The following is a 187,133-nucleotide window of genomic DNA, read 5'->3' as shown; positions in this document are numbered from 1 at the left end:
GGGCATTCAATCACGTGGGTCAAAATTCGATGAAAATTTTCAGCTCTAGTGGGTCAGTTCTGTGCGGACATCAACACATGGGGAACGTTTGCCAGCGGTGGGGTCGCTCCGAGCACCGAAGTCAGGTATGCTCTTTCAAAGCTCGAGTCGTCAGATACACCTGTTGTTGCACTCGATGAACTCGGCGCAGATACGGGGCGAGGACTCGCCGCTTATCTTCGACAGCCGGGATATGGGCTATTTTTTGATCCGTCTCAGAACCACAATGCGTGGACAGTTTCTGAATCTCTGCCAGAGGGGCTCACGGCATCGATTAATGCACTTCTCGAAACGCTTAATGCACGGTACCCCGCCGCGGCACAAGGAGACGCCGTAGCCGAATCTGCAGAGACAGATCCTGGTGAAATTGAGGTATTTAAAAAGCAAATAAAAAATCAAGATTACTGCGTTGCTGATTTAGTTGTTACGACCAAGACACGAGGGAGCGCGCAAAAAGTATTTGCCAGTGCAGTCAAGGATAATTACGGGCATCGTTGTGCAATTACAGGAATTGAGAGCAAGGATTTTCTTGTTGCTTCACATATAGTTCCGTGGAGTGAGGATCAAAATATTCGACTTGATCCATCGAACGGAATTTGCCTTTCTCTAATTATGGATCGTGCGTTTGAGAGAGGGCACTTACTAATTGAGGACGACCTCACAGTCCGAGTCGATTGGGTTAGAGTTGGTGGTGATGTTGTGCTTCGGTGCCAGCTTGAACCGTATGATGGGCAGAAGTTAGCGTCGCCAACGACAGCGACTCCGCGTCCGGAATACCTTCAAAGGCGTCGGACACTTGTCTCGAAAGTTGATTAAATTCTGCTGGGTGGTTGTGGAATATATTAGTATTGCGTCATAGATGATTCGTGCAGAATCGAGCCGGTCTCGGCCGGCTTCGGTGAATTATTCATGGTTGGTGGCGCGGCGAATTTTCAGAAAAAATTTCCAAAAAGCTAAAAGCCCACCGTAAAGGTGGGCCAGCATTTAAGTTTCCTCGGTGGGTTGCGGCGAAAACAGGGAATTAAACGTCAATATTCCCCGCCCGCAACGCATTCGACTCAATAAACGCCCGCCGCGGCTCCACATCATCCCCCATGAGGGTAGTAAAGATCCCATCCGCAGCAATGGCGTCTTCGATCTGCACGCGCAGCAGTCGCCGCACGGTCGGATCCATCGTCGTTTCCCACAGCTGCCCGGGGTTCATCTCGCCGAGCCCCTTATACCGCTGCTTCGAAACGTTCCGCTCCGCATCCGCCAGCAGCCACTTCATCGCGCTCTTGAAGTCCGCCACGGCCATGCTGCGCTCACCGCGCTTGATGACTGCACCTTCCCCGATGAGCCCCTTGAACGTATTCGCGGTGGTCACGAGTTGCTGATAATCTGCCGTGTGCTGGAATTCCTGGTCGATGACCGAAACCCGCACGTTGCCGTGATGCGTACGCTCGACATGCAGCGACCGCTGTTCGCGAACCGGGTCATACGAGGGCACGACACGCACTTCGTTCTTCAGCGCTTCATCATGCAACGCAGCATGCAGCGCCTTCGCCGAAGCCTCGGTCGAAGCCTCGTTGGACAGATCGATCACCACGCCATCCATGATCGCTTCAAGCGCGGCCGGGTCATACAACCGGCTCAACCGCTCGATCACGCTCTTCGACAGCAGATACGACCGCGCCAGCTCTCCAAGCGCATCACCCGAAATCACGGCCGCGTTCTCACCCGGCACCAGCTCCGACCCTTGCAGCGCCAACCGCAGCATGTGCGCGTTGAGCTCCACGTCATCCTTCAGATACCGCTCGTCCTTGCCCGCCTTGATCTTGTAAAGCGGCGGCTGCGCGATATACACATAGCCGCGCTCGATCATGTCCGGCATCTGGCGATAGAGGAACGTGAGCAGCAGCGTACGGATGTGCGCGCCGTCGACGTCCGCGTCGGTCATGATGATGATGCGGTGATAGCGCAGCTTGTCGAGGTTGTAATCCTCTTTGCCGATGCCGCAGCCAAGCGCCGTCACGAGCGTGACGATCTGTTCCGACGACAGCAGCTTGTCGTAGCGTGCCTTCTCGACGTTCAGCACCTTGCCGCGCAGCGGCAGGATTGCCTGGAACTTCCGGTCACGCCCTTGCTTCGCCGACCCACCTGCCGAGTCACCCTCGACGATGTAGATTTCGCACTTCGCCGGGTCTTTCTCCTGGCAGTCCGCGAGCTTGCCGGGCAGTCCGACGCCGTCGAGCACGCCCTTGCGGCGCGTCATCTCGCGGGCCTTCCGAGCAGCATCACGCGCCCGAGCAGCCTCGACGATCTTCCCGCAGATGATCTTCGCGTCGATCGGCGTTTCCAAAAGGAATTCTTCCAGCGCCTTCGCCACAACTTCTTCAACCGGCGCCCGCACTTCCGACGAAACCAGCTTGTCCTTCGTCTGCGAGCTGAACTTCGGCTCCGGCACCTTCACGGAAAGCACGCACGACAGCCCTTCGCGCATGTCGTCGCCGGTCGTCTCGACCTTCGCCTTCTTCGCGATTTCGTTGTCCGTGATGTACTTGTTGATGACGCGCGTCATCGCGGCCCGCAGGCCGGTCAGGTGCGTGCCGCCGTCGCGCTGCGGAATGTTGTTCGTGAAGCACAGCACGTTCTCGTTGTAGCTGTCGTTCCACTGCATCGCGACTTCGACGCCCACGCCATCCTTCTCGCCGGTGGCGAAGAAAATGGTCGGGTGCAGGTTGGTCTTCGTCTTGTTGATGTACTCGACGAAGCCCTTCACACCGCCGGCGAACGCGAAATCGTCTTCCTTGCCCGAACGCAGGTCGGTGAGACGAATCCGCACACCGTTGTTCAGGAACGAAAGCTCGCGCATCCGCTTCGCGAGGATGTCGTAGTGATACTCGACCGTGCCGAAAATCGTCGGATCGGCCATGAAGTGCACTTCGGTGCCGCGGTTCTCGGTGTCACCCGTCACCAGCATCGGCGACACTTCCACGCCGTCCACCGTCTCAAGCACGCGATCCTGCGCGACGCCACGATGGAACTCCATGAACCGCTTCTTGCCGTCGCGGCGCACCGTGAGGCGCAGCCAGCTCGACAGCGCGTTCACGCACGACACACCCACGCCGTGCAGGCCACCGGAAACCTTGTAGCTGTTCTGGTCGAACTTGCCGCCGGCATGCAGCTCGGTCATCACGATTTCCGCAGCGCTACGCTTCGGCTCGTGCTTGTCGTTCATCTTCACGTCGGTCGGAATTCCGCGGCCGTTGTCGGTCACGGAAATCGAGTTGTCGGCGTGAATCGTCACGTGGATGTCGTTGCAGTACCCGGCCAACGCTTCGTCGATCGAGTTGTCGAGCACCTCGAACACGAGGTGATGCAGACCGGTGCCGTCCGACGTGTCGCCGATGTACATCCCGGGGCGCTTGCGCACCGCTTCCAGACCTTCGAGGATCTGGATCGACGAAGCGCCGTAGCTGCTGTTATCGGGTTGCGGATTGTGCTGTTCACTCATGGATATCTTCCGGTTCTGCGAGGCCACTCAAGCGGCGGCATGGTGCGTTTCCTTGCGAAAACGCCGGGCCGCTCCAGTTTTCCTGGCCCGTCCAAGGCACCGGTGAGGCACCAAAGGGACGGGTTGTCGGTTCGCCATAAAAACGCCAAAGGGGCTTGCCGCCCCCTGGTGTGTGTCTTGATGTCGCGCGCGTCAGATGCGCATCGGCATCACGACATACTTGAACTCTTCGTTCTCGGGCACCGTGATCAGCGCGCTCGAGCTGGCGTCGCCGAGGCTCACCTGCACGGTGTCGACCTTCAGGTTCGCGAGTACGTCGAGCAGATACGTGACGTTGAAGCCGATGTCGACGGTATCGCCCTGGTAGGCGATTTCCAGTTCTTCCTGCGCCTCTTCCTGATCGGCGTTGGTCGACATGATCTTCAGCTGGCCCGGCGCGATGATGCAGCGCACGCCCTTGAACTTGTCCGAGGTCAGGATTGCCGCGCGCTGCAGCGAACGCTGCAGTTCTTCACGGCCGATCTCGAACGAATTCTTGTGCGCTTTCGGAATCACGCGCTGGAAGTCGGGGAACTTGCCCTCGACGAGTTTCGACACGAGCTCGACCTGGCCGAACGTGAACTTGGCCTGGGTTTGCGCGATGTCGATGGTGACGGTGTCGTCGATGTCTTCGAGCAGGCGTTGCAGCTCGAGAATCGTCTTGCGCGGCACGATGACTTCCTGGCGGCCGAACGTGCCGCCTTCGAGCTTCATCGACGAGAACGCGAGGCGGTGGCCGTCGGTGGCCACGGCCATCAGCTGGTCGCCGTCGACGACGAGCAGCATGCCGTTCAGGTAGTAGCGGATGTCCTGCTGCGCCATCGCGAAGTGCACCATGCCGAGCAGCTGGCGGAACGACTTCTGCGGGACGGTGAGGGTCGCGCCGAAATCCTTCGCCTGCGCGACGGTCGGGAACTCGTCGGCCGCCAGCGTCTGGAGTGCGAAACGGCTCTTGCCGGATTGAACGGTGAGGCGCTTGTCGGCGAGCGACAGCGTGACCTGGCCGTCAGGCATCGCGCGCAGGATGTCGAGCAGCTTGCGCGCCGCGACGGTGGTCGCGACCTGGTCGCCGCCGACGCCGAAATCGGCGCGCGTGGTGATCTGCAGTTCCAGGTCGGTCGACAGGAACGAAACGTCCGAGCCGTTCTTGGTGATCAGCAGGTTGGCGAGGATCGGCAACGTATGGCGGCGTTCGACGATGCCGCTGACCGTTTGCAGCGGCCTGAGGAGGGTGTCTCGTTCGGTCTTGACCAGTTGCATAGAGTTCCTTCGTTGAGTAACGGCCTGCAGCGCAGCAGCCTCGCAGCGCCCCGCCAGCCGGGCTCTTGGCCCGCCACCACCGGGGCGGTCAAACCAGTATTGTGCCTCAAAACCGAACCGCCCCCCTTAAATTGGGGCGGAGGCCGAATTATCAAGCGCGCCGCGCGCTCAGCCCTTCAGCGTCTGTTCCAGCACGTGCAGCTCGTGATTGAGCTGCGCGTCCTTGCTGCGTTCGTCGGCGATCTTGCGCACCGCGTGCAGCACGGTGGTGTGATCGCGCCCACCAAACAGCTCGCCGATTTCCGGCAGGCTCTTCTGCGTGAGTTCCTTCGCGAGATACATCGCGATCTGCCGCGGCCGCGCGATGTTCGCGGGACGCTTCTTCGAATACATGTCGGCGACCTTGATGTTGTAGAAGTCGGCGACGGTCTTCTGGATGTTCTCGACCGAAATCTGCCGGTTCTGCACGGTCAGCAGGTCCTTCAGCGCTTCCTTGGTCAGCTCGATCGAGATCTCGCGGCCGTGGAACTTCGAATACGCGAGGATCTTGCGCAGCGCGCCTTCGAGTTCACGCACGTTCGAGCGCAGATGCTTCGCGACGAAGAACGCGACGTCTTCCGACAGGTTCACGCCCTCCGACTGCGCCTTGCGCATCAAAATCGCGACGCGCATTTCCAGCTCGGGCGGCTCGATCGCGACGGTGAGGCCCGAGTCGAAGCGCGAGATCAGGCGATCGTCGATGCCCGAGATTTCCTTCGGATACGTGTCGCTGGTGATGATCACCTGCGCCTTGTTCGCGACCAGCGCCTCGAACGCGTAGAAGAATTCCTCTTGCGTGCGCGACTTGCCGGAGAAGAACTGAATATCGTCGATCAGCAGCAGGTCGAGCGAGTGGTAGTAGCGCTTGAAGTCGTCGAACGCCTTGCGCTGGTACGCCTTCACCACGTCCGACACGTATTGCTCGGCGTGGATGTAGCGGATCCGCGCGCCGGCCTTGTCGAGCAGCAGCTGGTTGCCGATCGCGTGGATCAGGTGGGTCTTGCCGAGGCCGACGCCGCCGTACAGGAACAGCGGGTTGTACGAGATGCCCGGGTTGTCCGCGACCTGGATCGCGGCGGCGCGCGCGAGCTGGTTCGCCTTACCGGTCACGAAGTTGTCGAACGTGAGCACGGGGTTCAGCTTCGAGCGTTCGTACATCGAATCGGCTTCGCCACCGCCGGCGGGCGCGGCACCCGGGCCCGGGCGCCACGTGCGACGGCCGGCGGCCGCTTCGTGCGCGGGCAGGCTCGGCAGGTCGATGTCGGCGTCGTCGGCGTTCAGGTGGTGCGAGGCGGCCGCCGACGGCGTCATCGGCACGGCGGCCGGCGCGGCGGGCGCAGCCGAAGCATTCGCGGCCAGGTTGGCGGCGATCGCGGCCACCGTCGCGGCGGGGCCGCTCGGGGCCAGCGGCGCGCGCGGCGCGGCCGGTGCTGCGCCGGTAGCGGCGCTGCGCATGCCTGCCTTGGGATCGAGGACGAACTGGACTTCGATCGGCGTGTTCCAGAATTCCCGGGCCAGATCGGTGATCCGTCCCGAAAACTGGCTCTTGACCCAGTCCAGCTTGAAGCGGTTCGGCGCGGCGATGGACAGCGTGTTCGCCGACGCATCGAAGGCCACCGGGGCCAAGGGTTTGATCCACGTCACGTACTGCTGGGGCGTCAGCTCGCGCTCCAGCAGTGCGGAACAGTGTTGCCAGAAATCGTTCATCAAGTAACTGTCGTTTTTTGCGTGCACAGCGCGGCTCGCCGGCGCCCTTGTCGCGGTAGCGCAACAAGGCCCGAAGCGGTCGTGCGAGCATGCCTCGGACGCCTGCGTCACAGTCGTGGAGGGGCAGGCGCGAGCCGAAGCGGCGTGCGGGATTCTTGGAGATAAGGCGAGATTCTACCGCCAAACGCGGCCACAGAGCGAGTTATCCACAGGCCGGTTGTGTGTGGCGCGGGGCCGGATCGCTCGGGGTGGGCACAGGCGAGCGACTCCTAAAGTATTGACCGTCAACAGAAAAACGGTTTAAATAGCGGGTTCCGCGAAAACCAATCCTGTATTCCCGGCGATTGCGTTCGCCCGAATGCCTCCGGTTAGGGCACGCGGTCCCCTGAATTTCGACATTCTCGAACAAGTGAGAACATCATGAAACGTACTTACCAACCGTCCGTGACGCGCCGCAAGCGCACCCATGGCTTCCGTGTCCGCATGAAGACGGCAGGTGGCCGCAAGGTCATCAACGCTCGCCGCGCGAAGGGCCGCAAGCGCCTCGCCATCTAAGGCAGGTTGCGCGCTGTGTCCGCCGTCCGCAGTCCTGCGGAAGGTGCCGTCGAGCCGGGTGCGAATCCGTCGCAGACGAAAGCCGCCTTCCCGAAAGCTGCGCGACTTCTGAAAACGGATGAATTTTCATCCGTTTTTCGTTTGCGTCCTTGGCGGCGCTCCGCGCACTTCGTGATTTACGGCAAGCCGACCGGTCAGCCCGCGCGTTTGGGGCTCGTCGTCGGCAAGAAGTATGCGCCGCGTGCGGTGACTCGTAACCTCGTGAAGCGGCTGGCGCGCGATGCGTTTCGCTTGCGCCGGGCCGAATTCGCCGGTTACGACCTGCTGCTGCGGCAGCACACGCGCTTCGACAAGAAAGCGCTGCCGAGCGCGGCTTCCGCCCCGCTCGCGGCGATGTGCGCGGCCGAGATCCGCGAACTGCTCGACAGGGCAGTCCGGGAGATCGCTCGCCGTGCGTCGAAGCCCGCGTCCGAGTGACGCATCCGTCCGCGGTGCGGCGTTCGCGCCTGCCCGGCCGGTTTTGACGCGGCGCCGAATGGCGTCGCCCAAGGTATGGAAACGGTATTGATCGCCTTGCTGCGCTTCTACAAGGTTGCCGTGAGCCCTATGCTCGGCAACCGTTGCCGTTTTTATCCTTCCTGTTCGGATTACGCGCGCGAGGCAATCCAGTATCATGGCGCCGCGCGCGGCACGTATCTCGCCGTCAGGCGCGTGTGCCGATGCCATCCGTTTTCCGCGGGCGGCATCGACCTCGTCCCGCCGCCCAACTCCGACACTCGCGCTCGCGGCGAAGCCGACGCGCGGTCCCATCGACTCTGAGACAACGCATGGATATCAAACGCACCGTCCTATGGGTGATCTTCTTCATGTCAGCTGTCATGCTGTACGACAACTGGCAGCGGTCCCATGGACGCCCGTCGATGTTCTTCCCGAGTGCCACGCAGACGGCCCCCGCGGCCGCTGCCGGCGGTGCATCGGGCACGGGCGCGACGACGACGACCGCAGGTGAAGTGCCTGCTGCCGCAGCCGGCGCCGCACCGTCGACGACGGCACCGGCCGCCCAGGCGCAGCTCGTGAAGTTCTCGACCGACGTGTATGACGGCGAAATCGACATGCGCGGCGGCACGCTCGCGAAGCTGACGCTGAAGAAGCAAGGCGACGGCAAGCAGCCCGACCTGTACATCACGCTGTTCGACCACACGGCCGGCCACACGTATCTCGCACGCTCGGGCCTGCTCGGCGGCGATTTCCCGAACCACAACGACATCTACTCGCAGCTGAACGCGGGCTCGACGTCGATGACGGGTGACCAGAACACGCTGAAGCTGTCGTTCGAATCGCCGGTGAAGGGCGGCGTGAAGGTCGTGAAGACCTACACGTTCACGCGCGGCAGCTACGTGATCGGCGTCGACACCAAGATCGACAACGTCGGCACGGCACCTGTCACGCCGACGGTCTACATGGAACTCGTCCGCGACAACACGGCAGTCGAAACGCCGATGTTCTCGCACACGTTCCTCGGGCCGGCGGTCTACACGGACGCGAAGCACTTCCAGAAGATCAACTTCAGCGACCTCGACAAGAACAAGGCCGACTACGTGACCTCCGCCGACAACGGCTGGGTCGCGATGGTGCAGCACTACTTCGCGTCGGCCTGGATTCCGCAGCAGGGCGTGAAGCGCGACATCTACGCTGAAAAGATCGATCCGACGCTGTACCGCGTCGGCGTGAAGCAGCCGGTTGCCGCGATCGCACCGGGCCAGTCGGCCGACGTGCAGGCACGCCTGTTCGCCGGTCCGGAAGAAGAGCGCATGCTCGAAGGCATCGCGCCGGGCCTGGAACTCGTGAAGGACTACGGCTGGGTGACGATCATCGCGAAGCCGCTGTTCTGGCTGCTCGAGAAGATCCACAGCTACATCGGCAACTGGGGCTGGTCGATCGTGCTGCTCACGCTGCTGATCAAGGCCGTGTTCTTCCCGCTGTCGGCTGCGAGCTACAAGTCGATGGCGCGCATGAAGGAAATCACGCCGCGCATGCAGGCACTGCGTGAACGCTTCAAGAGCGATCCGCAGAAGATGAACTCGGCGCTGATGGAGCTGTACAAGACCGAGAAGGTCAACCCGTTCGGCGGCTGCCTGCCGGTCGTGATCCAGATCCCGGTGTTCATCTCGCTGTACTGGGTGCTGCTGGCGTCGGTCGAAATGCGCGGCGCGCCGTGGGTTCTGTGGATTCACGACCTGTCGCAGCGCGATCCGTTCTTCATCCTGCCGGTGCTGATGGCCGTGTCGATGTACGTGCAGACGAGCCTGAACCCGACGCCGCCGGACCCCGTCCAGGCGAAGATGATGAAGTTCATGCCGATCGCGTTCTCGGTGATGTTCTTCTTCTTCCCGGCCGGCCTCGTGCTGTACTACGTCGTGAACAACGTACTGTCGATCGCACAGCAGTACTACATCACGCGCAAGCTCGGCGGGGCCAAGAAGAAAGCGGCCTGACGCCCGTTGCACACGCGGGGCGGCGCGTTCGCCCCGCGATGCATGAAAAAAGCCGCATGGTTTGCCCATGCGGCTTTTTGCTTTTTGCGGGTCAAGTGGTGCGGGTTCAGCCCTTCTTCGCGTCGCCCGAGTCGCCGTAGAACTGCTCGACCAGTTCCTGCACGAGGTAGCGATGATGCGGCGACAGCGCTTCGATCTTCGACGCGAGTTCGATCGTTTCGGGCGTCGGCGGATAGCGTTCGTCGCGCGGCAGCGGTTGCGGCGTCGGGTGTTCGATCACGCTCGGCGACGGGCCGTAATGCAGCCAGTGGACTTCGACGCGCAGCCATTCGGCGAGCGTGGCGAGTTTGTCCGACGTCGGGATCGTGCGGCCCGTCAGCCATTTGTGCGCGGTTTGCGGCGACACGGGTTGCGCTCCGCGGTGGCGCAGATTGAATCGATTCGCCAGCTCAGTCGCACCGGTGACCTTCTCCGGGCTGCGCCGCAGGGCGAATTTCAGGCGTTCCGAGAACGCGGCTTTTTCTTCGGATGTCGGCATGGGGGAGATTGTGCAATTCCACCGCCGCGTTTCAGACAACCATTCGGGATAAACGTATCTCGTTCAGACGAATCCCAGTCTTGGTCAAGGTGGGTTATTGAATTGAGGGCCACAGTGTTGAGCCGCTCCAGCAGGCATACTCGTCCGAAACGGTGGTTGCGACATGGTATTGGGCTGATACTTGGCTTATCCCCAGCGGGATAAATTCGAGCGTGTCCGAATCCTGCGTGGCGGCCGGTGACGTGTGTGCCGACACGCTACAATGCCGGCGTTCCGATGCCCAAACTGTTGCGCGGGCGCACCATATTCACCGATCACCCGATTCATCCAATTCACCCGATTCCCATGCTCGCTACCGATTCCGATCCGATCGTCGCCATTGCCACTGCTGCCGGCCGGGGTGGCATCGGGGTCGTCCGCGTGTCGTTCGGGCGCGGCGGCGAGGCGGCCGCGTTGCCGCTGATCGACGCGTTGTGCGGACAGAAGCTCGCGCCGCGCCACGCGAGCTACGTGCCGTTCCTCGACGAGCACGGCGCGCCGCTCGACCGCGGGATCGCGTTGTACTTCCCGGCGCCGCATTCGTACACCGGCGAGCACGTGCTCGAGCTGCAGGGGCACGGCGGGCCGATCGTGATGCAACTGCTGCTGCAGCGCTGTCTCGATGCGGGGCGCGGTTTCGGGCTGCGGCTCGCGGAGCCGGGCGAATTCACGCGGCGCGCGTTCCTGAACGACAAGCTCGATCTCGCGCAGGCCGAGGCCGTTGCCGACCTGATCGAGGCGAGTACCGAAGCCGCCGCGCGTTCGGCTGGGCGTTCGCTCGATGGTGCGTTCTCGCGGCAGATCCATGCGCTCGTCGACGACGTAATCACGCTGCGGATGCTGGTCGAGGCGACGCTCGATTTTCCGGAAGAAGAGATCGATTTCCTTGAGGCGGCCGACGCGCGCGGCAAGCTCGCGAAGATTCGTGCGCAGCTTGCGCACGTGCTGGGTGATGCGCGGCAAGGGGCGCTGTTGCGCGAAGGGCTGTCGGTCGTGCTCGCGGGGCAGCCGAACGTCGGCAAGTCGTCGTTGCTGAATGCGCTGGCCGGCGCGGAGTTGGCGATCGTCACGCCGATCGCGGGCACGACGCGCGACAAGGTGGCGCAGACGATCCAGGTCGAAGGGATTCCGCTGCACATCATCGATACGGCCGGGCTGCGCGAGACGGAGGACGAGGTCGAGCGGATTGGCATCGCGCGCACGTGGAGCGAGATCGAGCGTGCGGATGTCGTGCTGCATTTGCTGGATTCGCGTAACGGGATGACGGCGGATGACGAGACGATCGCTGCGCGGTTTCCGGACGGCGTGCCGGTGGTGCGCGTGCTGAACAAGACGGATCTGAGCGGTGTGGCGGCGTGCGTCGAGCATCCGGCGGCGGAAGGTGATTTGACCGAGGTGCATCTGTCGGCAAAGCGCGGCGACGGGATCGACATGCTGCGTGCAGAGCTGCTGCGGATCGCGGGGTGGCAGGCGGGGGCGGAAGGCGTGTATCTCGCGCGAGAGCGGCATTTGATCGCGCTGCGGGCCGCGCAGGAGCATTTGGCCCAGGCGGCGGATCATGCGGAGCAGCGCGCGCAGTCACTCGATCTGTTTGCCGAGGAACTGCGGCTCGCGCAGGAACAACTGAATTCGATTACCGGGGAGTTCACTTCGGATGATCTGCTGGGGGTGATTTTCAGCAGGTTTTGTATCGGAAAATAACCAGTCGCCCAAGGTTGTCCAAGGTCGTCTATCCTCCCCGCTGAAACCCTTGTGAATACTAGGATTGGTCGCATAGCGTTGCCCAAGGTTGTCTATTGACATCCAGCCTTTGATGGTACACATTTAGGTACACATGGACGTTGTGTCCCAATCGATGTGTACCAACCATGCCGAAAACCGTCGTCCCGCTGAATGACACCCGCATCAAGGCGCTGAAGCCGAGGGCGGCGCGCTACCGCATCTCGGACGGTGGCGGCCTCGTGCTGGAGGTCATGACGTCGGGTTCGAAGGTCTGGCGCTACCGGTACACACTGCACGGCGAACGACAGCCGATGGTGACGATCGGGGACTACCCCGCGGTCACGTTGCAGGAGGCGCGCGAGAAGGCCCGCCGATACGCCGAGATCGTCGCCAAAGGCGTTTCTCCTATCGCTGACGCCAAGAAGGATCGCGGCGCCGTGAAGCGCTTCGATACGGTTCGGGAGTTCGGCGACGATTGGTACACAACCCAGATCGCTGGAATGTCGCCTGAGTACGCTCGGACGATCAAGCGCGCGCTCGAGAAGGACATCTATCCGGCGATCGGCAACAAGCCGCTGCCGGACGTGACGCCTGGCGACGTGCTGGCAATCTGTGACCGGATCAAGGCCCGCGGCGCGCCCAAGATGGCGCTCTCGACCCGGAACGTCATCAAACGCCTGTTCGAATACGCGATCGCGCGCCAGCTTGCTCAGACGAATCCGGCCCATGCCGTCGTCGCGCGCTTCGTCGCCACCCAGGACAGCCGCACGCGAGTCCTCTCCCCTGACGAGATTGGCACCGTGTTGCGCGCCGTCTATGCCTCAGACATTCGACGCGCGCTCAAGCTGGCGATTCACCTCCTGATCCTGACGATGGTTCGGAAGTCCGAGCTGATCGAGGCGCGGTGGTCGGAGTTCGATCTCGACGCCGGCATCTGGCGTATTCCTGCCGACCGGATGAAGAAGGACAAGGAGCATTGGGTCTACCTGTCCTCGCAGGCCGTTGCGATGCTCCGCGAGCTGTACGAGCAGACGGGCAATCACGAGCACGTATTTCCGTCGACGCGCGGCCGCGGTGACCAACCGATCGCCAAGAGCACGCTCAATCAGGCGGTGCGCTCGCTCAGTCTCGATGTTCAACACTTCGTCCTGCACGACTTCCGCCGTACTGCATCGACGCACCTGCATGAGATGGGCATGTCGTCGGACGCGATCGAGAAGGCGCTCGCGCATTCGATCAAGGGCATCAAGGGCGTGTACAACCGCGCTGAATACGCCGACGAGCGTCGGAAGATCCTCCAGCTATGGGCCGAATTTGTCGATGCCCAGGTCAGTGGAGATAGGAAGGTCGTGATCGGCAGCTTCGGTGGCACGGCCGCATAGATTGCATGACCGTTGCCTGACGGTTTCGGGCGAGCGGCAGTCAAGGTGTTGGCGCACCAAGACTGCCTGACCACAATGCGACCTATCAGGAGGTACGCACCATGGCTACTGCCAATTCTATCGCGACAGACGATGTCGTCCTGCAGCGTCTGGAAAAGCTCATAAGCGACAAATCAAGTCTTGCTTGGAAACTGCACAACGTGCTCGCTTTCATGGTTGAGGCGTTGGACGAGGACAAGCCGGGCGCACTACCGGTGCGTAACACACTGATTGACCTGCGGTGCGACATGGACGACCTAGCTACTAGTCTCCAGGATCTCGTGTGGACTGCGCGTAATGCGGGGGAGTTGAGCCATGAATGACGCACTGGTCCTGAAGCATCCGGCCTTTGATCGACCGCCTGTATTGAACGCGCGGCGGCGCGGGCCGACCCCGCGTGGCATTCCGATGCTTCATCGCGAGCGATCGGAGCGGCGCAACGAATTCTCGATCCTGAGGCGATGGGCTGACGAGCACGGGGTTAAGTCAGTCTATGGCATTTACGACTACGACAAGCTCCGTGAACTCAAGGCGCAGCAGGAGGCGCGTGAAGTAGCGGAGGCCGGAATGTACGGAGGCGAGCTTCGGGACATCGAAGAAATGAAAGATGTCGTAGCGCAGCTTTGCCTCGCCGTCAGCACGCTTTACACCGCGGTCACCCAGCGGGAGAAGCGCATTCTCGAGCAGGCCGCTCAGAAGGCATTAACGCAGATCCCTTGCGACGACAATCTACCTTCCCGTTGCGACTGAGAGGCAATGACACCGCAACATTGCCCGAAGGTTTTGCGGATGGCTGCGTTGCTCCGCGCCTTTTTCTTGGGAGCCTCCCATGAGACTCGAACAATATGAAACTCGCGACCGAGCGTATGGCGCTTGGCATCGTGCACCGTCGATCGGACGCTTTTTGCCCGCAAGCCACGCTGAATCGCTAACGATGGTCGATCTGGATTCGGTGCTGTTTACGGAATATGACAACAACGGAAAGATCCCGCTTGCCCTTGTCGAGGTGGCCCGCGACATCGGTCAGGACAAGCCGGCAGGCGTCATGCAACACCTTGCCCGTCTCGCGGGTGTTCCGGCCTACGTAGCGCTCTACACGCCAGCATCGACGGCAAATCCGTCCAATCCAAACTGGGCCGACATTACCGCCTTTCGAGTAAAGCGTCTCTGGCCGTGTCCTGAACCCGGTTGGCGTCTCCTTTCCCCTGCGCAATGGGCGCGAGCGCTTGTGCAAATCCGCGGGTGGCAAATGCGGCGATTCGAGGTGCAAGCTGCGGCGAACGACGATCGTTTCTAGGGGGGGCAGCGTATGCTGAACGAAATACTGGCCGCGTTAGTTTGGGGTGTGTTTGTGATGGCGGCGCGAGTGCGATGTCGATGCATGAGTGGCCAGAATCGACCGATCTGTTCAAGCACTCGTCGCGCTTCCTATTCACGATTTCGCCTGCATCGCGGAATGCTGCTGACGTACCCATATCCGGCACCGCGCGGCTATGGCACTCGCGGGCTCTTCGTGGGTATCTACACGATAAACACGCGCCTCGAATGGATCGAGGAAGACATCTTGGCGATGTTTGAGGGGCACTGATCTAGCGGTGGCTATCGTCGAACCTGTGGTAACGACAACACGAACTGACCGGCAACCTCCACGGCAATGGCAAAGGCGAGATCGTGTCGTCGGTACCCTTCCTCTGGCTCGCACGTTTTCCGCTGCGCTTCGAGTGAGTTTTCCGGCAACCCCGTCGGAACAGCCGTGATCCGAAAGCCGAAGATCTCTGGCCGGCCGTTTATGCCGGCGAACCCGTGGTTCTTTACTTCGACATAGAGGTACACGTCGTAGCCATCGATGTTTCGGTAGAACATGATTGTTCTCCAAGTAGGGCGCGCCTAAAGGGTACACGCTTCCCTGAAGCGCAATGCTCACTGGTTGTCCGCGAGAGAGAGGGGAATTCCTGGAGGGAGCAGGAGAATTAGTGTTGGCTGGGGCCGGCTGTATGAACCGGCCCCGTCGTGCTATGCCGTCGGCGGTTGGTAGGACGGATCGGCCTCGCGCAGGTTGAAGCGCGCGCAGTCGAGATCGTTCTTGTCGAACAGCGGCGCGAAGCGCGGTTCGAGCATGATGCTTTCGAACGACAAGTGCAGCGCACCGTGCTTCGCGAGGCTTTTCAGGCCGCTCTTGATGTCGGAGCCTGGCTTCACGAGCCGCTTGGCTAGCGTGACGGGCGGATAGGTCGCCATCAGGCCTTCGATCGTCGACTTCACGTATTTCTTCTGAAGCGAAATGTCCATGGCCTCACGGATGCGCGCGCCGAATTCATGGGTCAGAGCTTCGGGCGAGGCAGTTGCCGTGTCAGGCGCCTCGGCGGCTCCGGGTGTGTGGGCGGCGGTGGAGGTCGCATGCCGCGCGGCCTCGCCTAGTGCCAGCAGGAGCGCAGGCAGGCGCGGTAGCGTACGATCGACTGACCAGGTTTCGTGATCGTCGAGGAATTCGGGGAATTCGCCCGAGTTCAGCACGGCATACAGCGCATGCACGGCCGCGTCGGTCAGCTCGAACGGCGGAGGGAGTTCGGCACGGCCGGTGCGCTCGACCGCCACCTTTGTATAGGGCGCCTCATGCGCGCCAGCTTCAACTACCTCGTCGATATGCAGCCAATAGGGTCGGCGGCGTTCGTCAGGGTGCCCGTCGGCGCGCGGCATCCAACACAGAATCCAGCGGTCGGGTAATACGGTGTCGGATTCAAGGAACGACACCGTGTCGTTGACCGTGCTGTGCGAGACAACTTGCTCGGTATAGGTAATTTCGCCGGACACCCAGCACACGTAAATTTCATCGGCAGAGACTGGTCGGTATGCGTCCAGTGTCGTGGCCTGCGCATCGTTGCGAATCACGCCCTGCTTGATCGCGCGGTCCCACTGCGTGCGCAGTTCTGCCAAACGGGAAAGCTTGGCCGCGGTGGTCGGATAGGCCGTAGTTGCCTGTTGCCGGTAGTCGCCCAGCCGCGTGCGCAACTCGGCCAGCGTCTGGTCGTCGTCGACGAGGAAGCCGGCTTCTTGTAGGCCTTCGGCGCTCAGGCCGTTGGCCGTCAGGTTGAAGCTGCCGACTGCTGCGCCGCGCTCACCGAGGTAAATCTTGGCATGCAGGTTGTCGAGGAAATGGACGTGTTCCCAGCCGATCGCATCGGCGATCTCGACGATTGCGACAGGGTTCGTGCCTACCGTCGGCGACAGCACGATGTCCCGAAGGTTTTCGGGAACGATATAGGTCTTCCAATCGATGCCGACATAGGCGACTGCGATCTGACTTGGTGAAATCTCGCGCAGCCCGCGCTGAATGTCTCTGCCGTGAACGAACTTCATGGTGAGTAACCCCGTATGGCTCGATTTGTTGTAGTGGCCTCGATGGGCCTATCGTCGATCGTCACGACGACGACCGACGCGACACATTACTACCGCTTGTGTCGAAACTACAACGTGCTGTCTTGTCGTCGACCGCGGCGTCACTTTGCGAATCGACTGGCAAACCGATGCGCATCCGGAAATGTAGCGTGCGTCACTCTGTAGACGCGACTGCCATCCTTCAGCGCCAGCCAGCGATCGCTGAAAAATTGTTGCCAAGCCGTACGAGCCTCGCTAATCTTGCTGCACACCTAGCCCGGGTTAAGGGCATCGACTGAAGTGCGCCGAGACTGATCGGCAATTGTTTTGAAAGCTCGCTCTGCGAGCACGGTGACTTGATCACCGAATGAACTGAGTAGGGCCTACGCCCAAAATCCGTCCATCGTTTCCTGATGGGCCGTGACTGCTTCGCCGCTAGGTGAAGCCCTCCATCGCCTTTTGCTTCCTGCGAAAGGCGCGATGTGCAATCCCCGTATGCCGCTCCCGCGGCAATCAATCCGTGACGTGCGCTCCCCAGCGCTAACGCCGTGCCTTGCTACGTCCGTCTCAATCGTTCTCGTGACGATTGGCGGCGTGCTTGGCCTCGGCGCCTGGAACCTCGTGTCGACTCGCTCGGTACGCATCAATTCGCGCGGTCGGGGCATTGGCGCCCCCGATCGGTCGCAAAGCCAAAACACGGATCAAACGGGGGAAGCGTCCTCCCGCCGCGTGCCGACCCTCATCGGGTTGATGCGTGCCGGGCTGCGCCAGCTTGCTGGCGTAGAACGCTCCCAATCTCACCAGGCCGAGGCTCGTGCCCCCGTTTGTTGTCTCCCGGCTGCTTTCTCGCAGCCCCGTCCAGCGGACAGGGAGACAACTGGGGGTCGAGCCTCACGTCATGGATGCGGGGTACGCATGTCGCACAAATCTCTCACGGCCGACCTGTGCCGTGCTGCGCGCGGGGCGCGTGGCAAACAGGCAAACTCGACCTCCAAAGGTCGGGAGAAGTCGCTCGCGCGTTTCGCTCGGTTTCTGTGGGATATGGGCTTTCAGGTTCACACGACTGGCCAGCTCAAAGAGAAGCATCTGATAGCCTGGTCGGACGACATGAAGGCGCGAGGGCGCTCGAAGCGGACGGCAATCAACAACATGACGCACATCCGAACGGCGCTCGAAGGAATTGGTCGCCGGCCGTTTGCCGACAAGATGAGCAATGCGGCCCTCGGGCTATCGGGCGCAAGCCGCGCCGGCACGAAGCGGCCGATGACGCGCGACGAGCTGGAACCGTATCGTGCCGCTGTTGCTGCGATCGATCCTGGCATTGCGATTGTGCTCGAGCTGCAACTCGAACTTGGGTTGCGTGCGAGGGAGGCGGTGCAAAGCATCAAGTCGCTGGTCGAATGGCGGCGCGCGCTGTCGAGCTCGATCGGGGATGGCTTCGTGACCATCATCCACGGGACGAAGGGAGGCAAGACGCGACGGAGCCCGCCATTGGATCGGCAGCGCGCCGCCGGGCTGGTGGAGCGTGCGATTGGACTGTCGAACGAGTACGGTGGGAAGCTGGTACGCAAGCCGGATCTGAAACGGGCGATGGAGCGTTACCACTATGTCGTGCGCAAGGTCGGTATGACCGACGAGCGTGCGCCGCATAGCCTCCGATATGCGTATGCGACCGAACACCTGGAACGGCAGAAGGCAGCCGGCGTATCGCGCCGGGAGGCCGCCGCTGGTGTATCGACGTGGCTCGGCCATGGAGATGGGCGCGGGACGTGGGTGGAGCGCGTCTATGGGCGTGAGGCGCTGGCCGAACCGGAGGCGCGCCATGCATAAGCACGTCGACACGCTGCCAGAGGTTGGCCACTCGCGCTGGAGGCAAATCGCGCCGTTCGTGGGCGTGTGCCGGGAGACTTGGCGAAAGCTCTGCTTGGCCGGACGCGCACCGCAGCCGATTCAACTATCGTCGCGGTGTACGGTGTGGAAGAACAGCGAGATTCATCGCTATCTTTCCGATCCGTTGCAGTACCGAGACAGGTAAATCGCGGATTGTGCGAGGCCGTGGAGAACGTTCGACTCAAGTTAGATCGCTCGTGACCGATATGACGTATCAAGGAGGTGCTACGTTGTGGACATGGCAGATCTTGTCAATGCATACGGCATCGGTTCGGTCATAGGAGCCGTTGTTGTGGTGGTTTGTGCGAAGGGAGCAAAACCGTATAGTTTCACGACCCTCTTGGCAGGAGCAGGGTTGATCATCGTTGCGGCAACAACGGCATCAACGTTTTCAAGTCTCGAAATGATTGCGAAGTCGCTTCATTTGCAGCACCGGTTGAGTGATGGAGCGTTAGAGGAAAGTCTTCGCATCAACGGTTTGTGGGTGCTTATATGCCCCGCGCTTGTGGGAGCGATGGGTATAAATCTTTTGACTACATGGTTTCAGGCTAGCAAACCAACGGTCGATAGGGACTTGATTGAGGCGACTGTTCCGATGCGCACGGCGGAGCAACGCACCGCGAATGTCGCCAGTAATGTTCAACGCGAACAAGGATCATCTCGACCCATGCGGCGAGTGCGGAGAAATGAGAGGGCGACGCTTGTACGGAGACGCTGAGAGCCTTGGTATTCACGTATCACGTTACTGAGATCGCTTTCCTCCGACTCTGCTTAGACCAAGTTGGCCAAGATGTTGTTGTCGAAGTAGATGTCCACTGTGCTGATCCGCGAGGGCGATGGAGCACACGGTAGGCCACATTTTTCCGGAGACGCTCCATCGGAGGAAGCAGCTTTCCCGAATCATTGATACTGTCAGCCGGAGAACTTCGACGGACGGGAGGCGGCGTGTTTAAGGGCGGAGCGATATTCGGGGGCGCGTTTTTGGCTGGTGTTCTGGCGGTGGCATTGTGGCATTGGCCGCCCAACTCGAGCGGTGACGTGGCGGCGTGGGTTCAGGCCGGTGGGACGATTGCGGCTGTCATTGCTGGCGCCGGTCTGTTGCACTACCAGGCGGGGCTCCAGCGGAGAAGTCGGCTTAGGGCGATACACGCAGTCGTTGAGCTTGCGGTGCAGTCGGTGACGCAACGCTTGGAGGTTCCGGAAGGTTTCGAGCAATTCGATTTGTTCGCATCACTCGACCTCCAGAAAGTCCGGTTCGCATTCGATGCGCTCTGCAAGATTCCGCTACACGAGGTTGATTCGGCCGACGCCGTGCGACAGGTAAGTGCCGCGATTGAAGCCATGCGAAAGATCGCAGGAATGCTCGCCTCTGATGAGATTGTTGGGGCATTTCACCGGGCAGAGCGGGTTGTAATTGCGAGCGCGTTCGCCGAAGAGACTGCTGCTTTGCAGGCAGCCTGTCAGGCTTTGGAGGCGGCAAGGTGATCCTCTGCCTTTGGCGATGCGTCGGTACGCTCGCGCGATGGCCGGAGCGAGCGATGCTGGTTGTGCGGCAGGAGAGCGGTCGGCGAATTTAGGTAGAATTGGATCGCTTAGGGACCGGGTATCTCCCGGCGAGTCAACTTTTTTGGGGGGAGGGGTTATGCAGCTTACTGGCATCGGCCTGTACACCTTCCATGAGGCGGCTCTGCTGACGAAAATACCGGTCAGGGACCTACGCCGCTGGCTGGATGGATATTCCTACCGGGACAAGAAGCACGAATCGATTTCCGTTGACCCGCTCTGGGAAACGGCACTTGCCGGCGATGACCTCGACGGCATCAGTTTTCACGACCTCCTGGAAGTTCGGTTCGTACATGCGTTCCGCGAGCACGGTGTCAGCCTGCAGACGATTCGCGTCGCGAGCCAGCGTGCACGCGAGCTTTTCAACACGGATTACCCGTTCACCTCACAGCAGTTCCGCACGGATGGCAGAACGATTTTTGCATCGGCCATCGAGGAAACCGGGGAAACCGAGCTGCTAGATCTGGTGAAACAGCAGTACGCGTTCCGGAAGATCATTGAGCCATCGCTACGCACCGGTATCGAGTTCGGCGCAGACCGGTTGGCTTCCCGGTGGTACCCGTCTCCGCGCAGCAAGGCGATTGTGCTAGACCCTGCGATCGCGTTCGGCAAGCCCATTGTCACGCACGGTTCTGTCAGGACATCGATCCTGTCCGAGGCGTTCAACGTGGAGGGTGACAAGAACCTTGTAGCAAGACTCTATGAAGTGCCCGTCGCCGCAGTAGATGCGGCCATCGCCTTCGAAGAAAGTCTTGCTGCGTGAAGTTCTTCGTCGACAACAACCTTCCTCCTGCCCTGGCAAGGGCCCTCCACGCATTGAGCGAACCTCGCGGACACCTCGTGATGCATTTGCGTGAGAAATTCGAGCAGGACTGCAAGGACGAGGACTGGATCAAGTCGTTATCGACAGAAGGCTGCTGGTCGGTGATCACTCATGACAGGCTGAACAAGGGATTGGAGCGCGAAGTACTGAGTCGGGCCGGGCTGATCGTTTTCTTTTTGGACAAGAGTTGGTCGAAGCGCACTTTCTGGGACATATCCCACAACATCGTGCGCTGGTGGCCGAGGATCATTGAACAGTCAGAGGGGATGCAAGGCGGCGCCGCGTTCAAGGTCCCCTACAGCTTCTCCGGAAAAGGGCGGTTCGAGCAGGTCAAGCTGTAGCGCAAGCACTCAATCGCGCGATATCGAGTGCCCTGTGGATAACTTGGATGCTTGGTGTTTTAGGTACACAAGACGGTACACAAATCACGGTACTATTTCTAAGTGCCTTGCCAGTAAAGGCTGTGTGCGAATTTGCTAGGTTCTGTATCGGAAAAGGATTGCAGGCCGGGAATGGCACAGCCATCTCCCGGCAATAGAACGTGCCTGCATCCGCGTGACGACTGCCAATCAGATTGACACTGTGGTTTTACAGATGCGGACGGGCCGCTAGCATCCGATCGATAAACGATGGCGGCAGCGATATATATACGGAATCATCTCCGCCGTCACCTTTTGAAAAGGACACGTAGGCCTCAATATAACTATTCCAGGAAATTTCGGGAATCGGTGTGCTGAATGTGTGCTGGGCTATTAATCTTCCGGTTTGTGCGATGTATACGCGACCAACATACCGCGAATCTCCACCCGGAACCCAAGCTAAAAGGCACAGGTCGGCAAGATACATCCCATCCGGAGATGTCGACGTTCTACACTCTTCCCCTCGAGGCGTTCGGTCAAAGGCGAAGGTGCCAATCAGTGCCATGATGAGCAGTGTGTAAGTAATTTTCAAAGAAATCGTCATGGTTTATTGTTGAATTTGATCATAGCGAAATTTCTATAGGAGGGGAGATTGGGATGAATTTTTTGTCAGAGTAGATGATAAAGTCACCACCTCTGTCATGTATCTCAGCCCATTTTCTAAAATCGATGTTTTCTACTGGATAGTAGACGTTCCCTTTGATGAGTGAATCGCCTCTGGCGACAGCGTATTTGACATATGGGATATGCTCGGAGTTCGAGAATGCAGAGATTGCACTATATGGAACAATGATAACGCCGTCACTACTCCAATGCCCTAAGTATTGGGATCGCTCATTAGATTTGTCAGTGAATGTATAGTTGTCTTTCACATATACCCACACTCCGGTCACTTCAGCTATTGTTCTGTGTGAATCCACGTCCCACGAGAAGCGTGCACTTCCGAGTGCCGCATAGATATTGAAGGATCCGAGTGCTCCGGATAGGTCGTCAGGCACACCATTGTTGCGAAGCTGTGCATCTAGTTGAGTTTCAATTTTCTGACCAAACGTGCTGTCTACTTTTGAGAGTTGAAATTGGAATCTTCGGTGCAAATCGCGAAGATCATTGGCACAGATGTCGTCGGTGTAGAGTCGCGCTGCGCAGTCTTTATGCGGGATCAGTAGTTTGTAAAGCTGGATTCTGGATTTCGGTGAGCGAATCATTTCATTAATGAGGTGGTCGAATTGCAGCTTCGCTCGAGGGAAGCGCAGAATCCAATCCAATTTAACGGTGGACATGTCATACATGTCGGATGGGTATGGTTTTCCATCTTGATTGATTTCTAATGACTCATCCGAAGAAGTCCGTGAATAATTTAATTTTCCAGAGAACCATCGCTCCATAAGTTTGGCAGATGTCGGGAGGTATATTTTGCGCATTGCTGCGGGAATCTCTTGAATATCGAACGCTGGTACGGAATCGTCCTTTTTTAGTTTCACGATGGCGGGCTTGGGAGGGGGAGAGGCATTTAGCCAAGCTTGAAAGCGCGCCAGAGCCTTGCCGGCCCTTTCCAAGTCATCAACCATTTTGTCAAGCGAGTCGCGCTTGGGCATGGCGGAGGAATGTTTGGGTTCAATTGCGTTCGATTTTTGTTGCATCGGAAGCGGTGGCGCCGGTTTATCCATGGATAACGAGAAGTTTGGAACAATCTTGCATCCATCGGCACCGTCATGGAGCTTCCACTTCCAAAAAATTTTATTTATCGTGAAATAGGGAATTTTTTCCTTGTTTGATGGCATTTATATTTTAGATCCGGTGATGTTGGGCGGTACGCGCGATGCCTGTTACGCTAGCGTGATCACGCCCGTAAAATCAATCGGACTAGTTCGAAATGTTATTGATGTGACTAGGTTTGGGGGAAGATATTCTTGGGACTTTCTTGGCCGTCTAAGCGCACCGGGATCGTGAGGCCGTCGATAGGCGTGCTGATACTCAAAGGAGTTGCGACTTTATATTTTTCTTGGCAAGGTGGCGGGGCGAGCGTTAGCTGTCATTGTGCTGGCCTCAACGGTGGCCGGCGCAGCGGGTATTCCAAGGGCAGAATATCCCGTTGCGGTCGATGATACGCGAGTCTCGGGGAATGTCTATTACCCGGTCCGGAATGGCTCATTTCGCGAGTGGCAGCAGCGTCATCATCGAGGCGGCGATTTTGTTGTTTTTTCGGATTACCGCTATGTAACGTTGCGGGAACCCATCAAGCTTCGGTTCGCATGAATATTTATATTAACGATTCTGGCATGTTGTTAATGATAGTCCTCCTGGCGATAGTATTGCCCGTTGTCGTGCTCGCGTCGGCAGTGAGGTTGCTGAACGCTTTCTTATCTGGCTCAAGAAGTTGGGCTGATGCTATTGCGGGGGAGGTTTGGATTTTAATTCGGCGCACATTCGTTTCGGCTGCCGTCGTCACTGTCCTCGGGTTTAGCTGGAGCTACTGGAAGGATGTGCAACTGCGCGCAATTTGCGATTCAAGCGAACAAAAGATTGAGCGTTCCCCGCACGGAGGCTATTGGGCACGATACTGTTATTTTGGAGATACGGTCGTTCTCAGACTTTATGACAGGGAGGGGGAGCGCCTCGTCGCCGAGCGAACGTATCGGGACGGGTCTGGCATACCCGTTGAGCTTCATTGGGCGAAGGAGGCATTGATGTATCCTCAAGGGCTCGAATTTGGCGAAACATTCGGCGAAATCAGTTTGCCACCGACTTTTCTTGACCGGATGATGGCGCGGCTCCCCTAGCAGGTCACGTTGGGCGCGTATGCTTCGCAAGCACGTCACGCCAAGGGAGGGGCGCCGGTTGGGCGACGGTCTATGCAAATTCGATCGACAGCGTATCAGATGAATGTAGCGAACATGCCGAGCCGACCGCGCGGGCCTGATTGCGTCGCGGTCCGGAGCGTCGATCCTGCATGGGCAAGCATGCCGATCGACCCGTCCGGACCCTCACCCGCCTCAATCCCAATGACGGTGATGGTAATACCCGCCACCACCGTAATACCCGCCACCATCGGGCACCACGATACAGCCGCTCAACAGCACGGCGACTCCGGCAATCAGCAAAAGGGTCTTCTTCATCGTGTTCACCTGCGTGGGTTCAATATGGAACCCAGCATAGCGAGCGCGCGCAACACCGGCTGTAAGCGATCGTTTCCCTGTTCCGCAATCCGTAACGGCGGATTATTCCGGTCACAATGACCGTAACAAATACGCAAACCGCAGACGTTTTCAGGCGGTGACGACCCTGTTTCGCCCCGTATCCTTCGCACGATACAGCGCGGCATCGGCGGCTTCGATCAACGCATCGGGCGTCGACAGATCGTCGGCCGACACGGTCGCGCAGCCGACGCTTACGCTCACGCGCCCGGCCGGCGCAGCCGGCATCGCGAGATCGAGCCGCAGCACCGCTTCGCGTGCTTCCTCGGCCACCACCCGCGCACCGCGCGCGCCCGTGTTCGGCAGCACAATCGCGAACTCCTCGCCGCCGTAACGCGCGACGATGTCCGCCGGCCGCCGTACTGCGCCGGCTAGCGCATTCGCGACCGCGATCAGGCACGCGTCGCCCTTCACGTGACCGAACGCGTCGTTGTAGGCCTTGAAGCGGTCGACGTCGACCATCAGCAGCGACAGCGGTTCGCCTTGCCGTCGCGCCTGCAGGAACAGCGTGTGGAAATGATCGTTGAAGTGCATGCGGTTGAACGCGCCCGTCAGGCCGTCGCGCGCGGACGAGCGGATCAATGTCGCATGCGCCTCGAACAGCCGCTGGTACAGCATCGTCACTTCCCACGCGAGCACGCACACGAGCACGCCCGGCGTGAACATGCTGAAGATCCGCGCGAGATACCAGCCGACCGTGAAGCGATTGGTGCTCATCAGGTTCAGCGTCGTGTCGGTGAGGCACGCGAGTACCGCGATCGCGAGCCACAGGTCGAGCGTCGTGCGCAGCCGGCCGGTGGCCAGCACGGCCACGAGCGCCAACGCATTGAGCAGCCACACGACCAGCGCGACGGCGTTGACGGGCAGCACGGCCGCGTCGCCCGGCGGATGAAACGCGGGCGGCAGCGACACATTCAGCGCGAACAGGCACAGCAGCCCGGCGACGACAGCCGGCCCGCCGATCAGCACGACCGTCCACGAGCGTGTCTGCTGCGCGCCGATCGGTGCGCGCGCCAGCCGCTCGCGCGCGAGCAGCGCGACCATCACGAAACCCGGGAAGCCGGCATGCCAGAAGATCCACATCCACGCGGCGCTTTGCGGTTGCGCGCCGAACAGCCCGTGCGGCGCGAACACGCCGGGAAAGGTGAGCAGCTGCAATGCGACGGCGAGCGCGGTGAACGCGTAGGCGCCGCCGAGCGCGCCGAGCACCGGCTGGCGCGTCACGGTGAACTGCGCGCCGAGAAAGAACGCCGCGATGCTCGCGGTGGTGAACACGGTGAGCGCACACATCGGCATGAACGGCTCGACGGCCGGCAGCACAACGTTCGCGTGTGGCGCGGCAATCCCGAGCGCGAGCACGATGACGAGTGCCGTCAGTGCGCCGAACCAGAGCTGGCGGCGTGTCGTGTGCTGGATCAGGATGCCTTCCATGGAGTTCCCCGGGCACGTAGGCGGAAACGCCCGGTCTTGCGCCGGGCGACAGGCAGCCGGCCGCTGCGCGACCGGTGCGGCCTGATCCTATCGCGTTATGGGCGTGCGCTCAAACCCCGAGGCCGGGACCGAAGTTGCCGGCGACCCAGTGCGTGACGGCATTGACGTCCGCGTAGTCCTGTTCGGGCAGGCCGTCGAGCATCGACAGCACTTCGTTGCTGGCGCCGGCGTCGCGCGCGGCATCGACGATCGCATCCTTGTTGGCCGGGTAGTGGACGGCCGCCAGCACGTCGGCGATCTGCAGGTCGATCGTTTCGTTGGGAATGTCGTGCGGAGGCTGGGCGGGCTGGTCGTTCACGGCGGTGTCTCGCGGAGTGAGCGGGTTGAGCGGTATTCGGATCGAGGCGGAATTCTGGTGCTTTACCGGGCGCATCAGGCGTTCACATGCCAGGGCGGCCGGGCCGGCGCGCCCTGCGGATGAACGGCGATCGACTCAATGCTCGCGTCGCACGCGGCGCCACGGATGCTTCCAGTCGATGTGCGGTGCGTTTTCGTCGCGAGGATGCTGACGCCGATGTTCCTGCCAAAGTTCGTCGGAAAACAGCGCCGCTACGATCACGAGCGGCAGCACGAGGAAAATTCCGAGTATGACTTGCTCGAACACGATAGCCTCCTCGCAGCGGCAGGAACCCTTGCTCCCATTCTAGGCTCTGAACTTCGCCCGCGTTCAATTTCTTACAGTGCGAAACAGGCCCGGACGCGGCCTTGCCGCATGTGCGCGGGCATCAAAAGAGGACATGAACATGCAACTCCAGAACGATACCAACACGCTCGCGCTGCGGCCGCTGGAGCGCCAGGACCTGCGCTTCGTCCACGAGCTGAACAACGACGCAAAGATCATGCGCTACTGGTTCGAGGAGCCGTACGAAACCTTCTCGGAACTGTCACAACTGTACGACCGCCACGTGCACGACCAGCGCGAGCGCCGTTTCGTCTCGGTCGACGCGCAAGGCGAACTGGTGGGCCTCGTCGAGCTGATCGAGCTCGACTACATCCATCGCCGCGGCGAGTTCCAGATCATCATCGCGCCGCAATGCCAGGGGCGCGGCTATGCAGGGCAGGCGACGCGCCTCGCGATCGAATACGCGTTCAAGGTGCTGAACATGCGCAAGCTGTACCTGATCGTCGATACGTCGAATGCGGCGGCGATTCACGTGTACGAGAAATGCGGATTCCAGCACGAGGCCGAATTGAAGGAAGAATTTTTCGGAAACGGCGCGTATCACAACGCTTATCGCATGTGCATCTTTCAGCGCGATTATTTCGAGCGTCAGCAATCCAGCCCAAATAAAGCAGGGTAAACACGCTGACGAAAGGCGCTTGCGGTGGGGCTTCCGCGGCGCTGAATGCATGCGGAGAAGTACGGATAAATACGGATTCGCTTATACCTGGCATTTTTCTTGTATCAGGTAAATGCGATTCCGCGTTGCGGTAAAGTCGAATCGTTTCGGATGACTTTATGTGCGGCGCATCAAAATGATCCGGATAGCGAAATGGATTATCCAAACCGTTCAATCGCCGCATTGTAACTTTGCTGAAAGTCTTGCTGCGCAACGCTCTCCGCCCGGCGGTGCGGGCCTGTCTGACGGGAGGCGCGCGTTGTCCCGCCTGCGCATGGTGCGAAAAACGGGCTGCGCACGGGGTGCGACAATCCGCCGCTATTGCGGTCGCACAACAAATGTGCTTGCTATCGCTTGCCGGTCTTCTAAAGTGAAAAATGTGGGTTGACGATCACCTTTAAGCACATAGCTAACCCAAGCCTGGTGCCCGCAAGCCTGGAGACAGAACATGATGAAGCGTACCGGTATCCTTTTTGCCCTCGTCGGCGCATTTTGCGCGGTGTCGATTGCCCAGGCCGGCGGCGATTCGGCCGTCAAGCCGACGCAGGAAATCCAGTTGACGAAGAACGCATGGGGCTGCCTGTCGAAAGACAATCTGGACTCCGTACTGAGTCACGAGCGTGACGGCAAGTCGCAGGCGAAGCAGCAATACTTCGACGACTTCCGTTGCCTGTCGGTGCCGGAAGGCCAGCGCTTCCGCGTGGTGTCGGTCGACCAGGGTGACGTGCAGTTCGTCAGCGCCGACAACAGCGACCAGCAGGGTCTCTGGACCGATTCGCGCTTCGTCAAGCAATAACCGTCCATTCACCGCGCAGTCGCACGACGCGCGAGCGCGCCGGCCCGATGAGCCGGCGGCGCGAACCGAACACGGCCCGGCTCATGCCGGGCCGTTGCGCTGTGAAACGCGTGTGACACGCGCCGGACGGCGCGCATTCGGTATCATCACGGCCCGACCGAACCGAATGCCCGCCCGGGCCGCATCCGCATGGCGCTGAAATCCACGATCTACAAAGCCGAACTGCAAATCGCCGACATGGATCGGCATTACTACGCCGATCACGCGCTGACGGTGGCGCGCCATCCGTCGGAAACCGACGACCGGATGATGGTGCGCATCGTCGCATTCGCGCTGTTTGCGCACGAGCGGCTCGAATTCTGCAAGGGGCTGTCGGACGTCGACGAGCCCGATCTGTGGCAGAAGGACCTGACGGGCGCGATCGACGTCTGGATCGAAGCCGGCCAGCCCGACGAGCGGCGCATCTCGAAGGCGTCCGGCCGCGCCGGGCAGGTCACGGTGATCGCATACGGCGGCAAGACGTCGGATATCTGGTGGCAGGGCGTGCGCAGCAAGGTCGAGCGGCTGCGCAACGTGCAGGTGCTGTCGCTGAACGACGGCGTCGCTGCCGCGCTCGGGAAACTCGCGGAGCGCACGATGCGCCTGCAGTGCACGGTGCAGGACGGCACCGCGTGGATCTCGAGCGCCGACCACGATCCGGTAGCGGTCGAATGGTCGGTGCTGAAGGCGCGCGCGGACGCGTGACGGCCCGCGCGACGGCCGCCGCGTTCAGCCGATCGCGGCCGGCGGCCCCTTGAATTCGAGCATGTTGCCTTCCGGGTCGAACAGGTAGATCGACGGCCCATAGCCGCCGGCGCCGTAGCGTTCCGCGGGCGCGCCCGGCCGTGCGCCATGCGCGGCGAAATGGGCAGTCAAGGCGTCGGGATCGAACGGCTCGACGCGCAGGCACAGGTGATCGAGATTGCGTCCCGTGCCGGGCGGGCCGCTGTCGGGGCGGTCGATCGGGCCGCCGACCGACAACAGGTCGATCAGCGCGTCGCCGGCGCGCAACTGCACGAGGCCCAGATCGGGCTGTTCCTTCTCCACATGGCAGCCGACGGCGTCGCAGTAAAAGCGCGTCATCGCGGCCATGTCGGTCACGCGCAGCACGATGTGATCGATCGCGCGGATGGTCGGTTTCATGGGCAGGCTCTCCTTCGCAATCCACGAGCATCGAGTGTAGACGCATCGTGCCTGCGCCGCCGGCCGGAACGCGGCACAATCGACGGACGAAAAAAAGCCCGTTCACGCAGAGCGGAACGGGCTTAATCCATATCAGGAGGAGACATGGAGGAGACAGTTCCAACTATACACACGGCGATGGTGCGACGCAATATTCCGAATGCAAAAAAACGTCAGGACGGCGATTTGTCGCATCCGCAGTGCAGCAAAATGGTGACGGGACGATGACGAAAACCGCGCTGGAGCAGCCGGCGCGCGCGTTTTGTCGGATTTATTCCTAATCGATGCGCCCCCGATTTTCTAGGGCGAATCACAGAGCAAGATTCAGGGCGCGACGGCATGTGCCGATGTCTAGAGTAGGCACCATCTACACTAGAGAGTGCGAGGTTCAGATGAAAACCGCCTATCCGACCGATGATGCCCGCTGGGGCGCCGTCACCGAGCGCGATCCGCATGCGGACGGCGCGTTCTTCTATGCCGTGAGCACGACCGGCGTGTTCTGCCGCCCGACCTGCGCGTCGCGGCTGCCGCGCCGCGAGAATGTGTCCTTCTTTGCCGATACGGCCACCGCGCGTGCAGCCGGCTTCCGGCCCTGCAAGCGTTGCCAGCCGGAAGGGCTGCCGCGCGAACTCGAGATCGTCAACCGCGCATGCGCGGTGCTCGACGCGCACGCCGAGCGGCTCACGCTGCAGCAACTGAGCGATGCCGTGCACGTGAGCCCGTTTCACCTTCAGCGGCTCTTCAAGCGCGTGGTCGGCGTGTCGCCGCGGCAGTACCAAGCCGCGCAGCGCGGCGCTGCGCTGCGGCAGGCGCTGCAAAGCGGGCAGCCGGTCACGCAGGCGGCCGTCGACGCGGGCTTCAACTCGCCGTCGCGCCTCTATGCGTCGGTGCCGCGCGAGCTTGGGATGGCGCCGTCGGCGTTCCGCCGCCAGGGTGCGGGTCTCCGGATCGATTTTGCGACCGCATCGACGTCGCTCGGCACGGTGCTCGTCGCCGCGACCGAACAGGGCATCTGCCGGATCGCGTTCGGCGACGAACCGGCCGCGCTCGTCGGCGAGCTGAAGGACGCGTTCGCGCGCGCCGAGCTGGTCGAAGCGTCGGCACGGCTCGCGCCGTTCGTCGCGCAGATCCGCGCGTACCTGGACGGCACGCGGCACGCATTCGACCTGCCGCTCGACATCGCGCCGACCGCATTCCAGCAGCGCGTATGGGAAGCGCTGACGCATATTCCGTACGGCGAAACGCGCAGCTACTCGGAGATCGCCGAGGCGCTGGGCTCCCCGCGTGCGGTGCGCGCCGTCGCATCCGCGTGCGCGTCGAACCCGGTCGCGCTCGCCATCCCGTGCCATCGCGTCGTACAGAAGGGCGGCGCGCTTTCCGGGTATCGTTGGGGCGTGCGCCGCAAGGCGACGCTGCTCGCGTCCGAGGCGCGGCATGTGCATGACGATGAAACCGAATCCGTTGCGGAGGGCAGCGCAGTTTGAGCATCGCAAAAACAACGATTACGTCCATCGTGAACGGCGGCCAGGTGCCGCCGTCCGCGCAAATGGAGCTGCGCTTCAATGCGCCTTACGACTGGGCGCGCGTGCTGCGCTTCTTCAGCGGGCGCGCGATTCCGGGCGTCGAGCAGGTGGCGGACGGCGTGTACCGCCGCATCGTCGACCTGCACGGCGACGCCGGCCGGCTCACGGTCGCGAAACATCCGCGCAAGCATTGCCTGGTTGCGACGGTCGAAGGCGCGGTTGCGCGTCATGTCGATGATGCGTTCGCCGCGCGCGTCGCGACGATGTTCGACGTCGGCGCCGATCCGGCCGCCATCGGCAGCGGGCTGGCGCGCGATCCGTGGTTCGCGCCGCTCATCGAGGCCGCGCCGGGGCTGCGCGTGCCGGGCGCATGGTCGGGGTTCGAGCTGGCCGTGCGCGCGATCGTCGGCCAGCAGGTGAGCGTGAAGGCCGCGACGACGATCGTCGGCCGGCTCGTCGAACGCGCCGGCGAGCGTGTGGTTCATGAAGACGACGGCATGCCCGCGTGGCGTTTCCCGACGCCCGACGCGCTGGCCGCCTGCGATCTCGACAAGATCGGGATGCCCGGCAAGCGGGTGGCGGCACTGACCGGCGTGGCACGCGCGGTGGCGGCCGGCGACGTGCCGGTCGATCGCGAGCACGCCGATCTCGCGACGCTGCGCAGCGCGTGGCTCGATCTGCCCGGCATCGGCCCGTGGACCGTCGAATACATCGCGATGCGCGCATGGCGCGATCCGGACGCATGGCCGGCCTCCGACCTCGTGCTGATGCAGTCGATCGCCGCGCGCGATCCGGCGCTCGACCGGCTCGCGACCCAGAAGCACCGCACTGAAGGCTGGCGGCCGTGGCGCGCGTACGCGGCGCTGCATTTGTGGAACGAAGTGGCCGACCGGGCGGGCGGCGCGCGCGGCGGGTGATCGCCGAGGCTCGCGGCCGGGTGCGACCTGACGCGGCCGCGATGCAACCCGTTGCGCGGGTCGTGGCGACACGCTCAGGCTATCCGCCTGACACTGGCCGTCACGGCAATTCCGCGCATCCGTCGCCCGCAGGATGCCGGGCGGACAATGCCCGCTTACCCCTCTTTCCGCGCTCTGTTCGGCGGCATGGTTGCACCTGCCGCCACCCGTTCGCGCGTCACGTTCCGTCGGACGAATTCGCGTAACCGGCGTGCTCGTCGCCGCCGCCTGGAACCGGTGGCAGATGCGGCGACCGCCGCGACCGGCCCGTCCGGCGGCCCGCTCCGGCCCGCGCACCATGCCCGGAGCCACCTCAAGCGCGTGTTTCGGCGAGATGTTAAAGTGCCCGCTACCAACGAAGCGACCAACAATCCAGCCGGCCGCGCGCGGCGTTCTGCGCGCGGCCGTCACGCACTTGCGTCTCCATGTCGAACACCATGACTCACCGCCAGTCCGAACTGCTGCTGAATCGCCTCGAAGCACTGAGCTCGGGCCCGACGCGGCAGCATCTGCCCGACGGCCTGCGCGGCATCGAAAAGGAAAGCCTGCGCGTGACGCGCGACGGGATGATCGCGTTCACGCCGCATCCGCGCGCGCTCGGTTCGGCGCTCACGCATCCGTCGCTGACGACCGACTATTCCGAAGCGCTGATCGAGTTGATCACGCCCGCGGAAGGCGACGCCGCGATCACGCTCGAACGTCTCGACGATCTGCATCGCTACGTGTATGCGTCGCTCGGCGACGAGATGCTGTGGAACGACTCGATGCCCGGCCTGCTGCCGGCCGATGACCAGATTCCGATCGCCGACTACGGCACGTCGAACATCGGCCGCCTGAAGACGGTGTACCGGCGCGGCCTCGCGTATCGCTACGGCCGCACGATGCAGTGCATCGCCGGCATCCACTACAACTACTCGCTGCACGAGGAAGTGTGGCGGCGCCTGCATGCGGAAGAGGGCTCGACGGCCACGCTCGTCGATTACCAGTCGGAACGCTATCTCGCGCAGATCCGCAACTTCCGCCGCCGCAGCTGGCTGCTGATGTACCTGTTCGGCGCGTCGCCGGCGCTCGACACGAAGTTCCTGCGCGGCAAGCCGCACAAGCTCGACACGTTCGATGCCGATACGCTGTACTTGCCGTATGCGACGAGCCTGCGGATGAGCGATCTCGGCTACTCGAACACGACCGCCCAGGCCGCGCTGCACGTCGACTACAACACGCTGCCCGGCTATCTCGACGCGCTGTCGAAGGCCGTGAGCGAGCCGTATCCGGCCTACGAGGCGATCGGCACGCATCGCGACGGCGAGTGGATCCAGATCAACACGAACGTGCTGCAGATCGAGAACGAGTTCTACTCGACGATCCGGCCGAAGCGCGTCACGTATTCGGGCGAGCGGCCGCTGCATGCGCTCGCATCGCGCGGCGTGCAGTACATCGAGGTGCGCTGTCTCGACATCGATCCGTTCGAGCCGACCGGTATCGCACTGGAAACCGCGCGCTTCATCGACGCGTTCCTGCTCGCGTGCGCGCTCGACGAGAGCCCGGCGCTCGACTGCCCCGCGTACAAGGAAGCGAACGCGAACTTCGGCAGCGTGACGATGGAAGGGCGCAAGCCGGGGCTCACGCTGCAGCGCGACGGTGAGCCGGTCACGCTGCAGGCATGGGCGGACGAACTGATGGCCGATATCGAAACCATCGGCCGTCGTCTCGACGAAATCCGCGGCGGCGACGAGCACGTGCGCGCGATCGCCGCGCAACGCGAGAAGCTCGCCGATCCGGAGCGCACGCCGTCGGCGCACGTGCTGCGCACAATGCGCGAGCGCGGCCAGTCGTTCCTCGGGTTCGCGCTGGCGCAGAGCGAAGCGCATGCCGCGCATTTCCGCGCACATCCGCCGTCGGCGGATACGCTGCGCACCGAGCAGGCGCTCGCCGCGAAATCGCTGGCCGAGCAGGCCGAGCTTGAAGCGAAGGAGGCCGGATCGTTCGACGCGTTCGTCGCGGCCTATCGCGCCTATACGCTGAACCGCTTCAGCGTGTGATGTTTGCGCACGTGCACCGCGTCGGTCGGCGCGGTGCACGATGCGTATCTCCGTCGCCGGTCGGGTCGCACCGTTGTGCGCTCGATCCGGTTCGATCCGGCTCGATCCGGTTCGATCAGCCGTCAGTGATGCGCGTAGGTGCCGCGGTCGATCGCGTGCGGCAGCGCCGGCTTGCCCGATTCCACGTTTGCCCCGCCTTCGCTGCCGTAGCCGGCGTCCTCGCCGCGTGCCTGCGCGGCACGGTGCATGATCGCCTGCATGGTTTCCGGAAAGTCGGGACTGCTGGCGAGGCTCGTCCGGTAGCCGGCGGCCTGAAGCTCCACGAGTTCCTGGCGGACCTCGGCGCGCGTCAGCGTCGATGCGGCCTGCGCGTGAGCGGCGAAGGCCGCGCCGATCAGCACGCATGCGCATGCCGCCTGTTTCATCGTCTTCATCGTGTTCACTCCCAGAGGTTCCGGTGCCGTGCCTGCCGTGGCAGGCGCGGGCGGAATCGATGCGACCAGTCTAGGCTTCGGACGCCAATCGAAACATCCCGCTCACCGTCAGGCACCTTTGCCGCATGTGCAACATTGCACGCGTGAGTCGCTCGTGACGGGTTTCCTGTCGAATGCGACAGCGGCCTGCCCGCTGCCGGCCAGCGTGTGGCGGCTGGTCCGTATCGGGTCGGCACGCATCGGGCTTGTCCCCCTTGTACAAGCGCCGCGCGCCTCCTAACCTCTTTTAAGCGACCGATCGGTTGGCCGGGCGACGTCGTTGCGTGCGCAAGCGCCTGATCGTTGTCGTGACCGGAGAACGACCGCTTTGTACCGAATCCGGGAGGGCGCGGCAGCGCCGACCCGGGGCGACTTTGGAGACACGATGAACCCCACCGACGCCCTACCGCCCGGCATCGTCTTCGCACAGCCGTTGACGCCGGTCGCCAACTCGCTGCTGCTGTCCTTCATCGTCGCCGCGATCCCGATCGCGGTCGCGCTGATCGCGCTCGGCGTGTTGCGCCGCCCCGCGTGGCAGGCCTCGCTCGCCGGGCTCGTCGCGGGCCTCGCGGTCGCGATCGGCGCATGGGGCATGCCGGCCGGGCTCGCGTTCAACGCGGTCGGCGCGGGCATGGCGCTCGCGGTCGTGCCGGTGATGTGGATCGTCTTCAACGCGCTGCTGCTGTACAACATCGCGGTGAAGTCGGGCCGCTTCGACCAGTTCCGGCAGTGGATGCTCGACAACCTGCCCGACGATCGCCGCCTCGTGCTGCTCGTCGTCGCGTTCTCGTTCGGCTGCCTGCTCGAAGGGATCTCGGGATTCGGCACACCGGTCGCGATCACGAGCGCACTGTTGATCGCGCTCGGCTTCCCCGCGCTCGAAGCGCTCACCTATACGCTGCTGTTCAACACGGCGCCGGTCGCGTTCGGCGCGCTCGGTGTGCCGATCACCGTGCTCGGCGCGGTGACGTCGCTGCCGCCCGCGACACTCGCGCAGATGGTCGGCCGCCAGTTGCCGTTCTTCGCGCTGCTGCTGCCGTTCTACGTGGTCGGCGCATACGGCGGGCTGCGCTCGATCTCGAAGCTGTGGCCCGCGCTGCTCGTGTCGGGCGGCAGCTTCGCGATCGCGCAGTTCGTCACGTCGAACTTCCTCGGCTACCAGCTCACCGACGTACTGTCGTCGCTCACGTCGCTGATCGTCACGATCGGCTTCCTGCAGCTGTGGAAGCCGCAGCCCGATCCGGAATACGCGCTCGCGCGCAGCGTGCCGGCAACGGCCGGCGCCGCGCGCGCGGGCTTCGGCGGCTGGCTGCCGTGGCTCGTCGTGTCGGTGGTCGTGATCGTATGGGTGCACGCGAACATCGCGGCGATCGGCGACGTGAAGATCAAGTGGCCGGGCCTGCACAACGCGGTGTTCGTGTCGCTGTACCACAAGCCGTATGCGGCGATCTGGGACTTCCAGCCGCTCGGCACGGGCACCGCAATCCTGTTGTCCGCGATCATCACGGCCGCGTTGACGCGCACCGGCGTCGGCGATTTCTTCGAATGCGTGGCGAAGACCTGGCGGCAGACGTGGATCGCGATCGTCACGGTGATGATGATCGTCGGGCTCGCGTACCTGCTGAACTACTCGGGGATCAGCTACACGCTCGGCACCGGCGTCGCGTCGACGGGCGCGCTGTTCCCGCTGGTGTCCGCGTCGCTCGGCTGGATCGCCGTGTTCCTGTCCGGCAGCGACACGTCGGGCAACGCGCTGTTCGGCAACCTGCAGGTCGTCGCCGCGCGGCAGCTCGGCCTCGATCCGGTGCTGATGGCCGCGACCAACTCGTCGGGCGGCGTGATGGGCAAGATGATCTCGCCGCAGAACATCGCGACGGGCGTGTCGACGACGGACCTGAAAGGGCAGGAGGGTGTCGTGTTCGCGCGCACGTTCTGGCACAGCGTGATCCTCACGCTGCTGCTCGGCGTGCTCGTGTTCCTGCAGCAGCACGTGCTGACGTGGATGATTCCGGCACTGCCGAAGTGATGTGAGCGCAACGACAGAAGGAAGGCACGAGGAAAAACGAGGGAAGGCGCGAGAAAAGCGCCAGTCAAGTGCGGAACCGGCGAACGCGCGGCAGTTCAGCGCGCGTTCGCCCGCCGCGCCGTTCGTCCTGCTTCATCCGCCCCGGCCGCGTCGCTGCCGGCGGGCAGGATGCACGCGAGGAACGCGTCGATCGCCGGGCTCTGGCGGCGCGCTTTCAGGTAGTACACGTATTCGTCGATCGTCGTGTCGACGCCGCGCAGCGCGATCACGCGCAAATCCGGATGACGTTCGGCCTCGCCGAGCGGAAACAGGCTGCCGCCCACGCCGTGCAGGATCGCCTCGCGGATCGCTTCGCGGCTGCCGATCTCGGCCACCGAGACGGCCGCGACGCCGGCCGTCGCGAGAATCGTCTCCGTGCAGCGGCGCGTGACCGAGCCTTCCTCGCGAATCAGCAGCCGCACGTCGGCGAGCTGCGCCGGCTCGATCGTGTCGAAACGCGCGAGCGGATGCGTTCGATGCACGACGAGCACGAGCGGGTCGGTCGAGATCACCTTGCGTTCGAGGCCTTCGGCATCGTTGCGCTGCGACGAGACGGCGAGGTCGATGCGGAATTCCTGCAGCGACTGCAGGATCTCCTCGGAATTGCCGATCCGGCACGTGAGCGCGATCGACGGATGCGCGTTCGAGAAGCGGCCGACCGCGTCCATGATGTAGTACGGCCCCGTCGCACCGATCCGCAGGTGGCCTTCGAACAGGCCGCCGACGTTGCGCAGCATGATGTCGGCCTGCGCCTCGAGCGCGATCATCTTCTCGACGAGCGGCAGCAGCTCGATGCCCGTCTCGGTGACCTCGAGCTTGCGGCCGCTGCGGTAGAACAGCTCGACGCCGTACACCTGCTCGACCTGCCGGATCTGTGCGGCAATCGTCGGCTGGCTCACGCCCAGGTGGCGCGCGGCGCGCGTGATGCTGCCCTGCCGGACGGTCGCGTGGAACGCCTTCAGCTGATCGAACACGACTCGGCTTCTCCCCTCTGTATCGCGCGTCAGCGTAGCGCATGCGTATGTCGGCCGGATGAAAGGCGCGTCGTGCGTCGCTTCGAAAAAATTCTTGTGGGTAACCAAAAGAAACCTGCGGTAACCGGTCACGGCCGGGACACGCCGATGCGGGGTAATAGCGGCAACGCACCACCGCCGGCCCCGCTCGACCGGCGCCCCCACTCCTATCGACAACAGGGTTCTCTTCATGTCCTCGAACAATCGACGCGATTTCCTGCGCCTCGCCGCGCAGTCGGCCGGCGCGATGGCCGCCTACGCGGGCTTTCCGCCCGCGATCCGCAATGCGCTGGCGATGCCGGCCGCCTATCGCACGGGCACGATTCGCGACGTCGAACACGTCGTGATCTTCATGCAGGAAAACCGTTCGTTCGACCATTACTTCGGCGGGCTGCGCGGCGTGCGCGGCTTCAACGATCCGCGCCCGCACCTGCTGCCGAGCGGCGCGCCGGTGTGGCAGCAGCCGCCGGCGTCGGTGTTCACGAAGAACTACCATTCGCGCGGCCTCGATCCGTCGGCGCCGTACGTGCTGCCGTTCTACCTCGATCCGAAGCAGACGACCGAATTCCAGCCGGGCACCAACCACGGCTGGAGCAGCGGCCACCTGTCCTGGAACAACGGCCAGTGGGATCAGTGGGTGAACCAGAAGCAGGACGTGCTGACGATGGGCTACCTGAAGCGCCAGGATCTCACGTACCACTACGCATTGGCCGACGCGTTCACGATCTGCGATTCGTACTTCTGCTCCGCGCATGCCGACACCGCGCCGAACCGCATCTACCTGTGGACCGGCACGGTCGACCCGCGCAACATCTACGGCAGCCCGCCGAACGGCCCGGGCATCGGCGAGCGCGACGACGTGAACGGCTACACGTGGACGACCTACGCGGAACGCCTCGAGAACGCGAAGATCAGCTGGAAGGTGTACCAGGGCGGCACGGGCATCCCGGGCGACCCGACCGACAACTACACCGACAACTCGCTGATGTTCTTCAAGCGCTTCCAGGTGAAGGAAGGCGCGAGCGGCCCGCTGGTCGACAAGGGCGCGTCGGACCACACGCTCGCCGAGCTGAAGGCCGACGTGCAGGCGAACCGGCTGCCGCAGGTGTCGTGGATCGTGTCGCCGTACAAGTACAGCGAGCACCCGCAGGCATCGCCGACCGACGGTGCGTTCTACATCAACATGGTGCTCGAGGCGCTGACGTCGAACCCCGAGGTGTGGGCGAAGACGGTGTTCATCCTCAACTACGACGAGAACGACGGGCTGTTCGACCACGTCGTGCCGCCGGTGCCGCCGGTCTCGAGCGGTGTGGGCGGCCAGGGCATCGTGTCGTCGAACCTGCTGTCGAATCTCGGCGATGAGCTGCTCGACCTGAACAAGTACCCGGGCGAGATGAGCCCGCTCGTGCCGGGCGCGGACCCGGGCGGCATCCAGCCGATCGGCCTCGGGCCGCGCGTGCCGCTGATCATCATCTCGCCGTGGACGAAGGGCGGCTGGGTGTGCTCGGAGACGTTCGACCATACGTCGGTGCTGCGTTTCCTCGAGGCGCGTTTCGGCGTGAAGGAGCCGAACATCAGCGCGTGGCGCCGGTCGATCTGCGGCGACCTCACGTCGGCATTCGACTTCTCCGCACGCCCCGACACGCGCACGGTGAGCTTCACGGTGCCGCAGCACATCGCGACGGCCGGCCAGGCGTACCAGGTGCCCGCGCAGCAGTCGATGCCGGCGCAGGAGCCCGGCACGCGTCCGGCGCGTGCGCTGCCGTACGAGCTGTTCGTGCACAGCCGCGTGAGCGGGCACGACGACAGCGTGTCGCTCGACTTCGCGAACACCGGTGACGCAGGCGCGGCTTTCTACGTGTACGACCGCCGCAACCCGACGACGCCGCCGCGCCGCTATGCGGTGTCCGCGCACGACCGCTTCGTCGACACGTGGAACACGTCGGCCGCGCGCGGCGACTACCATCTCGCGGCCTACGGCCCGAACGGCTATCTGTGCGAGTTCCAGGGCAACACGCGGCTCGCGGCGGACAGCCGCCACGCGAACCCCGAAGCACGGATCGGCTACGACGTGCGCAATCGCCACGTGTACCTGCAACTGCGAAACAGCGGGCGCGCGACGTGCCGCGTGACGGTCGACAACGCATACAGCCACAAGCATGCGCGGACCTACACGCTGGAGCCGGGCGAGCGCATCGAGGATCACTTCGAGCTGTCGTCGAGCCACGGCTGGTACGATCTGACGATCACGGCGACGACGCTGCGCGGCGGCGACGACAAGGTCGTGCGCCGCTTCGCGGGCCACGTCGAGACGGGCCGGCCGAGCCACAGCGATCCGGGGCCGGTGAAACACACGACGGCCTGACGGCTGCCGCGCGTCGCGCGAGGCGGGTGAGGTCAGCCCGCCGCGCGACCGTCGCCTGCCGGCTGCCGGCTGCGTTTCGGTTGCGTTCCGGCAGGTGGAATTGGCTTTTGGAGACTGAAGACTGTTGACAATGTGTCGGGCCGAGGGTATATAAGGATCATTCGCCGATATGGCGCCCTCGTTTTCTACCGCAGCGTCGCTGCCCGCCCGACCATGACTGCCCCGAACGCGCTTAGCGCCATCGAACTCCTGCAAAGCCAGTCGCTCGCGATGATCGTCCAGGACATGCTCGAGCGCGCGATCGTCTCAGGCGAATACGCGCCCGGCGAGAAGCTCAACGAAGTCGACATCGCGACCAAGCTGAACGTGTCGCGCGGCCCCGTGCGCGAAGCGTTCCGCGCGCTCGAACAGGCCGGCCTGCTGCGCAACGAGAAGAACCGCGGCGTAACGGTGCGCGTCGTGCCGCTGCGCGAGGCGGAGGAGATCTACGAAGTGCGTGCGATGCTCGACGAGTCGGTCGCGCGCGCGCTTGCAAAGCGCATCTCGCCCGACACGCTGAAGGTGCTGAAGGGCATCATCCAGTCGATGAAGGACGCCGCGAAGACGCACGACGTCACGCGCTATACCGAGCTGAACGTGCAGTTCCACGACGCGATGGTCGTCGGCGTCGGCAATACGCACCTCACCGATACCTACCGCCGGCTCGTGCGCCAGCTCGGGCTGCTGCGCCAGGCCGCGATCGAGGCCGAGGAGGATGCGATCGCCGTGTCCGCGGCCGAGCACGACAAGATCGTGCAGGCGCTTGCGGGCGGCGATGAGGAGCAGGCCGTGGCGCTCGTGCGCGAGCACGTCTCGCACGGTCTTGCGCGCATGCGCCGCACGCACGAGCAGGGGCTGCCGGCGGCGGGGAAGGCGGCGCGGGAAAGGGCCGGCGCGTGAGCGGACACGATACGTGTCGCGGTTCGGGTCGAAACCGACGGTGCCCGGGCTGAATACGGTGATTGCCGGCAGGCGATTACTTGCCGCCGTGTTTATCGAAGAAATCGTCCAGGACCCAGCCCGTACCGGATTCGCAATGCACTTGTGTATAGGCGTAAATCTTGGCAACACGATCCGCTAGCGGAACACAGGCCTCGCCTTTTTTGACCTTGAAGATCGGCAGGGTTCTATCGTCGTTCGGTTCGGCGAAGGCAGGCATATCCTGAAGCACCGTCCATTTCTCATCTCGATGTTTCGAGCACGCACCGATCACCACGGTGAGTATCGCCAATAGCAGAAAGCGCGTCATTTCTTCGGGTATCGTCAGATTCCAATCAATTCTGAGCGCGTGAAATCCTAACATCTTGTGTGGAGTCGTAAAATCAAGATGCTGAAATGACAAAAAAAAGGCATGCCGCACAGCGCATGCCTCGTCAATCCGGTTCGCATCAAGACATGTCTTATTGGCGTGCAGTTATCTAAACAATTACCTGTCTGATTAAAAGAACACTGCATCAGTGATTTGACGTGTTCTACGGAGGGGCTTCCCTTTTTCGTTATCCGCGTGATGCGTGAGCTAAAAAACGACGACGCGGCAGTCCTGGCGTGCCGATCGTATTTTTCCCCCTATCGCATTGCCCCGACGGTCACGCCTTATCGGCCTTCCCGGCCGCGCTCGCAAACTTCGCGAGCCACGTGTCGACAACGGCCGGCTGCCGGCTCTCGTCCTCCGCGCGCTCCTTGCGGCGGATCGCATTGCGTACGACGTGCGCGCCGACATAGCGGATCGGCTCCGGCGGGAAATGACCGAGGGGGCCGCGCACGATCGGGCTGCGCGTCCACGCGTTGTCGAGGCCGAGCACCAGCGACGACAGGATCTGCCCGCCCATGTAGGTCGGCCCCACGCCATTGCCCGAGTAGCCGAAGCCGTAGAACACGTTCGGCGCGTCGTCGAGGCGGCCGAAGAACGGAAAGCCGGTGACCGAGCGATCCGACGGCCCGTTCCAGCTCGCCGTGACCGGCACGCCCGCAAGCGACGGAAAGAATTCGCGCAGGCTTTGCGTGAGCTGCGCCTCGTACGGCGAGCGCCGGTCGAACACGGGCGCGATGCGGCTGCGCCACGAGAACGTGTTGCCGCCCTTGCCGAGCATCAGCCGCCCGTCGGCGGTGGTGCGGTAGTAGTAGACGAAGATCCGCGAATCGAGCACCGACACGCCGTCCACGAGCCCCGTTTTCGCGAGCAGTTCCGGGCATTTCTCGGTGATGACCATGTCGCTCGACACGACCGCGATCGTGCGTTCGAACTGCGGGAAGCGGCTCGCCATCCACGCGTTGATCGCGAACACTAGTTTGCCCGCGCTCACACTGCCGGACGGTGTGCGCACGACGGCCGGCTGGCCGGGCGTGAAGTCGAGCAGCGGCGTGCGTTCGTAGATCCGGATGCCCATCGCGAGCGCGACGCGGCGCAGCCCGCGCACGAGCTTGCCGGGATGCACGGTCGCGGCGATCGGCGAGTAGACACCGTCGAGATTGCGTGCGGAACCCGAGCGGCGCGCGACTTCGGCGGGTGGCAGCGGCTCGTAGCTGTGGATGCCGCACGCGGAGAGCGCGTCGAGTACCGGCGCGAGCGTGCCGACCTGCGCGCGCGACGTCGCGGTGTACAGCGTGCCGTCGAGCCGCAGCTCGGCATCGATGTCGTGCGCGCGGCAGAAATCGGCGATGTGCTGCACGGCCGCTTCGGATGCCTTCACGAGCCGGATCGCCTCGGCTTCGCCGAACAGCCGCCGCAGCGTCAGGAATTTCGCGGACCACGTGAGCAGGCAGCCGCCGTTGCGACCACTCGCACCGGCGCCGCACAGATCGGCCTCGACGATCACGATGTCGAGCGCGGGGTTTTGCTGCTTCGCCTGGATCGCCGTCCAGAGCCCGGTGAAGCCGCCGCCGACGATGCACACGTCGGCCCGCGTCTCGCCTTGCAGCGCGGGGGCGAGATCGCCGTCGTTGAACAGCGCTTGTTCGATCCAGAAGGGTCGCATGGCAGGGTTCGTCGAAAAGGGGCCGTGCCGCGCACGGCCCGAAAAACCTGGCCGCCGCATGCGAACGCGCACGCGGCGGGGTACGTCACATCGCGTCGTATTGCGTCACGTCAGGCGGCCGCTTCGGCCGACACGCGGCGCACGCCCATCGCGCGCAGCGTGTCGGCGATCGCGGCGACGGCGCCCGGGATGCCGGCTTCGCCGAAGTGGCCGATGCAGCCAACCCGGAACGTCTCGACCTCGGTCAGCTTGCCCGGATACAGGATGTAGCCGCGCTGCTTGACCTCCTGGTAGAACCGCTTGAAGTCGTAGTTCGGATCGTCCGGCGCATGGAACGTGACGATGATCGGCGCCTGGATCGCCGGGCCGAGGAACGGCCGGAAGCCGAGCGCGAGCATCCCGTCGATCAGCGCGCGATAGTTGCGCTGGTAGCGGCCGCCGCGTGCAGCGAGCCCGCCTTCGTCGACGTATTGCGTGACGGCCGCGTCGAGCGCCGCGACCACGTGCGTCGGCGGCGTGAAGCGCCATTGCGTCGTGCGTTGCATGTAGACCCACTGGTCGTACAGGTCCATCGCCAGCGAGTGGCTGTTGCCTTCGCAGCGTTCGAGCGCGCTGCGCTTCGCGATCACGAAGCCGAGCCCCGGCACGCCTTCGAGGCATTTGCCGGATGCGGCGATCACCGCGTCGAACGGCGTCGTGCGCGCGTCGATGTCGATCGCGCCGAACGAGCTCATCGCGTCGACGATCAGCGCGCGGCCGTGCTTCGCGACGACCTGCGCGATGTCGTGCAGCGGGTTCAGCACGCCGGCACCCGTTTCGCAATGCACGAGTGCGACGTGCGTGATGGTCGGATCGGCCGCGAGCGCACGCTCGACGTCGGCCGGATCGACGCGGCGATCCTCGCTGTAGTCGATCGTCGTGAGCTTGCGGCGGAGCACGCGGCAGATCTTCGCGATGCGCTGGCAGTACGCGCCGTTGTTCGGCACGAGCACGTGGCCGTCGCGCGGCACGAGCGTGCCGAGTGCCGCTTCGACCGAGAACGTGCCGCTGCCTTGCAGCGGGACGCATTCGTGCGTGCCTTCGCCGTGCACGATCTGCAGCAGGCGTTCGCGCAGCCGCGCGGTGATCGCGTTGAAGTCGCTGTCCCACGATCCCCAGTCGCGCAGCATCGCGTCGCGCGTGGTGTCGGAGGTCGTCAGGGGGCCAGGGGTGAGCAGGATGGGCTGGGCGGCGAGCGTCATGGTGTCTCCTTGATGAAGTCGGGACGTCACGTGAATACGGTCAAAGAATCAACGGCGATGCGGGTTGCGCCAGGCCTGCGTGCGGCGCAACAGTCGATGCGAGATGCACGCGAACAGCACGCAGGCGAACGACGACGTCGCGAGCACGAGCGTGGCCATCGCGGCGGCCGGGCCCATCTGGCCCGCGTCGTCGAGGTTCAGGATCGCGACCGACGCGGGCTGCGTGTCGGGCGAGTAGAGGAACGCGACGGCCGAGACCGTCGTCATGCCGTTGACGAACAGGTAGCGCGCGATCAGCAGGATCGCGGGCAGGCACACGGGCACGGTCACGCGCAGGAAGGTCTTGTAGAACGGCACCTTCAGCGACGCGGACACAGCCTCGAATTCGCTGTCGATCTGCCTGAGCGCGGTGACGGCGGTCAGGTGGCTCGATGCGTAGTAGTGCACCACCGTGACGATCGCGAGCAGCCACAACGAGCCGTACAACCCGTTCAGCGGATTGCCGGGCGCGTTGAACAGGAAGATGTAGCTGATGCCGAGCACGAGCCCCGGCACGCCCATCGGCAGGATCGCGCACAGGGCGATGAAGCCGCGCAACCATCGCGCGCCGCGCGTCTTCTCGATCAGGTACGCCCCGCCGAACACGACGATCGTGCCGCCGAGCGCCACCGTCGCGGCCATCCGCAGGCTGTTCTTGTACGCGTCGAAGATGCCGGCGCCGATCAGCCCCATCTTGTAGTGCTGCAGCCCGAGGCTCATCTGGTACGGCCAGAACTTCACGAACGACGCGAACACCGAGATGCCGACCACCGCGATGAAGAACGCGCACACGATTCCGCAGTACGCGAGCATCGCGGCGTCGAAGCCGCGCGACGGCTTTGGCTGGTACGGCGTCGAGCGCGCGCCGAGCTGCGACTGCTGGCGGCGGCGGATGAAGAAGTCGACGCCGAATGCAACGAGGGCGGGGCACAGCAGCATCAGGCTCACGACCGCGCTGCGGTTGAAATCCTGCAGGCCGATGATCAGCTTGTAGATGTCGGTCGATAGCACGTTGTACGAGCCGCCGATCACCACCGGCACACCGAAGTCGTTGATGCACATCGTGAACGCCACCATCGTCGCGCTGATCAGCCCGTACTTCGCGCCGGGCAGCGTGATCGTGAAGAACTTGCGGATGCGGCGCGTGCCCATCGCGTCGGCGGCCTCGTAGAGCCGGCCGTCGGCAAGCGACAGTGCGGTGACGAGGATCATCAGCACGTGCGGGAACGACGCGTACACCATGCTCAGCACGATGCCCGGCAGCCCGTAGATCGAATGGCCGTGCAGCAGCGGCTTCAGCAGCCCCGCGTTGCCGAACCAGTAGATGAACGACACCGCGGACAACAGCGTCGGCGCGAGCAGCGGCAGCAGCGCGATCGTGCGCGCCGCGTTCTTCAGCGGCATGCACGAGCGCGTCAGCGCATACGCGAACGTGAACGCCATCGGCACGACGATCGACGTGACGAGTGCGCCGACCGTCAGCGAATGCAGCATCGAGCGCAGCACGCCGCTGTCCTCGAGATACTCGACGAAGTTGTGCGCGCCGACGAATCGCCCGTCCGCATCGACGAAGCATTTCTGCACGACGAGCGCGAGCGGCAGCAGCAGGAACAGCGACATCAGCGCGGCCATCGCCAGCAGCGCGAGCTGCGCGATGCGGTCGTGCCAGTGGGTGATCTGCCGCACGTCGGCGGGGGCGGAGGCGCCGCGGCGGCGCTCGGTCAGGACGGTGCTCATTGCAGTCGCTCCTTCGCGCTCGGGAACACGCGGACATGCTCGCGATCGAGCGCGAGGTCGATGCGCGCGCCGGCCTGCACGCCGGTGCGGTCGACGTCGTGATACGACAGGTCGGCGACGATTTCCTGGCCGTCGAGCCCGTCGATCCGGAAGCTCACGCGGCAGAACGCACCGAGGAATTCGAGCTTCTCGACGCGGCCGGCCAGCACGTTGTCGGCCGTCTCGCCCGGCACGCGGATGCGCAGGTCTTCCGGCCGCACATAGACCGACACGGCTGCACCCTGCGCGGGGCGTGCGATGCCATGGCGGCAGTCGAGACCGACCGCGCCCGCGCGCAGCGTGCCGTCGGGTGCGACTTCGGCGAGGATCGTGTTGACGCGGCCGATGAAGTCCGCGACGAACGGCGACGCGGGCTGCCGGTAGATTTCGAGCGGCGTGCCGATCTGCTCGATCACGCCGTGATTCATCACGACGATGCGGTCGGCCATCGACAGCGCTTCTTCCTGGTCGTGCGTGACCATGATCGTCGTCACGCCGAGCCGTTGCTGCAGTGCGCGGATCTCCTGGCGCAGCCGCACGCGCACACGTGCGTCGAGTGCCGACAGCGGCTCGTCGAGCAGCAGCAGGCCGGGGGACGTGGCGAGCGCGCGCGCCAGCGCGATGCGCTGCTGCTGGCCGCCGGACAGCTGGCCGGGATGCTTGCGATGGCTGTCGGGCAGGCCGACCAGCGCGAGCAGCGTGTGCACGCGCTCGTGGATCGCGTCACGCTTCATCTTGCGGTTCACGAGCCCGTACGCGACGTTGTCGTACACGGTGAGGTTCGGGAACAGCGCGTACGACTGGAACACGATCCCGTAGTCGCGCAGTTGCGGCGGCAGCCGCGAGATGTCGCGGCCGTCCTGCATGATGTGGCCGGCGTTCTGTGTCTCGAGCCCCGCGATGATCCGCAGCAGCGTGGTCTTCCCGCAGCCGGACGGCCCCAGGAAGCAGATCATTTCGCCCTTCATCACGCTCAGGTTGATGTCGGTCAGGACCTGCGTGTCGTTGTACCGCTTCTCGATGCGTTCTACGCTCAGATAAGGTGCCATGCGCGCCTCCATGCTGGGGCGGCCCGGGGGGCCGGATTCGACGATGGAAAGGGTGACGCGGGGCGGCGCGCGGCGCGGCCCCGCTGCCGGTCGCCGCGTTACTGCTGCGCTTTCGCGCCGTAGCGCTTCTGCCACGTATCGAGGATCGTCTGGCGGTTCTTCGCCGACCATACGAAGTCGTTCTTCACGAGCAGGTCCGAGTAGTTGTCGGGGATGCCCGCCAGCTTCCGTGCGACGCCCGGATACGCGACGATCGCCCACCAGCGCGCGGTGATCTGGTTCGCGTCCTTGCTCGCCATGAAGTCGGCCAGCTTCTTCGCGGCATCGGGCTGCTTCGTCGTTTTCATGATCGCCGTGCCTTCCATGTCCCAGCCAAGCCCTTCCTTCGGGAACACGAGATCGATCGGCGCGCCCTGCGACTGCAGTTCGTGGCCGCGGAACTCGAACGAGATGCCGATCGGGAATTCGCCGGTGCCGGCGAGCGTGCAGGGTTTCGAGCCCGAGTGCACGTATTGCGCGACGTTCTTGTCGAGCGCGTCCATGAATTTCCAGCCGCGGTCGTCGCCGAAGGTCTGCAGCCACGCGGTCACGTCGAGGTAGCCGGTGCCGGACGAAACCGGGCTCGGCATCACGATCGCGCCTTTATAGACGGGCTTCGTCAGGTCTTCCCACGACGTCGGCTTCGGAATGCCCTTCGCCTGCGCGGCGACGCGGTTGTAGCAGATCGTCGCGCCCCACACGTCCATGCCGACCCAGTGCGGCGGCGTGTTCGCGTCGCTGTATTTGCGCGTGAGCTGGTCGAAGTCCTTCGGCGTGTACGGCATCAGCATGCCCTGCAGGTCGAGCAGCGTGAGGCTCGACGCGGCGAGGCCGAGCACGACGTCCGCGCGCGGGTTGTTCTTCTCCGCGAGCAGCTTCGCGGTGACCGAGCCGGTCGAGTCGCGCACCCAGCGGATCTCGATATCGGGGTTCGCTTTCTCGAACGCGTCCTTGTAGGGCTTCATCGCCTCGTCTTCCAGCGCGGTATAGACGAGCAGCGACGTCTTCGCGTGCGCCGCCTGCACCGCGCCGAGCGCGACCGCCGCGGCCAGTGCGAAGCGGGCCGCGCCCGCCGCCCATGCGTTCAAACGCTTGTTTACCGGCACTTCGTTCATCTTCAGACCCCTTGACTGTGGCGCCGCGGCACGCGGCGGATGAGTGGAGACCAGCCCTCTTGCTGCTACGTTGTTTTGCTTTCTGTTCTCTGCATGTTGTTGACAATCTACAAATCATCAATTTTAATGTCAAGCATGGAAAACACCTCCCTTCGGCGCGACGCGGGCGCCGACGGCTCTACCCTTCGACCTGAAAGGAATGAACGTCATGAATGAAACGCCTGTATCCGTGGAAGTGAACGGCCGCCGCTACAACTGGATGAGCCGGCCCGTGGTGGTCGTCTGCGTCGATGGCTGCGCATACGAATATCTGGAAGAAGCGGCCGAGGCCGGCGTCGCGCCGTTCCTGCGCACGCTGCTGAAGCCGGGCACGGCGCTCAAGGGCGAGTGCGTGGTGCCGAGCTTCACGAACCCCAACAACCTGTCGATCGTGACAGGCGTGCCGCCGGCGGTGCATGGGATAAGCGGCAACTACTTCTACGATCGCGACACCGGCGCCGAGGTGCTGATGAACGATCCGAAGTACCTGGTCGCGCCCACGGTGCTCGCAACCTTCGCGGAGCAAGGCGCGAAGGTCGCGGTCGTCACCGCGAAGGACAAGCTGCGCCGCCTGCTCGGCAAGGGGCTGAAGGGCATCTGCTTCTCGTCGGAAAAGGCCGGCGAGGCGAGCGTCGAGGAAAACGGCATCGACAACGTGCTCGAGCTGGTCGGCAAGCCGGTGCCGAGCGTGTACAGCGCGGACCTGTCGGAATTCGTGTTCGCGGCCGGCGTGCGCCTGCTCGAGACGCGCCCGATCGACCTGATGTACCTGTCGACCACCGACTACGTGCAGCACAAGTGCGCGCCCGGCACGGAAGGCGCGAACGCGTTCTACGCGATGATGGACAAGTACCTGCAGCGCCTCGACGAACTCGGCGCGATCGTCGCGATCACGGCCGACCACGGGATGAACGCGAAGCACGACGATGAAACCGGCGAGCCGAACGTGATCTACCTGCAGGAGCTGTTCGACGAGTGGCTCGGCGCGGATGCGGCGCGCGTGATCCTGCCGATCACCGATCCGTACGTGGTGCACCACGGTGCGCTCGGCTCGTTCGCGACCGTCTACGTGCCGGCGACGGCCGATGCCGAGGCGCTGCGCGCACGGCTCGCCGCGGTCGAAGGCATCGAGGTCGTCCTGACGGGCGCCGAAGGCTGCGCGCGCTTCGAGCTGCCGCCGGCGCGGATGGGCGATCTGATCGTGATCTCGAAGCAGGACGTCGTGCTCGGCACGCGCCGCATCAAGCACGACCTGTCGGGCCTCGACGTGCCGCTGCGCTCGCATGGCGGGATCTCCGAGCAGATCGTGCCGCTGATCTTCAGCAAGCCGGTCGCCAGCGACGTCACGGGCCGCGCGCGGCTGCGCAACTTCGACATCATCGACATCGCGCTCAACCATCTGCAGTGATGCGCACGCATCCGCAAGGGGACACACTCATGAACGCCATTGCAGCATCGACGGACGTCCGCGAGATTCGTCGCGAAGCACTGCGAATCGACGGCGAACGGATTCACCGGGACGCGGTAATCGAAGTGCGCAACCCGTACGACGGCTCGCTGGTCGGCACCGTGCCGAAGGCGACGCTGGACGACGTGCGGCGCGCGTTCGCGGCCGCGCGTGCCTACCGGCCGACGCTCACGCGTCACGATCGCGCGGCGATCCTGCGCCGCGCGGCCGACATCGTGCGCTCGCGCACGGCCGAGATCGCAGCGCTGATCACGGCCGAGGCCGGGTTGTGCATCAAGGATTCGACGTACGAAGCGGGGCGCGTCGCCGACGTGCTGACGTTCGGCGCCGGTGAAGTGCTGAAGGACGACGGGCAGATCTTCTCGTGCGACCTGACCCCGCACGGCAAGAAGCGCCGCGTGTACACGCAGCGCGATCCGCTGCTCGGCGTGATTTCGGCGATCACGCCGTTCAACCACCCGATGAACCAGGTCGCGCACAAGATCGTGCCGTCGGTCGCGACCAACAACCGGATCGTCGTGAAGCCGTCGGAGAAGGTGCCGCTGTCGTGCTACCTGTTCGCGGACATCCTGTACGAAGCCGGCCTGCCGCCGCAGATGCTGCAAGTGCTCACCGGAGATCCAAGGGAGATCGCCGACGAGCTGATCACGAACCCGGCGATCGACCTGATCACGTTCACGGGTGGTGTGTCGATCGGCAAGTCGATCGCGTCGCGGATGGGCTATCGGCGCGCGGTGCTCGAACTCGGCGGCAACGATCCGATCATCGTGATGGAAGACGCCGATCTCGACGAAGCGAGCACGCTCGCGGTGTCGGGTTCATACAAGAACTCGGGGCAGCGCTGCACCGCGATCAAGCGGATGCTCGTGCACGAGTCGGTGGCCGATCGCTTCACGGAACTGGTGGTCGAGAAGACGCGTGCATGGTCGTACGGCAATCCGTCCGATCCGTCGGTGGACATGGGCACGGTGATCGACGAGGCGGCCGCGAAGTTTTGCGAGCAGCAGGTGAACGACGCGATCGCGCGCGGTGCGCGGTTGCTGGTCGGTAACGTCCGCAACGGCGCGCTGTATTCGCCGACGGTGATCGATCGCGTGACGCCCGACATGCCGCTCGTGAAGTACGAAACCTTCGGCCCCGTGTCGCCGATCATGCGCTTCCGCGACATCGATGAAGCGATCCGGATGTCGAACAGCACCGACTATGCGTTGTCGTCGTCGGTCTGCACGAACCGCTTCGACACCATCACGCGCTTCATCACCGAGCTGGAAGTCGGTAGCGTGAACGTGCGCGAAGTGCCGGGCTACCGGCTCGAACTGACACCGTTCGGCGGCGTGAAGGATTCGGGGCTCGGGTACAAGGAAGGCGTGCAGGAAGCGATGAAGAGCTTCACGAATACGAAGACGTATTCGCTGCCGTGGTAAGTGATGTGTAATGCGTGCGCGCCGGCTCGAAGGCCGGCGCGCGGAATGTCCCCCGGCGGGATGCGGCTGCGACGGGCGTCAGGCGACGGTCAATCGTCGTCGTCGCGGTGATGTCGCCAGCCGCGATGCCAGCCGTTGTCGTGCCGGTAGCGGCGATAGCGATATTCGCCGTAGAACGGGCCGTAATAGACGGGCGCCGGCTCGTACACGACGGGCGGCGGCGTGTAGTAGACAGGCGGCGGTGCCTCGATCACCGGCCCCGGTACGCCGAAGTACACGCCGATGTCGGCATGCGCGAACGCGCTTGCCGACAGGCAGGCGGCCGCGATGCCGACGGCACTGGACAACAGGATGCGTTTCATTTGCCGTTCACTCCGTTCGTGGGGGCAAGGCCCGCGAGCAATAGGTTCACCTGTCTTCATGGTACGAAGCGCATGCCGAATGGGTGATACCGCGATGTCGCTTCTGTAACCGCCGGTAACGAATCGTCGGACGATCGCCGTGCTGCATCGCGACGGATTTCATCTGCGGGATGCGCGTGGCTGGCCGGCGCGTTATTCGACGCGCTCATATCGATAGCCGATTTGCGTTTTTGCGGGACCTCGACGCGTCGGTAGAATTCGCGGACCTCTCGAACGGCACACGCGTGCCGCGGGATCATTCCCTCCAATCATTCGGGGTCCGCACCATGAAATTCCTTCGCTCCATCCTGGTCGTTGCCATGCTGCAGGCCGTTTCGGTCACGAGCGCACTGGCTGCCGACGACCTGTCGCAGATCAAGTCGTCCGGCGTGTTCCGGGTCGGTACCGAAGGCACGTACGCGCCCTTCACGTACCACGACGAAACCGGCAAGCTGACGGGCTTCGACGTCGACATCGCGACCGCGATCGCGCAACGCCTCGGCGTGAAGCCGCAGTTCGTCGAAGGCAAGTGGGACGGGCTGATCGCGGGCCTCGACGTGAACCGCTACGACGCGGTCGTCAACGAAGTGTCGATCACCGACGCGCGCAAGGCGAAATACGATTTCTCGACGCCGTACATCACGTCGCGCGCGGTGCTGATCGTGCGCGCGGACAACACGACGATCCGCTCGTTCGACGACCTCAAGGGCAAGAAATCCGCGAACACGCTGACCAGCAATTTCGGCAAGCTCGCGGCCGCGCACGGCGCGGACGTCGTGCCGGTGCAGGGCTTCAACGAATCGATCGACCTGCTGAGCTCGGGGCGCGTCGACGCGACGATCAACGATTCGCTGTCGTACCTCGATTTCCGCAAGCACAAGCCGGACGCGAAACTGAAGATCGCGGCGACCGACACGGGGGGCGCGAGCGACGCATCGGGCGTGCTGCTGCGCAAGGGCAGCCCGGCGCTGGTGGCCGCGATCGACAAGGCGCTCGCGGACATCAAGGCCGACGGCACCTACGCGAAGATCTCGCACAAGTATTTCGGCCGCGACGTGTCGCAGCCGTGACGCGAGGCTGAACGATGCCGGCCTGGCTTCATCTGATGGCGGAATCGCTGCGGCCCCTGCTGGTTGCGGGGCTCGTGTTCACGGTTCCGCTCACGCTCGCGTCGTTCGCGATCGGCCTGCTGCTCGCATTCGGCGCGGCGCTCACGAGGCTGTTCGGGCCGCGCTGGGCGCAGGCCGTCGTGCGTTTCTACATCTGGTTGTTTCGCGGTTCGCCGCTGCTCGTGCAGCTGTTCGTGATCTTCTACGGCCTGCCGAGCGTCGGCATCGTGCTCGATCCGTTGACGGCCGCGGTGATCGGCTTCTCGCTGAACGTCGGCGCGTACAACGCCGAGGTGATCCGCGGCGTGATCGAATCGATTCCGAAGGGGCAGTGGGAGGCCGCGTACTCGATGGCGATGACGCGCCCGCAGGCGCTGCGCCGCGCGATCCTGCCGCAGGCCGCGCGCGTTGCACTGCCGGCGCTGTCGAATTCGTTCATTTCGCTCGTGAAGGACACGTCGCTCGCCGCCGTGCTGACCGTGCCGGAGATCTTCCAGGCCGCGCAGCGGATCGCGGCCGTGACCTACGAGCCGATGATTCTCTATACCGAAGCCGCGCTGATCTATCTGCTGCTCAGCTCGGTGCTGTCCACGCTGCAGCGTCGCCTCGAAATCCGCTTCGGCCGTCACGCGCTGTTCCAGGCGGAGTTGCGATGATCCGGCTCGAACGCATCGACAAGTCGTTCGGCACGCATCGTGTGCTGCACGGGATCGACCTCGCGTTGCAGCCCGGCAGCGTGACGGCGCTGATCGGACCGTCCGGCAGCGGCAAGAGCACGCTGCTGCGTTGCGTGAACCTGCTCGAAGTGCCGGAGACGGGCGCGCTGACGGTCGGCGACGCACGCATCGACTTCTCGCCGGCGCACCGGCCGGCGCGCGACGCCGTGTTCGCGGTGCGCCGCCAGACCGGCATGGTGTTCCAGAACTTCCAGCTGTTTCCGCACCTGAGCGTCGTGCAGAACGTGATGGAAGGGCTCGTCACCGTGCAGCGCTGGCCGCGCGAACGGGCCCGCGAACGCGCGCTCGCGTTGCTCGAGAAGGTCGGCATCGCGGACAAGGCCGACGCGTGGCCCGGTACGTTGTCGGGCGGCCAGCAGCAACGTGTCGCGATTGCCCGTGCGCTTGCGCCGTCGCCGCAGGTGCTGTTGTGCGACGAGCCGACGTCGGCGCTCGATCCGGAGCTGTCCGTCGAAGTGGTCGAGGTGCTGCGCCAGCTCGCACGTGAAGGCACGACGATGCTGATGGCGACGCACGACCTGCGCCTGGCCGCGTCGATCGCGCACGACGCGGTGTTTCTCGCGGAGGGCCGCGTCGTCGAGGCCGGGGCGTCGCGCGACCTGTTCGGCGACCCGCGCGATCCGCGCACCGCGAAGTTCATCTCGACGCTCGCGCAGGGCGCGCCGGTGTTTTGACACGGCACGCGACGAGCGCCTTGCGGCACCGCGGGCGTCAATCTTGCCGTAGCCCGTCGAGCACCGCCGCGACGATCGCTTCCGGCGCATCTTCCTGCACCAGGTGGCCTGCGCGCGGCACCCTGATCAGCTGGCCGTTCGCGATGCGATCGGCCAGCGCCTGCCCCTGTTCGAGCGGAATCCACACGTCGTCTTCGCCCCACACGATGCGCACCGGAAAATCCGGCGGCGTGTAACGGGCCTCGGCTTCCTCGATGTAGCGCTGGCGCATCTGCGCGATCTGGCGATAGAACGCGGCCTGACCGGCGGGCGTGAGCCACGGCGCGCGGTAGATCGACAGCGCGTCGTCGCTCAGCGGCCGGGCGACCGCATTGCCGAGATAGGCCGACACGAGTGCGTGATGCGCATACGCGGGCAGTCCGGTGAATGCGGCTTCGTGCTGCGCGACGTGGCGCACGAACGGCGAACCCTGCGGCGCGATCGCGACCGGATTCACGAGCGTGAGATCCGCATAGGCGACGCCGTCGAGGAAGTGCGCGCGCAGCACGGTTGCGCCGCCGTAGTCGTGCGCGAGCACGCGCGGGCGCGAAATGTTCCACTCATCGAGCATCGCGCCGAACAGCACGTTCTGGCGACCGAGCGACACGTCCGCGTCGGGCATGTCGGATTGACCGTAGCCGAGCAGGTCGTAGAAGAACACGCGATGACGCCGTGCGAGCCACGGTGCGATCCGGCGCCACACCTGCGACGAAAACGGCGTGCCGTGCACGAGCACGAGCGGCGGGCCTTCGCCGAGTGTTCCCCAGGCAATCCGGTGACCTTCGAAAATGAAGCGGTTGGCGAGTTCGAGCATCGGCATCTCCGTGCTAACCTGTTTTGGTTGTTAACAGGTTACGCCGGATTGTCCAGGTGTGAAACCTATAGGTGAAAATAAGTGGTTACTCGATACGAGCCCGCGCGACCCGCACACGCATGGGGTGCAGCCGATTTCGTCGGCGGCCATCCGGCGCTCGACTTCCTCAACACGGTGGCCGACACGGGCAAGACGCGCGACGCGGACAAGCTCGTCGACTGGCCGGCCGTGCATGCGTGGGCGGAACGAGCGGGGCTGCTGGCACCGGCCGATCTGGCGCGGCTTCTGCGTCAGGCGCGGCAGGACGATGCGGATGCGCTGGCGGCGCTGCGTCGCTTTCGCGAGGACGCTTACACCGCGATCGCGCACCTGACGATCGAAAGCGGCGGCACGGCCGGCGCGCGCGCGGCGGACCGGCTCGCCGTCGCGATCCGCGAGGCGATCGGGCGCAGCGCGTTCGAGGCGGTCGACGGCCGGTTCGCGTGGCGGCCCGACGCGCGCGCCGCGATGCGCTGGGTCGATGCGGCCGCACTCGGCTTCGAGCAACTGCTGCGCAGCGACGATTTCGCGCGGGTGCGGCAGTGCGGCCGGTGCACGTGGTTCTTCGTCGATCGCGGCCGCGGCGTCGGGCGCCGTTGGTGCGACATGCGCACGTGCGGGAACCGGGCGAAGGTGGAGGCGTTCAGGGAGCGGTGATGCGCGCGCCGTGACGGTCGTCGTGCCACGCCGTGCGCGGCCGGCGCGCGAACGTCATGGAGCGGCTTCGTGCGGCGGGTGTTCCGGCCACAGCGTCGCGGCGATGAACAGCCCGGCCACGAGGAACGGCGCGCCGATCGCGAACAGGATGGCCGCGAGGCCCCAGCGATCCCAGAAGCGGTCGACGATCGCGCGCTCGGGTGTGACGGGGTCATACAGCACATTGACCGCTTCGCCTTCGTGCAGGCCCGGATGCGATGACGCCGAGCCCTGGGCGAACGTGATCTGGCGTCCGCTGTCGGTCGTGAACGCGACGATCGCCGAATACAGCGACGTGCGCGCGCGGGCCGAGCGTGCGTTTGTCGCGATTTCGACGACATGGCCGGTCGAACGCGCATAGTGGTGGACGATCTGCCACTGACGCAGGCCGGCTGCGCCGGCGCCGGCGATGAAGCCCGTGCCGATCGCGATCGGAATCAGCACGATCGCGATATTCCAGCGGCTCCGTGCTTGCTTGCGGGCGGCGCGGGTTGGCAGTGGCTCGGAGGCCCGGCGGCGGCGCTCGCCGACGATCAGGAGGCCCCCGATCGCGAACGATGCGACGGCGAGCAGCGCCGACACGGCCACCGGAAACCAGCGTTGTGTGAAATCGTCGATCAGTGCGGGGCGTTCGGGGTGGCTGGGGTCGAACCATACGTCGACGTTCTCGCCGATGTCGTAGGCGGGGACGGTCGATGCGGTATTGCCGGCGACTTCGCGGCGCTGGCCGTCGTTCGCGAGGTACGCGACGATCGGCCGGTACGCGCGCATCGCGTCGCTGTCCTGCACGATGCGCACGACCGTGCCCGGCGCACGGACCAGCTGGCCGGTCGCCTGACCGGCCGTGACGGCAAGCATGCCGGCCAGCACGAGCAGCACGACGCCGAGCGCCATGACGACGAGCGCGTCCTTACCGGGCATGACCGGATCCGGTTCGTGCGTCGCACTGCGGATGCCGGTGTGATCGGGGGAGTGGCGTGTCCCGACGGACTCGCCGATATCGGCGCAACCAGGCTCTCTGAATGGTCGCGTCTCGGTTACATGCTTCCATGTCTGACGTCCCATGTTCTCTCAGTGCCGGCGGGCAAACGGCAGTGCTTGCGCCGGTCGTGTGATATTTGTCGGACGATTCTAGCGGAAACGATGCGGAACGGGCGTGTGGTGGCGTACTGCGACAGGGCGCGCGCCGTGAGTTCGGCGGCGGAAAAGGAAAAAGCCCGGTTAGCTTGCGCTAACCGGGCTTCGGAATTCCTGGTGGGGCGTGAGTGACTCGAACACTCGACCTACGGATTAAGAGTCCGCTGCTCTACCAACTGAGCTAACGCCCCCAACAGAAGAAAGATTATGCCCGGGTATTTCAGACCTTGCAAGCCCTTTCTGCAAATATCCTGAAAATATTTCGTCACCACTACGGTAGCTGTCGGCCCGATAACGAGCGATCGCAGTTTGCGTGCTCCCGGTATGATGACGCCACACGTGTTGCGCGGCGGTCGCGCAACGCTTTCTGGGCTTTCGAAGATGGACGAAAACGCAGTCCGCGAATTGCTGGATCGCCTGCTGGCCCCCTGGGTCCGCTCGCTCGGTCTGGTCCCCGTGTCGATCGGCGACGACAGCGTCACGCTGCGCCTGCCGTTTTCCGGCGAATTCCGCCATTCGGGCGGTGTGATCTGCGGCCAGGTGTTCACGGCCGCCGCCGACACCGCGATGGTGGTCGCGATCTCGGCCGCGCTCGGCGAATTCCGGCCGATGACGACCGTGTCGTTGAACACGAACTTCATGCGGCCCGTGCGCAAGGGCGACGTGCTCGTCACCGCGCGCGTGCTGCGGATGGGCCGCAATCTCGTCTTCGGCGAAGTCGAGCTGTTCGACGAGGACGGCAAGATGGCCGTTCACGCGACGTCGACCTACGCGCTCGTGAGCTGAGCGGCGCGATGTTCGACCAGATCGTCTTTGCGGGCGGCGGCAATCGCTGCTGGTGGCAGGCCGGCTTCTGGGACGTCGCCCAGCCGGCGCTCGGCCTGCGCCCGCGCGTGATCACCGGCATCTCGGCCGGCGCGGCGACCGCGTGCATGCTGTATACGCGCGACGCCGCGTGGGTGATGCGCTATTACGAAGAGGCGCTGCGCCACAACCGGAAGAATGCGTACTGGGGCAACCTGTTCGGGCGCGAGCCCGTGTTTCCGCATTACCGGATTTACCGTCAGGCGCTGCTCGACATCTACGGCGAGCCGTTCGCGAAGCTTGCCGCGGCGCCGGAGATCCGCATCGGCGTGTCGCACGTGCCGCGCTGGCTCGGCGCGCGCAGCGCAGTCGCCGCCGGCCTCGTCGCGTACAACATCGAAAAGTACGTGCGCAAGACGCTGCACCCGACGCTCGGGCGCACGCTCGGCTTTCGGCCGGAATTCGTGCGCGCGCAGGCCTGCACGCGCGTCGACGAACTCGCCGACCTGATCCTGCAGTCGTCCTGTACGCCGCCGTTCACGCCGGTGCTGCGTCGCGGCGGCCGGCCCGTGCTCGACGGCGGGATGGTCGACAACGTGCCGGTCGACGCGCTCGATCCGACGCCGGGCGACGTGCTCGTGCTCGTCACGCGGCTCTATCCGCGTCCGCAGATGTTCACGGTCGCGCATGGCGAGCAGCGGCGGCTGTACGTCCAGCCGTCGAGCAAGGTGCCGATTTCGAGTTGGGATTACACGAGCCCGTCGCAGATGCGGCATGCGTACGACCTCGGGCGGCGCGACGGCGAGCATTTCCTCACGCGTGTCGGCGCGATGACGGGCGGCCGCGCGGCCGCCTGAAGACGGGAAGCAGGAAGCGGGGCCGCGCGGCGGGCGCGGCCCGCCGCGCTCAGCGCACGCGGCGCGGCGTCAGTGCTTCCGGGTTGACGACGCTCGACATGTCGCCCTGGTCGAACGCGAGGATGTTCTTGAATGCCGCGCTGAAGTAGAGCTCGTAGCTTTCGCGCTCGACATAGCCGATGTGCGGCGTGCAGATCACGTTTTCCATCCGCAGCAGGCTGTAGCCCTGCAGGATCGGCTCGCTCTCGAACACGTCGATCGCGACCATCCCGGGACGGTTGTGCGACAGCGCGTTGACCAGTGCATTTTCCTCGAGCAGTTCGGCGCGGCTCGTGTTGACGAGCAGCGACGTCGGCTTCATTCGCATCAGGTCTTCCTGCTTCACGATCCCGCGCGTGTCGTCATGCATGCGCAGGTGCAGCGACAGCACGTCGCTCTGCTCGAACAGCGCTTCGCGGCTTTCGGCGGCCGTATAGCCGTCGGCGCGCGCGGCCTCGAGCGAATGCTCGCGGCCCCAGATCAGCACGTTCATCCCGAACGCCTTGCCGTAGCCGGCGACGAGCCGGCCGATCTTGCCGTAGCCCCAGATGCCGAGCGTCTGGCCGCGCAGCACCTGGCCGAGGCCGAAGTTCGGCGGCATCGCCGACGTCTTCAGGCCCGACTGTTGCCAGGCGCCCTGTTTCAGGTTCGCGACGTACTGCGGAATGCGGCGCTGGGCGGCCATCACGAGCGCCCAGGTCAGCTCGGCCGGAGCCACCGGCGAGCCCGTACCTTCGAGCACCGCGATGCCGCGGTCGGTACAGGCTTCGAGATCGATGTGGCTCGAAATACGGCCGGTCTGGCTGATCATGCGCAGGTTCGGCAGCTTGGCGAGCAGTTGCGACGAAATCGGGGTTCGTTCGCGAATCAGCACGAGCGCCTCGACTTCCGCCAGACGGCTGGCGAGCTGTCCCAATCCGCGCACCGTATTGTTGAAGACCTTCACGTCGTGGTCGGCAAGCATCTCGAAGCAGTTCAGCTTGCGGACGGCGTCCTGGTAGTCGTCGAGGATGGCAATTTTCATGGTGAGCGGGTGTCGCGCGTTGAAAGCGGCGGTGGCGGCGGCGCACGTCGCGCACCCGTCCCGCCCGGCCGGGGCCGACATGATGCTACGTCGACCGCCTGCATGGTGTCTTTTTAACAGGTTGTTACGCTCCGCCGCAATTGGCGGCAGCCTGACCCGGCGCCGCTTTCACGACGGGCGGAAGGGTGCGCTGTTGTGTCGCATCAAATACGTCCTTCCTGATTCGGCCGCTTACTCGACGAGGTTCACCCAATTGTTGCTTCAATCAGAATAATTGGATCAACTATCCGCAGAGGGCGAGGATTTTTGACTATTTTTATCGTCAACAGGGGCCTTGTTGAGCAACTCTGCATCTTTTCCGCTGTCGTAGGAGAATTACGCATTTGCTTCATCTTTTTGAAGTTGTAACAGCGGCAGGAGTCGTTTATGGATCATTTGCAGTCGATGCGTGTGTTCGTCAAGGTTGCAGATCTCGGCAGTTTTGCGCGGGCCGCGAGTGCAATGGATATCTCCAACGCGGTCGCGACGCGTCACGTCGCCGATCTGGAAGGCCGGCTCGGCACGCGTTTGCTGAACCGCACCACGCGCAGCCTTTCCCTGACGGAGTCAGGCCAGGTTTATCTGGAGCGTGCTCGCCAGATCCTCGATGAGCTCGAGGACGTCGAGCAGATGGTCGTCGCGCGCAATCACGAGCCGGTCGGCACGCTGCGCATCGTCGCGCCGGTCGTGTTCGGCCTGCATAACCTCGCGCCCGTGTTGCAGTCGTACACGGAGAATTTCCCGAAAGTGGTGCCGGATCTCACGCTGGTCGACCGGCAAGTCGATCTCGTCGAGGAAGGCTTCGACGTCGGCATCGTCGTCACGCGCCAGATGCGCAGCGCGAGCATCGTCACGCGGCGCCTGACCACCGGCTGCATGACCGTGTGCGCGACGCCGAGCTATCTGGAGAAGCACGGCGTGCCGACCCATCCGGAGCATCTCGCCGAGCACCCGAGCCTGAGCCTGCCGACCGAATACTGGGGTGACGAGCGTGTGTTCACGGGGCCGGACGGCGAAGTGCGCGTGCGCCCGACCAACGTGATCGTCGCGAACAATACCGCGATGCTGCGCCAGTTCGCGCTGCTCGGGATGGGGGTCGCGATCCTGCCGAGCTACCTGATCGGCGGCGACATCGCGCGTGGCGCGCTCGTGCGGCTGCTGCCGGATTTCCGGCTGCCGCAGGTCGAGATCAACATCGCTTACCCGAGCCGGCGCCATTTGCCTGCGAAGGTGCGCACGTTCATCGACCACCTCGTCGAGCATTTCAGCCACTCGACCGACGCGACGATGGGCGAGCAGTGGGCCGCGCAGGGTTCGGCGCTCGCGCCGATCGGTGTCGAGACGCGTGCCGAGCAGCCGGATGCGGCCGATCCGAACCTGTCGCCGCGCCTGCCGCGTTCGCCGCGCACGCGCGTCGCGGCGCCGTCGCCGCTGTAACGGCGCGACGGCCGGGCGGCAGTTGCCGCCGGCACAAAGAAAAACGCGGATCGAGCAATCGATCCGCGTTTTTTTTATAGCTGGCTGCCGGAGCCGGATGCGCCGGGGGAGGCCCCGGCGGCCGGTCGTTATGAGCCGGTCTTGCGCGCCGTCGTTTTGCGAGCGGCTGTCTTGGTCGCGGTCTTGGCGGCGGTCTTGCGAGCCGGTGCCGGTTTCTCTTCGGTGCCTTCCGTCACGGTTTCGGCATCCTTCGTCGCCGATTTTGCCGTCTTCTTCGCGGCAGCGGCCTTCGGCTCCTTCTTCTCGAACTCGAAGCCGATCTTGCCGTCCGGCTGCTTCACGAGGAACGCCTTGAAGTTGCGGCCCGTGCGTGACGACTTGAAGTTCGGCAGCAGATCCGTGCGGCCGTCGGCCAGCAGCTTGCCCATCTGCTCGCGCGAGATTTCCTGCTGCAGGATCACCTTGCCCGAGCGGAAGTCGCAAGTCTTCGGGTTGGCCACCGAGTGCTCGCACACGTAGCTCATCCCGTGCTCGAACACGCGGCCCTTGCACTTCGGGCATGCGCCGACCGGCTCCTGCGCGGAGAAGTCGGGCGCCTCGCCTTCCTCACCGCCCGTGTCCTGGCCGAAATCGAACTCGAGCTTGTAGTTCTTCGTCTCGTCGTCGAAGGACAGCTTGAGGATCGCCGAGAACGGGCGGCCCATCTTGCTACGGAAGCCGGACAGCGGGCCGATCGTCTTCTCGCGCAGCAGTTCCTCGACTTCCGGGATCTCGAACTGCCGGCTGCCCGGGATCTTCGAGATCGAGAACTCGCACTTCGTGCACGCGAAGCGGCGATAGTTTTCCTTCACCTGGCCGCCGCAGTTCGGGCACGGCGTCTCGAGCGTCGCGTAATCGCCGGGGATCGTGTCGGAATCGTATTCCTTCGCGCGCTTGACGATCTGCTGCGTCATGCGGGCGATTTCCTGCATGAACGCTTCGCGCCCGAGGTTGCCGCGCTCCATCTGCGACAGCTTGTATTCCCATTCGCCGGTGAGCTCGGGTGCGGTGAGTTCCTTCACGCCGAGCCCGCGCAGCAGCGTCATCAGCTGGAATGCCTTCGCGGTCGGGATCAGCTCGCGGCCTTCGCGCACGAGGTATTTCTCGCCGAGCAGGCCTTCGATGATCGCCGCGCGCGTGGCCGGCGTGCCGAGGCCCTTCGCGGCCATTGCTTCGCGCAGTTCGTCGTCCTCGACGAGCTTGCCCGCGCCTTCCATCGCGGACAGCAGCGTTGCTTCCGAGTAGCGTGCGGGCGGTTTCGTGACGAGCGCGACGGCGGCGATTTCGTCCGTCTTCACCTTCTCGTCCTTCTGCACCGGCACCAGGTTCGCATCCGCGCCTTCGGCGTCGCGGCCGTACACCTGCAGCCAGCCCGGCTCGACGAGCACCTTGCCTTCGGTCTTGAAGTGATGGCCGGCGACTTCGGTGATCCGCGTCGTGACGCGGAACTCGGCCGCCGGGAAGAACACGGCGAGGAAGCGTTTCACGACCATGTCGTACAGCTTCTGCTCCGGCTCGGACAGCGACTTCGGCGCCTGCAGCGTCGGGATGATTGCAAAGTGGTCGCTGATCTTCGAGTTGTCGAAGATCCGCTTGTTCGGCTTCACCCAGCCCTTGTCGAGCACCTGCTTCGCGTGCGGCAGGTAGTTGTTGCTCTCCTTGAGCATCTCGAGCGTGGACTCGACCGTCGACAGATAGTCTTCCGGCAGCGCGCGCGCATCGGTACGCGGGTAGGTCAGCACCTTGTGCTTTTCATACAGCGCCTGCGCGAGGCCGAGCGTGTTCTTCGCGGAGAAGCCGAAGCGGCTGTTCGCTTCGCGCTGCAGGCTGGTCAGGTCGAACAGCAGCGGTGACAGTTGCGTCGACGGCTTCGATTCTTCCGAGACCGTGCCTACATGGTCGCGGCACGCGGCGACGATCGTTTCGGCGGCCGGCAGGCTCCACAGGCGGGAGTCGCGCCTTTCCGGATCGAATTCGTCGCGCTTGAATTTGGGGTCGTACCACTTGCCTTCGTAGAAGCCGCCCGCGCACGCGAATTCGGCCTTCACTTCCCAGTAGTCGCGCGGGATGAAGCGGCGGATTTTCTCTTCGCGTTCGACGACGATCGACAACGTTGGCGTCTGAACGCGGCCGACTGTCGTCAGGAAGAAGCCGCCGCCCTTGCTGTTGAACGCGGTCATCGCGCGGGTGCCGTTGATCCCGACGAGCCAGTCGGCTTCCGAGCGGCAGCGTGCGGCGTCGGCGAGCGGCAGCATGTCCGCGTCGCTGCGCAGGTTCGCGAAGCCGTCGCGGATCGCCTGCGGGGTCATCGACTGCAGCCACAGGCGCTGGACCGGCTGCTTCGCCTTCGCGTGCTGCGCGATCAGGCGGAAAATCAGCTCGCCCTCGCGCCCCGCGTCACATGCGTTGATCAGGCGGTCGACGTCCTTGCGCTTCAACAGCTTGGTGAGCACCTTGAGGCGCGACTCGCTTTTTGCGATCGGGTTCAGGTCGAAATGCGGGGGGATGACGGGTAGATGCGCGAAGCTCCATTTCCCGCGCTTGACCTCGTACTCTTCCGGGGCGGCGATTTCCAGCAGGTGGCCGACAGCGGACGAAAGGACGAAATCGTCGCTTTCGTAATACTCGTCATGCTTGGTAAAGCCGCCCAAAGCGCGTGCGATGTCGTTCGCGACAGAAGGCTTTTCCGCAATGATCAGTGCTTTGGACATGACAGGTGTGTGTTGGTAGACCGGGTTCGCCGGTTGTGGGTCCCTTTTACGACCGCTTTATAGCACACGCCGCAGCGATGGCGGCTCAGCGTGCAAAAAGCGGCTCATCATAGAGGGGGGCCGCAACGGCGGCAAGCGCCTGGCGCGGCGCGGCGCACAAACGCGCGCAAAACCACCGGGCCGGCTCGCGAATTCAGGCCTCGACGGCCAGGACGTTGCGCAATTTCGGTGCGTGCGGCGCACCGGGTACCGCGCTCAGGTCGGACAGCATCCGCTCGACGATCGCCGCATGCGGCAGCACCGTGCCGAAGAAGCGGGCCGTGTGGGTATCTTCGATCAGGATCGTCGGGAAATTCTCGACGTCGAGATCGTCGAGCTGGTCGGCATGCGTTTCGATGTCGATCCAGGCGAAGCAGGCTTCCGGATGCGCGTCGGCGAGCTGGTCGAAGGCCGTCCGGTAGTCGCGGCACGTGCCGCACCACTCGGCGCACAGGCAGGCGACGAGCAACGTGCCGGGATCGGCGAGGCGCTCGGCGATCCGATCCGCATCGGTGTCGAGATTCAGCGCGGGCATGGGTTTCCTTGGGTATCGTTGGCGGCCTGGCCGCCCCTATGCGGGGGAATGTAGCACGCCGTGCACGGGCGGGGTGCGCGCTGCGTCAAGCCGCGCGAAGCGTCCGCCGGGGAGGCTGGCGACGCGGCCGGACAGTTCCAGCGCAAGCAGCGCGCGGTGCAGTACGTCGTCGGACAGGCCGCTGTGCTCGGCGAGCCATTCGTAGGTGACGGGGCCGTATCCCAATGCGGCAAGCACGGCCTGTTCGGATGGGGTACCGGGCAGCGGTGGTGCTGGCGACGGCGCTTCGTCCCGGGCTGGTGCGGTGGCTGGAGCGGCGGTGGTGGCGCGTGCGGCAGCGCTTTGAATGGCGGCTTCGGTTTCGCGAATATCGCCGGTGTTCGCGCCCGGATGCCCGGAGCACGCCGCAGCGCCCGCCACGCCGGTTTTCGATTCGCCCAGCCCGTATTCCTCGAGCACGTCGAGCGGCGCCGCCGTCAGCTTCGCGCCGTCGCGGATCAGTGCGTGGCAGCCCTGCGCGAGCGGCGCATGGATCGAACCCGGCATCGCGAACACATCGCGCCCCAGTTCGTTCGCGAGCCGCGCGGTGATCAGCGAGCCGGAGCGCGGGGCGGCTTCGACGACGAGCGCGCCGATCGCGAGTGCGGCGATCAGGCGGTTGCGTTGCGGGAAGTGCGCGGCGCGGGCCGGCGTGCCGAGCGGCCATTCCGACACGATCGCGCCGTGCGCGGCGATCTCGTGGGCGAGCGCGCGGTGCCGCGCCGGATAGACGAGATCGGCGCCGGTCGCGATCACCGCGACCGTGCCCGACCGGCCGTCGAGCCCGCCGCGGTGCGCGGCGCCGTCGATCCCGAGCGCAAGGCCCGACACGATCGGCAGCCCGGCGTCGGACAGCTCGCGTGCGAAGTGCGTCGCGTCGGCGAGCCCCTGCGGCGTTGCGTGACGGCTGCCGACCACGGCGAGACAGCGCGCGTGCAGCAGGTCGAGCCGGCCCTTTACATATAGCAGCGGCGGCGGATCGTGCAGGTCGCGCAGCCGCGGCGGGTAGGCCGGATCGTTGAGCGTGACGAGCGCGTTGCCCGGCGCGTCGAGCCAGGCGAGCGCGGTGTCGGTGCGCGCGCCGAGATCGCCGCGTTCGCTCGCGCGCACGGCCTGGGCGGCGGCGGGGCTGGTTACTGCGGCAATGGCCTGGTCGGACGCGCGCAGCAGCGCGGCCGGCGAGCCGAACGCATCGAGCAGTGCCTGCAGCACGGCCGGGGCGAGGCCGGGCGCATGCGCGAGCTGCAGCCACGCGCGCACGGCGGAAGTGGTCAGTGCTTGCGGCGACATGAGGCGCCCCTCGAATGCGGTGGCCAGCGAACCACGTGGCGCCATGATAAAATTTTCATCATCCGAAATACTCGACAAGGCCGCGCGCGCAGGCGCCCGGCCAATTGCAGGAGGCATGATCCGCGGCATTGATTCGCCGCGCGTCCGCCTCATCTTCATTGCATCCCGGCGGCAGCGCCAGCTGGCCGGATGGCCGATGCGGCACGCCGCTCCACCGAATACCGAACGCCATGGCTTTACTCAATATTCTTCATTACCCCGACAAGCGGCTGCACAAGGTCGCGAAGCCCGTCGACAAGGTCGACGACCGGATCCGCAAGCTCGTCGCCGACATGGCCGAGACCATGTACGCGGCGCCGGGCATCGGCCTTGCGGCCACGCAGGTCGACGTGCACGAGCGCGTGATCGTGATCGACGTCTCCGAGGAGAAGAACGAGCTGCGCGCGTTCATCAACCCGGAGATCGTGTGGTCGAGCGACGAGAAGCAGATCTATGAAGAGGGCTGCCTGTCGGTGCCCGGCATCTACGACGAAGTCGAGCGTCCCGATCATGTGCGCGTGCGCGCGCTCAACGAGCAGGGCGAGACCTTCGAACTCGACTGCGAGGGCCTGCTGGCCGTGTGCGTCCAGCACGAGATGGATCACCTGATGGGGCGCGTGTTCGTCGAATACCTGTCGCCGCTCAAGCAGACGCGCATCAAGACGAAGATGAAGAAACTCGAACGCGCGATGTGACGCGCGTTCACCCAGCCCGACCCCGAACGCTGTCATGACCCATACGTTGCGCGTAGTTTTTGCCGGCACGCCGGAATTCGCCGCGGCTGCCCTTGCCGCGATCCACGAGGCCGGTTTTCCGGTGCCGCTCGTGCTCACCCAGCCCGATCGCCCTGCCGGGCGCGGGATGAAACTGCAGGCGAGCGCGGTGAAGCGCTACGCCGTCGAGCACGGGATGCCCGTCGCGCAGCCGCCGTCGCTGCGCCGCGCGGGCAAGTACCCGGCCGAGGCGGCCGACGCGATCGAGCTGCTGCGCTCGACTCCGCACGACGTGATGGTGGTCGCCGCGTACGGCCTGCTGTTGCCGCAGGAAGTGCTCGACATTCCGCGTGACGGCTGCATCAACATTCACGCGTCGCTGCTGCCGCGCTGGCGCGGCGCCGCGCCGATCCACCGCGCGATCGAGGCCGGCGACGCCGAGACGGGCGTCACGCTGATGCAGATGGACATCGGCCTCGACACCGGCGCGATGATCGAGGAAGCGCGCGTCGCGATTGCACCCGACGAGACGACCGCGACCCTGCACGACCGGCTCGCCGCCGAAGGCGCGCGACTGATCGTCGACGCGCTCGTGCAGCTCGAGCGCGACGGCGCGCTGCCGGCGACGCCGCAGCCGGCCGACGGCGTGACCTATGCGGAAAAGATCGGCAAGCACGAAGCGGCGCTCGACTGGCGCAAGCCGGCCGACGTGCTCGCGCGCCAGGTGCGTGCGTTCGATCCGTTCCCGGGCGGTGTCGCGACGCTCGACGGCGCGGCGATCAAGCTGTGGGCGGCCGAGCCGGTGGCGGCGCGCGGTGAAGCGGCGCCCGGCACGATCGTCGAAGCCGCGCCGGAAGGCGTGGTCGTCGCGTGCGGCAGCGGTGCGCTGCGCGTCACGCAGTTGCAGAAGCCGGGCGGCAAGCGGCTGCCCGCCCGCGAATTCCTGGCTGGCTCACCGCTCGCCGCAGGCCAGCGTTTCGCGCTGACTGACGTTGCCTGACGGGGCCTGACCGCCATTCGACACGGCCTGCCGGGCGTGCGCAATCGGCCGGATGGCCGAGTCGCGCGGCGCGGCAGGCGCGCGTAGAATTTCCCTGCGTTCTCCGGTTTCGAGGTTTTCATGTTCGGCATCACCCATTTCGGCTTCTTCGTGCTGGCAGTCTTCCTGCTGAACGTCACGCCCGGTCCCGATACGGCCTATATCATCGGCCGCAGCGTCGCGCAGGGCCGCGGCGCGGGGCTGATGTCGGCATTCGGCATTTCGGCCGGCTGCTGCGTTCACGCGCTCGCCTGCGCATTCGGCCTGACCGCGCTGCTCGCGGCGTCGGCTGCTGCATTCACGGTGATCAAGCTGGTCGGCGCCGCCTACCTGATCTACCTCGGCGTGCGGATGATCCTTGCGAAGCAGGCGGCCGAGCCGTCGGGCACGGCGGCCACGCAAGCCGCGAAGCCGCTGCGCCAGCTGTTCATGCAGGGCTTCTGGACCAACGTGCTGAACCCGAAGGTCGTGCTGTTTTTCGTGTCGTTCTTCCCGCAGTTCGTGTCGGCCGACAGCCCGCACAAGGCATGGGCGTTCCTGACCCTCGGCGGCGTGTTCGTCGCGATGAGCACGGTGTGGACCAGCCTGGTCGCCTGGGTCGCGGGCAGTGTCACGGCGCGCTTTTCCGGCAAGCCGGGCGTCAAGAAGTGGCTCGACCGCACGGTCGGCAGCGCTTTCGTCGGCCTCGGCCTTCGTCTTGCAACATCGCAACGCTGAGATTGAATTTTTCCGGCAAGACCTTATCTAACAAATAGCTTACAATTTTCCGCCGCGCCCTTTGATGCGCGGCGGGTCCCCTGACGGATAAGGAGTGGGTATGTTCAATTGGGTCAAAACGGCGATGCTGATGGCCGCGATCACGGCCCTGTTCATCGTGATCGGCGGGATGATCGGCGGCTCGCGCGGCATGACGATCGCGCTGCTGTTCGCGCTCGGCATGAATTTCTTCTCGTACTGGTTCTCCGACAAGATGGTGCTGCGCATGTACAACGCGCAGGAAGTCGACGAGAACACGGCGCCGCAGTTCTACCGGATGGTGCGCGAGCTCGCCACGCGCGCGAACCTGCCGATGCCGCGCGTCTACCTGATCAACGAGGATGCGCCGAACGCGTTCGCAACGGGCCGCAATCCCGAGCACGCGGCGGTCGCCGCGACGACGGGTATCCTGCGCGTGCTGTCGGAGCGCGAGATGCGCGGCGTGATGGCGCACGAGCTCGCACACGTGAAGCACCGCGACATCCTGATCTCGACGATCACCGCGACGATGGCGGGCGCGATTTCGGCAATCGCGAACTTCGCGATGTTCTTCGGCGGGCGCGACGAGAACGGCCGCCCGGCCAACCCGATCGCGGGTATCGCGGTCGCGCTGCTCGCACCGATCGCAGGCGCCTTGATCCAGATGGCGATTTCGCGGGCACGCGAGTTCGAGGCCGATCGCGGCGGCGCGCAGATTTCCGGCGATCCGCAGTCGCTCGCGACCGCGCTCGACAAGATCCATCGCTATGCGGCGGGCATCCCGTTCCAGGCGGCCGAGCAGCATCCGGCCACCGCGCAGATGATGATCATGAACCCGCTGCACGGCGGCGGCCTGCAGAACCTGTTCTCGACGCACCCGGCCACCGAGGAGCGCATCGCGCGCCTGATGGAGATGGCGCGTACCGGTCGCTTCGACTAAGCCAAAGCCACGGCACACCGTGCGGCAGTTGCCGCGCGGGGGCCGTCACGCCACCCCGCACGCTTCGCGCTGCGGGGTGTTTCATTTGTACGCGCCGTAAAGGGGCCAATGGGGCTGCGGCGTCGCACGCTACAATGCCCGGTTTGGGATCGCGGGGCCACGTGAGCGCCGTGATCCCGCCGTTTGCCGCATTAGTTTGCCGTGCCTGTTTGCCGCGCTTGTTTGCCGAATCTGCTCCGATGACACGAACCCGTTCTACCGCTCCGTCTTCTTCCGGCCGCCCGGCGCGCCTGTCCGCGCTGCATCTCGCGCCCGATTCGCTCGGCTTCGCCCTCGACTCGGCCGCGCAGGCGGTCGATGCGGTGCGACGCGGCACCGCGCTGCCGGCGGCACTTTCGGCGGTATTCGCACAGATGCCGTCCGGTGCGCAGGCACTCGCGCGCGGCGCGACGCAGGACGTCGCGTACCGGACGATGCGCCGCCTCGGCAGTGCGGACTGGCTGATCGGCCGGCTCGTCAGCAAGGCGCCGCCCGCGCACGTGCACGCAGTACTTGCCGGCGCGTTCGCGCTGCTGCTCGACCCGGCGGACGAGGCCGCGTATCCGGCGTTTACGGTGGTCGACCAGGCCGTGACCGTGATCGGCTCGCGCCGCGAATGCGCGTTCGCGAAGGGGATGGTCAACGCGGTGCTGCGCCGTTTCCTGCGCGAGCGCGATGCGTTCGTCGCCGCGCTGCAGGACGATGTCGTCGCGCGCTGGAACTACCGCGCATGGTGGGTCGATTCGGTGAAGCGCGCATGGCCCGACGCATGGCAGGCGATCCTCGCAGCCGGCGAGCGCCAGGGGCCGCTGACGCTGCGCGTGAATGCGCGCCGCGCGAGCGTCGACGCGTATCTCGATACGCTGCGCGCGAACGGGATCGAAGCGACCGCGATCGGCCGGCATGCGGTGCGGCTCGCGTCGGCACTGCCGGTCGATCGCATTCCGGGGTTCGCCGACGGCGTCGTGTCGGTGCAGGACGCCGGCGCGCAGCTCGCAGCCGAATGGCTTGGCGCGCGTGACGGCATGCGCGTGCTCGATGCGTGCGCGGCGCCCGGCGGCAAGACCGGCCATATTCTCGAACTCGCCGATGCGGAAGTCGTTGCACTGGAAAGCGACGCCGCGCGCGCGGCGCGGATCGGCGAGAACCTCGTGCGGCTGTCGCTCGAAGCGGACGTGCGCGTCGGCGACGCGGGTGCACCTGACGCGTGGTACGACGGGCGCCCGTTCGACCGCATCCTCGCCGACGTGCCGTGCTCGGCATCCGGCATCGTGCGTCGGCACCCCGACATTCGCTGGCTGCGCCGCGAGGCCGACATCCCGGCGCTCGTCACGGAACAGCGCCGCATCCTGTCGGCATTGTGGCCGCTCGTGAAGCCGGGCGGCGAACTGCTTTACGTGACCTGTTCGGTCTTCCCCGAAGAAGGCGAATTGCAGGCCCGCTGGTTTGAAGCGGCCTGTGAAGATGCGGTACGATTGGACGCCCCGGGCCAGCTGCTGCCGGGCGGAGTGCAGGGAGGGGCGGCCGCCGGCGCACTCGACCAGAACATCGATCACGACGGATTTTTCTACGCGCGGTTTCAGAAACGGTGACGATCAAACACCTTTTTCCACTTCGGCTCGCGGCCGTCCTGATGGTCGCGTTGATGCTGTGCCTGGCTGTCGTCCGGCCGGCGCATGCCGAGTCGGTCGCCGTGCAGCGCGCGTCGCTCCAGGCCGACGGAAGCGGCTGGGCCCTCGACGCCCGCTTCGATTTCGAACTGAACCCGAGCCTCGAGGATGCCGTCAACAGAGGCATTCCGCTTTATTTCACGACCGACTTCGAGTTGAGCCGTGCGCGCTGGTACTGGTTCGATGAGCAGCCGGTGACGGTGACGCAGACGATCCGCCTGTCGTTCCAGCCGCTCACGCGCGAGTATCGCGTGTCGACGGGCGGCCTGCAGCTCGGTTTCCCGTCGTTGAAGGACGCGCTCGCGGTCATCAGGCACATCACGTCGTGGCACGTGATCGACCGCAACCAGGTGCGCTCGGGTGAAACCTACACGGCATCGGTGCGGATGCAGCTCGATACGGCGCTGATGCCGAAGCCGTTCCAGGTCGATGCCGTGAACAACCGCGACTGGACGCTCGGGTCGGACTGGAAGCGCTTCAACTTCACGGTGACCGAACGTGCTAAATAAAGTGCGCCGCGCGGCCAGCGGGAAAAGCCTCCTCGTTCGCGTGATCGTCTCGACCGTCGCGCTCACCGCGCTGCTGCTGCTCGTGCTGCTCGCGGCCGCGAGCGCGAACACCGAATTCTTCGATCGCTACTACTCGTGGCTGTATGCGACGAACATCGTCGTCGCACTCGTGTTCCTGCTCGTGGTGCTCGGGCTGATCGGGATGATCGTCGTGCGCCTGAGGAAGGGCAAGTTCGGCACGCGGCTGCTCGCGAAGCTCGCGGTGTTCTTCGCGCTCGTCGGCGTGGTGCCGGGCGGGATCATCTACATCGTGTCGTACCAGTTCGTGTCGCGCAGCATCGAGTCGTGGTTCGACGTGAACGTCGAGACGGCGCTGACGGCCGGCCTGAACCTCGGCCGCGGGATGCTCGATGCTTCGCTGTCCGATCTGCAGACGAAGGCGCGGCTGATGTCCGACCAGCTCGCGAGCGTCGATGCGAACACGAACGGCACGACGCTCACGCTGCTGCGGCTGCGCGACCAGTTCGGCGTGCAGGACGCGACGATCGTCGAGCCGAGCCGCGGCGGCTCGGGTGCGGCGCCCGACCTGCACATCGTCGCGCAGGCATCGGGCAATTTCGCGGCGCTGATTCCGGACGATTTGCCGACGCCGCTGATGCTGAACCAGGCGCGTGAACACGGCGCGTACGCGGCGATCGAGGGCGAAGTCGACGGCGACCCGCGCGCACACGGCGCGAAGGGCGCGCTGCGGTTGCGCGTCGTGCGGCCGATTCCCGATGCATCAACGGCGCTGCTGCAGCCGGCGGAACGCTTCCTGCAGCTCACGCAGCCGGTGCCGCCCACCCTGGCCCACAACGCGGACGCCGTGCAGCGCGCGTATCGCGAGTACCAGGAAAAGTCGCTCGGCCGCACGGGGCTTCGCAAGATGTACATCGGCACGCTGACGCTCGCGCTGTTCCTCGCGACCTTCATCGCGATGATGCTCGCGCTCGCGCTCGGCCAGCAGCTCGCGCGGCCGCTGTTCCTGCTCGCGCAGGGCACGAAGGAGGTCGCGGAAGGCGACTACACGCCGAAGCGCGAGATCAAGACGCGCGACGAGCTGGGCTTCCTCACGCAGTCGTTCAACGCGATGACGCGCCAGTTGTCCGAGGCGCGGCTCGCGGTGGAGAAGAATCGCGTCGCGCTCGAGCATTCGAAGACGTATCTCGAGAGCATCCTCGCGAACCTGACGGCCGGCGTGTTCGTGCTCGACCGCCAGTTCCGGCTGACGACGGCCAATCGCGGCGCCGAGCGGATCTTCCGGCAGCCGTTCAACGCGCTGATCGGCACGACGCTCGACCGGATCGGCGTGGCCGCCGGGTTCGGCGCGATGGTGCGCAAGGCATTCGCCGATCGCGAGGCGGCGTCCGACGGCGCCAGCGGCGATCGCGGCCACTGGCAGCAGCAGTTCGCGATCGAGGTGCCGGGAGAATCCGATCCGTTGACCTTGCTCGTGCGCGGCACGCGCCTCGTGTCGACGGTCGAAGGGCAGGCCGACGATCCGCAGACTTCCGGTTACGTCGTCGTGTTCGACGACATCTCCGATGTGATTTCCGCGCAGCGTTCGGTCGCGTGGGGCGAGGTCGCGCGCCGGCTCGCGCACGAGATCAAGAATCCGCTGACACCGATTCAGCTGTCGGCGGAGCGGCTGCAGATGAAGCTGTCCGACAAGCTCGCACCGTCCGACGCCGATGTGCTCAAGCGCGGCGCGACGATGATCGTCAACCAGGTGGCCGCGATGAAGCGGATGGTCGACGATTTCCGCGAATACGCGCGCACGCCGCCGGCGGTGCTCGCGAACCTGCAGTTGAACGAACTGGCGAGCGAGGTGCTCGGGCTGTACGGTGTGGGCGAAGGCAAGAGCGCGATCGTCGCCGAGCTCGCGCCGTCGCTGCCGGTGATACGCGGTGACGCGACGCAATTGCGCCAGGTGATTCACAACCTGCTGCAGAATGCGCAGGATTCGGTCGCGGAGTCGGCGCATCCGCGTGTGTTGATCGAAACCAAGACAGTAGAATATGGCGATCCCGACGCCGAGGGCAAAACGCGCGTCGCGGTACGTCTTACCGTGTCCGACAACGGGCCCGGTTTTCCGGCGCGCATCCTGACCCGCGCGTTCGAGCCTTATGTGACGACGAAGGCGAAGGGCACGGGTCTGGGGTTGGCCACGGTCAAGAAAATCGTCGATGAGCACGGTGCGCGGATCGATCTGCGCAATCGCATGCACGGCGAGACCGTCGAGGGTGCGCAGGTGTCGATCCTGTTCCTGCAGATGGCGAGCGATGCGCCAGGCGCCGAATCGGGCGTGCAGGACGGGGCGGCCCCCGCCAAGACAAAAGCAAGTGAGCAGACAAAGGCAGCGTAAATGGCAACCATCCTGGTGGTAGATGATGAAATGGGCATCCGGGAATTGCTCTCGGAGATCCTCAGCGATGAAGGACATGTCGTCGAGGCAGCGGAGAACGCGCAGGCCGCGCGGGAATACCGGTTGAATCAGGCGCCCGATCTCGTGCTGCTCGATATCTGGATGCCCGATACCGACGGCGTGACGTTGCTCAAGGAGTGGGCGGCGCAAGGGCTGCTGACGATGCCCGTGATCATGATGTCCGGGCACGCGACGATCGATACGGCCGTCGAGGCGACGAAGATCGGCGCACTCGATTTCCTCGAGAAGCCCATCGCACTGCAGAAGCTGCTGAAGTCCGTCGAGCACGGTCTCGCACGCGGCGCGGCACCGGTGTCCGCGAACGCGGCGGCGAAGGCCGGCGCAGGGCAGGCGACGGGGCCCGCGGCGGTTGCGTCCGCGGCCGCGCTGCCGACGCTCGGCGACGACATGGCTTCGGCACTCGGCCTTGCAGGCCAGACGGCTGCGATCCCGTTCGACATCCCGTTGCGCGAAGCGCGCGATGCGTTCGAGCGTGCGTACTTCGAATATCACCTCGCGCGCGAAAACGGCAGCATGACGCGCGTCGCGGAGAAGACGGGCCTCGAGCGCACGCACCTGTATCGCAAGCTCAAGCAGCTCGGTGTCGAGCTCGGCAAGAAGCCGTCGGAAGGCGCCGTATAAAATATTTCGTGAAAGTACTTGATCAAGTAACGAAGGGTGGATATACTTTCTCTTCTTCGTTGGCCCGGTAGCTCAGTTGGTAGAGCAGCGGATTGAAAATCCGCGTGTCGTTGGTTCGATTCCGACCCAGGCCACCAGAATTAAAACCCCAAGAATCGGAAGGTTCTTGGGGTTTTTCGTTTGTGGTGAGGTTTGCGTCATGAGTGGCGTGGGGTGGCATGCCCGGCAGTATTCGTGAGGGCATGATAAAATCCGTGTCCGCTCAATAACTTAGCGCATCGCTTCATGCGCACGGCAGGTTGCCAGCGTGGCGCCGCCGTGGCGCGCGGCAACGATGCCGCGCGATGGGCGGTATAAGCGCTCCGCCGCGTTCGCGGCCGATTGCGCTGCCTATACTGGTCGAGCCGGCCCAGGCCGGCACGCGTCGGGCCGCCCGGCGGCAGCCGGCCCCGGGGCGCAGCGCGACGCGAGCCTACACATTCACGGAGTATCACGGTGATTCGGACAGACGCTAAAGACGGCGCGCTCGTGTTGTTTTCCGGCGGGCAGGACTCGGCCACGTGCGTGGCATGGGCCCTCGAACGCTACCAGACGGTCGAGACGCTCGGCTTCGATTACGGCCAGCGTCACCGCGTCGAGCTCGAATGTCGCGAAGGCGTGCGCGAAGCGCTGAAGCGTGAGTTTCCCGCATGGTCGGAGCGGCTCGGCGACGATCATATGATCGACCTGTCGGTGCTCGGCGCGATCAGCGATACCGCGATGACGCGCACGATCGAGATCGAGACGGCGGCGAACGGCCTGCCGAACACGTTCGTGCCGGGCCGCAACCTGATGTTCATGACGATCGCCGCGGCGATCGCCTATCGCCGCGGGCTGCGCGTGCTGGTCGGCGGGATGTGCGAGACGGATTTCTCCGGCTATCCCGACTGCCGCGACGACACGATGAAGGCGCTGCAGGTCGCGTTGAATCTCGGGATGGATACTCGCGTCGTGCTCGAGACGCCGCTGATGTGGCTCGACAAGGCGCAGACCTGGCAGCTCGCCGAACAGCTCGGCGGCGAAGCGCTCGTCGAACTGATCCGCGTCCAGACGCACACGTGCTACGTGGGCGAGCGCGCGGAGCTGCACGACTGGGGCTTCGGCTGCGGCGAATGCCCGGCCTGCAAGCTGCGCAAGCGCGGCTACGAGGCCTACCTGAAGGGCGAGCGGGTGACCGAAGCGCCGCTGTGATGCAGCCGCAACGGCAGCGCCTGGTGATTAACGGATTCTGATCGACAACGAGCGGCGCGAGCCGGACGAAGGACGATGACTTACGCGGTCAAGGAAATTTTCTACACGTTGCAGGGCGAGGGCGCGAACGCGGGCCGGCCGGCCGTGTTCTGCCGGTTCGCCGGCTGCAACCTGTGGTCGGGCCGCGAAGAGGATCGTGCGGAGGCCGTGTGCCGCTTCTGCGATACCGACTTCGTCGGCACCGACGGCGAGAACGGCGGCAAATTCAAGGACGCCGACGCGCTCGTCGCGACGATCGCCGGCCTGTGGCCGGAGGGCGAGGCGCACCGCTTCGTCGTCTGCACGGGCGGCGAGCCGATGCTGCAGCTCGACCAGCCGCTCGTCGACGCGCTGCACGCGGCCGGCTTCGAGATCGCGATCGAGACCAACGGCTCGCTGCCGGTGCTCGAATCGATCGACTGGATCTGCGTGAGCCCGAAGGCCGACGCACCGCTCGTCGTCACGAAGGGCAACGAGCTGAAGGTCGTGATCCCGCAGGACAACCAGCGGCTGGCCGACTACGCGAAGCTCGACTTCGAGTATTTCCTCGTCCAGCCGATGGACGGCCCGTCGCGCGACCTCAATACGAAGCTCGCGATCGACTGGTGCAAGCGTCATCCGCAGTGGCGGCTGTCGATGCAGACCCACAAATATCTGAACATTCCCTGAGCCCCGGCTTTTGACATCGTGCTGATTACCCGAAAACTCGAATTCGACGCGGGCCACCGCATTCCCGATCACCGCAGCCAGTGCCGGAACCTGCATGGCCATCGCTACGTGCTCGAAGTCACGCTGCGCGGCGATCTCGTCGATACCGAGGGGGCGCCCGACCGCGGCATGGTGATGGATTTCGCCGACGTGAAGGCGCTCGCGATGGAGCACCTCGTCGGCAAGTGGGACCACGCGTTCCTGGTCTATGCGCGCGACGACGTCGTGCGCTCGTTCCTCGAGCAGATGGCCGACCACAAGACCGTCGTGATCGACCGGATCCCGACCGTCGAGAACCTCGCGGCGATCGCGTTCGACATCCTCGCGAACGTGTACGACGCGCACTACGGCGTGAACCTGCGCCTCGAGCGCGTGCGCCTGTACGAAACGCAGAACTGCTGGGCCGACGTCGAGCGCCAGCCCGGCCGCTGATCCCGCCTTCCCGGTAGCCCCGCCAGCCGGCGCGGGCTGCCTGCCGCAGCACCCCGCGGCCTCGTCCCGCCGCGCTCCCCGTCCGTTCCCACATTCCGCGTAACGCCGCGCTATGATCGTTGCGTGGCGCCGAAAAACGCAGCCGTGCGCCATCGTGCGGCCGGCGCTGTCAGATCGGCCGTCCACGGCCGACCAACGTTCCAGGGCCAGGTCCTGGCGCCGCCGTGCTGCACCGCCCGGCGTGTCGCGCTCCGCTTTGCCCGTTGCTTGTCCCGTTCGATTGCCGTTCCGTCCAGGAGGCCGTATCGATGAGCACGCTCACCAATTCCCTCAAACAACGCCTGCGCGACGGCGACGAGCCGCTGTATGGCCTGTGGCTGTCGCTTGGCAGCGACTCGGCCGCGGAAGCGCTCGCGCATGCCGGCTACGACTGGCTCTGCATCGACATGGAGCACGCGCCGAACGACAGCCGCGATGTTGCATCGCAGTTGCGCGCGATCGCCGCCGCCCATCTGCCGAGCGAGCCCGTCGTGCGTGTGCCGGCGCGCGAGCCGTGGCTCGTGAAGCGCGCGCTCGATGCGGGCGCACGCACGCTGATGTTTCCGAGTATCGAGACGCCGGACGATGCCGCGCACGCGGTGCGGCTCACGCGTTATCCGTCGCCCGATTCGCCGGACGGGCTGCGCGGTGTCGCGGGCATGGTGCGCGCGGCGGCGTTCGGGATGCGTCGCGACTACGTGCAGACGGCGAACGCGCAGGTCGCCGTGATCGTGCAGATCGAATCGGCGCGCGGCGTCGACGAAGTCGAGCGGATTGCGGCGCTGCCCGGCATCGACTGCCTGTTCGTCGGCCCGGCCGATCTCGCGGCAAGCCTCGGGCATCTCGGCGACATCCGCCACCCGGACGTCGAAACCGCGATGGCGCGCGTGCTCGCGGCCGGCAGGCAGGCCGGCGTCGCGGTCGGCATCTTCGCGGGCGATACGGCGGCCGCGCGTCAGTATCGCGAGGCCGGCTACCGGATGATCACGCTATCGGCCGACGTAAGCTGGCTGTTGCGCGCAACGCGGCAGGCGCTGCAGGAGGTTCGGTCATGAACGGTGGCGATGGCGCGTGCCGTGGGCGCGCGCAGGGTGTGACCGGGGGGCGCGGGCGGTTGGGCGTGATGCTCGGCCTGTGGTGCGTGTGTATCGCTGTCGCCGCGCAGGGCGCGCCGCAAGCGAAGCCCGATCCGTCGCACGTGACGCAATCGGCGGTTGCCGACTACAACGCCGGCGACTATCGCGCGGCGCTGGTGCAGTTCCGCGACGCGGCCGAACGTGGCGATCGTCTCGCGCAATTCAACTACGCGATGATGCTGCTGACGGGCGAAGGCGTGACCGCGAACGTCGACGAAGGGCTGCGCTGGCTGAAGCGCGCGGCCGACGCGAACATGTCGCATGCGCAGTACGTGTACGGCCGGATGTTCGACGACGGCGAGTTCGTCGCGCGCGATCCGGCCGAAGCGCATCGCTGGTTCCTGCGGGCGGCGAAGCAGGGGCACGTGCAGGCCGAGCTGTCGCTCGCGAACCAGTTCCTCGACGGGCGCGGCACGCCGCGCGACAACCGGCAGGCGTTCGCGTGGTACAAGCAGGCCGCCGACGCGGGCGAGCCGACCGCGCAGTACGTGACCGCGTCGTTCTACGAGCGCGGCGGCGACGGCGTCGCGCAGAACCTGAACATCGCACGGGCGTATTACGCGGCGGCGGCCGCGCAGGGCGACGAGACGGCCGGGCTGAAATTCAAGGAGTTGAGCGCGCGGCTGAAGGCACAGGGGCCGGCATCGGGTGCCGGCGCGGAGCCGGGCGGGGCGCATGCGCCGCCGCCGTGAGCGGGGATCGCGCTGCGAAGTGCGGTCGCGTTAGCTATCCGAGGTCGAAAAAAAACGGCGCCGAGGCGCCGTTTTTCTTTGTGCGGTGCGTGTCGCGGTCAGCTCTTCATCAATCGCCGCTGCCGCCCGACGCTCATGATCATCCCGATCGCGATGCCGAGCGTCGTGAGCGCGGTGCCGCCATAGCTCATGAATGGTAGCGGCACGCCGACGACCGGCAGCACGCCGCTCACCATCCCGATGTTCACGAACGCATAGACGAAGAACGCGAGCGTGAGCGAGCCCGCGAGCAGGCGGCCGAACAGTGTCGCGCCCTGCGCGGCGATATAGAGCCCGCGCGCGATCAGCGCCATGTACAGCGTCAGCAGCACAAGCCCGCCGACGAGCCCCCACTCCTCGGAGAACACCGCGAAGATGAAGTCGGTGTGCTTTTCCGGAATGAATTCGAGGTGCGCCTGCGTGCCTTTCAGGTAGCCCTTGCCGAGCACGCCGCCCGAGCCGATCGCGATCACGGCCTGGATCGTGTGGAAGCCCTTGCCGAGCGGGTCGGAAGTCGGGTCGAGCAGCGTACACACGCGGTGCTTCTGGTAATCGTGCATCAGCGGCCACTGCACTTCGGGCTGGCAGATGCGTTCTTCGAACACGGCGATCGAACCGACCGCGATCACGCCCGCGACGAGCACCGGCACGATCAGCTTGAACGACAGGCCGGCGAGGTAGATCACGAAGAAGCCGGCCGCGAACACGAGCAGGCCCGTGCCGAGGTCGGGCTGCTTCGCGATCAGCCCGACCGGTACCAGCAGGATCCCGAACGCGGCGATGAAGTCGTACCAGCGCAGCCCGCCTTCGCGGCGCTGGTAGTACCACGCGAGCATCAACGGTGTCGCGATCTTGAGGATTTCCGACGGCTGGATCACGACGCCGACGTTCAGCCAGCGCTTCGCGCCCTTCTTGGTCATCCCGAACAGCGCGACCGCGACCAATAGCGCGACCCCGAACGTGTAGAGCGGGACCGCGAAGCGCATCAGCGTCGTTGGCGGGATGTTGGCAATCACCCACATCAGCACGAACGTCAGCAGGATGTTGCGCAACTGGTCCTCGACGCGGCCCGGCATGTCGATCGCCGCGCTGTACAGCGTGACGATGCCGACGCACAGCAGCAGGAACACGATGAGGGCGAGCGGACGGTCGAAGCCCGCGAACATCTGCTTGATCTTGTCGAGCCAGGCGCGCTTGTCGAATTGCATGCCTTTCTCCGTTAATGAGCGGTGCCGGCGTCCGCCGCCTTCGCGGGGGCCGTTGCACGGTGATTGTCGTCGCGCGGCGTGGCGACGAGCGGCTGCGCGTCGCTGGCGGGCCGGCGTGGCCGGTGCGGGCGCCGGATCGGCGGCAGGCTCGCGGCCCTCGGCGCAGCGGCGCTGGCGCTGGCCGGCGTGGCAGCGCTCGCGGCGGCAGCCGACGCTTCGGAGGCTGCCGCGGCCGATGCCGCTTCCGCCGCGCTGGCTGCGGTCGGCACGACCGGCTGCGGCAGCGCGGTGAAGCCGGCCGCGACGGCGGCAGGCTTGTTCGCGTCGCCGATCACCGGCGCGTTGACGGGTTCGGTCGCCGACGCCGCGGCAGCCACGGCCGCCGCCTCGTTCTTCGGGTTCTGGCGGTCGACGAGGAAGAAGTCGAGCACGCGGCGCGCGATCGGGCCGGCGGCCTGCGCACCCCAGCCGCCGTTCTCGACGACCAGCGCGACGGCGATCTGCGGATGGTCGACCGGCGCGTAGGCGATGAACAGCGCGTGGTCGCGCAGGTGCTCGGCGAGCAGGTGGCCCTTGTAGTTGGAGCCTTGCAGCGAGAACACCTGCGCGGTACCGGTCTTGCCGGCGGCGAGGTACGGCGCGCCGCGGAACACCTTGTACGCGGTGCCGGACGGGTTCTCGATCACGTTCTCCATCCCGCGCTTCACGACGTCGATGTCGCCCTGCTTGAGCGGGATCACTTCGCTTTCCTTCGGCACGGTCAGGCGGCGCCCGCGCGTGATCGGATCCTCGACTTCCTTCACGAGGTGAGGCTTCATCACGACGCCGTTGTTCGCGAGCGTCGCGGTCGCGTGCGCGAGCTGCAGGATCGTGAACGAGTTGTAGCCCTGGCCGATCCCGAGGCTGATCGTCTCGCCGTCGAACCACTTCTGCTGCGCGGCCTTCTTGAACGCCTTCTTCTTCCAGTCGGTCGACGGCAGGATCCCGCGCGCCTCGCCCTGGACGTCGATCCCGGTGATCTGGCCGAAGCCGAACGGTTTCATGAAGTTCGCGATCGCGTTCACGCCGAGGTCGCGCGCGAGCATGTAGAAGTAGGTGTCGTTCGACACCATGATCGCCTTGTTCATGTCGACCCAGCCCTGGCCCGAGCGCACGTCGTTGCGGAACGTGTGGCCGCCGAACGTGAAGTAGCCGGGATCCTGGAAGCCCCAGCCCGGCGTGCGCTTGCCGAGCGTGAGGCCGGCGAGCGCCATGAACGGCTTGTACGTCGAGCCGGGCGGGTAGGTGCCGTGCAGCGGGCGGTTCAGCAGCGGCTTGTCGGTCGAATTGTTCAGCTCGTCCCAGGTCTGCTGGTCGATGCCGTCGACGAACGAGTTCGGGTCGAAGCTCGGCGACGACACGAATGCGAGCACGTCGCCCGTCTTCGGCTCGATCGCGACCAGCGCGCCGCGCTTGCCGGCGAACGCCTGCTCGGCGACCTGCTGCAGCCCGATGTCGAGCGACAGCACGAGGTTGTTGCCGGGCGTCGCCTGCGTGCGCTTCAGTGTGCGCACCGGCCGGCCGCCGGCCGTCACCTCGACTTCCTCGAAGCCCGTCAGCCCGTGCAGCTCGGTCTCGTAGCTCTGCTCGACGCCGATCTTGCCGATGTAGTCGGTGCCCTTGTAGTTGTTCGCGTCGCGGCGCGGATCGTAGTTTTCCTGGTCGCTGTCGTTGTCGTCGCTCATCGCGTCGATGCGATCCTGGTCGCGCTTCGAGATCCGTCCGATGTAGCCGATCACGTGCGCGGCCGTCGTGCCGAGCGGATATTGGCGGAACAGCCGCGCGCGCACGTCGACGCCGGGGAAGCGGAAGCGCTGCGCGGTGAAGCGCGCGACTTCCGCGTCGGTGAGCCGCGTGCGGATCGGCAGGCTCTCGAAGTTCTTCGAGTCTTCCTGCAGCTTCTTGAAGCGGCGGCGGTCGCGCGCGTCGATCGGGATGATCTCGGACAGCTTGTCGATCGTGTTGTCGAGCGTGCCGTCGAGCTTCGACGGCGTGATCTCGAGCGTGTACGCCGAATAGTTCTTCGCGAGGATCACGCCGTTGCGGTCGGTGATGATCCCGCGGTTCGGCACGATCGGCGCGACGGAGATGCGGTTTTCCTCGGCCTGCAGCGCGTATTTGCCGTGCTGCATCAGCTGCAGGTAGAAGAAGCGGCTCGCGAGCAGCCCGAAGCAGACGAACACGAACACGCCCGCCGCCGCGACGCGCAGGCGGAACTTCGAGAGCTGCTGTTGAGTGTCGTTGAATTCGGTCATGCGATTAGGAGCGATCTGACCCACGCACGCCGTGCGGGCGCGGGCGAGGTGCCGCCCCGGAGCGCGGCGCGCGGCGGGCGTGGAGGCGGCGGGTATTCAAGGCAGGCCCCTGGCTCAGATGGGGCGCGTATCGTCCGGATCGACCGGGCGGCGTTGCGGCATCAGCAGCAGGTGGCTCGCGATCGGCCACAGCGCGGCCTCGACGAAGCCGTCGACCAGGTAGCGCCAGCCCGGGAACGCGGCGCCCATCACGAGGCGAATCACGAACGGTACGAGCTGCGCGACGACCAGCAGCGGCGTGACGTACAGCACCTGCACGCCGATCGGCATCCACAGCACGCGGCGGTGGATCGTGATCGCGCCGTACGACAGCAGCGTATAGGCGAGCGCATGCTCGCCGAGCAGCCCCGCGTCATGCACGTCCATCAGGATGCCGAGCGCGAATGCGACGCCCATCCCGACCTTGCGCGGCTGGTGGATGTTCCAGAACAGCAGCACGAGCGCGACGAAGTCGGGCACGCCGGGCAGGCGGCCCCACGGCATCAGGTTCAGCAGGAACGCGGCGGCGAGGCTGAAGACGATGAAGTACGGATTGACCGGCTGCAGGATGTATTGCGGGCGATTCATCGCTGGGCTCCTGATTGCCCGGCCGCGGGCTTCGCGGGCGTGGCGGCGGGCTTGGCCGGAGCGGCCGGTGTCGCAGGCGCGGGCTTCGCGCCGGGCTGGGGCGCGGCGGCCGGCTTCGCGTTCGCGTCGGCCTTGTCGGCTTTGTCACCCTTCGCGGCGGCTTTCGCGCCCTTCTTGCCCTTCGCGTTCTTGTCGGCGGCCGGGTCGGGCTCGGCCGGGCGCGGCGGGATGTCGTTCTGGTAATGCAGCACGAGCATCTGGCGCGCGCCGCGCACGGCGGCGATCGGCGCGCAGGTCACGCGCGCGAACGCCGTATCGGCGAGCTTGTCGACGCGCGCGACCTTCGCGACCGGCAGGCCGGGCGGATAGACGCCGTCGAGGCCGCTCGTGACGAGCTCGTCGCCGACGACGAGATCCGCGCTGGTCGGCACGAAGCGCAGGTCGAGCGAATCGCCCTTCGGCGTGCCGTAGATCACGCTGCGCAGGCCGGTGCGCAGCACCTGCACGGGAATCGCGAGATCGCGGTCGGTGACCAGCGTGACTTCGGATTGCAGCGGGAACACGCGCGTGACCTGGCCGATCACACCGTCTTCGCTGACGACGGGCGAACCGCCCTGGATGCCCCGCTGCGAACCTTGCCCGATCACGATCTTCTGCGTGAACGGATCGCTCGTGTCGTACTGGATCTCGGCCGGCGTCGATTGCGTCGCGATGTGCTGGCGCAGCTCGAGCACCGCGCGCAGGTGCGCGTTCTCCTGCGTGAGCACGGCGGCCTGGTTCGCTTGCGTGGACAGCTGCAGGTTGCGCTTGCGGAGGTCGTCGTTCTCGTGGCGCAGCGACGCGCCGGTGACGGCGAGGTCGGCCGCGCCCATGAACAGGTCGCGCGGCACGAGCGCGGCGCGCTGCAGCGGATAGAGCACGGTGCCGAGTACGCCGCGGACGATTTCGAGCGTGCTGAAGCGCGCGTCCGATACGAGGAGCGCGATGGCGAGGGCAACGAAGAAGATGAGCCGCGCGAGCGCGGGCGGACCTTGCTTGAAGAGGGGCGGCGGACTGTATTCCATGGTCGGCGCCGGGCGCGAATGATCGGTTAAATGATGCTCAGACGCGCAAACGGCGCGGCGGTTCGTTCTAAACGAGCGATCCGGCCACGCCGCGGTTGCGTCATGTCAGGGAACTGCCTGGACGATCACTCGTACGAGAAGATGCTGCCCAGCTTGTCCATGCGCTCGAGCGCCATGCCCGAACCACGCACGACGCAGGTGAGCGGATCTTCCGCGACGAGCACCGGCAGGCCGGTTTCTTCCGCCAGCAGGCGATCGAGGTCGCGCAACAGCGCGCCGCCGCCCGTCAGCATCATCCCGCGTTCGGCGATGTCGGCGCCGAGTTCCGGCGGCGTCTGTTCGAGCGCGATCTTCACCGACGACACGATCTGGTTCAGCGGATCGGTCAGCGCTTCGAGGATTTCGTTGCTCGAGATCGTGAAGCTGCGCGGAATGCCTTCCGACAGGTTGCGGCCCTTCACTTCCATTTCCTTGACTTCGGAGCCCGGGAATGCGGAGCCGATTTCCTTCTTGATCGCTTCGGCGGTCTGTTCGCCGATCAGCATCCCGTAGTTGCGGCGGATGTAGTTGACGATCGCCTCGTCGAACTTGTCGCCGCCGACGCGGACCGAACCCTTGTACACGATGCCGCCGAGCGAGATCACGCCGACTTCGGTCGTGCCGCCGCCGATGTCGACGACCATCGAGCCGGTGGCTTCCGACACCGGCAGGCCCGCGCCGATCGCGGCCGCCATCGGCTCCTCGATCAGGTAGACCTGCGATGCGCCGGCGCCGTGCGCGGCTTCCTTGATCGCGCGGCGCTCGACCTGGGTCGAACCGCACGGCACGCAGATGATGATGCGCGGCGACGGCGAGAACATGCGCGACTCGTGGGCCGTCTTGATGAACTGCTTGATCATCTGCTCGGTGACGGTGAAGTCGGCGATCACGCCGTCCTTCATCGGGCGGATGGCCTCGATGTTGCCCGGCACCTTGCCGAGCATCTGCTTGGCTTCCTTACCGACTGCCTGGATGGTTTTCTTGCCGTTGGGGCCGCCTTCCTGGCGGATCGACACGACGGACGGTTCATCGAGCACGATGCCCTTGCCGCGCATGTAGATCAGGGTGTTTGCGGTGCCGAGGTCGATCGCAAGATCGTTGGAGAAGTAGCTGCGCAAAAAACCGAACATTCAGAATCCTGTTTCGCTCTGGGCCGGCCCTGCATAGCGAGCGCTGAGGGCGGCAGCGGAAAAAATAACAGCCTCGGGAAGCGTGGCGGAAGCGGCCGCCGCGGCGCACGAAGCTGCGAGTGATGTCTACCGGGGATCGCACGATGCACGCACGGCTTGCCGAAGCGGGGCGAAACGGTGCGGGAAAAGGCTGCCGGGTTTGGGTCGAACGCGTAATGATACCTTATAATTTCACGGTATTTGAATCGAAACGGACGGTATTTTTGCCGCTTCGGCCCCGATTTTTGAGGGTGGGATCGCACCCTCCAACCCCCCGCCGCAGTGCTGCTTTTGATGCGCTGCGCAGCCTTGTTTTTCCGGTGATCGCATGGCCCTGACCCTGACCGATGTGAAACGCATCGCGCACCTGGCGCGACTCGAAATGGCCGACGCCGACGCCGAGCACATGCTCGGCCAGCTCAATGAACTCTTCGGCCTCGTCGAGCAGATGCAGGCGGTCGACACCGCCGGCATCGCGCCGCTCGCCCACCCGATCGAACAGATCCAGGAAGTCGCGCAGCGCCTGCGCGACGACGCCGTGACGGAAGTCGTCAATCGCGACGACAACCAGCGTCCGGCGCCGGCCGTCCAGGACGGCCTCTATCTCGTGCCGAAGGTGATCGAGTAAGCATTCGATGACAAGCGCGCCGCCGCCTTCGCGCCGCGCGCCACCCAGAATTCCCAGGAAAACCACTCAATGCACGCAAAAAGCCTGACCGAACTGCGCGCCGCGCTCGCCGCCAAGGAATGCTCGGCCGTCGAGCTCGCGCAGCTCTACCTGAAACGGATCGAAGCCGCGCGCGACCTGAACGCGTTCGTCCATGTCGATGCCGATCTGACCCTCGCGCAGGCGAAAGCTGCCGACGCGGAGCTCGCGCGCGGCGCGGGCGGTGCGCTCACCGGCCTGCCGATCGCGCACAAGGATGTCTTCGTCACGCGTGGCTGGCACTCGACCGCCGGCTCGAAGATGCTCGCGAACTACGAGAGCCCGTTCGACGCGACCGTCGTCGCCCGCCTGCAGGCGGCCGGCATGGTCACGCTCGGCAAGACCAACATGGACGAGTTCGCGATGGGCTCGTCGAACGAGAATTCGGCGTTCGGCGCGGTGAAGAACCCGTGGGACACGAACGCGGTGCCGGGCGGTAGCTCTGGCGGCAGCTCGGCCGCCGTCGCCGCGCGCCTCGCGCCGGCCGCGACCGGCACCGACACCGGCGGCTCGATCCGCCAGCCTGCGTCGTTCGCGGGCGTGACGGGCATCAAGCCGACCTACGGCCGCGTGTCGCGCTACGGGATGATCGCGTTCGCGTCGTCACTCGACCAGGGCGGCCCGATGGCGCAGAGCGCGTCCGACTGCGCGCTGCTGCTGAACGCGATGGCCGGCTTCGACGAGCGCGACTCGACGAGCCTCGAGCGCGACGATGAAGATTTCACGCGCCACCTCGGCCAGCCGTGGGCGGCCGGCAACGATGCGGGCAAGCCGCTCGCGGGCCTGCGCATCGGCCTGCCGAACGAGTATTTCGGCGACGGCCTCGCCGACGACGTGCGCGCGACGATCGACGCGGCGCTGAAGCAGTATGAAGCGCTCGGCGCGACGCTCGTGCCCGTGTCGCTGCCGAAGACGGAGCTGTCGATCCCCGTGTACTACGTGATCGCGCCGGCTGAAGCCTCGTCGAACCTGTCGCGTTTCGACGGCGTGCGCTTCGGCCACCGCGCCGCGCAGTACGGCGACCTGCTCGACATGTACAAGAAGTCGCGTGCGGAAGGCTTCGGCCCCGAGGTGAAGCGCCGGATTCTGGTCGGCGCGTACGTGCTGTCGCACGGCTACTACGACGCGTACTACCTGCAGGCGCAGAAGATCCGCCGCATCATCGCGAACGATTTCCAGGAAGCGTTCAAGTCCTGCGACGTGATCATGGGCCCGGCCTCGCCGACGGTCGCATGGGATCTCGGCTCGAAGGGCGACGATCCGGTGCAGATGTATCTCGCGGATATCTACACGCTGTCGGTGAGCCTCGCCGGCCTGCCCGGCATGAGCGTGCCGTGCGGTTTCGGCGCGGGCGCGAACGCGAAGCGTCCGGTCGGCCTGCAGATCATCGGCAACTATTTCAACGAAGCCCGGATGCTGCAGGTTGCGGACGCGTTCCAGCGCGCGACCGACTGGCACAAGCAAGTTCCGGCGGGGGTGTAAGCATATGGCTACTCAATGGGAAGTCGTCATCGGTCTCGAGACGCACGCGCAACTGTCGACCGTCTCGAAGATTTTCTCGGGCGCGCCGACGCAGTTCGGCGCGGAGCCGAACACGCAGGCCTGCCCGGTCGACCTGGCGCTGCCGGGCGTGCTGCCGGTGCTGAACCGCGGCGCGGTCGAACGCGCGATCCGCTTCGGCCTCGCGATCGGCTCGACCATCGCGCCGCGCAGCATCTTCGCGCGCAAGAATTATTTCTACCCCGATCTGCCGAAGGGCTATCAGATCAGCCAGTACGAGATTCCGGTCGTGCAGGGCGGCCAGATCACGATCCAGGTGCCCGCCAACGAAAAGGCCGGCAAGGAAGCGTACGAGAAGACGGTCAACCTGACCCGCGCGCACCTCGAGGAAGATGCAGGCAAGTCGCTGCATGAAGACTTCGCCGGGATGACGGGTATCGACCTGAACCGCGCGGGCACGCCGCTGCTCGAAATCGTCACCGAGCCGGAAATGCGCAGCGCGGCCGAGGCAGTGGCCTACGCGAAGGCGCTGCACGGGCTCGTCGTGTGGCTCGGCATCTGCGACGGCAACATGCAGGAAGGCTCGTTCCGCTGCGACGCGAACGTGTCGGTGCGTCCGGTCGGCCAGGAGAAGTTCGGCACGCGCGCGGAAATCAAGAACCTGAACTCGTTCCGGTTCCTCGAGGAAGCGATCAACTTCGAGGTGCGTCGCCAGATCGAGCTGATCGAGGACGGCGGCGAAGTCGTGCAGGAAACGCGCCTCTACGATCCGGACAAGCGCGAGACGCGTTCGATGCGCAGCAAGGAAGACGCGCACGACTACCGCTACTTCCCCGACCCCGACCTGATGCCGCTCGTGATCGGCCAGGACTGGATCGAGCGCGTGCAGTCCGGGATGCCCGAGCTGCCGGTCGCGATGCAGCAGCGCTTCGTCGACGAATACGGCATTTCCGCGTACGACGCGGGCGTGCTGACGTCGAGCAAGGCGATGGCCGCGTACTTCGAGGCCGTGGTCGCGAAGGCGGGCACCGCGAACGCGAAGATCGCCGCGAACTGGCTGATGGGCGACGTATCGTCGCAGCTGAACCGCGACGGCATCGAGATCGACGCGATTCCGGTCTCGGCCGCGCAACTCGCGCTCGTGCTGCAGCGCATCGCCGACGGCACGATCTCGAACAAGATCGCGAAGGAAATCTTCGCGACGATCTGGGACGAGAAGGCGGACGACGAAGGCGCGGCCGACCGCATCATCGACGCGAAGGGGCTGAAGCAGATCTCCGACACCGGCGCGCTGGAAGCGATCATCGACGAGGTGCTCGCGGCGAACGCGAAGTCGGTCGAGGAATTCCGCGCGGGCAAGGAAAAGGCGTTCAACGCGCTGATCGGCCAGGCGATGAAGGCGACGAAGGGCAAGGCCAATCCGCAGCAGGTCAACGAACTGCTGAAGAAGAAGCTCGGCTGAGCATGACCGCGCGCCTGAACCGCGCTTGACGACGGGCCGCCCCGAACCAGTTCGGGGCGGCCCGTTGCGTTTGGTGGATGCGTTATCGTATGCACCACAGCGTCCAACGGAGGAACGAATGGCGAAACAACCGTCGCTCGACGATTTCCGCGTGCCGTACAGCACGCGCGAGAAGGAAGCCGCAGCATTCAAGCTCGATGCGTTCGACCCGGCCGCGAAGCCGTTCTCGTCCGGTTCGAAGGACGACGACCGCGAACGGCTGTCGGCCGTGTCGACCGAGCTCGACGTGCAGCAGGAGCGCCTGCACACGCAGCAGAAGAAGCGCGTGCTGCTCGTGCTGCAGGGGATGGATACCAGCGGCAAGGACGGCACCGTGCGCGCGGTGTTCCGCGAGGTCGATCCGCTCGGCCTGCGCGTCGTGCCGTTCAAGGCGCCCACGCCGATCGAGGCCGCGCACGACTTCCTGTGGCGCGTGCATGCGCAGGTGCCGGCCGCGGGCGAGCTCGCGATCTTCAACCGCAGCCACTATGAAGACGTGCTCGTGCCGCGCGTGCTCGACCTGATCGACGCGAAGGAATGCGAGCGCCGCTACCGGCAGATCCGCGATTTCGAGACGATGCTGGTCGAGAACGGCACGACGATCATCAAGTGCTTCCTGCACATCTCGAAGGACGAGCAGCGCGAGCGGCTGCAGGCGCGCATCGACGATCCGACCAAGCACTGGAAGTTCGACATCTCCGATCTCGACGCGCGCAAGCACTGGGACGCGTACCAGTCCGCCTACCGCGACGCGCTCGCCGCGACGTCGGCCGAGCACGCGCCGTGGTTCGTGATCCCGGCGAACTCGAAGACGCACCGCAACGTGATGATCGCCGAGCTGCTGCTGCGGGCAATGACCGACATGAAGCTGGAATTCCCGCCGCCGAAGCCCGAGCTCGAAGGCGTGAAGATCCGCTAAGCTGCACCCCTGAAAAAACATCGAACTGAACGGAATCCGACATGATGCGAGTGATTACCGCCAACCTGAACGGCATCCGCTCCGCCGCGAAGAAGGGCTTCTTCGAGTGGCTCGGCGAACAGAACGCCGATTGCGTGTGCGTACAGGAAATCAAGGTCTCGGCCGACGACCTGCCCACCGAATTCGTCGAGCCGCACGGCTTCAAGAGCTATTTCCACCACGCCGAGAAGAAGGGCTACAGCGGCGCGGGCGTGTACAGCCGCCGCGAGCCCGATGACGTGATCATCGGCTTCGGCAGCAGCGAATTCGATGCCGAAGGGCGCTATGTCGAGGCGCGCTACGGCAAGCTGTCGGTCGTGTCGGTGTACGTGCCGTCCGGCTCGAGCGGCGAAGAACGCCAGCAGGCGAAGTACCGCTTCATGGACGAGTTCATGCCGCACCTTGCCGCGCTGAAGAAGAAGCGCGAGGTGATCCTGTGCGGCGACGTGAACATCGTCCACAAGGAAATCGACATCAAGAACTGGAAGAGCAACCAGAAGAATTCGGGCTGCCTGCCGGAAGAGCGCGAATGGCTCACGAAGCTGTTCGACGATGTCGGCTATGTCGACGTGTTCCGCACGCTCGACCCGCGCGCCGAGCAGTACACGTGGTGGAGCAACCGCGGCCAGGCGTATGCGAAGAACGTCGGGTGGCGGATCGATTACCAGATCGCGACGCCGGGCATTGCCGGCACCGCGAAAAGCACGTCGATCTTCAAGGACATCAAGTTCAGCGACCATGCGCCGCTGACGATCGACTACGACTACAAGAAGTGATGTTCGACGCTACGCCGTGCGCGTAGCTGTCGAGCCACCCGGTCGCCGGATGCAGAACGGGCCGCATGTCGAACATGCGGCCCGTTTCGCTTGGGGCGGGTGCCGCCCGGCGGCGCTTACTGCTTGATCGATGCCATGTCGACCACGAAGCGGTACTTCACGTCGCTCTTCAGCATCCGTTCGTAAGCGGCATTGATCTGCTGCATCGGAATCGTCTCGATATCCGACGTGATCCCGTGCTCCGCGCAGAAGTCGAGCATTTCCTGCGTTTCCGCGATCCCGCCGATCAGCGAGCCGGCGAGGCGGCGGCGCTTGAAGATCAGGTTGAACACCTGCGGCGACGGATGGTCGTGCTCCGGTGCGCCGACGAGCGTCATCGTGCCGTCGCGCTTCAGCAGGTGCAGGAACGGGTTCAGGTCGTGCGGTGCGGCGACCGTGTTCAGGATGAAGTCGAAGCTGTTCAGGTGCGCGTTCATCTGCGCGTCGTCCTTCGAGATCACGACTTCGTGCGCGCCGAGCCGCTTGCCGTCCTCGACCTTCGACGGCGACGTGGTGAACAGCACGACGTGCGCACCCATCGCGCGCGCCAGCTTCACGCCCATGTGGCCGAGGCCGCCGAGCCCGACGATGCCGACCTTCTTGCCGGGGCCGACGTTCCACTGCCGCAGCGGCGAGTACGTCGTGATCCCCGCGCACAGGAGCGGCGCGGCACCGGCCGGGTCGAGCGTGTCGGGCACGCGCAGCACGAACGCCTCGTCGACGACGAGCTGCGTCGAATAGCCGCCGAACGTGATGTCGCCCGTCACGCGATCCTGGCCGTTGTAGGTGCCGACGAAGCCGTTCTCGCAATATTGCTCGAGGCCGTCGGCGCAGCTCGGGCAGGTGCGGCACGAATCGACGAGGCAGCCGACGCCGACCAGCTCGCCGACCTTGAAGCGCGTCACATCCGGGCCGGTCGCGGTCACGCGGCCGACGATTTCATGGCCCGGCACGACCGGGTAGATCGTGTTGCGCCATTCGTTGCGCGCCTGGTGCAGGTCCGAGTGGCAGACGCCGCAGTAGAGGACGTCGATCTGGACGTCGAGGTCGCGCAGCGCGCGACGCTGGAATTCGAACGGGGCAAGCGGCGACTGCGAATCGGTCGCTGCGTAGGCATAGGTAGTGCTCATGCGATGGGCTCCTTGTCCGGAAAGCATCCGGCGAAACAGACTGCCGTCGCATCATGTGGCGATGCGGCGAGGCAGGACGTCATCGTAAGGAGCGCGGCGCCGCGGCGAAATACACGAAGGTCTGGAAGATTTGCCTATTCCTCTCTAACTGCATCCAAACAGCCGTCAAAACACGTTCAAGGTGCTACATTGCGAGCCAGATTCTCTTGCCGGACAGGACTACGCCGATGAGCTTCGAGCCCCTTTTCGCCGACTCGGGCGACCGTGTGCAGCGCCGCATGATCGAGCTGCACACGCACCTCGCGCCGAACGAGGGCGACACGCTTGCAACGCTCGACGGCGTGCGCTTCTTCCGTGTGAGCCGTCCCGCGCCGCGTATGCCCGTACTGTACGAACCGAGCATCATCGTCGTGTGCCAGGGGCGCAAGCTCGGCTATCTCGGCGACCGTTCGTTCGTCTACGACGCGCAGCAGTACCTCGTGCTGTCGGTGCCGCTGCCGTTCGAATGCGAGACCTTCGCGAGCATGGACGAGCCGTTTCTCGCGATCTCGATCCGCGTCGATCTCGCCGTGATCGCCGAGCTCGCGATCCTGCTCGACGAGACGCTCGGCGCGGCCGTCAGCGAACCGGTCGGCGTGTATTCGACGCCGCTCGACGCGCCGCTGGCCGACGCGGTCGTGCGGCTGCTCGAAGCGCTCGCGTCGCCGCACGACACGCGCGTGCTGGGCCCGGCGATCATGCGCGAGATCGCGTATCGCGTGCTGACGGGTGAGCAGGGCGACGCGATGCGCGCGGCGCTCGTGCAGCAGCATCACTTCGGCCGCATCGCGAAGGCGTTGCGGCGCATCCATGCCGACCTGAGAACCGATCTCGACGTCGAGACGCTCGCGCGCGAGGCCGGCATGAGCCTCGCGGTGTTCCATGCGCAGTTCAAGCATGTGACGGCGACGTCGCCGATGCAGTACGTGAAGGCCGCGCGGCTGCACCAGGCGCGGCTGATGATGGTGCAGGACGGAGTCGGCGCCGGCACGGCGGCCGCGCGTGTCGGCTATGCGAGCGCGTCGCAGTTCAGCCGCGAGTTCAAGCGGCTGTTCGGCCGCAGCCCGGGTGACGAGGTGCGCTGGATGCGCGAAAGCGTAAGCCGGCCCATCGGCGATCGGGGGGCGATCGACCTGACGACCTGAGCGAACGGCGGCGCGCAGCGGCGGTGCCGCGCGTGTGAAAGTGGTGTGCAGCGTTGCTGCGTATTCAGCGCCGCACGACCTTGCGACGCTGCGCGCTGATGCCCGCGTAGTCGGGCAGCGCATCGACGCGCTTGCCCTCCGCCTTTGCGTACAGCGGCATGAGATCCGGCAGGCGGTTCAGCAGATCCTGGCGGCGGGCGGTGCTGTACGGGTGCGTGTAGATGAAGCCGGTCGCCTTGTTCCCACGTGTCGCGACCGCGAGCTTGTCCCACAGCGTGATTGCCGCGCGGGGATCGAAGCCCGCGCGGGCGGCGATGTCGCCGCCGATCACGTCGGCTTCGGTCTCGTCGGTCGGGTCGTAGTGGAGCGACTGCAGGCGTTCGCCGAGGTTCAGTGCCTGCGGCAGCGGCTCGCCGACGCCGAACAGCGGCGGCAGCGTGGCCGCGCGCAGCGACGTCTGCGACGTCGCGCTGAAGTTGCTGCGCGCGTGTTCGCGCAGCGCATGCGCGATGCCGTGCGCGAGCAGCACGCCGAGTTCATCGTCGTTCAGGCGGACGCGATCGAGCAGGCCGCCGTACACGAGCACCTTGCCGCCCGGCAGGCAGGTCAGGCGAATGTCGCGCGAGCGGATCGCGTTGACGTCCCACGCCCAGCTCTTCACGCGGTCGTTCCATTTCACCGAATACGGCGCGAGCTTCGCGACGATCGCGCGCAGGCGCTTCACGCGCGGCTGGTTCGCGGGCAGCAGGCGGTTGCTGTCGGCGGCCGCCTGCACGATCTGCGCGTATTCGTTCGCGGTGAGCTGCTCGAGCAGCGGCGACGGGATCAGCGTGCGAAAGGCAATGGCGTCGCCGTAGCGGACTTGCTGTGGGCTCTGCGCATACGCCTTCGCCGACACGGCGGCGCCGGTCGGCTGCGCGGGTTCGGCGGTGGCCGGCTGGGCAGGGGCGGCGGGAGCCGAAGTCGCCGGCGGTGAAGCGGGTGCCGTGGCCGGTGCGGAGCCCGCGGCGGTGGCAGCGGGCGTGCCGGCGTCGGTCGCATGGGCGAACCCCGCGGCGAGCGCCGCGGCGCCGACGCTCAACGAAGCCGCAACGCGCGCGAGGCGGTGCAGGCCGTTACTGCGCACGGCTGGCCTCGCCGTTGCGTGCGGCCCCGTTCCACGGCGCGATCTTGAACAGCAGCAGCATGCCGGGAATCGCGAGCGCGGTGCACACGATGAAGTAGTCGAACCAGCCGATCTTCGCGACGATGAAGCCGCTCGCGGCCGACGCGAGCGTGCGCGGCACCGATGCGAGGCTCGTGAACAGCGCGAACTGCGTAGCCGTATAGCGCGGGTCGGTCGTGCTCGCGATGTACGCGACGAACGCGGCCATCGTCAGGCCGGTGGTGAAGGTTTCGACGCCGTAGACGAGCGCAAGCGCGACCGTCATCGGGCTGAATTGCGGCGTGACCGCAATGCCGAACACCGACAGCACCGACGCGATCGCATGGCTCGTCGACACGGTGAAGTCGTAGAGCATCGCGAGCACGGGCGAGCCGGGGCCGAGCTGCGCGAGCCACGCGAAGCCGAGCGTCGACACCATCTGCAGCACGCCGAAGATCCACAGCCCGCGGCCGATGCCGATTTTCACGAGCCAGATGCCGCCGATGATGCCGCCGGCCACGCTCGCGATGAGCGCAGTGGTTTTCGCGACGATGCCGATCTCGGTGCGCGAGAAGCCGATGTCGAGGAAGAACGACGTCGACAGCGTGGTGGCCATCGTGTCGCCGATCTTGAAAAGGAAGATGAACGCGATGACGAGCAGCGCGCCGGCCCAGCCGTCGCGCTGGATGAATTCGCGGAACGGCAGCACGATCGCGTCGCGCAGGTTGCGCGGCGGCGCGCCGATCACTTCGGGCTCGCGCACAACGAGCGTCATCAGGATGCCCGGCAGCATGAATGCGCCGGTGATCGCGAACACGACGTCCCACGGCAGGTGGTCGGACAGGATCAGTGCCAGCGAGCCGGGGATCAGCGCGGCGAGCTTGTACGCGTTCACGTGTATCGCGTTGCCGAGGCCCTGCTCGGTGTCGCGCAGCAGCTCGCGGCGGTAGGCATCGATCACGATGTCGGCGCTTGCGCCGAAGAACGCGACGAGCGTGGTGAGCGCGGCGACCGTCCAGATCGAGTCGCGCGGCGACACGAAGCCGAGCGCGGCGATTGCGCCCGCGACCAGCAACTGCGTGAGCAGCAGCCAGCCACGCCGGCGCCCCGGCCGCCAGCCCGGCAGGCGCGGGATGTAGCGATCCATCAGCGGCGCCCACAGGAACTTCCACGTGTACGGGAACTGGATCAGCGCGAACAGGCCGATTTCCTTCAGGTTCACGCCCTCGGAGCGCAGCCATGCCTGCACGAGGTAGACGAGCGTGAAGAGGGGCAGACCCGACGTGAAACCGAGGAACACGCAGATCAGCATGTGCGTGTTCAGATAGGCTCGCCAGCCGGGGTGATCCTCGTGAGCGGTGAGTGCGGGCGCCTCGTGTGGCGTTTTCGACATGGACTGGAACTGGGTAGCGTTGACTGATTGCGGCGACAGCGCAGGCAGCGGCGCGGGTAGCGCAGCGGCGCGGCCGCACGTGCGTGCGTGCGGGCCGTCGGCGTCCGTCAACGGCTCCCCGGCTCAGCTGCGCTTGACGCGGTAGACAGCAAGACTACCACGCCAGTTCGCTCCCCATCGAATCGGTTGGCCTCCGTGCAGCACCACGCGGTCGAGGATCGTCACGCCGACTTCGGGCGCGAGCGCCTCGAAATCCTCGATCGTCAGCACCCGGACGTTCGGCGTGTTGTGCCACTGGTAGGGCAGCGACTTCGACACCGGCATCCGGCCGTTCAGCACCGACAGCCGGTGCGGCCAGTAGCCGAAGTTCGGGAACGACACGATGCATTCGCGCCCGACCCGCGCGGTTTCGCGCAGGATCGCGGCCGTCTGGTGAATCGTCTGCAAAGTCTGCGACAGGATCGCGATGTCGAAGCTGTGATCCTCGAACAGGCGCAGGCCGTCTTCCAGGTTCTGCTGGATCACGTTGATGCCGCTCTTCGCGCTCGCGAGCACGCCCGCGTCGTTCAGCTCGATCCCGTAGCCGGTCACGTCCAGCTCTTCCATCAGCAGCGCGAGCAGCGAGCCGTCGCCGCAACCGAGGTCGAGCACCGTCGAGCGCGGTTCGACCCAGCGCGCGATCGTGCGGAAATCCGCGCGCGCGGACAGGGAATTCAGTGCTTGCTGGTTCATGCACCCACCTCGATGGCGATTCGTTCGTAATACGCGCGGAGCAGGTTGTGATAGCGCGCGTCGTCGAGCAGGAACGCGTCGTGGCCGTGCGGCGCATCGATTTCCGCGTAGCTGACCGTGCGTTTGTTGTCGAGCAGCGCCTTCACGATCTCGCGCGAGCGGGCCGGCGCGAAACGCCAGTCGGTCGAGAAGCTCGCGATCAGGTATTTCGCCTGCGTGTGCGCGAGTGCGGCCGTCAGGTTGCCGTCGAACGCCTTCGCCGGGTCGAAGTAGTCGAGCGCGCGCGTGATCAGCAGGTAGGTGTTCGCGTCGAAGTAGTCGGCGAACTTGTCGCCCTGGTAGCGCAGGTACGACTCGACCTCGAATTCGACGTCGAAGCTGAAGTTGTACGCGTCGAGCGCGCCGTCGGCGCGGCGCAGCGCACGGCCGAATTTCTCGGCCATGTCGTCGTCGGACAGGTACGTGATGTGGCCGATCATCCGCGCGACGCGCAGGCCGCGCTTCGGCTTCACGCCGTGCGCGTAGTAGTCGCCGCCGTGGAAATCGGGATCGGACAGGATCGCCGAGCGCGCGACCTCGTTGAACGCGATGTTCTGCGCGGACAGCTTCGGTGTGGACGCGATGTCGATGCAGTGCGCGACGCGCTCCGGATACATCAGGCTCCACGCGAGCGCCTGCATGCCGCCGAGGCTGCCGCCCATCACCGCGGCGAAGCGGTCGATGCCGAAGGCATCCGCGACGCGCGCCTGCGCGTGCACCCAGTCCTCGACGGTGACGACCGGGAAGCTCGCGCCGTACGGCTTGCCGGTCGACGGGTCGATGCTCATCGGGCCGGTCGAGCCGAAGCACGAGCCGAGGTTGTTCACGCCGATCACGAAGAAGCGGTTGGTGTCGAGCGGCTTGCCGGGGCCGACCATGTTGTCCCACCAGCCGGTGCTGCGCGGATCGTCCGCGTAGACGCCGGCGACGTGGTGCGACGCGTTGAGTGCGTGGCAGACGAGCACCGCGTTCGAGCGCGCGGCGTTGAGTTCGCCGTACGTCTCGACGACAAGCTGATAGTTGCCGATCACGCTGCCGCTTTGCAAGCGCAGCGGTTCGGCGAAGTGCATGGTCTGTGGAGCGACGATGCCGATCGATTCCATTCGTTCCGCCTTATGACTGGGCAGCTAAATGGTGTCGGCGATGCGCGGAGTCGGAGATGCGCGGCTGACGACCTCTTTAGCCGCATTTGTAGTGAACCGCCGGGACACAAGACACATCAAGACCCCGGCCGGTTCGCGCGCCCGCAATCGAGTCAGCAAATCGGCGCGCTTCCGACATACCGCCCAAGGGGCGGCAGTCGGCAAAGTATAGCGGAAATTGTGGAGCGCGGATTCGGGCGCGCCGGGGTGTCCGGCTGGCGGCTACCCCGGGTGTTGCCGCGTCGGATGCGGCGGCCTGCACGGGCGGCGGCGTTCGGCGCCGTATGGAAGGGGCGGCGTGGTCCGTCAGGCCGCCGCCGTGCCGTGGCGTCGCGTTACCAGCGGTACTTCGCGGCGAATCCGCCCTTGACCACCGCGTAGTCGGACAAGTTCGCCTCCACGCCGAGGCTGGCCGATACCGCGAAGCGCTTCGATATCTGCCCCGTCGCACCGATGCGGAACGCGGCGCGGTCGCGCGGCACGCTGAACGAGAACGCGTTGCCGTCGAGTGTCAGCGACCGCGAGCCGGGGCCGTGCCACCAGTTTGCCTCGATGAACGGGCGCAGCTCGCGGCCGGCCGCGATCGCGGTGACGCCGTGCACGCGTACGCCGACGCGGGTCTGCACGTCCGTCGAGCCCTGGCCGTCGAGATAGCCGCCTGCCGTATGGTGTGCGGCCGCACGATAGTCCGACACGACGAGTTGCGCCTGCGGCTCGACGAAGAAGCGCGTGTCGCCGCGCTCGTAGAAGCGGAACGAGTGGCCGGCTTCGACCGAGCCCGTGACGGTGCGCGACCGGTACGAATCGCCGGCGAGACTGCCGCCGACCCGGTTCGCATACGCGCCGTACATGAACCACGCATCGACATACGGGCCGGACAGGATGTCGCGGTTGCCGTACCACGTGCCGTACAGGCCGACGTTGTAACCTTCGACGCTGCCGCGCGCGGTCGCATCCGCGATACGTTGCTCGGCGGCATTCCACAGCGGGCGCGTCGACCAGCTCGTCTGGCTGCCGTACATGCCCATCGCGCCGACCCGGATGCGGCCGCCGCGGCCGTCATCGAAGCGGAGCAGGTCGGCCCCCGCGTGTACCAGGCGGCCGTTACCCGACACGCTGCGCGCACCGCCCGACATCGACGTGAACTGGCCTTCGGCACGCAACCACGCGGCGCCGTCGAGCGGTTGCGATCCTGCGCGATCGGTGCGCAGCGACTGGTCTTCCCGCTGATGCAGCGTGTGGATCGCCATCGTCGCGGCTGCGTCGGCGTTCGCGAGATAGGCGTCGGGCTCGGGTGCGGCGGCGCGCGGCGACGGTGGCGTGATCTCCGGGCCGATGGGCGGATCGGGATCGACGGGGCCGGGCGGCGGCGGCTCGGGTTTCGCGGCGGAAACGAGATACCAGTCGTCTGCGTTGCCGCCCTGGCCGCCACGCGCGAGCATGTAGTCGTAGCCGCCGGCCGACAGCGTGCCGAAGCCCTGCCGGTAGCCGTCCGACGCGGCATCGAGCGCGAACGCGGCGGCGTCCGTCGTGCCGCCGTTGCGGGTCTCGACGATCGGGATGCCGACCGTGGTCTGCGCGCCTTCGCCACCCGAACGCTTCACGATGATGCCCGTGTTGCCCGATGCATGTCCGCCGTCGATCACGAGCCGGTCGGTGGGCGACGTGTCGTCGTGCAGCGTCGTGTGGACCAGCAGCCGGCCGTTCCGGGCCGCATAGTCGCCGTTGACGACGAGCGTGCGCGGTGTGCCGGCGTCGGGCGTTGCGAACGCGATGGTCGAATCGTTCAGCGCGATGGAGCCGACCGTCGAATCGCGAGTGACCGTCCACTGGCTGCCGCCGTCGAGCGACAGGGTGCGGACGACGCCGGTCGCACCCGTCCACATGGAGGCGCCGGAGAGTGCGACGTCGGTGACGGGCGGTGTCGGGTTGCCGTCGTCGTCCGGGACATTCATGATGCCGCCTTCGGCCTGCGCGCCGGTATCGAGCGACAACCGAACGGGCTCGCCGGACTCCGCGTACACGGACATCAGCGTTCCATTGCCGCCGAAAGCGCGCGCGCCGTTTCGCAGTGAAATGGCTGCGCCGGATGCGGCGATCGCGTTGCTGCGTTCGCTGACGAGCGAGCCGCCATCGACATTCAGCATGCCGCCGCTGCCGACAGCGGCTGCGGCAGCGCCGTTGCCGGTCGTCCGCGCATCGGTGCCCGCCAGGTCGATCGTGCCGCCGGCACCGGCATAGACCGCGGTGGCGTTCTCGCCATGCGTGTAGACGGTCATGTCCGCCAGCGTGGTGCGGGAGCCGTTGCCGCTCGACAGCACGCCGTAGGCGCGCTCGCCGCTGGTTTCGATGCCGCCGCCGTTCATCGCGACTTGACCGCCGAGCCGCGCGATCGCGCCGATCGCACGCTTGCCGGTGGTCGTGACGAACGTGTCGCTGGCCTGCACGACGGGGGTATCGGTGTATTCCTTCGACGCGTACAGCCCGTGTGCGCTTTCGCCATGCGTGACGACACGCGTGCGTGAGAGGTCGACGCTGGCTTCACGCGTATCCACGCCGATCGCGGCATAGCCGTCGGTTTCCAGGTGCGAATCGGTGAGCGTGGCCGTGGTAGCGCTGGGCAGATGGATCGCCGATGAATAGTCGCCGGTCGTCCGGATGTCGGCGCGAGTCAGTGCTGCGCGGACGTCGTCGTAGCTGATGGAGAGGCCATAGGCGAACATGCCGCTGGTGCGGATCAGCGTGTCGGCGACGTCGATCGCGCCGCCGGGCGCGTAATTGACGGCAATGCCGTATGCCTCCTTGCCGCGCGTCACGATCACGCTGTCGGTGAGGTCGAACCGGCTGCCGTTGCCGTCGAGCGACGCGCCGTGCGAATAGTCGCCGTCGGTATCGATGGAGATGCGTTCCGCCGCCGCGCTGCCGCCGTAGCGGATGTCGATGCCGGCACTGGAGCCGCCGCGGGTCCGGATTTCGGTGTCGCGCAGCTCGACGCGCGAGCCGCGCCCCCACGCGGCAGCGCCCGCCGCGACGTTGCCGGACGAGAACAGGCGAGTCTTGCCGGTGGTGGTCAGCACGCCGCCGTTGACGGCGGAGAACACGGCTTCGCCGGAGACGATCGTCGAGTAGAAGCCCGGTGCGACCTCGAGCGTGACGCCGTCCGCCTGCTGCGCGCCACCGGTGTTGACCTCGGCCACCGACGGCCACGGCATCACCGCACCGGCGAGCAGCGCGGAGCGTGCGAGACGCCGGCCGGTGCGGACGGGAATGAATGGGAACCTGCGATTCACCTGCTCACCTCGATATCAATGGAATGGGTAAAAGTTAGCCTGAGCGGGTGATATGTGAAATTGGACGAGTTCGAATTTCGACAGAAGCGGGTCGATTGCATGGCGCGCCATTGAAATCCGAGGCGCGCGATCCGGGCAGTGGGGGTATGCCGCGGGCGATCATGGTGGAACGGGCGATGGATGCAACGGCATGCCGTGCAGGTCGATCAAGTTGTGTCGCGCGTGCGTCGAATCACCGAATGGCGGCGTCGCATGCCGTGGCGGTGGCACGAGCCCGCCGGGATGACGGCGTGCCGCGTGGGCGCATTCGCGTCGCCGGCCAGACGGCTACGCGATGCCCGCGCACGTCTGTCGCGTGTGTATCGACAACCCGCGCCGGGCGAGCGGGGCATATGCGCCGCGATGCACCCGCGCCACGGCAACGAGCCGGTGCGCGGGCATCCATTCACTGGTAGCTCATGGTGAACGTTGCAACGCCCTTCACCGTTCCGGCGGTAACGGGCCCGGTGGCGACGTATTGCACGCTGAGCGGAATATTCGTCAATCCCGACGACGGTGCGACATACCACTGGTTCTGGTTGCCGACCGCGGCCGAGTCGGGGCCGTAAAAAACGGGTTGTCCGTTCCGCGTCACGCGGAGCTTCACGCCCGTCGCCGATGAGCCCTGCGCCAGCGTCAGCAGGTCGCTTCGGTTCGTGACGTCGGTCAGATCGGTCAGCGTCACGAATACATTCGAGCCTGCCTTGCAGGACAGTCCGATGTTGAAACCCGTATCGCCCGCCGTGGCGCCGACACCATTCAGCTTGCCGCTGCTGACCGGCGGCATCGGTACGCGGACATCCGTCGTCGTCACGTCGCAGCTTTTTTTCATCGGCTCGATCGTTGAGCCAGAGCTGGTCCAAGTAAGGGCGTGGTGCCCTGTCGCACCGCTTCCGGGCCACCGCCTCCGGAACTCAAAGCTCAGCATGCGGAAAGCCCCCAACGGTAGTTTGGCGTTGTAGATTTTGTCGCTCAGCTTGATCATTTCATACTTGACCCTGATCGTGCCCGTGATGTCGGTGGGTGCGGGAAGCGGTGCCCCCCATTGCTGCTGGCTGCTGGTCACGGGCATGACTTGACCTGTCTCCAGGTTTGTCTTGCGAAAGCCGATCCATTCAAATATCGGATACTCTGACCAAAAGCCGGAGTATCTCCCGACGCCCGGGAACTGGGAGGGGTAGCCCGACCGGTCCAGGGCCCAAACTTCGTACCCGCCGTCCCCGCCGTTGCCTGCCTTGTTCGGGGGGCAAGAATAGGGAATGTTCACAATGACCGTTGCAATGACGGCGCCGTCCGGTGTTTGGGGCGGGACGACGACTTTCGGGAAATCGAACTGCGTAAAGCCACCATTAACCTCGTTCCAGCTATTGCCTGAAGTGACGCAGACGAGCTGGGTCGGCGGGGGCAGCGGGGCCGCATGGGCGAAATTGATCGTGCCCAGCCAGGCAATGCCGAGGCTCAACGAGTACTTCAATATTCGAGCGATAAATCTGTTTTCAATCGAAATCATTTGCACCTCTTATGGCCGGCCCGACCGATTCCACGGTGAATATTCCGCTGTAAAGCGAGTGGCAAGGCCGCAGAAAAAGCTTTTCATGCGGAAGTCGCGGTTCAGTGAAGAGCAGGCGATCGGGGTGTTTGCGTTGCTTCGCGCGACTTTGATCGCCGCCGCGTAGGGCGGCATGCGCAGCGGCAAGCGCTTTCCGTCGCCGATGACGCCGGCGCGCATGAATGGTTGCCCGCGCATCGATCGATGGATGATCGACGCGCGGGCGCGCGCATGACGCGCGCGGGGTGGTTACTGATACATGATCGAGTACATCACCGACGTATTCACCGTACCCTGGCCGGCAGGGCCGCCCGTTGCGACGTACTGCGCGTAGTACGGCAGCGTCGCGGCGCCGTTCACCAGCGCGACGGCCGTCGAGTTTTCGTCTGCCTTGCCGAGCCCGATGTTGCTTTGGTCAGCGCCGTTGAGCAGGCCGACTTCGACGTTCTTCGCCGTGCCCGATGCGTTGAGCAACTGGCCGGTCGTCGAGTTGACCGTCGTGCCCGGCTCGAAGTGCGTGTAGACGTTGCCGGTGGCCGGCGAGCAGTTCTTCAGGCCGATATTGAACGGCGTGCGGCCCGCGGTGGACCCGCCGGACGCGAGCGACGACGTCGATACCTTCGGCAGGCCAACCGAGAAATCCTTGCCGCCGGTGCCGTTGCCGTCGATCGTGCAGGTCTGCGTACCGATCTTGCCGGTGATCGTGATGGTGCCGTCGGCGGCGTGCGAAACGGCCGGCAGGGCCGCTGCGGCAGCCACGGTCAGGGCGGCGATGCTGGAGAGTGCGAATTTCATGTCAATTCCTCTGGTACTAGGTAGATAAACGGACTCCGCCGTCGCGCCGTCCGCATGCCGTGACCGGCGATACGGATGACGCGCGGTTTCGTCCAACAGTGGCCTCCCGATGCAACCCGTTCGGATTGCTGAGCAGAAGCCTGTTGAGGCCACCGGCTGAGCCGGTGGCCGCCGGGGCGGCGTGCAGGTCGTTTGCGACAGGCCGGACAACCTGACGCTTCCCCGAAAGACGGTGACGCCGGGCGCATTGGCCGGAACGAGCACGTTGCCGAATGAAAACGAATACCGATCGATATTCGCCTCGTCCGGACCGATGCACGCGACCCGATGTGCGCACGAAAATGTCGACTCGCGTGCCGCAATCGCTGTGGTGAATCCGCGCGCCAGGCGTGCGGATGGATTCGCTGTATTGATGCGGCGAGTCGAGTTCATCTGAAAAATCTCCCGTTCCTGGACACTTAGCGCTGTGTCGTCGTGTCGTGATGTGCATCGGCGTGCGACTCGGCATTGCCCGGTGTCGACGAGCCGCGCTGGCTGTTGGTTTTGGGTACGCCGTAATCGCAGATCGCATCGGCACGCGCATACACATCGCTATCGCGTTGCTTGGTCGGCAGGTGATAGGTGAACTGGCAGGACTCCGTCGCGCGATTACCCCATTTAGCGGTGAGCGTGCCGGACTCGTTCAGCCCGCGAACGAACAGGTGGCCGCCTTGCCCGAGCGCGCCGACCATCTGGCCGTGTTCGTCCAGCACGCTGGCGCCGAACGGCAACGCGCCGCCGTTCGGCTGACGCACCGTGAGCAACGCCGCCCGCCCGCTGACGGTCGCGAACTTGATCTTCACGATCGAGTTCGCGTGCGGCGCGATCTGCTGGCTCGTCGACAGCATCTCGACGTCCAGCGGAATGCCCTTCGGATCGAGTTCGACGGTGTTCATCTGGTACGGCGTCAGATACGGCAGCACCGCATAACCGCGCCGGTCGATCCGGACGTCCGTGCCGCTCGTGATGCGCGCGCCGACGGCGTCCTTCGCTTCGATGATCGCGGCTGTTTCGCCGAGGTCGTTGGCCAGCGTGACGCCGCCTGCATGACCGACAAGCGCGCCCGATACGCCGGCGGACACGCTCGAGTAGCCGCTGCCGCCGCTCGCGCTGCCCGACAGGGTCGCGAACGGGCTGCGATACTGCGCGTTGCCGCCGCCGGAGGTCGTACCGCCGCCGGTGGTGGCGTTCACGCCGTACGAGAACGCGTTGGTCGCGCCCGCGGAGCCGCTCAGCGACATCTGGCCCAGCGTGCCGCCCTGGTTGTCGTGCGTGACGCTCGTGCTCAGCGTCGGCGCGTACGACCCCCGGCCGAGCGGGAGCGTGACGTTCGCGTACACCTGGTTGTTCAACCTGCCGGTGTAGCCGTCGCGCTGCCGCGAGACCGACAGGTTGTAGCTCAGGTTGAGACGGCCCACGCGGAGGTTGTTGTTGTAGCCGAGCTGGAACTGCGTGGTGGTGCCCTGACGATTCCAGTAGCTGGCCGTCGAACCCACCGCGAACAGGCTGCCGCGCCCTTCGCCGAGCGTCTGGTTCAGCGTGAGCTGGATCTGGTTGCGTTGCCGGTATGCATCGTTCGGATCCGCGCCCGCGGCCGCCCGCTCGCGGGCGTACATCGCATCGCGCATCGTCCAGTAGCCGCGCGACGAGTAGCGATACGCGGCGACCGCGATGTTCGTGCCGGTCGGCTCGAGGAACTTGCTGTAGCTCACGCGCACGCTCTGACCGCTCGTCGCCGATACGCCGGGTATGCGCGCGCTGGCGTGCGTGACGTCGACGGCGAGCGCGCCCACCGGCGTGTTGAACGCCGCGCCGACCAGCCCGGCCAGGTAGCTTTCCGCGACGATCGCGCCGACATAGCCGGTCAGCAGGTTGTTGATGCCGCGCTGATATGTGGCCTGTGCGAAATTCGGGTGACGGTTGAGCTGGGGCTCGCGCATCTGGCCTACCGCGATCCTGTAACGCTTGATGCCCGGGCGCAACGATTGCACGACCGACGCGTACGGCACGGTGAAGCTGTGTTTCCTGCCGTCGGCTTCGGTCACGGTGACGAGCAGGTTGCCGCCGTAGCCGGTCGGGTACAGATCGTCGATCTGGAACGGGCCCGGCGCGACGTTCGTCTCGTAGAGCACGTTGCCGTTCTGCGACACCTTGACGTGCGCGTTGCTCGACGCGACGCCGCGAACCACCGGCGCATAGCCGCGCATCGAGTCGGGCAGCATCCGGTCGTCCGTCTCGAGCGTGGCGCCGCGCATGCCGACGCTGTCGAACAGCGTGCCGTCGGTATAGGTCTCGCCGAGCTTCAACTGGCTGCGCCAGGCCGGCAGGTCGCGCTGCACGTACGTGTTGAGGCTCTGGTAGCGGTTGTCGCCCTGCGATTGGGCCGTATAGGTGCCGTTGTGCCGGAAATGCCAGTTCCCGACGTTGACGCCCGTGTTCAGGCCCAGGTACGCCTGGGTGCTCTCATAGCCCGATGCGGTGTTGCGAAACACGTTCGCGTTGTACTTGACGGTCGCGCTCGGCACGCCGATGTCCCACAGTTCCGGACTGACGTAGCCGCGCGGGTTGCGCAGCAGCGCCGCCTGCGGAATGCTCACGTTCAGGCGCAGGTCGGCCATGTCGAATTCGTACGTCGCGTCGGCGACGAGCTTCTCGATGTCCGTGCATTCGCCCGCCTGCACGCGTACCAGTTCGGCGCGCGCGGCGTCGGTGAGCGCCTGGTCGTCGAAGCCGAGCCGGGAGACCAGCGTGCGATCGAAGCACGGCTTTGCATTGACCGACCCGCTTTCCGCGGCGAAATTCACGGTCGAGCGGCCGTTCCACTGCCCGTTGACGTAGAGATCGACCACATAGTCGCCGGGCGTGACCGGATTACCCTTCGCGAAGCGGTCGAGATCGAGTCGCTGCCCGCGCGGCTTCATCATCAACGTGTCGTTGAAGTGAACCTGCGCGACCTCGAAACGGGCTGCTGGCTCGACGGTGGCGTCGGCCGCGGCCGCATCGACAGCCCAGCCGCCGAGTGCCGCCATGACGAACAGGCAGCTCGGCCTGAGCTTGAAATGTGTGGTGGCCTCCGATGGCCAAATTTGATGATTCGCTCGCATGAGTTCAACGTTTTGATGCCGCATCGTCATAGTGCGAGCGACGGTGTGCCCTCGTCGGTGCGATCACTGCACCAACGATCCGACACGGGATGGAGTCAGGTACGGACGAAGACTTCAGCGCGCCGCTTTTGGCGCGTAGGTGCCCTTGACGCCCGCGCCGTAGTCGTCGAGGAACGTGTAGTCGACTTCGATCGGCCCGGCAGGCTGCGACGGCACGTTGCCGACGTCGAAGCGCTCGGTGGCTCCGGGCTTGACCATGCCGCCCACCGCGTTGGTCCAGGTCGTGGCGCCGGACTTGACGGTCAGCTGGGTGAACGTCACGTGGTAAGGCGTCGGATTCCTGGCTTCCAGCGCGTAGCCGCCGCCGGCCTTCGGCGCGAAGTTCCAGGTCACCTTTTCGGCGGATTCGTCGGCCACGCCCTGCAGCGCGGCGGGACGGAAGAACAGCTTGATGCGCGAACGGAACGCGAGCTGCAGCAGGTTTGGTGAATCAGGGTCGTCGGCCGCCTGCGGCGGGACGTCGAGCACGTTCAGCCAGTACAGCGTTTCCTTGTCCTGGGCGAGCGGTTCCTTCGTGTAGATCAGCCTCAGGCTTTGCCCCTTGTTCGGATCGAGGCGGAACAGCGGAGGTGTCAGCATGAACGGCACCTTCGAGTCGTCCGGCAGCGCGCTGGGGTTGCCGTCGTCGATCCACGCCTGCACGAGCGACGGCCTGTCGCCCTCGTTGGTCAGCTTGACCGTGACCTCGCGCTCCTTTTCCGGATAGACAACGCGTGTGCCGCCGATCACCACGCTTGCTTCCGCCGCACCCGCGCCGGCCAGCGACGCGATCAGCATCGCGGCACCCATGCGCGCGCGCCAGTTCATTGGCATCCCCATCGTCGATTTCTCCTTCTCGATTGACAAACATGTGCCCCGTCGGCCGGGGGAGGCGGCCCGTGCCACCCTTGCTTCGAGTGCCCGGGCCGCGGGTCGGGAGGCCGGTTTACTGGTACGAGACCGAATACATGACCGACGTGTTGACCGTGCCGGCGGTCGCCGCGCCACCCGTTGCGACGTATTGCGCGTAGTAGTCGAGGGTTGCCGCGCCGCCCGCGATCGGGACGGTTTGCGAGTTCTGCTGCGCCTGGGCCGCGCCGAGCTTGATGTTGCTGGAGTCCTTGTTCAGCAGGCCGACCTCGACGTTCGTCGCCGTGCCCGAGTTGTTCTTCAACTGGCCGGTCGTTGCGTTGACCGTCAGGCCCGGCTCGAAGTACACCGATGCGTTGCCCGAGTTCGGCGAGCAGTTCGACAGCGCGATTCGGAACGGCTTGCGGCCGGCGGTCGCGCCGGACGTGGCGAGTGACGACGTCGATACGGTCGGCAGCGATACGGTGAAGTCCTTGCCGCCGCCGTCGCCCGAGATCGTGCAGGTCTGCGCGGTGATCTCGCCGGTGATCGTGATCGTGCCGTCGGCTGCCTGGGCCGATGAAGCGACGGCGAGGAGACCCGCTGTTGCCATCAGAATGGAAAGTGCTTTTTTGGACATGTAAGTACCTGTTGGTAAGGGGCTTGCGTCGAAAGACGACGCACCGACGTTTCCTTCGCGCTGACCAGGCCGGCGTTGCGATCGGGCGGTCGACAACAGCGCCAGGAAACAGGAAGCATTATTTCCAAGTAAGGCGGACGAAAGAATTGGACGATTTCTAAGTCGCCACTTGAAGGCGTCGGACAAGTACTGAATTTGTTTGAAGAATGGTTAAGCGCAGCGGGCGCCTGGCCGAGGCGTCGCGTAGCGGTAGCGGTGCAGGAGCGAGTCGGAGAGAAGTGTGGTCAGCCGGAGCGGCAGCGCTGGCGCGCTCGTCCGCATGTCAGGCGACGTGCCGGTCAGAAGGACGGCGAGCAGGTTGATATGGAATGCGAAATAATGAGCGGGGATCGCGTGTGCCAGTCCGACACCGGATCCGGCATCGGCCGGACCGGTTCGAGCGTATGCCTGCGAGTCAGCTCATGCGGCGCGCGGCGTTGCCTTCGTGCGTATCGACGATGCCGGCGGACGAGCCCGGCGACCGGGCGCGTTCGCCGTCGCGAACGTCATTGCAGGATCAGCTGCAGGTGCGCGTCGGCCTGCTCGGAGGGCGGTTTCTGAAACCCGCCCTTGGCGAAGCGGTGCCAGCGCCCGATCACGTAGCTGACGAGCAGGCTGGCGCGCGCGGCAGGATCGTAGTCGGCCGGCAACGCGAACGGCGCGGCACCATCCTGCGGTGCATTCGCCTCGGTGCGGGCGACCCTTAGGCATTGCTTGACGGTCGCCTCGATGCGGTCGAGCAGCTGGTTCACGCGTTCGGTGAGCCGCTCGTCCTCGCCGACCAGCGCCTCGCCTGTCAGCACGCGCGTCATGCCGGGGTTCTTCGCGGCGAAATTGAGCATCGTCAGCGCGATCGTGCGTGCCTGCTGCACGCCGTTCGGCTCCTTCGCGACGATCTGGTTGACGAGTCCGAACAGGGCCTGCTCGATGAACTCGATCAGCCCTTCGTACATCTTCGCCTTGCTGGTGAAATGCCGGTACAGCGCGGCTTCCGACACGTCGAGCCGCGCCGCGAGCGCGGCGGTCGTGATTTTCTCGGGCTTGGGTGCCTCGAGCATCGCGGCGAGCGTCTGCAGGATCATCACGCGGCGCTCGCCCGGCTTCGGGCGCGCGCGGGTGGGTGTGGCCTGGTCTTCCTTTACGGCTTGGTCCTGCGGGTAAGTCGGCTGCATTTTTGTCGCCCCGATCGTGTGCCCAGTCGGAGCGATTTTAACGAACGAATGCGTTGATCGACATAGTGCGGGCGACCGGTGGTCGGCAAATGGCCGGGCAGGTGGCCCGTGATCCACACCGTACCGATGCCGAGACGCTTGTAGCGCTTCAGGTGGCCGCGCGTATCCTCGACGAGGATCGCGTCGGCCATGCGCGCGTTCGCGGCGCGCAGCGTCCGGCGCAGCATCGTGTGATCGGGCTTCGCGCGCCACGTGCGGCGGTCGCGCATGTGCTCGATCGCGATCACGCGCTCGAACAGCCGCTCGATGCGCAGCTCGCGCAGCACCGCGCGCGCGTAGTTCTCCGGCGCGTTGGTCAGCACGAACTTGCGCCCGGGGAGCGAGGCGACGATGCGTGCCAGCCCGCGTTCGGCGCGCAGCATCGCGGGCAGGTCGGAAAACGTATGGACCGCGCGCAGGAAGTCGTGCGGGTCGATCGGGTGATGGCGCGTGAGGCCGAGGAGCGCGGCGCCGTAGCGCTCTGTGTAGCCGTTGCGCAGGCGGTCGGCTTCGGCGCGCTCAACCTGCAGCGCGTCGATGATGTACTGCGTCATCGCGCGGTTGATCTCGGGAAAGATCGCGTGCGATGCGTGGTGAAGGGTGTTGTCGAGATCGAACAGCCACACCGGCGCGCCGGCGCGGGGCCGGCTGCGCGACACGCGCCGGCGCCGCAGCCGGGCCGGCAAGTCGGGTGTGGCGGTCTTGCTGCGTGTAGTCAATGCGAACGGATCATCGTGCCGAACGGCTGCTCGGTCAGGATTTCCAGCAGCACCGAGTGCTCGATCCGGCCGTCGACGATGTGCACCGACTTCACGCCGCTCTTCGCGGCGTCGAGCGCCGACGAGATCTTCGGCAGCATGCCGCCGGAGATCGTGCCGTCTTCGAACAGCGCGTCGATCTCGCGCGCGGAGAGATCGGTCAGCAGGTTGCCGTCCTTGTCCATCACGCCCGGGATGTTGGTCATCATCAGCAGCTTCTCGGCGTTCAGCACGGTGGCGAGCTTGCCCGCGACGAGGTCGGCGTTGATGTTGTACGACAGGCCGTCTTCACCGAAACCGATCGGCGAGATCACCGGGATGAACGCGTCGTCCTGCAGCGCCTTCACGACCGCCGGGTTGATCGCCTCGACTTCGCCGACCTGGCCGATGTCGATGTACTGGCCCGGGTTGTCGCGATCCGGCATCAGCAGCTTGCGCGCGTGGATCAGGCCGCCGTCCTTGCCCGTCAGGCCCACCGCGTGGCCGCCGAAGTGGTTGATCAGCATCACGATGTCTTGCTGCACTTCGCCGCCCAGCACCCATTCGACGACTTCCATCGTCTCTTCGTCGGTGACGCGCATGCCCTGGATGAAGGTGCCGGCCTTGCCGATCTTCTTCAGTGCGTGATCGATCTGCGGACCGCCGCCGTGGACGATCACCGGGTTGATGCCGACCAGTTTCAGCAGGATCACGTCGCGCGCGAAGCCTTGCTTGAGCCGCTCTTCCGTCATCGCGTTGCCGCCGTATTTGATGACCACGGTCTTGCCGTGGTAACGGCGAATGTACGGCAGTGCCTCGGCGAGGATTTCTGCTTTCAGCGTCGGGGCGATCTGCGAGAGGTCGATGGGCTCGGACATGGCGGCGGCTCTGGCTGGGAACGGTTGAAACACGGCGAATTGTACAGGAGTGGCGCAGCGCAGCATCGGGTTTTTGGACGGGCCGGAACACCGGCGGCGCGAGGGGGCACAGCGCGCGGCGGCCCGCCGGCTATGGCGCGGCGCGATGCCGGGCGCGATACGGGCAGCGGTGCGCGGGCGTCGGCGGAGGGGCGGTTCGCGAGCGTTCGCGATGGCCATCGGCCGAATGGCTAGCGTGCAAAATCCGTTCGCCGCGCTATGCTTGTCGCGTAGGGCGGCTTCCCGCCCGCTTCCGCGCTTTCGCCATGACCGATTCCGCCGCCGACGCCCGTTCCGCCCCGCGCCGCGCGCGCTGCCCGCACTGCGGCCGCAGCTTCGACTGCGGCGCCCGCACGCAGCCGTTCGAATGCTGGTGCGCGTCGATGCCGGTCTTGCCCGGCGGCGCGCCGCCCGCGGCCGGCGCGCGCTGCCGGTGCCCCGAGTGCCTGGCCGACGAGATCGCGCAGCGGATGGCCGGCGCGGCGGGCTGACGGTACCGGCAGGGCACGCGAGGCGTCCCGTTCGCCGCGCTCCGATCCGGCCCCGCTAGAGGCGCCGCCCGCTAAACGGGTAAACTGCTCGGATGCAACGAATCACCACCACCGGGCGCGTCAACCTCAGTCACCTGTTCTGGCTCCGCAATCTCGCGATCATCGGCCAGCTCGTGACGATCGGCGTCGTGCAGACCTATTTCGGCGTGCATCTGCCGTTGCCGGCGATGCTGATGGTCATCGCGCTCGAAATCGTTTTCAACGCGCTGACCTGGGTACGCGTGCTGCGCGCGCGGCCCGAGACCAATTTCGAGCTGCTCGGCCAGCTGTGGGTCGACCTCGGTGCGCTGTCCGCGCTGCTGTTCCTGTCGGGCGGCACGACCAATCCGTTCGTGTCGCTGTACCTGCCTTCGCTCGCGATCGCGGCGGCGGTGCTGCCGTGGCACCTGATGATCTGGCTCGCGGCGTTCGCGGTCGCGTGCTACGCGGCGCTCGGCTTCGACTCGGTGCCGCTCAACATGGACAATCCCGCGAACCTGTTCGACTACTACCGTACCGGGATGTGGGCGAACTTCATGGTCAGCGTCGGGCTGATCGCGTGGTTCGTCGCGCGCATGTCGAATGCGCTGCGCCAGCGCGATGCGGCGCTCGGCGAAGCGCAGCAGCACCTGCTGCGCGACGAGCGGGCGGTCGCGCTCGGCGTGCAGGCAGCCACCGTCGCGCACGAGATGGGCACGCCGCTGTCGACGATCGCGATGCTCGCCGAGGAGCTGCGCGACGCGGCGCGCGCCGATCCGGGGCTGGCCCGCTACGAAGCCGACCTGAAGGTGCTCGAGGAGCAGATGTCGCTCTGCACGTCGGCGCTCGCGCGCCTGCGCAGCCGTGCGAGCGCGCCCGCGAGCCGCCAGCCGGTGGACGACTGGCTCGACACGTTCGTCGAGCACTGGCGCCTGCGGCATCCGCACGTGCAGTTCGAGCTGCTCGGCGCGCGGCCGGGGGGCGTCGCGCTCGACGATACGGTCGCTGCCGGCCAGATCCTGACGATCCTGCTCGACAACGCCGCGCGCGCGAGCCCGCGGCGCGTGACGCTGGCCGCGAAGGTCGCGCATGGCGGCACGGCCGACGAGATCGAATTCGAGGTATGCGACGACGGGCCCGGCATTCCGGCCTCGTTGCGTGAATCGCTCGGCGCGATGCCGGTCGACAGCACGCAGGGCGGGCACGGGGTCGGCCTGTATCTCGCGTTCAGTGCGGCCGCGCGGCTCGGCGGCGAGATCGAACTGTCCGATGTCGTGCCGCGCACGGCGGGCGGCAACGGTCGGTCGGGCAGTGCGGCGAATGGTCACGCCGCGGCAGGATCGGGACAACGCGCGGGCCAGCGCCAAGCCGAACGGACAACCGGCACGCCGGACAGCCGCCCGGCCGGCACGAGCGCCGCGCGCGGCACGCGGGCCGTGCTGCGGCTGCCGGCCGTGCGCGTCGCGGCATCGGCCGCCTCAACCAACACGTAGACGGAGAAACCACATGAGCGAGAACAATTTCCTGGTGATCGACGACAACGAGGTGTTCGCGGGCACGCTCGCGCGCGGCCTCGAGCGCCGCGGTTACGCGGTCCAGCAGGCGCACGACAAGGAGTCGGCGCTGCGGCTCGCCGCGGGCGGCAAGTTCCAGTTCATCACCGTCGACCTGCATCTCGGCGAGGATTCGGGCCTGAGCCTGATCGCGCCGCTGTGCGACCTGCAGCCCGACGCGCGAATTCTCGTGCTGACCGGCTACGCGAGCATCGCGACCGCCGTGCAGGCGGTGAAGGAAGGTGCCGACAACTATCTCGCGAAGCCCGCGAACGTCGAGTCGATCCTGGCTGCGCTGCAGACCAACGCGACCGAAGTGCAGGCTGACGAAGCGCTCGAGAATCCGGTCGTGCTGTCGGTCGACCGGCTCGAATGGGAGCACATCCAGCGCGTGCTGGCCGAGAACAACAACAATATTTCGGCGACGGCGCGCGCGCTGAACATGCATCGCCGGACGCTGCAGCGCAAGCTCGCGAAGAAGCCGGTGCGGCAGTAAGCGGGGGGCGCGTCAGCCGGGCGAGCTTGACGCCCGCGACAGGCAGGCGACGATCTCGCGCTTCAGCAGGAGCGTGATCAGCGCCGAGTAGGTGATATTCGCGAGAAACGGCGCGAACCCGCCGATCACGATCGGAACGGCCATCGGCCACGGCGTTGCCGATACGCCACTCGCGATGGACTGGATGCCGACGCTGATCGCGACGCTGGCGAGTGCGATACCCGCCAGCGTGCCCAGCCACGCGAGTGCAAACGCGACGTTGTAGCGCCGCAGCGATTCCCGCCTGATCCGGCGCATGAGCGACAGGATGTCGGCGCGCGTGAGCGTGAGCAGGGCCGGCACGAATCGGCCGGCGATGGACGGGTAGATGGTCATTCGAATGCGGTGACGAATGCGTCTGTCTGTAGTCTGAGGAATTCGGATTATAGGGACGCACCAGCGCGCCTGCCATCAGCCGTGTTCCACGGGCAGGCACGTGCGCCATATCGCATCGCCATGAAAAAAACGGGCGACCCCGGAAGGGGCCGCCCGTTTTTCGTCGGACGCCGCGCGCGTTACAGCACGTAGCGCGACAGGTCTTCGTCCTGAGACACTTCGCCGAGCGCGCGATCGACATACTTCGCATCGATCGTCACGCGCTCGCCGGCATGGTTGCCGGCCGAGAACGACACGTCCTCGAGCAGTTTCTCGATCACCGTGTACAGCCGGCGCGCACCGATGTTCTCGGTCTTCTCGTTGACCGAGAACGCGATCTCCGCGAGACGGCGGATGCCGTCCTCGGCGAATTCGAGCTGCACGTCTTCGGTCGCGAGCAGCGCCTGGTACTGCTTGACGAGGCTTGCGTCGGTGGCGACGAGGATCGCTTCGAAATCGTTCACCGACAGCGAGTCGAGCTCGACGCGGATCGGGAAGCGGCCCTGCAGTTCGGGAATCAGGTCGCTCGGCTTTGCGAGGTGGAACGCGCCGCTCGCGATGAACAGGATGTGATCGGTCTTCACCATCCCGTACTTCGTGTTGACCGTCGTGCCTTCGACGAGCGGCAGCAGGTCGCGCTGCACACCCTGGCGCGACACTTCACCGCCGCTGCCTTCGTTGTTGCGCGACGTGATCTTGTCGATCTCGTCGAGGAACACGATGCCGTTCTGCTCGACGTTCTGCACGGCCTTCGTCTTCACTTCCTCGTCGTTCAGCATCTTTGCCGCTTCCTCGTCGGTCAGCAGCTTCAGCGCTTCCTTGATCTTCACCTTGCGGCGCTGCTTCTTGCCGCTGCCGAGGTTCGAGAACATCGAGCGGATCTGCTCGGTCATCTCTTCCATCCCCGGCGGCGCCATGATGTCCATGCCGGCCGACGGCTGCTCGAGGTCGAGCTCGACTTCCTTGTCGTCGAGCTGGCCTTCGCGCAGGCGCTTGCGGAACGTCTGGCGCGTCGCGTTGTTGTCGTCGTTCGCGTGTTCGGCGTTGCCGCCGAAGCCCACCGCGCGCGGCTGCGGCAGCAGGATGTCGAGGATGCGGTCTTCCGCCTGGTCGGTCGCCTTGCTGCGCACCTTGCGCATCTCGGTTTCGCGCGTCTGCTTGACTGAGATCTCGATCAGGTCGCGCACGATGCTGTCGACGTCACGGCCGACGTAGCCGACTTCGGTGAACTTGGTCGCTTCGATCTTGATGAACGGCGCGTCGGCGAGCTTCGCGAGGCGGCGCGCGATTTCGGTCTTGCCGACGCCCGTCGGCCCGATCATCAGGATGTTCTTCGGCGTGATTTCCTGGCGCAGCGGGTCAGCGACCTGCTGGCGGCGCCAGCGGTTGCGCAGCGCGACCGCGACGGCCTTCTTCGCCTTCGCCTGGCCGATGATGTGCTTGTCGAGTTCCGAGACGATCTCGGCAGGGGTCATGGTGCTCATGGTGCGGTCCTTACTCGATCGTTTCGATGATGCGGTTGTGGTTCGTATAGATGCACATGTCACCGGCGATCTTGAGCGACTTCTCGACGATCTCGCGCGGCGACAGCTCGGTGTTCTCCGCGAGCGCCCGGGCTGCTGCCTGCGCATACGCACCGCCCGAGCCGATCGCGCAGATGCCTTCTTCGGGGTCGAGCACGTCGCCGTTGCCGGTGATGACGAGCGTGGTGGTGGCGTCGGCCGTGATCAGCATCGCCTCGAGGCGGCGCAGCATCCGGTCGGTGCGCCAGTCCTTCGCGAGCTCGACGGCCGCGCGGGTCAGGTTGCCCTGGTGCTTCTCGAGCTTCGCCTCGAAGCGATCGAGCAGCGAGAACGCATCGGCGGTGCCGCCCGCGAATCCGACCAGCACCTGGTTGTTGTAGATCCGCCGCACTTTCCGCGCGCCACCCTTCATGACGATATTGCCGAGGGTTACCTGGCCGTCGCCGCCGAGCGCGACCTTGTCGCCGCGCCGGACCGAAACGATGGTCGTGCCGTGAAATTGCTCCATCTGCGTTCCTTGAGAAAAACGGGGAAGAGTCGGGGGGGCGCGAGGCGCCGCCGCGTAACTCGCAGTGCGCCGGGAAGCGGCCCGGCGCGCGTCCGTTTCATTTTAGGGCGGGCGCCGGGATATCAAGAGGCGGGGTGGGCAAATCGACGGACCGGGAACCGGTGCCGCAAAAACAAAAAGCGCGCGGCAGGCCGCGCGCTTTCGGGAAGCAGCGTGTCTGAGCGGAACGCCGCTCGATCAGTCGCCGAACAGCTTCTGGCGCAGCTCGCGGCGCTCCTGCGCCTCGAGCGACAGCGTGGCGGTCGGACGCGCGAGCAGGCGCGGAATGCCGATCGGCTCGCCCGTTTCCTCGCACCAGCCGTAATCGCCGGAATCGATGCGGGCGAGCGACTGCTGAACCTTCTTGAGGAGCTTGCGTTCGCGATCGCGCGTGCGCAGCTCGAGCGCGTGCTCTTCCTCGATCGTCGCGCGATCGGCGGGATCGGGCACGATCACCGTCTCGCGCAGGTTCTCGGTCGTCTGGCCTGCATTCTTGAGGATGTCCGCCTGCAACTGTTCGAGCCGATTTTTGAAGAAGGCGAGCTGATCCTCATTCATGTAATCCTTGTCGCTCATCTTCAGGATTTCGGCTTCGGTCAAGAGTTTCTTCGTCATCTGCTTGCTTCTTCAATGTGCGGCAAATCGAGAGATATTGCCTGCACTTTGGGATTACCCGCAACCGCGCTTGCAATCATTTGCGATTTGCCGCCGCGGGGCCGAAAGCCTCTGGAAAACCGGTTCTCAAATACCAGGATAGGCCTGGCGCGAAGTTGCGCGCGCTGCGAACCGGTGTGCTGCGCGGCACATCGCATCGGCCGCGGCCGGGAGGCGGATTGGCGATCCGGCGCGGTTGCGATGCCCGGAAAACTGGTTCAGCAAGAACCGGGCCTGTTTGTTGCCGTACTCCAGCGGGCACGTATTGTAACTGAATCGCAAGCGGGCGCCGTATCGGGTCGATCCCCGTCGGCTGCGCCAATATCTAGAAAATATAACGCGCAAATCGCGAAAAAGCGATGACGGCGAAACCCTGCCCGAAAAGGGCGCTCCGCGGCCGCCGCAGCCGCCTGCGAGGCGGCCGCGCGGCGGCGTGTGCGGCGCTTGCCTGCGTGCGTCAGGCGAGGCAGGCGTCGAGGCCGTCGGTGATCAGGTCCTGCGGCAGATCGACGCCGATGAACACCATCTTGTTCGTCTTCTTCTCGACCGGCAGCCACTTCGACGCGAGGTCGCTGCCCATCATCTGGTGCACGCCCTGGAACACGACCTTGCGGTCGACGCCCTTCATGTACAGCACGCCCTTGTAGCGCAGCATCCGCTCGCCGTAGATCTGCAGGATGCCGCCGAGGAAGTCTTCCAGCTTGTTCGGGTCGAACGGGCGGTCGTTGCGGTACACGAACGACTTGATCTTGTCGTCGTGGTGCGCGTGGTGGTGATGGTGATGGCCGTGGTCGTGATCGTGCGCGCATTGACCGTGATCGTGGTCGCAATTGGCGTGATCGTGATCATGGTCGTGATCGTGGTGGTGATGCGCGTGGTCGTCCTCGGCGAGGAAGTCGGGGTCGATCTCGAGCTTCGCGTTCAGGTTGAAGCCGCGCAGGTCGAAGATTTCCTTGATCTCCGCTTCACCGAAGTTCACGACCTTGATCGCCGCCTTCGGGTTCATGTGCATCAGGCGATGCTTGAGGCCGGCCACCGTCTGGTCGTCGACCAGGTCCGACTTCGTGATGAACAGGCGATCGGCGAAGCCGACTTGGCGCTGCACGACTTCGTGCTCGTCGAGCTGCGCGTTCGCGTGCTTCGCGTCGACCAGCGTGATGACCGCGTCGAGCAGGAAGTCGTCGGCGATTTCGCTGTCGATGAAGAAGGTTTGCGCGACCGGGCCCGGGTTCGCGAGGCCGGTCGTTTCGATCACGATGCGGTCGAAGTCGAGCTTGCCGTCGCGCTTCTTCGCGGCGAGATCGCCGAGCGTGCGCGCGAGGTCGCCGCGGATCGTGCAGCAGATGCAGCCGTTGCTCATCTGGATGATCTGCTCGTTCGAATCCTGGATGAGGATTTCGTTGTCGATGTTCTCTTCGCCGAACTCGTTCTCGATCACGGCGATCTTCATGCCGTGCTGTTCGTTCAGGATGCGCTTGAGCAGCGTCGTCTTGCCGCTGCCGAGGAAGCCGGTGAGGATGGTGACGGGAGTGGCCATGTCAATCGCCTGTGGTTCGTGAATCGGGGTCAAAACCAGGATGTGCGTTGCGCCCGGGGCTTTGCCAGCCGGGGCGCACAACCATCCATTGAAACATACCTGTCAAGCCCTCGCCCGTCGTCCGAACGACAGGCGGGAGCGCGGATCCGCCGGGCGCAAGGCGCGGCCGGCGGACGGTTACGCGCGTAGATCGGGGCGATCAGACGATTTGCAACAGCAGGCCCTTCAGATATTCGCCTTCCGGGAATGCGGCGAGCAGCGGGTGGTCGACGCCCGCGCCGAGGCGCTTCAGGATGCGCGCATCGACCTTCGCGTCGGCGGCCGCGCCCGCGACGATCTTCTGGAACAAGTCCATGTCGATCGCGCCCGAGCACGAGTACGTGAACAGCAGGCCGCCCGGACGCAGCAGCTTGAAGCCGCTCAGGTTGATGTCCTTGTACGCGCGCGCCGCGCGATCGACGCTGTCGCGGGTCGGCGCGAACTTCGGCGGATCGAGCACGATCAGGTCGAAACGCTCGCCTTCGTCGACGAGGCGGCGCAGCGTCTTGAAGGCGTCGGCGTCGAGCCAGGTCGCGCGTTCGGCGTCGAAGCCGTTGGCGACGACGTTCTGCTGCGCGAGCGCGAGCGCATCGCCCGACGAGTCGATCGACACGACACGCTTCGCGCCGCCCTTGAGCGCCGCGAGCGAGAAGCCGCCCGTGTAGCAGAAACAGTTCAGCACGTCGCGATCGGCCGCGTACTGCGCAACCAGCGCGCGGTTGTCGCGCTGGTCGACGTAGAAGCCCGTCTTGTGGCCGTTCGGCACGTCGACGTGATAGCGCACGCCGTTTTCGTTCGAGATCAGCGTCGCGGGCGGTGCGTCGCCGGCCAGCACGCCGGTCGTCTGTTCGAGCCCTTCCTTGTCGCGGATCGATACGTCCGAGCGCTCGTACACGTTCGGGCAATCCGTGGCGCCGACGAGCGCCTTCACGATCGCGTCCTTCCAGGCCTCGACGCCCGCCGCCATGAACTGGCAGACGAGCTGGCCGCGCGGCACGGCGCCGGCTTCGGCGGTGTCCGCGACGTAGTAGTCGACGATCAGCCCCGGCAGCCCGTCGGCTTCGCCGAACACGAGCCGCACCGCGCCCGTGCCCGACACCATCGTCGTGCGGTGCGCGACCGCGCGCTGCACGCGGCGCTTGAAGAACGCGTGGTCGATCGGCTCGTTCTCGTCGAAGCTCCACACGCGCACGCGGATCTGCGACTGCGGGCTGTACGCGCCGCGCGCGAGGAAGCGGCCGTCGTGCGCACGCACGATCACGGTCGCGCCGGGCGCGGGCTTGCCGTCGACGTGGTCGATCGCATTGGCGTAGATCCACGGATGGCGGCGCAGCAGCGATTTTTCCTTGGACGGCTTGAGGGTGACGGTTTGCATGATGAGATCGAAATAGGCCGTGCGCGACGCCGGCCATGGCCGGTCGCCGCGCGCGGCGGGTAACACGGGAAGCGCGTCAGTCGCGCTTCTTCGCGCGCGGATGCGCGCTGTCGTAAATCTTCGCGAGATGCTGGAAGTCGAGCGACGTATAGACCTGCGTCGCGGAGACGCTCGCGTGGCCGAGCAGTTCCTGCACCGCGCGCAAGTCGCCGCTCGACTGCAGCACGTGCGTCGCGAACGAGTGGCGCAGCACGTGCGGATGGACGTTGGCGGGGATGCCCGCGGTGAGCGCCGCGCGCTTCACGCGCTCGCGCACGACGCCCGGCGACATCCGGTTGCCGCGCACGGACACGAACAGCGGATGCGGATCGTGCTTCACGAATTCGCCGCGTACCGCGAGCCACGCGTTCAGCGCATCGATCGCCTTGCGGCCGACCGGCACCTTGCGCTCCTTGTTGCCCTTGCCGCGCACGGTGACTTCGGCTTCGGCGAGGTCGAGCCAGCCGGCCGAGCGGTAGCCGTCCGCCTGTGTGTACATGACGTCGAGCCCGATCAGCTCGGCGAGGCGCAGCCCCGACGAATAGAACAGCTCGAGGATCGCGTGATCGCGGATGCCTTCGGTCGTGTTGGCGAGCGGCGCGTCCATCAATGCCGATGCGTCGTCGACCGACAGCGCCTTCGGCAAGGTCTTCGCGCGTTTCGGCGCGCGCACCGCGGCGACCGGGTTCGCGGGCATCTCGATGCGCTGCGCGAGCCAGCGGTAGAACGCGCGCCACGCGGACAGCCGGTGCGAGATCGACCGGGCGGACAGCCCGCCCGAATGTGCGCGGGCGACCGCGCCGCGCATGTCGGCGGCCGTCAGCGCTTCGAGCGGACGGCCGTTCGCGAGCTTCTTCAGCTCGTCGAGTTCGTGCGTGTATCCGCGCAGCGTGTGTTCCGACAGCTGCCTGACGTGCTTCAGGTTCGACAGGTAGGCGGCGATCGGATCGTCTGTCATCGCGTGCGGAAGGGTCAGTGCGGCAGGAGGCGCGTGAGCGCGGCGCTCGCGAGCGTCGCGATCTGCGCGAGGAAGTCGGTGGCCATCCCGTCGTGGAAGCGGCGCGGGTCGGGCGAGCCGAGCACGAGCAGGCCGAACGCGGGCGCATCGTTACCGGCGAGCGGTGCACGCAGCGCGAGCAGCGCGACCGATGCGGCCGAGCCGTCGCCGGCCGGCGCGGCTTCCGCGCCTTCCGCCGCATTCGCGGCCGACGCGGCGACCGCGGGCGCAAGCCACTGCGCGGCTTCGAAGCCCGTGTTCGCACCGCAGTACGGCGTCGACAGCCCGTTCGTGAACAGGCGCACTTCCTCGCCGACCTGGCGCGCGAAGTCGGCTTGCGAGTAGGTGTCGGCGACGTCCCACACGCGCAGTGCCGTCTGCGGCACGTCGAAGACTTCGGCGATGCCGTCGGCGATCGTGCGCGGCAGCGCGTACGGATCGCGTTCCGCGATCACGCGTGCCGTCCAGCGGCTGAACTTCGCGGACAGGCTGTCGTTCTCGTGGCCATAGCGCACGAGTTCGGCGAGCCGGCGCTCGAGATGCTTGTTCTTGTCGCGCAGCATTTCCATCTGCCGCTCCTGCAGCGAGATCGCGGCCTTGCCGTGCGGGTTCGCGAGGCGGATCGTCGCGAGCAGTTCGGCGTGCTGCGCGAAGAATTCGGGATTGGCGAGCAGGTAGTCGGCGACTTCGCGATCGTTCATGTGGCTGGAGCGTTCAGTTATCAAGGACGTTGCAGGGTCAGGCAGGCAGGTCGATCTCGCCTTCGAACACGGTCGTGGCGGGCCCGGCCATCATCAGCGCGGCGGCTTCGTCGCGCGCGCCGTCCCAGCTGATCGTCAGCGTGCCGCCGTGCGTGTGCACGGTCACCGGCGAATCGAGCAGGCCGCGCCGGATGCCGGCCGCGACCGCCGCGCACGCGCCGGTGCCGCACGCGAGCGTTTCGCCCGCCGCGCGTTCGTACACGCGCAGCTTCACTTCGCTGCGCGATACGACCTGCATGAAGCCGGCGTTCACGCGCTCCGGGAAGCGCGTGTGATGCTCGATCAGCGGGCCTTCTTCGTGCACCGGATAGGCTTCGGTGTCGTCGACGACCTGCACCGCGTGCGGGTTGCCCATCGTCACCGTCGAGATCCAGCGCGTCGAACCACCGACGTCGAGCGGCCACAGCGTGTCGCGGCCCTCGGTGCGGCCGTCGAGGCCCGCTGCATCGAACGGCACCTGCGCCGGCACGAACACGGGCGCACCCATGTCGACGACGACTTCGCCGTTGTCCTGCATCGTCAGCGTGATCAGGCCCTTCATCACCTGCACGCGCACGCTGCGCTTGTCGGTCAGGCCGCGGTCACTGACGAATTTCACGAAGCAGCGCGCGCCGTTGCCGCAGTGTTCGACTTCGCCGCCGTCGCAATTGAAGATCCGGTACTTGAAATCCACGCCGTCGACGGTCGGTTTTTCGACGAGCAGCAGCTGGTCGGCGCCGATGCCGAAGTGGCGGTTGGCGAGCGCACGCACCTGCGCTTCGGTGAGCGGCGGCAATGCGCGCGAATAGCCGTCGAGCACGACGAAGTCGTTGCCCGCGCCGTGCATCTTGGTGAACGAGAGTTTCACTGGGTCCGGATTTCCATGACGAACAAGGCGGTCAGCGCGGCTCGCGCGACGCCGCGCCATGCCGGGCGGCCTCGTTCGTCGTGCTGATCTCAACCGCAAATGATACATGCAGCCGACAGGGGCGTCCTGCGCGGGCGGGGGCATGAGCGGGATGGCGAGGATGGCGAAGGCATGGGGGGAATCGAGCGAGCGCTTTCGTACGAGTCAAATTGACTAGGCAACCGAAGGATTTGCATAGTTTTGCCACACGAAAACGGCTTCACGACCTGATCAGGAAAGCGATGACTCGCATCTTCAATCCGCCCCATCCGGGCGAAACCCTGCGCGATGACGTGCTGCCGGCGTTCGGCCTCACCGTCACCGAGGCCGCCGCTCAGCTTGGCGTGACGCGTGCGGCGCTGTCGCGCATTTTGCATGGTCACGCCGGGATTTCGCCGGAAATGGCGTTGCGCATCGAGGCGTGGCTTGGAGAGGAAAACGGCGGTCGCGCGGATCTGTGGCTGGCACAGCAATCCGCTTGCGACTTGTGGCGGGCGCGCGCGAAAGGCGTGCCCAAGGTAGCGAGGGCGCAGGCACGTGCGTGACCGTGCGCCCGCGGGTATGGCTTAGTACAGGCTCGGTTCGCCGGCCGGGCGCGTCTTGAAGCGCTTGTGGACCCAGTAGTACTGCTCGGGCATCAGCGGGATCTGTTCCTCGAGGAATTCGTTCATCCGCCGCGCGTCGAGATCGTCGTCCCCGGTCGGGTAGTTGGCCCACGGCTTGAAGACCTTCAGCCGGTAGCCCTTGTAGTTCGGCAGCACCTCGCCGATAAAGGGCAGGACCTGCGCGTGGCCGGTCTGAGCGAACCGGCCCACAGCGGTCAGCGTGCAAGCGGGTACGCCGAAGAAGGGCACGAACGTCGAGTTGCGCAGCCCGTAGTCCATGTCGGCGCCCAGCATCACCGGCTTGCGGTCGCGCAGCCAGCGCAGCACGGTACGCGCGCTGTCGGCCCGGCTCGCCAGCTCCGCGCCGAAGCGGCTGCGGCCGGCTTTGGCCGCGGCTTCGATTTCCGGGCTCTTCATCGGCGTGTAGAGCGAGCCGCAGGTCCGGCCGAGGGCGAGATTGATCGCCATCGAGCCGGCTTCGATGCCGACGAAATGGAAACCGAGCAAGAGGGTCGGCGGCATGTCCGGATCGCTGAGGTCGACTTCGCTCTCGACCGTAAACAGCTTGCGGTAGGCCTGTTCCGACGCGAACCACTGGTAGCTGCGCTCGACGTAGCTGCGGATCGCGTGACGGAAATGCAGGCCGGCCACTTCCTCGCGGCGTTCGTCGCTCCAATCAGGGAAGCAGAGTTTCAGATTGGTGTGTACGATGCGCTTTCGCCGGCTGGGGATCTTGTAGAGCAGCCAGCCGAGACCATCGCCGAACCGTGCGGTCAGGCCGTACGGCAACCGGGCGAGCAGTTTCAGCAAGCCAATGGCGAGGTACGTGCCTAGACGACCTAGCATGTGAAACCTCCGTGGGACCGGCTGGCCGGCGCTTTGCAAACAGGGTGGTGAAACAGCGGAAGATGCAGCACGGGCGGCGCTCTGTGACAATTCAGGAAAGCCGCTATAATACGGGCTTCGCCGAGTTAACTGACAACTTGCGGGGCGAAGCCGGTTAGCGTTACACGCGCTGCCCGGTCCTGGTAATCCGCTAAAGCGTCGCCGCTTCAGGCCCAACGAAGCTGGCTACGTGAAACCAACCGTAACCACACAGGAGCCTGAAAAAGTGGCAAACGATTATCTCTTCACGTCCGAATCCGTCTCCGAAGGCCATCCGGACAAGGTCGCGGACCAAATCTCGGACGCGATCCTCGACGCCATCCTCGAGCAGGACAAATATTCCCGCGTCGCGGCGGAAACGCTGTGCAACACTGGTCTCGTCGTTCTGGCCGGTGAAATCACCACGACGGCCAACATCGACTACATCCAGATCGCGCGCGACACGATCAAGCGCATCGGCTACGACAACACCGACTACGGCATCGACTACAAGGGTTGCGCGGTGCTCGTCGCGTACGACAAGCAGTCGCCGGACATCGCCCAGGGCGTCGATCGCGCACACGACGACAACCTCGACCAGGGCGCGGGCGACCAGGGTCTGATGTTCGGTTACGCGTGCGATGAAACGCCGGAACTGATGCCGCTGCCGATCCACCTGTCGCACCGTCTCGTCGAGCGTCAGGCCAGCCTGCGCCGCGACGGCCGCCTGCAATGGCTGCGCCCGGACGCGAAGTCGCAGGTCACGATCCGCTACGTCGACGGCAAGCCGCATTCGATCGACACCGTCGTGCTGTCGACGCAGCACGCACCGGACATCGAGCTGCCCGCGCTGCGCGAAGCCGTGATCGAGGAAATCATCAAGCCGACGCTGCCGGCTGACCTGATCAAGGGCGACATCAAGTTCCTGGTGAACCCGACCGGCCGGTTCGTGATCGGCGGCCCGCAGGGCGACTGCGGCCTGACCGGCCGCAAGATCATCGTCGATACGTACGGCGGTGCCGCACCGCACGGCGGCGGCGCGTTCTCGGGCAAGGATCCGTCGAAGGTCGACCGTTCGGCTGCGTACGCAGGCCGCTACGTCGCGAAGAACATCGTCGCAGCCGGCCTCGCGTCGCGCGCGCTGATCCAGGTGTCGTACGCGATCGGCGTCGCCGAGCCGACCTCGGTGATGGTCAACACGTTCGGCACGGGCCGCGTGTCGGATGCGGTGATCACGAAGCTCGTGCGCGAGCATTTCGACCTGCGTCCGAAGGGCATCATCAAGATGCTCGACCTGCTGCGCCCGATCTACGAGAAGACCGCTGCTTACGGCCACTTCGGCCGCGAAGAGCCGGAATTCTCGTGGGAAGCGACCGACAAGGCGCTCGCCCTGGCCGAAGCGGCCGGCGTCGAGCCGACGGCACGCGTCGCGTAAGCGTCGTTCGCGTCAAATGAAAAACCCCGGCAAAGCCGGGGTTTTTTTATGGGTTCCGATCGCCGGGGCAACCGGACAATCGGGCAGCGGCGCGACGGCGATCGTCGCGCACGGTGCCCGCCGGCGCGCGCTCAGCGCGCGCCGAACCCGAACCAGCCGTTGCTGGCTGCGAGGCGGCGCGGGCGGTTGACGCGGCGCTGCGGGCCGAGCGCACGGCGCAGCGCGAGCGCGCGCAGCGACGACGGCTTCTGCAGCAGCGAGCGCAGGCCGGCTCGGCGCGAGAACGCCTGCGCGCTCATCATCGAGAAAAATGCGTGGAACCACGCACGGATACCGTCCAGCCGGCTATGTGCGGGCGTACGCTCGGCCAGCGCCTGCGTGCGTGCGCGATGATGGCGCAGCGAGCGGGCAGGAGCGGGCGGCACAACGCGCTTCGCAGCGCGGCTGAGACGGGAAGTCAGACGGAATGGCATGTGAACGATGCTTCGCTTGTATGGATGGCGCCCTTGGGAGCGCACTGGTATGAACGGCCTCGGATGGCGCAACGGATCTTATCGAAACTCGCTGCGCGCCGCGCCCGCCAGAATTGACAGGCCGCGACAGGCTACAGGGGATTCATGACGGGCAAAAGTCGCGATAAACCCTTGTGCCACAAGGCGTGTGCCGCATACCGCCTGTCGGTGAGGCCCGCGCCGCGCCGCACAGTTCCCTTGAGCCTGATCAAATCCTCGATTGGCATGCCCCTGCGCACGACAATGGTGCTGTTCGCGGCATCCGGCGCCGATTTACAATCGTCACATTCACACAAAAAACGTCTGGCATCCCATGTCGTCTCCATTGCAGTCGGAATCGATCCGCGCGCAAGTCGCGGAATTGCGCGAGCGCGGCTTCGTCGTCGCGCGTGGCCTCGTCAGCGACGAGCAGTGCGCGGCGCTCAGGCAGGTCGCGGAGCGCCAGTTGCGGGAGGCGGCCGAGCCGATCGAATTCGAGGCGGACCTGCGCTACCCGGGCGCGCCCGAGTCCAAGCATGCGCCGGGCGGGCATACGGTGCGGCGGCTGCTCGATGCGTACTCGCGCGATCCGGCGTTCGCCGAGCGCGCGATCGCACCCGAAATCGGTGCGTGGATGCGCGAGTATTTTGGTGAAGAACCCGTGCTGTCGCGCGCGCATCACAACTGCATGATGACGAAGCACCCGGCGTACGGCAGCCTGACCGGCTGGCATCGCGATTTCCGCTACTGGTCGTTCGAGCGTCCGGACATGGTGTCGGTGTGGCTCGCGCTCGGGCCGGAAACGAACGAGAACGGCGCACTGTGGCTCGTACCGGGGTCGCATACGGCCGAATTCGGTCCCGAAGCGTTCGACGATGCGAAGTTCTTCCGCGGCGACCTGCCGGCGAACAAGAAGATGATCGACGCGGCCACGTGCCCGTCGCTGCAGACGGGCGACGTCGTGTTCTTCCACAGCAATACGCTGCATTCGGCCGGGCAGAACCGTTCCGACCAGGTGAAGTTCTCGCTCGTGTACACGTACCACGCCGCGAGCAACCGGCCGGTGCCGGGCACGCGCTCGGCGTCGAAGTCGGAAGTGCAGTTCTAGGTTCGGATCGGACGGGCGGCGATACCGCCGCGCTCACGCGATGCGGCGCATCGCGGGCGAATGAAGCAACGGGCGGCCTGGCCGCCCGTTTCGTTTGGCGCGGCCCGATCGTATGACGCGGGCCGTGCGGGCATCGCGCGGCTGAGCGATCAGCGCTTGCTACCCGGCATCGCGAGGCCGATCAGGCCGACGAACGATGCGACGGCGCCGCCCACGATCAGCAGGATCGTCTTCGTCGCGGGCGAACCGGTGAAGAAGCGCGACACGTTGTCGTTGATCGAATGGAACGACTGGCCGCCGAAATACAGCAGCAAGACGCCGCCGACGAGCAGTGCAACCGAGATGACCCGGGACATACCAACCTCGCTGAAACGGTGATTCGAGACGCCGCAGTGTAGGCGACGGCCGCGACCGCGTCCATCGCCGTGCCGCCGAGCGCGTTTCGGCCGCTTTCGCTACCATAGTCGTCGTATGACTCCTTCGCCGCCGCCGCGCCGTGTGCGCGGCCGGCGCGCGTCCCCTTTCCCGATGTCCTGACGGAACCGACTCATGGCTTACGAAGCAGCTTCCGAACGTTATGCCGGCATGCAATACCGCACTTGCGGCAAATCCGGGCTCAAACTGCCCGCGCTGTCGCTCGGCCTGTGGCACAACTTCGGCGACTCGACGCCGATCTCGACGCAACGCGACATCCTGCGCACCGCGTTCGACCTCGGCATCAACCACTTCGATCTCGCGAACAACTACGGGCCGCCCTACGGCAGCGCGGAAACCAACTTCGGCCGGCTGCTGAAGGAGGATTTCCGGCCGTATCGCGACGAGTTGCTGATCTCGACGAAGGCCGGCTGGGACATGTGGCCGGGGCCGTACGGCAGCGGCGGCGGGTCGCGCAAGTACGTGCTCGCGAGCCTCGACCAGAGCCTGCAGCGGATGGGGCTCGACTACGTCGACATCTTCTATTCGCACCGCTTCGATGCGCACACGCCGCTCGAGGAAACGGCGGGCGCGCTCGCGTCGGCCGTGCAGCAGGGCAAGGCGCTCTACATCGGCATCTCGTCGTATTCGGCAGCGAAGACGCGAGAGATGGCGGAACTGCTCGCGCAGTACAAGGTGCCGCTACTGATCCACCAGCCGTCGTACAACCTGCTGAACCGCTGGGTCGAAACCGAATTGCTCGGCACGCTCGACGAGATCGGCACGGGCAGCATTGCGTTCACGCCGCTCGCGCAGGGGCTGCTCACGTCGAAGTACCTGAACGGCGTGCCGGCCGATGCGCGCGTGAACAAGCCGGGCGGCGGCTCGCTGAAGCAGGATCACCTGAGCGCGGACAACCTCGACCATGTGCGCAAGCTGAACGCGATCGCAGAACGGCGCGGGCAAAGCCTTGCGCAGATGGCGCTTGCGTGGGTGCTGCGCAACGGCCGCGTGACGTCCGCGCTGATCGGCGCGAGCCGGGCGGAGCAGGTGCGCGAAAACGTCGGCGCGTTGAAGAACCTCGAATTCTCGGCGGACGAACTCGCGGAGATCGATCGTTACGCGACGGAAGGCGGCATCAATCTGTGGGAAAAGCCGTCCACCGATCAGTCGATCTGATCGGCAGTCGATACGGCATGCGAAACATCGCGTGCCGTATCAATGGCTTGTGCGCAGCACATCGCATCGCTGCAATGCAGCGATGCGCGTCACGCACGGGTGGTGCGCCGCTAGATCAGCGCAGGCAGGCCTTCGACGAGCAATACCGCAACGCCGACGCCGAGGATGACGCCCAGCACGCGCAGCAGGTTGTGGCGGAATTCGGTTGCACACGGCACCGCGCCGAGAAATAGCGCTCCGGCCAGCGCCATCGGAATCAACAGGATGAAGTCGCCGATCGTGAAGTAGGTCGTCATGCGTGTCTCCAGGGTCGACCGGAGTGGGCGCTTGGGCGCGAACTCCGGCCCCATGCCGGGTGTTTCTAGTGTTGGTCCGACCCGATTGCGAGCGGGGCGGTTAATTCGAGTATAGGCAACCGGCACCGCTTTTCGCTATCCGAACCATTAAAAAATCAGCGGAAAGCCCCACGAATCACGCATTTTTCCCGCCAGTTCGACGAACGCCTTGCACGCATCTTTCCCGTGCCTTTCGATTGTTGCGGATTCGTCGTATGTGTCCGATGCGTGCCGCCGCACCCGCGGGCGCGACGGCACGCCCGCTCATGCGCGGTCGGGTTGCACGCGGGCGGCAGGCGCGCGGAACACGAGCGCGAGCCCCGCGATGATCGCGCCCATGCCGGCGAGCGCGAGCGGCTCGGGCCGGTTGCCGAGCCACACGGCATCCATCAGCGTGGTGACGACGGGCACGAGATAGAACAGGCTCGTCACGTTGACGAGATCGCTGCGCTGCATCAACCGGTAGAACAGCAGTTGCGCGATCACCGAAATCACGATGCCGAGCCACAGCAGCGGGATCACGAACGCCCAGCTCATGTCGAACGACACCGGCCGGAACGGCACGATCGCCACGCACAGCGCGAGGCCGATCGCATTCTGCAGCGGCAGCACGTCGGCAGGCGCCGCACGTACGCGCTTTTGCAGCAGCGAGCCGGCGGTCAGCGCGACGAGCGCGGTGAGCGCGCACGCAACGCCTGCGAGCGACAGGCCGCCGTCCTCCGTGCCGCGGAACACGACGAGTGCGAGTCCGGCCAGCGACAACGCGAGCCCCGCGACGCGCACGGGTTGCCAGCGCCGCTCGACGATCGCGAGCGTGAGGATCGGCTGCACGCCGAGGATCGTCGCGAGCACGCCCGGCGCGATCCCGCGTTCGAGTGCGAGCAGGTAGAAGATCGAATAGCCGCCCATCATCAGCAAGCCGGTCAGCGCGGCCATGCGCCGCTCGCCGCGCGGCGGCAGCCAGCGTTTGCGCATGAAGGCCAGCCCGAGCAGCACGAGCGATGCCAGTGCGAATCGCGCGGTGAGAAAGACGAACGCGGATGCGTGACGCAGACCGAGTTCAGCGAAGATCGCGCCACTGCTCCACAGCAGCACGAAGAGCGACGTCGCTCCATGCGCGGCGAGCGCGCGTTTGAACGAAACCATGTGAATCCACCTGTCGAACGGATCGAAATGTTCCATCCGCGCGCGCAGCAACACGCCGTGCGTCACGACGCACGAATGCAAGCCTGCGGGCGAATGGAAGACGAAACGAAAAGCCGGCTGGTCAGCCGGCGCGTGCCGCCGGAGGGGGCGGCGCGGCGCCGACGAGCGGCGGTGCGACAGGAGGAGGAAGGACCGACGGATGCGCGCACGCCTGCGGCCGCGAGTCGAACTGCGGCCGGGATTTTGCAAGGGCGGACGTGAGCGGATGCATCGTATCGGAATGCGCTTGAACGCGAATGAGCATCAAAGGTACCGCAAGGCCGGCATCGGACGCAACACCTGTCGGTGGCTTCGTATGACGAAGGGCGATGCGTGCGCAACGGTCGCTGCGCTGGCTGCGTTCCAGGCAGGAGGAAGGTGATGAAGGCGTCGCGCGGTTCGGCAAGCGTTGTGGCGCGGAAGTGCCTGGTGACCCGGCACCGGATTCACGGTGCGTGCGGGGCGTCCATTGCGTGCGCGCCGCGGTGATGTTGGGGATTCGGCGGGCAGTCACATTCGACAGGGTATGATGGGGGTAGCCGGGCGGGCAAGCAGCCGTCCGGCGCAGTGGTTGATTGGAGACATTCGACGAATTCGCGGCACTTCGCCTGCTTCTTCTTCTTTTCGCGCTTCGATAAACCGTGAACAATGGGATTACGCGCAGCGCTCCGTCGAGAGCGGCGCGGATCGTGCATTTGCCGGCCCGCCAGCGGGCCGGGTTTCAAGATTCAAGAGTGGGGAACCATCATGCATATCGGGTCGATTGTCTGCACTACCCATATCGCGGTGCCGAAGGGCGCACGCGGCATCGTCCAGCGCATCCTGGGCGACATGGCCATGGTGACCTGGTACGCGGGCGTGCCGGGTGAGTCGAAAGAACTCAACACCGAGCCGTTCTTTCTCGAGGACCTGATCGACACCGGCGAATCCGTGCTGCCGGCCGGCGCGGCGCTGCACTAAGCGCACACGCCGCATCGGGCGCTCGTCTTTCAGCCCGGCTGGCGGCACAATGCGGGGCATGAAAGACGTCACTTCCGCTCCCGCTTCTCCCGCCGGCCCGCCGTTCGCCGGACTCACGCCCGAGTGCGTGCTCGACGCGCTCGACAGCGTGCTGATACCGGCCGGCCTGCGCACCGACGGGCGCATGCTCGCGCTCAACAGCTACGAAAACCGCGTCTATCAGGTCGGCATCGAAGACGGCCCGCCGGTCGTCGCGAAGTTCTATCGTCCGGCACGCTGGTCGGACGAAGCGATCCTCGAAGAGCACGCGTTCGTCGCCGAACTCACCGCGCGCGAGATTCCGGCGGTGCCCGCGCGCGCATTCGACGGCCGCACGCTGCACGCATTCGACGGCTTCCGCTTCTCGATCTTCGAGCGGCGCGGCGGCCGCGCGCCCGATCTCGATCGCAGCGACACGCTCGAATGGCTCGGCCGCTTCATCGGCCGGATCCATGCGGTCGGCGCGACGCAGCCGTATGTCGCGCGCCCCGTGCTCGACATCAATACGTTCGGCTACGAGCCGCGCGATTACCTGCTCGCGCACGATTTCATTCCGGACGATGTGCGGCCCGCCTATGCGACGGCCGTGACGCTCGCGCTCGAAGGCGTCGAGGCCGCGTTCGAGCGGGCGGGCGAGATCCGCCTGCTGCGCACGCACGGCGACTGTCATCCGAGCAACGTGCTGTGGACCGATGCCGGCCCGCACTTCGTCGACTTCGACGATAGCCGGATGGCGCCCGCGATCCAGGATCTGTGGCTGCTGCTACCGGGCGATCGCGAAGGCGCGTCGCGTGCGCTGGCTGATTTGCTGGCCGGCTACGAGGATTTCTGCGAATTCGAGCCGCGCGAGCTGCATCTCGTCGAAGCGCTGCGCACGCTGCGGCTGATCCACTATGCGGCATGGCTCGCGCGGCGCTGGGACGATCCCGCGTTTCCGGCCGCGTTCCCGTGGTTCAACACGCATCGTTACTGGGAAGCGCGCGTGCTCGAGTTGCGCGAGCAGATCGGCGCGATGCAGGAGGGGCCGCTCTGGCCCGTGTGACGGTGCGCGCGGCACTCGCGCCGCGCGACATGCATGTGCGGGCCGCGGCGCGATGTGCGCGGCCCGTTTCGCTCAGAACTTCAGCATCAGCTTGATCAGCGCGGCGAAGCGCTTGCCGTACGGCGGCGCGAGCAGGTTGCGCGCGTTCAGGCGTGCCTGCGTGAGCACCGGCTTCATCTTCGAGAACGTCACGAAGCCGTCGTAGCCGTGATACGCGCCCATGCCGCTCGCCCCGACACCGCCGAACGGCAAACTGCCGCACGCGATGTGCATCAGCGTTTCGTTGATCGACACGCCGCCCGAGATCGTTTCGCGCATCACGCGATCGATCGTGCCGCCGTCCTCGTCGAACAGATAGAGCGCAAGCGGACGCGGGCGTGCATTCACGTACGCGATCGCCTCGTCGAGCCGTTCGTACGGCACGAGCGGCAGCAGCGGCCCGAAGATTTCCTCCTGCATCAGTTGCGACGCGGCCGGCACCTGCGTGACCGCGCACGGCACGAAGCGGCGCGATGCGGGATCGGATTGCGCGTCGGACAGCGGATGCAGCTGCGCGCCGGCCGCCTGCGCGTCGCTCGCGAGCTGCTGCAGCCGCGCGTAGTGGCGCGGCGACACGATCGTCGTGTAGTCGCCGTTGGCCGACAGATCGGGATACATCTTCGCGAAGCGTGCGCGCGCGCGCTCGATGAACGCGGCTTCCATCCCGCGCGGCAACAGCACGTAGTCGGGCGCGATGCAGGTCTGGCCCGCGTTCAGCGTCTTGCCCGCGACGATCGCGTCGACGGCCGCATCGAAGCGCGCGTTCGGGCCGACGATCGCCGGCGACTTGCCGCCGAGTTCGAGCGTGACGGGCGTGAGGTTGTCGGCGGCCGCGCGCATCACGTGGCGGCCGACGTGGGTCGAACCGGTGAACAGCAGATGATCGAACGGCAGCCCGCTGAACGCGGCGCCCACTTCCGCATCGCCGTTCACGACCGCGACGTGGTCGCGCGTGAAGGTCTTGGCGATGAGCTGCTCGAACAGCGCCGACGTGCGCGGCGTCAGTTCGGACATCTTGATGATCGCTCGGTTGCCGGCCGCGAGCGCGCAGATCAGCGGGCCGGCAGCGAGCAGCACCGGGTAGTTCCACGGCACGACGATGCCGACCACGCCGAGCGGCTGCGGAATCACCTTCGCGCGCGCCGGGCGCAGCCACTTGTTCATCGGCTTGCGGATCGGTTTCATCCAGCGCTTGCCGTGCTTGAGCGCGTCGTCGATCTCTTCCTTCGCCATCCAGATTTCCGACAGCAGCACTTCCTGCTTCGCGCGATGACCGAAATCGGCGCTGATCGCTTCGGCGAGTGCATCTGCATGGTCGATCAGCATCGTGCGCAGCGCGCGCAGGTGTTGCACGCGCGTTTCCCATGCCGGGTACGGTGCGCGCAGGTAGGCCGCGCGCTGGTCGCGCAGCAGCGCCGTCAGCGCATCGGCGGACGGCAGTGCTTGCGGGGCCAGTTCGGGCAGGTCGTTCTTCATGTCGTCTCCTCCAGTTGGGCCTGGCTGGTCGGCCGGCCGTCACGCCGCACGCGCACGCTCGGCGAGCGCGGCGACGCGGATCGGGGTGGTGCGTGTCGCGCGGCGCGGGGCCGGATGCGACGGGTGCTCGAAAACCGGTTGAAGCGTGCGGCGGGCGTCGCATCCGCGCGACGGTGTGTGCATCCGGAAACCGCTCCGTGGCGCATGCGCGTGCGCCGCGATGTGACTGCCTACGGGCACGCGTCGCTGCGTCGCGAACGCCTGCCGGTGCACCGAAGCAGGGCGGCGCGACGTGTACGCCAAATCGTGTCGCAGCCCATCGTGCCGCTGCGGCGACAAGCCGTCCAAACGGTCGGCGACGACACGTGCCGTTCGATTTCGATCGACTGCGCGCATGACACTGAGCCTCTCCGCGCGGGCAGCCGTTTGAAATGAAATGCGGGCTGCGCGCATCGCATCCGGACAACCCGGTCGGCACGCGGCCTGCAGAACCTGGCGCTGCATCGTCGTCACTCCCGTTTCGCGACGGATCGGCTTCTGGTGGCCGGCGCGTCGCGCAAAGCGAATCGATACATCTTAAATTTAGTTCACGCGGGCGTTTAGAGGAATCGCTCTTGAATCCGCGCGCCGCGCGCGCGACGGCCATTTCTACAATGCCGGAACATTACAAGAGGGGACGCGGTCGCGCGGCGGTGCCGGGCGCCATCCATGACACGACGGAGACGTGACATGCAATACGACTACATCATCGTCGGCGGCGGTTCGGGCGGGTCGAGCCTGGCAGGCCGTCTCGCCGATGCCTGCCCCGATGCGACGATCGCACTGATCGAGGCCGGCTCGCATACGGAGCGCAACCTGCTCGTCAACATGCCGGTCGGCATCGCCGCGCTGGTGCCGTTCAAGCTCGGTACGAACTACGGCTACGAGACAGTGCCGCAGCCGGGCCTCGGCGGGCGGCGCGGCTACCAGCCGCGCGGGCGCGGGATGGGCGGCTCGAGTGCGATCAACGCGATGATCTACACGCGCGGCCACCCGGGCGACTACGACGAATGGGCGCAGCTCGGCGCGACGGGCTGGGGCTGGCAGGACGTGCTGCCGTATTTCCGCCGCGCGGAGGGCAACGAGCGCGGCGCCGATGCGTGGCACGGTGCGGACGGCCCGCTCACGGTGTCGGATCTGCGCTTTCGCAATCCGTTCTCCGAACGATTCATCCAGGCCGCGCATGCGGCCGGCTATCCGCTGAACGACGATTTCAACGGCGCGACGCAGGAAGGCGTCGGTTTCTATCAGGTGACGCACCGCGACGGCTCGCGCTGCAGCGTCGCACGCGCATATATCTACGGCCGCAACCGGCCGAACCTGCACGTGATCACCGATGCGACGGTGTTGCGCGTGACGTTTGACGGCAAGCGTGCGGCCGGCGTCGCGGTCGCGCGCAACGGGCGCGTCGAGACGCTCGATGCGCGCGCGGAAGTGATCCTGTCGGCCGGCGCGTTCAATTCGCCGCAACTGCTGATGTGTTCGGGGATCGGCCCGGCGGAGCAACTGCGCCGGCACGGGATCGCGGTCGTGCAGGATGCGCCGGACGTCGGCACGAACCTGATCGACCATATCGATTTCATCATCAATACGCGCGTGAATTCATCGGAACTGGTCGGCGTGTGCCTGCGCGGGATCGCGAAGATGACGCCCGCGCTCGCGCGCTATTTCTCGAGCCGTACCGGGATGATGACGAGCAACGTCGCGGAGGCCGGCGGCTTCATCAAGAGCGATCCGTCGCTCGAGCGTCCCGACCTGCAGCTGCATTTCTGCACGGCGCTCGTGGACGACCACAACCGCAAGATGCACTGGGGCTTCGGCTATTCGCTGCACGTGTGCGCGCTGCGGCCGTTCAGCCGCGGCACGGTGGCGCTCGCGAGCGGCGATGCGCGCGACGCACCGCTGATCGATCCACGCTTCTTCAGCGATTCGCGCGATCTCGACCTGCTCGTGCGCGGCACGCAGGCGATGCGCAAGATCCTGTCGCAGGCGCCGCTCGCGTCGCAGGGCGGTCGCGAGCTGTACACGCGGGCGGACCAGAGCGAAACGGAGCTGCGCAAGACGATCGTCGAGCACGCGGACACGATCTACCACCCGGTCGGCACCTGCCGGATGGGTTCGGATGCGCGTGCGGTCGTCGATCCGCAACTGCGCGTGCGTGGCGTCGAAGGGTTGCGCGTGGTGGATGCTTCGGTGATGCCGACGCTCGTCGGCGGGAACACGAATGCGCCGTCGGTGATGATCGGCGAACGCGCGGCGGAATTCATCGTCGCCACGCGCAAGGGCGTGGCGCCGCGCGGCGAGGCAGCCGCGGCGGTGCACGGCCGCTGAGCGGCGCGCGCACGGCGGCGGCCATGCTCAGGCAAACGTATCGACGAGGCCGGCGCGGCTCACGCTCGCGGCGGCCGGTGCGGATTGCGCAACGTCGAGCGGTGCATCGGCGGCTGACGATCCGCCGCTTCCGCGCCGCGACGACTGGCCGCCGGCGAAGGTCTGTTGCGGGTTCTGCTGCTGCGAGGCGAAGCCGCCGTCGCTGACGGTTGCGCTGCCGAGCCCGAGCCCGCCCGCTTCCATTGCCTCGCGCAGCTTCGGCAGCGCGGCTTCGACCGCTTCGCGCACCTGCGGGTGCTGCGACACGAACAGCGCGTGCGCGTTGTTGTCCGCGACGCGCAGCACGACCTGCAGCGGCCCGAGATCGGCCGGATTGAGCGTCAGCTCGGCGCTCTGCTGGTGCGCATTCGACAGGAACACGACCTTCTGGCTCAGCGCATCCGTCCAGTCCGGGGTGCCGACGTGCGGCGCGAGCACGTGCGCGTTCGCGGCGGCGATTGCTCCCGCGGCAGGCGACAGCTGCAGGTTCGCCTGTGCGGCGGCAGCAGCCGTCGCGCCTGCGGCGAGCGTCGCGCTGGCCGCCGGGTCTGTCGCGTCGCTGGCTGCCGCGAGCGCGTGCTGTGCGCCGGACTGTGCGTTCGCGTCAGCCTGCAGCGCCTGCGCGGTGGCTTGCGCCGGCGCTTGCTGGGTGGCGAGCGCGCCCTTCGCGTCGGCGAGCGTGCGGTCGAAGGTCGGCACCTTCGGTGTCAGCGGCGCGGCGGCGCCGGTCGATGCGGTCGGTGCCGGTGCGGACGCCGTCGTGCCGGTCGCGGGCATCGCGATCGCACCCGAGCCGCCCGTCAGTTTGGCGAGCGCCTCCTGCAGCGCGTCGCGGCTCGTCGCCGGTGCGGCCTGGGTGGCCGCGGCTGCATCCTTTGCCGCGTGATCCGTCAGCGTGGCCGTGGCATCGGGCTGGCCGGACACGGCCGTCTTTTGCGCAGCGGCAGCGGCGGCAGCCGCATCGGCCGGCATCGCGTTGTCCGTGCGCGCCAGCAGTTGCGCCTGCACGGCCGCGGCGGCCGCGAGCGCGGCGGCGTCGGGGTTGGTGGCGGCGTTCGTGGTCGTATCGTCGGTCGTGTCGTCGTCATCCGTGGCGGATGGCTTCGTGCCAGAGGCCGGCTTCGACGAAACCTGTGTCGTCGAAGTGGCCGGCACGCCGGAATTCGATGCATCGCGACGCGTGATGACGCTTTGCTTCAGCGTCTGCGCGAACGGCACGGCGCTCGTCGCGGTCGCGGCATCGTTGCCGGCGGCGCTGGACGAACCCGAGCCGCGGGCGGCCTTGAGTGCGGTGCCGGCGGTGTCGAGCAGCGCGCCGAGCAGGGGCAGGGGAGGCATGACGGTTCTCTCGTTCGAAATGCGGTGGTCGGTTACGACGAACGGGCCGCGTCGGCCCGCATGCGCAGGATCTTCGCGGCGTGTTCGTCGGCGTCGCGCTGTTCGCGCCGGGCGTCGCGTTTCGCTTCCTGCGCGACGCCGCGCGCCTGCAGGATTTCAAACGAGCCGACGGTGCGTTTCTTTTGTTGCCAGTTCGGGCGTGCTTCGTCGATGCGGATTTCGGCCGCGGCCAGCACGCTGCGCTGCTGCGCGATCGCGGCGTCGAGCGTGTCGATGAACGCCTGGAAATTGCGCCAGTTGCCGGCCGGCATCCCGTGCTGCGCGGATTGCGAGAAACGCGCGTGGTATTCGTCGCGGTAGCGCAGCAGCGCGTCGAGCTGCTCGGCGGCCGCGGTGCGGTCGCGCTGCGCGGTGCCGAGCTGCTTCGTGGCGGAGTCGAGATCTTCCTGCGCGCGGTCGAGCAGCAACTGAAGGGGAAAGCCGTGTGCCATCGGGATCAGCCTCCGTAAGCGTCGAACAGTGCATCGAGCCCGGCGAGGCTCGACGCGAACGGCGCGCATTCGCGAAAGCCCTGCTGCAGGAACGCCTCGATGCGCGGATAGAGCGCGATCGCGCGGTCGAGCTGCGCGTCGCGGCCGGGCGCGTAAGCGCCGACCGCGATCAGGTCGCGATTGCGCTGGTAGCGCGACAGCATCTGCTTGAACTGCCGGACGTGGTCGAGGTGCGTTTCGTCGATCAGCGCGGTCATCGCGCGGCTGATCGACGCCTCGATGTCGATTGCCGGATAGTGGCCGGCTTCGGCGAGCGCGCGTGACAGCACGACGTGGCCGTCGAGGATCGCGCGCGCCGAATCGGCGATCGGATCCTGCTGGTCGTCGCCTTCGGTCAGCACCGTGTAGAACGCGGTGATCGAGCCGCCGCCTTCCGGCCCGTTGCCGGTGCGCTCGACGAGCGCGGGCAGCTTCGCGAACACCGACGGCGGGTAGCCTTTCGTCGCGGGCGGCTCGCCGATCGCCAGCGCGATCTCGCGCTGCGCCATCGCGTAGCGGGTCAGCGAATCCATCAGCAGCAGCACGTGCTTGCCCTGGTCGCGGAAATACTCGGCGAGCGACGTCGCGTAGGCCGCGCCCTGCATCCGCAGCAGCGGCGACACGTCGGCCGGCGCCGCGACGACGACCGAGCGCGCGAGCCCGTCCTCGCCGAGGATCTGTTCGATGAATTCCTTCACTTCGCGGCCGCGTTCGCCGATCAGACCGATCACGATCACTTCCGCGCTCGTGTAGCGCGCCATCGTGCCGAGCAGCACCGACTTGCCGACGCCGGAGCCCGCGAACAGGCCCATCCGCTGCCCGCGGCCGACGGTGAGCAGCGCGTTGATCGCGCGCACGCCGACGTCGAGCACGTGGTGGATCGGTTCGCGCTCGAGCGGGTTGATCGACGGCGCCGACAGCGGCGCGTCGACCTTCGACGCGAGCGGGCCGAGGCCGTCGAGCGGGCGGCCCGACGCGTCGACGACGCGCCCGAGCATCTCCCAGCCGACCGGCAGCCGCTTCGCGCCCGCGAGCGGATCGGTGACGGGCGCGCTCTCGCGCGGCCACACGCGCGCGCCGGGCAGCACGCCCGCGACGTCGGTGGTCGGCATCAGGAACAGGCGATCGCCGGCGAAGCCGACGACTTCGGCTTCCGCGTGCGGCAGCGTGCTGCCGGGCGGCAGTTCGATCGTGCATTCGGCGCCGACCGACAGGCGTAGCCCGATCGCCTCGAGCACGAGGCCGGCCGCGCGCGTCAGGCGCCCGCACGGCCGCAGCGGCAGCGCACGGTGGCTGCGCGCGGCGAGCCCGTTCAGGTGGGTGCGCCAGTGCGCGAGATGCGGGTTGTGCGGTGCGCGCGGGGCGGCGCCGCCGGCGTTGGCTGCTGCGGCGGTGCGGTGCGGGGTTGCGTCATGTGCTGTGTCGTGAGCGGTGTCGTGCGCGGCGTCCGGGCCGAACGACGCGAGCGCGAGTTCGCGCTCCAGCGGCGTCATGCCGTCGTGCGCGAGCGCCTCGGGCGGCCGCGTCACCACGTGCTCACCTTGCCGATCGCGGCGGCGACGCGCTGCCAGCGCGTGGGCAGCGTCGCATCGACCTCGCCGGTCGCGGCGTGCGCGCGGCAGCCGCCGCGCTCGATCGACGCGTCGGTGCGCACGTTCCAGCCGAGCGTATCGAGATCGTCCTGCAGATAGGCTTCGACGACGGGCAGGTCGGCCGGATTCACCGCGAGATGCGGCGCGCCGGACAGCGCGGGTTCGGCCGCGAGCACGTCGCGCACGGCGGCAACCAGCGCGGCCGGATCATGCTTCACGTGCTGGCGCACGACCTGCTGCGCGATGTCGAGCGCGAGCTGCGCGATGTCGGCGGCAAGATCGTGCTCGACCGTCGACACGGCCTCGCGGAACGATGCGGCCAGCGCCGCGAGCTGCGCGGCCTGTTCGCGGGCGTCGGCCTGGCCGGCCTCGAAACCCTGTTCGCGGCCCTGCTCGAAACCGGCCTGGTAGCCGAGCGCCTGGCCCTCGACGTGGCCGGCCGCATGGCCTTCGGCGTGCGCGGCGTCGCGCACGCGCTGCAGTTCCTCGGCGAGCGCGGCGGCGGCCGCTGCCGCGTCGTCGGGCGGCGGCGGGGGCGGCGGCGGGTCGAACGACGCCATCTCCCACCGCTGGTAGGCGGTGAGGGTGCCCGCGCGATCGCTCGCCGAATCAGACATACGCGTCTTCCGCCTTGCCGCCGATCGCGATCGCGCCGCTCTCGGCCAGGTTGCGCACGATCTGCAGGATGCGGCGCTGCTGCGTCTCGACGTCGGACACGCGCACCGGGCCGCGCGCGTCGAGATCCTCGGCGAGCAGTTCGGCCGCGCGTTGCGACATGTTCGCGAGGAACTTCTGGCGCAGTGCCGGCGGCGCACCCTTCAGCGCGATGATCAGCGTTTCCGACTCGACTTCCTTGAGCACCATCTGGATCGCGCGGTCCTCGAGGTCGAGCAGGTTCTCGAACACGAACATCTGGTCGATGATCTTCTGTGCGAGCTCGGCGTCGTACTGGCGCACGCTTTCGAGCACGCCTTCCTCATGCACGCTCGTCATGAAGTTCAGGATCTCGGCCGCGGTGCGGATGCCGCCCATCGGGCTGCGCTTCAGGTTGTCGCTGCCGGACAGCAGGCCCGTCAGCACGTCGTCGAGCTCGCGCAGCGCGGCCGGCTGGATGCCGTCGAGCGTCGCGATCCGCAGGATCACGTCGTTGCGCAGCCGCTCGGTGAAGCACGACGCGATCTCGGACGCCTGGTCGCGGTCGAGGTGCACGAGGATCGTCGCGATGATCTGCGGATGCTCGTTCTTGATCAGTTCGGCGACGGCGGCCGAGTCCATCCACTTCAGGCCCTCGATGCCGCTCGTGTCGCTGCCCTGCAGGATGCGGTCGATCAGCACGCCGGCCTTGTCCTCGCCGAGCGCCTTGGTCAGCACCGAGCGGATGTAGTCGCTCGAATCGAGCGACAGCGCGGTGTGCTGCTCCGCTTCCTTCGCGAATTCGTGCAGCACGTCCTCGACCTGCTCGCGCGTGACGTTCTTCAGCGCGGCCATCGCGGCGCCGATCTTCTGGACCTCGCGCGGCGCGAGGAACTTGAATACCTGCGCGGCCTCTTCCTCGCCGATCGACATCAGCAGGAGCGCGCTCTTGGTCAAGCCTTCAGCGTTCATCGGACACCCAGTTCTTCACGACGGTGGCGACGATCTTCGGATCCTGGCGGGCGATCGTGCGCGCGTAGTCGAGGTTGCGTTCGTAACGGTTCTTTTCGCTTTCGAAACCGAGCAGCAGCGAGTCGGGTTCCTCGGCCTTCTCCGGCGCCGGCAGGCCGTCGAGCGCGACCGGATCTTCAGGTGCCGCGAGCGCCGGCGCGACCGGCTCGGGCGGCGGGAACGCGCGGCGCATCGCCGGGCGCACGAACATGAAGTAGAGGGCCGCCGCGGCTGCCGCGATACCGAGCCACTTCGCCGCTTCCTTCGCCATTGCGATCATGTCGGGCTGGCGCCACCACGGCAGGTCGGCGTACGGGTCGCTCGCGGTCGAGAACGCGCTGTTCACGACGTTCACCGAGTCGCCACGCTTCTCGTCGTAGCCCATCGCGTCCTTCACGAGCTGTTCGACCTGCGCGAGCTTCGCGGGCGGCAGCGGCTGCATCGTCACGTGGCCCTTCGCGTCGGCGACCGGCTGGTAGTTGACGACGACCGCGACCGACAGCCGCTTCACGCTGCCCATCGGCTGCTCGAGATGGCGGATCGTCTTGTCGACTTCGTAGTTGGTCGTCTGGTCCTTGCGGTCGCTGACCGGCGTCGTCTGCGGCGCGTTCTGGCCGTTGCCGGCGACGATCGGCGCGGAAGCCGGCTGCGGCGGCGTGTTCGACAGCGCGCCCGGCACGCCCGACGCGCCGCCCTGCGCGAGTTCGGTCGCGCTGCTGGTCTGCTGGCTGCGGATCGCGGATTGCTGCGGATTGCCGTTCGGGCCGTAGCTTTCCGACGTCTGCTCGATCTTCGAGAAATCGAGGTCGGCGCTGACCTGCGAGCGCGCGTTGCCGGCGCCGAAGATCGGCGCGAGGATCGCGTCGATGCGCTTCTGCGTGTTGTGCTCGACCTGCTGCACATACTTGAGCTGGCTGGCGTCGAGGCCCGATGCCGAGGCCGTCTGGGTCAGCAGGTTGCCGTCCTGGTCGACGATCGTCACGTTCTTCGCGGGCATGTCGGGCACGCCGGACGACACCATCCGCGTGATTGCCTGAACCTGGCCCTCGTCGAGCACGCGACCCGGGTAGAGGTCGACGAACACCGACGCGCTCGGCGCTTCCTTGTCGCGCACGAACACCGACGGCTTCGGGATCGCGAGATGCACGCGTGCGCCGCGCACGGCGTTGATCGATTCGATGGTGCGCTGCAGCTCGCCTTCGAGCGCGCGCTGGTAGTTGATCTGCTCGGCGAACTGGCTGATGCCGAATTTCTGGTTGTCCATCAGCTCGAAGCCGACCGAGCCGCCCTTCGGCAGCCCCATCGCGGCGAGCTTCAGGCGCGTTTCATGCACCTGGTTCGACGGCACGAGGATCGCGCCGCCGGCATCGGCGAACTTGTAGGGAACGTTTGCCTGCTGGAGCGCGGCAATGATCGCGCCGCCGTCGCGATCCGACAGGTTGCTGTACAGCACGCGGTAGTCGGGTGCTCGGCTCCACAGCACGAGCGCGGTGATCACGGCGACCGCGAATGCGACGGCGATCAGGAACGGCAGCTTCGGGTTGCCCTTCATCCGCGAGATGCCGGGGATGCGTTCCGCGAAGCCGCCAAGCCCGAAGTCCGCGCCTGCGCCACCCGCGCCCGGCAACGCGGTGGCCGCGGCGGCGCCGGGCGCCGGGCTGGCGAGGCCCGCGCGGGCGTCTGGGTTGATCAGCGAGTTGGCCTGCGAATCCATGCGTCGAGTTTCTCCGGAGCGGGACGACTGAGCTCGCTCGGACGAGCGGGCGGACAATGACACGATGCGATTATCGTGACCCGGGCCGGACTCCGATCGACCGAAAAGAGCGGGGTTTCCCCCGTACTTTCTCGGCTTTGACGCGCGGCGCGCTGCTATCCTTTTTCGAAATCCGGCATGGTGCGCGTGGTGCGGCGCCGGCGGATCTCCCGGTGCGTCCGGGTCTCTTCGCTCAGTTTTGGGGACAGCATGACTGCGAACGTCAGCGGAATCGGTTCGGTGTTGCAACAGATGCAGTCGATGGCCGCGCAGGCATCAGGCGGCGTCGCGAGCCCGACGGCGGCGCTGGCCGGCTCGGGCGCGGCGACGGCCGGCACGTTCGCGAGCGCGATGAAGGCGTCGCTCGACAAGATCAGCGGCGACCAGCAGCACGCGCTCGGCGAGGCGAAGGCGTTCGAGGTCGGTGCGCCGAACGTGTCGTTGAACGACGTGATGGTCGACATGCAGAAAGCCAACATCGGCTTCCAGTTCGGGCTCCAGGTCCGCAACAAGCTAGTGAGCGCTTACAACGACATCATGCAGATGTCGGTGTGAAAGTACGGCTATCCGGGGAAGGCTAGCGGGGAAGGTCTCCCGGCCGGCCGGTGGGCCGGCTCAACTGCGCCCGACGGCGGGCGCGGCTTGCCTAAAGCTTTCCAAATCCCTTCCGATAACTCCGGTGAAGGCCGCTTCGTGCGATGCACGGCGGCGGTTCCCGTATAGCCAAGGCATAACAAGGAGAAGCGCATGTTTTCCCCAGGACACGCTGGAGCCAGTGCATACGCGCGTGTCGGCGTCGAGACGGGGGTGATGGGCGCCTCCCCGCACCGGTTGATCGCGATGCTGTACCAGGGCGCGCGGCAGGCGATTGCGCTGGCGCGCATGCATTTGCAGCAGGGCAATGTGTCCGCGCGCGGCGAAGCGATCGGCAAGGCGATCCGGATCGTCGAGAGCGGGTTGAAGGAATCGCTGAACCGCGACGCGGGCGGCGAGATCGCGGAGCGGCTGGACGCGCTGTATGCGTATATCGGCCGGCGTCTGCTGGAAGCGAACGCGCAGGCGAGCGACGCGATGCTGGTCGAGGTCGACGGACTGCTCGCGACGCTCGAGGAAGCATGGACGGGGATCGCCCCGGAAGTCGCGCGGATGGCCGCGCAACAGGCAGTGGAAGCATCACGATGAATCGCAAGGCCGAATACTTCGAACGTTACGAGGCGCTCGCCGCCGTGTCGGGCAGGATGCTGGGCGCGGCCCGCAGCGCCGACTGGAGCGCGTTGCCGGGGTTGCAGGCCGAATTCATGCAGTTGGTCGACGGGCTGAAGGAAGCCGATCCGGGCGTCGTGCTCGACGAATCGGATCTCGGCCGCAAGCTCGACCTGATCCGCCGCATCCTGGCCGACGACGCCGCGATTCGCGATCTCGCGAGCCCGGACGTCGCGCGGCTGTCCGCGCTGTTCGAGGCGCGGCGCTCGACCAAGGTATTGACCGATCTCTACCGCGCGCGCGGGTAGGGCCCGTTTCCGGGGAAACGGGCGCGGGGGCGCACGAGCCCGTTGCGGCAGGCGCGCAGTTCCCGCGGACGGCACCGGCGTGCCGTGCCCGGATTCGAAACGATGTGGCTAAGAGCAGGCTCCGATCATGACCGGTATCGACTCCGTTGCGGCCGCGCTGTTGGCGAGCCGCCTCGACAGCCTGCTGACCGGCACCGTGTCGGCGCCCGCCGGCGGCGGCGCGACCTCGCAGGTCGGCACGCCGGGCACCGGCGCGCCGTCCACGCCTTCGGCAGGCAGCCCGCCCGCCGCACCGCCAGCCTCCACCCAGACCGCACTGTCCGATGTCGGGCGCGTGCTCGACGCGATCTCGCGCGCCGGCGGCGACTCGACGCCGGCCATTGCCGGTCGCGCGCCGCTGCTGGCCGATCCCACCGTGCTGCTGACCGACACGGCCGCGCCGGCCCGCGCGCCGGCCGCCTCCGATCCGGCTGCATCTTCCACGCCTGCTTCCGCCGCGGCGTCGTCCGCCGCGGCGGCGCGCGAAGCGGCCGCGGCCCTGCCGGTCGCGGCGCTGCGCGCGGCGCTCACACAGGCTGTGAGTGAAAGCGGTCTCTTCTATGAATCCCATCTGGCGCAGTGGCTGGCCGGCCAGCGTCCGCTCGCGGCGCTGATGCGCGAGCCGCAGGCGCGCCTCGCGGCCGCGCTCGCGCCTGCCGACCCGGATGCCGCGCAGCACGGCTCGACCGATGTGCTCGACGAACTGCTCGCGCAGCGGCCACCGTTGCCTGCGGCTGCACGGACAACGGCGCAGCCGGGTGCGCCGGCCCAGGGTGGCGCGCCAGCTCGCGATCCCGCACAGGCGTTGCCGGCAGGCGCGCGGCAGGGCGCGTCGTTGCCACCCGATACGGCCGATCTGCTCGGCGAGCGTGCCGATGCGCGCTGGACACCCGCGCGGGCCGAGCTGGCCACCGCGTCGTCCGAATCCCAGGCGCAGACGCTTGCGCCCGTGCATCCGGCCGCCGTGCCGCTCGTCAGGCAGCAGCTCGACGCGCTCGCGACCGACCAGTTCCGCTGGGCGGGCGAGGCGTGGCCCGGTGCGCGGCTCGACTGGACGATCGAGCCCGACGATCTCGGCAACCGCGCGCCGCGTGGCGACGACAGTACGGGCGACGGTATGGCCTGGCGCACACGCCTGACGCTGACGTTGCCGTCGCTCGGCACGGTCGACGCGGAGCTGGTGCTGAACGGCACACAGCTCGTCGCGCGGTTGCGCGCGAACCAGACGGGCGCCGACCGGCTCACGCGGCACGAGGCGGCGCTGCGGCAGCGGCTCGAAGTGTCGGGGCTGCGGGTGGGCGGGCTGTCGATCCGCGCGGTCGACGACGGCCCGGACGCCTTCGACCTGTTTGCGGCCCAGGCGGCCGCCGCCGCATATGCGCGCGGTTCGGCCTCGGCCGGCGGCCCGGCGACGCGTGCGCCGGATACCGACGACGAGGCGCTGCAATGAGCATGTCGTCCCGCAAGCGCGCGGCCGCGCTCGTCTACGATCCGAAGGGCGGCGACGCGGCGCCGCGCGTGGTCGCGAAGGGCTACGGCGCACTCGCCGAGATGATCGTCGCGCGTGCGCACGATGCGGGGTTGTACGTGCATACGGCGCCGGAGATGGTGTCGCTGCTGATGCAGGTCGACCTTGACGACCGGATTCCGCCGCAGCTCTACCAGGCGGTCGCGGATCTGCTCGCGTGGCTGTACTCGCTCGACCGCACCGAGCCCGCGCCGGACGATGCCGCACCGCGCTTTCCGCTGCCGCCATTGCGCTGAATAACCCGGCATCGCGCGACTGCATTACGAAATGCTGTCCCGGCCTTGCAGGATCATTCTGCCGGCATTCTTCGCCTATTGGTCGGCATCGTGGCGCATCGTGTGCGCTTCGCTCGCCTTTCCTCTCTCGCAGCGCATGCCGTTACGTACCCGAACGGATTGAGCCGACGATAGATTTGTGTAATGATATCCATTCTCATTTTCATGTTACTCGGGCGGCACGCACTCTCTGCGCGCCGCCCGTTGTTTTGAACGAATGGAAACTTTCGCGTGAACGCGCCCGAAACGATCAATCCGCCCAAGACGGGTACTTCCCGCGCGGGCGTCACCGTGCTGCACCCGGCGGCTCGCCCGCTGAGCGACGACGAACTGGCCGCGCGCCGTCAGCGTTCGCGCCGCGCAACCTTCATCAAGTGGCTGCGCAAGGTGCACGGCTGGGTCGGGCTGTGGGGCGCGGTGCTCGGGCTGTTGTTCGGCGTGACGGGTGTGCTGCTCAACCACCGCGCGCCGCCGCTGAAGATTTCGACCGGCGAGCCGCAGGTCGAGGAAATGCAGATCGCATTGCCTGATCCTGCGCCGAAGACACCCGCCGCGATGACGAAGTGGCTGCAGCATGAACTGCATTTCGACGGCAAGCCGGGCCGTATGCGCAAGGAGCCTGCGCAGCCCGTGGCGTGGGGCGACAAACGCGTGATGCAGCCGGAGCACTGGCAGATGGGCCTGTTCGGCCCGCATCAGAACCTGCAGGCCGAATACTGGGTCGGCAACGGCTACGTCGCGGTGAAGCGCACGGGCAACACGTTCCTGACGACGCTGAACAACCTGCATCGCGGCGTCGGGATGAATCTCGGCTGGGTGCTGCTGATGGACACGATTGCCGGCTCGCTGATCCTGCTGTCGCTGACCGGCGTGCTGCTATGGACCGAGCTGAACAAGCGCCGCACGGTCGGCGTCGTGCTGGTGGTCGGTTCGGTCGCCGCGGCGCTCGCCGCCGGCCTGACCTGATCGGCGACACGCGCCGGCCTGGCGCCGGTGCGTGCAATGTTGTTGATTTCGTCCGCTTCGCTCGTAGCGGACGCATACCCGGCGCGATCGCGCGCCGGAGTCGGTAGCGATCAGAGGCCGCAGGCCGCGCCGCTGTTTGCTGCGATCTCGCGCGCGGCTTTCGCGCCCTCGACCTGCAGGATCGTCGGCAGCGACACGTTGTTCTTCGCGGCGGTGATCTCGGCGAGAATCGAGATCGCGATTTCCGGCGGCGTCCGGCTGCCGATATAGATGCCGGCCGGCCCGTGCAGCCGGCCCAGTTCCGCTTCGTTCAGGTCGAACTCGCGCAACCGTTCGCGCCGCGCCGCGTTGTTGCGCCGCGAGCCGAGCGCGCCCACGTAGAACGCGGGCGTCTTCAGCGCCTCCATCAGGGCAAGATCGTCGAGCTTCGGGTCGTGCGTGAGCGCGATCACGGCCGAACGCGCATCGAGGTTCATGTCGAGCACCGTATCGTCGGGCATCGTGTGCACGACGCGCGTGCCCGGCACGTCCCACGCATCCGTGTATTCCTCGCGCGGATCGCACACCGTCACCTGGTAGTCGAGCCCGACCGCGATCTGGCACAGATAGCGCGACAACTGGCCGGCACCGATCACGAGCATCCGGTAGCGCGGCCCGTGGATCGTCACGAGCCGCTCGCCGTCGAACGCGAGCCCGTCGGCGGCTTGCGCGGGCGACAGCGATGCGCGGCCCGTCGCGAGCGTCATCGTGCGCGTGACGAGGCGGCCGGCCTCGACTTCGGCGCACAGTGCGGCAATCCCGCTGTCGCGCGTGAGCGGTTCGAGCACGAGCTGGATCGTGCCGCCGCACGGCAGCCCGAAGCGGTGCGCTTCTTCGGCCGTCACGCCGTACTTGAGCGCTTCCGGGCGCGCGTCGGCCGCGATCCCGCTCGCGTGCACGCGGGCGATCAGGTCGTCCTCGATGCACCCGCCGGACACGGAGCCGACCACGAGCCCATCCTCGCGTACCGCGAGCATCGCGCCTTCCGGGCGCGGCGACGAGCCCCACGTCTTCACGACCGTCACGAGCAGCACGCGGCGCCCTTCTTCGAGCCAGCGCGCGCTGGATTTCAATACATCGAGATCGACGCTTTCCATCATCTTCTTCCTGTTGCCGGGCGACACCGCCGATGCGGGCCGCCGTTCGATGGCGCGATTATGAACCGGCCGTGGCAAGCGTGCAGGCAGCGGGGACTGCGCAAAACGGGGAAGGGACAGGCGGAGCGGCGAGGAAGGCGGCCCGTGCCGGGCCGGTTGGCAGGTCGCCGGGCGGACGCATCCGCCCGGCGGGGCACTACGTCAGAGCGAGCCCAGGTACTGCGTCAGGTTGCGGATGTTGTTGTCATACGCATTCGGCGAGCCGAGCTCGACGCCGCCACTGCGCACGTAGTACTCGAACGGCACGGAGCGGGTGCCGAAGAACGGCAGGAAATTGTCCGGTTGCAGCGTCGTGCCGTTCAGGCCGATCGCCCAGTTCCGCGACTTGTACAGCTCGAGTTCGCGGATCGTCGCCTGCACCTGGTTCGTCTCCGACGCGCGAATCGCGGCGATGCGCTGCGTCAGGGTCTCGATGTTCGCCTGGTATGCGCTCGGCTCGCCGACCGAGACGCCACGCGCACGGACGTAGTAGCTGAACGGCAGGTTGCGCTCGGTGAAGAACGTCAGGAAACCGTCCGGCGCCAGCGTATCCCCGTTCAGCCCGATCGCCCAGTTCTTGCTTTGATAATCCCTGAGCCCCGCGATCGTCTGGTTGGCCGCGCTGATTTCGACCTTCGCCGTGACGTTGACCAATGTATTGCTCATGACAGACCTCTCTGGTTCTTGTTGAACTTCGGACAGGTGCAGCGACATGCCTCCGGACGGAGGCAATACAATACCGTCGACCGGATTATCCGGTTTTAATTTGTTAATTAAAAAGGTGCTGAGAATTCGATTATGAATGTGCGATAAATTTCTGCTTGATGGAAATGCGGTTCGATGAAATCGATTGCATCGCGCGGCGCTCATGCTGCGGCGCGATCCCCGTCTGGTATGGGCTGGCGGCGTGTGCGGTCAGCAGACCTGAATACTAGTTTGGCGGATGCGAGAGTTCAATGTCGGTCGCGCGATTATTTTATGCTATTCATATTCAATTCAATCGCATTACATTTTAACTGAATTGATTTGCTGATCGGAATCGAATATACCGGTATTCGAAAAATGGCCAATAAGAAAGGGAATTGACGCGCGGATCGTTGCAGGAAAAGCAACGCGGCGGCGTGACGGGGGAAGGTGGGGCGGGGAGGGGCGGGGCCGGTATCCGGCCCCGCGGGTGCGCACCGTGCCGCGTGCGGCACGGCGGCGCTCAGTGCGCGTCGTGGTGACCGTGCGCGAGCTTCGAGTGGTGACGCGAGTACAGGAAGTAGATCACGAGGCCGATCACGAGCCAGATGCCGAACGCGGCCCACGTGATGGGCTGCAGGTTCAGCATCAGGAACAGGCACGACGCGACCGCGAGGATCGGCACCACCGGCACGCCGGGGCAGCGGAACGCGCGCGGCAGGTCGGGGTGTGTGCGGCGCAGCACGAGCACCGCGATCGACACCATCGAGAATGCGGCGAGCGTGCCGATGTTGATCAGCTCCGCGAGCACGTTGAGCGGCACGAGCGCGGCGATCAGCCCGAAGAACAGGCCGACGAGCCAGGTCGTCAGGAACGGCGTCGCGTAGCGCGGGTGCACGCGCGACAGCGCCGCCGGCAGCAGCCCGTCGCGCGACATCGCGAAGATCACGCGCGTCTGGCCGTAGCTCATCACGAGGATCACGGTCAGCATGCCGAGCACGGCGCCGAGATCGATGAAGCCTGCCACCCACGTTTCGCCGGCAACCTGCAGCGCGTACGAGATCGGGTGCGAGATGTTCGCGTACTGGGCCGACGGCACGATGCCGGTCGCGACCGCGGCGACCGTCACGTACAGCACCGCGCACACCGCGAGCGACGCGATGATGCCGATCGGCAGGTCGCGTTTCGGATTCTTCACTTCCTCGGCCGCCGACGACACCGCGTCGAAGCCGATGAACGCGAAGAACATCACGGCTGCCGCGCCGAACACGCCGTTCCAGCCGTGCGGCATGAACGGCTTCCAGTTCGCGGGCGTCACGTGGAACACGCCGACCGCGATCACGAGCAGCACGACCGACACCTTGATGAACACCATGATGTTGTTGATGCGGGTCGACTCGCGGATGCCGATCGACAGCAGCGTCGTGATCACGATCATCACGAGGAACGCGGGCAGGTTGAACCACGTGACGACGCCCGGCACCGCACCGGGCGCGGCCGTCAGCACGGTGGGCAGCGTCAGCCCGAAGCCCTGCAGCAGCGACTGCAGGTAGCCCGACCAGCCGACCGACACGGCCGACGACGCGAGGCCGTATTCGAGCATCAGGTCCCAGCCGATGATCCAGGCGACGAGCTCGCCGAGGGTGGCGTACGAATACGTGTAGATCGAGCCGGCGACGGGGATCGTCGACGCGAATTCCGCGTACGACAGCGCGGCGAGGCCGCACGCGATCGCGGCGATCACGAACGACAGCATCAGCGCGGGGCCGGCCTGCACGGCGCCGGTACCGGTCAGCACGAAGATGCCGGTGCCGATGATCGCGCCGATGCCGAGGAAGGTGAGGTCGATCGCGCCGAGCGCTTTCTTGAGCCCGGCGGCATGCGCGCCGGCGATCATGCGATCGACGTTTTTCTTGCGGAAGAGAGACATTGCGGATGAATCGCCAGCGCGCGCGGGCGCGGTAGCGCTGACTGAGTGAAAACCCGTAATTTTAGCTGATTTGGCGCACAAGACCCGCTGCGGCGCAGCGGCGCGTCGAGAAATCGTCCGATAAAACAAGCGCTTGCACGCCAAATGGGCGGCAGCGGGCGGCGGCGCGGCATGCGCCGCGTCGCTGGGCCGGACGAATCGGGTGAGGCGGGGAAATCAGGCGCCGGCCGTGGGCGCCATGTCGACGAGCCGGTTGCTCATCACGTAGAACGTGAGTTCCGCGTTGTTCGACAGCCGCATCTTCTCGAGCAGCCGCGACCGGTACACGCTCACCGTCTTCACGGACAGCGACAGCGTGTTCGCGATGTCGGTGAGCCGCTTGCCCGACGCGAGCATGCAGAGCGTCTGGTATTCGCGGTCGGACAGCTTCTCGTGCGGCAGCGGCTCGTTCTCGAACGACACGTATTCGGCGAGCGCCTCGGCCATCGCGGGGCTCACGTACTTGCGGCCTGCCGCGACCTGCTGGATCGCGCCGATCATCTGCGGGGCGTTGACCGTCTTCGACAGATAGCCGGCGGCGCCGGCCTTCAGCGCGCGTACCGCGTACTGGTCCTCGCGGTACATCGAGAACATCAGCACCGGCGTGCGCGGCAGCTTGCGCTTGAGGCGCTTGAGCACCTCGATGCCGTTCGTGTCCGGCAGCGAGATGTCGAGCAGGATCACGTCGAATTCCTGTTTGTCGACGGCGACCATGGCGTCGCTGCCGTTCTCGGCCTCGGTGACGTCGCGCGCGACGCCACGGTCGATCAGCAACTGGCGGATCCCTTGCCGGACGATCGCGTGATCGTCCACGAGCAGGATGTTCAGGCTCATGACGACCTCACGAAAGCGACGTGCGGCGGGCCGCGACGGGCACCGCGAGCAGCGAATTCCACGCGAAGCGCGCGGTGACGCGCGTGCCGTGGCCGGTTTCCGGCGTGGCCGTCTCGAAGTTGCCGCCGAAAGCCTCGCAGCGGGCGCGCATGCCGGCCAGACCGTAGCCGGTACGGCGGCTACGGGAGAAACCGATCCCATCGTCGGAGACTATCAGTGACAGATGCGTGCCGTCGGTGGCGATCCGCACGTCAACCGACGTCGCACGTGCGTGCTTCGCGACGTTCGACAACGCTTCCTGCGCGACGCGGAACACCGCGAGCGCGCTGGCGCCGGCGATCTGCGTGAGGCGCGCGTCGGCAGCACAGACGAAGCTGGTGCGCAGGCCCGTGCGTGCGGCATGGGTGTCGGCCCACGACGACAGCGCGCCGACCAGGCCCGCGTCGAGCGCCGGCGTGTCGCGCTCGTCGATCAGCCGGCGATTCGCGTCGGTCGCGGCGTCGAGCGCCTGCTGCGCAAGCTCCAGCGCGCGCAGGCAACCGTCCGGCGCATCGGCCGGTAGCCACGTTTGAACGTTTGCGAGCGCGAAACGAGCAGCGGTGAGTTCGGCACCGAGTCCGTCGTGCAACTCGCCGGCCAGGTGGCGGCGAGCCGCTTCGTCGGCGGCGAGCAATTGGGCAGACAGTGCTGCGATCCGCGCGGCGGAGGCGCCGCGTTTCGGCGCGACGTCGGCAATGGGCGGAGTCGCGACGCAGCCCGGCATGAGCTGTTGCGACGGGAACGGGGCGTGGGCGCCCAAAGGCGCGTTAAGCGACGTATCCATGACTCTCCCTGCTGTCAGAAAGCGGTTCAGACACCGGCTGGCTGCGTGGATCGGCTGCCGTTTTGATGACGGTCGCCGCCAGAGAATCGCCCCCTGCCGAGGTAACAAAAGTTACATTCTGTAACACTTGCATCCGACCCTTCCACTCCCATCCGAACGGCAACCACGCGCGGCGAATAATATCTCATAATTTCTGAAAAGGTCATGTCGGGCGGACATTTAAGGGTAAATGTGAATAATCGGAATGAACGTGTTGTAGGAAAAACACTGACACCCGAGCACCGGACGATGACGTATCCAAATGTAACTATTTGAGATGGCATGATCCCAATTTGTTACGAATTCGCCAAGTAGGGATGAAAAAAAACCGGAGCTTTCGCTCCGGTTCTTGATGACGCGCAAATTGGGGGATCGATCAGTCCACGAACGCGCGCTCGATCACGTAGTGGCCCGGCGCGCTGTTCTTGCCTTCGACGAGGCCGGCCTGCTTCAGCAGGTCGGTCGTGTCCTTCAGCATCGCGGTGCTGCCGCACAGCATCACGCGGTCGTTTTCCGGCGAGAACGGCGGGACGTCGAGATCCGTGAACAGCTTGCCCGTTGCGATCAGGTCGGTGATCCGGCCTTCGTTGTCGAACGCTTCGCGCGTGACCGTCGGGTAGTAGACGAGCTTTTCCTTGATGATGTCGCCAAGGTACTCGTGGCCCGGCAGGTCGTGCTTGATGAAGTCCATGTACGCGAGCTCGCCCTTCAGGCGGCACGTGTGCGTCAGGATCACCTTGTCGAAACGGTCGTAGATGTCCGGATCGCGGATGATCGACATGAACGGCGCGAGGCCCGTGCCGGTCGACAGCATCCACAGCGTCTTGCCCGGCAGCAGGTTGTCGGCGACCAGCGTGCCCGTCGGCTTCTTGCCGATCAGCACCGTGTCGCCCACCTTCAGGTGCTGCAGGCGCGACGTCAGCGGGCCGTTCTGCACCTTGATGCTGAAGAATTCGAGATGCTCTTCGTAGTTCGGGCTGACGATCGAGTAGGCGCGCGCGAGCGGCTTGCCGTCGACCTCGAGGCCGACCATCGTGAATTCGCCGTTGTTGAAGCGCAGGCTCGCCTCACGGGTGCAGGTGAAGCTGAACAGCGTGTCGGTCCAGTGATGGACGGATTGGACGGTGGCGGTGTCGTATTTGCTCATGGCTTTGAAAACGGACGCGCGTAGCGAACGCGAGTAACGGGCCCAAAAACGGGCAAAAAAACCGAGTGCGACGGCCCGATCACGGATCGGCCGGCCGGCGCGTCGGACACGCGCCTTCTCGATGACAGACGATTGAGGAACTCGTTATTTTACCCTGTTGACGCGGATCGCGGGCTTGACCCCCGTGGCCGCGCGGATTTGGCGCAACGAATTATTTCAATCAGCTTTCAGTTTTTCAGCGCTCGGCCGCGAGTTTCGCGCCGAGGCCGACGAGTGCGACACCGCACAGTGCGTCGAGCGGGCGCCGCACGCGCCGGTAGCCGCGCTGCGCGCGCGGGCTCGCGAACAGGTACGCGACGCACGAATACCAGCCGGCCGACAGCACGCCGATCGTCACCAGCACCGCGCCGTTGAACCACAGCGGCACGTGCGCGGGCAGCATCGCCGCGAACACGCTGGTCCAGAACGCGCACGATTTCGGGTTCGTCAGGCAGGTGAACAGGCCGCTGCGATACGCGCGCAGGTAGTCGCGTGCGTGCGGTGCGGCCAGCGGCGCGCGTTCGTCGGGCGCGTCGGCCGGTGCCGTGTCGCGGCGCACGCCCGAGCGCAGCAGCTTGAAGCCGAAATACACGAGGTATGCGGCGCCGCCGATCCGGATCGCCTCGTACAGCCATTCGACCTGGTGCAGCACGGCCGCGAGACCGAGCATCGCGAGCGTCGCCCACGCGATCGACGCGGTGCCGACGCCGAGCGCCGACGCGGCACCGAGGCTGCGCCGCCCCGCGAGCGACAGTTGCGAAATCATGAAGAAATTCGGGCCGGGGGTGATCGCCGCGACGAGGTAGACGACGGCGATTTGCAGCAGGATCGGCAGGTAGGTCATGGCGGCGCGGCCCGGCGGCGGGGCTTGGCGGAATGGGCAAGGCGCTACTGTAGCGCGCGCCGCGCGGCCACGCTTTGGCCGCGCGAAATCGGGCCGATATCGGGAACGTTATTGCGGATCGAGGCGCAGGCGCGCGATGTACGGCAGATGATCCGACAGCCACGCGGCCTCGCCGGACGGGGCGCGCCATTCGAGCGGTGTCAGCCCGCGCACGAACATCTTGTCGAGCGCGAGCGCCGGCGAGAACGCGGGGAACGTGCGGCCCGATTCGCCGAGCAGCGTCGCGACCTCGGACAAACCGATTTCGCCGAACAGCGCGACCGAATCGTTGCGCCAGTCGTTGAAGTCGCCGGCGAGCATCAGCGGGCCGTCGCCCGCGTTGCGCACGATCCAGTGCGCGATCCAGTGCATCTGGCGCAGCCGCGCGGCGCGCGTGAGCGCGAGGTGCGCACACAGCAGCGTGACCGGGCGGGCGCCTGCGAGCGTCGCGCGCGCGACCAGCAGCCCGCGCCGCTCGAAGCGGTGCGCGGAGATGTCCCAGCGGCCGCCGAGGTCGAGCGGATGCGGCGACAGGATCGCATTGCCGTGCCGCCACGACGGCTTGAACACGTTCGGCCCGAGCGCGATCTGCCAGTCGAGTGCATGCGCGATCTCGGTGGCCTGGCAGTGCCATACATCGTCGACCGCGTCGTCCATCGGCGCGCCGAAGCCGGGCGCGAGTACGGGACGCGGCATGCGGCGCGCCATCGCTTCCTGCAGGAAATACACGTCGGCGTGCGTCGACTGCATCCAATTGCGCATCGCGTTCCACGCGGTGAAGCCGAGCGGCGAGCGGCCCTTGTGCAGGTTCCAGCTCACCGCGGTGATTTCGTCGGGTGCGGCGTGCGGTTCGGCGAACGGCAGGGACAGGGCGTCGGCGGACATGACGCTCAATCCTTCGCGACGTGCGCACGCACGCGGTACACGAGGTGCGGATGCTGCTCGACGAGCGTCCAGTCGGTCCACACGTCACCACCGACCGTGAGGCCGGGGTGACTCGCGACGATTTGCCGCGGCGACGCGGGCAGGCACGGATCGGCCGGCTTCGCGCCTTCGTCGTCGATCGTTTCCTGCACGTCGAGCGCGAGCGACACGGTGCTCGCGCCGGCGTCGACGGTGAGCGGCGCGACCGTCACCGAGCGCGAGCGCTCGGTGGGCACGACGCGCGCGGCATTGCCGCAGCCGACCGGCACGGCGGACGGATAGCGATGGGTATCGGTACGGGTCTGACCCACGGTGGTGCGCTGCTGGAACGTGTCGATGGTCTGACCGTCGCGTACTACCTGGATCTCCCACGCGACGGAGGCCGGCGCGGGGCTCTGCGCATGGGCGGCGAGCGTGATGCTCGCGAGCAGGACGGCCAGGCCGTGTTTCAGCATGAAACGTCTCCGGAAACGCGGAATAGCGGGGAACGGACGCACATCTTACGCCCGATCGATTTCGATCGTGATGTGACAGGACGTGCCGCGGGAGGTTCGCCGCACGATGCGGTCCTGTTCGAAAGGTAGGGCCGCGTCATGCGTTTTCAAGCGAAAAAGCGCGTGAACTCGGCGACCAGCGCGCGCTCGGTGACGAGGCGGTTTTCGATCGCGTCGGGGTCCGCATGGCCGAGCGACATGCCGCAGACGAGCTGTTCGTTGGCGGGAATGCCGAGGTGATCGGTGACGATCCGGTGAAACGGCACGAACGCGGCCTGCGGGCAAGTATCGAGCCCGCGTGCGCGCGCGGCGGTCATCACGCCCTGCAGGAACATCCCGCAGTCGAGCCAGGCGCCATGGGTCATCACGCGGTCGAGCGTGAAGAACAGTGCGACCGGTGCATCGAAGAAGCGGAAGTTGCGGGCGTGCTGCGCATGCATGCGCGCCTTCTCGTCGCGGCCGATGTTCAACAGGCCGTACAGGTCCCAGCCGACCTTGCGGCGCCGGTCGATATACGGCGACACCCATTCGCGCGGGTAGTAGTCGTACTCGGCGACGTATTTCTCGTCGCGCGCGGGATCGTCGTGGGCCGCGGTGAGCGCGGTGGCGAGCGCATCGCGCGTGGCGCCTGTCGCGACGTACACGCGCCACGGCTGGATGTTGGTGCCCGACGGTGCGCGGCTCGCGGCTTCGAGGATTGCCTCGAGCGTGTCGCGCGGCACGGGCGTCGGCAGGAACGCGCGGATCGCGCGGCGCGATGTGAGTGCCGCGTCGACGGCGTCGATTGGATCGGCATCGACGCGCGGGAAAGCAGTGGGGAAGGACATCGGCATACCTTCGGGACGGGGCCGACGCGCCGCGCGGGCGCCGTCGGCCGGGCCGGTGCGGCGGGTGGGTGAACCGACGATCATACGCCGCGGCGCGCCGGCGTGCAGCGCGCGCGGGTGTTAGCAGCAGACGCACGCGGCTGCTTGCTTGCGCAGGGATGCGGGATCGCTACACTGAAATCGTAAGGGTCTGATGGTCGTGTGACAGCAAGCGGCAGCGAGGTTGGTATGACGACGGCGATGGTGAAACAGGAACTGGCGGTGGCGTCCTTCAGCACGGTGTACGACCTCGAGCAGGTCGAGACGGCGCTGAGTGACCTGAACGAGAGCGCGAGCGACGCACTGCGCGCCACCTACGAGAGGATGCTCAAGACGGGCAATCTGCGCTTCTGCGTGAAGCCGAACCGGATGCCGTCGTTCGACGCGCTCGGCGAGGCCTTGCCCAATTTCGCCGAGCCGCTCGACGACGTGCGCAAGCAGGTCGCGCTGTGCCTGGAAACGGACGACCGGCTCGAACTGATGCCGATCCTGCTGCTCGGGCCCCCGGGCATCGGCAAGACGCACTTCGCGAAGGCGCTCGCGCAACTGCTCGGCACCGCGTACCACTACGTGCCGATGAGTTCGCTGACGGCCGGCTGGATCCTGTCGGGGGCGTCGTCGCAATGGAAGAACGCGAAGCCCGGCAAGGTGTTCGATGCGCTCGTGAACGGCAGCTACGCGAACCCGGTGATCGCGGTCGACGAGATCGACAAGGCCGGCAGCGATGCGCAATACGATCCGCTCGGCGCGCTGTACGCGTTGCTCGAGCACGACACCGCGCGCGCGTTCATCGACGAATTCGCGGAAGTGCCGATCGATGCGGGCAACGTGATCTGGATCGCGACCGCGAACGATGCGAACGCGATTCCGGAGCCGCTGCTCAACCGGATGAACGTGTACGAGATCGAGCCGCCCGATGCGGCCGGCGCGCGCCGGATTGCGCAGACGATCTACGACGAGATCCGCACGTCGCATGCTTGGGGGCGGCGCTTCCCCGACACCCTCGGCGACGACGCGCTCGACGTGCTGGCCGCGACACCGCCGCGCACGATGCGCCGTGCGCTGCTGCACGCATTCGGCGCCGCGCGGCTCGACGGCCGCGATGCGATCGGGCCGCGCGACATCCGGGCCGACGAGGGCGCCGCGAAGCGCCGGCCGATCGGCTTCTGAACGAGCGGCGCGCGCACGGCCTCGGCGGCGTGCGCGCCGTGCAGTGCCGCGAGTCGTTCCGTGCGTCGTACGTCATGCACGGCGTCGCCACGATGCACTGCACGACCTTCGGCAAGCAGGTGAGCCGGGACGTACAATTCTCTTCTCTCCCCTCGACGCGCTAGCGGCGCGAAACGTCATGGAGCAGATGGATTGTGTCGTGATCGGCGCGGGCGTCGTCGGTCTTGCGATTGCGCGCGAACTGGCCTCGCGCGGGCGCGAAACGCTCGTGCTCGAGGCCGCCGATGCGATCGGCACGGGTACGAGTTCGCGCAACAGCGAAGTGATCCATGCGGGGCTCTACTATCCGCGCGGGTCGCTGAAGGCGATGTCGTGCGTGCACGGGCGCGACCTGCTGTACGAATTCTGCGAGACGCATCACGTGCCGCACCGGCGTGCCGGCAAGCTGCTCGTTGCCACGAGCGCCGCGCAGGTGAAGCAACTGAAGGCCATCGCCGCGCGCGCGACCGAAAACGGCGTGCTCGACCTGATGCCGCTCACGCGCGTCGAGGCGCAGACGCTCGAGCCCGCGCTCGAATGCGTCGAGGCGCTGTTCTCGCCGTCCACCGGCATCGTCGACAGCCACCAGCTGATGCTCGCGCTGCTCGGCGACGCGGAACACGACGGCGCGGTGTGCGCGCTGAAATCTCCGGTCGAATCGATCGACGTGCTGCGCGGCGGGCGCTTCGTCGTGCGCACGGGCGGCGACGCGCCGACCGAGATCGAGGCCGCCTGCGTGATCAACAGCGCGGGCCTCGGCGCCCAGGCGCTGGCGCGCCGCACGCGCGGCCTCGACCCGCGCTGGGTGCCGCCGCTCTATCTTGCGCGCGGCAACTACTTCAGCCTGTCGGGCCGTGCACCGTTTTCGCACCTGATCTACCCGATGCCCGACCGCGCGGGGCTCGGCGTGCACCTGACGCTCGATCTCGGCGGGCAGGCGCGCTTCGGCCCGGACGTCGAATGGATCGATACGCTGCGCTACGAAGTCGATCCCGCGCGCGCGACCGCGTTCTACACGTCGATCCGCGCATTCTGGCCGGGCTTGCCCGACGACGCGCTGCAGCCGGCGTACGCGGGCATCCGGCCGAAGGTCGCGGGGCCCGGCGAGCCGCCGGCCGATTTCATCGTGCAGGGTGTCGCGCAGCATGGGGTGCGCGGGCTCGTGAACCTGTTCGGGATCGAGTCGCCGGGGCTCACCGCGTCGCTGGCGCTCGCGCAGCGCGTGGGCGACATGGCGGCTTACCGCTGACGCGGCGAGTGTGTGGCGGGTGTGTGGTGGGTTCGTGGCGGGTGCGTATCGGCCGTGTGGCGGCCGTGTGGAATTCCTTATCTCTGGAATTTCGGCACGCACATTTATTCGCTTGAGCGTTATTCTGTCGAACGGCTGTCGCCAGAACAGCTTTCAAACCGATAACGTTGGAGCGAGTCCCCCATGAAAACATCCCGTCGGAGTTTCCTGATTACGAGCATTGGTGCCGTGTCCGCGCTGGCGCTGTCGCGCGAAGCACTGGCTGATGCGCCGATGCTGTCGGAAACCGATCCGACCGCCGTGGCGCTCGGCTACAAGGCCGATGCCACGAAGGTCGACAAGACGAAGTACCCGAAATACGCGGCAGGCCAGGATTGCGCGGCCTGCATGCTGTACCAGGGCAAGAAGGGCTCGGCCTCGGGCCCGTGCGGCGCCTTCCCCGGCAAGCAGGTGTCGGCGAAGGGCTGGTGCAGCGCCTTCTCGAAGATGGGTTGAGGCCCGTGCGGCATCGTGCGATGCCGCATTGTGGCGAAAACCGCACAACGCCCGCCGTCGAAAGATGGCGGGCGTTTTTTATTGCTTGAAAACGGTTCCGTCGCTTTCTACACTCGCTGCAAACCAGCGCGCCGCGGGCACTCCGCACGCCGCGCCGCCCGACACGGCGAACTGACGAGGACGAGGCACGCATGGCGACGATTGCGAACTCAACGAAAACGGTCCGGCCCGAGCGTGCGCTGAACCGGCGCGCGGTTGCGGCCGCCGTGATCGGCAACGCGCTCGAGTGGTACGACTTCACGGTGTTCGGCTTCATGACGGTCGTGATCGCCGAGCTGTTCTTCCCGACCTCCAGCGAATACTCGTCGCTGCTGCTGACCACCGCGACGTTCGGCGTCGCGTTCTTCATGCGCCCGATCGGCGGCATCGTATTCGGGCTGTACGCGGATCGCGCGGGCCGCAAGGCCGCGCTGTCGCTCGTGATCCTCCTGATGACGGCCGGCATCTTCCTGCTCGCGGTCGCGCCGCCCTATGCGGCGATCGGCATCGGCGGCCCGCTCCTGATCGTGCTCGGCCGTCTGCTGCAGGGCTTTTCCGCGGGCGGCGAATTCGGCAGCGCCACCGCGCTGCTGATCGAGGCCGCGCCGTTCTCGAAACGCGGCTTCTACGGCAGCTGGCAAATGGCGAGCCAGGCGGCCGCGCTGCTGATCGGCGCGCTCGTCGGCGCGGCCATCACGCGCGGGCTGTCGCACGATGCGCTGCGCAGCTGGGGCTGGCGCGTGCCGTTCATCCTCGGGCTCGTGATCGGCCCGATCGGCTTCTACATCCGCCGCCATCTCGCCGATTCCGAAGCGTTCCTGCATGCGCAGCAGAACGCGCGTCGCGCGACGCTTCGCGACGTGTTCACGCGCCACCCGCGCGAAGTGCTGTGCGGGCTCGGCTCGGTGATCGCGCTGACGGTGACGATCTACGTGCTGATCAGCTATCTGCCGACCTTCGCGGTGAAGCAGCTGAAGCTGCCCTACGCGGAATCGTTCTATGCGGTGATCGTCGGCAACCTGCTGCTGATGGTGTTGTCGCCGGTCGCGGGCGCGTGGTCGGACCGCATCGGCCGCAAGGGGCTGTCGCTGTGGTCGCTCGTGCTGACGCTCGTGCTGATGTATCCGCTGTTCGCGTGGCTCGACGCGGCGCCGAGCATCGCGCGCCTGATCGCGGTGCAGGCCGTGCTGTCGGTCACGCTCGCGGGCTATTACGGGCCGTTCGGCGCGATGATCGCCGAGCTGTTTCCGGCCAACGTGCGCTCGACCGGGCTGTCGATCGCGTACAACGTCGCGGTGATGCTGTTCGGCGGCTTCGGGCAGTTCATCGTCACATGGCTGATCAAGGTCACGGGCACGCCGCTCGCGCCGACTTACTACGTGATGGCCGGGATCGCGCTGTCGATCGTCGCGGTCGCATTCGTGCCCGCGCGCAGCGCCGACCTCGACGCGCCCGCGTGACGACATGACGATTTGAAGACGGTCATCGGATCGTTTCGCAAAACGCAATGATGTGCTGCAGAACACGAATACAGTGCGTCGACCCTTCGTGTTCGCGCCCGAATTGTTTAGTCATCGAACGAAACTTGCGCGAAATGAACGGATTTGCCGCTCGCGCGCGTTTTCGCATTTTTTACCCACACTAAACATTGGCAAAAACCCGGCGGGCATCTAGAAGAGTTTTTTCTCCAGCTTGTTGCCACATCGTTAGCTCAAGTAATATCCGCGTACACCGGCCCCGGGCGGGCCGGTTCCGATCTGGAGACCTGGAGGAAACATGGAATACAACCGTCTGTTGCACACCCTGCGTGTTACCGCCATCGCAGGCGTGGCAGCGGCATCGCTCGGCGTCACGGGCTCTGCATTCGCACAGATCCCGAACAAAACGCTCGTCTACTGCTCAGAAGGCAGCCCGGCGGGTTTCGATTCCGCGCAGTTTACGACCGGCGTCGATTTCACCGCCGCCACGTTCACCGTCTACAACCGCCTCGTCGAATTCGAGCGTGGCGGCACGAAGGTTGAACCGGGCCTCGCCGAGAAGTGGGACGTATCGTCGGACGGCAAGGTGTACACGTTCCACCTGCGCCACGGCGTGAAGTTCCACACGACCGACTTCTTCAAGCCGACGCGTGAATTCAATGCGGACGACGTGCTGTTCACGTTCCAGCGCATGCTCGACCCGAACCAGGCGTTCCGCAAGGCGTACCCGGTGTCGTTCCCGTACTTCACCGACATGGGCCTCGACAAGCTGATCACGAAGGTCGAGAAGGTCGATCCGTACACCGTGAAGTTCACGCTGGCCGAGCCGAATGCGCCGTTCATCCAGAACATGGCGATGGAATTCGCGTCGGTCCTGTCGGCCGAATACGGCGACCAGCTGATGAAGGCGGGCAAGGCCGCCGACATCAACCAGAAGCCGGTCGGCACGGGCCCGTTCATCTTCCGCAGCTACACGAAGGATGCGACGATCCGATTCGACGGCAATCCTGATTACTGGAAGAAGGGCGAAGTGAAGATCTCGAAGCTGATCTTCTCGATCACGCCCGACCCGGGCGTGCGCGTGCAGAAGATCAAGCGCAACGAGTGCCAGGTGATGAGCTATCCGCGTCCGGCCGACATCGCGACGCTGAAGGCCGATGCGGGCGTCGACATGCCGTCGCAGGCAGGCTTCAACCTCGGCTACCTCGCGTACAACGTCGAGCACAAGCCGGTCGACAAGCTCGAAGTGCGTCAGGCCCTCGACATGGCGATCAACAAGAAGGCGATCCTCGAGTCCGTCTACCAGGGCGCAGGCCAGGCTGCTTCCGCGCCGATGCCGCCGACCCAATGGTCGTACGACAAGAACCTGAAGATGGCGCCGAACGACACCGCGAAGGCGAAGGCGCTGCTCACGAAGGCCGGCTTCCCGAACGGTTTCGAGATCACGCTGTGGGCGATGCCGGTGCAGCGCGCGTACAACCCGAACGCCCGTCTGATGGCCGAGATGATCCAGGCCGACTGGGCGAAGATCGGCGTGAAGGCGAAGATCGTCACGTACGAGTGGGGCGAGTACATCAAGCGCGCGCACTCGGGTGAGCAGGACACGATGCTGATCGGCTGGACGGGCGACAACGGCGACCCGGACAACTGGCTCGGCACGCTGCTCGGCTGCGACGCGATCAAGGGCAACAACTTCTCGCACTGGTGCTACAAGCCGTTCGACGATCTGGTCCAGAAGGGCCGCACGACGACGGGCCAGGACGCGCGGACGAAGCTCTACACGCAGGCTCAGCAGATCTTCGCTCAACAGCTGCCGTTCTCGCCGATCGCGAACTCGACGGTCTACCAGCCGGTGCGCAAGACCGTGGTCGACATGCGTATCGAGCCGCTCGGCTATGCCCGCTTCGATGGTGTTAGCGTGAAGTAACACGCCTGTCGTAAGCTGTCGCGAAGACCGGCTAATTCATCCGGCGGCGGGAGGCCAAAAGCTTCCCGTCGCCGGTCGCACATTTCCCACAAGAAAATACGAGACGCATCATGTTCACATTCGTGTTGCGCCGCGTGGGCATGGTGATCCCGACTTTCATCGGCATCACCATCCTGGCGTTTGCGCTGATTCACCTGATACCGGGCGACCCCATCGAAGTGATGATGGGCGAGCGCGGCGTCGATCCCGCGATGCACGCAGAGGCGATGAAGCGCCTCGGGCTCGACCAGCCGCTGCCCATGCAGTACATCCATTACATCGGCCGTGCGATGCACGGCGACCTCGGCACGTCGATCATCACCAATACGAGCGTCGCGGGCGAGTTCTTCGCGCGCTTCCCGGCGACCGTCGAGCTGTCGCTCTGCGCGCTCGTGTTCGCGCTCGCGGTCGGGCTGCCGGCCGGCGTGATCGCCGCATTGCGGCGCGGCTCGGTCGTCGACCATGGCGTGATGGGCACCGCGCTCACCGGCTATTCGATGCCGATCTTCTGGTGGGGGCTGATCCTCATCATGGTGTTTTCGTCATACCTCGGCTGGACGCCCGTGTCGGGGCGCATCGCCGTCGAATACGACTTCCCGCACCCGACGGGTTTCATGCTGATCGACGCGCTGCTCGCGCCGGATGAAGGCTCGTTCAAGTCGGCGGTCAGCCACCTGATCCTGCCCGCGATCGTGCTCGGCACGATCCCGCTCGCGGTGATCGCGCGGATGACGCGCTCATCGATGCTCGAAGTGCTGCGCGAGGACTACATCCGCACCGCCCGCGCGAAGGGGCTGTCGCCCGCGCGCGTGGTCGTCGTGCATGCGCTGCGCAATGCGCTGATCCCGGTCGTCACCGTGATCGGCCTGCAGATCGGCACGCTGCTCGCGGGCGCCGTGCTGACCGAGACGCTCTTTTCGTGGCCCGGTGTCGGCAAGTGGCTGATCGATGCGATCGGCCGCCGCGACTATCCGGTCGTCCAGGGCGGCATCCTGCTGATCGCGACGCTCGTGATCGTCGTGAACCTGGTCGTCGACCTGCTGTACGGCGTGCTGAATCCGCGCATCCGCCACACGAGGTAATCCCATGAGCAATCTGCAAAATACCCTGCCGACCGAATCCGCGCCGGCCGGCGGCCGTGCGCTCGCGCTGCGCGAGTTCTGGGCCAACTTCTCGCGCAACCGCGGCGCCGTCGGCGCCGGCATCGTCGTGATCGTGCTGATCCTGATTGCGCTGCTCGCGCCGCTGCTCGCGCCGCACAGCCCGGCCGAGCAATACCGCGACTTCGTGAAGATCCCGCCCGCGTGGCTCGAAGGCGGCAACTGGAAATTCATCCTCGGCACCGACGAAGCGGGCCGCGACATTCTTTCTCGCCTGATGTACGGCGCGCGGATGTCGTTCTGGATCGGCTTCGTGTCGGTCGTGCTCGCGCTGATCCCGGGCATCGTGCTCGGGCTCGTCGCCGCGTTCTTCCAGAAGTGGGCCGACACGCCGGTGATGCGCATCATGGACGTGCTGCTCGCGCTGCCGTCGCTGCTGCTCGCGGTCGCGGTCGTCGCGATCATCGGCCCGGGCCTCACCAACACGATGTTCGCGATCGCGATCGTCGCGCTGCCGGCCTATGTGCGTCTCACGCGCGCATCGGCGCTCGGCGAACTGCAGAAGGAATACGTGACGGCGTCGCGCGTGGCCGGTGCCGGCACGCTGCGCCTGATGTTCTCGCAGGTGCTGCCGAACTGCACGGCGCCGCTGATCGTGCAGGCGACGCTCGGTTTCTCGTCGGCGATCCTCGACGCGGCCGCGCTCGGCTTCCTCGGCCTCGGCGTGCAACCGCCGACCGCCGAATGGGGCGCGATGCTGGCCTCCGCGCGCGACTACATCGACAACGCGTGGTGGATCGTGACGATGCCGGGCCTGTCGATCCTGATCTCGGTGCTCGCGATCAACCTGCTCGGCGACGGGCTGCGCGACGCGCTCGACCCCAAACTGAAACGGATGGCGTAATCATGAGCCAAGATCTTCTGACCATCCGCAATCTCGCGGTGAATTTCAACGGCCTGCCCGCGGTCGACCGGATCAACCTGTCGATCGCGCCGGGCGAGGTGGTGGGCGTCGTCGGCGAATCGGGCTCGGGTAAGAGCGTGACGATGATGGCGCTGATGGGCCTGATCGACGCGCCGGGCAAGGTGACGGCAGATGAAGTCACGTTCAACGGTGTCGACCTGCTGAAGGCGTCGCCGAAGGCGCGCCGCAAGATCGTCGGCAAGGACATCGCGATGGTGTTCCAGGACGCGCTGACGAGCCTGAATCCGAGCTATACGGTCGGCTACCAGATCAAGGAAGTGCTGAAGCTGCACGAGGGCTTGCGCGGCGACGCGCTGCACCGGCGCGCGCTCGAACTGCTCGACCAGGTCGGTATTCCCGATGCGAAGAACCGCATCACGTCGTTCCCGCACCAGATGTCGGGCGGGATGAACCAGCGCGTGATGATCGCGATGGCGGTCGCGTGCAACCCGAAGCTCCTGATCGCCGACGAGCCGACCACCGCGCTCGACGTGACGATCCAGGCGCAGATCATGGATCTGCTCGTGAAGCTGCAGAAGGAACGCGGGATGGCGCTCGTGCTGATCTCGCACGACCTGGCCGTGGTGTCCGAGGTCGCACAGCGCGTGGCGGTGATGTACGCGGGCGAGGTGATCGAGACCAACAGCGTGCCCGACATCTTCCGCGCGCCGCATCATCCGTACACCGAAGCGCTGCTCGCGGCGATTCCCGAGCACAATAAGGGGGCGCGTCGCCTTGCCGCATTGCCCGGCATGGTGCCGGGCCGCGATGATCGCCCGTCCGGGTGCCTGTTCGCGCCGCGCTGCAAGTACGTCGTCGACGACTGCCGCAAGGCGCGGCCGGCGCTCGACACGCTTGTGTCCGGCAACGATGCGATGCGCGCGCGCTGCATCAAGCCGCTCAACGTTTCCAACCTCGACCTGACGGGAGGTGCACGATGAATGCAGTCAATCAAACGCGTGCCACGCCGCACGACGAGGACGCCGTGCTGGTGGCCGACGGTCTCGCGAAGCACTATTCGGTCAAGCGCGGGATGTTCGGGCAGGGCACGGTGAAGGCGCTGAACGGCGTGTCGTTCTCGCTGAAGCGCGGCAAGACGCTCGCCGTCGTCGGCGAATCGGGCTGCGGGAAGTCGACGCTCGCGCGCCAGCTGACGATGATCGAGACGCCCACGTCGGGCAGCCTGACGATCGACGGCAAGAACGTCGCCGGCGCAAGCCGCGACACGGTCGCCGACCTGCGCCGCCGCGTGCAGATGGTGTTCCAGAACCCGTTCGCATCGCTGAACCCGCGCAAGACCGTCGAGCAGACGCTTTCCGAGCCGCTCGAGATCAACGCGAACCTGACGGCCGCCGAACGCGCGCAGCGCATCGCGCAGATCATGCGCACGGTCGGCCTGCGGCCCGAGCACGCGAAGCGCTATCCGCACATGTTCTCGGGCGGCCAGCGCCAGCGTGTCGCGATCGCGCGCGCGATGATTCTCGATCCGCGCATCGTCGTCGCCGACGAGCCGGTGTCCGCGCTCGACGTGTCGATCCAGGCGCAGATCCTGAACCTGTTCATGGATCTGCAGGAGCAGTTCAAGACGAGCTACGTGTTCATCTCGCACAACCTGTCGGTGGTCGAGCACGTCGCGGACGACGTGATGGTGATGTACTTCGGCAGCGTCGCCGAGCTCGGCGACAAGGCGACGATCTACGCACGGCCGCGCCATCCGTACACGCGCGCGCTGATGTCGGCGACGCCGGCGATCTTCGAGGAAGACCGCCGCGTGCAGATCAAGCTGCAGGGCGAACTGCCGTCGCCGCTCAATCCGCCGTCGGGCTGCGCGTTCCACCAGCGCTGCCCGTACGCGGTCGAGCGCTGCCGTGCGGAGGAGCCGCAGCTGCGCGAGGTCGACGGCCGGCGCGTGGCCTGCCATCGGGCCGAGGAGGTAGGGGAGGCGAATGCCTGAAGCGTTGGCGGCGCGCGCGTCCGGCGTGCGCCGTGCGGGGGCAAGCAGCGCGCGCGTGATGCGCGCGTACCGCTACGCGCGGCGCTGGAGCGTGCGTACCGTCACGGGCGCGGCGCTGGCCGGCGCGTGCGTGGCGGCCAGCCTCGTGGTTCCCGTCGAATCCGCGCGCGCCGAAGGGCGCGCGCCGGCCACTTCACCGATCCATCCGTCGCAAGTCCCGCCGCCCGGCATGAGCCTGCCGGGCTTCCACGCGCCCGCCGTGTCGGACGGCACGGTGTCGCGCGGCACCGTGCGCGTGCAGCCCGCGCGCATGCCGTTCTACGTTGCAACCAAGGGCAAGGTCACGCTCTACGTGCTCGGCACGCTGCACACCGGTGACCCGTCCGACTACCCGAGCGCGCAGCCGTTCCGGCCGCGCATCCTCGCGGCGCTCGCCGCGTCGCCCACACTGGCGCTCGAGCTGTCGCCCGACGACCTGCTCGAATCGCAGGACGACGTGTCGAAGTACGGCGTCTGCCGCTACCCGTGCCTGCAGCGCCTGCTGCCCGAGCCGCTGTGGCAGCGTCTCGCTGCGCGCCTGCGCGGCAACCCGGCCGCGCTCGCCGAGATCCGCAAGATGCGGCCGTGGCTCGCGGCGCTCGTCGTCGAGACCTACGATTCGCTGTCGGCCGGCCTGCAAACCGAGTACGGCACCGAGGCGCAGCTGCAGAACGTGTTCCTGAAGAAAAAGGGCGGCCGCGTGATCGGGCTCGAGACGCTCGCCGAACAGATGCGCGCGTTCACCGGGCTCACGCTTGCCGAGCAGCGCGAAATGCTCGCGCAGGACATGGTGCAGACGCCCGCGCAGAACGCCGACGACATCAAGGCGCTGCACCGACTGTGGCGAATTGGCGACGCCGATGCGATCTCGGCATGGGCGGTCGCGAAGAGCGAACGGCTCGCGCGTTCGAAGGTGCTGTCGGACTCGATCGACAACAAGATCGTGTACGAGCGCAACCGGCGCTTCGTTGCACGGATGACGGCAATCGCCGCACCGAACCGGCCGCTATTCGTCGCGATCGGCGCGCTGCACTTGGGCGGCCCGCGCGGTGTGCTCGAATTGTTGCGTCAACAAGGTTACAGCGTCGACGCGAACTGATCGCCGCCACCGCGCCCGAACCGATCCTCCCCTGTTTGATTGACGTTGTGCGAACGGCTCAAACGCCTGTATGGGTACGCTATTCGATAAGGAAAACCCTCGAATCGTCAGAAAATAGCGTTTCAAACGATTGACATCCCGATCTGCCAATATCTATTCTTCGATCCACAAGTTGAAAAAATGAAAAGAATAGAAAAAGTTCTACGGGGTAGCAGAAAATAAAGCGCGGGGTTAGCGCGTTGCCGGCACGTGTTGCACGTGCCGGCCGCGGAAGTGTCTGCATGTACGGCGGGGCCAACCATCGTCGGACAACAACTAGGCATGCAGGCCGACTTGCGGGATAAAGCAACGTTCCGTCGTCCCACCGGGGAAAGGTAGTAATCGGGCGGCGGCGGACGTTTTTTAATCCGGAATATTTTTCCGGTCACCGTCGAAAGACGGTTTCGGGGGGTGAATCGACAGACGGCGAAGCCGCAGCGATTGCGCCAACGGAAAAGCGCCACGAGGGCGCTTTTTTCTTTTGGGCGACGGATTGTGCGTCCGCCGGCGCAGGCCGGATCAGGCGCGTTCGTCGGCCTGCAGCATGCCCGGCGCGACCACGTCGACACCCACCGCCTCGAGCGCGGCGCGAATCCGTTTCGCGAATACCAACGCATGCGGCCCGTCGCCGTGCAGGCAGACGGTCTGCGCATTGAGCATCACCCATTCGCCGCCGATCGCGCGTACCTGCCGGCTGCGCACCATGTCGAGCGTGCGCGCGATCATCGTGTCCTCGTCGTCGATCAGCGCGCCGGGCTGGTTGCGCGGCACGAGCGAGCCGTCCGCGCGGTAGCCGCGATCGGCGAACACTTCCTCCACCGCGGCGAGCCCCGCATGCCGCGCGGCCGCGACGAACACGCTGTTCGCGAGCCCGAACACCGCGAGCGACGGATCGAAATCGCGGATCGCGGATACCACCGCATCGGCGATCATCGGATCGCGCGCGGCCTGGTTGTACAGCGCGCCGTGCGGTTTCACGTGCGCGATGCGCCCGCCCTCGGCCTGCGCGATCGCCGATAGCGCGCCGAGCTGGTACAGCACGCCCGCGTAGATGTCGCCGGCCGGCAGCTGCATTTCCTTGCGGCCGAAATTCTCCGGATCGTGAAAGCTCGGATGCGCGCCGATCGCCACGCCTTTCCGCACGGCCCAGCGCACGCAATCGCGCATCGCGTTCGCACCGCCCGCATGCCACCCGCATGCGATGTTCGCGGACGTCACGAGGTCGAGCAGCGCCTCGTCCGAACCGCATCCTTCGCCGAGATCGGCATTCAGATCGATTTCCATGATGTTCCTCGTCCACTGATTGCGTGGCCCGTCTTCTCTACTGCGACTGCCTTCGGTACGGCTACCGCCATTGTCACGCTGCTTGCGACTGGGCGCGGCGGCGCGCTTCCTCGCGCAGGTCGATCGCCACGTCGATCTGCCGCAGATAGGCACGTTCTGCGGTCAGGGCGGCGCGCGCGGCGTCGGGTGTCGTGCGCACGAAGCGGATCGGCAGGTTGAGCCGCGCCTGCGCGAGTTTCCACAGATCCGCACGGATCACCGTGCCGATCTTCGGGTAGCCGCCGGTGGTCTGCGCATCGTGCATCAGCACGATCGGCTGGCCGTTCGGCGGCACCTGGATCGTGCCCGGCAGCACCGCGTGCGACAGCAGCTCGGCCGGCCGCTCGCGCACGAGCTCGACACCGGCAAGCCGATAGCCCATGCGGTTGCTGTTCGCCGTGACCAGCCATTCTTCATCCCAGAACGCCTGCTGCGAATCGGCGGCGAACGACGCGTAGTCGGGGCCCGGCAGCACGCGCACGGGCATCGCCCACGGCGCATGCGCGGGGCGGTGCCGGCGCGGCGGCTCGTCGACGCGCACGAACGCGCACCATGCCGGCGCCTTTACCCCGAATTCAGGGGCATCGGCCGCCAGGCAACCCATCCCGGCCGGAAGCACGCCGACCGGGAGGCGATCGCCGTCGCGCAGCGCGCGGCCGCCGAGGCCGCCGAAGCGCGATGCGAGATCGGTACTGCGCGAGCCGAGCATCGGCAGCACGTCGATGCCGCCGGCGATGCACAGGTAGCCGCGCATCCCGCGTTTCGCGGCCGGCAGCACGAGCGTCTGCCCGGCCTCGACCGGCAGGCTCCACCAAGAATATACGCGCTGGCCGTCGAGCGTTGCACCGAACTCGGTGCCGGTGATCGCGATGCGTGTGGCGCGCGTGAAGCGGAAGGCGGCCGGGCCGATCGTGATCTCGACGCCTGCCGCGTCGGGGCGATTGCCGACCAGCCGGTTGCCGACCTCGAGCGCGAGGCCATCGAGCGCGCCGCCCTGCGCGACGCCGAGATGGCGCGCGCCGCGGCGCCCGAGATCCTGCACGGTGGTCAGCGGGCCGGCCCGCAGCACCTCGACGGTGCCCGCTGCGTTGCTCTGGGTCATCGTGCGTCGACTCCGGCAATGGTGAAGCGCACACGGTCGCCGGGCAGCAGCAGCGTCGGCTGCGGCCGCGCCGGATCGAACAGCACGTGCGACGTGCGGCCGATCAGTTGCCAGCCGCCGGGCGACGTGGTCGGGTAGATGCCCGTCTGCGCGCCGCCGATGCCGACCGAGCCGGCCGGCACCTCGAGGCGCGGCGCCGCGCGGCGCGGCGTGTGCAACGCGGCGTCGAGCCCGCCGAGATACGCGAAGCCCGGCTGGAAACCGACGAAGAACACGACGTAGGCACCGGCTGCGTGGCGCGCGACGACCTCGTCGGCCGACAGGCCGGTATGCGCGGCGACGGCCGGCAGATCGGGGCCGGCGGCGCCGCCGTACTCGACCGGGATCTCGACCTCGCGGCCGTCCGCGTGCTCGACGTCGGCGGTTTCCCACGCGTCGCGCAGCGCCGGCGTGAGCGCTTCGGCCGTCGTGGCGAGCGCGTCGAAGACGATCGTCAGGTTGTTCATGCCGGGCACGACGTCGACCACGTCGGGCCACGCGCGCGCGGCCTCGGCAACGGCCCAGACGCGGCGCTGGCAATCGAGCGTGGCGGGCGGCGGCACCTCGCAGACGAGGGCGGCATCGCCGAGCGGATAAATGCGGGGTTGCGTCATCGGACTGGCACGGTTCGGACGGCAATGTTAGCGCACATTGTCAATAAAATATCGACAACTTCCCAATAAGCGTTTTCGCCTAGCCCGTATGCCGGGGCTTCTGGCGTACACTCGGCACACCCTGTCATCCGGCTTGCTCCGCCTTTCCATGAAGCGTCCTGCGACCAAGATCGTGTCATCCGAACACCTCGTTTCCGATTCGAGCGCGGAGCTGTCGGAACTCGAATACGGGCTCATCATGGCAGGCAATGCTTTCAACCGGTGGATGGTGCGCTGCATGTCGGCGGCCGGCGCGAAGGACATGACGGCGGTCGAGGTGTCGCTGCTGCATCACGTCAGCCACCGCGAACGCAAGAAGAAGCTCGCCGACATCTGCTTCGTGCTCAATATCGAGGATACGCACGTCGCGACCTATGCGCTGAAAAAACTGATCGCCCGCGGCTATGTGAAGAGCGAGAAAAGCGGCAAGGAAGTGTTCTTCTTCGCGACCGACGCGGGCCGCGACCTGTGCCTGAAGTACCGCGAGGTGCGCGAGCACTGTCTGATCGAGACGCTGAAGGACAGCGGGCTCACCAACGAGCAGATCGGCGACGCGGCGCAGTTGCTGCGCAACGCATCGGGCCTGTACGACACGGCCGCGCGCGCGGCGGCGTCGCTGTAAACGATTGCGCCGCAGGTGGCGCGCGGCGGTGCGCTGACGGGCGTGCGACGACGGATGCGGCGCCGCCCGCCGCATCATCCGGCGGCCGGGTACAGCGCGCCGTCGGTCACGATCCAGTGCAGCGCCAGATCGTGCGCTTCGGCAGGCAGCGCATCGACGCGACACGCTTCATAGGCGATGCCGACCGTCACGGGCGGCCGGCTGCCCGGCCATGCGGCGAGCGTGCGGTCGTAGTAGCCGCCGCCATAGCCGAGCCGGTAGCGCTCCAGATCGAATCCCAAGCAGGGAATCAATAGCAGGTCGGGCACGACGACGATTCCCGACGCCGGTTCCGGAATCCGGTGATGACCTTCGCGCATCGGCGTGTGCGTATCCCACGCGTGGAACTCGAGCGGCGTGTGCCGCTCGTCGATCACGGGCAGCGCGGCACGCCGGCCGGCACCGGCCGCGCACCACGCGAGCACCGCATCGCGCGCATCGAATTCGCCCGCCAGCGGCCAGTAGAACCCGACCGTGCGCGGCGCGAGCCGTTCGAGCAGCGTGCGCAGCCGCGCGTCGAGCGCGGCGTTCGCGGCGGGTTGCGACGCGGCGTCGCGACGCGCGCCGGACAGCGTTTTGCGTAGCGCAACCTTCGGGTTGGGCACAGGGTTGCGTGCTATGCTTTCGCTCACTTCGTGCTCCATTCAAAACGATGTCCAACAGCCTTTTCCGAGTATATCGCGCGGTCGCGCTGACGCTTTCGGCCACCGCGCTCGTCGCGGGCACGGCCGCGTGCGCCGCACCGAACGACGATACGGTCTCCGGGGACGACCAGACCTTCGTGCAGCTTCGTGAAGCCGCGCGCCGCAATGACGCCGCGAAAGCCGCGCAGCTCGCGTCGATGATTCCGAACTACCCGGTACCGTCCTACGTCGAGTATTTCCAGATCAAGCCGCAGTTGTTCGATTCGACGGGCCGCGCGCGCGTGGACGCGCCGGACGCGCCCGTGCAGTCGTTCCTGCAGCGCTACGACGGCCAGGCGATCGCCGACCGCCTGCGCAACGACTACCTGCTCGTGCTTGGCGCGCGCCACGACTGGCGCAACTTCGACGAGCAATACAAGCGCTTCGTGCTCGACGACGACACGCAGGTCAAGTGCTATGCGCTCGAATCGCGCGCGGCGCGCGGCGAGAACGTCGCCGATGCGGCACGCGCGCTGCTCGTCGAGCCGAAGAATTACGGCGACGCGTGCGTCGACCTGATCACCGCGCTGACGGTCAACCAGCAGTTCACGAGCGACGACGTGTGGCAGCAGGCGCGCCTCGCGTATGAGCAGAACTACACGACGCTCGGCGGCAAGATCGTCGACGCGCTCGGCCCGCGCCCGGTCGCCTTCGACCAGGCGACGAGCGCGCCGCCGCTGTACCTCGCGCGCGGCGTCGGCCCCGACGCGGCGTCGCACCAGCTCGCGCTGATCGCGCTCGGCCGCATGGCGCGCAACGATCCGGACGCGGCAGCCGGGATGCTGACGTCGGTCGCCGCCTCGCTGACCAAGCAGGAGCAGGCGATCGCGTGGGGCGCGATCGGCTACCAGGGCGCGATCAAGCGCTCGCCGCTCGCATCGGTCTGGTATGCGAAATCGACGAATGCGCCGCTGTCGAACCCGGGCTACGAATGGCGCACGCGTGCCGCGCTGCTCGCCGGCAACTGGCCGATGGTGCGCTGGTCGATCGAGCAGATGCCGCCGTCGCTGCGCGACGATCCGGCCTGGATCTACTGGCATGCGCGCGCGCTCAAGCAGAGCGGCGATACGCTGCAGGCGAACCAGGAATTCGAGCAGGTCGCCGGCCAGTTCAACTTCTACGGGCAGCTCGCCGGTGAAGAGCTCGGCCAGCGCACGACGATCCCGCCGCGCACGAAGGTGAGCGACGCCGAGATCGACGCGATGGGCAAGATTCCGGGCTTCGCGCTCGCGCAGCGTTTCTACGCGCTGAACCTGCGCCTCGAAGGCAACCGCGAATGGAACTGGCCGCTGCGCGGGATGACCGATCGCCAGCTGCTCGCGGCCGCCGAGTATGGCAAGCGCGTCGACCTGCTCGACCGCACGGTCAACACGGCCGACCGCACGAAGGCCGAGCACGATTTCACGCTGCGCTACCCGTCGCCGTACCGCAACATCGTCGAGCGCTACGCGCAGTCGACGGGCCTCGACACCGAATGGGCGTACGGGCTGATCCGCCAGGAATCGCGCTTCATCACGAGCGCGCGTTCGTCGGTGGGCGCGGGCGGCCTGATGCAGCTGATGCCGGCCACCGCGCAGATGGTCGCGAAGAAGCTCGGCCTCGGCACGATCTCGCGCACGCAGATGCACGACATCGATACCAACATCCAGCTCGGCACCTGGTATCTGGCGGACATCTACAACAACTTCGACAGCTCGCCGGTGCTCGCCACGGCCGGCTACAACGCGGGCCCGGGCCGGCCGCGCCAGTGGCGCCAGGTGTTGACGCAGCCGGTCGAAGGCGCGATCTTCGCAGAAACGATTCCGTTCAACGAGACGCGCGACTACGTGAAGAACGTGCTGTCGAACACCGTCTACTACGCGGCGCTCTTCGAGGGCAAACCGCAGTCGTTGAAGAAACGTCTAGGCATGATCTCGCCCTGATACGCAATCTTCACACTGCCGCGCGAGACGCGGCAGTGTTCTTTTGAGGTCCCTAACATGGATCGCCAGACCGTCGCGCTGCTGGGCGGCACCGGCTTCATCGGCAGCCGGCTCGTCAATGCGCTGATTGAATCCGGCAAGCAGGTACGGATCGGTACGCGCCGGCGCGACCACGCCCGCCACCTGCAGATGCTGCCAGTCGAAATCGTCGAACTCGAAGCGCTCGACACGCGCACGCTCGCGCGCTTCGTCGCCGGTGCGCACGCGGCAATCAACCTCGTCGGCGTGTTGCACGGCGGCCGCGGCACGCCGTACGGGCCCGGCTTCGAGCGCGCGCACGTCGCGCTGCCGGCCGCGCTCGCGACCGCCTGCACCGAAGTGGGCGTGCAGCGCGTGCTGCACATGAGCGCGCTCGGCGCCGATTCGCACGGCGCGAGCATGTACCAGCGCTCGAAGGGCGACGGCGAGGCCGCGCTGCATGCGATCGCGGCGACCGATTCGCTCGCGCTGACGATTTTCCGCCCGTCGGTCGTGTTCGGCCCCGGCGACGCGTTCCTCAACACGTTCGCGAACCTGCAGCGCACGGTGCCCGTGCTGCCGCTCGCGATGCCCGACGCGCGCTTCCAGCCGGTGTTCGTCGGCGATGTCGTGCGCGCGTTCGTCAACACGCTCGATCTCGCGGCCGCACACGGCAAGACCTACGAACTCGGCGGCCCGACCGTCTACACGCTCGAGCAGCTGGTGCGCTATTGCGGCAAGCTGGTCGGCCGGCAGGCACGCATCGTGCGGCTGCCCGACGCGCTTGCGCGGCTGCAGGCGAGCGTGTTCGAATGCCTGCCCGGCGAGCCCGTGCTCACGCGCGACAACCTCGCGACGATGTCGGTGCCGAACGTGCTGTCGGGGCCGCTCGCGCCGGAGCTCGGGATCTCGCCCGCGAGTCTCGAAAGCATCGCGCCCGGGTATCTCGGCCATGCCGCGCGGCGTTCCCGGTTCGACTGGTTCCGCTCGCGCCGCTAGGCCGGCAGCGTTCCCCTTTCCACCTTTGCGTTTTCCGGAACACCGCCATGAAACTCGTCATTGGAGACAAGAACTACTCGTCGTGGTCGATGCGCCCGTGGCTGCTGCTCGCGCATTTCGGCATCCCGTTCGACGAGATCGCGATCGAGCTGCGCCGTGACGACACGGCCGCGCGCATCCTCGAATATTCGCCGTCCGGCAAGGTGCCGTGCCTGGTGGACGACCACGGCGTCGCGATCTGGGATTCGCTCGCGATCGCCGAGACGCTCGCCGAACGCTATCCGCAGTTCCCGATGTGGCCGGCCGATCCGCTCGAGCGGGTGCATGCGCGTTGCGTCGCGGCCGAGATGCATTCGGGCTTCGCGGCGCTGCGCACGCAGATGGGCATGAACGTACGCGCGTCGATGCCGGGGCGCGGCGCGACACCCGAGGCACTCGCCGATGTCGCGCGCATCGATGCGCTGTGGAGTGAGTGTCTCGAGGCGTCGGGCGGGCCGTTCCTGTTCGGCGAATTCGGGATCGCCGATGCGATGTACGCGCCCGTCGTGATGCGCTTCAACACGTATGAGCCGGGCCTGTCGCCGGAAGCGGCCGGCTATGCGGCCCGCGTGACGGCGCTGCCGGCCGTCCAGCGGTGGATCGACGCCGCGCGCCGCGAAACGAACGTGATCGCCGAATACGAGCCGACGCCATGAACATCTATGCAGTAGGCGGCGCCATCCGCGACGAATTGCTCGGCGTGCCCGTGCAGGACCGCGACTACGTGGTGGTGGGCGCGACCCCCGAGCAGATGGCCGCGCAGGGGTTCCGGCCGGTCGGCAAGGATTTCCCGGTATTCCTGCATCCGCGGACGCAGGAGGAGTACGCGCTCGCGCGCACCGAGCGCAAGACGGCGGCCGGCTATCACGGCTTCCAGTTTCATTACGCGCCGGACGTGACGCTCGACGAGGATCTCGCGCGGCGTGACCTGACGATCAATGCGATGGCGCGCGAGGTGAGCCCGGAGGGCGAGCTGGTCGGGCAGGTGATCGATCCGTTCGACGGGCAGGCCGACCTGCGCGCGCGCGTGTTCCGGCATGTGAGCGACGCGTTCGTCGAGGATCCGGTGCGGATCCTGCGCATCGCGCGCTTCGCCGCGCGGTTCGCGGATTTCACGGTCGCGGACGAAACGCTCGCGCTGATGCGGCGGATGGTCGACGCGGGCGAGGTCGACGCGCTCGTGCCCGAACGCGTGTGGCAGGAAATCGCGCGCGGGCTGATGGAGGCGAAGCCGTCGCGGATGTTCGCGGTGCTGCGCGAGTGCGGCGCGCTCGCGCGCATCCTGCCCGAGGTCGATGCGCTGTGGGGCGTGCCGCAGCGCGCCGACTACCACCCGGAGGTCGACACGGGCGTGCACGTGATGATGGTCGTCGACTATGCGGCGAAGCAGGGCTATTCGCTGCCGGTGCGCTTCGCGGCGCTCACGCACGACCTTGGCAAGGCGACGACGCCGGCCGACGTGCTGCCGCGCCACGTCGGCCACGAGGGGCGCAGCGTCGACCTGCTCAAGCCGTTGTGCGAGCGGTTGCGCGTGCCGAACGAATGCCGCGATCTCGCGCTCGTGGTCGCGCGCGAGCACGGCAACCTGCATCGCGTGATGGAGATGGGGGCGGCCGCGCTGGTGCGGCTGTTCGAGCGCAGCGACGCGCTGCGCAAGCCGGCGCGTTTCGCCGAGATGCTGCAGGCGTGCGAATCGGATGCACGCGGGCGGCTCGGGCTCGAAGCCCAGCCGTATCCGCAGGCCGAGCGGCTGCGCGTCGCGCTCGCGGCGGCGCGCAGCGTCGATGCCGGCGCGATCGCGCGCGGCATCGGCAACGACACGGAGAAGATCAGGGAAGCCGTGCATCGCGCGCGGATCGAGGCCGTCGCGCAGTCGCTCGAGATCGGCGAATAAGGGGCCGGAAGGGCGCGCGTCGCACGCCTGCCGCCCGGCAACCGTTACGACTTCTTCTTGCGCGTCGGCTTGGCGGCCGCCGGACGTTTGCCGGCGGATGCGCGCGGCTTGGCCGCTGCCTTCTTTTCCTTTCCTGCCGCGCCGGCGTCACGATCGCGATCCGCCTGCTTGGGCGCCGGCCCGCGGCGGCTCGCGCGCGGCTCGCCCGACGCGGCGCGCCCGACGGGCGCAGGTTTGCTGATATCCATCGTCGCGGAGACGAACCCCGCGCCACGATCGTCGAACAGCGGCAGCGTCCCGACCGCGATCACCTCGGCCGGCCCGTCGCCCACGTTGGCGACCCGATGCCGCTTGCGCGCGTCGAAGTGCAGCGAGTCGCCGGGCGACAGCGGGTAATCCTTCTTGCCGACCGTGTAGCAGATCCGGCCGGCCAGCACGTACACGAACTCGTCGCCGCCGTGCGCGACCCATTCCGAGCGGTAGCCTTCCATCATCTGCACCTTGAGCGCGTTGATCTGGCTGCCGTCGAACGTGGTGGAGAGGCGCTCGTACCACTGCGACCTGGCGTCGAGCGCGTACGGCTTGCGGCGGCCCTCGTACGAATCGGGCTGTGCCTGGCGCGGCTGGTCGATCAGCGCGCCGAGCGGCACGCCGAGTGCCTTCGCGACGTTGACGAGCGACGACAGCGAGATGCCCGTGAGATGGCGCTCGACCTGGGACAGGAACCCGACCGACAGTTTCGCTTCGGTCGCGACTTCCAGCAGCGTCTTCTTCGCTTCCCGGCGCAGGCGGCGAATGCGCTGGCCGATGCGCATGATGTCTGAATCCATGAATCTCTTTCGTCGCAACGAGTCGGGTGGCGAGCGGACGGGCGGTGCGGTCTGCGGACAATGATTTGCGCGCATCGCACGAAGCACGGCCGTCGGTACGGCGATGCCGGCGCATTGTACCGCGCGGTGTCGCCGGACGAATTCACGTTGTGCCGGGATGCGCAGGCGCCGCGCCGATTTTAGCCCTACGAAAATTTTAGCTTGACCTCAATTTCGGAGTGCTCTAGATTCTGTCGCGCGCATCAAACAAAGTTAAGTGAGACGAAAATTTTTAAGGCCCCGCTGCCGGAACGGCATGGCGGTCCGGCACCACGCCGGGCCGGGCGTCCGCCGTGCAGCGGCGCCGTGCCGCATCAGGCCTGCCTCGGGCCTGCCCCCCGCCGCGTCACCGCCGGCCGCCGACAACAATGCATAACGGGCTTCCGATGATCGATCGACTGAAATACAGCTTCTCCGGCCTTCCCCCGTACGACGCATCCGTCGTCGACACGCAGGCGGGCCTGTCGCGCCTGCTCGACGCCACGCGGCTCGACGCGGTGCTGGTCACGTCGCAGGACGAATACGTGACCGAGTACCTGCCGCTCGCCAACAACCCGCGCTACGCGGTGTCGGGTTTCGACGGCTCGGCCGGCTGCGGGATCTTCCTGAGCGCGGCGACCGCGCAGGCACTCGATCTGCCCCCGTTCGTGCTGTTCGTCGACGGCCGCTATCACCTGCAGGCCGAGCAGCAGTGCGATCCGGCGCGCGTGCGCATCGAGAAGCTCGAGATGAACGTGACGATCTGGCAGGCGATGGCCGACTGGCTGGTCGCGCACGGCAGCCGGCTCGCACGGGTCGGCTACGATGCGCTGCGGATCAGCGTCGCGCAGCGCGATCGTCTGTTCGAACAGACGCAGGCCGCGTCGCTCGACTGGACGAGTCTCGCCGATCGGGAGATCGATCGCGCGATCGCGCTGCCGGGCTGGGTCGTCGAGCGGCCGATCTTCGAGGTGCCGGAATCGATGACCGGCCTGAGCGTCGCGCAGAATCTCGACGCACTGAACCGCAAGCTCGCCGCGCATACCGGCGCGCCGGACGGCAAGACCGCGTTCTTCACCTGCGCATCGGACGACCTCGCGTATCTGCTGAACAGCCGCGGCTATCACATCCCGAATGCGTCGTCGCACCTCGGCTTCCTGTTCGCGGTCGGCGGGCAGGTGGCGTTGTTCCTGCCGGAAGGCTGCGACCGCTGCGAAGTCACGCTCGCGTCGTATCCGGCGCTGCACGTGATCCGGCGCGATGTCGCGGCGCTCGAGCGCTTTCTCGCACCGTTCGCGGTCGAGCACGTGTGCTACGGCTTCGAATCGGTGAACTGCGCGCTCGTCGACGCGGTGAAGCGCGTGTGGCCGCAGGCGCGGCATGCCGACTTCAACCCGGTTGAGGCGATGCGGGCCGGCAAGACGCCGGCGGTGCTCGACCGGTTCCGCGACGCGTTCGCGCGCAGTTCCGCGGCGATCGCCGAGACGATGCGCTGGGCGAAGGCCGGCGAGCCGGGCGCACGCCATACGGAATACGACCTGGCGCGCACGATCAACGACGCTTACGGTGCGCGTTCGGCGGTTGCGCTGACGTTTCCGTCGATCGCGGCGAACGGCGCGAACAGCGCATTCGCGCACTACACGGCGGCGAGCGCCGACGTCGAGCTGACGGAAGGCGAACTCGTGCTGCTCGACAGCGGCGCCTATTACGAAGCCGGCTTTGCAACGGACTGCACGCGCGTGGTGCTGCGCCGGACCGACCCGGATACAGTCGCGCAGCCGTGGCAGCGCGAGATCTACACGGTCGCGCTGAAGGCCTGCATCAAGGGGCTCGTCACGCGCTTCCCGAGCACCGCGAAGGGCGGTGACGTCGATGCGGTCGTGCGGCAGGTGTGTCGCGACCACGGCCACGATTTCGGTCACGGCACCGGGCACGGCGTCGGGATTCACGTGCACGAGGGCGGCGTGCGGTTCGCGCCGGGCGCGAAGTACGGGCTCGTGCCGAATGCGGTGATTTCGGTCGAGCCGGGCATCTACGTGCCGGGCAAGGGCGGCGTGCGGATCGAGAACATCGTGATCATCCACCGGGACGACGCGCAGCCGGATACCGTCACGTTCGAGAACATCGTGACGGTCGGCTACGACTGGGACCTGATCGATCTCGACCTGCTCGACGACGACGAGCGCGCGTACCTGCGCGACTACGAGCGGCTGTGCGTGGAGCGCGGCACGCAGGTCACCGCGTGTCCGCTGCTGTAGGCACTGCCGCCCGCGCCGGTCAGTTCAGCAGGCGCGCACGCACCAGCGGCGCCATCCGCTCGGCGAGCCACGCATGCGTGCGCGTCGTCGGGTGCAGCGTGTCCCAGAACACGAAGCGCGCCGGATCGCGGCAGTCCGCACGCGGCGTCTGCGCACTCAGGTAGGTGAGCGACGACGGTTTCGGGATGTCGAGGCATGAACGCTTCGCATCGTCGAAGCCGTACTGGGCCGGGTGGCTCAGCAGGTCGTCGAACAGCGCGTACGCATCGATTACCTCGAGCCGCAGCGTCGCGCCGTAGCGGGCGCGCAGCGCGGTGGCCGCGTCGGCGAGGCGCCGGTTGTAGTCCTTGACCTGCGCGGCGACGCTTGCCGTGTCGGTGCGGGTCGCGAACACCGGCGCGCGCGACACGTCCGGCAGCGTGACGAGCATGATCCGCGTCGCGCCGGCCGCGGCGAGCCGCTCGAGGCTGTCGCGCACCGCATTTGCCGCCTGCTCGGGCGAGCGCCCGTAGTTCACCAGGTCGTTGCCGCCCGCGAACACCGCGAACAGCGTGTTGGCGGGCCGGTAGTCCGGCGCGCGATCCATGTATTCGCGCCACGAGTCGATCTGCTGCACGAGGCCCGGCACGACGAGGTACTGGTCGGTCGCCGCACCGCCGATCGCCCAGTTGTAGAACGGCAGCCGCAGCGCGTTCGCGAGATATTCAGCCCACACCGGGCCGTTGCTGAAGCGCCCCGCATTCCAGCTCGTGGCGTTCGGCAGCTTCCACTGGCTGGCGTTGAACATGTTCTGCGTGTCGGACAGGCTGTCGCCGAACACGATCAGCTTGTTGACGCGCGCGTCCTGCTGCGCGGCATCGATGGTCCACACCGTGTAGTTGAACGACAGCGCGTTGTTTGCCGCGACTGCCTGCACGAGGTCGGACTTGATGCCTTTCGCGGCGAGCGTCTTGCGGCACACGTCGGCGAGCGTGTCCTGCGTCGTCGTGCTGTAGAACATGTTCTTCCACTGCGTGATGCCGTCCGCCCACCAGTAGCCGGGCACGCGATACCAGTCGCCGCCGGCGGGGTTGAGCGCCCATTCGTAGGTCGACGCGGGCTTCAGCGGATCCGCGTCGATCCGGTACCAGCAGCGCAGGTACGTGTAGGTGTCGGACCCGCGGCGCGACGCGCGCGGCGTGGCGCCGGGCGGGCTCGACGCGGCCGGCGGCACGATGTCCGGGCCGGCCGGCGACAGCGACATGTCGCCCGTCGGCGTGGGCAGCGGCGCGGGGCCGGCGGCCTGCGCGACGGGGAGCGTCAATGCGGCGCCCAGCGCCGCGACGGCGGAAACGGCGGCGATGCGGGATGAAAACGGAATGCGGAAATATGGCATGCGGCCCTCTTCTGATTGTTGTGACGGGACGGCGGCGCGGCTGCGCAGCCGTGTATCGGAAGGGACCGTTGGTGCCGGGCTCGGGCCCGGTCTGTCGAAACGTGAGATGCCGCGCATGGCGGCGAAATGCGGAAAGTACGGTGGCGGCGCTGCCGCCGGTCAGTCAGTGCTTCAGCGCGTGAGTGCCGACACGCGCCCGTCGGGGCCGTAGACGCCGGCAGGCGCCGGGGCCGAGCGCAGTACCGCGAGCGCGCGCTCGTTGTAGTCCATCCGGATCCGGATCAGCATCCCGTTGTTCGCATTGGCCTGGCGCGCGCGTTCGGCGGATTGCTGCAGCAACTGCCAGCGGCCGGCGAGGCGGGCATCGCGCTCGGCGGCCTGATCCATCCCCTTCTTGCCGGCCGGAAAGCCGAGTGCGGAAAGCTGCGTGTCGCGCGTGCGTTCGAGCTGCGCGAGCCGGTCGATCAGCTCGGTTTTCTTTTCGACGATCCCGGGCAGCATCTCGAGCGGCTGGGCCATCGTCAGCGCCTTTTCCTCGTAGGCGAGCAGCGACGCGAACGCCTCGACCGTCGCGTGTTCGTCGTTGACCGTGGCCAGCAGCTCTTCTCTCATCGCGTCATGCTCGTCGCGCCGGCGCGGATGAGCGCCGGCAAACCGGGGGACCGGCCTCGCGAGGCCGGCTTCAGCTGCCCGGGCGCTGCTGCTGCAGCAGCTCGCGGGCGGTATTCAATACGCCGTCGGCAATCTTGCTCGCGTCGATCGTCAGCGTGCCGTTGTTCAGCGCGTCCTTGATCGACTGGACCAGGCCCGTGTCGATATCGCCGTTGCCGGACGCGGACACCGAACGCAACTGGCCGGACAGACCCGACAGGTTCACGGTCGTGTCGCCGCCGGTCGACCCTGCGTCGCCCGCCTGTGCGGACGAAGACGAGGCCGTGCCGGATTGCGCACGCGGCGCGCCGTTGCCGGTCGGCGCCAGGGGGCTCGGGTTCGGAGTGGAATCGATCTTCACGATGGGTTTCCTGTTCGGTTTGACCCAGATAACGGCCGGGTCGGCCCGAACTTTAGCATCGCGAGCCCGAAATGCTCCGAATAAACAATTCTTTACACTCTTGCGGCGAGATCCGTCCCTATAGCGGAATTTCCACGGTGCCGGCGTCCTTGACGATCGCCGTGACGATCTGGCCCGCGGCCATCCGCACCCGTACCGACTGGCCGGGAGCCGCATTGGCCAGCGCGCTGCCCTCGGCCGAAATCGTGAAACCGGGCCCGGCCGCGACGACCCGCACCGTCTGGCCGGCCGACACCGACGCCGCGCTCTTCAGCATGTCCTGCCGCAGCGGCAGCCCGGCCGAGATGCGCGCGAGCGCGGTCGCGCCGATCGCCTGCGCCGGATCGGTGATCACCGCGAGCGGCAGCACCGTCAGGTCGCCGTCGCGGGCGACCAGGTCGGCCGCGGAGAGCGGCTCGCCGGGCGCGATCTGGCGTGCGGCGACGTAATAGGTGGCCTGCACGGTGACTTTCGCCTGCAGGTAGACGGTCCACGGCCGCTCGCCCGCGCAGCGCACGCCGACCGTCGTGCGGCCCCACAGGCGCGCGCCGGTCGGCATGAACGGTTCGAGCGTCGTGCACGCGGCGAGCCCGCGCGGAAACGCGGTCGTGACCGTCGCGGTGGTCTTGCCGGGCAGGCCCGCGGTCTGCTGCTGCAGGAACGCGAGGGCCGCGCGGCGGATCGACTCGGGATCCTGCTGGCCGGGCGGCGTCGCGGGCTGGGCCGCATTGGCGGCATTGGCCGCCGGGGCCGGGTTCGTGGAAACCGGTGCGGTGCGCGGCGCCGGCGCGGCTGACGCGGCGCGGGCTGCCGCCAGGCGCGCGGCGATCGCCGGCTGCGGGGCCGGCCGTGCGGGATTCGATGCGGGTTCGGCGGTGCCGGCGACGACCGTCGCGATCGCGTTCGGATTGGCGGCGCGCGGCGCGCCGTATCCGGCGCCTTCGTTCGCACGGGCGGCGGCGTAGACGGGGCGAGGCGCAGGGGCCGGCGTGGGGGCCGGCGGCGGGACGGTCGTCACGACCATCGTGCCGGCCGGTTGTGCCGCGTAGCCGGTGCCGGACGCGCCGGCGGCGGCGCCCGTGCCGCTCGCCGCGCGACCCGCGTCCGGCGCCAGGCCCGAACCCGGCGCCATCGCCGCATTCCCGCCGAACTGCCCGCCGTTCGCCGCATTGGCATGCGCGAGCGCGGTTTCGGCCGTCTCGCCGCGTCCCGGAATCACGATCATCCCGTCGTCCGCGTGCGCGGCCGGGGCGGCGATCCACAGCGCCGCGGCGAGCGCAAACGCACGCCGGACGTGCGTGAGCCGCCCGTTCCTGCCGCGAAGTGCGTTGCCAGTCATCGCCGTATCCCCGATTCGTTGCTCCGCTTCGCATTCTAGGGAGCGGGGCCGTCGCGCAAACGATGAATAGAGGGGGCCTTTGCCGCGTTATTCGCCCGATTGCCGGTTGCGTCGGACGCCTACCATCGCTGTCATGGAAAAAAGCCTCTCGGGTCGCCATCCGGCGCGAGGGGCGTGCAGCGCTTCATACGGAGAGAGGCACACATGCTGGACAAACTCGATGCGGAATTCGCGTTCGGCCGACAGGCGCTGGACGTGCGTGCCTACCGGCAGGAACTGCTGTCGTCGAACATCGCGAACTCCGACACGCCCGGCTACCAGGCCCGCGACGTCGATTTCGCGTCGACGCTCGCGCGCTCGCTGAAGCAGACGGGCGGCGGCCTCGCGCCGAGCAACGCCGCGCAACTGCCCATGGCGCAGCCGGCCGGCGTGACGAGCGGCATGTCGATGGTGTCGACGGCGGCGGGCCACATGGCCGGCACCGCGAAGCTGATCCCGACGGGCGGCCCGTCGGACGACTACGGCCGTGCGCAATACCGGATGCCGCTGCAGCCGGCGCTCGACGGCAACACGGTCGATCTCGACGTCGAGCGCGTGCAGTTCGCGAACAACGCGCTGCACTACCAGACCGGGATGACCGTGATGACCCAGCAGATCAAGGCGATGATCGCCGCGATCACGACGAACCAGTGATGGCGCGCATCGCCTCCGAATCCGAGCAAAAGGAGCTTCCATGCCTTCGTTGATGAACATCTTCGGCGTCGCCGGCTCGGCGCTGTCCGCGCAGTCGCAGCGCCTGAACGTCACCGCGTCGAACCTGGCGAACGCCGACAGCGCGACCGGCCCCGACGGCAAGCCGTACAAGGCCAAGCAGGTCGTGTTCGCGACCGACCCGATCGGCGGCGCGCGCACCACGTCCGGCCAGGGCGTGGGCGGCGTGCGCGTGACGAAGGTGATGGACGACCCGTCGCCGATGAAGTCGACCTACGACCCGTCGAACCCGGCCGCCGACACGAACGGCTACGTGCAGATGCCGAACGTCGACCCGGTGCAGGAGATGGTGAACATGATCTCGGCGTCGCGCTCGTACCAGGCCAACGTCGAGACGCTGAACACCGCGAAGACGCTGATGCTCAAGACGCTGACGATCGGCTCGTAAGCCGCGCGCCGACCGATCTTACAGACCCGAAAGTTCCGACAGAAGGCCACCCAGGATGACTTCCTCCAGCACGACGATCGGCAGCAACGGCACCAACGTGTCGAACCTGCCGACCGACACGATGAACACCAACAAAGTGTCGTCGACCAACGGCACGTCGGCGAGCGACCTGCAGGCGACGTTCCTGAAGCTGCTCGTCACGCAGCTGCAGAACCAGGACCCGACCAGCCCGGTCGACAGCTCGCAGATGACGTCGCAGCTCGCGCAGATCAACACGGTGAGCGGCATCGCGCAGTTGAACACGTCGCTCACGTCGCTGTCGACGCAGCTCACGGCCGGCCAGCAGACGCAGGCCGCGCTGCTGATCGGCACCAACGTGCTCGCGCCGGGCAACGCGGTCGCGGTGAAGAGCGGCGCGGCGTCGCCGTTCGGCGTGTCGCTGTCGAGCGCGGTGTCGAACCTGACGATCACCGTGAAGAACGCGGCCGGCACCGTGGTGAACACGATCAACGCGGGCGCGCAGTCGGCCGGCACCGTGCCGTTCAACTGGACGCCGACCGACTCGGCGGGCAACGCACTGCCGGACGGCAAGTACACCGTCAGCGCGTCGTACACCGACAGCAACGGCACGCCGCAGCCGGCCACGACGCTCGCGGCGTCGACCGTGCAGAGCGTGATCAAGCAGGCGGACGGCACGGCGGGGCTCGTGCTGTCGAACGGCACGACGGTGGGTCTGACCCAGGTCGCATCGATTTTCCCGAACACCACGTCGTCCGCGTCGTCCTCGTCCGGCAGCGGCACCACCTCCAACTGATACTGATCGAGCAATCTCGAAACGGAGACCGAAATGGGTTATCAACAGGGTCTGAGCGGCCTCTCGGGTGCATCGAACGCGCTCGACGTGATCGGCAACAACATCGCGAACGCGAACACGGTCGGCTTCAAGTCGAGCACCGCGCAGTTCGCGGACATGTATGCGAACTCGGTCGCGACGTCGACCAACACGCAGATCGGTATCGGCACGTCGCTGAACGCGGTGGAGCAGAATTTCGGCCAGGGCACGATCAACACGACGAACTCGTCGCTCGACGTCGCGATCAACGGCAACGGCTTCTTCCAGATGTCGAACAACGGCGTGACGACGTACTCGCGCGACGGCACGTTCCAGCGCGACAAGAACGGCTACATCATCGACTCGCAAGGCCGTAGCCTGATGGGCTACGCAGCCAACAACGGCGGTGTGATCAACACCGCGCAGACCGTGCCGCTGCAGGCGCCGACGACCAACATCTCACCGACCGCGACGACCAAGATCTCCGCGCAGTTCAACCTGAACTCGCAGGACACGGTGCCGACCAAGACGCCGTTCAGCGCGACCGACAACACGACGTACAACTACTCGACGTCGATCCAGGTGTACGACTCGCTCGGCGGTTCGCAGGCGGTCAACATGTACTTCGTGAAGTCGGCGGCCGGCACGTGGGAAGCGTACGCGGGCGTGCAGGGCGGCGCCACGACCGACCTCGGCACGGTCAACTTCAATTCGTCGGGCACGATCCAGAGCACGACCACGGGCAC

General features: G+C 66.2%; 177 protein-coding genes and 2 tRNA genes (1 of these 179 only partly in view). 91 read left to right on the top strand and 88 right to left on the bottom strand.

The window, feature by feature from the left end:
- Positions 1-48 precede the first annotated feature (48 nt).
- Complete coding sequence (locus BCO18175_RS27170; RefSeq protein ID WP_174985667.1) at positions 49-855, top strand: HNH endonuclease; 807 nt, start codon at positions 49-51, stop codon at positions 853-855.
- A gap of 205 nt (positions 856-1,060) precedes the next feature.
- On the opposite strand, the gene gyrB is transcribed toward BCO18175_RS27170, so the two are convergent.
- The 3 genes from gyrB to dnaA all read right to left on the bottom strand — a co-directional run bounded on the left by gyrB (position 1,061) and on the right by dnaA (position 6,580).
- Positions 1,061-3,535, bottom strand: coding sequence for a DNA topoisomerase (ATP-hydrolyzing) subunit B (gene gyrB, locus BCO18175_RS27165; RefSeq protein ID WP_174985665.1), 2,475 nt, complete (start codon positions 3,533-3,535; stop codon positions 1,061-1,063).
- A gap of 192 nt (positions 3,536-3,727) precedes the next feature.
- Complete coding sequence (dnaN, locus tag BCO18175_RS27160) at positions 3,728-4,834, bottom strand: DNA polymerase III subunit beta (RefSeq protein ID WP_122943982.1); 1,107 nt, start codon at positions 4,832-4,834, stop codon at positions 3,728-3,730.
- Between the two features lie 168 nt (positions 4,835-5,002).
- The gene (gene dnaA / locus BCO18175_RS27155) at positions 5,003-6,580 is read right to left on the bottom strand and encodes a chromosomal replication initiator protein DnaA (RefSeq protein WP_217483928.1); all 1,578 of its coding nucleotides are present in this window, start codon (positions 6,578-6,580) and stop codon (positions 5,003-5,005) included.
- A gap of 420 nt (positions 6,581-7,000) precedes the next feature.
- Between dnaA and rpmH the strand changes: the two genes are divergently transcribed.
- The 4 genes from rpmH (at position 7,001) to yidC (ending at position 9,630) form a co-directional block, all read left to right on the top strand.
- Positions 7,001-7,135 (top strand): 50S ribosomal protein L34, encoded by a 135-nt coding sequence (gene rpmH, locus BCO18175_RS27150; protein ID WP_004198824.1) that lies wholly within the window; start codon positions 7,001-7,003, stop codon positions 7,133-7,135.
- Positions 7,136-7,150: 15 nt separating this feature from the next.
- Complete coding sequence (gene rnpA / locus BCO18175_RS27145) at positions 7,151-7,612, top strand: ribonuclease P protein component (protein ID WP_021157986.1); 462 nt, start codon at positions 7,151-7,153, stop codon at positions 7,610-7,612.
- Positions 7,613-7,687: 75 nt separating this feature from the next.
- Complete coding sequence (gene yidD / locus BCO18175_RS27140) at positions 7,688-7,954, top strand: membrane protein insertion efficiency factor YidD (protein WP_006750110.1); 267 nt, start codon at positions 7,688-7,690, stop codon at positions 7,952-7,954.
- An 8-nt stretch (positions 7,955-7,962) separates the two neighbouring features.
- Positions 7,963-9,630 (top strand): membrane protein insertase YidC, encoded by a 1,668-nt coding sequence (gene yidC / locus BCO18175_RS27135; protein WP_174985661.1) that lies wholly within the window; start codon positions 7,963-7,965, stop codon positions 9,628-9,630.
- 106 nt (positions 9,631-9,736) lie between these two features.
- On the opposite strand, the gene BCO18175_RS27130 is transcribed toward yidC, so the two are convergent.
- Complete coding sequence (locus tag BCO18175_RS27130) at positions 9,737-10,168, bottom strand: transcriptional regulator (RefSeq protein WP_174974618.1); 432 nt, start codon at positions 10,166-10,168, stop codon at positions 9,737-9,739.
- A gap of 345 nt (positions 10,169-10,513) precedes the next feature.
- Between BCO18175_RS27130 and mnmE the strand changes: the two genes are divergently transcribed.
- The 5 genes from mnmE (at position 10,514) to BCO18175_RS27105 (ending at position 14,647) form a co-directional block, all read left to right on the top strand.
- Positions 10,514-11,908: a tRNA uridine-5-carboxymethylaminomethyl(34) synthesis GTPase MnmE gene (mnmE, locus tag BCO18175_RS27125; RefSeq protein ID WP_174985659.1), complete on the top strand. Its 1,395-nt coding sequence runs from the start codon at positions 10,514-10,516 to the stop codon at positions 11,906-11,908.
- Positions 11,909-12,075: 167 nt separating this feature from the next.
- A complete protein-coding gene (locus tag BCO18175_RS27120) occupies positions 12,076-13,311 on the top strand; it encodes a tyrosine-type recombinase/integrase (RefSeq protein ID WP_174985657.1) in 1,236 nt (411 codons plus the stop codon).
- 101 nt (positions 13,312-13,412) lie between these two features.
- Positions 13,413-13,673 carry a hypothetical protein gene (locus BCO18175_RS27115; RefSeq protein ID WP_174985655.1) on the top strand — a complete coding sequence of 87 codons (261 nt, stop codon included), beginning with the start codon at positions 13,413-13,415 and terminating at the stop codon, positions 13,671-13,673.
- The gene (locus BCO18175_RS27110; protein ID WP_174985653.1) at positions 13,666-14,100 is read left to right on the top strand and encodes a hypothetical protein; all 435 of its coding nucleotides are present in this window, start codon (positions 13,666-13,668) and stop codon (positions 14,098-14,100) included. The genes BCO18175_RS27115 and BCO18175_RS27110 overlap by 8 nt, the downstream gene beginning before the upstream one ends.
- Positions 14,101-14,179: 79 nt before the next feature.
- Positions 14,180-14,647 (top strand): hypothetical protein, encoded by a 468-nt coding sequence (locus tag BCO18175_RS27105; protein WP_174985651.1) that lies wholly within the window; start codon positions 14,180-14,182, stop codon positions 14,645-14,647.
- Positions 14,648-14,949: 302 nt separating this feature from the next.
- Here the strand turns inward: BCO18175_RS27105 and BCO18175_RS27100 are convergent, their stop codons facing one another.
- On the bottom strand, positions 14,950-15,213 hold the full coding sequence (locus tag BCO18175_RS27100) for a hypothetical protein (RefSeq protein ID WP_174985649.1): 264 nt from the start codon (positions 15,211-15,213) through the stop codon (positions 14,950-14,952).
- Between the two features lie 150 nt (positions 15,214-15,363).
- Positions 15,364-16,707, bottom strand: a complete 1,344-nt coding sequence (locus BCO18175_RS27095) for a phospholipase D family protein (protein ID WP_174985647.1) — start codon at positions 16,705-16,707, stop codon at positions 15,364-15,366.
- 933 nt (positions 16,708-17,640) lie between these two features.
- On the opposite strand from BCO18175_RS27095, the gene BCO18175_RS27090 reads away from it, so the two are divergent.
- The 5 genes from BCO18175_RS27090 to BCO18175_RS27065 all read left to right on the top strand — a co-directional run bounded on the left by BCO18175_RS27090 (position 17,641) and on the right by BCO18175_RS27065 (position 21,342).
- Entirely contained in the window at positions 17,641-18,555 is a 915-nt protein-coding gene (locus tag BCO18175_RS27090; protein WP_174985645.1) for an integrase domain-containing protein, read from the top strand.
- A gap of 298 nt (positions 18,556-18,853) precedes the next feature.
- Complete coding sequence (locus BCO18175_RS27080; RefSeq protein ID WP_174985643.1) at positions 18,854-19,333, top strand: hypothetical protein; 480 nt, start codon at positions 18,854-18,856, stop codon at positions 19,331-19,333.
- A gap of 227 nt (positions 19,334-19,560) precedes the next feature.
- A complete protein-coding gene (locus BCO18175_RS27075) occupies positions 19,561-20,100 on the top strand; it encodes a hypothetical protein (protein WP_174985641.1) in 540 nt (179 codons plus the stop codon).
- Positions 20,101-20,257: 157 nt separating this feature from the next.
- Positions 20,258-20,941, top strand: a complete 684-nt coding sequence (locus tag BCO18175_RS27070; RefSeq protein ID WP_098550236.1) for a DUF433 domain-containing protein — start codon at positions 20,258-20,260, stop codon at positions 20,939-20,941.
- On the top strand, positions 20,938-21,342 hold the full coding sequence (locus BCO18175_RS27065) for a hypothetical protein (protein WP_098550237.1): 405 nt from the start codon (positions 20,938-20,940) through the stop codon (positions 21,340-21,342). The genes BCO18175_RS27070 and BCO18175_RS27065 overlap by 4 nt, the downstream gene beginning before the upstream one ends.
- A 641-nt stretch (positions 21,343-21,983) precedes the next feature.
- On the opposite strand, the gene BCO18175_RS27060 is transcribed toward BCO18175_RS27065, so the two are convergent.
- On the bottom strand, positions 21,984-23,201 hold the full coding sequence (locus BCO18175_RS27060) for a DUF6402 family protein (protein WP_174985639.1): 1,218 nt from the start codon (positions 23,199-23,201) through the stop codon (positions 21,984-21,986).
- Between the two features lie 229 nt (positions 23,202-23,430).
- On the opposite strand from BCO18175_RS27060, the gene BCO18175_RS40660 reads away from it, so the two are divergent.
- A complete protein-coding gene (locus BCO18175_RS40660) occupies positions 23,431-23,676 on the top strand; it encodes a DUF6402 family protein (protein ID WP_368040722.1) in 246 nt (81 codons plus the stop codon).
- Entirely contained in the window at positions 23,673-24,200 is a 528-nt protein-coding gene (locus tag BCO18175_RS27055; RefSeq protein WP_174985638.1) for a hypothetical protein, read from the top strand. Before BCO18175_RS40660 ends, BCO18175_RS27055 begins: the two co-directional genes overlap by 4 nt.
- 213 nt (positions 24,201-24,413) lie before the next feature.
- Here BCO18175_RS27055 and BCO18175_RS40890 read toward each other — a convergent pair whose 3' ends face one another.
- The 4 genes from BCO18175_RS40890 to BCO18175_RS27040 all read right to left on the bottom strand — a co-directional run bounded on the left by BCO18175_RS40890 (position 24,414) and on the right by BCO18175_RS27040 (position 26,676).
- Entirely contained in the window at positions 24,414-24,536 is a 123-nt protein-coding gene (locus BCO18175_RS40890) for a hypothetical protein (RefSeq protein WP_021157980.1), read from the bottom strand.
- A gap of 150 nt (positions 24,537-24,686) precedes the next feature.
- Positions 24,687-26,045: a GGDEF domain-containing protein gene (locus BCO18175_RS27050; RefSeq protein ID WP_174985636.1), complete on the bottom strand. Its 1,359-nt coding sequence runs from the start codon at positions 26,043-26,045 to the stop codon at positions 24,687-24,689.
- A gap of 109 nt (positions 26,046-26,154) precedes the next feature.
- Positions 26,155-26,403: a DUF2795 domain-containing protein gene (locus BCO18175_RS27045; protein ID WP_174916686.1), complete on the bottom strand. Its 249-nt coding sequence runs from the start codon at positions 26,401-26,403 to the stop codon at positions 26,155-26,157.
- Between the two features lie 135 nt (positions 26,404-26,538).
- Entirely contained in the window at positions 26,539-26,676 is a 138-nt protein-coding gene (locus BCO18175_RS27040) for a hypothetical protein (protein ID WP_174916598.1), read from the bottom strand.
- A gap of 172 nt (positions 26,677-26,848) precedes the next feature.
- Here BCO18175_RS27040 and speG point away from each other — a divergent pair, with 172 nt between their 5' ends.
- The 3 genes from speG (at position 26,849) to BCO18175_RS27025 (ending at position 28,985) form a co-directional block, all read left to right on the top strand.
- A complete protein-coding gene (speG, locus tag BCO18175_RS27035; RefSeq protein ID WP_174985634.1) occupies positions 26,849-27,406 on the top strand; it encodes a spermidine N1-acetyltransferase in 558 nt (185 codons plus the stop codon).
- 487 nt (positions 27,407-27,893) lie between these two features.
- A complete protein-coding gene (gene sap1 / locus BCO18175_RS27030; RefSeq protein WP_085043241.1) occupies positions 27,894-28,241 on the top strand; it encodes a surface attachment protein Sap1 in 348 nt (115 codons plus the stop codon).
- 189 nt (positions 28,242-28,430) lie between these two features.
- Positions 28,431-28,985 (top strand): YaeQ family protein, encoded by a 555-nt coding sequence (locus BCO18175_RS27025; RefSeq protein ID WP_174985632.1) that lies wholly within the window; start codon positions 28,431-28,433, stop codon positions 28,983-28,985.
- A gap of 24 nt (positions 28,986-29,009) precedes the next feature.
- Here BCO18175_RS27025 and BCO18175_RS27020 read toward each other — a convergent pair whose 3' ends face one another.
- Positions 29,010-29,423 carry a VOC family protein gene (locus BCO18175_RS27020; protein WP_011353604.1) on the bottom strand — a complete coding sequence of 138 codons (414 nt, stop codon included), beginning with the start codon at positions 29,421-29,423 and terminating at the stop codon, positions 29,010-29,012.
- 431 nt (positions 29,424-29,854) lie between these two features.
- Between BCO18175_RS27020 and ada the strand changes: the two genes are divergently transcribed.
- The 3 genes from ada (at position 29,855) to gshA (ending at position 33,980) form a co-directional block, all read left to right on the top strand.
- Positions 29,855-30,946 carry a bifunctional DNA-binding transcriptional regulator/O6-methylguanine-DNA methyltransferase Ada gene (ada, locus tag BCO18175_RS27015; RefSeq protein ID WP_174973877.1) on the top strand — a complete coding sequence of 364 codons (1,092 nt, stop codon included), beginning with the start codon at positions 29,855-29,857 and terminating at the stop codon, positions 30,944-30,946.
- Positions 30,943-31,902, top strand: coding sequence for a DNA-3-methyladenine glycosylase family protein (locus tag BCO18175_RS27010; RefSeq protein WP_174985630.1), 960 nt, complete (start codon positions 30,943-30,945; stop codon positions 31,900-31,902). The genes ada and BCO18175_RS27010 overlap by 4 nt, the downstream gene beginning before the upstream one ends.
- Before the next feature lie 464 nt (positions 31,903-32,366).
- On the top strand, positions 32,367-33,980 hold the full coding sequence (gshA, locus tag BCO18175_RS27005; protein ID WP_174916680.1) for a glutamate--cysteine ligase: 1,614 nt from the start codon (positions 32,367-32,369) through the stop codon (positions 33,978-33,980).
- A 122-nt stretch (positions 33,981-34,102) separates the two neighbouring features.
- Here gshA and BCO18175_RS27000 read toward each other — a convergent pair whose 3' ends face one another.
- Positions 34,103-34,414 carry a DUF4148 domain-containing protein gene (locus BCO18175_RS27000; protein ID WP_174916679.1) on the bottom strand — a complete coding sequence of 104 codons (312 nt, stop codon included), beginning with the start codon at positions 34,412-34,414 and terminating at the stop codon, positions 34,103-34,105.
- Between the two features lie 424 nt (positions 34,415-34,838).
- Between BCO18175_RS27000 and BCO18175_RS26995 the strand changes: the two genes are divergently transcribed.
- Complete coding sequence (locus BCO18175_RS26995) at positions 34,839-36,479, top strand: L-lactate permease (protein WP_174985629.1); 1,641 nt, start codon at positions 34,839-34,841, stop codon at positions 36,477-36,479.
- 95 nt (positions 36,480-36,574) lie between these two features.
- On the opposite strand, the gene BCO18175_RS26990 is transcribed toward BCO18175_RS26995, so the two are convergent.
- Positions 36,575-37,492, bottom strand: a complete 918-nt coding sequence (locus BCO18175_RS26990; RefSeq protein ID WP_174985627.1) for a LysR family transcriptional regulator — start codon at positions 37,490-37,492, stop codon at positions 36,575-36,577.
- 229 nt (positions 37,493-37,721) lie between these two features.
- On the opposite strand from BCO18175_RS26990, the gene BCO18175_RS26985 reads away from it, so the two are divergent.
- Both BCO18175_RS26985 and BCO18175_RS26980 read left to right on the top strand, forming a co-directional pair.
- Positions 37,722-39,896 (top strand): phosphocholine-specific phospholipase C, encoded by a 2,175-nt coding sequence (locus BCO18175_RS26985; protein WP_174985625.1) that lies wholly within the window; start codon positions 37,722-37,724, stop codon positions 39,894-39,896.
- Positions 39,897-40,109: 213 nt separating this feature from the next.
- The gene (locus tag BCO18175_RS26980) at positions 40,110-40,835 is read left to right on the top strand and encodes a phosphonate utilization associated transcriptional regulator (protein WP_174916675.1); all 726 of its coding nucleotides are present in this window, start codon (positions 40,110-40,112) and stop codon (positions 40,833-40,835) included.
- Between the two features lie 76 nt (positions 40,836-40,911).
- Here the strand turns inward: BCO18175_RS26980 and BCO18175_RS26975 are convergent, their stop codons facing one another.
- The 6 genes from BCO18175_RS26975 to BCO18175_RS26950 all read right to left on the bottom strand — a co-directional run bounded on the left by BCO18175_RS26975 (position 40,912) and on the right by BCO18175_RS26950 (position 48,169).
- On the bottom strand, positions 40,912-41,184 hold the full coding sequence (locus BCO18175_RS26975) for a hypothetical protein (RefSeq protein WP_174985622.1): 273 nt from the start codon (positions 41,182-41,184) through the stop codon (positions 40,912-40,914).
- Positions 41,185-41,521: 337 nt separating this feature from the next.
- Complete coding sequence (locus tag BCO18175_RS26970; protein WP_174985621.1) at positions 41,522-42,910, bottom strand: FAD-dependent oxidoreductase; 1,389 nt, start codon at positions 42,908-42,910, stop codon at positions 41,522-41,524.
- Positions 42,911-43,020: 110 nt separating this feature from the next.
- Positions 43,021-44,151: a 2-aminoethylphosphonate--pyruvate transaminase gene (locus tag BCO18175_RS26965; RefSeq protein WP_174985619.1), complete on the bottom strand. Its 1,131-nt coding sequence runs from the start codon at positions 44,149-44,151 to the stop codon at positions 43,021-43,023.
- A gap of 48 nt (positions 44,152-44,199) precedes the next feature.
- Entirely contained in the window at positions 44,200-45,927 is a 1,728-nt protein-coding gene (locus tag BCO18175_RS26960; RefSeq protein WP_174973895.1) for a putative 2-aminoethylphosphonate ABC transporter permease subunit, read from the bottom strand.
- Positions 45,924-47,015, bottom strand: coding sequence for a putative 2-aminoethylphosphonate ABC transporter ATP-binding protein (locus BCO18175_RS26955; protein WP_174985617.1), 1,092 nt, complete (start codon positions 47,013-47,015; stop codon positions 45,924-45,926). Before BCO18175_RS26955 ends, BCO18175_RS26960 begins: the two co-directional genes overlap by 4 nt.
- Before the next feature lie 98 nt (positions 47,016-47,113).
- The gene (locus BCO18175_RS26950; RefSeq protein WP_174973899.1) at positions 47,114-48,169 is read right to left on the bottom strand and encodes a putative 2-aminoethylphosphonate ABC transporter substrate-binding protein; all 1,056 of its coding nucleotides are present in this window, start codon (positions 48,167-48,169) and stop codon (positions 47,114-47,116) included.
- Between the two features lie 208 nt (positions 48,170-48,377).
- On the opposite strand from BCO18175_RS26950, the gene phnA reads away from it, so the two are divergent.
- Complete coding sequence (gene phnA, locus BCO18175_RS26945; protein WP_174985615.1) at positions 48,378-49,616, top strand: phosphonoacetate hydrolase; 1,239 nt, start codon at positions 48,378-48,380, stop codon at positions 49,614-49,616.
- Positions 49,617-49,645: 29 nt separating this feature from the next.
- Positions 49,646-51,100: a phosphonoacetaldehyde dehydrogenase gene (gene phnY, locus BCO18175_RS26940; protein ID WP_174985613.1), complete on the top strand. Its 1,455-nt coding sequence runs from the start codon at positions 49,646-49,648 to the stop codon at positions 51,098-51,100.
- A gap of 89 nt (positions 51,101-51,189) precedes the next feature.
- Here phnY and BCO18175_RS26935 read toward each other — a convergent pair whose 3' ends face one another.
- Complete coding sequence (locus tag BCO18175_RS26935; RefSeq protein WP_174985611.1) at positions 51,190-51,462, bottom strand: hypothetical protein; 273 nt, start codon at positions 51,460-51,462, stop codon at positions 51,190-51,192.
- Positions 51,463-51,788: 326 nt separating this feature from the next.
- Between BCO18175_RS26935 and BCO18175_RS26930 the strand changes: the two genes are divergently transcribed.
- Genes BCO18175_RS26930 through BCO18175_RS26920 form a run of 3 tightly spaced genes read left to right on the top strand, consistent with a single transcriptional unit; the run spans position 51,789 to position 54,021 of the window.
- Complete coding sequence (locus tag BCO18175_RS26930) at positions 51,789-52,571, top strand: amino acid ABC transporter substrate-binding protein (protein ID WP_174985609.1); 783 nt, start codon at positions 51,789-51,791, stop codon at positions 52,569-52,571.
- A gap of 14 nt (positions 52,572-52,585) precedes the next feature.
- A complete protein-coding gene (locus BCO18175_RS26925; protein ID WP_174973903.1) occupies positions 52,586-53,266 on the top strand; it encodes an amino acid ABC transporter permease in 681 nt (226 codons plus the stop codon).
- Positions 53,263-54,021 carry an amino acid ABC transporter ATP-binding protein gene (locus tag BCO18175_RS26920; protein WP_174985607.1) on the top strand — a complete coding sequence of 253 codons (759 nt, stop codon included), beginning with the start codon at positions 53,263-53,265 and terminating at the stop codon, positions 54,019-54,021. Before BCO18175_RS26925 ends, BCO18175_RS26920 begins: the two co-directional genes overlap by 4 nt.
- A gap of 37 nt (positions 54,022-54,058) precedes the next feature.
- Here BCO18175_RS26920 and BCO18175_RS26915 read toward each other — a convergent pair whose 3' ends face one another.
- Positions 54,059-54,874: an alpha/beta fold hydrolase gene (locus BCO18175_RS26915; protein WP_174985605.1), complete on the bottom strand. Its 816-nt coding sequence runs from the start codon at positions 54,872-54,874 to the stop codon at positions 54,059-54,061.
- 81 nt (positions 54,875-54,955) lie between these two features.
- Between BCO18175_RS26915 and BCO18175_RS26910 the strand changes: the two genes are divergently transcribed.
- A complete protein-coding gene (locus BCO18175_RS26910; protein WP_174985603.1) occupies positions 54,956-55,570 on the top strand; it encodes a CGNR zinc finger domain-containing protein in 615 nt (204 codons plus the stop codon).
- Between the two features lie 54 nt (positions 55,571-55,624).
- Here the strand turns inward: BCO18175_RS26910 and BCO18175_RS26905 are convergent, their stop codons facing one another.
- A complete protein-coding gene (locus BCO18175_RS26905) occupies positions 55,625-56,674 on the bottom strand; it encodes a DUF3592 domain-containing protein (protein ID WP_174985601.1) in 1,050 nt (349 codons plus the stop codon).
- Positions 56,675-56,861: 187 nt separating this feature from the next.
- Positions 56,862-56,937 (bottom strand) — tRNA-Lys (locus tag BCO18175_RS26900).
- Positions 56,938-57,127: 190 nt separating this feature from the next.
- Between BCO18175_RS26900 and BCO18175_RS26895 the strand changes: the two genes are divergently transcribed.
- A complete protein-coding gene (locus BCO18175_RS26895; protein WP_027785770.1) occupies positions 57,128-57,532 on the top strand; it encodes a PaaI family thioesterase in 405 nt (134 codons plus the stop codon).
- Between the two features lie 8 nt (positions 57,533-57,540).
- Positions 57,541-58,407 (top strand): patatin-like phospholipase family protein, encoded by an 867-nt coding sequence (locus BCO18175_RS26890; RefSeq protein WP_174985599.1) that lies wholly within the window; start codon positions 57,541-57,543, stop codon positions 58,405-58,407.
- Between the two features lie 49 nt (positions 58,408-58,456).
- Here the strand turns inward: BCO18175_RS26890 and BCO18175_RS26885 are convergent, their stop codons facing one another.
- Positions 58,457-59,470, bottom strand: coding sequence for a D-2-hydroxyacid dehydrogenase family protein (locus BCO18175_RS26885; RefSeq protein ID WP_174916658.1), 1,014 nt, complete (start codon positions 59,468-59,470; stop codon positions 58,457-58,459).
- 426 nt (positions 59,471-59,896) lie between these two features.
- Between BCO18175_RS26885 and BCO18175_RS26880 the strand changes: the two genes are divergently transcribed.
- Entirely contained in the window at positions 59,897-60,946 is a 1,050-nt protein-coding gene (locus BCO18175_RS26880) for a LysR family transcriptional regulator (RefSeq protein ID WP_174985597.1), read from the top strand.
- A 128-nt stretch (positions 60,947-61,074) separates the two neighbouring features.
- Here BCO18175_RS26880 and BCO18175_RS26875 read toward each other — a convergent pair whose 3' ends face one another.
- The 3 genes from BCO18175_RS26875 to dprA all read right to left on the bottom strand — a co-directional run bounded on the left by BCO18175_RS26875 (position 61,075) and on the right by dprA (position 65,644).
- Positions 61,075-63,696, bottom strand: coding sequence for a DNA topoisomerase III (locus BCO18175_RS26875; protein ID WP_174985595.1), 2,622 nt, complete (start codon positions 63,694-63,696; stop codon positions 61,075-61,077).
- Between the two features lie 193 nt (positions 63,697-63,889).
- Entirely contained in the window at positions 63,890-64,270 is a 381-nt protein-coding gene (locus BCO18175_RS26870) for a thioredoxin family protein (protein WP_174916655.1), read from the bottom strand.
- A gap of 36 nt (positions 64,271-64,306) precedes the next feature.
- The gene (dprA, locus tag BCO18175_RS26865) at positions 64,307-65,644 is read right to left on the bottom strand and encodes a DNA-processing protein DprA (RefSeq protein WP_254608174.1); all 1,338 of its coding nucleotides are present in this window, start codon (positions 65,642-65,644) and stop codon (positions 64,307-64,309) included.
- Positions 65,645-65,829: 185 nt separating this feature from the next.
- Here dprA and def point away from each other — a divergent pair, with 185 nt between their 5' ends.
- The 14 genes from def (at position 65,830) to BCO18175_RS26795 (ending at position 78,665) form a co-directional block, all read left to right on the top strand.
- Positions 65,830-66,333 carry a peptide deformylase gene (gene def, locus BCO18175_RS26860; RefSeq protein ID WP_011353573.1) on the top strand — a complete coding sequence of 168 codons (504 nt, stop codon included), beginning with the start codon at positions 65,830-65,832 and terminating at the stop codon, positions 66,331-66,333.
- A 34-nt stretch (positions 66,334-66,367) separates the two neighbouring features.
- Positions 66,368-67,351, top strand: a complete 984-nt coding sequence (gene fmt, locus BCO18175_RS26855) for a methionyl-tRNA formyltransferase (RefSeq protein WP_174985591.1) — start codon at positions 66,368-66,370, stop codon at positions 67,349-67,351.
- Between the two features lie 120 nt (positions 67,352-67,471).
- Complete coding sequence (locus tag BCO18175_RS26850) at positions 67,472-68,107, top strand: LysE family translocator (RefSeq protein WP_174916651.1); 636 nt, start codon at positions 67,472-67,474, stop codon at positions 68,105-68,107.
- A 100-nt stretch (positions 68,108-68,207) separates the two neighbouring features.
- Entirely contained in the window at positions 68,208-69,065 is an 858-nt protein-coding gene (gene htpX / locus BCO18175_RS26845; RefSeq protein ID WP_011353570.1) for a zinc metalloprotease HtpX, read from the top strand.
- A 239-nt stretch (positions 69,066-69,304) separates the two neighbouring features.
- Positions 69,305-70,696, top strand: coding sequence for a 16S rRNA (cytosine(967)-C(5))-methyltransferase RsmB (gene rsmB, locus BCO18175_RS26840; protein ID WP_174985589.1), 1,392 nt, complete (start codon positions 69,305-69,307; stop codon positions 70,694-70,696).
- Positions 70,693-71,283 (top strand): DUF4390 domain-containing protein, encoded by a 591-nt coding sequence (locus BCO18175_RS26835; protein WP_174985587.1) that lies wholly within the window; start codon positions 70,693-70,695, stop codon positions 71,281-71,283. Before rsmB ends, BCO18175_RS26835 begins: the two co-directional genes overlap by 4 nt.
- Positions 71,273-73,687 (top strand): sensor histidine kinase EsaS, encoded by a 2,415-nt coding sequence (gene esaS, locus BCO18175_RS26830; protein ID WP_174973919.1) that lies wholly within the window; start codon positions 71,273-71,275, stop codon positions 73,685-73,687. The genes BCO18175_RS26835 and esaS overlap by 11 nt, the downstream gene beginning before the upstream one ends.
- Positions 73,688-74,389, top strand: coding sequence for a response regulator transcription factor EsaR (gene esaR / locus BCO18175_RS26825; RefSeq protein WP_174916647.1), 702 nt, complete (start codon positions 73,688-73,690; stop codon positions 74,387-74,389). It begins immediately after the preceding gene.
- A gap of 61 nt (positions 74,390-74,450) precedes the next feature.
- Positions 74,451-74,526: transfer RNA gene (locus BCO18175_RS26820), tRNA-Phe, on the top strand.
- Between the two features lie 358 nt (positions 74,527-74,884).
- Positions 74,885-75,619, top strand: a complete 735-nt coding sequence (gene queC, locus BCO18175_RS26815) for a 7-cyano-7-deazaguanine synthase QueC (RefSeq protein ID WP_174916646.1) — start codon at positions 74,885-74,887, stop codon at positions 75,617-75,619.
- A gap of 75 nt (positions 75,620-75,694) precedes the next feature.
- Positions 75,695-76,327 carry a 7-carboxy-7-deazaguanine synthase gene (gene queE, locus BCO18175_RS26810; protein ID WP_034190231.1) on the top strand — a complete coding sequence of 211 codons (633 nt, stop codon included), beginning with the start codon at positions 75,695-75,697 and terminating at the stop codon, positions 76,325-76,327.
- Positions 76,328-76,345: 18 nt separating this feature from the next.
- The gene (gene queD, locus BCO18175_RS26805) at positions 76,346-76,798 is read left to right on the top strand and encodes a 6-carboxytetrahydropterin synthase QueD (RefSeq protein ID WP_174985585.1); all 453 of its coding nucleotides are present in this window, start codon (positions 76,346-76,348) and stop codon (positions 76,796-76,798) included.
- A gap of 308 nt (positions 76,799-77,106) precedes the next feature.
- The gene (locus BCO18175_RS26800; RefSeq protein ID WP_174916644.1) at positions 77,107-77,892 is read left to right on the top strand and encodes an HpcH/HpaI aldolase family protein; all 786 of its coding nucleotides are present in this window, start codon (positions 77,107-77,109) and stop codon (positions 77,890-77,892) included.
- Complete coding sequence (locus BCO18175_RS26795) at positions 77,889-78,665, top strand: tetratricopeptide repeat protein (RefSeq protein WP_174985583.1); 777 nt, start codon at positions 77,889-77,891, stop codon at positions 78,663-78,665. The genes BCO18175_RS26800 and BCO18175_RS26795 overlap by 4 nt, the downstream gene beginning before the upstream one ends.
- A 98-nt stretch (positions 78,666-78,763) precedes the next feature.
- On the opposite strand, the gene rodA is transcribed toward BCO18175_RS26795, so the two are convergent.
- The 5 genes from rodA to BCO18175_RS26770 all read right to left on the bottom strand — a co-directional run bounded on the left by rodA (position 78,764) and on the right by BCO18175_RS26770 (position 85,066).
- A complete protein-coding gene (gene rodA / locus BCO18175_RS26790; RefSeq protein WP_039353786.1) occupies positions 78,764-79,912 on the bottom strand; it encodes a rod shape-determining protein RodA in 1,149 nt (382 codons plus the stop codon).
- A gap of 11 nt (positions 79,913-79,923) precedes the next feature.
- Positions 79,924-82,206 carry a penicillin-binding protein 2 gene (gene mrdA, locus BCO18175_RS26785; RefSeq protein ID WP_174985581.1) on the bottom strand — a complete coding sequence of 761 codons (2,283 nt, stop codon included), beginning with the start codon at positions 82,204-82,206 and terminating at the stop codon, positions 79,924-79,926.
- A gap of 114 nt (positions 82,207-82,320) precedes the next feature.
- Positions 82,321-82,833, bottom strand: a complete 513-nt coding sequence (gene mreD, locus BCO18175_RS26780) for a rod shape-determining protein MreD (protein WP_009687274.1) — start codon at positions 82,831-82,833, stop codon at positions 82,321-82,323.
- A complete protein-coding gene (gene mreC / locus BCO18175_RS26775; protein WP_174985578.1) occupies positions 82,830-83,897 on the bottom strand; it encodes a rod shape-determining protein MreC in 1,068 nt (355 codons plus the stop codon). The genes mreD and mreC overlap by 4 nt, the downstream gene beginning before the upstream one ends.
- A 125-nt stretch (positions 83,898-84,022) precedes the next feature.
- On the bottom strand, positions 84,023-85,066 hold the full coding sequence (locus BCO18175_RS26770) for a rod shape-determining protein (RefSeq protein WP_004189550.1): 1,044 nt from the start codon (positions 85,064-85,066) through the stop codon (positions 84,023-84,025).
- Positions 85,067-85,433: 367 nt separating this feature from the next.
- Between BCO18175_RS26770 and gatC the strand changes: the two genes are divergently transcribed.
- From gatC to BCO18175_RS26745, 5 genes are all read left to right on the top strand, one after another.
- Positions 85,434-85,733, top strand: coding sequence for an Asp-tRNA(Asn)/Glu-tRNA(Gln) amidotransferase subunit GatC (gatC, locus tag BCO18175_RS26765; RefSeq protein WP_039353798.1), 300 nt, complete (start codon positions 85,434-85,436; stop codon positions 85,731-85,733).
- Between the two features lie 69 nt (positions 85,734-85,802).
- The gene (gene gatA, locus BCO18175_RS26760) at positions 85,803-87,293 is read left to right on the top strand and encodes an Asp-tRNA(Asn)/Glu-tRNA(Gln) amidotransferase subunit GatA (RefSeq protein ID WP_174985569.1); all 1,491 of its coding nucleotides are present in this window, start codon (positions 85,803-85,805) and stop codon (positions 87,291-87,293) included.
- A 4-nt stretch (positions 87,294-87,297) separates the two neighbouring features.
- A complete protein-coding gene (gene gatB, locus BCO18175_RS26755) occupies positions 87,298-88,773 on the top strand; it encodes an Asp-tRNA(Asn)/Glu-tRNA(Gln) amidotransferase subunit GatB (protein WP_174985567.1) in 1,476 nt (491 codons plus the stop codon).
- Positions 88,774-88,891: 118 nt separating this feature from the next.
- A complete protein-coding gene (locus tag BCO18175_RS26750; protein WP_174985565.1) occupies positions 88,892-89,731 on the top strand; it encodes a polyphosphate kinase 2 family protein in 840 nt (279 codons plus the stop codon).
- Between the two features lie 41 nt (positions 89,732-89,772).
- The gene (locus tag BCO18175_RS26745; protein ID WP_174916637.1) at positions 89,773-90,546 is read left to right on the top strand and encodes an exodeoxyribonuclease III; all 774 of its coding nucleotides are present in this window, start codon (positions 89,773-89,775) and stop codon (positions 90,544-90,546) included.
- A 116-nt stretch (positions 90,547-90,662) separates the two neighbouring features.
- On the opposite strand, the gene BCO18175_RS26740 is transcribed toward BCO18175_RS26745, so the two are convergent.
- Complete coding sequence (locus BCO18175_RS26740; RefSeq protein ID WP_174916636.1) at positions 90,663-91,715, bottom strand: NAD(P)-dependent alcohol dehydrogenase; 1,053 nt, start codon at positions 91,713-91,715, stop codon at positions 90,663-90,665.
- Between the two features lie 227 nt (positions 91,716-91,942).
- Between BCO18175_RS26740 and BCO18175_RS26735 the strand changes: the two genes are divergently transcribed.
- Positions 91,943-92,899, top strand: coding sequence for an AraC family transcriptional regulator (locus BCO18175_RS26735; RefSeq protein WP_174985563.1), 957 nt, complete (start codon positions 91,943-91,945; stop codon positions 92,897-92,899).
- 64 nt (positions 92,900-92,963) lie between these two features.
- Here BCO18175_RS26735 and BCO18175_RS26730 read toward each other — a convergent pair whose 3' ends face one another.
- From BCO18175_RS26730 to argB, 14 genes are all read right to left on the bottom strand, one after another.
- Positions 92,964-94,025 carry a M48 family metallopeptidase gene (locus BCO18175_RS26730; RefSeq protein WP_174985561.1) on the bottom strand — a complete coding sequence of 354 codons (1,062 nt, stop codon included), beginning with the start codon at positions 94,023-94,025 and terminating at the stop codon, positions 92,964-92,966.
- A complete protein-coding gene (locus BCO18175_RS26725; protein WP_174985559.1) occupies positions 94,015-95,436 on the bottom strand; it encodes an AmpG family muropeptide MFS transporter in 1,422 nt (473 codons plus the stop codon). Before BCO18175_RS26725 ends, BCO18175_RS26730 begins: the two co-directional genes overlap by 11 nt.
- 123 nt (positions 95,437-95,559) lie before the next feature.
- Positions 95,560-96,168, bottom strand: coding sequence for a methionine biosynthesis protein MetW (gene metW, locus BCO18175_RS26720; RefSeq protein ID WP_174985557.1), 609 nt, complete (start codon positions 96,166-96,168; stop codon positions 95,560-95,562).
- Entirely contained in the window at positions 96,165-97,310 is a 1,146-nt protein-coding gene (gene metX / locus BCO18175_RS26715; protein WP_174973595.1) for a homoserine O-succinyltransferase MetX, read from the bottom strand. The genes metW and metX overlap by 4 nt, the downstream gene beginning before the upstream one ends.
- A gap of 374 nt (positions 97,311-97,684) precedes the next feature.
- Positions 97,685-100,561 (bottom strand): autotransporter outer membrane beta-barrel domain-containing protein, encoded by a 2,877-nt coding sequence (locus BCO18175_RS26710; protein ID WP_174985669.1) that lies wholly within the window; start codon positions 100,559-100,561, stop codon positions 97,685-97,687.
- Between the two features lie 523 nt (positions 100,562-101,084).
- Complete coding sequence (locus tag BCO18175_RS26705; protein ID WP_174985555.1) at positions 101,085-102,188, bottom strand: fimbrial protein; 1,104 nt, start codon at positions 102,186-102,188, stop codon at positions 101,085-101,087.
- A gap of 9 nt (positions 102,189-102,197) precedes the next feature.
- Positions 102,198-102,407, bottom strand: coding sequence for a hypothetical protein (locus BCO18175_RS26700; protein WP_174985553.1), 210 nt, complete (start codon positions 102,405-102,407; stop codon positions 102,198-102,200).
- Positions 102,408-102,476: 69 nt separating this feature from the next.
- A complete protein-coding gene (locus BCO18175_RS26695; RefSeq protein WP_174985551.1) occupies positions 102,477-103,022 on the bottom strand; it encodes a fimbrial protein in 546 nt (181 codons plus the stop codon).
- A gap of 458 nt (positions 103,023-103,480) precedes the next feature.
- Entirely contained in the window at positions 103,481-106,090 is a 2,610-nt protein-coding gene (locus tag BCO18175_RS26690) for a fimbria/pilus outer membrane usher protein (protein WP_254608172.1), read from the bottom strand.
- 189 nt (positions 106,091-106,279) lie between these two features.
- Positions 106,280-107,044 carry a fimbrial biogenesis chaperone gene (locus BCO18175_RS26685; RefSeq protein WP_174985547.1) on the bottom strand — a complete coding sequence of 255 codons (765 nt, stop codon included), beginning with the start codon at positions 107,042-107,044 and terminating at the stop codon, positions 106,280-106,282.
- A 106-nt stretch (positions 107,045-107,150) separates the two neighbouring features.
- Positions 107,151-107,693, bottom strand: a complete 543-nt coding sequence (locus BCO18175_RS26680) for a fimbrial protein (protein WP_174985546.1) — start codon at positions 107,691-107,693, stop codon at positions 107,151-107,153.
- 545 nt (positions 107,694-108,238) lie between these two features.
- Positions 108,239-108,904: a nucleoid occlusion factor SlmA gene (slmA, locus tag BCO18175_RS26675; RefSeq protein WP_174985544.1), complete on the bottom strand. Its 666-nt coding sequence runs from the start codon at positions 108,902-108,904 to the stop codon at positions 108,239-108,241.
- On the bottom strand, positions 108,871-109,662 hold the full coding sequence (locus tag BCO18175_RS26670; protein ID WP_174985542.1) for a pyrimidine 5'-nucleotidase: 792 nt from the start codon (positions 109,660-109,662) through the stop codon (positions 108,871-108,873). Before BCO18175_RS26670 ends, slmA begins: the two co-directional genes overlap by 34 nt.
- Positions 109,659-110,558, bottom strand: coding sequence for an acetylglutamate kinase (gene argB, locus BCO18175_RS26665; protein ID WP_006490510.1), 900 nt, complete (start codon positions 110,556-110,558; stop codon positions 109,659-109,661). Before argB ends, BCO18175_RS26670 begins: the two co-directional genes overlap by 4 nt.
- A gap of 305 nt (positions 110,559-110,863) precedes the next feature.
- Between argB and BCO18175_RS26660 the strand changes: the two genes are divergently transcribed.
- From BCO18175_RS26660 to BCO18175_RS26650, 3 genes are all read left to right on the top strand, one after another.
- Entirely contained in the window at positions 110,864-111,088 is a 225-nt protein-coding gene (locus tag BCO18175_RS26660; RefSeq protein WP_174973577.1) for a cysteine-rich CWC family protein, read from the top strand.
- Positions 111,089-111,180: 92 nt separating this feature from the next.
- A complete protein-coding gene (locus BCO18175_RS26655; protein WP_174985540.1) occupies positions 111,181-112,599 on the top strand; it encodes an ATP-binding protein in 1,419 nt (472 codons plus the stop codon).
- A gap of 13 nt (positions 112,600-112,612) precedes the next feature.
- On the top strand, positions 112,613-113,155 hold the full coding sequence (locus BCO18175_RS26650; RefSeq protein WP_011353543.1) for a response regulator transcription factor: 543 nt from the start codon (positions 112,613-112,615) through the stop codon (positions 113,153-113,155).
- A 12-nt stretch (positions 113,156-113,167) separates the two neighbouring features.
- Here BCO18175_RS26650 and BCO18175_RS26645 read toward each other — a convergent pair whose 3' ends face one another.
- From BCO18175_RS26645 to dapF, 9 genes are all read right to left on the bottom strand, one after another.
- Positions 113,168-113,530, bottom strand: coding sequence for a hypothetical protein (locus tag BCO18175_RS26645; protein WP_174985538.1), 363 nt, complete (start codon positions 113,528-113,530; stop codon positions 113,168-113,170).
- 179 nt (positions 113,531-113,709) lie between these two features.
- Positions 113,710-115,053: an ATP-dependent protease ATPase subunit HslU gene (gene hslU / locus BCO18175_RS26640; protein WP_174985536.1), complete on the bottom strand. Its 1,344-nt coding sequence runs from the start codon at positions 115,051-115,053 to the stop codon at positions 113,710-113,712.
- 10 nt (positions 115,054-115,063) lie between these two features.
- Positions 115,064-115,600, bottom strand: a complete 537-nt coding sequence (hslV, locus tag BCO18175_RS26635) for an ATP-dependent protease subunit HslV (protein WP_021156275.1) — start codon at positions 115,598-115,600, stop codon at positions 115,064-115,066.
- A 237-nt stretch (positions 115,601-115,837) separates the two neighbouring features.
- Positions 115,838-116,254 carry an RNA polymerase-binding protein DksA gene (gene dksA, locus BCO18175_RS26630; RefSeq protein ID WP_006477498.1) on the bottom strand — a complete coding sequence of 139 codons (417 nt, stop codon included), beginning with the start codon at positions 116,252-116,254 and terminating at the stop codon, positions 115,838-115,840.
- Between the two features lie 496 nt (positions 116,255-116,750).
- A complete protein-coding gene (locus BCO18175_RS26625) occupies positions 116,751-117,830 on the bottom strand; it encodes a CobW family GTP-binding protein (RefSeq protein ID WP_174985534.1) in 1,080 nt (359 codons plus the stop codon).
- A gap of 199 nt (positions 117,831-118,029) precedes the next feature.
- Positions 118,030-119,244: a class I SAM-dependent rRNA methyltransferase gene (locus BCO18175_RS26620; protein ID WP_174985532.1), complete on the bottom strand. Its 1,215-nt coding sequence runs from the start codon at positions 119,242-119,244 to the stop codon at positions 118,030-118,032.
- 76 nt (positions 119,245-119,320) lie between these two features.
- Positions 119,321-120,241 carry a tyrosine recombinase XerC gene (gene xerC / locus BCO18175_RS26615; RefSeq protein WP_174916618.1) on the bottom strand — a complete coding sequence of 307 codons (921 nt, stop codon included), beginning with the start codon at positions 120,239-120,241 and terminating at the stop codon, positions 119,321-119,323.
- 14 nt (positions 120,242-120,255) lie between these two features.
- A complete protein-coding gene (locus BCO18175_RS26610) occupies positions 120,256-120,981 on the bottom strand; it encodes a DUF484 family protein (protein WP_174985530.1) in 726 nt (241 codons plus the stop codon).
- Between the two features lie 37 nt (positions 120,982-121,018).
- On the bottom strand, positions 121,019-121,888 hold the full coding sequence (gene dapF / locus BCO18175_RS26605; RefSeq protein ID WP_174985528.1) for a diaminopimelate epimerase: 870 nt from the start codon (positions 121,886-121,888) through the stop codon (positions 121,019-121,021).
- Positions 121,889-122,169: 281 nt separating this feature from the next.
- On the opposite strand from dapF, the gene BCO18175_RS26600 reads away from it, so the two are divergent.
- Positions 122,170-122,472 (top strand): HigA family addiction module antitoxin, encoded by a 303-nt coding sequence (locus BCO18175_RS26600; RefSeq protein WP_174985526.1) that lies wholly within the window; start codon positions 122,170-122,172, stop codon positions 122,470-122,472.
- A gap of 21 nt (positions 122,473-122,493) precedes the next feature.
- Here BCO18175_RS26600 and BCO18175_RS26595 read toward each other — a convergent pair whose 3' ends face one another.
- Positions 122,494-123,378 carry a lipid A biosynthesis lauroyl acyltransferase gene (locus BCO18175_RS26595; RefSeq protein WP_174973568.1) on the bottom strand — a complete coding sequence of 295 codons (885 nt, stop codon included), beginning with the start codon at positions 123,376-123,378 and terminating at the stop codon, positions 122,494-122,496.
- Positions 123,379-123,643: 265 nt separating this feature from the next.
- Between BCO18175_RS26595 and metK the strand changes: the two genes are divergently transcribed.
- Positions 123,644-124,831, top strand: coding sequence for a methionine adenosyltransferase (gene metK, locus BCO18175_RS26590; RefSeq protein WP_122946502.1), 1,188 nt, complete (start codon positions 123,644-123,646; stop codon positions 124,829-124,831).
- Positions 124,832-124,962: 131 nt separating this feature from the next.
- Here metK and BCO18175_RS26585 read toward each other — a convergent pair whose 3' ends face one another.
- Positions 124,963-125,304 carry a hypothetical protein gene (locus BCO18175_RS26585; protein ID WP_011353530.1) on the bottom strand — a complete coding sequence of 114 codons (342 nt, stop codon included), beginning with the start codon at positions 125,302-125,304 and terminating at the stop codon, positions 124,963-124,965.
- Positions 125,305-125,656: 352 nt separating this feature from the next.
- Here BCO18175_RS26585 and BCO18175_RS26580 point away from each other — a divergent pair, with 352 nt between their 5' ends.
- Positions 125,657-126,430: a phytanoyl-CoA dioxygenase family protein gene (locus BCO18175_RS26580; protein WP_174985524.1), complete on the top strand. Its 774-nt coding sequence runs from the start codon at positions 125,657-125,659 to the stop codon at positions 126,428-126,430.
- Between the two features lie 149 nt (positions 126,431-126,579).
- Here the strand turns inward: BCO18175_RS26580 and BCO18175_RS26575 are convergent, their stop codons facing one another.
- Complete coding sequence (locus BCO18175_RS26575; protein ID WP_174916611.1) at positions 126,580-126,786, bottom strand: DUF3185 family protein; 207 nt, start codon at positions 126,784-126,786, stop codon at positions 126,580-126,582.
- Positions 126,787-126,979: 193 nt separating this feature from the next.
- Between BCO18175_RS26575 and mgrA the strand changes: the two genes are divergently transcribed.
- On the top strand, positions 126,980-128,023 hold the full coding sequence (gene mgrA, locus BCO18175_RS26570) for an L-glyceraldehyde 3-phosphate reductase (RefSeq protein ID WP_174985522.1): 1,044 nt from the start codon (positions 126,980-126,982) through the stop codon (positions 128,021-128,023).
- Between the two features lie 110 nt (positions 128,024-128,133).
- Here mgrA and BCO18175_RS26565 read toward each other — a convergent pair whose 3' ends face one another.
- Both BCO18175_RS26565 and BCO18175_RS26560 read right to left on the bottom strand, forming a co-directional pair.
- Positions 128,134-128,319 (bottom strand): hypothetical protein, encoded by a 186-nt coding sequence (locus BCO18175_RS26565; RefSeq protein WP_011353526.1) that lies wholly within the window; start codon positions 128,317-128,319, stop codon positions 128,134-128,136.
- Positions 128,320-128,622: 303 nt separating this feature from the next.
- Positions 128,623-129,504: a DMT family transporter gene (locus tag BCO18175_RS26560; RefSeq protein WP_174985520.1), complete on the bottom strand. Its 882-nt coding sequence runs from the start codon at positions 129,502-129,504 to the stop codon at positions 128,623-128,625.
- A 786-nt stretch (positions 129,505-130,290) separates the two neighbouring features.
- Between BCO18175_RS26560 and BCO18175_RS26555 the strand changes: the two genes are divergently transcribed.
- Both BCO18175_RS26555 and BCO18175_RS26550 read left to right on the top strand, forming a co-directional pair.
- Positions 130,291-130,503 carry a hypothetical protein gene (locus tag BCO18175_RS26555; protein WP_006477514.1) on the top strand — a complete coding sequence of 71 codons (213 nt, stop codon included), beginning with the start codon at positions 130,291-130,293 and terminating at the stop codon, positions 130,501-130,503.
- A gap of 58 nt (positions 130,504-130,561) precedes the next feature.
- Positions 130,562-131,584: a serine/threonine protein kinase gene (locus BCO18175_RS26550; RefSeq protein ID WP_438820286.1), complete on the top strand. Its 1,023-nt coding sequence runs from the start codon at positions 130,562-130,564 to the stop codon at positions 131,582-131,584.
- A gap of 72 nt (positions 131,585-131,656) precedes the next feature.
- Here BCO18175_RS26550 and BCO18175_RS26545 read toward each other — a convergent pair whose 3' ends face one another.
- Positions 131,657-133,099: a coniferyl aldehyde dehydrogenase gene (locus BCO18175_RS26545; RefSeq protein WP_174916607.1), complete on the bottom strand. Its 1,443-nt coding sequence runs from the start codon at positions 133,097-133,099 to the stop codon at positions 131,657-131,659.
- A 729-nt stretch (positions 133,100-133,828) separates the two neighbouring features.
- On the opposite strand from BCO18175_RS26545, the gene BCO18175_RS26540 reads away from it, so the two are divergent.
- Positions 133,829-135,469: a GMC family oxidoreductase gene (locus tag BCO18175_RS26540; protein WP_174985518.1), complete on the top strand. Its 1,641-nt coding sequence runs from the start codon at positions 133,829-133,831 to the stop codon at positions 135,467-135,469.
- Between the two features lie 27 nt (positions 135,470-135,496).
- Here the strand turns inward: BCO18175_RS26540 and BCO18175_RS26535 are convergent, their stop codons facing one another.
- Genes BCO18175_RS26535 through fliF form a run of 6 tightly spaced genes read right to left on the bottom strand, consistent with a single transcriptional unit; the run spans position 135,497 to position 142,326 of the window.
- On the bottom strand, positions 135,497-136,846 hold the full coding sequence (locus BCO18175_RS26535; protein WP_174985516.1) for a flagellar hook-length control protein FliK: 1,350 nt from the start codon (positions 136,844-136,846) through the stop codon (positions 135,497-135,499).
- 32 nt (positions 136,847-136,878) lie between these two features.
- Positions 136,879-137,337: a flagellar export protein FliJ gene (gene fliJ / locus BCO18175_RS26530; RefSeq protein ID WP_174973558.1), complete on the bottom strand. Its 459-nt coding sequence runs from the start codon at positions 137,335-137,337 to the stop codon at positions 136,879-136,881.
- 5 nt (positions 137,338-137,342) lie between these two features.
- Positions 137,343-138,869: a flagellar protein export ATPase FliI gene (gene fliI, locus BCO18175_RS26525; protein ID WP_438820514.1), complete on the bottom strand. Its 1,527-nt coding sequence runs from the start codon at positions 138,867-138,869 to the stop codon at positions 137,343-137,345.
- A 32-nt stretch (positions 138,870-138,901) separates the two neighbouring features.
- Positions 138,902-139,585 (bottom strand): flagellar assembly protein FliH, encoded by a 684-nt coding sequence (gene fliH / locus BCO18175_RS26520; protein ID WP_166897623.1) that lies wholly within the window; start codon positions 139,583-139,585, stop codon positions 138,902-138,904.
- Positions 139,578-140,573: a flagellar motor switch protein FliG gene (fliG, locus tag BCO18175_RS26515; RefSeq protein WP_069249110.1), complete on the bottom strand. Its 996-nt coding sequence runs from the start codon at positions 140,571-140,573 to the stop codon at positions 139,578-139,580. The genes fliH and fliG overlap by 8 nt, the downstream gene beginning before the upstream one ends.
- Complete coding sequence (fliF, locus tag BCO18175_RS26510) at positions 140,563-142,326, bottom strand: flagellar basal-body MS-ring/collar protein FliF (protein WP_174985512.1); 1,764 nt, start codon at positions 142,324-142,326, stop codon at positions 140,563-140,565. Before fliF ends, fliG begins: the two co-directional genes overlap by 11 nt.
- Before the next feature lie 249 nt (positions 142,327-142,575).
- Between fliF and fliE the strand changes: the two genes are divergently transcribed.
- From fliE to BCO18175_RS26480, 6 genes are all read left to right on the top strand, one after another.
- Positions 142,576-142,920 (top strand): flagellar hook-basal body complex protein FliE, encoded by a 345-nt coding sequence (fliE, locus tag BCO18175_RS26505; RefSeq protein WP_059232946.1) that lies wholly within the window; start codon positions 142,576-142,578, stop codon positions 142,918-142,920.
- A 192-nt stretch (positions 142,921-143,112) separates the two neighbouring features.
- Complete coding sequence (gene fliS, locus BCO18175_RS26500; RefSeq protein WP_174985510.1) at positions 143,113-143,547, top strand: flagellar export chaperone FliS; 435 nt, start codon at positions 143,113-143,115, stop codon at positions 143,545-143,547.
- Entirely contained in the window at positions 143,544-143,876 is a 333-nt protein-coding gene (locus tag BCO18175_RS26495; RefSeq protein WP_039354754.1) for a flagellar protein FliT, read from the top strand. The genes fliS and BCO18175_RS26495 overlap by 4 nt, the downstream gene beginning before the upstream one ends.
- A 127-nt stretch (positions 143,877-144,003) precedes the next feature.
- Positions 144,004-145,365 (top strand): flagellar hook-length control protein FliK, encoded by a 1,362-nt coding sequence (fliK, locus tag BCO18175_RS26490; protein WP_174985508.1) that lies wholly within the window; start codon positions 144,004-144,006, stop codon positions 145,363-145,365.
- The gene (locus BCO18175_RS26485) at positions 145,362-145,679 is read left to right on the top strand and encodes an EscU/YscU/HrcU family type III secretion system export apparatus switch protein (RefSeq protein ID WP_174918228.1); all 318 of its coding nucleotides are present in this window, start codon (positions 145,362-145,364) and stop codon (positions 145,677-145,679) included. The genes fliK and BCO18175_RS26485 overlap by 4 nt, the downstream gene beginning before the upstream one ends.
- A 270-nt stretch (positions 145,680-145,949) precedes the next feature.
- Positions 145,950-146,684, top strand: a complete 735-nt coding sequence (locus BCO18175_RS26480) for a PepSY-associated TM helix domain-containing protein (protein ID WP_085041894.1) — start codon at positions 145,950-145,952, stop codon at positions 146,682-146,684.
- 110 nt (positions 146,685-146,794) lie between these two features.
- Here the strand turns inward: BCO18175_RS26480 and BCO18175_RS26475 are convergent, their stop codons facing one another.
- From BCO18175_RS26475 to BCO18175_RS26430, 10 genes are all read right to left on the bottom strand, one after another.
- Positions 146,795-147,820, bottom strand: coding sequence for an XdhC family protein (locus BCO18175_RS26475; protein WP_174918226.1), 1,026 nt, complete (start codon positions 147,818-147,820; stop codon positions 146,795-146,797).
- A 201-nt stretch (positions 147,821-148,021) separates the two neighbouring features.
- A complete protein-coding gene (locus BCO18175_RS26470; protein ID WP_011353505.1) occupies positions 148,022-148,525 on the bottom strand; it encodes a hypothetical protein in 504 nt (167 codons plus the stop codon).
- Between the two features lie 541 nt (positions 148,526-149,066).
- Positions 149,067-150,473, bottom strand: coding sequence for an amino acid permease (locus BCO18175_RS26465; protein WP_174974363.1), 1,407 nt, complete (start codon positions 150,471-150,473; stop codon positions 149,067-149,069).
- A gap of 216 nt (positions 150,474-150,689) precedes the next feature.
- Positions 150,690-151,346, bottom strand: a complete 657-nt coding sequence (gene rqpR / locus BCO18175_RS26460) for a response regulator transcription factor RqpR (RefSeq protein ID WP_174918224.1) — start codon at positions 151,344-151,346, stop codon at positions 150,690-150,692.
- Positions 151,347-151,353: 7 nt separating this feature from the next.
- Complete coding sequence (gene rqpS / locus BCO18175_RS26455) at positions 151,354-152,169, bottom strand: quorum system sensor histidine kinase RqpS (RefSeq protein WP_174974361.1); 816 nt, start codon at positions 152,167-152,169, stop codon at positions 151,354-151,356.
- Between the two features lie 415 nt (positions 152,170-152,584).
- Positions 152,585-153,355, bottom strand: coding sequence for a ferredoxin--NADP reductase (locus tag BCO18175_RS26450; RefSeq protein ID WP_085041890.1), 771 nt, complete (start codon positions 153,353-153,355; stop codon positions 152,585-152,587).
- A 235-nt stretch (positions 153,356-153,590) separates the two neighbouring features.
- Positions 153,591-154,238, bottom strand: coding sequence for a LysE family translocator (locus BCO18175_RS26445; protein ID WP_174985506.1), 648 nt, complete (start codon positions 154,236-154,238; stop codon positions 153,591-153,593).
- Between the two features lie 108 nt (positions 154,239-154,346).
- A complete protein-coding gene (locus tag BCO18175_RS26440) occupies positions 154,347-155,162 on the bottom strand; it encodes an endonuclease/exonuclease/phosphatase family protein (protein ID WP_039354781.1) in 816 nt (271 codons plus the stop codon).
- Between the two features lie 5 nt (positions 155,163-155,167).
- Entirely contained in the window at positions 155,168-155,656 is a 489-nt protein-coding gene (locus BCO18175_RS26435; protein WP_174985504.1) for a hypothetical protein, read from the bottom strand.
- 146 nt (positions 155,657-155,802) lie between these two features.
- Positions 155,803-156,522 (bottom strand): nitroreductase, encoded by a 720-nt coding sequence (locus BCO18175_RS26430; protein WP_174985502.1) that lies wholly within the window; start codon positions 156,520-156,522, stop codon positions 155,803-155,805.
- A 228-nt stretch (positions 156,523-156,750) separates the two neighbouring features.
- Here BCO18175_RS26430 and BCO18175_RS26425 point away from each other — a divergent pair, with 228 nt between their 5' ends.
- From BCO18175_RS26425 to BCO18175_RS26380, 10 genes are all read left to right on the top strand, one after another.
- Positions 156,751-157,731, top strand: a complete 981-nt coding sequence (locus BCO18175_RS26425; protein ID WP_174985500.1) for an AAA family ATPase — start codon at positions 156,751-156,753, stop codon at positions 157,729-157,731.
- A gap of 178 nt (positions 157,732-157,909) precedes the next feature.
- The gene (locus tag BCO18175_RS26420) at positions 157,910-159,019 is read left to right on the top strand and encodes an NAD(P)/FAD-dependent oxidoreductase (protein WP_174985498.1); all 1,110 of its coding nucleotides are present in this window, start codon (positions 157,910-157,912) and stop codon (positions 159,017-159,019) included.
- Positions 159,020-159,202: 183 nt separating this feature from the next.
- On the top strand, positions 159,203-159,514 hold the full coding sequence (locus BCO18175_RS26415) for a high-potential iron-sulfur protein (protein WP_021163765.1): 312 nt from the start codon (positions 159,203-159,205) through the stop codon (positions 159,512-159,514).
- Positions 159,515-159,705: 191 nt separating this feature from the next.
- Positions 159,706-161,013 carry an MFS transporter gene (locus BCO18175_RS26410; protein WP_174985496.1) on the top strand — a complete coding sequence of 436 codons (1,308 nt, stop codon included), beginning with the start codon at positions 159,706-159,708 and terminating at the stop codon, positions 161,011-161,013.
- Positions 161,014-161,329: 316 nt separating this feature from the next.
- Positions 161,330-162,958, top strand: a complete 1,629-nt coding sequence (locus BCO18175_RS26405) for an ABC transporter substrate-binding protein (protein WP_174918216.1) — start codon at positions 161,330-161,332, stop codon at positions 162,956-162,958.
- A gap of 110 nt (positions 162,959-163,068) precedes the next feature.
- A complete protein-coding gene (locus tag BCO18175_RS26400) occupies positions 163,069-164,079 on the top strand; it encodes an ABC transporter permease subunit (protein ID WP_174918215.1) in 1,011 nt (336 codons plus the stop codon).
- Positions 164,080-164,083: 4 nt separating this feature from the next.
- Positions 164,084-165,001, top strand: a complete 918-nt coding sequence (locus BCO18175_RS26395; RefSeq protein WP_174985494.1) for an ABC transporter permease subunit — start codon at positions 164,084-164,086, stop codon at positions 164,999-165,001.
- A gap of 2 nt (positions 165,002-165,003) precedes the next feature.
- Entirely contained in the window at positions 165,004-166,002 is a 999-nt protein-coding gene (locus tag BCO18175_RS26390) for an ABC transporter ATP-binding protein (RefSeq protein ID WP_174985492.1), read from the top strand.
- Positions 165,999-167,015 carry a peptide ABC transporter ATP-binding protein gene (locus BCO18175_RS26385; RefSeq protein WP_174985491.1) on the top strand — a complete coding sequence of 339 codons (1,017 nt, stop codon included), beginning with the start codon at positions 165,999-166,001 and terminating at the stop codon, positions 167,013-167,015. Before BCO18175_RS26390 ends, BCO18175_RS26385 begins: the two co-directional genes overlap by 4 nt.
- Entirely contained in the window at positions 167,008-168,153 is a 1,146-nt protein-coding gene (locus BCO18175_RS26380; RefSeq protein WP_174974347.1) for a TraB/GumN family protein, read from the top strand. The genes BCO18175_RS26385 and BCO18175_RS26380 overlap by 8 nt, the downstream gene beginning before the upstream one ends.
- 558 nt (positions 168,154-168,711) lie before the next feature.
- Here the strand turns inward: BCO18175_RS26380 and pxpA are convergent.
- The 3 genes from pxpA to pxpB all read right to left on the bottom strand — a co-directional run bounded on the left by pxpA (position 168,712) and on the right by pxpB (position 171,270).
- Entirely contained in the window at positions 168,712-169,476 is a 765-nt protein-coding gene (pxpA, locus tag BCO18175_RS26375) for a 5-oxoprolinase subunit PxpA (protein WP_174918211.1), read from the bottom strand.
- A gap of 73 nt (positions 169,477-169,549) precedes the next feature.
- A complete protein-coding gene (locus BCO18175_RS26370) occupies positions 169,550-170,617 on the bottom strand; it encodes a biotin-dependent carboxyltransferase family protein (protein WP_174985489.1) in 1,068 nt (355 codons plus the stop codon).
- Complete coding sequence (pxpB, locus tag BCO18175_RS26365; RefSeq protein WP_174918209.1) at positions 170,614-171,270, bottom strand: 5-oxoprolinase subunit PxpB; 657 nt, start codon at positions 171,268-171,270, stop codon at positions 170,614-170,616. The genes BCO18175_RS26370 and pxpB overlap by 4 nt, the downstream gene beginning before the upstream one ends.
- 148 nt (positions 171,271-171,418) lie before the next feature.
- On the opposite strand from pxpB, the gene BCO18175_RS26360 reads away from it, so the two are divergent.
- Positions 171,419-171,931, top strand: coding sequence for a winged helix DNA-binding protein (locus BCO18175_RS26360; protein WP_021163776.1), 513 nt, complete (start codon positions 171,419-171,421; stop codon positions 171,929-171,931).
- Between the two features lie 74 nt (positions 171,932-172,005).
- Here BCO18175_RS26360 and BCO18175_RS26355 read toward each other — a convergent pair whose 3' ends face one another.
- A complete protein-coding gene (locus tag BCO18175_RS26355) occupies positions 172,006-172,614 on the bottom strand; it encodes a 5-formyltetrahydrofolate cyclo-ligase (protein ID WP_174985486.1) in 609 nt (202 codons plus the stop codon).
- An 8-nt stretch (positions 172,615-172,622) separates the two neighbouring features.
- Between BCO18175_RS26355 and BCO18175_RS26350 the strand changes: the two genes are divergently transcribed.
- From BCO18175_RS26350 to BCO18175_RS26335, 4 genes are read left to right on the top strand one after another with little or no spacing between them, the layout of a single operon-like run.
- A complete protein-coding gene (locus BCO18175_RS26350; RefSeq protein ID WP_174985484.1) occupies positions 172,623-174,575 on the top strand; it encodes a lytic transglycosylase domain-containing protein in 1,953 nt (650 codons plus the stop codon).
- 57 nt (positions 174,576-174,632) lie between these two features.
- Positions 174,633-175,592, top strand: a complete 960-nt coding sequence (locus tag BCO18175_RS26345) for a complex I NDUFA9 subunit family protein (protein WP_174974339.1) — start codon at positions 174,633-174,635, stop codon at positions 175,590-175,592.
- Positions 175,593-175,639: 47 nt separating this feature from the next.
- Positions 175,640-176,287, top strand: a complete 648-nt coding sequence (locus tag BCO18175_RS26340) for a glutathione S-transferase family protein (protein WP_174985483.1) — start codon at positions 175,640-175,642, stop codon at positions 176,285-176,287.
- Positions 176,284-177,525: a multifunctional CCA addition/repair protein gene (locus BCO18175_RS26335; RefSeq protein WP_174985481.1), complete on the top strand. Its 1,242-nt coding sequence runs from the start codon at positions 176,284-176,286 to the stop codon at positions 177,523-177,525. Before BCO18175_RS26340 ends, BCO18175_RS26335 begins: the two co-directional genes overlap by 4 nt.
- Positions 177,526-177,569: 44 nt before the next feature.
- On the opposite strand, the gene BCO18175_RS26330 is transcribed toward BCO18175_RS26335, so the two are convergent.
- Complete coding sequence (locus BCO18175_RS26330; protein WP_174985479.1) at positions 177,570-178,355, bottom strand: helix-turn-helix domain-containing protein; 786 nt, start codon at positions 178,353-178,355, stop codon at positions 177,570-177,572.
- 425 nt (positions 178,356-178,780) lie between these two features.
- Here BCO18175_RS26330 and BCO18175_RS26325 point away from each other — a divergent pair, with 425 nt between their 5' ends.
- Entirely contained in the window at positions 178,781-180,631 is a 1,851-nt protein-coding gene (locus tag BCO18175_RS26325; RefSeq protein WP_174985478.1) for a M24 family metallopeptidase, read from the top strand.
- A 19-nt stretch (positions 180,632-180,650) separates the two neighbouring features.
- Here BCO18175_RS26325 and BCO18175_RS26320 read toward each other — a convergent pair whose 3' ends face one another.
- The 4 genes from BCO18175_RS26320 to flgA form a co-directional block, all read right to left on the bottom strand.
- Positions 180,651-182,006: an SGNH/GDSL hydrolase family protein gene (locus BCO18175_RS26320; RefSeq protein WP_174985476.1), complete on the bottom strand. Its 1,356-nt coding sequence runs from the start codon at positions 182,004-182,006 to the stop codon at positions 180,651-180,653.
- A gap of 171 nt (positions 182,007-182,177) precedes the next feature.
- Positions 182,178-182,618 (bottom strand): flagella synthesis protein FlgN, encoded by a 441-nt coding sequence (locus BCO18175_RS26315; protein ID WP_174918200.1) that lies wholly within the window; start codon positions 182,616-182,618, stop codon positions 182,178-182,180.
- Between the two features lie 70 nt (positions 182,619-182,688).
- The gene (flgM, locus tag BCO18175_RS26310) at positions 182,689-183,018 is read right to left on the bottom strand and encodes a flagellar biosynthesis anti-sigma factor FlgM (protein WP_174918199.1); all 330 of its coding nucleotides are present in this window, start codon (positions 183,016-183,018) and stop codon (positions 182,689-182,691) included.
- A 118-nt stretch (positions 183,019-183,136) separates the two neighbouring features.
- Positions 183,137-184,396, bottom strand: a complete 1,260-nt coding sequence (gene flgA / locus BCO18175_RS26305) for a flagellar basal body P-ring formation chaperone FlgA (RefSeq protein WP_174985474.1) — start codon at positions 184,394-184,396, stop codon at positions 183,137-183,139.
- Between the two features lie 204 nt (positions 184,397-184,600).
- Here flgA and flgB point away from each other — a divergent pair, with 204 nt between their 5' ends.
- The 4 genes in view from flgB to flgE are tightly spaced (at most 55 nt apart) and all read left to right on the top strand, a layout consistent with a single transcriptional unit that may run on beyond the window.
- Entirely contained in the window at positions 184,601-185,089 is a 489-nt protein-coding gene (gene flgB / locus BCO18175_RS26300; RefSeq protein WP_174918197.1) for a flagellar basal body rod protein FlgB, read from the top strand.
- Between the two features lie 40 nt (positions 185,090-185,129).
- Complete coding sequence (gene flgC / locus BCO18175_RS26295) at positions 185,130-185,555, top strand: flagellar basal body rod protein FlgC (RefSeq protein ID WP_174985472.1); 426 nt, start codon at positions 185,130-185,132, stop codon at positions 185,553-185,555.
- Between the two features lie 55 nt (positions 185,556-185,610).
- Positions 185,611-186,369 (top strand): flagellar hook assembly protein FlgD, encoded by a 759-nt coding sequence (locus tag BCO18175_RS26290; RefSeq protein WP_174985470.1) that lies wholly within the window; start codon positions 185,611-185,613, stop codon positions 186,367-186,369.
- 33 nt (positions 186,370-186,402) lie between these two features.
- Positions 186,403-187,133, top strand: partial view of a flagellar hook protein FlgE gene (gene flgE, locus BCO18175_RS26285; RefSeq protein ID WP_174985468.1) — the 5' portion only. The gene runs 511 nt beyond the window's last position; only the first 731 of its 1,242 coding nucleotides appear in the window; the start codon lies at positions 186,403-186,405; its stop codon lies beyond the right edge, outside the window.

Source organism: Burkholderia lata (assembly GCF_902499335.1).
Lineage (GTDB): Bacteria > Pseudomonadota > Gammaproteobacteria > Burkholderiales > Burkholderiaceae > Burkholderia > Burkholderia lata_B.
Note: the sequence above shows the minus strand (reverse complement) of the source record. Positions and strands in the feature narration are given on the sequence as shown.

Excerpts from the sequence above, each read along its gene's own strand:
- gyrB (WP_174985665.1), bottom strand. The coding sequence starts at position 3,535 with ATGAGTGAACAGCACAATCCGCAACCCGATAACAGCAGCTACGGCGCT.
- dnaN (WP_122943982.1), bottom strand. The coding sequence starts at position 4,834 with ATGCAACTGGTCAAGACCGAACGAGACACCCTCCTCAGGCCGCTGCAA.
- dnaA (WP_217483928.1), bottom strand. The coding sequence starts at position 6,580 with ATGAACGATTTCTGGCAACACTGTTCCGCACTGCTGGAGCGCGAGCTG.
- rpmH (WP_004198824.1), top strand. The coding sequence starts at position 7,001 with ATGAAACGTACTTACCAACCGTCCGTGACGCGCCGCAAGCGCACCCAT.
- yidD (WP_006750110.1), top strand. The coding sequence starts at position 7,688 with ATGGAAACGGTATTGATCGCCTTGCTGCGCTTCTACAAGGTTGCCGTG.
- yidC (WP_174985661.1), top strand. The coding sequence starts at position 7,963 with ATGGATATCAAACGCACCGTCCTATGGGTGATCTTCTTCATGTCAGCT.
- BCO18175_RS27130 (WP_174974618.1), bottom strand. The coding sequence starts at position 10,168 with ATGCCGACATCCGAAGAAAAAGCCGCGTTCTCGGAACGCCTGAAATTC.
- mnmE (WP_174985659.1), top strand. The coding sequence starts at position 10,514 with ATGCTCGCTACCGATTCCGATCCGATCGTCGCCATTGCCACTGCTGCC.
- BCO18175_RS27120 (WP_174985657.1), top strand. The coding sequence starts at position 12,076 with ATGCCGAAAACCGTCGTCCCGCTGAATGACACCCGCATCAAGGCGCTG.
- BCO18175_RS27115 (WP_174985655.1), top strand. The coding sequence starts at position 13,413 with ATGGCTACTGCCAATTCTATCGCGACAGACGATGTCGTCCTGCAGCGT.
- BCO18175_RS27110 (WP_174985653.1), top strand. The coding sequence starts at position 13,666 with ATGAATGACGCACTGGTCCTGAAGCATCCGGCCTTTGATCGACCGCCT.
- BCO18175_RS27105 (WP_174985651.1), top strand. The coding sequence starts at position 14,180 with ATGAGACTCGAACAATATGAAACTCGCGACCGAGCGTATGGCGCTTGG.
- BCO18175_RS27100 (WP_174985649.1), bottom strand. The coding sequence starts at position 15,213 with ATGTTCTACCGAAACATCGATGGCTACGACGTGTACCTCTATGTCGAA.
- BCO18175_RS27095 (WP_174985647.1), bottom strand. The coding sequence starts at position 16,707 with ATGAAGTTCGTTCACGGCAGAGACATTCAGCGCGGGCTGCGCGAGATT.
- BCO18175_RS27090 (WP_174985645.1), top strand. The coding sequence starts at position 17,641 with ATGTCGCACAAATCTCTCACGGCCGACCTGTGCCGTGCTGCGCGCGGG.
- BCO18175_RS27080 (WP_174985643.1), top strand. The coding sequence starts at position 18,854 with ATGGCAGATCTTGTCAATGCATACGGCATCGGTTCGGTCATAGGAGCC.
- BCO18175_RS27070 (WP_098550236.1), top strand. The coding sequence starts at position 20,258 with ATGCAGCTTACTGGCATCGGCCTGTACACCTTCCATGAGGCGGCTCTG.
- BCO18175_RS27060 (WP_174985639.1), bottom strand. The coding sequence starts at position 23,201 with ATGCCATCAAACAAGGAAAAAATTCCCTATTTCACGATAAATAAAATT.
- BCO18175_RS27055 (WP_174985638.1), top strand. The coding sequence starts at position 23,673 with ATGAATATTTATATTAACGATTCTGGCATGTTGTTAATGATAGTCCTC.
- BCO18175_RS40890 (WP_021157980.1), bottom strand. The coding sequence starts at position 24,536 with ATGAAGAAGACCCTTTTGCTGATTGCCGGAGTCGCCGTGCTGTTGAGC.
- BCO18175_RS27050 (WP_174985636.1), bottom strand. The coding sequence starts at position 26,045 with ATGGAAGGCATCCTGATCCAGCACACGACACGCCGCCAGCTCTGGTTC.
- speG (WP_174985634.1), top strand. The coding sequence starts at position 26,849 with ATGCAACTCCAGAACGATACCAACACGCTCGCGCTGCGGCCGCTGGAG.
- sap1 (WP_085043241.1), top strand. The coding sequence starts at position 27,894 with ATGATGAAGCGTACCGGTATCCTTTTTGCCCTCGTCGGCGCATTTTGC.
- BCO18175_RS27025 (WP_174985632.1), top strand. The coding sequence starts at position 28,431 with ATGGCGCTGAAATCCACGATCTACAAAGCCGAACTGCAAATCGCCGAC.
- BCO18175_RS27020 (WP_011353604.1), bottom strand. The coding sequence starts at position 29,423 with ATGAAACCGACCATCCGCGCGATCGATCACATCGTGCTGCGCGTGACC.
- ada (WP_174973877.1), top strand. The coding sequence starts at position 29,855 with ATGAAAACCGCCTATCCGACCGATGATGCCCGCTGGGGCGCCGTCACC.
- gshA (WP_174916680.1), top strand. The coding sequence starts at position 32,367 with ATGTCGAACACCATGACTCACCGCCAGTCCGAACTGCTGCTGAATCGC.
- BCO18175_RS27000 (WP_174916679.1), bottom strand. The coding sequence starts at position 34,414 with ATGAAGACGATGAAACAGGCGGCATGCGCATGCGTGCTGATCGGCGCG.
- BCO18175_RS26995 (WP_174985629.1), top strand. The coding sequence starts at position 34,839 with ATGAACCCCACCGACGCCCTACCGCCCGGCATCGTCTTCGCACAGCCG.
- BCO18175_RS26985 (WP_174985625.1), top strand. The coding sequence starts at position 37,722 with ATGTCCTCGAACAATCGACGCGATTTCCTGCGCCTCGCCGCGCAGTCG.
- BCO18175_RS26980 (WP_174916675.1), top strand. The coding sequence starts at position 40,110 with ATGACTGCCCCGAACGCGCTTAGCGCCATCGAACTCCTGCAAAGCCAG.
- BCO18175_RS26975 (WP_174985622.1), bottom strand. The coding sequence starts at position 41,184 with ATGACGCGCTTTCTGCTATTGGCGATACTCACCGTGGTGATCGGTGCG.
- BCO18175_RS26970 (WP_174985621.1), bottom strand. The coding sequence starts at position 42,910 with ATGCGACCCTTCTGGATCGAACAAGCGCTGTTCAACGACGGCGATCTC.
- BCO18175_RS26965 (WP_174985619.1), bottom strand. The coding sequence starts at position 44,151 with ATGACGCTCGCCGCCCAGCCCATCCTGCTCACCCCTGGCCCCCTGACG.
- BCO18175_RS26960 (WP_174973895.1), bottom strand. The coding sequence starts at position 45,927 with ATGAGCACCGTCCTGACCGAGCGCCGCCGCGGCGCCTCCGCCCCCGCC.
- BCO18175_RS26955 (WP_174985617.1), bottom strand. The coding sequence starts at position 47,015 with ATGGCACCTTATCTGAGCGTAGAACGCATCGAGAAGCGGTACAACGAC.
- BCO18175_RS26950 (WP_174973899.1), bottom strand. The coding sequence starts at position 48,169 with ATGAACGAAGTGCCGGTAAACAAGCGTTTGAACGCATGGGCGGCGGGC.
- phnA (WP_174985615.1), top strand. The coding sequence starts at position 48,378 with ATGAATGAAACGCCTGTATCCGTGGAAGTGAACGGCCGCCGCTACAAC.
- phnY (WP_174985613.1), top strand. The coding sequence starts at position 49,646 with ATGAACGCCATTGCAGCATCGACGGACGTCCGCGAGATTCGTCGCGAA.
- BCO18175_RS26935 (WP_174985611.1), bottom strand. The coding sequence starts at position 51,462 with ATGAAACGCATCCTGTTGTCCAGTGCCGTCGGCATCGCGGCCGCCTGC.
- BCO18175_RS26930 (WP_174985609.1), top strand. The coding sequence starts at position 51,789 with ATGAAATTCCTTCGCTCCATCCTGGTCGTTGCCATGCTGCAGGCCGTT.
- BCO18175_RS26925 (WP_174973903.1), top strand. The coding sequence starts at position 52,586 with ATGCCGGCCTGGCTTCATCTGATGGCGGAATCGCTGCGGCCCCTGCTG.
- BCO18175_RS26920 (WP_174985607.1), top strand. The coding sequence starts at position 53,263 with ATGATCCGGCTCGAACGCATCGACAAGTCGTTCGGCACGCATCGTGTG.
- BCO18175_RS26915 (WP_174985605.1), bottom strand. The coding sequence starts at position 54,874 with ATGCTCGAACTCGCCAACCGCTTCATTTTCGAAGGTCACCGGATTGCC.
- BCO18175_RS26905 (WP_174985601.1), bottom strand. The coding sequence starts at position 56,674 with ATGGGACGTCAGACATGGAAGCATGTAACCGAGACGCGACCATTCAGA.
- BCO18175_RS26895 (WP_027785770.1), top strand. The coding sequence starts at position 57,128 with ATGGACGAAAACGCAGTCCGCGAATTGCTGGATCGCCTGCTGGCCCCC.
- BCO18175_RS26890 (WP_174985599.1), top strand. The coding sequence starts at position 57,541 with ATGTTCGACCAGATCGTCTTTGCGGGCGGCGGCAATCGCTGCTGGTGG.
- BCO18175_RS26885 (WP_174916658.1), bottom strand. The coding sequence starts at position 59,470 with ATGAAAATTGCCATCCTCGACGACTACCAGGACGCCGTCCGCAAGCTG.
- BCO18175_RS26880 (WP_174985597.1), top strand. The coding sequence starts at position 59,897 with ATGGATCATTTGCAGTCGATGCGTGTGTTCGTCAAGGTTGCAGATCTC.
- BCO18175_RS26875 (WP_174985595.1), bottom strand. The coding sequence starts at position 63,696 with ATGTCCAAAGCACTGATCATTGCGGAAAAGCCTTCTGTCGCGAACGAC.
- BCO18175_RS26870 (WP_174916655.1), bottom strand. The coding sequence starts at position 64,270 with ATGCCCGCGCTGAATCTCGACACCGATGCGGATCGGATCGCCGAGCGC.
- dprA (WP_254608174.1), bottom strand. The coding sequence starts at position 65,644 with ATGGCGCCACGTGGTTCGCTGGCCACCGCATTCGAGGGGCGCCTCATG.
- def (WP_011353573.1), top strand. The coding sequence starts at position 65,830 with ATGGCTTTACTCAATATTCTTCATTACCCCGACAAGCGGCTGCACAAG.
- fmt (WP_174985591.1), top strand. The coding sequence starts at position 66,368 with ATGACCCATACGTTGCGCGTAGTTTTTGCCGGCACGCCGGAATTCGCC.
- BCO18175_RS26850 (WP_174916651.1), top strand. The coding sequence starts at position 67,472 with ATGTTCGGCATCACCCATTTCGGCTTCTTCGTGCTGGCAGTCTTCCTG.
- htpX (WP_011353570.1), top strand. The coding sequence starts at position 68,208 with ATGTTCAATTGGGTCAAAACGGCGATGCTGATGGCCGCGATCACGGCC.
- rsmB (WP_174985589.1), top strand. The coding sequence starts at position 69,305 with ATGACACGAACCCGTTCTACCGCTCCGTCTTCTTCCGGCCGCCCGGCG.
- esaR (WP_174916647.1), top strand. The coding sequence starts at position 73,688 with ATGGCAACCATCCTGGTGGTAGATGATGAAATGGGCATCCGGGAATTG.
- queE (WP_034190231.1), top strand. The coding sequence starts at position 75,695 with ATGACTTACGCGGTCAAGGAAATTTTCTACACGTTGCAGGGCGAGGGC.
- BCO18175_RS26800 (WP_174916644.1), top strand. The coding sequence starts at position 77,107 with ATGAGCACGCTCACCAATTCCCTCAAACAACGCCTGCGCGACGGCGAC.
- BCO18175_RS26795 (WP_174985583.1), top strand. The coding sequence starts at position 77,889 with ATGAACGGTGGCGATGGCGCGTGCCGTGGGCGCGCGCAGGGTGTGACC.
- rodA (WP_039353786.1), bottom strand. The coding sequence starts at position 79,912 with ATGCAATTCGACAAGCGCGCCTGGCTCGACAAGATCAAGCAGATGTTC.
- mrdA (WP_174985581.1), bottom strand. The coding sequence starts at position 82,206 with ATGACCGAATTCAACGACACTCAACAGCAGCTCTCGAAGTTCCGCCTG.
- mreD (WP_009687274.1), bottom strand. The coding sequence starts at position 82,833 with ATGAATCGCCCGCAATACATCCTGCAGCCGGTCAATCCGTACTTCATC.
- mreC (WP_174985578.1), bottom strand. The coding sequence starts at position 83,897 with ATGGAATACAGTCCGCCGCCCCTCTTCAAGCAAGGTCCGCCCGCGCTC.
- BCO18175_RS26770 (WP_004189550.1), bottom strand. The coding sequence starts at position 85,066 with ATGTTCGGTTTTTTGCGCAGCTACTTCTCCAACGATCTTGCGATCGAC.
- gatC (WP_039353798.1), top strand. The coding sequence starts at position 85,434 with ATGGCCCTGACCCTGACCGATGTGAAACGCATCGCGCACCTGGCGCGA.
- gatA (WP_174985569.1), top strand. The coding sequence starts at position 85,803 with ATGCACGCAAAAAGCCTGACCGAACTGCGCGCCGCGCTCGCCGCCAAG.
- gatB (WP_174985567.1), top strand. The coding sequence starts at position 87,298 with ATGGCTACTCAATGGGAAGTCGTCATCGGTCTCGAGACGCACGCGCAA.
- BCO18175_RS26750 (WP_174985565.1), top strand. The coding sequence starts at position 88,892 with ATGGCGAAACAACCGTCGCTCGACGATTTCCGCGTGCCGTACAGCACG.
- BCO18175_RS26745 (WP_174916637.1), top strand. The coding sequence starts at position 89,773 with ATGATGCGAGTGATTACCGCCAACCTGAACGGCATCCGCTCCGCCGCG.
- BCO18175_RS26740 (WP_174916636.1), bottom strand. The coding sequence starts at position 91,715 with ATGAGCACTACCTATGCCTACGCAGCGACCGATTCGCAGTCGCCGCTT.
- BCO18175_RS26735 (WP_174985563.1), top strand. The coding sequence starts at position 91,943 with ATGAGCTTCGAGCCCCTTTTCGCCGACTCGGGCGACCGTGTGCAGCGC.
- BCO18175_RS26725 (WP_174985559.1), bottom strand. The coding sequence starts at position 95,436 with ATGTCGAAAACGCCACACGAGGCGCCCGCACTCACCGCTCACGAGGAT.
- metW (WP_174985557.1), bottom strand. The coding sequence starts at position 96,168 with ATGAACCAGCAAGCACTGAATTCCCTGTCCGCGCGCGCGGATTTCCGC.
- metX (WP_174973595.1), bottom strand. The coding sequence starts at position 97,310 with ATGGAATCGATCGGCATCGTCGCTCCACAGACCATGCACTTCGCCGAA.
- BCO18175_RS26710 (WP_174985669.1), bottom strand. The coding sequence starts at position 100,561 with ATGCCGTGGCCGTCGGTGGCCGAGGTCAACACCGGTGGCGCGCAGCAG.
- BCO18175_RS26705 (WP_174985555.1), bottom strand. The coding sequence starts at position 102,188 with ATGATTTCGATTGAAAACAGATTTATCGCTCGAATATTGAAGTACTCG.
- BCO18175_RS26700 (WP_174985553.1), bottom strand. The coding sequence starts at position 102,407 with ATGCGCGCCGGCGTCATCGGCGACGGAAAGCGCTTGCCGCTGCGCATG.
- BCO18175_RS26695 (WP_174985551.1), bottom strand. The coding sequence starts at position 103,022 with ATGAAATTCGCACTCTCCAGCATCGCCGCCCTGACCGTGGCTGCCGCA.
- BCO18175_RS26690 (WP_254608172.1), bottom strand. The coding sequence starts at position 106,090 with ATGGCGGCACTCGGCGGCTGGGCTGTCGATGCGGCCGCGGCCGACGCC.
- BCO18175_RS26685 (WP_174985547.1), bottom strand. The coding sequence starts at position 107,044 with ATGGGGATGCCAATGAACTGGCGCGCGCGCATGGGTGCCGCGATGCTG.
- BCO18175_RS26680 (WP_174985546.1), bottom strand. The coding sequence starts at position 107,693 with ATGTCCAAAAAAGCACTTTCCATTCTGATGGCAACAGCGGGTCTCCTC.
- slmA (WP_174985544.1), bottom strand. The coding sequence starts at position 108,904 with ATGCAGCCGACTTACCCGCAGGACCAAGCCGTAAAGGAAGACCAGGCC.
- argB (WP_006490510.1), bottom strand. The coding sequence starts at position 110,558 with ATGTCCGAGCCCATCGACCTCTCGCAGATCGCCCCGACGCTGAAAGCA.
- BCO18175_RS26660 (WP_174973577.1), top strand. The coding sequence starts at position 110,864 with ATGACCGATTCCGCCGCCGACGCCCGTTCCGCCCCGCGCCGCGCGCGC.
- BCO18175_RS26655 (WP_174985540.1), top strand. The coding sequence starts at position 111,181 with ATGCAACGAATCACCACCACCGGGCGCGTCAACCTCAGTCACCTGTTC.
- BCO18175_RS26650 (WP_011353543.1), top strand. The coding sequence starts at position 112,613 with ATGAGCGAGAACAATTTCCTGGTGATCGACGACAACGAGGTGTTCGCG.
- BCO18175_RS26645 (WP_174985538.1), bottom strand. The coding sequence starts at position 113,530 with ATGACCATCTACCCGTCCATCGCCGGCCGATTCGTGCCGGCCCTGCTC.
- hslU (WP_174985536.1), bottom strand. The coding sequence starts at position 115,053 with ATGAGCACCATGACCCCTGCCGAGATCGTCTCGGAACTCGACAAGCAC.
- hslV (WP_021156275.1), bottom strand. The coding sequence starts at position 115,600 with ATGGAGCAATTTCACGGCACGACCATCGTTTCGGTCCGGCGCGGCGAC.
- dksA (WP_006477498.1), bottom strand. The coding sequence starts at position 116,254 with ATGACGAAGAAACTCTTGACCGAAGCCGAAATCCTGAAGATGAGCGAC.
- BCO18175_RS26625 (WP_174985534.1), bottom strand. The coding sequence starts at position 117,830 with ATGGCCACTCCCGTCACCATCCTCACCGGCTTCCTCGGCAGCGGCAAG.
- BCO18175_RS26620 (WP_174985532.1), bottom strand. The coding sequence starts at position 119,244 with ATGCAAACCGTCACCCTCAAGCCGTCCAAGGAAAAATCGCTGCTGCGC.
- xerC (WP_174916618.1), bottom strand. The coding sequence starts at position 120,241 with ATGACAGACGATCCGATCGCCGCCTACCTGTCGAACCTGAAGCACGTC.
- BCO18175_RS26610 (WP_174985530.1), bottom strand. The coding sequence starts at position 120,981 with ATGAACGATCGCGAAGTCGCCGACTACCTGCTCGCCAATCCCGAATTC.
- BCO18175_RS26600 (WP_174985526.1), top strand. The coding sequence starts at position 122,170 with ATGACTCGCATCTTCAATCCGCCCCATCCGGGCGAAACCCTGCGCGAT.
- BCO18175_RS26595 (WP_174973568.1), bottom strand. The coding sequence starts at position 123,378 with ATGCTAGGTCGTCTAGGCACGTACCTCGCCATTGGCTTGCTGAAACTG.
- BCO18175_RS26585 (WP_011353530.1), bottom strand. The coding sequence starts at position 125,304 with ATGCCATTCCGTCTGACTTCCCGTCTCAGCCGCGCTGCGAAGCGCGTT.
- BCO18175_RS26580 (WP_174985524.1), top strand. The coding sequence starts at position 125,657 with ATGTCGTCTCCATTGCAGTCGGAATCGATCCGCGCGCAAGTCGCGGAA.
- BCO18175_RS26575 (WP_174916611.1), bottom strand. The coding sequence starts at position 126,786 with ATGTCCCGGGTCATCTCGGTTGCACTGCTCGTCGGCGGCGTCTTGCTG.
- mgrA (WP_174985522.1), top strand. The coding sequence starts at position 126,980 with ATGGCTTACGAAGCAGCTTCCGAACGTTATGCCGGCATGCAATACCGC.
- BCO18175_RS26565 (WP_011353526.1), bottom strand. The coding sequence starts at position 128,319 with ATGACGACCTACTTCACGATCGGCGACTTCATCCTGTTGATTCCGATG.
- BCO18175_RS26560 (WP_174985520.1), bottom strand. The coding sequence starts at position 129,504 with ATGGTTTCGTTCAAACGCGCGCTCGCCGCGCATGGAGCGACGTCGCTC.
- BCO18175_RS26555 (WP_006477514.1), top strand. The coding sequence starts at position 130,291 with ATGCATATCGGGTCGATTGTCTGCACTACCCATATCGCGGTGCCGAAG.
- BCO18175_RS26550 (WP_438820286.1), top strand. The coding sequence starts at position 130,562 with ATGAAAGACGTCACTTCCGCTCCCGCTTCTCCCGCCGGCCCGCCGTTC.
- BCO18175_RS26545 (WP_174916607.1), bottom strand. The coding sequence starts at position 133,099 with ATGAAGAACGACCTGCCCGAACTGGCCCCGCAAGCACTGCCGTCCGCC.
- BCO18175_RS26540 (WP_174985518.1), top strand. The coding sequence starts at position 133,829 with ATGCAATACGACTACATCATCGTCGGCGGCGGTTCGGGCGGGTCGAGC.
- BCO18175_RS26535 (WP_174985516.1), bottom strand. The coding sequence starts at position 136,846 with ATGCCTCCCCTGCCCCTGCTCGGCGCGCTGCTCGACACCGCCGGCACC.
- fliJ (WP_174973558.1), bottom strand. The coding sequence starts at position 137,337 with ATGGCACACGGCTTTCCCCTTCAGTTGCTGCTCGACCGCGCGCAGGAA.
- fliI (WP_438820514.1), bottom strand. The coding sequence starts at position 138,869 with ATGACGCCGCTGGAGCGCGAACTCGCGCTCGCGTCGTTCGGCCCGGAC.
- fliH (WP_166897623.1), bottom strand. The coding sequence starts at position 139,585 with ATGTCTGATTCGGCGAGCGATCGCGCGGGCACCCTCACCGCCTACCAG.
- fliG (WP_069249110.1), bottom strand. The coding sequence starts at position 140,573 with ATGAACGCTGAAGGCTTGACCAAGAGCGCGCTCCTGCTGATGTCGATC.
- fliF (WP_174985512.1), bottom strand. The coding sequence starts at position 142,326 with ATGGATTCGCAGGCCAACTCGCTGATCAACCCAGACGCCCGCGCGGGC.
- fliE (WP_059232946.1), top strand. The coding sequence starts at position 142,576 with ATGACTGCGAACGTCAGCGGAATCGGTTCGGTGTTGCAACAGATGCAG.
- fliS (WP_174985510.1), top strand. The coding sequence starts at position 143,113 with ATGTTTTCCCCAGGACACGCTGGAGCCAGTGCATACGCGCGTGTCGGC.
- BCO18175_RS26495 (WP_039354754.1), top strand. The coding sequence starts at position 143,544 with ATGAATCGCAAGGCCGAATACTTCGAACGTTACGAGGCGCTCGCCGCC.
- fliK (WP_174985508.1), top strand. The coding sequence starts at position 144,004 with ATGACCGGTATCGACTCCGTTGCGGCCGCGCTGTTGGCGAGCCGCCTC.
- BCO18175_RS26485 (WP_174918228.1), top strand. The coding sequence starts at position 145,362 with ATGAGCATGTCGTCCCGCAAGCGCGCGGCCGCGCTCGTCTACGATCCG.
- BCO18175_RS26475 (WP_174918226.1), bottom strand. The coding sequence starts at position 147,820 with ATGGAAAGCGTCGATCTCGATGTATTGAAATCCAGCGCGCGCTGGCTC.
- BCO18175_RS26470 (WP_011353505.1), bottom strand. The coding sequence starts at position 148,525 with ATGAGCAATACATTGGTCAACGTCACGGCGAAGGTCGAAATCAGCGCG.
- BCO18175_RS26465 (WP_174974363.1), bottom strand. The coding sequence starts at position 150,473 with ATGTCTCTCTTCCGCAAGAAAAACGTCGATCGCATGATCGCCGGCGCG.
- rqpR (WP_174918224.1), bottom strand. The coding sequence starts at position 151,346 with ATGAGCCTGAACATCCTGCTCGTGGACGATCACGCGATCGTCCGGCAA.
- rqpS (WP_174974361.1), bottom strand. The coding sequence starts at position 152,169 with ATGGATACGTCGCTTAACGCGCCTTTGGGCGCCCACGCCCCGTTCCCG.
- BCO18175_RS26450 (WP_085041890.1), bottom strand. The coding sequence starts at position 153,355 with ATGAGCAAATACGACACCGCCACCGTCCAATCCGTCCATCACTGGACC.
- BCO18175_RS26445 (WP_174985506.1), bottom strand. The coding sequence starts at position 154,238 with ATGACCTACCTGCCGATCCTGCTGCAAATCGCCGTCGTCTACCTCGTC.
- BCO18175_RS26440 (WP_039354781.1), bottom strand. The coding sequence starts at position 155,162 with ATGTCCGCCGACGCCCTGTCCCTGCCGTTCGCCGAACCGCACGCCGCA.
- BCO18175_RS26435 (WP_174985504.1), bottom strand. The coding sequence starts at position 155,656 with ATGCTGAAACACGGCCTGGCCGTCCTGCTCGCGAGCATCACGCTCGCC.
- BCO18175_RS26430 (WP_174985502.1), bottom strand. The coding sequence starts at position 156,522 with ATGTCCTTCCCCACTGCTTTCCCGCGCGTCGATGCCGATCCAATCGAC.
- BCO18175_RS26425 (WP_174985500.1), top strand. The coding sequence starts at position 156,751 with ATGACGACGGCGATGGTGAAACAGGAACTGGCGGTGGCGTCCTTCAGC.
- BCO18175_RS26420 (WP_174985498.1), top strand. The coding sequence starts at position 157,910 with ATGGAGCAGATGGATTGTGTCGTGATCGGCGCGGGCGTCGTCGGTCTT.
- BCO18175_RS26415 (WP_021163765.1), top strand. The coding sequence starts at position 159,203 with ATGAAAACATCCCGTCGGAGTTTCCTGATTACGAGCATTGGTGCCGTG.
- BCO18175_RS26410 (WP_174985496.1), top strand. The coding sequence starts at position 159,706 with ATGGCGACGATTGCGAACTCAACGAAAACGGTCCGGCCCGAGCGTGCG.
- BCO18175_RS26405 (WP_174918216.1), top strand. The coding sequence starts at position 161,330 with ATGGAATACAACCGTCTGTTGCACACCCTGCGTGTTACCGCCATCGCA.
- BCO18175_RS26400 (WP_174918215.1), top strand. The coding sequence starts at position 163,069 with ATGTTCACATTCGTGTTGCGCCGCGTGGGCATGGTGATCCCGACTTTC.
- BCO18175_RS26395 (WP_174985494.1), top strand. The coding sequence starts at position 164,084 with ATGAGCAATCTGCAAAATACCCTGCCGACCGAATCCGCGCCGGCCGGC.
- BCO18175_RS26390 (WP_174985492.1), top strand. The coding sequence starts at position 165,004 with ATGAGCCAAGATCTTCTGACCATCCGCAATCTCGCGGTGAATTTCAAC.
- BCO18175_RS26385 (WP_174985491.1), top strand. The coding sequence starts at position 165,999 with ATGAATGCAGTCAATCAAACGCGTGCCACGCCGCACGACGAGGACGCC.
- BCO18175_RS26380 (WP_174974347.1), top strand. The coding sequence starts at position 167,008 with ATGCCTGAAGCGTTGGCGGCGCGCGCGTCCGGCGTGCGCCGTGCGGGG.
- pxpA (WP_174918211.1), bottom strand. The coding sequence starts at position 169,476 with ATGGAAATCGATCTGAATGCCGATCTCGGCGAAGGATGCGGTTCGGAC.
- BCO18175_RS26370 (WP_174985489.1), bottom strand. The coding sequence starts at position 170,617 with ATGACCCAGAGCAACGCAGCGGGCACCGTCGAGGTGCTGCGGGCCGGC.
- pxpB (WP_174918209.1), bottom strand. The coding sequence starts at position 171,270 with ATGACGCAACCCCGCATTTATCCGCTCGGCGATGCCGCCCTCGTCTGC.
- BCO18175_RS26360 (WP_021163776.1), top strand. The coding sequence starts at position 171,419 with ATGAAGCGTCCTGCGACCAAGATCGTGTCATCCGAACACCTCGTTTCC.
- BCO18175_RS26355 (WP_174985486.1), bottom strand. The coding sequence starts at position 172,614 with ATGGAGCACGAAGTGAGCGAAAGCATAGCACGCAACCCTGTGCCCAAC.
- BCO18175_RS26350 (WP_174985484.1), top strand. The coding sequence starts at position 172,623 with ATGTCCAACAGCCTTTTCCGAGTATATCGCGCGGTCGCGCTGACGCTT.
- BCO18175_RS26345 (WP_174974339.1), top strand. The coding sequence starts at position 174,633 with ATGGATCGCCAGACCGTCGCGCTGCTGGGCGGCACCGGCTTCATCGGC.
- BCO18175_RS26340 (WP_174985483.1), top strand. The coding sequence starts at position 175,640 with ATGAAACTCGTCATTGGAGACAAGAACTACTCGTCGTGGTCGATGCGC.
- BCO18175_RS26335 (WP_174985481.1), top strand. The coding sequence starts at position 176,284 with ATGAACATCTATGCAGTAGGCGGCGCCATCCGCGACGAATTGCTCGGC.
- BCO18175_RS26330 (WP_174985479.1), bottom strand. The coding sequence starts at position 178,355 with ATGGATTCAGACATCATGCGCATCGGCCAGCGCATTCGCCGCCTGCGC.
- BCO18175_RS26325 (WP_174985478.1), top strand. The coding sequence starts at position 178,781 with ATGATCGATCGACTGAAATACAGCTTCTCCGGCCTTCCCCCGTACGAC.
- BCO18175_RS26320 (WP_174985476.1), bottom strand. The coding sequence starts at position 182,006 with ATGCCATATTTCCGCATTCCGTTTTCATCCCGCATCGCCGCCGTTTCC.
- BCO18175_RS26315 (WP_174918200.1), bottom strand. The coding sequence starts at position 182,618 with ATGAGAGAAGAGCTGCTGGCCACGGTCAACGACGAACACGCGACGGTC.
- flgA (WP_174985474.1), bottom strand. The coding sequence starts at position 184,396 with ATGACTGGCAACGCACTTCGCGGCAGGAACGGGCGGCTCACGCACGTC.
- flgB (WP_174918197.1), top strand. The coding sequence starts at position 184,601 with ATGCTGGACAAACTCGATGCGGAATTCGCGTTCGGCCGACAGGCGCTG.
- flgC (WP_174985472.1), top strand. The coding sequence starts at position 185,130 with ATGCCTTCGTTGATGAACATCTTCGGCGTCGCCGGCTCGGCGCTGTCC.
- BCO18175_RS26290 (WP_174985470.1), top strand. The coding sequence starts at position 185,611 with ATGACTTCCTCCAGCACGACGATCGGCAGCAACGGCACCAACGTGTCG.